Source organism: Rhodococcus coprophilus NBRC 100603 (assembly GCF_001895045.1).
In the GTDB taxonomy this organism is placed as follows: Bacteria; Actinomycetota; Actinomycetes; order Mycobacteriales; family Mycobacteriaceae; genus Rhodococcus; species Rhodococcus coprophilus.
In genome coordinates this window covers 56,184-285,121 of record NZ_BDAM01000003.1, presented here as the reverse complement: position 1 = coordinate 285,121, position 228,938 = coordinate 56,184, and the positions used below count along the sequence as shown (strand labels likewise).

Annotated in this window: 215 protein-coding genes, 7 tRNA genes and 1 other RNA gene (2 of these 223 cut by a window edge); 142 read left to right on the top strand and 81 right to left on the bottom strand. The window is 66.8% G+C overall.

All coding sequences use genetic code 11. The annotated features are described in order from the left end of the window. A protein-coding gene (locus RDCOP1_RS07170; protein WP_072699404.1) for an ATP-dependent helicase crosses the window boundary here: on the top strand, positions 1–1,256 show its 3' portion. The gene continues 2,125 nt to the left of window position 1, outside the view; the window shows 1,256 of its 3,381 coding nt (coding positions 2,126–3,381); the start codon falls outside the window, past its left edge; it ends in the stop codon at positions 1,254–1,256. Between the two features lie 64 nt (positions 1,257–1,320). Further along, entirely contained in the window at positions 1,321–2,025 is a 705-nt protein-coding gene (locus RDCOP1_RS07165) for an alpha/beta fold hydrolase (RefSeq protein ID WP_072699403.1), read from the top strand. Here the strand turns inward: RDCOP1_RS07165 and RDCOP1_RS07160 are convergent. After that, positions 2,022–2,426: a DoxX family protein gene (locus RDCOP1_RS07160; RefSeq protein WP_072699402.1), complete on the bottom strand. Its 405-nt coding sequence runs from the start codon at positions 2,424–2,426 to the stop codon at positions 2,022–2,024. The genes RDCOP1_RS07165 and RDCOP1_RS07160 overlap by 4 nt on opposite strands. A gap of 116 nt (positions 2,427–2,542) precedes the next feature. On the opposite strand from RDCOP1_RS07160, the gene RDCOP1_RS07155 reads away from it, so the two are divergent. After that, complete coding sequence (locus RDCOP1_RS07155) at positions 2,543–3,631, top strand: potassium channel family protein (RefSeq protein ID WP_072699401.1); 1,089 nt, start codon at positions 2,543–2,545, stop codon at positions 3,629–3,631. A 10-nt stretch (positions 3,632–3,641) separates the two neighbouring features. Next, complete coding sequence (gene nudC, locus RDCOP1_RS07150; RefSeq protein WP_072699664.1) at positions 3,642–4,541, top strand: NAD(+) diphosphatase; 900 nt, start codon at positions 3,642–3,644, stop codon at positions 4,539–4,541. Positions 4,542–4,547: 6 nt separating this feature from the next. Here the strand turns inward: nudC and RDCOP1_RS07145 are convergent, their stop codons facing one another. Beyond that, a complete protein-coding gene (locus RDCOP1_RS07145; protein WP_072699400.1) occupies positions 4,548–4,802 on the bottom strand; it encodes a mycoredoxin in 255 nt (84 codons plus the stop codon). Positions 4,803–4,932: 130 nt separating this feature from the next. Between RDCOP1_RS07145 and RDCOP1_RS07140 the strand changes: the two genes are divergently transcribed. Then, positions 4,933–7,068 carry an ATP-dependent DNA helicase UvrD2 gene (locus RDCOP1_RS07140; protein WP_111731711.1) on the top strand — a complete coding sequence of 712 codons (2,136 nt, stop codon included), beginning with the start codon at positions 4,933–4,935 and terminating at the stop codon, positions 7,066–7,068. Here RDCOP1_RS07140 and RDCOP1_RS07135 read toward each other — a convergent pair. Further along, complete coding sequence (locus RDCOP1_RS07135) at positions 7,057–7,434, bottom strand: VOC family protein (RefSeq protein WP_072699399.1); 378 nt, start codon at positions 7,432–7,434, stop codon at positions 7,057–7,059. The genes RDCOP1_RS07140 and RDCOP1_RS07135 overlap by 12 nt on opposite strands. 176 nt (positions 7,435–7,610) lie before the next feature. On the opposite strand from RDCOP1_RS07135, the gene RDCOP1_RS21455 reads away from it, so the two are divergent. Together RDCOP1_RS21455 and RDCOP1_RS07130 are read left to right on the top strand one after the other, a co-directional pair. Further along, on the top strand, positions 7,611–7,751 hold the full coding sequence (locus RDCOP1_RS21455) for a hypothetical protein (RefSeq protein WP_169848846.1): 141 nt from the start codon (positions 7,611–7,613) through the stop codon (positions 7,749–7,751). Between the two features lie 157 nt (positions 7,752–7,908). Beyond that, positions 7,909–8,181: a WhiB family transcriptional regulator gene (locus RDCOP1_RS07130; RefSeq protein ID WP_111731712.1), complete on the top strand. Its 273-nt coding sequence runs from the start codon at positions 7,909–7,911 to the stop codon at positions 8,179–8,181. Between the two features lie 19 nt (positions 8,182–8,200). Here RDCOP1_RS07130 and RDCOP1_RS07125 read toward each other — a convergent pair whose 3' ends face one another. From RDCOP1_RS07125 to RDCOP1_RS07115, 3 genes are all read right to left on the bottom strand, one after another. After that, positions 8,201–9,526 carry an ABC1 kinase family protein gene (locus RDCOP1_RS07125; RefSeq protein WP_072699397.1) on the bottom strand — a complete coding sequence of 442 codons (1,326 nt, stop codon included), beginning with the start codon at positions 9,524–9,526 and terminating at the stop codon, positions 8,201–8,203. After that, positions 9,523–10,455, bottom strand: coding sequence for a TOMM precursor leader peptide-binding protein (locus RDCOP1_RS07120; protein WP_072699662.1), 933 nt, complete (start codon positions 10,453–10,455; stop codon positions 9,523–9,525). The genes RDCOP1_RS07125 and RDCOP1_RS07120 overlap by 4 nt, the downstream gene beginning before the upstream one ends. A gap of 93 nt (positions 10,456–10,548) precedes the next feature. Next, positions 10,549–11,964 carry a zinc-dependent metalloprotease gene (locus RDCOP1_RS07115; RefSeq protein ID WP_072699396.1) on the bottom strand — a complete coding sequence of 472 codons (1,416 nt, stop codon included), beginning with the start codon at positions 11,962–11,964 and terminating at the stop codon, positions 10,549–10,551. Between the two features lie 87 nt (positions 11,965–12,051). Between RDCOP1_RS07115 and RDCOP1_RS07110 the strand changes: the two genes are divergently transcribed. Next, positions 12,052–13,074 (top strand): YlbL family protein, encoded by a 1,023-nt coding sequence (locus tag RDCOP1_RS07110; protein ID WP_072699395.1) that lies wholly within the window; start codon positions 12,052–12,054, stop codon positions 13,072–13,074. A gap of 6 nt (positions 13,075–13,080) precedes the next feature. On the opposite strand, the gene RDCOP1_RS07105 is transcribed toward RDCOP1_RS07110, so the two are convergent. Beyond that, positions 13,081–13,683, bottom strand: coding sequence for a PPA1309 family protein (locus tag RDCOP1_RS07105; RefSeq protein ID WP_072699394.1), 603 nt, complete (start codon positions 13,681–13,683; stop codon positions 13,081–13,083). Between the two features lie 190 nt (positions 13,684–13,873). On the opposite strand from RDCOP1_RS07105, the gene RDCOP1_RS07100 reads away from it, so the two are divergent. Further along, on the top strand, positions 13,874–16,873 hold the full coding sequence (locus RDCOP1_RS07100) for a UPF0182 family protein (protein WP_174555776.1): 3,000 nt from the start codon (positions 13,874–13,876) through the stop codon (positions 16,871–16,873). Between the two features lie 119 nt (positions 16,874–16,992). Here the strand turns inward: RDCOP1_RS07100 and RDCOP1_RS07095 are convergent, their stop codons facing one another. Next, the gene (locus tag RDCOP1_RS07095) at positions 16,993–17,538 is read right to left on the bottom strand and encodes a transglycosylase family protein (protein ID WP_072699392.1); all 546 of its coding nucleotides are present in this window, start codon (positions 17,536–17,538) and stop codon (positions 16,993–16,995) included. Positions 17,539–17,992: 454 nt separating this feature from the next. Here RDCOP1_RS07095 and RDCOP1_RS07090 point away from each other — a divergent pair. After that, positions 17,993–18,069: transfer RNA gene (locus tag RDCOP1_RS07090), tRNA-Met, on the top strand. Positions 18,070–18,150: 81 nt separating this feature from the next. Here RDCOP1_RS07090 and RDCOP1_RS07085 read toward each other — a convergent pair. Then, a complete protein-coding gene (locus RDCOP1_RS07085; RefSeq protein ID WP_072699391.1) occupies positions 18,151–19,839 on the bottom strand; it encodes an acyl-CoA synthetase in 1,689 nt (562 codons plus the stop codon). A 319-nt stretch (positions 19,840–20,158) separates the two neighbouring features. Between RDCOP1_RS07085 and RDCOP1_RS07080 the strand changes: the two genes are divergently transcribed. After that, entirely contained in the window at positions 20,159–21,103 is a 945-nt protein-coding gene (locus RDCOP1_RS07080) for an alpha/beta hydrolase (protein WP_072699661.1), read from the top strand. Between the two features lie 68 nt (positions 21,104–21,171). Here RDCOP1_RS07080 and RDCOP1_RS07075 read toward each other — a convergent pair whose 3' ends face one another. The 3 genes from RDCOP1_RS07075 to hisN form a co-directional block, all read right to left on the bottom strand. Further along, the gene (locus tag RDCOP1_RS07075; RefSeq protein ID WP_072699390.1) at positions 21,172–22,386 is read right to left on the bottom strand and encodes an acyl-CoA dehydrogenase family protein; all 1,215 of its coding nucleotides are present in this window, start codon (positions 22,384–22,386) and stop codon (positions 21,172–21,174) included. Positions 22,387–22,414: 28 nt separating this feature from the next. Next, a complete protein-coding gene (locus tag RDCOP1_RS07070) occupies positions 22,415–23,806 on the bottom strand; it encodes an acyl-CoA dehydrogenase family protein (protein WP_072699389.1) in 1,392 nt (463 codons plus the stop codon). A gap of 105 nt (positions 23,807–23,911) precedes the next feature. Further along, positions 23,912–24,700, bottom strand: coding sequence for a histidinol-phosphatase (gene hisN / locus RDCOP1_RS07065; protein WP_072699388.1), 789 nt, complete (start codon positions 24,698–24,700; stop codon positions 23,912–23,914). Between the two features lie 32 nt (positions 24,701–24,732). Between hisN and prfB the strand changes: the two genes are divergently transcribed. From prfB to ssrA, 9 genes are all read left to right on the top strand, one after another. Next, complete coding sequence (prfB, locus tag RDCOP1_RS07060; RefSeq protein ID WP_072699387.1) at positions 24,733–25,851, top strand: peptide chain release factor 2; 1,119 nt, start codon at positions 24,733–24,735, stop codon at positions 25,849–25,851. Positions 25,852–25,872: 21 nt separating this feature from the next. Then, the gene (locus tag RDCOP1_RS07055; RefSeq protein WP_084722482.1) at positions 25,873–26,757 is read left to right on the top strand and encodes a mechanosensitive ion channel family protein; all 885 of its coding nucleotides are present in this window, start codon (positions 25,873–25,875) and stop codon (positions 26,755–26,757) included. Beyond that, positions 26,754–27,212: an Rv3103c transmembrane domain-containing protein gene (locus tag RDCOP1_RS07050; protein WP_072699386.1), complete on the top strand. Its 459-nt coding sequence runs from the start codon at positions 26,754–26,756 to the stop codon at positions 27,210–27,212. The genes RDCOP1_RS07055 and RDCOP1_RS07050 overlap by 4 nt, the downstream gene beginning before the upstream one ends. 31 nt (positions 27,213–27,243) lie before the next feature. Next, on the top strand, positions 27,244–27,933 hold the full coding sequence (gene ftsE / locus RDCOP1_RS07045; RefSeq protein WP_072699385.1) for a cell division ATP-binding protein FtsE: 690 nt from the start codon (positions 27,244–27,246) through the stop codon (positions 27,931–27,933). 50 nt (positions 27,934–27,983) lie between these two features. After that, the gene (gene ftsX, locus RDCOP1_RS07040; protein ID WP_072699384.1) at positions 27,984–28,889 is read left to right on the top strand and encodes a permease-like cell division protein FtsX; all 906 of its coding nucleotides are present in this window, start codon (positions 27,984–27,986) and stop codon (positions 28,887–28,889) included. A 69-nt stretch (positions 28,890–28,958) separates the two neighbouring features. Beyond that, positions 28,959–29,435: an SsrA-binding protein SmpB gene (gene smpB, locus RDCOP1_RS07035; protein WP_072699659.1), complete on the top strand. Its 477-nt coding sequence runs from the start codon at positions 28,959–28,961 to the stop codon at positions 29,433–29,435. Next, positions 29,432–30,289: a DMT family transporter gene (locus RDCOP1_RS07030; protein ID WP_072699383.1), complete on the top strand. Its 858-nt coding sequence runs from the start codon at positions 29,432–29,434 to the stop codon at positions 30,287–30,289. Before smpB ends, RDCOP1_RS07030 begins: the two co-directional genes overlap by 4 nt. Positions 30,290–30,411: 122 nt before the next feature. Continuing rightward, on the top strand, positions 30,412–30,822 hold the full coding sequence (locus RDCOP1_RS07025; protein ID WP_072699382.1) for a TIGR03667 family PPOX class F420-dependent oxidoreductase: 411 nt from the start codon (positions 30,412–30,414) through the stop codon (positions 30,820–30,822). 122 nt (positions 30,823–30,944) lie between these two features. Continuing rightward, positions 30,945–31,316: a transfer-messenger RNA gene (gene ssrA / locus RDCOP1_RS07020) on the top strand. A gap of 55 nt (positions 31,317–31,371) precedes the next feature. On the opposite strand, the gene RDCOP1_RS07015 is transcribed toward ssrA, so the two are convergent. Then, positions 31,372–31,845 carry an SRPBCC family protein gene (locus tag RDCOP1_RS07015; RefSeq protein WP_072699381.1) on the bottom strand — a complete coding sequence of 158 codons (474 nt, stop codon included), beginning with the start codon at positions 31,843–31,845 and terminating at the stop codon, positions 31,372–31,374. A 1,112-nt stretch (positions 31,846–32,957) separates the two neighbouring features. Between RDCOP1_RS07015 and pgm the strand changes: the two genes are divergently transcribed. The 5 genes from pgm to RDCOP1_RS06990 all read left to right on the top strand — a co-directional run bounded on the left by pgm (position 32,958) and on the right by RDCOP1_RS06990 (position 37,505). Continuing rightward, the gene (gene pgm, locus RDCOP1_RS07010) at positions 32,958–34,586 is read left to right on the top strand and encodes a phosphoglucomutase (alpha-D-glucose-1,6-bisphosphate-dependent) (RefSeq protein WP_072699380.1); all 1,629 of its coding nucleotides are present in this window, start codon (positions 32,958–32,960) and stop codon (positions 34,584–34,586) included. Between the two features lie 81 nt (positions 34,587–34,667). Then, complete coding sequence (locus tag RDCOP1_RS07005; RefSeq protein WP_084722508.1) at positions 34,668–36,011, top strand: MFS transporter; 1,344 nt, start codon at positions 34,668–34,670, stop codon at positions 36,009–36,011. Between the two features lie 10 nt (positions 36,012–36,021). Further along, complete coding sequence (locus RDCOP1_RS07000; protein WP_072699379.1) at positions 36,022–36,510, top strand: MauE/DoxX family redox-associated membrane protein; 489 nt, start codon at positions 36,022–36,024, stop codon at positions 36,508–36,510. Between the two features lie 36 nt (positions 36,511–36,546). Further along, positions 36,547–37,293, top strand: a complete 747-nt coding sequence (locus tag RDCOP1_RS06995) for a DsbA family protein (protein WP_072699378.1) — start codon at positions 36,547–36,549, stop codon at positions 37,291–37,293. A 139-nt stretch (positions 37,294–37,432) separates the two neighbouring features. After that, positions 37,433–37,505: transfer RNA gene (locus RDCOP1_RS06990), tRNA-Ala, on the top strand. Between the two features lie 454 nt (positions 37,506–37,959). Here the strand turns inward: RDCOP1_RS06990 and RDCOP1_RS06985 are convergent. The 4 genes from RDCOP1_RS06985 to RDCOP1_RS21610 all read right to left on the bottom strand — a co-directional run bounded on the left by RDCOP1_RS06985 (position 37,960) and on the right by RDCOP1_RS21610 (position 40,150). After that, positions 37,960–38,709 carry an ABC transporter permease gene (locus tag RDCOP1_RS06985; RefSeq protein ID WP_072699377.1) on the bottom strand — a complete coding sequence of 250 codons (750 nt, stop codon included), beginning with the start codon at positions 38,707–38,709 and terminating at the stop codon, positions 37,960–37,962. Next, positions 38,709–39,620 (bottom strand): ABC transporter ATP-binding protein, encoded by a 912-nt coding sequence (locus tag RDCOP1_RS06980; RefSeq protein WP_072699376.1) that lies wholly within the window; start codon positions 39,618–39,620, stop codon positions 38,709–38,711. The genes RDCOP1_RS06985 and RDCOP1_RS06980 overlap by 1 nt, the downstream gene beginning before the upstream one ends. Further along, on the bottom strand, positions 39,617–39,820 hold the full coding sequence (locus RDCOP1_RS06975) for an AbrB/MazE/SpoVT family DNA-binding domain-containing protein (protein WP_231922916.1): 204 nt from the start codon (positions 39,818–39,820) through the stop codon (positions 39,617–39,619). The genes RDCOP1_RS06980 and RDCOP1_RS06975 overlap by 4 nt, the downstream gene beginning before the upstream one ends. 138 nt (positions 39,821–39,958) lie before the next feature. Continuing rightward, a complete protein-coding gene (locus RDCOP1_RS21610) occupies positions 39,959–40,150 on the bottom strand; it encodes a hypothetical protein (protein WP_145983617.1) in 192 nt (63 codons plus the stop codon). 516 nt (positions 40,151–40,666) lie between these two features. On the opposite strand from RDCOP1_RS21610, the gene RDCOP1_RS06965 reads away from it, so the two are divergent. Continuing rightward, positions 40,667–41,977: a helix-turn-helix transcriptional regulator gene (locus RDCOP1_RS06965; protein ID WP_371836809.1), complete on the top strand. Its 1,311-nt coding sequence runs from the start codon at positions 40,667–40,669 to the stop codon at positions 41,975–41,977. Here the strand turns inward: RDCOP1_RS06965 and RDCOP1_RS06960 are convergent. After that, positions 41,943–43,724: a cutinase family protein gene (locus RDCOP1_RS06960; RefSeq protein WP_072699373.1), complete on the bottom strand. Its 1,782-nt coding sequence runs from the start codon at positions 43,722–43,724 to the stop codon at positions 41,943–41,945. The two genes, RDCOP1_RS06965 and RDCOP1_RS06960, sit on opposite strands and share 35 nt — an antisense overlap. Before the next feature lie 238 nt (positions 43,725–43,962). Here RDCOP1_RS06960 and RDCOP1_RS06955 point away from each other — a divergent pair, with 238 nt between their 5' ends. From RDCOP1_RS06955 to RDCOP1_RS06940, 4 genes are all read left to right on the top strand, one after another. Then, positions 43,963–44,133 (top strand): helix-hairpin-helix domain-containing protein, encoded by a 171-nt coding sequence (locus RDCOP1_RS06955; RefSeq protein WP_494410399.1) that lies wholly within the window; start codon positions 43,963–43,965, stop codon positions 44,131–44,133. Positions 44,134–44,282: 149 nt separating this feature from the next. Next, a complete protein-coding gene (locus RDCOP1_RS06950; RefSeq protein ID WP_072699658.1) occupies positions 44,283–45,368 on the top strand; it encodes an S-(hydroxymethyl)mycothiol dehydrogenase in 1,086 nt (361 codons plus the stop codon). Then, positions 45,365–46,003, top strand: a complete 639-nt coding sequence (locus tag RDCOP1_RS06945) for an MBL fold metallo-hydrolase (protein ID WP_072699371.1) — start codon at positions 45,365–45,367, stop codon at positions 46,001–46,003. The genes RDCOP1_RS06950 and RDCOP1_RS06945 overlap by 4 nt, the downstream gene beginning before the upstream one ends. A 71-nt stretch (positions 46,004–46,074) precedes the next feature. Then, positions 46,075–47,097, top strand: a complete 1,023-nt coding sequence (locus RDCOP1_RS06940; protein ID WP_072699370.1) for a CobW family GTP-binding protein — start codon at positions 46,075–46,077, stop codon at positions 47,095–47,097. 15 nt (positions 47,098–47,112) lie between these two features. On the opposite strand, the gene RDCOP1_RS06935 is transcribed toward RDCOP1_RS06940, so the two are convergent. The 4 genes from RDCOP1_RS06935 to RDCOP1_RS06920 form a co-directional block, all read right to left on the bottom strand. After that, positions 47,113–48,543: a DEAD/DEAH box helicase gene (locus tag RDCOP1_RS06935; protein ID WP_072699369.1), complete on the bottom strand. Its 1,431-nt coding sequence runs from the start codon at positions 48,541–48,543 to the stop codon at positions 47,113–47,115. 226 nt (positions 48,544–48,769) lie between these two features. After that, positions 48,770–49,231: a molybdenum cofactor biosynthesis protein MoaE gene (locus tag RDCOP1_RS06930; protein WP_072699368.1), complete on the bottom strand. Its 462-nt coding sequence runs from the start codon at positions 49,229–49,231 to the stop codon at positions 48,770–48,772. Beyond that, positions 49,224–50,243: a bifunctional molybdenum cofactor biosynthesis protein MoaC/MoaB gene (moaCB, locus tag RDCOP1_RS06925; RefSeq protein ID WP_072699367.1), complete on the bottom strand. Its 1,020-nt coding sequence runs from the start codon at positions 50,241–50,243 to the stop codon at positions 49,224–49,226. Before moaCB ends, RDCOP1_RS06930 begins: the two co-directional genes overlap by 8 nt. Next, positions 50,240–51,433: a molybdopterin molybdotransferase MoeA gene (locus RDCOP1_RS06920; RefSeq protein WP_072699366.1), complete on the bottom strand. Its 1,194-nt coding sequence runs from the start codon at positions 51,431–51,433 to the stop codon at positions 50,240–50,242. The genes moaCB and RDCOP1_RS06920 overlap by 4 nt, the downstream gene beginning before the upstream one ends. Before the next feature lie 130 nt (positions 51,434–51,563). Here RDCOP1_RS06920 and moaA point away from each other — a divergent pair, with 130 nt between their 5' ends. Beyond that, positions 51,564–52,622, top strand: a complete 1,059-nt coding sequence (gene moaA / locus RDCOP1_RS06915; RefSeq protein ID WP_072699657.1) for a GTP 3',8-cyclase MoaA — start codon at positions 51,564–51,566, stop codon at positions 52,620–52,622. Further along, positions 52,615–52,893, top strand: coding sequence for a MoaD/ThiS family protein (locus tag RDCOP1_RS06910; protein ID WP_072699365.1), 279 nt, complete (start codon positions 52,615–52,617; stop codon positions 52,891–52,893). The genes moaA and RDCOP1_RS06910 overlap by 8 nt, the downstream gene beginning before the upstream one ends. Before the next feature lie 19 nt (positions 52,894–52,912). Here RDCOP1_RS06910 and nadE read toward each other — a convergent pair whose 3' ends face one another. Next, positions 52,913–53,752, bottom strand: coding sequence for an NAD(+) synthase (gene nadE / locus RDCOP1_RS06905; RefSeq protein WP_072699364.1), 840 nt, complete (start codon positions 53,750–53,752; stop codon positions 52,913–52,915). A 138-nt stretch (positions 53,753–53,890) separates the two neighbouring features. On the opposite strand from nadE, the gene RDCOP1_RS06900 reads away from it, so the two are divergent. Next, positions 53,891–54,439, top strand: a complete 549-nt coding sequence (locus RDCOP1_RS06900) for a nucleosidase (protein ID WP_072699363.1) — start codon at positions 53,891–53,893, stop codon at positions 54,437–54,439. A gap of 73 nt (positions 54,440–54,512) precedes the next feature. Here RDCOP1_RS06900 and RDCOP1_RS06895 read toward each other — a convergent pair whose 3' ends face one another. Both RDCOP1_RS06895 and RDCOP1_RS06890 read right to left on the bottom strand, forming a co-directional pair. Further along, positions 54,513–54,938 carry an META domain-containing protein gene (locus RDCOP1_RS06895; RefSeq protein ID WP_072699656.1) on the bottom strand — a complete coding sequence of 142 codons (426 nt, stop codon included), beginning with the start codon at positions 54,936–54,938 and terminating at the stop codon, positions 54,513–54,515. Positions 54,939–54,961: 23 nt separating this feature from the next. Next, positions 54,962–55,567 carry a TetR/AcrR family transcriptional regulator gene (locus tag RDCOP1_RS06890; protein ID WP_072699362.1) on the bottom strand — a complete coding sequence of 202 codons (606 nt, stop codon included), beginning with the start codon at positions 55,565–55,567 and terminating at the stop codon, positions 54,962–54,964. Between the two features lie 90 nt (positions 55,568–55,657). Here RDCOP1_RS06890 and RDCOP1_RS06885 point away from each other — a divergent pair, with 90 nt between their 5' ends. The 8 genes from RDCOP1_RS06885 to nrdF all read left to right on the top strand — a co-directional run bounded on the left by RDCOP1_RS06885 (position 55,658) and on the right by nrdF (position 64,528). Then, positions 55,658–56,221 carry an NAD(P)H-dependent oxidoreductase gene (locus RDCOP1_RS06885; protein WP_072699655.1) on the top strand — a complete coding sequence of 188 codons (564 nt, stop codon included), beginning with the start codon at positions 55,658–55,660 and terminating at the stop codon, positions 56,219–56,221. Positions 56,222–56,417: 196 nt separating this feature from the next. Continuing rightward, positions 56,418–56,978, top strand: a complete 561-nt coding sequence (locus RDCOP1_RS06880; RefSeq protein WP_072699361.1) for a 2Fe-2S iron-sulfur cluster-binding protein — start codon at positions 56,418–56,420, stop codon at positions 56,976–56,978. Continuing rightward, complete coding sequence (locus tag RDCOP1_RS06875) at positions 56,975–57,976, top strand: FAD binding domain-containing protein (RefSeq protein WP_072699360.1); 1,002 nt, start codon at positions 56,975–56,977, stop codon at positions 57,974–57,976. Before RDCOP1_RS06880 ends, RDCOP1_RS06875 begins: the two co-directional genes overlap by 4 nt. After that, the gene (locus RDCOP1_RS06870; RefSeq protein ID WP_072699359.1) at positions 57,973–60,063 is read left to right on the top strand and encodes a xanthine dehydrogenase family protein molybdopterin-binding subunit; all 2,091 of its coding nucleotides are present in this window, start codon (positions 57,973–57,975) and stop codon (positions 60,061–60,063) included. The genes RDCOP1_RS06875 and RDCOP1_RS06870 overlap by 4 nt, the downstream gene beginning before the upstream one ends. Before the next feature lie 331 nt (positions 60,064–60,394). Next, entirely contained in the window at positions 60,395–60,625 is a 231-nt protein-coding gene (nrdH, locus tag RDCOP1_RS06865) for a glutaredoxin-like protein NrdH (protein ID WP_072699358.1), read from the top strand. A 106-nt stretch (positions 60,626–60,731) separates the two neighbouring features. Beyond that, positions 60,732–61,184, top strand: a complete 453-nt coding sequence (nrdI, locus tag RDCOP1_RS06860; protein ID WP_072699357.1) for a class Ib ribonucleoside-diphosphate reductase assembly flavoprotein NrdI — start codon at positions 60,732–60,734, stop codon at positions 61,182–61,184. 202 nt (positions 61,185–61,386) lie between these two features. Then, the gene (gene nrdE, locus RDCOP1_RS06855) at positions 61,387–63,468 is read left to right on the top strand and encodes a class 1b ribonucleoside-diphosphate reductase subunit alpha (protein WP_231923091.1); all 2,082 of its coding nucleotides are present in this window, start codon (positions 61,387–61,389) and stop codon (positions 63,466–63,468) included. Between the two features lie 52 nt (positions 63,469–63,520). Continuing rightward, positions 63,521–64,528, top strand: coding sequence for a class 1b ribonucleoside-diphosphate reductase subunit beta (gene nrdF, locus RDCOP1_RS06850; protein WP_072699355.1), 1,008 nt, complete (start codon positions 63,521–63,523; stop codon positions 64,526–64,528). Between the two features lie 92 nt (positions 64,529–64,620). Here nrdF and RDCOP1_RS06845 read toward each other — a convergent pair whose 3' ends face one another. Continuing rightward, positions 64,621–65,097, bottom strand: a complete 477-nt coding sequence (locus RDCOP1_RS06845) for an NUDIX hydrolase (protein ID WP_072699354.1) — start codon at positions 65,095–65,097, stop codon at positions 64,621–64,623. Positions 65,098–65,111: 14 nt separating this feature from the next. Further along, a complete protein-coding gene (locus RDCOP1_RS06840) occupies positions 65,112–66,176 on the bottom strand; it encodes an ABC transporter substrate-binding protein (RefSeq protein ID WP_072699353.1) in 1,065 nt (354 codons plus the stop codon). 289 nt (positions 66,177–66,465) lie between these two features. On the opposite strand from RDCOP1_RS06840, the gene ctaD reads away from it, so the two are divergent. From ctaD to RDCOP1_RS06825, 3 genes are all read left to right on the top strand, one after another. Next, positions 66,466–68,226 carry an aa3-type cytochrome oxidase subunit I gene (gene ctaD, locus RDCOP1_RS06835; protein WP_072699352.1) on the top strand — a complete coding sequence of 587 codons (1,761 nt, stop codon included), beginning with the start codon at positions 66,466–66,468 and terminating at the stop codon, positions 68,224–68,226. Between the two features lie 159 nt (positions 68,227–68,385). Beyond that, on the top strand, positions 68,386–69,618 hold the full coding sequence (serB, locus tag RDCOP1_RS06830) for a phosphoserine phosphatase SerB (RefSeq protein WP_072699653.1): 1,233 nt from the start codon (positions 68,386–68,388) through the stop codon (positions 69,616–69,618). After that, positions 69,608–70,375 (top strand): peptidyl-tRNA hydrolase, encoded by a 768-nt coding sequence (locus RDCOP1_RS06825; RefSeq protein WP_231922917.1) that lies wholly within the window; start codon positions 69,608–69,610, stop codon positions 70,373–70,375. The genes serB and RDCOP1_RS06825 overlap by 11 nt, the downstream gene beginning before the upstream one ends. A gap of 31 nt (positions 70,376–70,406) precedes the next feature. On the opposite strand, the gene RDCOP1_RS06820 is transcribed toward RDCOP1_RS06825, so the two are convergent. The 3 genes from RDCOP1_RS06820 to glgX form a co-directional block, all read right to left on the bottom strand. Next, positions 70,407–70,793 carry a VOC family protein gene (locus tag RDCOP1_RS06820; RefSeq protein ID WP_072699351.1) on the bottom strand — a complete coding sequence of 129 codons (387 nt, stop codon included), beginning with the start codon at positions 70,791–70,793 and terminating at the stop codon, positions 70,407–70,409. Further along, positions 70,790–71,626 carry an arsenate reductase/protein-tyrosine-phosphatase family protein gene (locus RDCOP1_RS06815; protein ID WP_072699350.1) on the bottom strand — a complete coding sequence of 279 codons (837 nt, stop codon included), beginning with the start codon at positions 71,624–71,626 and terminating at the stop codon, positions 70,790–70,792. Before RDCOP1_RS06815 ends, RDCOP1_RS06820 begins: the two co-directional genes overlap by 4 nt. An 84-nt stretch (positions 71,627–71,710) precedes the next feature. Next, on the bottom strand, positions 71,711–73,852 hold the full coding sequence (gene glgX, locus RDCOP1_RS06810; protein ID WP_072699349.1) for a glycogen debranching protein GlgX: 2,142 nt from the start codon (positions 73,850–73,852) through the stop codon (positions 71,711–71,713). A gap of 42 nt (positions 73,853–73,894) precedes the next feature. Between glgX and RDCOP1_RS06805 the strand changes: the two genes are divergently transcribed. The 5 genes from RDCOP1_RS06805 to RDCOP1_RS06785 are packed head-to-tail and all read left to right on the top strand — an operon-like array spanning position 73,895 to position 78,594. After that, positions 73,895–74,728, top strand: coding sequence for an ABC transporter ATP-binding protein (locus RDCOP1_RS06805; RefSeq protein WP_072699348.1), 834 nt, complete (start codon positions 73,895–73,897; stop codon positions 74,726–74,728). 54 nt (positions 74,729–74,782) lie between these two features. Next, positions 74,783–75,616 carry an NUDIX hydrolase gene (locus RDCOP1_RS06800; protein WP_072699347.1) on the top strand — a complete coding sequence of 278 codons (834 nt, stop codon included), beginning with the start codon at positions 74,783–74,785 and terminating at the stop codon, positions 75,614–75,616. Positions 75,617–75,625: 9 nt separating this feature from the next. Continuing rightward, positions 75,626–76,405 (top strand): enoyl-CoA hydratase-related protein, encoded by a 780-nt coding sequence (locus RDCOP1_RS06795; protein WP_072699346.1) that lies wholly within the window; start codon positions 75,626–75,628, stop codon positions 76,403–76,405. Between the two features lie 53 nt (positions 76,406–76,458). Next, positions 76,459–77,436, top strand: a complete 978-nt coding sequence (locus RDCOP1_RS06790) for a class I SAM-dependent methyltransferase (protein WP_072699345.1) — start codon at positions 76,459–76,461, stop codon at positions 77,434–77,436. A gap of 3 nt (positions 77,437–77,439) precedes the next feature. Continuing rightward, a complete protein-coding gene (locus tag RDCOP1_RS06785) occupies positions 77,440–78,594 on the top strand; it encodes a THUMP-like domain-containing protein (RefSeq protein WP_072699344.1) in 1,155 nt (384 codons plus the stop codon). 30 nt (positions 78,595–78,624) lie between these two features. Here the strand turns inward: RDCOP1_RS06785 and RDCOP1_RS06780 are convergent, their stop codons facing one another. Continuing rightward, complete coding sequence (locus tag RDCOP1_RS06780) at positions 78,625–79,926, bottom strand: outer membrane protein assembly factor BamB (protein ID WP_072699343.1); 1,302 nt, start codon at positions 79,924–79,926, stop codon at positions 78,625–78,627. A 94-nt stretch (positions 79,927–80,020) separates the two neighbouring features. Between RDCOP1_RS06780 and RDCOP1_RS06775 the strand changes: the two genes are divergently transcribed. Together RDCOP1_RS06775 and RDCOP1_RS06770 are read left to right on the top strand one after the other, a co-directional pair. Further along, the gene (locus RDCOP1_RS06775; RefSeq protein WP_072699342.1) at positions 80,021–80,785 is read left to right on the top strand and encodes an acyltransferase; all 765 of its coding nucleotides are present in this window, start codon (positions 80,021–80,023) and stop codon (positions 80,783–80,785) included. Positions 80,786–80,827: 42 nt separating this feature from the next. Next, positions 80,828–82,315 carry an amidase gene (locus tag RDCOP1_RS06770; protein WP_072699341.1) on the top strand — a complete coding sequence of 496 codons (1,488 nt, stop codon included), beginning with the start codon at positions 80,828–80,830 and terminating at the stop codon, positions 82,313–82,315. 1 nt (position 82,316) lies between these two features. Here the strand turns inward: RDCOP1_RS06770 and RDCOP1_RS06765 are convergent, their stop codons facing one another. The 3 genes from RDCOP1_RS06765 to RDCOP1_RS06755 are packed head-to-tail and all read right to left on the bottom strand — an operon-like array spanning position 82,317 to position 85,890. Then, on the bottom strand, positions 82,317–83,564 hold the full coding sequence (locus tag RDCOP1_RS06765; protein ID WP_072699340.1) for a glycosyltransferase family 4 protein: 1,248 nt from the start codon (positions 83,562–83,564) through the stop codon (positions 82,317–82,319). Further along, complete coding sequence (locus RDCOP1_RS06760; RefSeq protein WP_072699652.1) at positions 83,561–85,084, bottom strand: 1,4-alpha-glucan branching protein domain-containing protein; 1,524 nt, start codon at positions 85,082–85,084, stop codon at positions 83,561–83,563. Before RDCOP1_RS06760 ends, RDCOP1_RS06765 begins: the two co-directional genes overlap by 4 nt. 26 nt (positions 85,085–85,110) lie before the next feature. Further along, a complete protein-coding gene (locus tag RDCOP1_RS06755; RefSeq protein WP_231922918.1) occupies positions 85,111–85,890 on the bottom strand; it encodes a class I SAM-dependent methyltransferase in 780 nt (259 codons plus the stop codon). A 229-nt stretch (positions 85,891–86,119) separates the two neighbouring features. On the opposite strand from RDCOP1_RS06755, the gene RDCOP1_RS06750 reads away from it, so the two are divergent. From RDCOP1_RS06750 to RDCOP1_RS06715, 8 genes are all read left to right on the top strand, one after another. After that, positions 86,120–86,905 carry an electron transfer flavoprotein subunit beta/FixA family protein gene (locus RDCOP1_RS06750; RefSeq protein ID WP_072699338.1) on the top strand — a complete coding sequence of 262 codons (786 nt, stop codon included), beginning with the start codon at positions 86,120–86,122 and terminating at the stop codon, positions 86,903–86,905. Positions 86,906–86,953: 48 nt separating this feature from the next. Next, a complete protein-coding gene (locus RDCOP1_RS06745; RefSeq protein ID WP_072699337.1) occupies positions 86,954–87,910 on the top strand; it encodes an electron transfer flavoprotein subunit alpha/FixB family protein in 957 nt (318 codons plus the stop codon). Between the two features lie 187 nt (positions 87,911–88,097). Further along, positions 88,098–89,333 carry a cysteine desulfurase family protein gene (locus tag RDCOP1_RS06740; RefSeq protein WP_072699336.1) on the top strand — a complete coding sequence of 412 codons (1,236 nt, stop codon included), beginning with the start codon at positions 88,098–88,100 and terminating at the stop codon, positions 89,331–89,333. Continuing rightward, positions 89,330–90,424 (top strand): tRNA 2-thiouridine(34) synthase MnmA, encoded by a 1,095-nt coding sequence (gene mnmA, locus RDCOP1_RS06735; RefSeq protein WP_072699335.1) that lies wholly within the window; start codon positions 89,330–89,332, stop codon positions 90,422–90,424. Before RDCOP1_RS06740 ends, mnmA begins: the two co-directional genes overlap by 4 nt. After that, positions 90,421–91,446, top strand: a complete 1,026-nt coding sequence (locus RDCOP1_RS06730; RefSeq protein WP_072699334.1) for a uroporphyrinogen decarboxylase/cobalamine-independent methonine synthase family protein — start codon at positions 90,421–90,423, stop codon at positions 91,444–91,446. The genes mnmA and RDCOP1_RS06730 overlap by 4 nt, the downstream gene beginning before the upstream one ends. 87 nt (positions 91,447–91,533) lie before the next feature. After that, the gene (gene ligA / locus RDCOP1_RS06725; protein ID WP_072699333.1) at positions 91,534–93,621 is read left to right on the top strand and encodes an NAD-dependent DNA ligase LigA; all 2,088 of its coding nucleotides are present in this window, start codon (positions 91,534–91,536) and stop codon (positions 93,619–93,621) included. Between the two features lie 249 nt (positions 93,622–93,870). After that, complete coding sequence (locus RDCOP1_RS06720; RefSeq protein ID WP_231922919.1) at positions 93,871–94,602, top strand: hypothetical protein; 732 nt, start codon at positions 93,871–93,873, stop codon at positions 94,600–94,602. Between the two features lie 3 nt (positions 94,603–94,605). Further along, a complete protein-coding gene (locus RDCOP1_RS06715) occupies positions 94,606–96,591 on the top strand; it encodes a YhgE/Pip family protein (RefSeq protein ID WP_072699332.1) in 1,986 nt (661 codons plus the stop codon). Positions 96,592–96,676: 85 nt separating this feature from the next. Here the strand turns inward: RDCOP1_RS06715 and RDCOP1_RS06710 are convergent, their stop codons facing one another. Next, the gene (locus RDCOP1_RS06710; protein ID WP_072699650.1) at positions 96,677–97,327 is read right to left on the bottom strand and encodes an ACT domain-containing protein; all 651 of its coding nucleotides are present in this window, start codon (positions 97,325–97,327) and stop codon (positions 96,677–96,679) included. A gap of 312 nt (positions 97,328–97,639) precedes the next feature. Between RDCOP1_RS06710 and gatC the strand changes: the two genes are divergently transcribed. Both gatC and gatA read left to right on the top strand, forming a co-directional pair. Then, positions 97,640–97,939 carry an Asp-tRNA(Asn)/Glu-tRNA(Gln) amidotransferase subunit GatC gene (gatC, locus tag RDCOP1_RS06705; RefSeq protein WP_072699331.1) on the top strand — a complete coding sequence of 100 codons (300 nt, stop codon included), beginning with the start codon at positions 97,640–97,642 and terminating at the stop codon, positions 97,937–97,939. After that, positions 97,936–99,411, top strand: a complete 1,476-nt coding sequence (gene gatA, locus RDCOP1_RS06700) for an Asp-tRNA(Asn)/Glu-tRNA(Gln) amidotransferase subunit GatA (RefSeq protein WP_072699330.1) — start codon at positions 97,936–97,938, stop codon at positions 99,409–99,411. The genes gatC and gatA overlap by 4 nt, the downstream gene beginning before the upstream one ends. A gap of 73 nt (positions 99,412–99,484) precedes the next feature. On the opposite strand, the gene RDCOP1_RS06695 is transcribed toward gatA, so the two are convergent. Both RDCOP1_RS06695 and RDCOP1_RS21600 read right to left on the bottom strand, forming a co-directional pair. Beyond that, the gene (locus RDCOP1_RS06695; protein WP_084722478.1) at positions 99,485–100,873 is read right to left on the bottom strand and encodes an alpha/beta-hydrolase family protein; all 1,389 of its coding nucleotides are present in this window, start codon (positions 100,871–100,873) and stop codon (positions 99,485–99,487) included. Continuing rightward, entirely contained in the window at positions 100,870–101,577 is a 708-nt protein-coding gene (locus tag RDCOP1_RS21600) for a hypothetical protein (RefSeq protein WP_174555775.1), read from the bottom strand. Before RDCOP1_RS21600 ends, RDCOP1_RS06695 begins: the two co-directional genes overlap by 4 nt. A gap of 167 nt (positions 101,578–101,744) precedes the next feature. Here RDCOP1_RS21600 and RDCOP1_RS06685 point away from each other — a divergent pair, with 167 nt between their 5' ends. The 4 genes from RDCOP1_RS06685 to gatB all read left to right on the top strand — a co-directional run bounded on the left by RDCOP1_RS06685 (position 101,745) and on the right by gatB (position 106,261). After that, positions 101,745–102,893 (top strand): sensor histidine kinase, encoded by a 1,149-nt coding sequence (locus tag RDCOP1_RS06685; RefSeq protein WP_072699647.1) that lies wholly within the window; start codon positions 101,745–101,747, stop codon positions 102,891–102,893. A 10-nt stretch (positions 102,894–102,903) separates the two neighbouring features. Continuing rightward, entirely contained in the window at positions 102,904–103,581 is a 678-nt protein-coding gene (locus RDCOP1_RS06680) for a response regulator (protein WP_072699329.1), read from the top strand. A gap of 69 nt (positions 103,582–103,650) precedes the next feature. Beyond that, positions 103,651–104,682 (top strand): 6-phosphofructokinase, encoded by a 1,032-nt coding sequence (locus tag RDCOP1_RS06675; RefSeq protein ID WP_072699328.1) that lies wholly within the window; start codon positions 103,651–103,653, stop codon positions 104,680–104,682. A 67-nt stretch (positions 104,683–104,749) separates the two neighbouring features. Next, positions 104,750–106,261, top strand: coding sequence for an Asp-tRNA(Asn)/Glu-tRNA(Gln) amidotransferase subunit GatB (gene gatB, locus RDCOP1_RS06670; RefSeq protein ID WP_072699327.1), 1,512 nt, complete (start codon positions 104,750–104,752; stop codon positions 106,259–106,261). A 39-nt stretch (positions 106,262–106,300) separates the two neighbouring features. Here the strand turns inward: gatB and RDCOP1_RS06665 are convergent, their stop codons facing one another. Beyond that, the gene (locus RDCOP1_RS06665; protein WP_072699326.1) at positions 106,301–107,446 is read right to left on the bottom strand and encodes a PQQ-dependent sugar dehydrogenase; all 1,146 of its coding nucleotides are present in this window, start codon (positions 107,444–107,446) and stop codon (positions 106,301–106,303) included. 79 nt (positions 107,447–107,525) lie between these two features. On the opposite strand from RDCOP1_RS06665, the gene RDCOP1_RS06660 reads away from it, so the two are divergent. The 4 genes from RDCOP1_RS06660 (at position 107,526) to RDCOP1_RS21275 (ending at position 113,909) form a co-directional block, all read left to right on the top strand. Continuing rightward, positions 107,526–108,281, top strand: coding sequence for a DoxX family protein (locus RDCOP1_RS06660; protein WP_072699325.1), 756 nt, complete (start codon positions 107,526–107,528; stop codon positions 108,279–108,281). A 526-nt stretch (positions 108,282–108,807) separates the two neighbouring features. Beyond that, entirely contained in the window at positions 108,808–109,959 is a 1,152-nt protein-coding gene (locus RDCOP1_RS06655; protein WP_072699324.1) for a TIR domain-containing protein, read from the top strand. Between the two features lie 485 nt (positions 109,960–110,444). Beyond that, entirely contained in the window at positions 110,445–111,347 is a 903-nt protein-coding gene (locus RDCOP1_RS06650) for a DUF4231 domain-containing protein (protein WP_072699646.1), read from the top strand. A 189-nt stretch (positions 111,348–111,536) separates the two neighbouring features. Then, on the top strand, positions 111,537–113,909 hold the full coding sequence (locus tag RDCOP1_RS21275) for a P-loop ATPase, Sll1717 family (protein ID WP_143152183.1): 2,373 nt from the start codon (positions 111,537–111,539) through the stop codon (positions 113,907–113,909). 997 nt (positions 113,910–114,906) lie between these two features. Here the strand turns inward: RDCOP1_RS21275 and ilvD are convergent. Together ilvD and RDCOP1_RS06635 are read right to left on the bottom strand one after the other, a co-directional pair. Further along, entirely contained in the window at positions 114,907–116,748 is a 1,842-nt protein-coding gene (ilvD, locus tag RDCOP1_RS06640; RefSeq protein ID WP_072699322.1) for a dihydroxy-acid dehydratase, read from the bottom strand. Positions 116,749–116,849: 101 nt separating this feature from the next. Beyond that, positions 116,850–117,374 (bottom strand): PH domain-containing protein, encoded by a 525-nt coding sequence (locus RDCOP1_RS06635; RefSeq protein ID WP_072699321.1) that lies wholly within the window; start codon positions 117,372–117,374, stop codon positions 116,850–116,852. A gap of 263 nt (positions 117,375–117,637) precedes the next feature. On the opposite strand from RDCOP1_RS06635, the gene RDCOP1_RS06630 reads away from it, so the two are divergent. The 6 genes from RDCOP1_RS06630 (at position 117,638) to RDCOP1_RS06605 (ending at position 125,995) form a co-directional block, all read left to right on the top strand. After that, positions 117,638–119,578, top strand: coding sequence for an acetolactate synthase large subunit (locus RDCOP1_RS06630; protein WP_072699320.1), 1,941 nt, complete (start codon positions 117,638–117,640; stop codon positions 119,576–119,578). After that, positions 119,575–120,078, top strand: a complete 504-nt coding sequence (gene ilvN / locus RDCOP1_RS06625; protein WP_072699319.1) for an acetolactate synthase small subunit — start codon at positions 119,575–119,577, stop codon at positions 120,076–120,078. Before RDCOP1_RS06630 ends, ilvN begins: the two co-directional genes overlap by 4 nt. 36 nt (positions 120,079–120,114) lie before the next feature. Then, the gene (ilvC, locus tag RDCOP1_RS06620) at positions 120,115–121,128 is read left to right on the top strand and encodes a ketol-acid reductoisomerase (RefSeq protein ID WP_072699318.1); all 1,014 of its coding nucleotides are present in this window, start codon (positions 120,115–120,117) and stop codon (positions 121,126–121,128) included. A 131-nt stretch (positions 121,129–121,259) separates the two neighbouring features. Continuing rightward, on the top strand, positions 121,260–123,074 hold the full coding sequence (locus RDCOP1_RS06615) for a SulP family inorganic anion transporter (protein WP_072699317.1): 1,815 nt from the start codon (positions 121,260–121,262) through the stop codon (positions 123,072–123,074). A gap of 210 nt (positions 123,075–123,284) precedes the next feature. Continuing rightward, a complete protein-coding gene (serA, locus tag RDCOP1_RS06610; protein ID WP_072699316.1) occupies positions 123,285–124,877 on the top strand; it encodes a phosphoglycerate dehydrogenase in 1,593 nt (530 codons plus the stop codon). A gap of 107 nt (positions 124,878–124,984) precedes the next feature. Beyond that, on the top strand, positions 124,985–125,995 hold the full coding sequence (locus RDCOP1_RS06605; protein ID WP_072699315.1) for a 3-isopropylmalate dehydrogenase: 1,011 nt from the start codon (positions 124,985–124,987) through the stop codon (positions 125,993–125,995). Between the two features lie 45 nt (positions 125,996–126,040). On the opposite strand, the gene RDCOP1_RS06600 is transcribed toward RDCOP1_RS06605, so the two are convergent. Beyond that, positions 126,041–127,231 (bottom strand): MFS transporter, encoded by a 1,191-nt coding sequence (locus RDCOP1_RS06600; protein ID WP_072699314.1) that lies wholly within the window; start codon positions 127,229–127,231, stop codon positions 126,041–126,043. A gap of 113 nt (positions 127,232–127,344) precedes the next feature. On the opposite strand from RDCOP1_RS06600, the gene RDCOP1_RS06595 reads away from it, so the two are divergent. From RDCOP1_RS06595 to RDCOP1_RS06575, 5 genes are all read left to right on the top strand, one after another. Next, positions 127,345–128,121, top strand: coding sequence for a fumarylacetoacetate hydrolase family protein (locus tag RDCOP1_RS06595; RefSeq protein WP_072699313.1), 777 nt, complete (start codon positions 127,345–127,347; stop codon positions 128,119–128,121). An 81-nt stretch (positions 128,122–128,202) separates the two neighbouring features. After that, positions 128,203–129,675, top strand: coding sequence for a glutamate--tRNA ligase (gene gltX, locus RDCOP1_RS06590; protein ID WP_072699312.1), 1,473 nt, complete (start codon positions 128,203–128,205; stop codon positions 129,673–129,675). 178 nt (positions 129,676–129,853) lie between these two features. Then, positions 129,854–129,925: transfer RNA gene (locus tag RDCOP1_RS06585), tRNA-Gln, on the top strand. Between the two features lie 86 nt (positions 129,926–130,011). Then, positions 130,012–130,087: transfer RNA gene (locus tag RDCOP1_RS06580), tRNA-Glu, on the top strand. Between the two features lie 83 nt (positions 130,088–130,170). Continuing rightward, positions 130,171–130,243: transfer RNA gene (locus tag RDCOP1_RS06575), tRNA-Glu, on the top strand. Between the two features lie 57 nt (positions 130,244–130,300). Here RDCOP1_RS06575 and RDCOP1_RS21450 read toward each other — a convergent pair. The 3 genes from RDCOP1_RS21450 to RDCOP1_RS06565 form a co-directional block, all read right to left on the bottom strand. Next, positions 130,301–130,468 carry a DUF5302 domain-containing protein gene (locus RDCOP1_RS21450; RefSeq protein WP_169848844.1) on the bottom strand — a complete coding sequence of 56 codons (168 nt, stop codon included), beginning with the start codon at positions 130,466–130,468 and terminating at the stop codon, positions 130,301–130,303. Positions 130,469–130,546: 78 nt separating this feature from the next. Then, the gene (locus RDCOP1_RS06570; RefSeq protein WP_072699311.1) at positions 130,547–131,059 is read right to left on the bottom strand and encodes a pyridoxamine 5'-phosphate oxidase family protein; all 513 of its coding nucleotides are present in this window, start codon (positions 131,057–131,059) and stop codon (positions 130,547–130,549) included. A 43-nt stretch (positions 131,060–131,102) separates the two neighbouring features. Further along, a complete protein-coding gene (locus tag RDCOP1_RS06565; RefSeq protein WP_072699310.1) occupies positions 131,103–131,804 on the bottom strand; it encodes an IclR family transcriptional regulator in 702 nt (233 codons plus the stop codon). 127 nt (positions 131,805–131,931) lie between these two features. Between RDCOP1_RS06565 and leuC the strand changes: the two genes are divergently transcribed. From leuC to RDCOP1_RS06550, 3 genes are all read left to right on the top strand, one after another. Beyond that, the gene (leuC, locus tag RDCOP1_RS06560) at positions 131,932–133,350 is read left to right on the top strand and encodes a 3-isopropylmalate dehydratase large subunit (protein WP_174555774.1); all 1,419 of its coding nucleotides are present in this window, start codon (positions 131,932–131,934) and stop codon (positions 133,348–133,350) included. A 25-nt stretch (positions 133,351–133,375) separates the two neighbouring features. Then, positions 133,376–133,972 carry a 3-isopropylmalate dehydratase small subunit gene (gene leuD, locus RDCOP1_RS06555; RefSeq protein ID WP_072699308.1) on the top strand — a complete coding sequence of 199 codons (597 nt, stop codon included), beginning with the start codon at positions 133,376–133,378 and terminating at the stop codon, positions 133,970–133,972. Positions 133,973–134,142: 170 nt separating this feature from the next. Continuing rightward, positions 134,143–134,901: an HU family DNA-binding protein gene (locus tag RDCOP1_RS06550; protein WP_072699307.1), complete on the top strand. Its 759-nt coding sequence runs from the start codon at positions 134,143–134,145 to the stop codon at positions 134,899–134,901. Positions 134,902–135,118: 217 nt separating this feature from the next. Here the strand turns inward: RDCOP1_RS06550 and RDCOP1_RS06545 are convergent, their stop codons facing one another. The 3 genes from RDCOP1_RS06545 to cofC are packed head-to-tail and all read right to left on the bottom strand — an operon-like array spanning position 135,119 to position 139,033. Further along, on the bottom strand, positions 135,119–136,084 hold the full coding sequence (locus tag RDCOP1_RS06545; protein ID WP_072699306.1) for an NUDIX hydrolase: 966 nt from the start codon (positions 136,082–136,084) through the stop codon (positions 135,119–135,121). A gap of 13 nt (positions 136,085–136,097) precedes the next feature. After that, a complete protein-coding gene (locus tag RDCOP1_RS06540) occupies positions 136,098–138,314 on the bottom strand; it encodes an RNA degradosome polyphosphate kinase (protein WP_072699305.1) in 2,217 nt (738 codons plus the stop codon). After that, a complete protein-coding gene (cofC, locus tag RDCOP1_RS06535; protein WP_072699304.1) occupies positions 138,311–139,033 on the bottom strand; it encodes a 2-phospho-L-lactate guanylyltransferase in 723 nt (240 codons plus the stop codon). The genes RDCOP1_RS06540 and cofC overlap by 4 nt, the downstream gene beginning before the upstream one ends. 140 nt (positions 139,034–139,173) lie before the next feature. Here cofC and RDCOP1_RS06530 point away from each other — a divergent pair, with 140 nt between their 5' ends. From RDCOP1_RS06530 to holA, 14 genes are all read left to right on the top strand, one after another. Then, complete coding sequence (locus RDCOP1_RS06530; RefSeq protein WP_072699303.1) at positions 139,174–140,172, top strand: NAD(P)H-dependent glycerol-3-phosphate dehydrogenase; 999 nt, start codon at positions 139,174–139,176, stop codon at positions 140,170–140,172. Positions 140,173–140,177: 5 nt separating this feature from the next. Then, the gene (locus RDCOP1_RS06525; protein WP_072699645.1) at positions 140,178–141,311 is read left to right on the top strand and encodes a cystathionine gamma-lyase; all 1,134 of its coding nucleotides are present in this window, start codon (positions 140,178–140,180) and stop codon (positions 141,309–141,311) included. A 73-nt stretch (positions 141,312–141,384) separates the two neighbouring features. Next, entirely contained in the window at positions 141,385–142,491 is a 1,107-nt protein-coding gene (locus RDCOP1_RS06520) for a D-alanine--D-alanine ligase family protein (RefSeq protein ID WP_169848842.1), read from the top strand. Between the two features lie 55 nt (positions 142,492–142,546). Next, the gene (locus tag RDCOP1_RS06515) at positions 142,547–143,827 is read left to right on the top strand and encodes a glutamate-5-semialdehyde dehydrogenase (protein WP_072699301.1); all 1,281 of its coding nucleotides are present in this window, start codon (positions 142,547–142,549) and stop codon (positions 143,825–143,827) included. 28 nt (positions 143,828–143,855) lie between these two features. Next, on the top strand, positions 143,856–144,752 hold the full coding sequence (locus tag RDCOP1_RS06510; protein WP_072699300.1) for an AAA family ATPase: 897 nt from the start codon (positions 143,856–143,858) through the stop codon (positions 144,750–144,752). Between the two features lies 1 nt (position 144,753). Beyond that, entirely contained in the window at positions 144,754–146,199 is a 1,446-nt protein-coding gene (locus RDCOP1_RS06505) for a vWA domain-containing protein (protein WP_072699299.1), read from the top strand. A 70-nt stretch (positions 146,200–146,269) separates the two neighbouring features. Beyond that, the gene (gene nadD / locus RDCOP1_RS06500) at positions 146,270–146,929 is read left to right on the top strand and encodes a nicotinate-nucleotide adenylyltransferase (protein ID WP_084722472.1); all 660 of its coding nucleotides are present in this window, start codon (positions 146,270–146,272) and stop codon (positions 146,927–146,929) included. Then, entirely contained in the window at positions 146,926–147,366 is a 441-nt protein-coding gene (gene rsfS, locus RDCOP1_RS06495; RefSeq protein ID WP_072699297.1) for a ribosome silencing factor, read from the top strand. The genes nadD and rsfS overlap by 4 nt, the downstream gene beginning before the upstream one ends. Before the next feature lie 68 nt (positions 147,367–147,434). Continuing rightward, positions 147,435–148,013 (top strand): histidine phosphatase family protein, encoded by a 579-nt coding sequence (locus RDCOP1_RS06490; RefSeq protein WP_231923092.1) that lies wholly within the window; start codon positions 147,435–147,437, stop codon positions 148,011–148,013. 88 nt (positions 148,014–148,101) lie between these two features. Further along, positions 148,102–148,821 (top strand): diglucosylglycerate octanoyltransferase, encoded by a 720-nt coding sequence (gene octT, locus RDCOP1_RS06485; protein WP_072699644.1) that lies wholly within the window; start codon positions 148,102–148,104, stop codon positions 148,819–148,821. 5 nt (positions 148,822–148,826) lie between these two features. Further along, on the top strand, positions 148,827–149,642 hold the full coding sequence (locus RDCOP1_RS06480) for a DegV family protein (RefSeq protein WP_072699295.1): 816 nt from the start codon (positions 148,827–148,829) through the stop codon (positions 149,640–149,642). A gap of 99 nt (positions 149,643–149,741) precedes the next feature. Further along, on the top strand, positions 149,742–150,578 hold the full coding sequence (locus RDCOP1_RS06475) for a ComEA family DNA-binding protein (RefSeq protein WP_072699294.1): 837 nt from the start codon (positions 149,742–149,744) through the stop codon (positions 150,576–150,578). Further along, positions 150,575–152,923, top strand: a complete 2,349-nt coding sequence (locus tag RDCOP1_RS06470) for a ComEC/Rec2 family competence protein (RefSeq protein ID WP_072699293.1) — start codon at positions 150,575–150,577, stop codon at positions 152,921–152,923. Before RDCOP1_RS06475 ends, RDCOP1_RS06470 begins: the two co-directional genes overlap by 4 nt. After that, positions 152,920–153,891 carry a DNA polymerase III subunit delta gene (holA, locus tag RDCOP1_RS06465; RefSeq protein ID WP_072699292.1) on the top strand — a complete coding sequence of 324 codons (972 nt, stop codon included), beginning with the start codon at positions 152,920–152,922 and terminating at the stop codon, positions 153,889–153,891. The genes RDCOP1_RS06470 and holA overlap by 4 nt, the downstream gene beginning before the upstream one ends. Positions 153,892–154,031: 140 nt before the next feature. Here the strand turns inward: holA and rpsT are convergent, their stop codons facing one another. Then, positions 154,032–154,292: a 30S ribosomal protein S20 gene (rpsT, locus tag RDCOP1_RS06460; RefSeq protein ID WP_072699291.1), complete on the bottom strand. Its 261-nt coding sequence runs from the start codon at positions 154,290–154,292 to the stop codon at positions 154,032–154,034. A gap of 304 nt (positions 154,293–154,596) precedes the next feature. Here rpsT and RDCOP1_RS06455 point away from each other — a divergent pair, with 304 nt between their 5' ends. From RDCOP1_RS06455 to RDCOP1_RS06440, 4 genes are all read left to right on the top strand, one after another. Next, entirely contained in the window at positions 154,597–156,129 is a 1,533-nt protein-coding gene (locus RDCOP1_RS06455) for a circularly permuted type 2 ATP-grasp protein (protein ID WP_231923093.1), read from the top strand. Next, positions 156,129–157,103, top strand: a complete 975-nt coding sequence (locus RDCOP1_RS06450) for an alpha-E domain-containing protein (RefSeq protein ID WP_072699289.1) — start codon at positions 156,129–156,131, stop codon at positions 157,101–157,103. The genes RDCOP1_RS06455 and RDCOP1_RS06450 overlap by 1 nt, the downstream gene beginning before the upstream one ends. A gap of 8 nt (positions 157,104–157,111) precedes the next feature. Next, a complete protein-coding gene (locus RDCOP1_RS06445) occupies positions 157,112–157,942 on the top strand; it encodes a transglutaminase family protein (protein WP_072699643.1) in 831 nt (276 codons plus the stop codon). A gap of 102 nt (positions 157,943–158,044) precedes the next feature. Beyond that, on the top strand, positions 158,045–158,932 hold the full coding sequence (locus tag RDCOP1_RS06440; protein WP_084722467.1) for an aquaporin: 888 nt from the start codon (positions 158,045–158,047) through the stop codon (positions 158,930–158,932). Positions 158,933–159,046: 114 nt separating this feature from the next. On the opposite strand, the gene RDCOP1_RS06435 is transcribed toward RDCOP1_RS06440, so the two are convergent. Then, on the bottom strand, positions 159,047–159,634 hold the full coding sequence (locus tag RDCOP1_RS06435; RefSeq protein WP_072699641.1) for a type II toxin-antitoxin system PemK/MazF family toxin: 588 nt from the start codon (positions 159,632–159,634) through the stop codon (positions 159,047–159,049). Positions 159,635–159,729: 95 nt separating this feature from the next. Between RDCOP1_RS06435 and lepA the strand changes: the two genes are divergently transcribed. Then, positions 159,730–161,619, top strand: a complete 1,890-nt coding sequence (gene lepA, locus RDCOP1_RS06430; protein WP_072699288.1) for a translation elongation factor 4 — start codon at positions 159,730–159,732, stop codon at positions 161,617–161,619. Between the two features lie 28 nt (positions 161,620–161,647). Continuing rightward, positions 161,648–162,580: an NAD(P)H-dependent flavin oxidoreductase gene (locus RDCOP1_RS06425; protein ID WP_072699640.1), complete on the top strand. Its 933-nt coding sequence runs from the start codon at positions 161,648–161,650 to the stop codon at positions 162,578–162,580. Between the two features lie 97 nt (positions 162,581–162,677). Here RDCOP1_RS06425 and RDCOP1_RS06420 read toward each other — a convergent pair whose 3' ends face one another. Then, positions 162,678–164,615 (bottom strand): glycoside hydrolase family 15 protein, encoded by a 1,938-nt coding sequence (locus tag RDCOP1_RS06420; protein ID WP_072699287.1) that lies wholly within the window; start codon positions 164,613–164,615, stop codon positions 162,678–162,680. Between the two features lie 89 nt (positions 164,616–164,704). Here RDCOP1_RS06420 and RDCOP1_RS06415 point away from each other — a divergent pair, with 89 nt between their 5' ends. The 6 genes from RDCOP1_RS06415 to RDCOP1_RS06395 all read left to right on the top strand — a co-directional run bounded on the left by RDCOP1_RS06415 (position 164,705) and on the right by RDCOP1_RS06395 (position 169,050). Then, complete coding sequence (locus tag RDCOP1_RS06415) at positions 164,705–164,911, top strand: hypothetical protein (RefSeq protein WP_072699286.1); 207 nt, start codon at positions 164,705–164,707, stop codon at positions 164,909–164,911. A gap of 145 nt (positions 164,912–165,056) precedes the next feature. Next, entirely contained in the window at positions 165,057–165,149 is a 93-nt protein-coding gene (locus RDCOP1_RS21975) for an Ms4533A family Cys-rich leader peptide (protein ID WP_358474415.1), read from the top strand. 177 nt (positions 165,150–165,326) lie between these two features. Next, positions 165,327–166,355 carry a sulfate ABC transporter substrate-binding protein gene (locus RDCOP1_RS06410; RefSeq protein ID WP_072699285.1) on the top strand — a complete coding sequence of 343 codons (1,029 nt, stop codon included), beginning with the start codon at positions 165,327–165,329 and terminating at the stop codon, positions 166,353–166,355. Between the two features lie 90 nt (positions 166,356–166,445). Beyond that, positions 166,446–167,240 carry a sulfate ABC transporter permease subunit CysT gene (cysT, locus tag RDCOP1_RS06405; protein WP_371836808.1) on the top strand — a complete coding sequence of 265 codons (795 nt, stop codon included), beginning with the start codon at positions 166,446–166,448 and terminating at the stop codon, positions 167,238–167,240. Beyond that, a complete protein-coding gene (cysW, locus tag RDCOP1_RS06400) occupies positions 167,237–168,046 on the top strand; it encodes a sulfate ABC transporter permease subunit CysW (RefSeq protein WP_072699283.1) in 810 nt (269 codons plus the stop codon). The genes cysT and cysW overlap by 4 nt, the downstream gene beginning before the upstream one ends. Continuing rightward, the gene (locus RDCOP1_RS06395; RefSeq protein ID WP_072699282.1) at positions 168,043–169,050 is read left to right on the top strand and encodes a sulfate/molybdate ABC transporter ATP-binding protein; all 1,008 of its coding nucleotides are present in this window, start codon (positions 168,043–168,045) and stop codon (positions 169,048–169,050) included. Before cysW ends, RDCOP1_RS06395 begins: the two co-directional genes overlap by 4 nt. Here the strand turns inward: RDCOP1_RS06395 and RDCOP1_RS06390 are convergent. The 7 genes from RDCOP1_RS06390 to RDCOP1_RS06360 all read right to left on the bottom strand — a co-directional run bounded on the left by RDCOP1_RS06390 (position 169,043) and on the right by RDCOP1_RS06360 (position 176,568). Then, complete coding sequence (locus RDCOP1_RS06390; RefSeq protein ID WP_072699281.1) at positions 169,043–169,945, bottom strand: universal stress protein; 903 nt, start codon at positions 169,943–169,945, stop codon at positions 169,043–169,045. The two genes, RDCOP1_RS06395 and RDCOP1_RS06390, sit on opposite strands and share 8 nt — an antisense overlap. 85 nt (positions 169,946–170,030) lie before the next feature. Beyond that, the gene (ppk2, locus tag RDCOP1_RS06385; protein ID WP_072699280.1) at positions 170,031–170,921 is read right to left on the bottom strand and encodes a polyphosphate kinase 2; all 891 of its coding nucleotides are present in this window, start codon (positions 170,919–170,921) and stop codon (positions 170,031–170,033) included. 152 nt (positions 170,922–171,073) lie between these two features. Further along, a complete protein-coding gene (locus RDCOP1_RS06380) occupies positions 171,074–171,817 on the bottom strand; it encodes a sirohydrochlorin chelatase (RefSeq protein ID WP_072699279.1) in 744 nt (247 codons plus the stop codon). Next, a complete protein-coding gene (locus RDCOP1_RS06375; RefSeq protein ID WP_072699278.1) occupies positions 171,814–173,148 on the bottom strand; it encodes a sulfate adenylyltransferase subunit 1 in 1,335 nt (444 codons plus the stop codon). The genes RDCOP1_RS06380 and RDCOP1_RS06375 overlap by 4 nt, the downstream gene beginning before the upstream one ends. A 2-nt stretch (positions 173,149–173,150) precedes the next feature. Continuing rightward, the gene (cysD, locus tag RDCOP1_RS06370; protein ID WP_072699277.1) at positions 173,151–174,095 is read right to left on the bottom strand and encodes a sulfate adenylyltransferase subunit CysD; all 945 of its coding nucleotides are present in this window, start codon (positions 174,093–174,095) and stop codon (positions 173,151–173,153) included. Then, positions 174,092–174,820 carry a phosphoadenylyl-sulfate reductase gene (locus RDCOP1_RS06365; protein WP_072699639.1) on the bottom strand — a complete coding sequence of 243 codons (729 nt, stop codon included), beginning with the start codon at positions 174,818–174,820 and terminating at the stop codon, positions 174,092–174,094. The genes cysD and RDCOP1_RS06365 overlap by 4 nt, the downstream gene beginning before the upstream one ends. 29 nt (positions 174,821–174,849) lie before the next feature. After that, positions 174,850–176,568, bottom strand: coding sequence for a nitrite/sulfite reductase (locus RDCOP1_RS06360; RefSeq protein ID WP_072699276.1), 1,719 nt, complete (start codon positions 176,566–176,568; stop codon positions 174,850–174,852). 354 nt (positions 176,569–176,922) lie between these two features. Here RDCOP1_RS06360 and hemW point away from each other — a divergent pair, with 354 nt between their 5' ends. After that, positions 176,923–178,185, top strand: coding sequence for a radical SAM family heme chaperone HemW (gene hemW, locus RDCOP1_RS06355; protein WP_084722465.1), 1,263 nt, complete (start codon positions 176,923–176,925; stop codon positions 178,183–178,185). Between the two features lie 22 nt (positions 178,186–178,207). Here the strand turns inward: hemW and RDCOP1_RS06350 are convergent, their stop codons facing one another. Further along, the gene (locus tag RDCOP1_RS06350) at positions 178,208–178,645 is read right to left on the bottom strand and encodes a type II toxin-antitoxin system VapB family antitoxin (RefSeq protein ID WP_084722463.1); all 438 of its coding nucleotides are present in this window, start codon (positions 178,643–178,645) and stop codon (positions 178,208–178,210) included. A 161-nt stretch (positions 178,646–178,806) separates the two neighbouring features. Between RDCOP1_RS06350 and hrcA the strand changes: the two genes are divergently transcribed. The 4 genes from hrcA to RDCOP1_RS06330 all read left to right on the top strand — a co-directional run bounded on the left by hrcA (position 178,807) and on the right by RDCOP1_RS06330 (position 182,587). Further along, positions 178,807–179,847, top strand: a complete 1,041-nt coding sequence (gene hrcA, locus RDCOP1_RS06345; protein ID WP_072699637.1) for a heat-inducible transcriptional repressor HrcA — start codon at positions 178,807–178,809, stop codon at positions 179,845–179,847. A 61-nt stretch (positions 179,848–179,908) separates the two neighbouring features. Beyond that, positions 179,909–181,063 (top strand): molecular chaperone DnaJ, encoded by a 1,155-nt coding sequence (gene dnaJ, locus RDCOP1_RS06340; RefSeq protein ID WP_072699275.1) that lies wholly within the window; start codon positions 179,909–179,911, stop codon positions 181,061–181,063. Between the two features lie 5 nt (positions 181,064–181,068). Further along, a complete protein-coding gene (locus RDCOP1_RS06335) occupies positions 181,069–181,827 on the top strand; it encodes a 16S rRNA (uracil(1498)-N(3))-methyltransferase (RefSeq protein ID WP_072699274.1) in 759 nt (252 codons plus the stop codon). Between the two features lie 10 nt (positions 181,828–181,837). After that, positions 181,838–182,587, top strand: coding sequence for an alpha/beta hydrolase family protein (locus RDCOP1_RS06330; protein ID WP_072699273.1), 750 nt, complete (start codon positions 181,838–181,840; stop codon positions 182,585–182,587). On the opposite strand, the gene RDCOP1_RS06325 is transcribed toward RDCOP1_RS06330, so the two are convergent. Beyond that, complete coding sequence (locus RDCOP1_RS06325; RefSeq protein WP_072699272.1) at positions 182,524–184,173, bottom strand: MFS transporter; 1,650 nt, start codon at positions 184,171–184,173, stop codon at positions 182,524–182,526. The genes RDCOP1_RS06330 and RDCOP1_RS06325 overlap by 64 nt on opposite strands. Before the next feature lie 152 nt (positions 184,174–184,325). Here RDCOP1_RS06325 and RDCOP1_RS06320 point away from each other — a divergent pair, with 152 nt between their 5' ends. From RDCOP1_RS06320 to era, 5 genes are all read left to right on the top strand, one after another. After that, on the top strand, positions 184,326–184,958 hold the full coding sequence (locus RDCOP1_RS06320; protein ID WP_072699271.1) for a TetR/AcrR family transcriptional regulator: 633 nt from the start codon (positions 184,326–184,328) through the stop codon (positions 184,956–184,958). 126 nt (positions 184,959–185,084) lie between these two features. Next, a complete protein-coding gene (locus RDCOP1_RS06315; protein ID WP_072699270.1) occupies positions 185,085–186,152 on the top strand; it encodes a PhoH family protein in 1,068 nt (355 codons plus the stop codon). Positions 186,153–186,246: 94 nt separating this feature from the next. Further along, positions 186,247–186,789, top strand: a complete 543-nt coding sequence (gene ybeY, locus RDCOP1_RS06310; protein WP_072699269.1) for an rRNA maturation RNase YbeY — start codon at positions 186,247–186,249, stop codon at positions 186,787–186,789. 76 nt (positions 186,790–186,865) lie between these two features. Next, the gene (locus tag RDCOP1_RS06305; RefSeq protein ID WP_072699268.1) at positions 186,866–188,179 is read left to right on the top strand and encodes a hemolysin family protein; all 1,314 of its coding nucleotides are present in this window, start codon (positions 186,866–186,868) and stop codon (positions 188,177–188,179) included. Further along, positions 188,176–189,093, top strand: coding sequence for a GTPase Era (gene era, locus RDCOP1_RS06300; protein ID WP_072699267.1), 918 nt, complete (start codon positions 188,176–188,178; stop codon positions 189,091–189,093). The genes RDCOP1_RS06305 and era overlap by 4 nt, the downstream gene beginning before the upstream one ends. Here the strand turns inward: era and RDCOP1_RS06295 are convergent. Next, complete coding sequence (locus RDCOP1_RS06295) at positions 189,090–189,689, bottom strand: TetR/AcrR family transcriptional regulator (protein WP_072699266.1); 600 nt, start codon at positions 189,687–189,689, stop codon at positions 189,090–189,092. The genes era and RDCOP1_RS06295 overlap by 4 nt on opposite strands. Then, the gene (locus RDCOP1_RS06290) at positions 189,680–191,089 is read right to left on the bottom strand and encodes an amidase (protein ID WP_072699265.1); all 1,410 of its coding nucleotides are present in this window, start codon (positions 191,087–191,089) and stop codon (positions 189,680–189,682) included. Before RDCOP1_RS06290 ends, RDCOP1_RS06295 begins: the two co-directional genes overlap by 10 nt. Before the next feature lie 113 nt (positions 191,090–191,202). Here RDCOP1_RS06290 and recO point away from each other — a divergent pair, with 113 nt between their 5' ends. From recO to RDCOP1_RS06270, 4 genes are read left to right on the top strand one after another with little or no spacing between them, the layout of a single operon-like run. Further along, positions 191,203–192,018: a DNA repair protein RecO gene (gene recO / locus RDCOP1_RS06285; protein WP_072699636.1), complete on the top strand. Its 816-nt coding sequence runs from the start codon at positions 191,203–191,205 to the stop codon at positions 192,016–192,018. Next, positions 191,984–192,781, top strand: coding sequence for an isoprenyl transferase (locus RDCOP1_RS06280; RefSeq protein ID WP_084722504.1), 798 nt, complete (start codon positions 191,984–191,986; stop codon positions 192,779–192,781). The genes recO and RDCOP1_RS06280 overlap by 35 nt, the downstream gene beginning before the upstream one ends. Next, positions 192,778–193,203, top strand: coding sequence for a hypothetical protein (locus RDCOP1_RS06275; RefSeq protein WP_072699263.1), 426 nt, complete (start codon positions 192,778–192,780; stop codon positions 193,201–193,203). Before RDCOP1_RS06280 ends, RDCOP1_RS06275 begins: the two co-directional genes overlap by 4 nt. After that, positions 193,200–193,730 (top strand): T3SS (YopN, CesT) and YbjN peptide-binding chaperone 1, encoded by a 531-nt coding sequence (locus RDCOP1_RS06270; protein ID WP_072699262.1) that lies wholly within the window; start codon positions 193,200–193,202, stop codon positions 193,728–193,730. The genes RDCOP1_RS06275 and RDCOP1_RS06270 overlap by 4 nt, the downstream gene beginning before the upstream one ends. A gap of 15 nt (positions 193,731–193,745) precedes the next feature. Here RDCOP1_RS06270 and RDCOP1_RS06265 read toward each other — a convergent pair whose 3' ends face one another. Beyond that, positions 193,746–194,171 (bottom strand): Fur family transcriptional regulator, encoded by a 426-nt coding sequence (locus tag RDCOP1_RS06265; RefSeq protein ID WP_072699261.1) that lies wholly within the window; start codon positions 194,169–194,171, stop codon positions 193,746–193,748. Further along, a complete protein-coding gene (locus tag RDCOP1_RS06260) occupies positions 194,168–194,527 on the bottom strand; it encodes an ArsR/SmtB family transcription factor (RefSeq protein ID WP_072699260.1) in 360 nt (119 codons plus the stop codon). The genes RDCOP1_RS06265 and RDCOP1_RS06260 overlap by 4 nt, the downstream gene beginning before the upstream one ends. Positions 194,528–194,690: 163 nt before the next feature. Here RDCOP1_RS06260 and RDCOP1_RS06255 point away from each other — a divergent pair, with 163 nt between their 5' ends. Next, positions 194,691–196,082: a glycine--tRNA ligase gene (locus tag RDCOP1_RS06255; RefSeq protein ID WP_072699259.1), complete on the top strand. Its 1,392-nt coding sequence runs from the start codon at positions 194,691–194,693 to the stop codon at positions 196,080–196,082. 131 nt (positions 196,083–196,213) lie between these two features. On the opposite strand, the gene RDCOP1_RS06250 is transcribed toward RDCOP1_RS06255, so the two are convergent. Next, entirely contained in the window at positions 196,214–198,211 is a 1,998-nt protein-coding gene (locus RDCOP1_RS06250; protein WP_072699258.1) for a TPM domain-containing protein, read from the bottom strand. A gap of 87 nt (positions 198,212–198,298) precedes the next feature. Here RDCOP1_RS06250 and RDCOP1_RS06245 point away from each other — a divergent pair, with 87 nt between their 5' ends. From RDCOP1_RS06245 to dnaG, 3 genes are all read left to right on the top strand, one after another. Beyond that, positions 198,299–198,991: a YdcF family protein gene (locus tag RDCOP1_RS06245; protein ID WP_435829995.1), complete on the top strand. Its 693-nt coding sequence runs from the start codon at positions 198,299–198,301 to the stop codon at positions 198,989–198,991. A gap of 113 nt (positions 198,992–199,104) precedes the next feature. Then, positions 199,105–200,376: a deoxyguanosinetriphosphate triphosphohydrolase gene (locus RDCOP1_RS06240; protein ID WP_072699257.1), complete on the top strand. Its 1,272-nt coding sequence runs from the start codon at positions 199,105–199,107 to the stop codon at positions 200,374–200,376. 60 nt (positions 200,377–200,436) lie between these two features. Continuing rightward, positions 200,437–202,350 carry a DNA primase gene (gene dnaG, locus RDCOP1_RS06235; RefSeq protein ID WP_072699256.1) on the top strand — a complete coding sequence of 638 codons (1,914 nt, stop codon included), beginning with the start codon at positions 200,437–200,439 and terminating at the stop codon, positions 202,348–202,350. Positions 202,351–202,354: 4 nt separating this feature from the next. On the opposite strand, the gene RDCOP1_RS06230 is transcribed toward dnaG, so the two are convergent. Further along, positions 202,355–202,600 carry a hypothetical protein gene (locus RDCOP1_RS06230; protein ID WP_072699634.1) on the bottom strand — a complete coding sequence of 82 codons (246 nt, stop codon included), beginning with the start codon at positions 202,598–202,600 and terminating at the stop codon, positions 202,355–202,357. Positions 202,601–202,751: 151 nt separating this feature from the next. On the opposite strand from RDCOP1_RS06230, the gene RDCOP1_RS06225 reads away from it, so the two are divergent. Beyond that, positions 202,752–202,824: transfer RNA gene (locus RDCOP1_RS06225), tRNA-Asn, on the top strand. A 174-nt stretch (positions 202,825–202,998) separates the two neighbouring features. Then, positions 202,999–203,072, top strand: a tRNA-Ile gene (locus tag RDCOP1_RS06220). A 139-nt stretch (positions 203,073–203,211) separates the two neighbouring features. Here RDCOP1_RS06220 and RDCOP1_RS06215 read toward each other — a convergent pair. After that, positions 203,212–204,195: an aldo/keto reductase gene (locus RDCOP1_RS06215; RefSeq protein WP_072699255.1), complete on the bottom strand. Its 984-nt coding sequence runs from the start codon at positions 204,193–204,195 to the stop codon at positions 203,212–203,214. A 303-nt stretch (positions 204,196–204,498) separates the two neighbouring features. Between RDCOP1_RS06215 and RDCOP1_RS06210 the strand changes: the two genes are divergently transcribed. Beyond that, positions 204,499–205,947: a basic amino acid/polyamine antiporter gene (locus RDCOP1_RS06210; RefSeq protein WP_072699254.1), complete on the top strand. Its 1,449-nt coding sequence runs from the start codon at positions 204,499–204,501 to the stop codon at positions 205,945–205,947. A gap of 49 nt (positions 205,948–205,996) precedes the next feature. On the opposite strand, the gene RDCOP1_RS06205 is transcribed toward RDCOP1_RS06210, so the two are convergent. The 3 genes from RDCOP1_RS06205 to RDCOP1_RS06195 all read right to left on the bottom strand — a co-directional run bounded on the left by RDCOP1_RS06205 (position 205,997) and on the right by RDCOP1_RS06195 (position 207,724). Next, a complete protein-coding gene (locus RDCOP1_RS06205) occupies positions 205,997–206,401 on the bottom strand; it encodes a VOC family protein (protein ID WP_072699253.1) in 405 nt (134 codons plus the stop codon). 95 nt (positions 206,402–206,496) lie between these two features. Then, positions 206,497–207,063: a GNAT family N-acetyltransferase gene (locus RDCOP1_RS06200; protein WP_072699633.1), complete on the bottom strand. Its 567-nt coding sequence runs from the start codon at positions 207,061–207,063 to the stop codon at positions 206,497–206,499. A 79-nt stretch (positions 207,064–207,142) separates the two neighbouring features. After that, positions 207,143–207,724 (bottom strand): MarR family winged helix-turn-helix transcriptional regulator, encoded by a 582-nt coding sequence (locus RDCOP1_RS06195; RefSeq protein WP_231922921.1) that lies wholly within the window; start codon positions 207,722–207,724, stop codon positions 207,143–207,145. Positions 207,725–207,813: 89 nt separating this feature from the next. Here RDCOP1_RS06195 and RDCOP1_RS06190 point away from each other — a divergent pair, with 89 nt between their 5' ends. Next, the gene (locus RDCOP1_RS06190) at positions 207,814–208,455 is read left to right on the top strand and encodes an FMN-dependent NADH-azoreductase (protein WP_072699251.1); all 642 of its coding nucleotides are present in this window, start codon (positions 207,814–207,816) and stop codon (positions 208,453–208,455) included. 65 nt (positions 208,456–208,520) lie between these two features. Here the strand turns inward: RDCOP1_RS06190 and RDCOP1_RS06185 are convergent, their stop codons facing one another. Continuing rightward, positions 208,521–208,955, bottom strand: a complete 435-nt coding sequence (locus tag RDCOP1_RS06185; RefSeq protein ID WP_072699250.1) for a VOC family protein — start codon at positions 208,953–208,955, stop codon at positions 208,521–208,523. A 1-nt stretch (position 208,956) separates the two neighbouring features. Continuing rightward, positions 208,957–209,529, bottom strand: coding sequence for a DinB family protein (locus RDCOP1_RS06180; RefSeq protein WP_072699249.1), 573 nt, complete (start codon positions 209,527–209,529; stop codon positions 208,957–208,959). A gap of 63 nt (positions 209,530–209,592) precedes the next feature. Here RDCOP1_RS06180 and RDCOP1_RS06175 point away from each other — a divergent pair, with 63 nt between their 5' ends. Next, a complete protein-coding gene (locus tag RDCOP1_RS06175; RefSeq protein WP_072699632.1) occupies positions 209,593–210,555 on the top strand; it encodes a helix-turn-helix transcriptional regulator in 963 nt (320 codons plus the stop codon). A gap of 140 nt (positions 210,556–210,695) precedes the next feature. On the opposite strand, the gene RDCOP1_RS06170 is transcribed toward RDCOP1_RS06175, so the two are convergent. Further along, on the bottom strand, positions 210,696–211,319 hold the full coding sequence (locus tag RDCOP1_RS06170; protein WP_072699248.1) for a TetR/AcrR family transcriptional regulator: 624 nt from the start codon (positions 211,317–211,319) through the stop codon (positions 210,696–210,698). Between the two features lie 125 nt (positions 211,320–211,444). Here RDCOP1_RS06170 and RDCOP1_RS06165 point away from each other — a divergent pair, with 125 nt between their 5' ends. Beyond that, positions 211,445–211,987 carry a dihydrofolate reductase family protein gene (locus RDCOP1_RS06165; RefSeq protein WP_072699247.1) on the top strand — a complete coding sequence of 181 codons (543 nt, stop codon included), beginning with the start codon at positions 211,445–211,447 and terminating at the stop codon, positions 211,985–211,987. A gap of 288 nt (positions 211,988–212,275) precedes the next feature. Here RDCOP1_RS06165 and RDCOP1_RS06160 read toward each other — a convergent pair whose 3' ends face one another. From RDCOP1_RS06160 to RDCOP1_RS06140, 5 genes are read right to left on the bottom strand one after another with little or no spacing between them, the layout of a single operon-like run. Further along, positions 212,276–213,538 (bottom strand): ABC transporter substrate-binding protein, encoded by a 1,263-nt coding sequence (locus RDCOP1_RS06160; protein ID WP_072699246.1) that lies wholly within the window; start codon positions 213,536–213,538, stop codon positions 212,276–212,278. Continuing rightward, positions 213,535–214,641, bottom strand: a complete 1,107-nt coding sequence (locus RDCOP1_RS06155; protein WP_072699245.1) for a branched-chain amino acid ABC transporter permease — start codon at positions 214,639–214,641, stop codon at positions 213,535–213,537. The genes RDCOP1_RS06160 and RDCOP1_RS06155 overlap by 4 nt, the downstream gene beginning before the upstream one ends. 2 nt (positions 214,642–214,643) lie before the next feature. Beyond that, the gene (locus tag RDCOP1_RS06150) at positions 214,644–215,522 is read right to left on the bottom strand and encodes a branched-chain amino acid ABC transporter permease (RefSeq protein WP_072699244.1); all 879 of its coding nucleotides are present in this window, start codon (positions 215,520–215,522) and stop codon (positions 214,644–214,646) included. A 10-nt stretch (positions 215,523–215,532) separates the two neighbouring features. Next, positions 215,533–216,252 carry an ABC transporter ATP-binding protein gene (locus RDCOP1_RS06145; protein ID WP_072699243.1) on the bottom strand — a complete coding sequence of 240 codons (720 nt, stop codon included), beginning with the start codon at positions 216,250–216,252 and terminating at the stop codon, positions 215,533–215,535. Beyond that, a complete protein-coding gene (locus tag RDCOP1_RS06140) occupies positions 216,249–217,052 on the bottom strand; it encodes an ABC transporter ATP-binding protein (protein ID WP_072699242.1) in 804 nt (267 codons plus the stop codon). Before RDCOP1_RS06140 ends, RDCOP1_RS06145 begins: the two co-directional genes overlap by 4 nt. A gap of 153 nt (positions 217,053–217,205) precedes the next feature. On the opposite strand from RDCOP1_RS06140, the gene RDCOP1_RS06135 reads away from it, so the two are divergent. Both RDCOP1_RS06135 and RDCOP1_RS06130 read left to right on the top strand, forming a co-directional pair. Continuing rightward, positions 217,206–217,973, top strand: a complete 768-nt coding sequence (locus RDCOP1_RS06135; protein WP_072699241.1) for an SDR family oxidoreductase — start codon at positions 217,206–217,208, stop codon at positions 217,971–217,973. Positions 217,974–218,070: 97 nt separating this feature from the next. Further along, on the top strand, positions 218,071–218,679 hold the full coding sequence (locus RDCOP1_RS06130) for a TetR/AcrR family transcriptional regulator (protein ID WP_197713470.1): 609 nt from the start codon (positions 218,071–218,073) through the stop codon (positions 218,677–218,679). A gap of 25 nt (positions 218,680–218,704) precedes the next feature. Here the strand turns inward: RDCOP1_RS06130 and RDCOP1_RS06125 are convergent, their stop codons facing one another. Then, entirely contained in the window at positions 218,705–219,550 is an 846-nt protein-coding gene (locus tag RDCOP1_RS06125; protein WP_072699630.1) for an SGNH/GDSL hydrolase family protein, read from the bottom strand. A gap of 632 nt (positions 219,551–220,182) precedes the next feature. Between RDCOP1_RS06125 and RDCOP1_RS06115 the strand changes: the two genes are divergently transcribed. The 5 genes from RDCOP1_RS06115 (at position 220,183) to RDCOP1_RS06095 (ending at position 224,271) form a co-directional block, all read left to right on the top strand. Beyond that, entirely contained in the window at positions 220,183–221,580 is a 1,398-nt protein-coding gene (locus tag RDCOP1_RS06115; RefSeq protein ID WP_072699239.1) for an aromatic ring-hydroxylating oxygenase subunit alpha, read from the top strand. Between the two features lie 45 nt (positions 221,581–221,625). Further along, positions 221,626–222,090 (top strand): hypothetical protein, encoded by a 465-nt coding sequence (locus tag RDCOP1_RS06110; RefSeq protein WP_072699238.1) that lies wholly within the window; start codon positions 221,626–221,628, stop codon positions 222,088–222,090. Between the two features lie 75 nt (positions 222,091–222,165). Next, positions 222,166–222,705 (top strand): hypothetical protein, encoded by a 540-nt coding sequence (locus RDCOP1_RS06105; RefSeq protein WP_072699237.1) that lies wholly within the window; start codon positions 222,166–222,168, stop codon positions 222,703–222,705. Positions 222,706–222,763: 58 nt separating this feature from the next. Beyond that, positions 222,764–223,570, top strand: coding sequence for a TauD/TfdA dioxygenase family protein (locus tag RDCOP1_RS06100; protein ID WP_072699629.1), 807 nt, complete (start codon positions 222,764–222,766; stop codon positions 223,568–223,570). Next, the gene (locus RDCOP1_RS06095) at positions 223,567–224,271 is read left to right on the top strand and encodes an SDR family NAD(P)-dependent oxidoreductase (RefSeq protein ID WP_072699628.1); all 705 of its coding nucleotides are present in this window, start codon (positions 223,567–223,569) and stop codon (positions 224,269–224,271) included. The genes RDCOP1_RS06100 and RDCOP1_RS06095 overlap by 4 nt, the downstream gene beginning before the upstream one ends. An 88-nt stretch (positions 224,272–224,359) precedes the next feature. Here RDCOP1_RS06095 and RDCOP1_RS06090 read toward each other — a convergent pair whose 3' ends face one another. Further along, positions 224,360–225,382, bottom strand: a complete 1,023-nt coding sequence (locus tag RDCOP1_RS06090) for an alpha/beta hydrolase (RefSeq protein ID WP_072699236.1) — start codon at positions 225,380–225,382, stop codon at positions 224,360–224,362. Between the two features lie 216 nt (positions 225,383–225,598). On the opposite strand from RDCOP1_RS06090, the gene RDCOP1_RS06085 reads away from it, so the two are divergent. Further along, positions 225,599–226,561 (top strand): endonuclease/exonuclease/phosphatase family protein, encoded by a 963-nt coding sequence (locus tag RDCOP1_RS06085; protein WP_169848840.1) that lies wholly within the window; start codon positions 225,599–225,601, stop codon positions 226,559–226,561. A 101-nt stretch (positions 226,562–226,662) separates the two neighbouring features. On the opposite strand, the gene RDCOP1_RS06080 is transcribed toward RDCOP1_RS06085, so the two are convergent. Both RDCOP1_RS06080 and RDCOP1_RS06075 read right to left on the bottom strand, forming a co-directional pair. Next, positions 226,663–227,811 (bottom strand): thiolase family protein, encoded by a 1,149-nt coding sequence (locus RDCOP1_RS06080; RefSeq protein ID WP_072699235.1) that lies wholly within the window; start codon positions 227,809–227,811, stop codon positions 226,663–226,665. Between the two features lie 34 nt (positions 227,812–227,845). Next, the gene (locus RDCOP1_RS06075) at positions 227,846–228,265 is read right to left on the bottom strand and encodes a Zn-ribbon domain-containing OB-fold protein (protein WP_072699234.1); all 420 of its coding nucleotides are present in this window, start codon (positions 228,263–228,265) and stop codon (positions 227,846–227,848) included. 232 nt (positions 228,266–228,497) lie between these two features. On the opposite strand from RDCOP1_RS06075, the gene RDCOP1_RS06070 reads away from it, so the two are divergent. Continuing rightward, a protein-coding gene (locus RDCOP1_RS06070) for an NDMA-dependent alcohol dehydrogenase (RefSeq protein ID WP_072699233.1) crosses the window boundary here: on the top strand, positions 228,498–228,938 show its beginning. 687 nt of this gene lie beyond the right edge of the window; the window shows 441 of its 1,128 coding nt (coding positions 1–441); the start codon lies at positions 228,498–228,500; the stop codon falls past the right edge of the window.

Genomic DNA, 228,938 nt, shown 5'->3' with positions numbered 1-228,938 from the left:
CCGAACTGCCTCCACAGCTCCGTGGCGACCGCGCACTGCCCAGCGACGACCCGGGTTCGAGCACCGACGGAGTGCCGGTGCTCGAACTCGACGACATCTTCGACCGCAAGATGCTCGAGAACGCGATCGACCGGCACAAGGATGCCCTCAAGGCCCGCAAGCTCGACGAGGATCGCCGGTTGTTCTACGTCGCGCTCACCCGTACGGAACGGGCGCTCTTCGTGTCCGGTCACCATTGGGGCGACACCGGGTCCGAACCGCGCGGCCCCTCCGACTTCTTGCAGGAACTGCACGAATTGGTCACCGCACGAACGGCTCTGGGATGTATAGAGACGTGGGAGCCTGCGCCGGAGCCGGGCGAGCACAATCCCATGACGGAGTCGCCGCGAAGCGCCATGTGGCCGCGAGACCCACTCGGTTCGCGTCGCGCCGACGTCGAGCGGGGTGCGGCGCTCGTTCTCGCCGCCCTCGACGCCGGTGAACCCGAGCCGCCGCGGAGCATCGACGACGACCCGGACGAGTGGGCCGCCGACGTCGACGCGTTGCTCGCCGAACGGGAACAACGCTTCGAGAAGGCCGCCGAAGTGATGCTCCCGGCACAACTGTCGGTCAGTCAGCTCGTCGACCTGGCGAGCGATCCGCAGGGGCTGGCCGCACGCCTGCGTCGTCCGTTGCCGTTCCGTCCGAACCCGTTGGCACGCAGGGGAACCGCCTTCCATGCGTGGCTCGAGCGCCGATTCGGTGCGACCCGTCTGCTCGATCTCGACGAGCTTCCCGGTGCGGACGACGAGGGCGGGGACGAATCCCACTTCGACCGGCTACAGGAGGCCTTCCTGCGCTCGCCGTGGGCTGCACGCAACCCGGTCGAGGTGGAGGTTCCCTTCGAGACGTCCCTCGCCGGCACGGTGATCCGAGGCCGGATCGACGCGGTGTTCGAGGATCCCGACGGTGGATGGACGGTGATCGACTGGAAGACCGGCGCGGAACCGGACGCGGACAAACTGGCGTCGGTCGGGCTGCAGCTCGCGGCGTATCGCCTGGCGTGGGCGCAGCTCATGGCTGCCCGCACCACGCGGATCACCGGACGACCGGCCGAACTCCCGCTCGACAAGGTGCGTGCGGCGTTCCATTACGTCCGGACCGGCCGCACCGTCGCGCCCGAGGATCTGCCCGGCGCTCGCGCGCTCGAGCAATTGGTGCGCGGCGCCGGAAGCCGCTCCGTCGACGAGCAGGAGGTCCTGCCGTCGGGTGACTGAACGCCGAACCGCCGGTGCCGGACGCCGGTAGCATCGTGGGCACCTTCCACCGAAGGAGCGCGCGATGTCGACGTTCGTGCTGTTGCCCGGCGCTGGTTCGAACTCGTGGTACTGGCAGCGAGTGGTGCCGCTGCTCGAGGACCGGGGCCACGACGTCGTCGCCGTCGACCTTCCGTACGCCGACGAGAACGCAGACCAGGACGACTACGCCGATCTGGTCGTGGCGGGACTGGGCGATGTGCGCAGGCCGCTGGTCGTGGTCGGGCAGTCGATGTCGGCGTTCACGGCGGTTCGGGTCGCGCAGCGGTGCGCTGTCGACGAACTCGTCCTGGTCGCGCCGATGATTCCGGCACCCGGTGAGTCGCCGGCGCAGTGGTGGGGCAATGTCGGGCACGAGGAGGCTCAGCGAGCCGAGGCGGTCGCCGACGGCCGGGACCCGGACGCGCCGCTCGACATGCGGGAGTTGTTCTTCCACGACGTACCCGAGGACCTCACCGAGGAGGCGCTCACCCAGGAGGAGATCGCATTGTCGGACGCCGCGTTCGAACCGTCCTGGGACGCCGAACGCTGGCCCGACGTGCCGGTCCGTGTCGTCGCGGGAAGCCGGGACCGGTTGTTTCCGCTGCCGTTCCTCACCGAACTCTCCCGGGCGCGGGTCGGCACGGAGCCTCTGGTCGTGGACTCGGGACATCTTGTGGCACTTGCGCGCCCGGCCGAACTCGCCGGAATCCTGCTCGATCCGGCGGCGCACCCGCCCGGATCGTCCTAGCGGCGGGGCGCGCCCGGTGCGAGGCGGCGAACCTTCAGTGCCTCGGTGACCAGCGGGATCTGCAGGGGCAGACGTGCCAGCGCGGCGGCCTTCGCAGCAGGCGGGATCCGGTTGCTGCGCAGCCATGCGACGGCCATCTGAGCGTTGGCGGGAAACACCGCGAGGAACAAGGCCGCGGCCGCCGCCCCACCGATCCTGCGGGTACGAGGAACCGTGAGTGCGACACCGACCACGATCTCCGCGACCCCCGACGCGTAGGTGTATGTGCGCGCGTCACCGGGAAGTCCTCGGGGAACGATGCCGTCGAACGGTTCCGGGCGGACGAAATGCATCGTGCCTGCGCCGAGCAGCAACGCCGCGAGTCGCAGGGCCGGTCGCCGGGACGGCTGGGTTGTGGACATGGGCGCCACAGTAGCGGCCTGCGCGTAGGCTGCGATCCGGAACGATGGCCGTCCGGGCATCGATACGGTGGAGTGAGGTCCCCCGCCGGGGACCGAGACGAGGTGGAGTAAGCACGATGCCCGGTAGATTGCGTGCGAGGTTCAGTCGCTCCGATCAGCTCACCGAGCGCCCGGATTTCGCGCTGGTCGGTGTCCTCCGCGTACCAGAGGAGCAGACGAGCCCCGGTATCGCGATCGCGCGTCGCATCGGTTACGCGTTCGCCGCGCTGGCGTTCGCCGTGCTGATCGTCTACCTCGACCGCGACGGGTATCGCGACGCGCAAGGCGATGCGCTGTCGCTGCTGGACTGCATCTACTACGCGACCGTGTCACTGTCGACCACCGGCTACGGCGACATCACCCCGTTCACACCCGAAGCGCGACTGATCAACGTTCTCGTGATCACGCCACTGCGGGTGTTCTTCCTCATCGTGCTGGTCGGGACGACGTTGTCGGCCCTGACCGCAAGTTCCCGGCAAGCATTCAAGATCCAACGATGGAGGCGCCGCGTGCGTAATCACACCGTCGTCATCGGCTACGGCACCAAGGGCCGCACCGCCGTCGACGCCATGCTGGGCGACGGGGTCGCCCCGTCCGACATCGTGGTGGTCGACACCGATCCCGTCGTCCTGGAATCGGCCGCGGGGCAAGGGCTGGTGACGGTTCAGGGTTCGGCCACCAAGTCGGACGTGCTCCGCCTCGCCGGTGTGCAGCACGCGGCCGCCGTGATCGTCGCCGCGAACCGCGACGACACCGCAGTGCTGGTGACCCTCAGTGCCCGGGAGATCGCGCCCAAGGCGAAGATCGTCGCCGCCATCCGTGAGTCCGAGAACACCCACCTGTTGCGGCAGTCGGGCGCCGACTCGGTGGTCATCTCGTCCGAGACCGCGGGCCGTCTGCTGGGGATCGCCACGACGACGCCCAACGTCGTCGAGATGATCGAGGATTTGCTCACTCCCGAGGCCGGATTCGCCATCGCCGAGCGTGATGTCGAGCCGTCGGAGATCGGGGGTTCGCCACGACACCTGAAGGACATCGTCCTCGCGGTGGTGCGCGACGGCCGGATGTGGCGAATCGGCTCACCCGAGGTCGACGCGGTCGAGGCCGGTGACAAGCTGCTCTACATCCGGCTCGTGGGCACGCAACCGGGCGCGATGCGCGGCTAGTGTGCTCGAAGTGACCAGTTTCTCTCTGTCCGGTACCCCACTCCTGTCGCGCACCGTCGTCGAGCGCGCCGAAGAACTCCGCTCCGACGAGGACGCGCTGCGCGCGGGCTGGGCCGACGCGAAACTGCTGAAGGTGGATCGGCGGGGACAGGTCCCCGTGGCGGACGGGGCACTCGTGTTCCATCCCGCTGCGGATCTGGGCCCCGCGCCGGTGTCCGGAGCCGTCTTCCTCGGTGTGCGCGACGACCGGCACGTGTGGGCAGTCCGCGTGCTCGCGCAGACGGGGGAGGTCGCGGATCTGCGCCGCGTCGGCGACCGGCTCGACGATGCAGACGCCGACCTGATGGTCAGTGCAGTGGCCTTGCTCAACTGGCACGACCAGGCGGGATTCAGCGCGGTCGACGGTTCCGCCAGCGAACCCACCATGTCCGGATGGTCACGGATCAGTTCGGCGACGGGGCACGAGGAGTTTCCGCGCACCGACCCCGCCGTGATCTGCCTGGTACACGACGGGGGCGACCAGGTTCTGCTCGCGCGTCAGCCGGTGTGGCCGGAGCGGCGGTTCTCGGTCCTGGCGGGATTCGTCGAGGCCGGCGAGTCGCTGGAATCGTGTGTGGTGCGGGAGATTCGCGAAGAGGTCGGCGTCGACGTGCGCGACATCCGCTACCTCGGTAGCCAGCCGTGGCCGTTCCCGCGGTCGCTCATGCTCGGGTTCGCGGCCGTCGCCGACCCCGCCCAGTCCCTGGAGTTCAGGGACGGCGAGATCGGCGAGGCGCGGTGGTTCACGCGCGACGAAGTGCGCGCTGCGCTCGAGGTGGGCGACTGGGCGTCGGCCGACGAGGTGCCCCTCCTGCTGCCCGGCTCGATCTCGATCGCGCGGGGCATGCTCGAGGGCTGGGCACAGGGCTGATCCGGGTTACACGCCCAGCGCGCGCTTGACCGCCGACAGCGGGGGATTGGTGGCGGTGGTGCCGTCCGCGTACTTGACGGTCGGCACGATGTGGTTGCCGTTGTTGACGCTGCCGACGAATTCGGCCGCCGAGGGATCGGCCTCGATGTCGATCTCGGTGTAGGCGATCCCGTTCTCGTCCAGCTGCTTCTTGAGTCGTTTGCAGTAGCCGCACCACGTGGTGGAGTAGACGGTCAAGGCGGGTGCATCGGTGGTGGTCATGACTTCGAGAACATCACAGCCGTTCCGATCTGTTCCGACCGGTCCCCGAATGTGGTCGCGCACACAGTCCGCTCGCCGGCGCAATGTGCGCGCGGTCGCGATGTCGGTTCGCACTGTCATGATGGAGCCCATGCGTGTGGATGCGGTAACGGAAGGCCTGGACCCTCAGCAGGCGGCGGCTGTGCGCGCGCCGCGTGGCCCTGTGTGCGTGCTGGCCGGCGCAGGGACCGGCAAGACACGCACCATCACCCGCCGCATCGCGCACCTGGTCTCCGACGGGCACGTCGCCGCGGGGCAGGTACTCGCCGTCACGTTCACCGCACGGGCCGCCGGCGAGATGCGCTCGCGATTGCGCGAACTGGGGGTCGGTGCGCCCGGGCCGTCCGTGCAGGCGCGGACGTTCCACGCCGCTGCGCTCCGTCAGCTGCGCTACTTCTGGCCGCAGGTCGTCGGCGACACGCCGTGGCAGTTGCTCGACCGCAAATTCGCCGTCGTCTCGCAGGCGGCACACCGGTGTGGCTTCCCGACCGACACCGACACCGTGCGCGACCTGCTCTCCGAGATCGAATGGTCCAAGGGGTCGCTGATCGCGCCGGAGGATTACCCGGCCACTGTCGCGCGGGTCCGCCGCGAACCTCCCGCTGCCGCCGAGCGCGTCGCGGCGGTGTACGAGATGTACGAGTCGCTCAAGTTCCGCGGCGACGAAGGGTTCTATCTCGATTTCGACGACCTGCTGTTGCACACGGCGGCGGCGCTCGAGGACAACACCGCCGTCGCGGAGGAGTTCCGCGACCGCTATCGCTGTTTCGTCGTCGACGAATACCAGGACGTCACGCCGCTGCAGCAACGCGTGCTCGACGCGTGGGTCGGCGACCGCGACGACCTCACCGTCGTCGGCGACGCCAACCAGACGATCTACTCGTTCACCGGTGCCTCGCCCAAGTACCTGCTCGACTTCTCGCGCAGGTTCCCCGACGCCACCGTCGTCCGGCTCGAACGCGACTACCGCTCCACACCGCAGGTGGTGGAACTGGCAAACCGGGTGATCGGCGAAGCCCGCGGACGTATCGCGGGTACCCGCCTGAAGCTGATCGGGCAACGCCCACCCGGACCGGAACCCACCTTCGCCGAGTACGACGACGAACCGGCCGAGGCGAAGGCGACGGCCAAGGCCATCGCGAAACTGATGCGCGACGGCGTGCCGGCGTCGGAAATCGCTGTGCTGTACCGGATCAACGCGCAATCGGAGGTGTACGAGCAGGCCTTCACCGAGACCGGTATCCCGTACCAGGTGCGCGGCGGCGAGGGCTTCTTCAACCGCGCCGAGGTGCGGCAGGCGATCAACGCGCTCCGGCAAGTGGATGCACGCAACGACCTCCCGGAGGGCGCCGATCGCGGCTCCCATCTCGTGACGCTGGTGCGAGCGACGATGGTGCCGTTGGGCCTGACCGACACCGAACCCACCGGTGCGCAGGCCCGCGAACGGTGGGCCTCGCTCACGGCGCTGGTCCAGCTCACCGAGGAACTGCTCGAGCACGAACCCGACCTGACGCTCACCGGTCTGCTGCGCGACCTCGCGGCCCGCGCCGAGTCGCGGCAACCTCCCACGGTCCAGGGTGTGACGCTGGCGTCGCTGCACGCGGCGAAGGGACTCGAGTGGGACGCGGTGTTCCTCGTCGGGCTCACCGACGGCACCCTGCCGATCACGCACGTCACCGGAGACAAGGACACCCCGCCGGACGAGGCCGGTATCGAGGAGGAGCGGCGCCTGCTCTACGTCGGGGTCACCCGTGCCCGGGTGCATCTCGCCTTGTCGTGGGCGCTCTCACGTACCGAAGGGGGCCGCCGATCGCGTCGCCGCTCGCGGTTCCTGCACGGGTTGATCCCCGACAGCTCCCCGGCGTCGAAGATCGCTGAGCCGGCCTCCTCGAAGAAGAAGCGCCCGCAGTGCCGGATCTGCGGCAAGCAACTCCTCGGCGCCACCTCGACGATGCTGGGCCGGTGCGAGAGCTGTCCGTCCGACCTCGACGAGGAACTGCTCGTCGCGCTCAAGGAATGGCGACGCGAGCGGTCGAAGGAGATGAAGGTTCCCGCCTACGTCGTGTTCAGCGACAACACCCTGGTGGCGATTGCGGAACAGCAGCCGCGCGACGACCGCGCGCTCGTGTCGATCCCCGGCATCGGCGCGAAGAAGCTGGAACAGTACGGCGCCGACGTGCTCGCCCTCGTTCGCGGCGAACGTAAGGCGGCAGCGCTAGATCTCTAGACCCGCCGGTTCCACACAGAGGCAGAAGTGGTGGCCCGCGGGGTCGCGGTACACGCGGAAACTCTTGGCGCTCGACGGATCGTCGACTCGGGTCGCACCGAGCTCGAGCGCGAGACGTTCGGCGTCCTCGAATTCGGGGACGTAGAAGTCGAGGTGGACGTGCACACTTTCGGAAGGCCAACGCGCGGGCGCGAAATCGGGTGCGCGCTGGAATGCGAGCGAATTCGCGTCGTCGCGCGCGAGTTCGACCCAGTCGTCGTCGTCCTGCGCGGTGGTCCAGCCGAGCAGGTCCCGGTAGAAACCGGCGAGTGCTCGGGGATCGGGGCAATCGAGCACCGATACATATTTCGTTGTCGACAGCGGCATGGCCGGGACTCTAGTTGCGCGTGAGCGTGCGAGCGGCGAATCGGACCACGCGCGACAAAAATTCGACAAAACCCCAGCTAGAAAATAACTTGTGCCGATCGCAACAGCGTTACTATTGTGTATTGCATTGCCACGGGAGAAGCCCGTGCGTGACGACGAAAGCGAGGTGGCCCGTGATGATCAGCATCAATATCTATGCGGCCGCCGCGCCCGTCGTGGCGCGCGCCGCATTCGCCGCCGTCCCGCGTACATGGCGCCGGCGCGCAGCAGCCTTCTCGTCCGTGGCCGGACGACTCGTCGGGACACCTACGCGGTAGTCCCTTCCGACTCCAGGCCACGGACAACCGCCCAGCGGACCCGTGGCCTTTCTCTTTTCCGGCCGGAGTTCGCATCGCATCTCTTTCGATCGAACCTCTAGGAGTCCTCGTGCCGAGTGAAAACCCTTCGACCGCATCAGGTGTCGGCGAAAAAACCATCCGTGCGGGCGATATCCTGCCCTGTCACGGCGACGATCCCGATCTGTGGTTTGCCGAGGCCCCGGCAGATCTGGAACTGGCGAAATCGCTGTGCGCCGGATGCCCCGTACGCGCACGCTGCCTCGCGGCAGCACTGGACCGCGAAGAACCGTGGGGTGTGTGGGGCGGCGAAATCATCAACCAGGGCACGATCGTCGCTCGCAAGCGCCCCCGCGGACGACCACGGAAGACGGTCGTCGCCGAACCGCGAAAAGAACTGGTGTACGCCTGAATCGGCTGCCCGGCCCCGACTACTCCTCGGTGAAGCCGGGCAGCCATTCGGAGAGAATCGCCATGTACGGAGCCTGCGCGTCGAGTTGCGCGCAGATACCCACCGACCCGAGCAGAACGCGGAAGATGCTCGCGTACTCCGGTGGCAGGTTCAACGTCCGTGCAGTCCGGAACTGCGCACTCGAGAAATCCGTCGCGGTGCCCGCCACCTTCTGCAGCCATGCCCGCGTGAAGTGGAACGACTCGGTCTGGATCGGGTCGGTGAAAGGCCGCAGGTAGTCGGCGATCTCCTGATCGGTGACGGTGCGCCCGGGAAGGACGAACTTCTCGTCGTAGAGCAGGGCGGTCAGTTCGTCGAAGCGTTCCTCGACGGCGAGTCGCACCATCCGCCCGAGCACCGGCGGGAAGCCGTTCGGCATCGCCGCGGTCGCACCGAAGTCGATCACACCCAGGCGCCCGTCTTCGAGCAACATGAAATTGCCGGGGTGCGGGTCGCAGTGCAGCAGACCTGCTCTCGCCGGACTGCAGAAGTGGAATTCGGCGAGGAGTGCACCCGCTCGGTCGCGCTGCTCACGGGTGCCCTCGTTGATGATTACGGAAAGTGGTGTGGCGGAAAGCCATTCCGTCACCATTACCTTCGGCGAACTCGCCACCACGTGGGGGATGAGGAACTTCTCGTCGCCCTCGAAGGCACGCGCGAACGCCCGTTGGCTGTCCGCTTCGGTGCGGTAGTCGAGTTCTTCTTCGGTGCGCGCGGTCAGTTCGTCGAGCAGCGCACGGACATCGGCGCCCGGCATCATCGTCGCGAACACTCCCGCGAATCGCGACAACGTCCGCAAGTCGGCCCGCAGTGCTTCGTCGGCGCCGGGATACTGCACCTTCACAGCGACATCGCGTCCGTCGGACCACACCGCTCGGTGTACCTGTCCGATGCTCGCCGACGCTGTGGGCACATCGTCGAACGAGACGAACCGTTCGCGCCACCGGGTGCCCAGTTGCTGGTCGAGCACACGGTGCACCGCCTTGGCAGGAAGGGGAGGCGCTTCGGCCTGCAGCTTGGTCAGTGCTTCCCGGTACGGCTCGGCGAATTCTTCCGGAACGGCGGCTTCCATGACACTCAGGGCCTGGCCGAACTTCATGGCGCCGCCCTTGAGTTCCCCGAGCACCGTGAACAGCTGCTCGGCGGCCTTCGCCGTCATCTCGGCATCGATCTCGTCGCGGTCGCCACCGGCGAGACGCCGACCGAAACCTACGGCGGCGCGTCCGGCGATGCCCAGCGGGATGCTCGCGAGTTTGGCGGTACGCGAAGAGCTTCTGCGGGGGATGTCTGACACGCTCCCCATCATGCCTGAACGGAAGGGAAGATAGTCGAGCAGTCGCAGTGGGGGTGACGGGTCCATCGTCGGGTGACGAGCTGTGTGCTGCGCAGATCCCACTCGATCGTGCGATCCAGAGCAAGCGCGTCCTTGCGCGGGGTTCCTGGGGCCGGGTGAGTTCGGGCGAAGAACATGTCGAGCTGTGCGACGGCCGCGGCAACAGTGGCGGCAATCACGGCGCGCTCCGCGCGGCCCTCTCGACCGGAGAGCTGGGCAGCCAGCCTGGGCCACGACGGATCGGCATCGGTGCGGGTCAGGTCGGCGCATCGGAGACAACTGGTGCGTCCGGGAACCACGAACGGGCCGATCACACCGCGGCCGTCCCGGACGCGCACCAGCAGATGCGGGATCCGGAGGCGCATCACAGCCAGTACGAGCCGGGGATCGGGAACCTGGGTGTCGGCGAGGACGACACAGTCCGGGATCCGGGTCGACAGTCCGGCGTCGTCGACACGTGGGGGCGACCGCAGCCACCGCGTGTCCCACAGCGCCAGATGGGGAACCAGCGCGTGGGCGAGAGGCCCTGCCCCGAACAGCCGGACGCTGGGTGGAGACGACGGGACTGCAGTGCAGGAAGACCGGCCGGAAGAAGTCCGGTCGGCGGACGCCCGGCAGGTTTGCACGGACCCGGCCTCGACGAGTTCGTCGAGCAGCACCCGGACCGCCTCGATCGGCAGACCACGTGCGGTCGCCGCGACGAGGACGTGCTCGTAGCCCAGGGTGCCGTCGAGCAGCCCGAGCAGGATGCGAACCTCGAACGCATCCATCTCGTCGGGTGGCACGATCACGGTTGCCGTTTCGGGACCCCATCCGAGCTGCACCGAACCATCGAGACGGTCGAGCACCAGCACGTCGGGGTCGAGGACGAGAGCGCCGGCAGCCGGTGCGACGGAAGTCATGCCCGCAGCATCGCAGGCGGTCCACCCGCCGCGGTCGCCCCACGACGGGTTGTCCACAGGGTCATACCCCTGCGGACCAGCGACGACGAACCGTCAGGGCTTCTTTCCGGAATCGTCGTCCGTATCCTGATCGGGTTGATCCCGCTCCGCTTGTTCGCGTTCCATCGTCTCGCGCAGCTGAGCGATCGGATCCTCGAAGACTCCGGTGCCTCCGCCGATGACGCGGTCGACGAACGCCGCGGAATTGTCGAGATCCGACGCATCCGGAAGCAGGTCGGGGTGTTCCCACACGCGGTCGCGGGCATCCATGCCCGCATCGGTGGTGAGCTTGCGCCACAACGCGGCGGCCTCCCGGAGCTTGCGGGGACGCAGTTCGAGACCGACCAGCGTCGCGAAGGTCTGCTCGGCGGGACCACCCGTGGCCCGGCGGCGACGAAGGGTCTCGCTCAGCGCCGCCACTCCGGGGAGACGATCACCGAGCGCGTCGATCACGACCGTCTCGACCCAGCCCTCGACGAGAGCGAGCATCGTCTCGAGCCGCTCGAGCGCAGCGATCTGCTCGGGAGTGGTCTGCGGTTCGAAGGCGCCCTGCTTGAGGATCTCCTCGAGCTTGGACGGGTCGCTCAGCGCGGACGGGTCGAGTCCCTGCGCGAGATCTTCGATCGACGACATGTCCATCCGGATCCCGCGGGCGTATTCCTCGACGATGGCGAGGAGCCGTTGTCGCAGCCACGGCACGTGGCTGTAGAGCCGCTGATGCGCTGCTTCCCGCGCGGCGACGAATACGAGGATCTCCTGCGCGGGCTCTTCGAGGCCCTCACCGAAGGTCTCGATCGCGGCAGGCAGCAGAGCCGCAGTGCCGGCCGGGCCCAGCGGCAGACCGATGTCGGTGGAGGTCAGCACCTCCTTGGAAAGCTGGCCGAGGGCCTGGCCGAGCTGCGACCCGAATGCGACGCCGCCCATCTGCGAAAACATGCCCATCATCGGGCCGGCCATCGCGCGGGCCTCTTCCGGCAAGCCCTGCAGCATCATGCCGTTGACCTGCTCGGCGATCGGATCGCACAGGCGCTTCCACGTGTCGAGGGTGCTCTCGAGCCATTCGACCGGCGTCCAGGCCACCGTCTTGGTAGCGCCCGCGGGCAGCGTGGTCGCGGCGTCGAGCCAGAGTTCTGCGAGCCGCGACGCGTCGCGCACCGCGTCGGCTGTACCCGCGGAAACGGGAGTGACCGATCCGATCTGCTGGCGTGCGAGCTTGGCTGCGATCTCGTAGTTGACCGGGCCGGAGCCACCGGTGCCCATCGCGCTGCCCATGCCGGCGAGCATCTGGCCGAACTGGCTCAGCATCTGCCCGAACTGCGCGGGATCGAAGCCCTGCGCGCCGAAAGGACTGTCGCTACCACCGGGAAGGCCGAAACCGAACGGGTTCCCGCCCCCGCTTCCTGAACCCTCGTCCTTCTTGCGGTCGGGGTCGTCGTCGGGATTCGAGAATCCGAAGGGCGTGTCACTCATGTTCTCAACGGTACAAGGCGCGCCTGCGGAGCACGGGCATCGTGGTCACGCTGACCGCGAACACGGTCGGACCGATACTCTGGCCGGGTGAATCGACGCTTCGTGATGCCTCTCGCTGTGCTGCTCCCGGTTCTCACGCTCGTCGTGATCGCGTTCAATCTGAAGGTGCCCTACGTTGCGCTCGGTCCCGGCCCGACGTTCGACACTCTCGGCGAGGTGGAGGGCAAGCCTGTCATCGAACTCGAAGGCGTCGAGTCGGACGAGACCACGGGCAGCCTGGTGATGACGACGGTCGGCGTCACCGACAACCTGAACCTCGCTCAGACGGTGACCGCGTGGCTCAGCGGCCGGTACGGGCTGGCGCCGCGCGAGCAGGTGTACCCGCCCAACCGCAGCAAGGACGAGGTGCGGGCCGTCGACCAGGCGCAGTTCGCGCAGTCCGAGCGCAGCGCCGAGCTAGCTGCCCTGCACTATCTGGACCTGCCCGTCACTCTTCGGGTCGCCGAGGTCGCGGAGGACGCGCCCGCGTCGGGCCATCTCCAGGTCGACGACCGGATCGTGGCGATCGGCGGCGAACCGGTGGAGACGGCCGGGCAGGTGCAGCGTGCGGTCGGGGCGGTCGCACCGGGTGAGAGCGTCGCCATCACCGTCGTGCGCGGCGACGCAGAGGAAACCGTCGATGTCGTCGTCGGGGAACGCCCGGGCGGCGAGGGAGCCGGGTTCCTCGGTATCGCGACCGAGGAGATACCCGAGGTGCCGTTCGAGGTGGTCTTCAACCTCGCCGACATCGGTGGGCCGTCGGCCGGGCTGATGTTCAGCCTCGCGCTCGTCGACAAGCTCAGCCCCGGCGAAATCAACGGGGGGCTCAACGTCGCAGGCACCGGAACCATCGACTCCGACGGCATGGTCGGGCCCATCGGCGGCATCACCCACAAGCTCACGGCTGCGGCCGAGGACGGCGCCGAGGTGTTCCTCGTCCCCGCCGACAACTGCGCCGAAGCGCGCACCAACGAGCAGGACGGGATGCGTCTCGTCAAGGTCGAGACACTCGAGGGTGCGGCCGACGCGCTGGAATCGATCGCGGCGGGCGGCGACGCACCCACCTGCTAGTGCAGGTCAGTCGTCGTCTTCGGCCTCGAGTGTGGCGTAGAGCGCGGCGGCTACCTCGGGAGCGAGATTCTCGTAGGTCCGCAGTTCCGCACCGGCGAACGGGTCGTCCTCGTCTGTGGGGCGGAGCTGCAGCAACGTCATCGCCGGGCCGTCACGCAGCACCGCGCTGATCAGCCGCGCCCGCCGGCTGTCGGGATGGGCGTACGCGGCGTAGCGCGCGGCGTCGTCGACGGCGTGCGCGTCGGTGACGAGCGGAACCGGTGCTCCGTCGAAATCAGCGCCGGCGTTCGGTGGCAGGACCACGATCTCCTGGACCAGCGCGCAGCCGGCGACCGACGACGGCCAGCTCGTCGTCGCGAGGAACTCACCGAGGGCGGGGCTGCCACCCTGCACGTCGTCGGGAAACGGTTCCTGCGCGATCGGCGTGTACTCGTGCCCCTCGTCGAGCTGGTCGCTGAGGCTGGGCTCGGACGCCGCCAGCAATACCGTCGGCACCAGCGCGAACATGATGGGAGGCTGGTCCCACCCCTCTGCGTCGACGTAGTCGATGATCTCGTGCACGGTGCGCGCGAGAGCGGCTTCGGAAGGGACGGGAAGGTGCTGATTCACACGCCTATCCTGTCATTGGTAGGTCCGGCAGGTGTCGGCTGTGGTGCCCCGCCCGGCAACTCCGGATCGACGACCGCGTACCTGTCCTGGGCGAAGTCCGTAGAGTGGGGCGAAACGGTCACGCGGTGTGACGCACGATGTGTAGATACGCGGCGTTCTTCGCGCCGCCGGATGATTGGGAGCGTGGCACGTGGGCATGAGGCCCCCGACCGGAGTACCGACATTGTCGAGACGGAGCAAAGTCCTGCTGGTTCTCGCACTGGCGGCCGCTGTGCTGCTGTTGCTGGGACCGCGGCTGGTGGATACGTACACCAACTGGCTCTGGTTCGGGGAAGTCGATTTCCGCGACGTCTACATCAAAGTCCTTCTGACCAGAATCATCCTCTTCTTTGCGGTGGGTCTCTTCGTCGGCCTGGTGGTGTGGCTGGCAATGCTGCTCGCGTACCGATCGCGGCCGGTATTCGTCCCCACCACCGGTCCCAACGACCCGGTGGCCCGCTACCGCACGAGCGTGCTGACCCGGATGCGCGCATTCGGCCTCGGCATCCCGATCGTGCTGGGTGTGCTGTCCGGGCTCGTCGCCCAGGCGAGCTGGGTCACCGTGCAGATGTTCTTCAACGGCGGTGACTTCGGAACGACCGACCCGCAGTTCGGGCTCGACGTCGGCTTCTACGCTTTCGACCTGCCGTTCTACCGGTTCCTGCTCAACTGGCTGTTCGTCGCCGTCGTACTGGCGTTCTTCGCGAACCTCGTCACGCAGTACATCTTCGGTGGCATCCGGCTCGCGGGTCGCGGTGGCAGCGTGTCGACGGCCGCTCGTGTCCAGCTCGCCGTCCTGGCCGGTGTCTTCGTCGCCCTCAAGGCAGTGGCCTACTGGCTCGACCGGTACGAACTGCTGTGGAGCGCACGCAAGGAACCCACGTTCACGGGTCCGGGCTTCACCGACATCAACGCGGTGCTCCCGGCGAAGCTGATTCTGCTCGCGATCGCGGTCATTTGTGCGATCGCGTTCTTCGCGGCGATCTTCCTGCGTGACCTGCGGATTCCTGCCCTCGCGACCGCGCTGCTGGTGCTCTCGTCGATCCTGGTCGGTGCTGTCTACCCGCTGATGGTGGAGCAGTTCTCCGTCCGCCCGAACGCGGCCGACAAGGAGAGCGAGTACATCGAACGCAACATCGCTGCCACGAGGGTGGCGTACGGGATCACCGACGACAAGGTCGAGTACGAGGACTACCCCGGGGTGGGCACCACCTCCCCGGAAGAGGTACCGGCCGACATCACGACGATCGCGAACGCGCGTCTGCTCGATCCCAACGTGCTGCCCCGTACCTTCACGCAGCAGACCCAGCTGAAAAACTTCTACGGCTATCCGGAGTCGCTCGACATCGACCGCTATGAGGTCGACGGCAAGGTCGAGGACTATATCGTCGCTGCGCGTGAGCTCTCGCCCACGAGCCTGACGGGCAACCAGACCGACTGGATCAACCGCCACACCGTGTACACCCACGGCAACGGCCTGGTCACAGCGCCGGCGAACCGTGTCAACGCTGCGGCGAGCGCGTCGGCGGAAGAAGCCGCGAACAGCAACAGCGGCTACCCGGTCTACATGATCAGCGACCTCGCGTCGCTGGCCGCCGAGAACCAGGTCATTCCGGTCGAGCAGCCGCGTATCTACTTCGGTGAGGTCATCGCCGAGGCGGATCCCGACTACGCGATCGTCGGCAACAGCGCCGATGCTTCCGGGCCGCGTGAGTACGACACCGACACCGAGAAGTACACGTACACCGGTAGCGGTGGCGTCGGGATCGGCAACTGGTTCAACCGGCTCGCGTTCGCTGCGAAGTACGCCGAACGCAACATCCTGTTCTCGAGCGCCATCGGCGAGAACTCGAAGATCCTGTTCAACCGTGACCCGCGTGAGCGTGTGACCAAGGTTGCACCGTGGCTCACCGCGGACGGCGACGCGTATCCGGCCGCCGTCGACGGGCGCATCGTGTGGATCGTCGACGCCTACACCACGCTCGACGACTACCCGTACGCTCAGCGCTCTTCCCTCGAGGGACTGGTCGAGGACAGCGTCGATCAGAACACCGGCCGGTTGCTGCCGCGCAAGGAAGTTTCCTACATCCGCAACTCGGTGAAGGCGACGGTCGACGCGTACGACGGCACGGTCACCCTGTACCAGGTCGACGACGAAGACCCCGTTCTCGATGCGTGGATGGGGGTGTTCCCCGGTGCGGTGACGCCCCAGGACCAGATCTCCGACGAACTGCGCTCGCACTTCCGGTACCCGGAGGATCTGTTCAAGGTCCAGCGCGAGATGCTCGCGAAGTACCACGTGGACGACCCGCGTGAATTCTTCACCAACAACGCGTTCTGGTCGGTGCCCGCGGACCCCACGGTGGACACCAGCGCCAACCAGCCGCCGTACTACCTGCTCACCGGCAATCAGGAGAATGCCGAACCGGCATTCAGGCTGACGTCGGCGATGGTGGGCTACAACCGGCAGTTCCTCTCCGCGTACATCTCGGTAGAGGCCGACCCGGAGAACTACGGCAAGTTCAAGATCCTGCAGCTGCCCACGGACACACAGACTTTCGGTCCGGAGCAGACGCAGAACGCGATGATCTCCGATACGCGTGTGGCATCGGAACGCACCCTGCTCGAGAGATCGAACCGTATCCAGTACGGCAACCTGCTCACGTTGCCGATCGCCCAGGGCGGCATCCTCTACGTGCAGCCGATGTACACCGAACGTAATCCGACGGCGGGCAGCACCTCGACGTTCCCGCAGCTTTCGCGGGTGCTCGTGAGCTACCGCGAGCCGGGGACCGGTGGTGGCGTGAGGATCGGCTACGCGCCGACGCTGGCGGCAGCGCTCGACCAGGTGTTCGGTGCGGGTGTCGGCGATGCTGCTACCGCACCCGGCGGTGTCGCCGTCCCGACAGCCGAAGTCGATGACCAGGCGCGGGCAGAAGCCGTGCAAGGCTCGGCCGAGCCGACGCCCGGCGAGCAGCCGTCGTCCCCGGCTGCGCCGATCCCGGCGGGCCGCGATGCCGCGGTCGCCGAACTGGATGCCGCACTCAGAGAGTTGGCCGACGCGCAGAGCAGCGGTGACTTCGCCGCGTACGGCAGGGCGCTGGAACGGTTGCAGCGCGCGACGGACGCCTACGAGTCCAGCGGAGGCTGATCTCCGCGTCCGGTGAACCGCCCGCTCAGCGGGTGGGACGAACGAAAGAAGCGGGGCCCTGCGGTTACTTACCGCAGGGCCCCGCTTCGTATCGTGGCGGCGGACGCCGCTCTTTCGGATCAGACGCCGGGGAGAGCCGCGACGACCTGGTCGAACTGCTCCCCGAAGCCGTATTGCACGGCCACGTCGCGCGCGACACCGAGGTACTGCTGGACCTCGGCCGGCGGGGCGGGCACTTCCTGCTGGGGTGCCGGAGCCGGTGCAGGTGCCGGGGCAACTTCGGGTGCCGGAGCCGGCGTCGATTCGACGGTGAGGTACTGGCCGCAGACGGGCCACGCGCCCGGACCCTGCGTCTGCAGCGTGTTCTCGGCGACGCGGATCTGCTCCTCCTTGGACGCCTGGTGCGGCATGCCGGTGCCGCCGTTGGCCTCCCAGGTGCTCTGCGAGAACTGCAGGCCGCCGTAGTAGCCGTTACCGGTGTTGATGTTCCAGTCGCCTCCGGATTCGCACTGCGCCACTGCATCCCAGTTGTGGGTGGCGGCAGATGCATCCCAGTTGTGGGTGGCGGCAGACGCGGTGCCCGTGGCGAGACCGACCGGAACGGCAGCAAGCACTCCGGTGACGAGGACGGCGCCGACGGTACGTTTGCTGAACATCTTGGTCATTGCGGTTGGAGATCCTCCTCGGGCTCGCAGACCGCGGTGGCCCGCGAAACCGGCGCATTCGGTGGTTGCTCCGATCGGGGCGGTGCGGCCGCGCACTCTGCCCCATCGGACTGTCGTCGCCACCGGATCCCGCGGGGCAGAGTCGACACGACGGGCCGGTGGTGGTTCCGATGTTCGAACCGGCACCGAAGGTACAAAAGGATTCCGGCCCGTTCATCCCGCGATTTGTTACGAGCGGGGTCCACGATGTGAGAAATGAAATCTGCGTCTTCGCAGGTAGATGCGGCGAGTTGCGCGAACAGGCCAAGATCGTTATCTGAACGTTATGTGTCGGAGGTCATGGGTGGACGGTGGTCCAACTCACGCTTTTCAGCGGAGAAAACGCACGGTTGCGATCCGTCGGCACAGGCAATTTGCTTTCCGTTTCCGCGCTGCTGTAGGTTCGATCATGCAACGCGGGGTGGAGCAGCTCGGTAGCTCGCTGGGCTCATAACCCAGAGGTCGCAGGTTCAAATCCTGTCCCCGCTACCACGGCAAGGCCCGGGAATCAGATCCGATTCCCGGGCCTTTGTCATGTATCGAGCGCCTGCGCGGAGCGCCCAGCTGAAGCGATCAGCCGGTGGGCGCGTCGGACGCTCCTTCGTCGGCTCCGGTGCCCGGCGGATCCATCTCGACGAGCACCCTGCGCAACAGCTTCCCGGTCGCGTTGCGCGGCAACTCGTCGAGGAAGATCACGTCTCGCGGAACCTTGTACCGCGCGAGGTTGGACCGTACGAAGGCCTTGATCTCCTCGGCATCTCGTCCGGACGTCGGCGACGGCACCACGAACGCTCGGAGGCGATGCCCGAACTCCGGATCCGCAATTCCCACGACCGCCACGTCGAACACGTCGTCGCGTTCGGCGAGCAGGTTCTCGACTTCGAGTGGATAGACGTTCTCCCCGCCGGAGACGATCATGTCGTCGTCGCGACCGTCGACGAACAGGAGCCCTTGCTCGTCCCAGTGGCCGAGGTCGCCGATCGAGAGCATCCCGTCGATGCGCTCCTTGTCCCGGCCGTCGGTGTATCCGGCGAAGCTCAGGCCGCTGGCGACGAAGATGCGGCCCACAACATTAGGTTCGGTGATCGGGGCGCCGTCGGCGTCGTACAGCACCACCCGGCACGTCACAGGGGGCCGCCCTGCGGTTCCGGGAGCAAGGCGGATGTCCTCGGGAGTCGCGACGGTGGCAACGGCGCATTCGGTGGATCCGTACAGGTTGTGCAGCACCTCTCCGAACGACTCGCGCGTGCGGCGGCACAGGTCGGGGGAGAGTGCTGAGCCGGCCGAGAAGATGATCTCGAGGCTCGACGTGTCGTACTCCGCGATCTTTTCGGGGCCGAGCTCGAGAATCCGTTGCAACATCGTGGGCACCACGACCAGTACGTTCGCGTGATGCCGTTCGATCAGCCCCAGGGTCTCCGACGGGTAGAAGCGGCGCATCATCACGACCGTCTGCCCCAGTGCGAGGGCCAGCGCGAACTGCGAGACTCCGGTCCCGTGGAACGCGGGCGCGGCCATCAGCATCGTCTGGCCCGGGCGCAGTGGCACCCGGTCGAGGAACTGGGCAGAGGCGAGCGGTGAGGTACGCCCCCGCGGAGCCCCCTTCGGCGTCCCGGTGGTGCCGCTGGTGAGCAGGACGAAGCCGCCGAAAACCGTCGGTGACGGGAGCGGTGAGGTGTCGAAACCTTCGATTGCTTCTTCGAGAGTGGGGACCCCGGGCACCTCCTCGTCCTTCCACGACAGGTAGCGGACCACGCTGTCGGGAAGGGCCTCGGCAACAGCGGCGAATTCGGAGTCGAACACGAAGCTCGTGACGTTCTCACGCGCAGCGACTTCCGCGAGCTGACGCGGCGCGAACCCGGTGTTCATCATCACTGCCCGCACACCGAGCTTGGCGGCCGCGAGCATCGTGACGACGAGTCCGCGGTGATTGCGAGCCATGAGCCCCAGCGACGAACCCGGCGTGATGCCGGCTTCCTGCCAAGCGCGCACGAGGGCGTTGGACCAAGTCTCGAGCTGCCGGTAGGTGACTTCACCTCGCTCGTCGACGATCGCGGCCACGTTCGGGATGCGAGTCGAGTGGGCATGCACCGGTCCCGCGAACGGCCCGTATTTCCGGGCGGCGGCCATGGTGGCAAGGCTCTGGTCGACGCGGGGGAAGTGGAGCAGTCCGGCCCGGCGCATCACGGCGAGGGCGCCGACCGCATCGGTGATGCCGTCGACGGCACCTCGGACATTCTTGGCGAGATCGAGCACCGGCATCGGTGGCCCTTTCGGCTTCGGACATGGATGGAGGATTTGCATATACCCTAATAGTGACGCGCATCACATATACCGGAATGTCCGAATTCATGCCCGGGGTCGTGCCACACCCTGAGGGTGGTCGTGGGACATCTCACTCCGGGACGGTCGCTACCTGGGGGTTTCCGGTCATGGGGTGCGGAGCCGGGTAATACGGGCGCAACGGGCATCGATGCACAAGTGAATGCCCGACCGACCGTCCGTGGGTGACATGCCCACAGAAAGGGTGCAGGTGCTCCTCGTGACCCGCTCCGACAACTCCCCGCTCAGTAGGCGAACGATGCTCAAGACCGCGCTTGCGGGCGCAGCCGGACTCGCCGGCGCCACCGCCCTGTCCACCTCGGTGCCGGCAGTGGCGCGAGCAGTACCCCCGGGAGGGTACGAAGAGATCTGGGTGAACTCGGAGATGGGCCCGATCAAGTGCCAGGTGCAGTGGGCGAAGCGGGGAGGCAGCGCGTCGCTGTACCTGCTCGACGGTATGCGCGCCCGTCCGGATGCCAACGCGTGGTCGTTCGAGACGAACGCCTTCGAACAGTTCGCGCTCGACAACGTCACGCTTGTGATGCCGGTGGGCGGCGAGTCCAGTTGGTATAGCGACTGGTACAACGCCAGCAACTTCAACCAGCAGGGTGTGACGTACAAGTGGGAGACGTTCCTGACTCGTCACCTGCCTGCAGCGCTCGCCGGGCGCGGCGTGGACCGCAGCCGCACCGGCATCGCCGGCTTGTCGATGGGCGGCACCGCGGCGCTGAACCTCGCCGCGCACCACCGCGACCAGTTCAAGTTCGCCGCATCCTTCTCCGGGTATCTCTGGCTCAATGCTCCGGGCATGCGCTCCGCGATCCGGATCGCGATGCTCGACGCCGGGCTCTACAACGTCGATGCGATGTACGGACCGCCCTGGGACGAGTCCTGGGCCCGCAACGACCCGTATACGCAGGCCGAGGGCCTGCGCGGGCTGCCGATGTACATCTCCGCGGGTAGCGGGATCCCCGGATACGCCAACCGGGTCGAGAATATGGTGGACGTCGTCAACACCGCCAACGGCATGGGACTCGAAGCGTTGTCGCTTGCTACCACGCGGGCGTTCCAGGCGCGGCTGGACAGCCTGGGTATCGGTGCGGCGTACAGCTTCCCGAACGTCGGCACCCACAGCTGGCCGTACTGGTCCGAGGAACTGTGGCGCGCGCGACCCCACATCCTGGACGCACTCCGCGCCCGCTGATTCCCTGAGACGAGTGACGGGCGGCACCACTCGGTGCCGCCCGTCAGTCCGTTCTGTTGCGGCGCAGGTTATTTCAGCTCAGCCGAGGTCTTGCCCAGCACGCGTCGTGCGACGATGAGCTGCTGGATCTGCTGGGTGCCTTCGAAGATGTCGAGAATCTTCGAGTCGCGCGACCACTTCTCGAGCAGGGGGCGCTCCGAGTAGCCGTACGTTCCGGCCAGTTCGACTGCCTTGAGCGATACGGCCGTACCGGTACGTCCGGCCTTCGCTTTGGAGATCGACGCCTCGAGCGAGTTGGGCTTCTTGTTGTCGGCCATCCACGTCGCCCGGAGGGCGAGCAGATACGCGGCTTCCCAATCTGCTTCGAGCGCAAGGAATTCGGCTGCTGCCGCGTGCTGATTGTTGGCGGGCACATCGTAGGACACCTCGACCCCGGCGTCCTTCAGGATGGCGCGCAACTCCTCGAGCACCGCGCGGCCGAGACCGATCGCCATACCCGCGACGATCGGGCGGGTGTTGTCGAAGGTCTGCATGACCCCGGCGAAACCCTTTTCGGCGTTCACCTCGGGGGAGCCGAGGATATTGTCCTTGGGGATGCGGCAGTTGTCGAGCAGCAGGACCGCCGTGTCGGACGCCTTGATGCCGAGCTTGTGTTCGAGCCGGGCGACGCTCAGCCCCGGGGCTTCCCGCGGGACGACGAACGACTTGATCGCGGCACGGCCCTTGGACTTGTCGACGGTCGCCCACACCACCACGTGCGTGGAACGCTCACCGGCGGTGACGAAGATCTTCTCGCCGTTGAGAACCCATTCGTCGCCGTCGAGTACGGCGGTCGTGGTCACGGCGGCGGAGTCCGACCCGAACCCCGGTTCGGTGATGGCCATCGATGCCCACACCTTGCCGAAACGCTCGAGTTGTTCGTCGGTGGCGACGGCCGCGATGGCGGAGTTGCCCAGGCCCTGATACGGGATGGACAGGGTCAGGCCCACGTCGCCCCAGCAGGTTTCGATGACGTTCAGGAGCCCGGCCATGTTGCCGCCGTTGAGGTTTCCGGCCGCGCCGTCGGACTTGGCTTTCGCATCGCGACCGAGCGTCGCGCCCGCGGCACCTTGACCCGAGTCGTTGAGCCCTTCGACCATCGCCGCCATCGTGTCGAGTTCGACGGGGTACTCGTGCTCGGCGAGATCGTACTTGCGGGAGATGGGACGGAAGATCTGCGCGGCGACCTGGTGGGCCTGGTTCGCGGAGGCCTTGAGCTTCTTGGGAAGTTCGAGATTGATCATCACAGGTTCCTTGTTCGGATCGGGCCGCTCAGATGAGGACGACGCCTTCGGCGACACCGATGGCACGCAGGTCGCGGTACCAGCGCTCGACGGGATGTTCCTTCGTGAAACCGTGGCCTCCGAGCAGTTGCACACCGTCGAGGCCGATCTTCATGCCCTTGTCCGTGGCGAGCTTGCGGGCGAGTGCGGCCTCGCGGGCGAACGAGAGCCCCTGCTCTGCGCGGGAGGCTCCGCGCAGGGTCACCAGGCGCATGCCGTCCAGTTCGATCTTGATATCGGCGACCATGAACGCGACAGCCTGACGGTGGCTGACCGGTTCGCCGAACGCGTGGCGCTCGTTGACGTAGGGCACCACGTAATCCAGGACGGCCTGGGAGGTGCCGAGCGCGAGCGACGCCCAGCCGAGACGTGACAGGCGCACCGCGTCGGCGTACTGCTCGGCTCGCACGTCGGGGTTCTCGTCGCCGAGAAGCGCGGACTGCGGGACCGCGACGTCCTCGAGCAGCAGGCGTCCGAGTCCCGCGGCGCGAAGACCCATGCTCGGATCGGCCTCGATGACAACGCCCTTGCTCTTCGCCTCGACGATGAAGAACGACGGCTTGCCGTCGAGTTCTGCTGCGACGATGAACAGTTCCGCGCTGCCCGCGGCCGGCACGAGCGCCTTGACGCCGTTGAGGCGGTAGCCGCTGGGGGAGCGTACGGCCTTGGTCTCCAAGGCGAACGGGTCGAACAGTGCGCGAGGTTCCGCGACCACCACCGACGCCTGCGGTACGTCCTCGCTCGCGAAGGCGGGCAGGTAGGTCTGCTGCTGCTCGTCCGTGCCCCACTGTGTGAGCGCGACGGCGACGCCGCTCGGGGCGAGGATCGGAAGTGCCAGACCCATGTCGCCGTGCGCGAGCGCCTCGGCGACGAGGGCGTTGGTGACGACCCCGCGCTCGGTCGCGACCCCGTCGAACGCCTCGGGAACATTGACCATGGTGATGCCGAGTTCGGCCGCGCGCGCGAGCAGGTCGGCCGGGGCGGCCGCGGCGGCATCGGCGTCGTAGGCGGCCGGGCGAATGATCTCCGCGGCGAACTCGCGCACGGTTTCGGTGATCATCTGCTGGTCGTCGGTGGGGGTGAGGTCGAAGAAGTCGGCGTTCTTCGCCGTCGTCAGCCGCTGCGGCGCGCTGCCGCCCGAGACCTTCTTGAAGGTCCGGGTCGCGGCGCCGAGGGTCTTGAAGCCGGTCTTGGTGGACTGGTACGTCACCCGGTCGATGGTCTGGCGGATGTTGTACCGGTCGGCGAGCTCGGACCCGGTGATCCGGGTGAGCACGCGCATCGCGGCCCCCATCGCGTCGCGTTTGAAGGGGTTCAGGCCGACGGCGGAGGTGTCGCGAGGTGTCTTCCGGGGCACGCTGTCTTGCTTGCTCATGATCACCAGAGGTTTCTCGATGCGGGAGCGGACGATCACCGATCTTACTTCTGAGTAAGGTGCGGTGTCTACTATTGGGTAAGTTCTCCGGGCCGCATCGCCCTGATCTTGTTATGGTCGCAGGCGCGCGAGAACCTCGTCGTGCAGGTGCCCGTTGGTCGCGATCGCGCTGCCACCGTGGGGGCCGGGGGCGCCCTCGAGATTCGTGAACCGTCCGCCCGCCTCCCGAACCAGTACGTCCAGCGCCGCAAGGTCCCACAGCGACACCTCCGGTTCGAGCGCGATCTCGACCGCGCCTTCCGCCAGCAGGCAGTACGAAAAGAAGTCGCCGTACGCGCGCACCCGCCACACCTCGTCGGTGAGTGCGACGAACTGCTCCCGCAGGCCCCGCTCTCGCCAGCCGCTCAGACTCGAGAAGCTCAGCGACGCGGATTCGGGTGCTCGCACCTGCGACACCGCAAGTCGCCGCGGCGTTCCCGAGTCGTACGAGACGAAGGCACCCGCGCCGGCGGCAGCCCACCAGCGCCGATTCAGGGCCGGAGCGCTCACCACCCCGACGACCGGCACTCCGTCGTCGAGCAGAGAGATCAACGTCGCCCACACCGGAACGCCCCGGACGAAGTTCTTGGTGCCGTCGATCGGGTCTACGACCCATTGCCGGCCGGAGAACACCGCGTCGCCGCCGAACTCCTCCCCGAGCACCGCATCACCGGGTCGCTCGGTCCCGAGAACCTCACGCACCGACCGTTCGACGGCGAGATCGGCGTCCGACACAGGGGTGAGATCCGGCTTGTCGTCGACCTCGAGGTCGAGCGCGCCGAAGCGGTTGCGGGTGATCGCATCCGCGTCGTCGGCGAGGCGGAGGGCGAGGTCCAGATCTGCGGTGTAGTCGGTGGGCATGGAGGAAACGCTAGCGGCTACCCTTGAAAATCGTGCACCCCGATGTTTCCGCAGACCTGGCCGAGCTCGATACGACCCTCCGGACCGTGGAGTCCGTCCTCGACGTCGAGGAGTTGCGCCGCCGGATCGACGAACTCGAACACCAGGCCGCGGATCCCGAACTGTGGAACAACCAGGAACACGCGCAGAAGGTGACCAGCGAGCTGTCGCACGCGCAGGGCGAGTTGCGACGCGTCGAGAACCTGCGCGAGCGGCTCGACGACCTGCCGGTGCTCTACGAGCTGGCCGAAGGCGAAGAGGGCGAAGCCGCCGTCGCTGCGCACGCCGACGCCGACGCCGAACGGGCGAGCCTGCGGGTCGACATCCAGGCGATGGAGGTGCGGACGCTGCTGTCGGGCGAGTACGACCAGCGCGACGCTCTCGTCAACATCCGCGCCGGTGCAGGCGGAATCGACGCCGCGGACTGGGCCGAGATGCTCATGCGCATGTACATCCGCTGGGCCGACAAGCACGGCTACGGCGTGGAGGTCTACGACACGTCGTATGCGGAGGAAGCGGGCATCAAGTCTGCGACCTTCACCGTCAAGGCGCCGTACACCTACGGGACGCTCTCGGTAGAGATGGGAACGCACCGCCTCGTGCGTATCAGCCCGTTCGACAACCAGGGCCGTCGTCAGACGTCCTTCGCGGAGGTCGAGGTGCTTCCCGTGGTGGAGACCACCGACCACATCGAGGTGGACGAGAACGACGTGCGCGTCGACGTCTACCGTTCGTCCGGCCCGGGCGGACAGTCGGTCAACACCACCGACTCCGCGGTGCGCCTGACCCACATCCCGACCGGCATCGTCGTGACGTGTCAGAACGAGAAGTCGCAGTTGCAGAACAAGGTTGCCGCGATGCGCGTGCTGCAGGCCAAGCTGCTCGAGCGCAAGCGCAAGGAAGAGCGCGCGGAGATGGATGCGCTCAAGGGCGACGGCGGCAGCTCCTGGGGCAACCAGATGCGGTCGTACGTGCTGCATCCGTACCAGATGGTCAAGGACCTGCGTACCGAGTACGAGGTCAACAACCCGTCCGCTGTGCTCGACGGCGACATCGACGGTTTCCTCGAAGCCGGGATCCGCTGGCGGATGCGGGAGGAACAGAAGTCGTGATGTGGGGCGAGAGGCGGTCGCGTGGTGTTTCCCGGGAGTAGTCTCCTCGCTTGGCTGTCGAGCAACGGGCTGCTCATCGTTCTGACCGTGCTGGGCGCGACGTTGGTCGCCCGGTTCGTGTCCTGGGGCGGCGAGCGGATCACCCGGCGCATCGACGAGAACTACGAACAATCCGACGACCTCGTCCGGTCGGAGGCAACCAAGCATCGCCATTCGATGGCGCAGGTCGTCACCTGGATGCTGATCTCGTTCATCTACATCATCGCGACGCTGAAGGTCTTCGATTACCTCGAATTGCCGCTCGGAACTCTGGTGGCGCCGGCGACCGTGATCGGTGCCGCGCTCGGTTTCGGTGCCCAGCGCATCGTCCAGGACATCCTCGCCGGTTTCTTCATCATCACCGAACGGCAGTACGGGTTCGGTGACACCGTCCAGATCTCCGTCACGGGCGCCTCCGAGGACGCCGTCGGCACCGTCGAAGACGTGACGTTGCGGGTCACCCGGGTGCGGAGCACCGCCGGCGAGGTGATCATCGTGCCGAACGGCCAGATCAACAAGGCGATCAACCTGTCGAAGGACTGGGCGCGCGCAGTGGTCGACGTGCCGATTCCGGTCAGCGCCGACATCTCCGATGTCACCGACATCCTGCGCGAGGTGGGCGTCGCCGCGTACAACGACACCCGAGTACGCGAACTGCTTCTCGACGAACCCAGCGTGATGGGCGTCGAAAGCCTCGAGGTCGATCAGCTCAGCGTGCGGATGGTCGCTCGTACACTTCCCGGCAAACAGTTCCAGGTGGGCCGCCTGCTCCGCGCACGGATCGCGCGTGCCCTGCGGGTCCAAGGGATCACCGTCACCCCGCAACTCGGCACCGCGAGTGTCGTCGACCGGTCGGAGGCCCAGTGAGCGACGAGAAGCCGTTCTGGTCGCGCATCCCTTCCCACCTGTTCGGTGGGAAGGTGCGCACCGCAACCCTCGGGCTGTGTTTGCTGTGGGTCGCGCTGTGGATGCTCTACCTGTTCCTCAACCAGCCCGACAAGCCGGCGGAGGTTCCGCCGTCGGCCGTGATCATCTCCGATACGCCCTACGTTCCGTATGTGCCTCCCGCGTCGACCGCACCGTCGGCGACGCTGCCTCCGACGGTGACCCCTGATCCGAGCGGGACCGGCACACCGCCGCCCGTGACGGCGACGACTGTGCCGTCGACCCCGGGCGCGCCGACCACCACGAGGACGGTGCCTTCTGCGCCGGCGCCCACGACCACCACGACCAGGCAGATGCCCTTCGATCTGCAGATTCCGGGCCTTCCGTCCGTGAACGAGCAGAACGACACGTCCGAGACCGGAGAGCCGGGACAGTAGGTCACCGTGAGGTAACGGCTAGCATGGCGTCGTGATCCGGCTGGAGAATGTGTCCAAGTCCTACAAGACGTCCACGCGTCCTGCCCTCGACAACGTGTCGGTCGAAGTGGAGAAGGGCGAGTTCGTCTTTCTCATCGGGCCGTCCGGCTCCGGTAAGTCGACGTTCCTGCGGCTGCTGTTGCGGGAGGACCGGCCCACCAGCGGCGAAATCCACGTGGCGGATTTCCACGTCAATCGGCTCTCCGGCCGCCGGGTGCCGAAACTGCGCCAAAACCTGGGGTGCGTGTTCCAGGACTTCCGGCTCCTGCAGCGCAAGACGGTTGCCGAGAACATCTCGTTCGCGCTCGAAGTGATCGGAAAGCCCCGCTCGGTGATCGAGCGCACCGTCCCCGAGGTCCTCGAACTCGTCGGGCTGTCGGGCAAGGCGGACCGGCTTCCCGCGGAACTGTCCGGCGGCGAGCAGCAGCGCGTCGCCATCGCGCGGGCGTTCGTCAACCGGCCTCTCGTGCTGATGGCAGACGAACCCACCGGCAACCTCGACCCCGAGACCAGCCAGGACATCATGCTGTTGCTCGAGCGCATCAACCGCACCGGAACGACAGTCCTCATGGCGACCCACGATCACCACATCGTCGACTCGATGCGGCGGCGGGTCGTCGAACTCGATCTCGGGCGTCTCGTCCGCGACGAGGCACGCGGCGTCTACGGCGTCGGCCGCTAGTCCGAGTCCCGCTCCGCGTTCCATCCGGCAACCGAAGGATCCACACCCCGATGCGTGCCAGCTTCCTGTTCAGCGAGGTCACTACCGGCCTGCGCCGCAACCTCACCATGACGATCGCGATGATTCTCACCACCGCCATCTCTCTCGCGTTGTTCGGCGCAGGTCTGCTGGTGGTCCAGATGGCGGGTAAGACGCAGCAGATCTTCCTCGACCGAGTGGAGGTCCAGGTGTTCCTCACCGATGACATCTCCTCGCTCGACCCCGAGTGCGAGCAGGACCTGTGCAGCACGTTGCGCAGCGACATCGAGAACACCGAAGACGTGGTGTCGGTGCAGTACCTCAGCCGCGACGACGCGGTGGCCGACGCGACCGACCGGGTGTTCGCCGATCAACCCGAGCTCGCCGAACTGGTGAGTGCCGACAGCTTCCCCGCTTCGTTCAAGATCAAGATGTCGGACCCGGACCGCTTCGCCTTGATCCAGGACGAGTTCGGGACGCGCCCTGGAGTCGACAGCGTCCTCAACCAGCAGGATCTCGTGGAACGACTCTTCGGCGTGCTCGGCGGTATCCGAAACGCCGCCTTCGCGATCGCCACGATCCAGGCCGTCGCGGCCGTGCTGCTCATCGCGAACATGGTGCAGATCGCGGCGTTCACGCGTCGCACCGAGGTCGGCATCATGAGGCTCGTCGGCGCGACCCGCTGGTACACCCAGCTGCCGTTCCTGCTCGAAGCCGTCGTCGCAGCCGTCGTCGGTGCCGCACTGGCGATCGCCGGGCTGTTCACCGCCAAGAGCGTGTTCGTCGACGGCATGCTCTCCGAGGTGTACGAGGCGAACATCGTCGCCCGGATCACCGACAGCGACATCCTGCTCGTGGCCCCGTTCCTCGTGCTCGTCGGGGTCGGAATGGCGGCGTTGACTTCTTACGTGACCCTTCGCCTGTACGTGCGTGAATAACAGTTTGTCGCGGTTCCTATGCTGGACTGTGTTCTGTATCGACCGCTCGAGGACCGGAAGGGCCTGTACGTGAAGGAAAAGGGCCGGAAGGTCATCGCGACCAACCGCAAGGCACGTCACAACTACGCCATCATCGACACCTTCGAGGCGGGCATCGCTCTCGTGGGAACCGAGGTGAAGAGCCTGCGCGAAGGCAAAGCGTCGCTCGTCGACGCGTTCGCAACCGTCGACGACGGCGAGGTGTGGCTGCGCGGCCTGCACATCCCGGAATACGGGCACGGCACATGGACCAACCATGCGCCGCGCCGCACCCGCAAGCTGCTGCTGCACCGCCGCGAGATCGACACCCTCGTCGGCAAGACCCGCGAGGGCAACCAGACTCTCGTGCCGCTGTCGATGTACTTCTCCGACGGCAAGGTCAAGGTCGAACTCGCGCTCGCGCGCGGCAAGCAGGACTACGACAAGCGGCAGGATCTCGCGCGCCGCACCGCCGAGCGTGAGGTGACCCGCGAACTCGGACGGCGCGTGAAAGGTATGCGCCGCTGATCGCGGTCGCCCTCGCGTTGGTCGCGGCGCTCGCGTACGGGCTCAGCGATTTCGCGGGTGGAGCCTCGTCGCGCCGTGCCAGCGCCCTGGGCGTAATCGCGATCACCTACCCGGTCTCGCTCGTAGTGTCACTCCTTGTCGCGCCGTTCGTCGGGGGAGGGCCGACGGCTGCGTCGCTCGGGTGGGGAGCGGTCTCGGGGATCGCCGGCGGCATCGCGATCTGGTGGTTCTATCTGGCGCTCGCCTCCGGCCCGATGTCGGTGGTGTCGCCGCTCACCGCGATTCTCGTCGCGGGCATCCCTGTGCTCGTGGGTATTTCGCTCGGTGAACGCCCGGGACTGCTGTCGTACGTGGGAATAGTCGTCGCGGTCGTCGCGGTGGCACTCGTCAGCCGCGAATCCGACGAGACAGTCGTCGGCAGCGAACATCCCCGCTTCACCGTGAAGGTGGCGTGGCTGACGGTGGGGTCGGGTATCGCGTTCGCCCTGTCGTTCATCACGCTGGGCCAGATCGACGAAGGCACCGGGCTGTGGGGGCTCGTCGCCTCGCGGCTGACCGCGACACTCGTCGTGTGGTCCGTCATCGCGGTGGTCTGGCGCAAGGTGGTGTGGCCGACCCGGGACATGGTGCCGATCCTGCTCGGGATCGGTACGCTCGACGTCCTCGCCAACGGTGCCCTGATCTTCGCCTATCAGCAGGGCATGCTGTCGCTCGTCAGTGTCGTCGCCGCGCTGTATCCCGCCGCGACGGTCCTCCTCGCGATGATCGTGCTGGGCGAACGCGTGGGTCGCCTCCGGCTCGTCGGCATGATCGCTGCGGGGGTCGCGGTAGCCCTCATCAGTGTCGCGGCGTGAGTCTGCTCGAAGCCCGGCCGGAACTCGAGCGCCGACCGTAGCCTGAAGGTTGTTCGGGACAGCGACCTGCGGGCTCGTCTCTGCTCGCCGGTGAGTCCGTGTGAGCTGCCGGGAGGCGACCGATGACCGATACTCTCGACCTGTCCGCCACCGTCGCGCGGAGGCTTGCCGACGAATCGGTGATCTGGCTGACCACCGTGGACGCGAAGTCCACGCCGGTGCCGACCCCCGTGTGGTTCCTGTGGAGGGACGGCAGCTTCCTGCTGTTCTCGCAGCCGGGCGCACGCAAACTCGCCAACATCGCCGCCGATCGTCGCGTGGCGCTCAACCTCAACTCGGATGCCCACGGCGGCGATGTAGCGGTGTTCACGGGCCACGCCGTCGTCGACGCCGACGTTCCGGACGACGACTGGAACCGCTACGTGGAGAAGTACGAGCAGCAGATGGCCTCCCTCGACTACACGCCCGCCCGCTTTCGCGACGACTACTCGGTGCCGGTCCGAGTGATTCCGGTCCGCGTCCGCCAGTGGTAGCGATGCGGTGTGAGCAGGCTCATTCCCTCTCGTCGGTCCTCTGTGAAAATGAGAATGACAACGGGCGGATTCGTGGCTACAGTGGGTAGTCCTGCGGGGTTACACGCCTCGCGGGGACGTGCGGGGCTGAACGGTTTCGACTGCGTACGTTGAGCTAGGGGAAGCGTGTCGGTGCAGGCAAGAGACCACCGTAAGCGTCGCTGCAACCAATTAAGCGCCGAGACCACTCAGCGCGAGTACGCCCTCGCTGCCTAAGTAGCGATTGCGTCTCTGTCAGACCGGGTTTGCTCTCGACCCGGATCCTGGCATCGACTAGAGAGCTTTACCGTTCGGCTCGGTCGCGGAGTCGGATGGGACATCAAACAGCGACTGGGATCGTCATCCCGCCTTGTTCGCGAGAACGGGAGATCCAAGTAGAGACATAGCGAACTGCACACGGAGAAGCCCTGGCGAGGCGGCGGAGGACCCGGGTTCGATTCCCGGCAGCTCCACCGAACCCCAGGTGAGAGACCTTTCAAGGTTTCTCACCTGGGGTCCTTTTTTTGGGGGTTAGCTCTCCAGTAGATCCGTCATCTTGTCGAGGCACTGCTCGAGCCCGGCCTTCGACATGTCGCGTGCCTGTTCATCCGCGTATCCGAACTCCGTGACGGTCAGCATTGTCCGGCCGTCGGTGCCCGGTACGAAGGTGATGACGTGCCGCACGTCGTTCGGAACCCCGGGCGGGGATGCGACCCGCGTGCCCGACGCATCGGTGAAGGCGAGGTCGAACTCGAGGAGACTGGTCGGCTCGATCCTGCGGTAGGTCCAGGTGTTGAACATGTCCTGTCCGCCGTACTCGGCCGGAGCGCGCATGCCGACCAGCGATGTGCCACCGACCCGGAAGTCGAGGTCCGCGACCGGCACGGTGAAACCGTGAGGTCCCCACCACCTCTTGATATGTTCCGGGTCCTGCCACGCGCGCCACACCTCCCCGGCGGGCGCGGCGAACGTGCGGGTACTGACGACGTTGTAGGTATCGGGCACGGTGCCCTCCTGCCGAGGTGATCGGGAACGGTCGTCCGGTTTATGACCCGCCGGCCGGGGATGATTCATCGGAACCCAGCGGGCTGTGGAAACCGAGTACGCGTGATCACCGACATTCACGGATGTTCCGCCGTCCGGTGAGCACTCCATGCCGGGGTGCAGCTGATCTTCTGAGCGGGAACAGATTTCGACGCGACTGGTCGATTGTCCGAGTGGCACCGGGCGAAGAGAAGAGGTAGAAAGAAGAGGTCTCTTGCGGCGTGGTCACGCCGGGAGGCCCGGGTACAGCCAGTTGCCCGCCTGTCTGGAGTTTCTCCTCGAGCGGGCTACCCGTCATCATCGAGGTGGTTCTCCAGTCAGGCACGTAGGCCGTATCGAGCTATTGCCTTGAAAGGACCACCCGGTCGAGATGAGTGATTCCACGTTTTCTGCTTCCGGCACTTCGTCGTCTTCTTCCTCGGATCCCATTCGCCGTGCCACCCGACGCGGATCGATGAGTACAGCAGAGATCAAAGAGCGCCTCGCAGTGATGTTCGGCGATGCGGACGAGGCTTCGACTCCCGCAGAGGAGGGAGATTCGCGATAGTCCTCGGAGGGGTGTGAACGCTCGTGGAGCGCATGTGAGCCGCGTCAAGAAGTCCCGCGGGGCGGGAGGAAGTTCAAAGCGGATCGGGACGTCCGGTCGCCTCACGGCGAGAGGCACATCGCAGCTCCAGCCGAGCGGAACTCCGCGATGGCAACGGGATTGAGCCCGGGGGACACGGTGCCGTCCCGATCCGTTCCGTTCAACACACTCATTTCCTTCGGTATTCCGCGACGGGATCTTTGACGAGGTGAGCGGCGCCCGTCGGGGGAAGCCGAATCGTATCGGCAACAGGCGCGGTTGTTCGCGTCGAAGATGTTGCACCACTAGGGGTTACGTGACCAGGACGCGAGGGTCGAGTGACGACGGCCGCGCCGCCTGCTTTCGGGCGGTCGTAGCCCGCCCGGTTCGGGATCAGGTGGTCGGGATCGGGCCGTAGCAGCCCCTTTGTCGGCTCCCGGGGTGTAGCCCGCGCATGCCCACGCGCACACGGGCAAGATGAGACCCACACACTCGACGAGGAGGTCGCATGGCGCACGAGCGAGCGGGACAGCGGGCGATTGCCGAGGATCTGGAAGACCTCGCGCACTTGGTCACCGCGTACTACACCGTGAAACCGGACCCGGAAGACCCACTGCAGCAGGTGGCGTTCGGAACGTCCGGGCATCGCGGTTCGAGCCTCGCCGGTGCGTTCAACGAAGACCACATCCTCGCCACCACGCAAGCAATCGTCGAATACCGGGCGGGGCAGGGCACCGGGGGACCGTTGTTCCTCGGTCGCGACACGCATGCGCTGTCCGAACCGGCATGGGCGACCGCGCTCGAGGTGCTCGTCGCCAACGACGTCGACGTCGTCGTCGATTCCCGCGATCGCTACACCCCGACCCCCGCGGTCAGCCATGCGATCCTGCGGCACAACGCCGGGGCCGGCCACCGTGCCGACGGGATCGTGGTGACGCCCTCCCACAATCCGCCGCGCGACGGCGGATTCAAATACAACCCACCATCCGGTGGTCCCGCCGACAGCGAAGCGACCTCCGCGATCGCCGCCCGCGCCAACGAACTGCTCGCCGCCGGGCTCGTCGGCGTGAAGCGTGTGCCGGTCTCGTCGGCGCTCGCCGCGGCCGGACGATACGACTTCCTCGCCGCTTACATCGACGATCTGCCCAACGTCGTGGACCTGGGCGCCGTTCGCGCTGCGGGTCTGCGTATCGGAGCCGATCCCTTGGGCGGTGCGAGCGTCGACTACTGGGGCGAGATCGCCGAACGGCACGATCTGGATCTCACCGTCGTGAATCCCCTGGTCGACGCGACCTGGAGATTCATGACGCTCGACACCGACGGAAAGATCCGCATGGACTGCTCGTCGCCCAACGCGATGGCGTCCATGATCGAAGCGCGCAAGGATTTCGACCTCGCGACCGGAAACGACGCCGACGCGGACCGGCACGGCATCGTCACCCCGGACGCGGGACTGCTCAACCCGAACCACTACCTCGCCGTGGCCATCGACTATCTGTTCCGTAACCGGCCGGGTTGGTCCGCCGGAAGTCAGGTGGGAAAAACCCTCGTCAGTTCTTCGATGATCGACCGGGTGGCCTCCGGACTCGGCCGACCGCTGCTCGAAGTTCCGGTGGGCTTCAAATGGTTCGTGCCGGGTCTGCTCGACGGCTCGCTGGGGTTCGGCGGCGAGGAGAGCGCCGGGGCATCGTTCCTCCGGCACGACGGCTCGGTGTGGACCACCGACAAGGACGGCATCGTGCTCGCACTGCTCGCCGCCGAGATCACGGCCGTCGCAGGCAAGAGCCCCTCGCAGTACTACGGGGACCTCACCGCGCGGTACGGCAACCCGTCGTACGCCCGGGTAGACGCACCGGCGACGCGGGATCAGAAGGCGGTGCTCGCGAAGCTGTCTCCCGAACAGGTCCACGCGACCGAACTCGCAGGCGAGCCGATCACCGCGACGCTCACCACCGCACCGGGCAACGGGGCACCGATCGGTGGTCTCAAGGTGACCACGGAGAACGCCTGGTTCGCCGCCCGGCCCTCCGGAACCGAGGACGTGTACAAGATCTACGCGGAGTCGTTCCGGGGACCGGAGCACCTCGCGGAGGTCCAGCGGGCCGCCCGGGACCTCGTGTCGTCGGTCCTGTCCTGATCGGTCCCGCCCCGGTCGGCGTGTGGCGCGAAGATCCGCAGCGCCGGCCGGGTCGTGCGCGTAGCTAACATCGTGGGCATCATGCGTACACGTGAGGCGGCGTTGCCGCGGGAGATCTGGGTCCTCGTCGCGGCGAGTTTCGTCATCGCCCTCGGCTTCGGGCTCGTGGCGCCGGCGCTCCCGCAGTTCGCACGCAGCTTCGACGTGGGAGTGACCGCCGCCTCGGTCGTCATCTCGGCGTTCGCCGCGATGCGCCTGATATTCGCTCCGTTCAGCGGACGGCTCGTCCAGAAGCTGGGGGAGCGGCCCATCTACATCACGGGTTTGCTCATCGTGGCCGTCTCGACCGGCGCGTGTGCTTTCGCGGAGACCTACTGGCAGTTGCTCGTCTTCCGGGCGCTCGGCGGTATCGGCTCCACGATGTTCACGGTGTCGGCACTGGGCCTGCTGGTGCGTATCGCGCCGCCCGATGCCCGTGGGCGCGTCTCGGGCCTGTACGCGACCAGCTTCCTGCTCGGCAACATCTTCGGTCCTCTCGTGGGCGGTGCGCTCACCGGACTCGGGCTCCGCGCCCCGTTCCTCATCTACGCGGTGGCCCTGCTGATCGCCGCTGCCGTCGTAGGTGTGCAGTTGCGCTCGTCGCATCTCGCGCAGCCTGCCAAAGGTGAAGAACTGCGGGTGATGGGGCTGCGCGAAGCGCTCGGCTCCCCGGTCTACCGCGCCGCGCTCGGATCGAACTTCGCGAACGGCTGGGTGGTCTTCGGTGTCCGCGTCGCCATGGTGCCGCTCTTCGTGGTGGAAGCCCTCGAGCAGGGTGAGGCGTTCGCCGGCGTGGCACTGACCGCCTTCGCCGTGGGCAACGCTCTCGTCCTGATCCGATCCGGGCGCTGGTCCGACCGCTACGGACGACGGCCCTTCGTGCTCGCCGGGCTCCTGGTGTGTGGTGTCTCGACGATCGTGATGGGCCTGACCGAGAGTGTGGCGCTGTTTCTCGTCACCTCGCTCGTGGCCGGTATGGGGTCGGGATTGTCGAACCCGTCGCAGCAAGCCGCGGTGGCCGATGTGGTAGGCAGCAAGGCCCGCGGCGGCCCCGTACTCGCGACCTTCCAGATGACAGCTGACATCGGCACCGTGATCGGGCCGATCGTGGCAGGTTTGCTCGCCCAGCACCTGTCGTTCTCGGCCGCATTCGCTGCCACCGGCATGATCATGCTGATTGCCGCGATTCCGTGGTTCTTCGCCGGACGCTCGCGCGACGCGGCGCCCGCCGCCGACGACGTGAGGAACGACGGCGCGGTGAGCGGCGACGGCGGCGTGAGCAACGACGGCGGCGTGAGCAACGACGGCGGCGTGAGCAACGACGGCGGCGTGAGCAACGACGGCGGCGTGAGCAACGACACTGGCAGCCGAGCACAGGATCGGTAGTGTCGAAACGGTGTGGATTCGTATCGTCTCGACGGTCGCGCGTGTAACTCTCGCCGCCGTCTGGCTGGTCTCGGGGTGGATCAAATTCTCCGACCCCACCCAGACCGTGGTGGCGGTACGGGCGTACCAACTCCTTCCGTCCGATCTGGTGCGACCCTTCGCAGCGGTCTTCCCGGCGCTCGAACTCGCGCTGGGGCTACTGCTGCTGGTGGGTCTGGCCGTGCGACCGGCGGCAGTGGCGAGTGCGATCGGCCTGGTCGTGCTCATCGCGGCGATCGCGTCCGCGTGGGCACGCGGTCTGTCCATCGACTGTGGGTGCTTCGGGGGTGGTGGGGTCGTGAACGACGTCGGCGCCTGGGACTACCTCTCCGAGATCCTGCGCGACCTCGGATTCCTCGCGGCGTCTGCGTGGCTCATGGTGTTCCCACGCACACCACTTGCACTCGGCCCCGGATCGCGGACGTTCTCAGTGCGCCCTCAGTCCACAGTGGCAGAGTGAACCCGGACATTCTCAGACGAACAAAGGGCAGATGTCGTGAATGCGAAGAAGGTCAAGTCGGCGAAGTACACACCTGAGCCGACGTCGAACAAGTTCACCTACATCCTCGGTGGCGTTGCCGTCGTGGTGATCGCGGCGCTCGTCATCGGCGGTGTGCTGTTGTCGTCGGGCGGTAGCGATGCCCGCAACGACGGGTACGGCACGGTGCAGAACGCGGCGGTAGAGGTGGGCCTCGAGGACGGGGCGATTCTCGTCGGCAGGCCCGACGCCGCGGCGACCATCGACCTCTACGAGGACCCGATGTGCCCGTACTGCGCCGAACTCGAGCACAAGCACTCGCAGGAACTTGCCCAGGCGATCGACAACGGTGATATCGCCGTTCGCTACCACATCCTTGCGTTCCTCGACCGGCTGTCGAGCAGCGGTGACTACTCGACGCGTGCCGTGGCGGCCGCGCAGTGCGTCGCGGAAAGCGGTGACGCGGCGGTGTTCTCGAAGTTCCACGACACGTTGCTCTCGCCCGACACGCAGCCGGCGGAGGGTAGCGACAGCGATCTCGACAACGCCGCTCTCGCCCAGTTGGCCCGCGATGCGGGAGCGTCCGACGAGACCGTGCAGTGCATCACCGACGGCACCCGCATGGAACAGGCTGCGATCGACGCCGAGGCGGGTCGTCAGAAGCTCGCCACCACCGGCGCGACCGGCACTCCTGCCGTGATCTACAACGGCACCGTCATCGACGCGCTCGGCAACGAGAACTGGGTCACCGACATCGTCGGCTGACGACGCGGACCGCGGTGGGAGGCATCGGCAGAACGTCTCCACCGTTCCGTCGTCTACCAGGCGATTTGTTGGCGACGAGCGCGATGGTGTAACTTTCTTTCAGCGCACGGGGTTGCCCCCGGTGCCGAAAAATGGATACGGGGCTATGGCGCAGCTGGTAGCGCACCACACTGGCAGTGTGGGGGTCAGGGGTTCGAGTCCCCTTAGCTCCACAGAACAGAAGCCCCCTCCGATCTGCATCGGAGGGGGCTTCTCGCTGTCCTGGACAGGTGCGGTCGGGGGTCGGAATGTCATGACTCTGTCCTATTGCTCCGGATATCGCGGACGACGCGGCCGCGAGCCGGTCGTCAGAAACCCGGCCGTAGACCGCCTGAGTCGTCCTTTCGCTGTGCCCGTGCCAGGCCGCCACCACGTCGGCGGGCACGCCCGCCGCGAGGATCCGGGAGACTGACGAGTGCCGCAGAATCCGTAGGGTGATCGGCGGCAGCCTTGCCGCCTTCCTCTGTTCGGCGAATAGGCCTACCCGAACGCATCGTTCCAGTCCAGTGACCGCACGAGGCGAGAGTTTGCATGACTACTCGGGACTCGACCACTGGGGTTTGACCCGTTAGCCGATGTTCTCCCGGAATGGCGCCCGGTCCATGTTGGTTCGATTCACCGAGCGGTTCATGCTGCGTTCCACTTGAACAACCGGGCGCCCATGGTGCCGAAGATGACGATCATGCCGACGAGTACGGCCGTGGCAAGCCCGTAGTTGGACCATGGATCGCCGTTCCACAGGCCTTGCATCAGGTCAACCAGGTGACGGATCGGCGAGAATTCCGTCACACGCTGTACGCCTTCCGGGAGTACGGCCAGCGGCACGAACGCCCCCGACGTCATCATCAGCAGGATCATCAGCCCGTTCCCGATGCCCGTCGCTGCGGCCGCAGATGGGTAGATTGCCGCCAGCGTGTAACCGAGCGCCAGGAACGCGACCAGTCCGAGCGCCGCGGCCGCGAGCACTGACACCAGGTTGCCCTCCGGTCGCACCCCGAAGCCGAGAATCCCCACCATCAGGGCAAAGGCGATCCCTGTCAGACCGATCAGGAAGTTGACGGTGAGGTCGGCGGCGACGTAGGACTGCGGGCGAAGCGGTGTGGCCCGCAGTCTCAGCAGGGCGCCGCTCTCGCGGAGCTGCAGTTGGCTCACTGGCAGCGTGAGAACGCCCATGATCGCCACCACCAGTGAGGCGTAGGCAGGGAGCGTGGCGGCCACAAAGCCTCGCCCGCCGAACTCTGGGCTTGGATCGTTGCCAAAGATCAGCCCCAGAATCACCATCAGCATGGGCGCGAAGATCAGTGTGAAGAAGAATCCCACCGGCTCGCGCAGTGTGGAGCGGGCAAGGGTGAGGATTAGTGTCCGATATGTCCGCATCAGGGCGCCTCTCGCATCGTGCGTCCGGTCAGGTTGAGAAATACCTCTTCCATCCCGGGTGAGCTCATGGTCATGTCGGTCACCACGGCCCCGGCCTGCGTCAGGTGGGAAAGCACATTCTGGGCAAATGCCCCGCGTCCACGGATGATTGTCACGGCGTTGTCGGAGTTCACCGAGGAGACCCCTTCCACGGAGGTCAGGGTGGGCGGTGTGGGGCGGTCGAGAGTCAGTCGCAACGTGGAATCTCCTCCGTGAGCCGAAATGAGCCCCCGGACGGTGTCCAGAGCGACGAGTCTGCCCTGGTTTATGATCGCGACCCGGTCGCAGAGCGCCTCGGCCTCCTCCATGTAGTGCGTCGTGAGGACGACCGTCTTGCCGCGTCGGCGAATGTCGCGGACCACCTCCCACATCGCCAGGCGCGCCTGCGGGTCGAGTGAGGTGGTGAGCTCGTCGAGGAAGAGCAGCTCCGGGTCGTGAATAAGGGCAAGCGCTATGAACACGCGCTGTCGCTCTCCACCGGATAGCTTGGCCACATAGGATTTCTCCTTGGCTGCGATCCCGAGAGTCTCCAGAAGCGGACGCCAGGGCATCGGCCGGGCATAGAACGACGAGAACAGTTCCAGCGCCTCGCCCACCTTCAATCTGGGCAGCAGAGCCGCGTGCTGCAGCTGGACACCTACCCGCTGCGCGAGCACGTGGGCATCCTTCACCGGGCAAAAGCCGAGCACGTCGATCGAACCGGACGTGGGTACGTCCAGGCCCTCCAGGCAGTTGAGGAGCGTCGTTTTTCCAGCCCCATTGGGGCCGATGATGCCGACGACCTCGTTCTGCTCGACACTCAGGCTCACCCCGTCCACGGCGGCGAGATCACCGAAACTCCGAGTGACATCACGACAAGACACGACGCTCATGACGTTTCCTCCGCGGTGTCCGCGGTGGGCGGTTGAAGAGTGGCGTTCAGGGCTTGCTCGAGAAAGCCCTCGAAGAGCTCCGGCCGCACGACGGCGATTCCTCGGTCGATGTCCGCAAGAAGCAGCAACGTGTCACCTGGGCCGATGCCGAGGAGGTCGCGCGCTCCCTTGGGAATGACTATCTGCCCCTTCTCTCCCATAACGACCGTCGCGGCGAATTTGCCCGAAGGGGCTGACTGTGAACGGCTTGGTTCGCGTCGAGGGCTCATGTCGAAAGTTATACCAGTTGAACTATTCCAACTAGTTGGACCCGCTGGTTCGACTGTACTGAGCGGGGGTCAGCGGACGAGCCAGGTCTCTCCCGGGTTCATGCGGATCGTGACCCGCTCACCGGCGGCGACACCGAACGCCTCGACGACCCCGGCCGACTGCAGGGCCCGCTTACTGGTATTCACCCACGTCTGGAGTTCCTCCGAATCAATCTCGGGGTAGTCCCCGAGACCCCTGACCGCCCACTGTCGTTTCGTCAACGCCGATCCCTTGCCGTAAGTGGGCCCCAGTCCGAGCACACCTACGACCAGAACGCCCGCGAGTACGAGACAGCCTGAATGTCAACCACATACACGCGGTGTCGAATTCAGGTATCTACGCTCCCGGCCGGCATCCAGCCCGCGCCTGTGCCGCCGAGTTACACCACTACTTGGGACTTGACCAGATGTCCTAGCTCTGTCCTGACTCGGTATGCCACGAGGTGATACAAGGTAGACGCGCTGGTACGAGTAATTGCTGGTAGAGCTGACGCGATAGCACCCCCGTGACATGGTGACCTTCTCGTCTTCACAGTGGCAGTGTGGGGGTCAAGGGGTTCGAGTCCCCTTAACTGCACGTGGACAATCGTTTCCGGGCCTGTGAGCCCTCGCCGGTGGGCGGCAGAAGTCGCATAGGTCCCGCGATATCTTTCCGTAGTGAACAGCACGACAGTGACCGGCAAGCCGGTGACCCGAACAGCAGCAGACGGCACGACCGAGTACGGGACCGAAGAGCTTCTGGCCGCCCTGCGCGACGTGCTGGTGGGTCCGTTGCCGGAAATCGGTGTGCGGTTCTCGACACTGCTCTCGGACTTCGTTCCGCACACCGCTCTGGTGGTCTTCACCCGCGAATGCACCGGCAGGCCCCGCAAGGTCGCGGGAGACCCGGCGATCGTCGACCGGGTCACCATCGCCGAACTCGACCGCATCCGGTGCGATCTCTCCGTGGACCGGACGAAACGTGGAAGCGTTCGGCTCGCGGGTCGTGATCGCGACGCGTGGGCGGTGCTGGACCGCACCGACACGCTGCTGGTCCTCCTTCCCCGGCAGGGAACCTGGACCGCCTCGACGCCGCTCGCACTGACGAGCGCTCTGTTCGGCCTCGTCGCTACCGCCATCCAGTTGCAGGTGCAGAGCGCCAGTCCGGCCTACCTTGCAGAGTCGCGCGCGGCGTCCGCCGAACGTGCGCGGACCGTCGCCGAACTCACCGAGGCTCACGCCGCCACGCTCGAGACCCTTCTCGCGACGCTCCGCTCCCGCGACCTCGACGACAGCCGGGCCAGGACGACGGCTCGGGAGACGGCGACCGCAGCTCTCATCGGCCTGAGGTCGTCGGTCGACCTTCATCGCGAACTCGCGGAAGAGGCGGTGACCACCGCCTTCGCGCGGATGCACGGCGAGTTGCGCGGACTGGTCCGTCACCACGACTTGAAGCTGGACATGGTGGCGCCTCCCGTCGACGGGCGAGGACTGCCGGGGGAGATCGCACACGCTGCCCGCGCCCTGGCCCGGGGCGCAGTGCTGGCGCTGTCGGCTCAAGCCGGCGTCCACCGTATCCGAGTGGCATGGAACTGCGACGGTACGAGCCTGCTCGTCGACATCCGCGACGACGGACCCGGCGATCTCGATGCCCTCGAACTCGAACGACGCTTGCGAGATCGGGTCGACGCGCTCGGGGGCGTCATCGACACCGAAGCCACCGCGGGATGGGGTTGCCGCGTGTCTGTCCGACTGCCACTCGATCTTCCGTCGCCCACGGCAGAGGGCCCGGCGCTCGACGCACTGAGCGCCCTCGGCTCGCGGGAAGTGGAAGTCCTCGGGCATCTGGTGGCGGGCCGACGCAACCGCGCCATCGCGGAGAGTCTCGGGGTCACCGAGGCCACGGTGAAATTCCACGTGGCGAACGTGCTCAAAAAACTCGGCGTCAGCTCCCGTGGCGAGGCCGCGGCTCTCGGTTCCGAGGCCGGGGTCAAAGCCGCGAGAGCTGACGCCGAGTTCTTCGGTTCAGGGACGATCAGGGAACAGGCTGCGGCGACGGCGTCGTCGTAGGCGCCGTCGTGGTGGCCGGAGCCGTAGTGCCCGTCGGCTGCTCCGTTGTCGGCTCACCGGTGGTCGGCTGACCGGTGCTCGGTTCGCCGGTGGGCGGCACCGGCATGCCGGCACCTTCGGGGGCGGGGACGGTGCCCGGAACCGGTGCCACGGAAGGCGCGCCGGAAGGGGCGGTCGGAGCGGGGGCGACGCCCGGTACGGGAGCACCCGGTACGGGAGCACCCGGTGCCGGAGCGGGGGGTGCCGGTACGGCGCCGTCCTGAGCCGGCGACGTCTGCGGGTTCGCCTGATCGCTGGGCGACGCGGGTGTCGTCTCGGAGGTCTCCGTGGTCTCGGAGGCTTCCGCAGCTTCGGCGGCGGCCATCATCCGCGCCGCCTTGGCTTCGGCGTCGCTGGACACCGGCTTGCCCTGCTTGGCCTGCTCGGCGAGGTGAGTGAGCCACGCGGCCGCATAGTCGACGGTGCTGGTGCCCTTACCGTCGATGTCGTCGTCCCAGTAGTCGAAGTGGTGACCGTAGTGGTCGTCGGTCTCCCGGTTGTAGCCGAAGGTCTGGTCGTAGGGGTCGCTCATGATCACCGCGAGGGTGTTCTGGTTGGTCCGGACCAATCCGATGACTTCCTTGAGGAGCTTCTCCGGGAGGTATGCGAGGTTGGCCAGGCGATCCGCCGGAATGGGCTCGGACCCGTCGGCTGCGACCGGCGTCGTCTTGGCCTCGGGCACGTAGCCGGGCTCGGACACCTTGATCAGCACGTCGAGGAACGTCTCGTCCGAACGCATCCAGTCTTCGTCGGCGGAAACATCGGCGAGGGCGAGGAGCGCGACCCGGCCGAGGACCTGTGCGAGATCGGCGCCCGTTGCGGGGGTCAGCCCTTCACGCTCGATGGCATCACCGTTCACCTGCCGTCCGAGGTTGACGAGCAGTTCGATCAGGGAGATGTTGTCGGGCGTCGAGCACGCGAAGTCGCCCTCGGAGCAGAAGGAGGCAACCTTGCCGTTCAGCTTGCCGAACTCACCGCCTGTTCCGGGCAACGCTCCGCCGCCGGGGGCTGTGCCCGCGCTCGGGTCGTAGGGGCGGTCGAATCCGTCGGGATTGCTGGGATCCTTGGCGCCCGGGAAGAATTCTCCGTCGACGCCGCGGCCGGCGTCGGACAGAATGACGACTCCCGTGACCGCGCTGGGATCGCCATTGGGCCAGGTGCCGTCCGGGTTCTGTGTCTGGTTGCCGATCTGCATCGCCGCACGCCGGGCGACATCCGCGCCTTCGCTGAAGCCGACGATGGCGAACTGGGTGTCGGGGCACGAGGCCTGGATGGCCTTCATGACCTGGATGGTGTTGTCGGCGCCCGTGTTCACGGCGTCTTCGTAGCTCGACAGGTCGGCGGGATACTCGATGTAGATCGCCGCGTACCCGTTGTCGCCCTCGTGGTCCTCCAGCGGCGCGTTGATCACCGGATCCACCCAGTGGCTCCGGTACGCGCCCTGCTGCGCCGCGGGCAACTTGTTGCCCTTCTCGTCGACGAGCATCTTCGTCTGGTCGCGAGGGGTATCGCCGCGGCCGCCCACGCCGATGCTGACCATGTCGTGACAGTCGGCTGTCGAGGCCAAACCCGCCAGAGCGGGGTCGGCGACGGTGGGCGGGGTCGGTTGCGGCCACGCGATGGCGACTGCCGCCGCGACTCCGAGCGCGATCGGCGCTAGCACGCCGGCGAAGACCTTGCTGCGTGACGACGGCTTTTCGTTGGCCATGGGTTGTTTCCAATCCGTATCACCTGTCGGACATCCGGTGCGAGGATGCGGGGCGGGTCACATCACACGTCGCGAAAACGCGGCCGCGTGTTACATCCCTCACGTACCGAACCGGGTGCGGCGAACGGGCTTCGCTACCTCTCGCGGCCCGTATCGTCCGTGTGAACCAGGGTAAAAAGGGAAGGACAGACGCGTGGACGATTCCGACGGGTCGTTCGGCACAGAGTTTCCGGCTGCGATGGGCAAGGTGTCCCGTCGAGCCCTCTTCCAGCACGGGTACACCGATTTCGAACACCTGACCACTGCGACCCCGAAGGAACTGCTGCGCATCCACGGGGTCGGCCCGAGAGCGATCCGCATTCTCGGGGAGGAACTCGCGGCTCGGGGTCTGCGCTTCCGAGAGGCGTGACGGGTTTCGCATCGGATTCCCGAGTCGCACCCTCTGGTCTTTCGGGCGGGTCGGGCTCGCTGTTCGATCAGGTAGTCGAGGTGCCCGCAAGCGATAGGGTCGGTATCACCGATCGGCGCAAGCCACATCTCGTTGAAGGAGACCTCACCATGTCACAGACAGTTCGCGGAGTCGTTGCACGCGCGAAGGGGGCACCCGTCGAGGTCGTGCCCATCGTGATACCCGATCCCGGACCGGGCGAGGTCGTCGTCGCGATCGCCGCGTGCGGTGTGTGCCACACCGACCTGCACTACCGTGAGGGCGGGATCAACGACGAGTTCCCCTTCCTGCTCGGGCACGAGGCCGCAGGCGTCGTCGAGTCGGTGGGCGAGGGCGTCGACTCGGTTGCGGTGGGCGATTTCGTCGTCCTCAACTGGCGCGCCGTGTGCGGGCAGTGCCGGGCGTGTAAGCGTGGTCAGCCCCAGTACTGCTTCTCGACGTTCAACGCGACGCAGAAGATGACGCTCGAAGACGGCACCGAGCTGACACCGGCGCTGGGTATCGGCGCGTTTGCCGACAAGACCCTCGTGCATGCGGGTCAGTGCACCAAGGTCGATCCGAGCGCGGATCCCGCCGTGGTGGGTCTGCTCGGGTGCGGCGTCATGGCCGGCCTGGGCGCAGCGGTCAACACCGGCGGCGTCACTCGCGGCCAGTCCGTCGCGGTCATCGGATGCGGCGGCGTCGGCGACGCAGCGATCATGGGCGCCCGACTCGCCGGTGCGAGCAAGATCATCGCCGTCGACCGGGACGACAAGAAGCTCGAGTGGGCAACCGACCTGGGCGCGACCCACACGATCAACTCCAGGTCGACCGACGCGGTCGAGGCCATCAAGGAGATCACCGGCGGTTTCGGTGCGGACGTGGTGATCGACGCGGTCGGCCGCCCGGAGACCTACAAGCAGGCGTTCTACGCCCGTGACCTGGCCGGTACCGTCGTCCTGGTCGGTGTTCCGACGCCGGACATGACCCTCGAGATGCCGCTCGTCGACTTCTTCTCGCACGGCGGATCGCTCAAGAGTTCGTGGTACGGAGACTGCCTGCCCGAACGCGACTTCCCGACGTACGTCGACCTGTACCAGCAGGGACGACTGCCGCTCGAGAAGTTCGTCACCGAGCGCATCGGCATCGACGATGTCGAGAAGGCATTCGAGACGATGCACCGCGGCGAGGTTCTCCGCTCGGTGGTGATCCTGTGAGCAGCGTGTCGCCGATCCGGGTCGACCGCGTCGTCACCCACGGAACCTTCGCTCTCGACGGTGGCGAGTGGGAAGTCGACAACAACATCTGGCTCGTCGGCAACGACGACGAAGTGGTGGTGATCGACGCCGCGCACACCGCGCAGCCGATCATCGACGCCGTCGGCAACCGCAAGGTGGTGGCGATCGTCTGCACCCACGCGCACAACGACCACATCACCGTCGCACCCGAACTGTCGGAGAAGCTCGACGCACCGATCCTCCTCAACCCCGCCGACGACATGCTCTGGGAGATGACCCACCCGGGCGTCGCGCACGGCACTATCGAGGACGGTCAGCGTATCTCGGTGGCGGGCACCGATATCCAGACGATCGCGACACCGGGTCACTCGCCGGGTTCGGTCTGCCTGTATCTGCCGGAAGCCGGCGAGCTGTTCACCGGCGACACTCTGTTCTCCGGCGGGCCGGGCGCGACCGGGCGTTCGTTCTCGGATTTCCCGACGATCATCGGGTCGATCCGCGACAAGCTGTTCGCACTGCCCGCCGAGACCACGGTGCATACCGGCCACGGCGACGGCACCACGATCGGGACGGAATCTCCTCACCTCGAGGAGTGGATCAAACGCGGTAGCTGACGCGCTCGCGGGTGGTTCCGGCGGACGGATGTCGCCGGAGCCACCCGAGGCAGCGCCGCTACTCTCACGGTATGGCGAAGAAGCAGATACCGGTGCTGGTGGTCGCCGGGTTCCTCGGCGCGGGCAAGACGACCCTGCTCAATCATCTCCTGCGCAACACGCGCGGGGCGCGGATCGGTGTGATCGTCAACGATTTCGGGTCGGTCGACATCGACTCGATGATGGTCGCCGGCCAGGTCGACTCTATGGTGTCGCTCAGCAACGGATGTCTCTGCTGCGCAGTCGATGTCAGTGATATGGATGCGATGCTCGACCGGCTTGCGAACCGGTCGTCGGACCTCGACGTCATCGTCGTGGAAGCCAGCGGGCTGGCCGAGCCGCGCAACATGATCCGCCTTGTGGCGGGTTCGGAGAATCCCTTCGTCACCTACGGCGGTCTCGTGCTCGTCGTCGACGCCGTGGAATTCGAGGTGTCCAGGGCACGGCATCCCGAGATCGAACAACACGTTGCGCTCGCAGATCTGGTGCTGCTCAACAAGACCGACCGCATCGACAGCGACGCCCACGACGATCTGCTCGGTGCGGTGTGCGGTCTCAATCCCCGTGCCGCAGTGGTTTCGACCGAGCACGCGCGGATCGATCCGGCATTGCTGTTCGACATCCCCGAGCGTCCCGGTCCGCAACCGGGGGAGCAACTGACCCTCGATCAACTGCTCTATTCGGACGACGACCACGACCATCCGCACCTGCACGACGACTACGAGGCCGTCACGTTCGAGACCCAGGACGCGTTACACCCCCGCGTGCTGGTCGATTTTCTCGAGAACCAGCCCGCGGGGGTGTTTCGTATCAAAGGTTATGTGCGTGTCGCAGCAGGACTACGCGTGAGTACCTACCGTCTGCACACCGTCGGTGACCACATCCGCTTCGAACCGGTGAGCCGCGGCGAGAAGGTCCCCGACTGCACCACGTTGGTGGTGATCGGTACCGATCTCGACGCGGACGCCGTCCGTGAGCGGTTGGCGGGATGCGTTGCGACGGAACCGGTGTCGGGCGACGCGATGTACGCCGTCCACCGGTTCACGGCGCGCTGAGCCCGCCGGGGGAGATCAGCGCGGGGTGGACGTCTGACGCGTTGCGCGACGACGACCGGTGGCTGCCGCTCCACCGTGACCGGTGGACGAACGCTGTCCTGCCGGAGCGGCCTGACGCGTGCCGGACCCGCTCACCTGACGAGAAGACGAACCCTGGCGCGACGAGGAACCCTGGCGTGCTGCGCCACCCTGCGACGGGGCACGGCGGCGTCCCGCGCCACCGGCCCGCTGCGGCCGGGACGAACCGGCTGCCGGCGCCTGCACCGGCTTCGGCGCGACATAAGGCGCGATGTCGCCGACGAGTGCGAGCACGTGCTCTGACTTCGCGGTCGACTTGATCGGGGTGACGTTGATCGCCGCCTTGCGCATGATCGCAGCGAGATCCCGGCGCTGGTCCGGAAGAACGAGCGTGACGACGTCGCCGGCACTTCCGGCGCGCGCGGTGCGGCCCGAACGATGCAGGTACGCCTTGTGCTCGGCCGGGGGATCGACGTGCACGACGAGTTCGACGTCGTCGACGTGCACACCGCGGGCGGCGACGTCGGTTGCGACGAGCACTCGCGCCTCACCCGAGGAGAAGGCGGCGAGGTTGCGGTCGCGGGCGTTCTGCGACAGGTTGCCGTGCAGATCGACTGCGGGGATTCCCGAATCGGTGAGCTGCTTGGCCAGCTTGCGTGCCTGATGCTTGGTGCGCATGAACAGGATTCGGCGGCCGTTGCCGGAGGCAAGGGTGCGGATCAGGTCCTTCTTGGCGTCGAGCCCGGGCACGTCGAAGATGTGGTGGGTCATCGCCGCGACGGGGGAGTTGGCTTCGTCCACCGAGTGCATGACCTGGTTGTGGAGGAAGCGCTTGACGAGCTTGTCGACTCCGTTGTCCAGGGTCGCCGAAAACAGAAGGCGCTGACCGTCGCTCGGGGTTGCATTCATGATGCGCGTGACGCCGGGGAGGAAGCCGAGATCGGCCATGTGGTCGGCCTCGTCGAGCACGGTGATCTCGACCGCGTCGAGGGAGACGAACTTCTGGCGCATGAGATCTTCGAGGCGTCCCGGGCAGGCGATGACGATGTCGACGCCGCGGCGGAGTGCCTCGACCTGACGGCTCTGCGACACGCCACCGAAGATGGTGGTCACTCGGAGGCCCGACGAATGGGCGAGAGGCTCGACGACCGCGGCGATCTGCGTTGCGAGTTCGCGGGTCGGAGCAAGCACGAGGCCGCGGGGGCGGCCTGCGGCGCGGGTGGAACCGCCGGCGAGGCGTGCGGTGAGGGGGATGGAGAAGGCGAGGGTCTTGCCGCTGCCCGTACGGCCCCGTCCGAGCACGTCGCGACCCGCGAGGGTGTCGGGAAGGGTGTCGACCTGAATCGGGAAGGGGCTGGTGATTCCGGAGTCACTCAACGTAGCGACGAGAGGACGGGGAACACCGAGATCGGAAAAAGATGTGGTCATAGAACAGCGCTGCCTTTCACTGCGGCGTGTGTGCACTCGACGGGAAGTGTTCCCGTGGTGCTGACGTGATCGCCGCAAGGAAAGCCGTGCAGTGTGCAATCGATCTGCAGTCTGCGCGCAGGCCGGGCACGATCCCGATCCGCTGGTATCCCACGACGGTGGGCGTCTTCGTGACACCCGAACCACATCACCCTACCGCACAGTCGGCACGGTACGACCGGCCCGGCTACAGCCCCACCCACTCCGTGACGCCGTGCGTGAAGTGCTGACGCTTCCAGATCGGCACCTCCTGTTTGATGCGTTCGACCAGTTCGGCGCACGTGGCGAAGGCTTCGGCGCGGTGCGGTGCGGCGACGGCCGCGACGAGCGCGAGATCGCCGATGGTGAGATGGCCCACTCGGTGTACGGCGGCGACGGGGAGCCCCGATCTACCGGCTACCTCCTCGCAGCATCGGCGCATGAAGGCCTCGGCGTCGGGATGCGCCTGATACTCGAGCGCGGTCACGGCTTGCCCGCCGTCGTGATTGCGCACGACGCCGGTGAACACCACCACGGCGCCGTGCCGTGGCCCGGCCACCGCAACGTCGACCACGGCAGGGTCCAGTGGCTCCGCCGAAATCCGCGCCAGCACTTCGCTGCTCCCGCCGGATTCGGCGATGCGTCCTGTGGTGTCGATACCGTCACTCATGTGCTCCGCCTCCCGCGACCTGCGCCAACAGATGATCGAGGATCGGCTCGAGCGCTGCGAGTCCGTCCTTCACGCCGCCGGGCGACCCCGGAAGATTCACGACGACGGTGCGGCCCGCCAGTCCGGCGACCCCGCGGGAGAGCACCGCGTGGGGTGTCGCGTCGAGTCCGCGCCGGCGGATCGACTCTGCGATTCCGGGGAGTTCGCGGTCCAGCACGGCCAGGGTCGCCTCGGGGGTGGCGTCGGTCGGCGACGCGCCGGTGCCTCCGGTGGTCACGATCAGCGCCGGTCCGCCGCTGAGCGCGTCGGCGAGACCTGCCGCGATCTGCGCATCGGCGTACACGAGTGGCCCGCGAACGGTGAATTCTTGCTCTGTGAGCCATTTCTCGATGACGGGGCCGGTGCGATCCTCGCGGGTGCCCGCGGCGACGCCCGTGGACGCCACCACGACCACAGCGGAACGCCCCGTCGGTTCGGTCTCGTCCGCCTCGACCCCGTCCGCGCCTGCCTCGTGGGCTTCGGTGCCGGTCGTGGCGTCGAGGTCGTCGCGATGCCAGCGACCACGCTTGCCGCCTTCCTTCGACAGGAGCCGGACACCGTCGAGAACCGCGGCGGGATCGACGGCTTTGACCATGTCGTGCAAGGTGAGCCCCGCGACGGCGACCGCCGTGAGCGCCTCCATCTCGACTCCGGTCGGTCCCTTGGTCTTGGCGGTGGCCTCGATGGTGATCGCCGTGTCGGTGAAACCGAAGTTCACCTTCACCGACGACAACGCCAGCTGGTGACACAGGGGGATCAATTCCCAGGTGCGCTTGGCGGCGGCGATACCGGCGATGCGGGCGGTGGCGAGCACGTCGGCCTTCGGCATGTCGTCGGCGCGCACGAGTGCCACCACCTCCGGTGTGGTGACGAGCCGCCCGGCGGCGAGCGCTGTGCGGGTGGTGTCGGCCTTCGCGGACACATCGACCATCCGGGCGCGGCCCTGGTCGTCGAGGTGGCTCAATTCGGTCACAGCGTCAGTACTTTCACGAGGTCTCCAGCTTCGAGTGAGACGGTGTCGGCGGGGATGTCGAGCAGCACGTCGGCTGCGGCGAGCCCGGCGACGAGGTGCGATCCGCGTCCGGCCGCGGGTATCACGGTCCGGCCGTCGAGGGCACCGCGCAGGAATTGGCGCTTGCCGGGGATCGAGGTCAGATCCGTGGCGAGGGGCAGCATTTCGGCCGTCACGGGCGGGTAGCCCGCTGCTGCCCGGAGCACCGGACGCGCGAACACTTCGAACGACACCAGCGCGCTGACGGGATTGCCGGGGAAGGTCAGCACCGGCACACCGTCGATCACCGCCGATCCCTGCGGACCGCCGGGCTGCATCGCCACCGACACGAAATCGCCGCCCAGTGGTTCCAGAGTGTCCTTGACGACTTCGAAGTCGCCTTTCGACACCCCTCCCGAGGTGAAGATCACATCGGCGACGCCCGCGGCGTAGGCGAGCATCTTGGCGAACTCGTCGGGGTCGTCGTGGCAGTGGTCGATCGATACGACGTCGGCACCGTTGGCGCTGGCACTCGCGGCCAGCGCCGGTCCGTTGGAGTTGTAGATGTGCCCGGGTCCGAGCACGTCTCCGGCGGTGACGAGTTCGGACCCGGTCGAGATCACCGCGACCCGCGGCCGTGCGCGGACCGGGATGTTCGTCAGCCCGACGGCGGCGAGCACCGCGATGTGGCGTGCCGCGAGCACCGTGCCCGCCGACAACAAGCGATCGCCCGTCCGGACGTCGCTGCCTGCTTCCCGGACGAACTCGCCCGGTCGGGTGCCTCTCCCGATGGTCACGGTCCCGGCGTCCTCGTCGGCTGCGGTGTCCTCGACGGGGACGACGGCGTCGGCACCCTCCGGCATCGGGGCGCCGGTCATGATTTTCAGTACGCTTCCGCGGGCGAGGGCCCCGGTTGTGTCTCCGGCCGCGACGACGCCCTGCACGGGCAACGTCACCGGCGCGTCGGACACAGTGCTCGACGCGACCGCGTACCCGTCCATCTGGGAGTTCCGGAACGGGGGCAGATCGAGCGGAGACGTGATCGTCTCCGCGAGCGTGCGATGCAGGGCACGGGACAGTGGGACGGTCACGGTGGATCCCGAGAGGAGGGTCCCGAGTAATTCCGCCACGTACCGTTCGTGTTCCTCCACGGACCGCTTGCCGCTCGTCATGGGGCCAATCCTAGGCACAATCGAGTTCGCGTCCGCCCGAGTACCTGCGGACTGCCACGAGGCTTCGGGTAGTTCGGTGTTCGCGGGCCACCGGCAGTGGGCATACTGGGCGCATGGTGGCGGTGATCGGATGACGGCGGTGAACGTAGGGATTCCCCTCGTACGTGGACGTGCCGACGACACGTCCGACAGGCCCGATGTGCCCGATCTGGTCGACCGTTTCGGGCGGGTCGCCCGCGACCTGCGCGTCTCGATCACGGAGAAATGCTCGCTGCGCTGTACCTATTGCATGCCGGAAGAGGGGCTGCCTGCCATCCCTCGCGAGCAACTCCTCACCGTCGACGAAATCGTGCGCCTGGTGGGAATCGCAACCGGGCGACTCGGAGTCCGCGAGGTGCGCTTCACCGGCGGGGAACCCCTCGTGCGACGCGATCTCGAAGCGATCATCGAGGGTTGCTCGAAGGTCGCGCCCGGAATCCCGCTGGCGGTCACGACCAACGCGGTGGGTCTCGAGCACCGGGCGCACGCTCTGGCCCGCGCCGGGCTCAGCCGCGTCAACATCTCCCTCGACACGATCGACCGCGAGCATTTCGCGGAACTCACCCGCCGGGATCGCCTCGGTTCGGTGCTGGCAGGCGTCCGCGCCGCGAAGAACGCGGGCTTCTCGCGGGTGAAGATCAATGCCGTGCTGATGCCGGAAACCCTGCACGGCGCTGCGGACCTGCTCGAATGGTGCCTCGACGAGCAGGTGGAACTGCGGTTCATCGAACAGATGCCGCTCGACGCCGACCACGAATGGGCCCGGTCGCGGATGGTGCCCGCGCAAGGTCTGCTCGACGTGCTCGGCACACGTTTCACGCTCACCGAGACGGAGCGAGAAGATCCGTCCGCGCCGGCGGAGCGCTGGCTCGTCGACGGTGGACCCGCGACCGTGGGGATCATCGCGTCGGTGACCCGGTCGTTCTGCTCCGACTGCGACCGCACCCGCCTCACCGCGGAGGGCACCGTCCGATCGTGCCTGTTCAGCGACCAGGAGACGGACCTGCGGGCCGCGATGCGGGGCGGCGCAACCGATGACGAACTGATGGACCTCTGGCGTGGTGCCATGTGGAACAAGTGGGCCGGGCACGGGATCGACGCGGCGGATTTCGTCCCGCCTCAACGCAGTATGGGAGCAATCGGTGGCTGACGTGGTGAACGGGATCGAGGTGCGGTACTTCGCCGCCGCAACCGACGCGTCGGGGTGCGAGAAGGAGACGGTGGCGTTACCCGCCGGATCCGATCTCGGTGCGCTCCGGACAGTGCTCGTCGAGCGGTACGGACCGGCGATGGAACGTGTGCTGTCGGTCGCCGCGTATCTCGTCGAGCCGGGAGAGGGCGGCACCGGGGAACTCACCCGCGACCTGTCCCGCCTGGCGGGTGCTCGCGTCGACGTGCTGCCGCCGTTCGCAGGCGGCTGACCGCCCGCAGGCGTTCAGCTCACTTCCACCACGTGTCGGACGGTGCCACCGGCATGACGCGCTTGTGGTGCGTCTCGAGGAACTTGCCTTCGAGTCGCTTCGCGAGGTCGTCGGTGACGTCCTTGCCTTCGAGATAGTCGTCGATCTCGCTGTACTTCATACCCAGGGCCTCTTCGTCGGGCAGCGCCGGACGATCGTCTTCGAGATCGGCGGTGGGGACCTTGCTCCAGGTGCTCTCGGGTGCACCGAGTTCTCGCAGCAACGCAGCGCCTTGCCGCTTGGTGAGTCCGGCCAGCGGCGTGATGTCGACTCCGCCGTCCCCGTACTTGGTGTAGAAGCCGGTGACGGCCTCGGCGGCGTGGTCGGTCCCGACCACGAGGTGGCCGAGTTCGCCGGCGATCGCGTACTGGAGCATCATGCGCTCGCGTGCCTTGATGTTGCCCCGGACGAAATCGCGAATGGTGGCTCCGTGGCCGGAGATTTCGCCGAGTGCACGTCCGGCTTCGGTCGCGGTGGCATCGGTCCCGGGCTTGATGTCAGCGCGCACGGTGCGATCCGGCCGGATGAACTCCAGCGCGATCTGTGCGTCGTGCTCGTCGGCCTGCTGTCCGTAGGGCAGGCGCACGGCGACGAACTCGGCATCGCGCCCCGCTGCCCGGAGCTTTTCGACGGCCAGCTGGGACAGTCGTCCGGCGAGCGTGCTGTCCTGACCGCCGCTGATGCCGAGCACGAAGCCCTTCGCCGGAGTGGAGGCAAGGTAGTCGGCGAGAAACTGTACTCGCGTGTCGATCTCGCTCGGCGGATCGATGGAGGGCTTGACTCCGAGTTCGTCGATGATCCGATCGCGCAGGTTCGTCATTGGCGCAACATTAGCCCCACCGGGGCCGGGCCGCGAGAGGACGCCGGGATACGGTGCGGGTTCAGGTCGGGCGTGCGCAACGGGCAACGCAGGCGGCAAAGTGAACTGCCACGAACCCCAGAAATACGGAGGCAACAGGTGAACGAGATCCTCGTCGTATCCGCGACCGAGTCGGAGGCGAGGCACGTCCCGGAGCGCTTCGACGTGCTGATCACGGGCATCGGCAAGGTCACCGCCGCGGTCGCGGTGACGGCTGCGCTCGGGCGTTATCCGGAGGGGCGCAGGCCGCTCGTCGTCAATATCGGCACTGCCGGCGCTCTGCGCAGTACGCACGGCGGGCTCTATTTCCCCTCCACCGTCATCAACCACGACATCAGCAGCGAGGTGTTGCGGAGCCTCGGTCATCCGGTGGGCGACACCCTCGCGTTCGAGGACGGTGACGGAACGACTCTCGCGACCGGAGATTCCTTCGTCTCCGACGCCGAGGTCCGCGACGCGCTGGCGGTGCGAGCCGATCTCGTCGACATGGAAGGGTTTGCCGTTGCATCGGCGGCTGTGCACATGGGTGCGCGCTGCCGGCTCGTCAAGCACGTGAGCGATCACGCCGACGAGACGGCGATGGATTGGCCCCAGCAGATCGACCACAGCGCGCGGATGCTCGCGGAATGGCTTGTGCGTACGTACTGACGTGCCGGATTCGTTTCGACGTGCCGGATCAGTGCGTGGGCAGGGCGCGCGACGGTTCGGTGACGCGGTCGGGTCAGTTATCGGCCGACTGCTCGACGAGCGTCACCCGGAGCGTGCTGGTCGTGAGCGTGAGCACGTCCCCGTCCAGATGCCATCGAGGACGGGCAGCGAAGAGGTTCTGAACCCACTGGTCGGCCGCATCGAGTGGGGGAGGGCACGCCATCATCGTGGTGGCGAGACCGTCCGCGCGTACGACCCCACGGGACAGGTCCGCGGTGCCCATCATCCGGTTGCAGCCTGCGTAGGCCGACAATCGTTCGGGCGCGGGAAACGCGACGGTGAGCGGTCCTCCGCCGGGAACGGGCGTGCCGACGATCTCGGTGGATACGAACTCCCGGCCCACGAGATCGGTAGCAGTCGGTGCCGCCGAACTCGGGTTGCATGCACACAGCAGCCCACCGAGGGTGAGGACGACGAACGCGCGGAGAGCAGCGGTCATGAGCCTCACCGTACCGGCGGCCGTCACCTGTGGGCCGGGCGCGTCATGCGTTGTGCGAGGTCGGCCCACGCATCGGCGAGACGCTCGAGCGGATATCCGAGTTCCCGCCACTGGTGGAGCACGAGCGTCGCGTCGAGGGGCGCGAGCAGTGCCTGCGCGAGTACCGGGAGATCGCCGACGGTTCCAGCCTCCCGCAGCAGGGTCTGGACGTGGATGAGCGAGACCCGGTGAGCCGGAGCCGAGAACCGCACACCTGCGGACTCGGCGGCCCGGAGCAGTTCGCCCTGGACGTCGACGAGGGCGATCCGCGCACGGCCGAAGGCCACGAGGCGTTCGATCGGATCGGCACCCGGTCCGAGCGGCGGTGGTCCGAACAGGAATGCGTGCTGCAACTCGCGTTCACTGTGGTCGAGCAGGGCGAGCATGAGGCCGGCGCGTGATCCGAAGCGGCGGAAGACCGTTCCTTTGCCGACGCCCGCCTTCGTCGCGACGGCCTCCATGGTGACGGCGTCGACGCCGTGTTCGTCGACAAGCTGCGTCGCGGCGTCGAGCAGACGCTTGCGGTTACGGGCAGCGTCGCCGCGTTCGACGGGGCTGTCGTCGGTCAACGACAGCGGGCGAGTGTTCACAAGGTCACATTCTAGCCGGGTGGGAATGAAAGTGGACCGCGGTCCGTTTATGATTGCGGAATCAACCAACTCGATCGAAGGATGTACACCATGGCTCAGACCCGAGTCCTCGCACTCGTCGGAAGCCTGCGCTCCGCTGCTGTCACCCGTCAGCTCGCCGAGACCGCGGCCACCGTTGCCCCTGAGGGCGTCGAGGTGACGATCCACGAAGGTCTGGCGGACGTGCCGTTCTACAACGAGGACATCGACGGCGAGTCGGTGCCCGCCGCCGCTGCCGCTCTGCGCGACGCCGTCGCCGGTGTCGACGCCGTCCTGTTCGTCACCCCGGAATACAACGGATCGACCTCGGGCGTCCTCAAGAACGCGATCGACTGGTTGTCGCGTCCCTACGGCGCCGGCGCGCTGTCGGGCAAGCCGGTGGCCGTCGTCAGCGCATCGCCGAGCGCGAACGCTGCGAAGTGGGCGCTCGAGGACACCGTCAAGGCTGTCGCCATCGCGGGCGGCAAGGTCGCCGAGGGCGGCTCCCTCTCCGTCGGCGGCACCTTCGGTAAGTTCGGTGACGCACACGCCAAGGATCATGCCGAGACGTCGGCTGAGATCTCCGGTGTCGTGACCGCCCTCACGAACGCCACCAAGGAACTCGTCGAGGCCTGATCGACGTTCGCGTCCCCGCCCGCTCCACCCGGGCGGGGACGCGACGACCGGCCCCGGTCCTGCCGCAGCGGGATCGGGGCTGCTTCGTTTCCCGGCGGGTCCACGTCGCGGAGACGAATCGATCCCCGTCGATGTGATTGGAGCCGGTGCCCATCGGGAATGCCCGAACGACAGCCCACTGTCGGGAGGACGACCCATGGCATCCGAGACCGCAGACACCGGCACGGCACCGCCCGGCCCGCACGACCACTCCGTCACCTTCACGGTCGACGGCACCGAACGACACTGCACCGTCGACGCGCGCACCACGGTGCTCGACGCGCTGCGCGACCGCCTCGGTGTCACGTCACCGAAGAAGGGGTGCGACCTCGGCCAGTGCGGCTCGTGCACCGTCCTTCTCGACGGGAAGCGCAGAGTGACCTGTCTCGCGCTCGCTGTCGCACACGACGGTGCGGAAATCGTCACCGCCGCCGGTCTCGCCGCGGACGGACCGCACCCCTTGCAGGAACGGTTCCTCGAGGAGGACGCCTTCCAGTGCGGGTACTGCACGCCGGGCCAGATCTGTTCCGCGGTCGGGATGCTCGACGAATACGCGCACGGCGACCCCAGCCACGTCACCTCGGATCTGGACGGGACGCCCGAACTCGACGACGAGGAGATCCGGGAGCGCATGAGCGGCAACCTGTGCCGCTGCGCCGCGTACCCCAACATCGTCGAGGCGATCCGCGAGGTCGCGGAGCGGGGGCAGACCCGGTGAAGCCGCTTCGTTACGAGCGACCCACCGACACCGCATCGGCGGTCGCACTCGTGCACGACAATCCGGAAGCGGTATTCCTCGCAGCCGGAACCAATCTCGTCGACCACCTGAAACTGGGCGTCGCCACTCCCGACATGCTCGTCGACATCTCCCACCTGCCGCTCGACACCGTCGTGCACACCGCGGACGGAGGCCTCCGGGTCGGCGCGAACGTGCGCAACAGCGCCCTCGCCGTCCATCCGGACGTGCGGCGCAATTACCCGATGCTCACGCGTGCGCTCCTCGCGGGCGCGTCCCCTCAACTACGGAATGCCGCCACGACCGGCGGAAATCTGTTGCAGCGCACCCGATGCGTGTACTTCCGCGACGTGTCGACGCCCTGCAACAAGCGCGAGCCCGGCAGTGGATGCTCGGCGCTGGGTGGTTACACGCGCTATCACGCCGTGCTCGGCGCCTCGGAAGAGTGCGTCGCGACGCATCCGTCCGACATGGCGGTCGCTTTGCTCGCCCTCGATGCGGAGGTCCTCGTCGCGGGACCGGACGGTGAGCGCACCGTCGCGCTCGAGGAGTTCTACCGCCTGCCCGGCGACCGGCCCGATCTCGATACCACCCTCGAACGCGACGAACTCGTCGTCGGCGTCCATCTGCCGCCGCCGCAGACGTCACTGTCCACCTATCGCAAGGTCCGGGATCGGGCCTCCTATGCGTTCGCGCTCGTGTCGGTCGCTGCCGAACTCACCATCTCCGGCGGCACCGTCACCGGCTGCCGCATCGCATTCGGCGGCGTCGCACACCGCCCGTGGCGCGCACACCGCACCGAGGCCGCTCTTCTCGGACAACGCCCCGACGACGACCTTTTCGCCCGGGCGGCCGATGCGGAACTCGTCGAGGCCGACGCTCTCGAAGGGAACGCGTTCAAGATCCCGCTGCTGCGCCGCACGGTCGCCGGTGTGCTCCGGGATCTCGCCGGACGGCACGACGAAGGAGTATCCGCATGACGCACATCGCAACGCGCGCCGTCGGCACCTCCACCGCGCGGGTCGACGGGCCCCAGAAGGTCGCCGGCCTCGCGCCGTACGCCTACGAGCACCCCGTGCCGGATCCCGCGTACCTGGTGCCGCTGGTGTCGACGATCGCACGGGGGACGGTCGATCGCATCGACACCGCCGAGGCCGAAGCGGTGCCCGGCGTCATCACGGTGCTCACACCGTGGAACGCGCCGCGGCTGACCGACCAAGCCGAGGGCGAATACGTCGTGCTGCAGAGCCCCGAGGTGCTCTACCGGGGGCAGATCATCGGGGCGGTCGTGGCCGAGAGCCCCGAAGCCGCGCGGTATGCCTGCGACCTGCTGTCCGTGGAATACACGGCCACCGACCACGACACCCGCTTCCGGCCCGACCACCCCGATGCCTATACGCCGGAGAAGGCCAACGGTGGGTACCCGGCCGAGTATGAGCGTGGTGATACCGACGAGGCGTTCTCCGCTGCCGACGTGGTGATCGACGAGTGGTACTCCACCCCGGAGGAGCACAACAACCCACTCGAGCCGCACACGGTCGTCGCGCTGTGGGACGGGGAAACCCTCACCCTCTACACCTCCACACAGCATCCGCACGGGGTCGTCGCGGCACTGGCACCGGCCCTCGGCCTCGACTCCTCGACCATGCGGGTGATCTGCCCGTACATCGGCGGAGGCTTCGGATCGAAGGGCGGACCACACGCCCACGACGTGCTCGGGGCGCTCGCGGCCCGCGCGCTGCCGGGTCGCGCCGTGAAGTTCGCGGTCTCCCGGCACGACATGTTCGGTTATGTCGGCTACCGTTCGCCGACGGCATCGCATCTGCGCCTCGCGGCCCGGCGTGACGGCCGGCTCACGGGCATCGTGCACGAGGCCTTCGTCCAGAGTTCCCACGTCACCGAGTTCGTCGAGCAGGCCGCCGTGCCACTGCGGAACCTGTACGACGTGGCCGATGTGCGCACGATCCATCGGGCGGTCGCCCTCGACGTGCCGGCACCTTTCTGGATGCGGGCACCCGGCGAGGCCCCCGGCATGTTCGCCGGTGAAGTGGCGATGGACGAACTCGCGGTGGCCTGCGGGATCGACCCCGTCGAACTCCGCATCCTCAACGAACCCGAGGCCGACCCCGAGACCGGGAAACCCTGGTCGTCGCGACGGCTCGTCGAATGCCTCCGCGAAGGCGCGGAACGGTTCGGCTGGGATCCGTCGGATCGGTCGCCGGGTACACGCAGCGACGGCCGCCGGCTCACCGGCACCGGTGTCGCGGTGGCGACCTACCCCCATATGGTCCAGCCCGGGTCGCAGGCATCGATCCGGTATCGGGGGCAGGGACGGTTCCAGGTCCGGATCGGGGCAGCGGACCTCGGCACGGGCGCGTGGACCGCGCTCACGCTGATCGCTGCCGACGCGCTGGGTGTGGCCCCGGAACAGATCGACCTCGACCTCGGCGACAGCGCACTGCCGTACGGGACCGTCGCGGGCGGGTCGTCGGGCACGTCGTCGTGGGGCAACGCCATCGTCGCGGCGGCGGGAACGTTCCGGACCCGTTTCGGGGGTACTCCCGAGCCGGGAGACGAAGCGTCCGCGACGGCGGGGGAGAACTCCGACCTCGAGAGCTACACCGCGGCCTCGTTCGGTGCGCACTTCGTCGAAGTCCAGGTCGATCGCGACACCGGCGAGATCCGGGTACCGCGCATGTTCGGCATGTTCTCCGTCGGACGGGTGATCAATCCGCGGACGGCTCGGTCGCAGTTCATCGGCGGCATGTCGTTCGGAATCTCGATGGCGCTGTTCGAGGAGAGCATCCGCGACCCGCGGTTCGGGCACGTGCTCAACCACGATCTCGCGGAATACCACGTGCCGACTCACGCGGACATCCGCGACGTGGACGCCGCATGGCTCGACGAGGACGACTTCCATGCCACGGCCGTGGGCTCACGGGGCATCGGCGAGATCGGCATCGTCGGCAGCGCGGCAGCAGTGGTGAACGCGCTCTGGCACGCGACCGGGGTGCGGATCCGGAGCCTGCCGGCCAGGCTCGACGACCTGCTGCCCGCGCTGCCCTGACTCGGGCCCACCGGCACTCCCGCAGGGGTGTCGGTGGGTCGCGCCACACTGTGCTCGAGGCCACGGTCGGCGCGCCGCGACACGACACGCCGTCCAGGCCCGAGAAGGTGCACTTCGGGCAGGCGCGACCTGGGAATATCAAACCTGTAACTCACAAGATCCTGGGTTCTGTGTTTCTGTCAGGCACAAGGTGTAGTGTCTAGACCGCTGGAGGGCCCAAAGGTCGCCGGTCTCTCGGGGAAGTGGGATCGGGACGGATTCGGTGGGCATTCGAGCACCGCGCAGCAGTCAGTCGTCCGGCCGTCAGGGCCATGTGAACTAAGGGGCACCCATGAACATCACCGTCTACACCAAGCCTGCCTGCGTCCAGTGCACCGCCACCTACCGTGCCCTCGACAAGGCCGGCATCGAGTACGACGTCGTCGACATCACCGAGAACCCGGAGGCCCGCGACTACGTTATGGCGCTGGGTTACCTCCAGGCTCCCGTCGTCGTTGCCGGTGACGATCACTGGGCGGGATTCCGCCCCGATCGCATCAAGGCGCTCACGGTCGCAGCCTGAGTATTCGTGCCGTCCGCTTCCGCGGACCGGTCGCAGTGCGCTGCGGCAGTAGTTCTTCGCCCGACCGAGCCGGTCTTCGCAATCGATTGAAGAGTGGTGAACACCGATGACCTCGCAGGGTCAGCCTCCGGGTACGTCGCTGGTGTACTTCTCGAGTACATCGGAGAACACCCACCGGTTCGTGCAGAAGCTCGGGATCCCGGCGACGCGGATCCCGCTGCACGACCGTGAGGGCACCTTCGAAGTGCACGAGCCGTACGTGTTGGTGGTGCCCACCTACGGCGGCGGGACCACCGCCACCGGACGCGACACGCACTACGTCCCCAAGCAGGTCATCCGATTCCTCAACAACGAGCACAACCGGGGTCTTATCCGGGGTGTGATCGCGGCGGGAAACACCAACTTCGGGGAGTCGTACTGCTTCGCAGGCGACATCGTGGCGCGTAAGTGCCGGGTCCCGTACCTGTATCGATTCGAGCTGATGGGCACCGCCGACGATGTCGAGCGTGTCCGTGCCGGGCTCGCCCACTTCTGGGAATCGGAGCTGCAAACCGCATAGGCCGCATCGCCGCGCCCCGAACTCTATGGGGCACATCGTCATTCGTATCCATTTCGACGCGCGTCGCACAAGTGACAGCGCGGCCACGTTCCTTTATTCGATAGGTGGGGACAGCACTGTGACCATTACCGATCCCGATCCCGTCAAGAGCCCGAAACTCGACGAGTCGCTCAAGGGTCTCGACTACCACGCGCTCAACGCCATGCTGAACCTGTACGGCCCGAACGGAGAGATCCAGTTCGACAAGGATGTCGCCGCGGCACGCCAGTACTTCCTTCAGCACGTCAACCAGAACACCGTCTTCTTCCACAACCTCGACGAGAAGCTCGACTACCTCGTCGAGGAGAACTACTACGAGCCCGAGGTGCTCGAAAAGTACTCGCGGCCGTTCGTCAAGACGTTGTTCCAGCACGCGTACGCGCAGAAGTTCCGCTTCCCGACCTTCCTGGGCGCGTTCAAGTACTACACGTCGTACACCCTCAAGACCTTCGACGGAAAGCGCTACCTCGAGCGCTTCGAAGATCGCGTGTGCATGGTGGCGCTGACGCTCGCCGACGGCGACGAGATCCTCGCGAAGCACCTCGTCGACGAAATCATCTCCGGGCGCTTCCAGCCGGCCACCCCGACGTTCCTCAATTCCGGCAAGAAGCAGCGCGGCGAACCGGTCTCCTGCTTCCTGCTCCGCATCGAGGACAACATGGAGTCGATCGGCCGCGCGATCAACTCGGCACTGCAGCTGTCCAAGCGCGGTGGCGGAGTTGCCCTGCTGCTGACCAACATTCGTGAGCACGGCGCGCCGATCAAGAAGATCGAGAACCAGTCCTCCGGCGTCATCCCCATCATGAAGCTGCTCGAGGACTCCTTCTCCTACGCCAACCAGCTCGGCGCCCGGCAGGGTGCGGGTGCGGTGTACCTGCACGCCCACCACCCCGACATCTACCGATTCCTCGACACCAAGCGTGAGAACGCCGACGAGAAGATCCGCATCAAGACGCTCTCGCTGGGCGTCGTGATCCCGGACATCACCTTCGAGCTGGCGAAGCGGAACGAGGACATGTACCTCTTCTCGCCGTACGACGTCGAGCGCATCTACGGCAAGCCGTTCGCCGACATCGACGTCACCGAGAAGTACTACGAGATGGTCGACGACAGCCGGATCCGCAAGTCGAAGATCAAGGCGCGCGAGTTCTTCCAGACGGTCGCCGAGCTGCAGTTCGAGTCCGGCTACCCGTACGTCATGTTCGAGGACACGGTCAACCGCGCGAACCCGATCGCCGGCAAGATCACCCATTCGAACCTGTGCTCGGAGATCCTGCAGGTGTCCACGGCGTCGACCTACAACGACGACCTGTCCTACAGCCATGTCGGCAAGGACATCTCCTGCAACCTCGGCTCGCTCAACATTGCCAAGGCCATGGATTCGCCGGACTTCGCGCGCACCATCGAGGTCGCGATCCGTGGGCTGACCGCGGTCTCCGACCAGACGCACATCGATTCGGTTCCGTCGATCGAACAGGGAAACAACGATTCCCACGCGATCGGCCTCGGGCAGATGAACCTGCACGGCTATCTCGCCCGCGAGCGGATCTTCTACGGCTCCGACGAGGGCATCGACTTCACGAACATCTACTTCTACACGGTGCTGTTCCACGCGCTGCGTGCGTCGAACAAGCTCGCCATCGAGCGGGGCTCGTACTTCAAGGGCTTCCCGGAGTCGAAGTACGCGTCGGGCGAGTTCTTCGACAAGTACACCGACCAGGCGTGGGAGCCGGCGACCGAGCGGGTTCGGCAGCTGTTCACCGACTCGAACGTGGCGATCCCCACGCAGGACGACTGGCGCGAGCTGAAGGCGTCGGTGCAACAGCACGGCATCTACAACCAGAACCTCCAGGCGGTTCCGCCGACCGGCTCGATCTCGTACATCAACAACTCCACGAGTTCGATCCACCCCGTCGCCTCGAAGATCGAGATCCGCAAGGAGGGCAAGATCGGGCGCGTGTACTACCCGGCTCCCTACCTGACCAACGACAACCTGGAGTACTTCCAGGACGCGTACGAAATCGGGTACGAGAAGATCGTCGACACCTACGCCGCGGCGACGCAGCACGTCGATCAGGGTCTGTCGCTCACCTTGTTCTTCAAGGACACCGCGACCACCCGCGACGTGAACAAGGCGCAGATCTACGCGTGGCGCAAGGGCATCAAGACGCTGTACTACATCCGCCTGCGGCAGATGGCGCTGGAAGGCACCGAGGTCGAGGGTTGCGTCTCCTGCATGCTGTGATCCGACTTCCCCGACACCCGTTGCACACGAACACCGATCAGGTAGGTAACCGATGACCTCAGCACCGCACGCGCACTCGCCGGCGGACGGCCTGCGCGTCAAGCTCATCGATCGCGTCTCCGCGATCAACTGGAACCGCGTCCCCGACGAGAAGGACGCCGAGGTGTGGGATCGCCTCACCGGCAACTTCTGGCTTCCGGAGAAGGTGCCGGTGTCCAACGACATCCCGTCGTGGGGAACCCTCAACGCCTACGAGCAGCAGCTCACGATGCGGGTCTTCACGGGCCTGACCCTGCTCGACACCATTCAGGGCACCGTCGGCGCGGTCTCGCTGATTCCCGACGCGGTGACCCCGCACGAAGAAGCGGTCCTCACCAACATCGCGTTCATGGAGTCGGTGCACGCGAAGTCGTACTCGAACATCTTCTCGACGCTGTGCTCGACGCGTGAGATCGACGACGCGTTCCGTTGGTCCGAGGAGAACGTGAACCTTCAGCGCAAGGCGCAGATCGTCCTCGACTACTACAAGGGCGACAACCCGCTCAAGCGCAAGGCCGCCTCGACACTGCTCGAGTCGTTCCTCTTCTACTCCGGCTTCTACCTGCCGATGTACTGGTCGTCGCGGGCCAAGCTGACCAACACGGCCGACATGATCCGCCTCATCATCCGCGACGAGGCCGTACACGGCTACTACATCGGGTACAAGTACCAGAAGGGCCTCGAGAAGATCACCCAGGCCGAGCGCGACGAGCTCAAGGACTGGGTCTTCGAACTGCTCTTCGAGCTCTACGACAACGAAACGCAGTACACCGCAGACCTGTACGACGAGGCGGGGCTGACGGAAGACGTCAAGAAGTTCCTGCGGTACAACGCCAACAAGGCACTGATGAACCTCGGCTACGAGGCGTTGTTCCCCAAGGACGAGACCGACGTGAACCCTGCGATCCTGTCGGCGCTCTCGCCGAACGCCGACGAGAACCACGACTTCTTCTCGGGTTCGGGTAGCTCCTACGTCATCGGCAAGGCCGTCGTCACCGAAGACGAAGACTGGGACTTCTGAGAAACAGGGACTTCTGACCGGAGCCCCTCACAGTTCGGCCGGCGGCCGGATGCCGCGCGCACCGTGCGCGGCATCCGGCCGCTCGCACCACATCAGGGGCGTCGGAACCATGCCTCCGGCCCGCCTTCGAGAGCCTTGGCCAGCCGTAGCCGGGAGGTATCGGTGAGCGGCTCGGGGAGTGCGTCGGGGGAGAACCACCCGACCTCGAGATTCTCGTCGTCGGCGACCCGCGCGCTGCCGCCGACCGCGCGCATGAGAAACGACACATCGAGGTACTGCGCTTCGTCGCCGTTCGGGTAGACGATCGGCGCGGTGACGTCGACACTCGTCAGCCGGACGATCTCGGCGTCGACACCCGTCTCTTCGCGGACTTCGCGGAGTGCGGCGGCCGCGGGCTCCTCGCCGGGTTCGAGGATGCCCGAGACGACGGCCCATCTGCCGTTGTCGGCGCGACGGGTCAGCAGCACCCGGTGGTCGTCGTCGACGACGACGGCGCTCACTCCCGGTAGCCACAAGGGCGCAGTGCCGACGTGGGCCCGGAGCCGGACAACGAAATCGGGAACAGGCATCGCGTCTTTCCTTATTATCCGGAGTATCCGTTGAGGCCCACTTCGAGATCCTCGAGGATCGCGCGTGCTGCGACGGGACCCGGGGTCGACCACACCTCGTCGGACACGGAGAACAACCGGTTGTCGGTGACCGCACCGAGGTCGAGCCACGGATCGGTTCGCATGATCGCGGTGCCGCGCTCGAGTCCGTCCTCGCCGGCGAACCGGACGAAGATCACGTCACCGTCCGCTGCCGCCGGATCGTCCGCGTCGAGGGGTTCGACGACGCGTGAATCGACGACCCCGAATCGTTGCGCCGGCGGGCGGGCGGCACCGAGGTCGCCGAGCACCTGGCCGGCGAAAGACGCGCTGCCTTCGATCTCCCCGCCGTCGGCGGTGAACCGCACCACCGATGCCTGCGTCTGGGACGAGACGAGTTCGCGTCCGAGTTCGGCGGCCTCCTCGGAGTACGCGTCCAGCACCGCCTGTGCAGCGACGGTCCGTCCCAGCGCTTCGCCGACGCGGAGGAACTGTGTGCGCCAGAACACGGGGTCGGAACCGACCAGGACGGTCGGTGCCACGGCGGAGACGGATGAATAGAGAGCCTCGTCCGCCGCCGACCCCAGGATGAGATCGGGGCGGGCCTGCTCGACGGCAGCGATGTCGGGCGACCCCTGCGGCCCGACGGACGGCAACTCCGCGATCCCGGTACCGAGATACTCAGGCCGTCCGTCGGCGTCGACGGTCGCGCCCACGACACGCTCCCACAGGCCCAGCGCGCACACGGCGTCGAGCGCCGCCTCGTCGAGCACGATGATGCGCTGCGGGTCGGCGGGTACCTCGGACATCCCGGCGGCGTGGAGGATGCCGCGCGTGCCGGCCGGTGCGATGCCGGGATCGAGGGGGGAGGGCAGAGCGCACGCGGTGGCGGTATCGCGGTCGATACCGACGACGGATGCCCCGGCGATCCGGGTGGTCGTGCGCACGATCGTCGATGCGTCGTCGTCGGCGGGCGCGGAGCATCCGGCCAGTACGGTCGCCGTCACGGCAGCGATCGCGAGGGATGCGACAGCTGCTCTGGACCGGTGCACTGCTAACACTTCAGACCACTCCTGACGGGACGGGCGCGAACCAGGGGACGGCTCAGGCTATCTCGTGTGCAAGGCGCCGCCGACAGTGTCCCGCAACCTCGTTGGGAAGCGTCGATGTGATCCGTGGCACAGGATCGGTGGTCGGTCCGGCGCGCGATGCCAGGTAGCGTTGCCGTCGAATACGACAGCGAGTAGGACCCGGCGGGCGACCGGTTTGCGGAGGGTCTACGATTCGATGAGCGCAAGCCAGAGAACGTTCGCCTCCAGCCCGAGGTCGAGCGCGCATTCAGGAGGATTAGTGACTGCCGTAGCGCCCCAGCCAGTCCCAGAGTTAGCTGTAGCGAGGCCGTATCCGCCGCGGCAGGGACCCAAGGGTTCGTTCATCTACAAGATGATCACGACAACAGACCCCAAGGTGCTGGGGCTTATGTACCTGGTGACCTCGTTCGCGTTCTTCCTCATCGGTGGCCTCATGGCCCTGCTGATGCGTACAGAGCTCGCGGTTCCCGGGTTGCAGTTCCTGTCGAACGAACAGTTCAACCAGCTGTTCACCATGCACGGCACGATCATGCTGCTGATGTATGCGACGCCCGTCGTGTTCGGATTCGCGAACTACATTCTGCCGCTCCAGATCGGTGCGCCCGACGTGGCGTTCCCGCGTCTGAACTCGTTCAGCTACTGGCTGTACCTGTTCGGCGCAACGATCGTGATGCTCGGCTTCGTCACCCCCGGTGGTGCCGCCGACTTCGGCTGGACGGCCTACACCCCGCTCACCAGTGAGCTGCATTCCCCGGGTGTCGGCGCGGACTTCTGGATCCTCGGTCTCGGCGTGATGGGCCTGGGCACCATCCTCGGTGCCGTCAACTTCATCACCACCGTGGTGTGCATGCGCGCTCCCGGCATGACGATGTTCCGGATGCCCATCTTCACGTGGAACATCCTGATCACCTGCCTGCTGATCCTGCTCGTGTTCCCGCTGCTGACCGCCGCATTCTTCGGGCTGTTCGTCGACCGTCACCTCGGTGGCCACATCTACGACCCGGCCACGGGCGGTGTGCTCCTCTGGCAGCACCTGTTCTGGTTCTTCGGCCACCCCGAGGTGTACGTCATCGCGCTGCCGTTCTTCGGCATCGTCTCGGAGATCTTCCCGGTCTTCAGCCGCAAGCCGATCTTCGGCTACACCGGCCTCGTCTACGCGACGATCGCCATCGCGGCCCTCTCGATCGCCGTGTGGGCTCACCACATGTACGCGACCGGCGCCGTGCTGCTGCCGTACTTCTCCTTCATGACGTTCCTGATCGCCGTTCCGACTGGTGTGAAGTTCTTCAACTGGATAGGCACGCTGTGGAAGGGGCAATTGACCTTCGAGACACCGATGTTGTTCTCGGTCGGCTTCATCATCACGTTCCTCTTCGGTGGCCTGACCGGTGTCATCCTCGCGAGCCCGCCGCTCGACTTCCACCTGCACGACTCGTACTTCGTCGTGGCGCACTTCCACTACGTGCTCTTCGGCACCATCGTGTTCGCGACGTACGCCGGCATCTACTTCTGGTTCCCGAAGATGACGGGTCGCATGCTCGACGAGCGTCTCGGCAAGTGGCACTTCTGGCTGACCTTCGTCGGCTTCCACCTCACCTTCCTGGTGCAGCACTGGCTCGGTAACGAGGGCATGCCGCGTCGCTACGCCGACTACCTGCCGTCGGACGGGTTCACCACCCTCAACACGATCTCGACCGTCGGTGCGTTCGTGCTCGGTGCCTCGACCCTGCCGTTCCTGTGGAACGTCTTCAAGAGCTACCGCTACGGCCAGATGGTCACGGTCGACGATCCGTGGGGTTACGGCAACTCCCTCGAGTGGGCCACCAGCTGCCCGCCGCCGCGGCACAACTTCACCGAGCTGCCGCGCATCCGGTCCGAGCGCCCGGCGTTCGAGCTGCACTACCCGCACATGGTCGACAAGATGCGCGCCGAGGCGCACGTCGGACCGGGTAGCCACAAGCACAGCGTGAACGTGCTCGAGGGTGCGGATCGCACCCCCGGCGACGTCCCGCGCTCCTGACCGACCGCTCTACGCACGAAGCCCCGCCCGTCTCCACGGGCGGGGCTTCGGCCGTTCCGGGGCACGTACCCCGGCGCGGACGCGACCGCTCCGACTGAGACAATGGATCCAGCACGTGCCGCGTCCGCACGTGCCTCGACGACAATGATCGGAGACGTTGTGGCGTCTGACAGCACGGTGCTCGTGACCGTGACCGGACCGGATCATCCCGGCGTGACCTCGGCGCTGTTCGCGGTGCTCACGAGGTTCGACGTCGACCTGCTCGACGTCGAACAGGTCGTGATCCGTGGGCAGTTGACGCTCGGGGTTCTTGTGGTGTGCCCCCGCGATGTCGAAGCGTTGCAGGACGCGGCCGAGTCGGCCATGGCCGCGATCGGAATGCGCGCCGCAGTGCAGATCGGCGTGGCTCCGAGCTCCGGCCATGCGGTGTCCACTCACGCCGTGGTGGTGCTGGGCAGCCCGTTGAGCGCCCGCGCGATGCGGTCGGTGGGCCGCACCCTCGCGGCCCAGGGCGCCAACATCGATTCCATCCGCGGAATCGCGGACTACCCCGTCACCGGTCTGGAATTGATGGTCACCGCCTCCGACACCGATTCGGACACCGACCGCCGTCTGCGTAAGGCTCTCGCGGAACTCGCCGCGGGTATCGACGTGGACATCGCCGTAGAGCGTGCGGGGCTGGCCCGCCGGGCGAAGCGCCTGATCGTCTTCGATGTCGACTCCACTCTGGTGCAGGGCGAGGTCATCGAGATGCTCGCCGCGCACGCCGGTGTCGAGGACAAGGTCCGCGAGGTCACCGAGGCCGCGATGCGCGGCGAGATCGACTTCGCGCAGTCGCTGGAGCAACGCGTCGCCACGCTCGCCGGACTTCCGGCCTCGGTTATCGACGAGGTGGCCGACCAGATCGAACTCACGCCCGGTGCGCGCACCACCATCCGCACCCTGCGGCGCCTCGGCTTCCGCTGCGGCGTCGTCTCGGGCGGTTTCCGTCAGGTCATCGAAGGTCTCGCCCACGACCTCGAACTCGACTTCGTCCGCGCGAACACCCTGGAGATCGTCGACGGCAAGCTCACCGGCCGCGTCGTCGGACAGATCGTCGACCGCGCCGCCAAGGCGCATGCGCTCCGCGAATTCGCCGACGAGGCAGGGGTGCCCATCGAGCAGACCGTTGCGGTCGGTGACGGCGCCAACGACATCGACATGCTCGGCGCTGCCGGACTGGGTATCGCGTTCAACGCCAAGCCGGCCCTGCGCGAGGTCGCCGACACCGCGTTGTCGTACCCCTACCTCGACGCGGTGCTCTTCGTCCTGGGCGTCACGCGCGACGAGGTGGAAGCCGCCGATCGAGTCGACGGAACGCTGCGACGGGTGCCGCTCGATCGTGGAGCCTGACCCGCACCCGGTCTTCGCCGACCCCGGGTTCGCGCAGCGACATGCCGTGCTGGCCCGGGGCTACGGGCACCGGCCCGACCCGGACGACCCGGCGGCGGTGCTCGCGATGCCGATCGTCCTGCACATCCCGAAATCCGATCCGCCCGCCCGTAGTTCGCTCCTCGAGGCCGCCGCGATCGCGACCGTCGCACTGTGCCTCGATCCGCGCGTCGGACCGGGACCGGACGGGGAACCCGGACCGTGGCAGGAGGCGTTTCGCACCTGGAACGACGCCCGGATCCGCAAGGTCAGCCGACGCGCGCGAGGTGCGCAGTGGCGCGCCGTGCAGGAGGTCGACGGAGTGACCGTCGAGCATGCCGGAGCGCAGGCGCGTGCGCTCGTGCCCGGACCGGTGGGGGAACTCGACTCGCGGGTGTCCCGATTGCAGATCGGCGGTACCGATGTGCCGCCGGACGACCCGCCGCCCCCACCCGCCGGAGTTCCGGTGTTGTGGATCAACAGTGCTCTGGCAATGACGGTCGGCAAGGCCGCCGCCCAGGTCGGGCACGCCTCGATGCTCTTCGCCGGCGCTCTGCCGCTCGACTCCGCACGGGCCTGGGCCGCCGCCGGTTATCCCTGTGCCGTCCGTGACGCCGATCCCATCCGCTGGCGCGAACTGCTCGCGCACGTCGAGCGAGGATCGGGGGTCGCGGTGAAGGACGCCGGGTTCACCGAAGTCGCTCCGGGCTCGGTCACCGTCGTCGCGATGATCGACTGAGCGACCGGCGAACCGACTCCCGGCACGTGGGTCAGGCCGCGGACGCGGGCTGGAACAACTCGACGAGATTGCCTGCGGGATCGGTGATCAGGATCTGGCGGCCCCCGGGGCCGGAGACCACCTCGCTTCGGAACGGAACATCGGCGTCGCGCAGACGGCCGATCTCGTCGTCGAGGTCGTCGACGACGAGGTGGATACGGTTACGGCCCGGATCGGCGGATTCGGCAGGGGTGGCGCGAGCACCCGAACTGGCCGGGCCGGACAGCAACAGTCGCAGCGAGCCCCGGGTCACATCGGCGAACGCGGGACCCGCGTTGGTGTGCAGGGTGAAACCGAGTCTGCCGGTGTAGAACTCGATCGCCGAGCGGACGTCGTCGACAAGGTAGCGGACGCCGACGGATTCGTTCTGTGTGGTCATCGGACACTCCTTTTCTCAGTTGGGACACTTCGGTTTCGTCCTTCCGACGCCCGGGCGGCGGAAGGCCCGGAGCGGGGAATCCGTGCGAGAGCCGGAAGAAGATGCCGGACACGGTTGTCGATGTCGGCGGCGACGGCACGGAAGGTGGGGTAGGCGTCGCTGTCTGCTGTCGCCGCGGGGTCGGGAATGCTCCAGTGGATGCACCGCGTGTCGCCGTCGAACTCGGGGCAGTTCTCACGGGCTTTGTCGCACAGGGTGACAACCGCGTCGAACCGTCGGCCGGTGACGGCCGCGAGGTGGCGGGGCGCTCGGCCAGAGATGTCGATCCCGAAGTCCTCCCGGAGTACCCGCACAGCAAGGGGATGCATCTCCGGTTTCGGATCGGTTCCGCCGCTGAATATTTCGACTCCGCGTGAACAGGTGAGGTCGCTATGTCTGCGTAGCAACGCTTCTGCGATCGGGGAGCGGGAACTGTTGCCGGTGCACACGAACAACACGGCGACGGGGCCGGCGGCACCGGACGGCGGCTGCTTCCTCGTGGGGGCGAGCGCCGGATGCAGCACGGCACCGACGTCGGCCAGCATGCGGCCACAGCGGTCGAGGTCCAGGTGGTAGTAGCTGTCGCGTCCGTCGAAGCTGCTGCGTGTGGTCGTCACGAGTCCGCCGTCGCGCAGCACCCGAAGGTGATACGACACCAGGTTCTGCGGCTCGCCGGCCAGCGTCGCCAGTTCCCGGACACGGTGGTCGCCACCGGACAGCGTCGTGAGCAGTTGCCAGCGCACCGGATGGGCTGCCAGCTGTACGAACGACGGAACGGACGCGGATGCGGCCATGCCAGAAGCGTACTCCCGATACATCAAATCGGTTTGATGTAATTTCCCCCGGCGGGCCGAACCGGACGAGCCGGGCGGGTCCGATCACCCGAGCGGGTTCGCCGTACGGAACACCAGGACCGTCGGTCCGGTCACTCGGAACTCGCTTCCCACGGGGAGGGGAGTGGCGTCGACCGGCGACCCGTCGACCGTGCCGGAATCGAACACGCACACGATGTCGTCCCGATACCACTCCGGCCCGCCCAGTGTCACGGTCGCGGCGCCGCCCGCGTGCAGGACGAACAGACCGCTGCTGTCGGGCAGCCGAAGCCCCGCGCGGGTGGTGGTACCCAGCCCCGAACCGTCGACCCACCCTTGCAGCGTGCGCCGGCTGTCGTCGTGCCAGCCCGCGTAATCCAGTTCGGTGCCCTCGATCCCGAACCACACCAGATCGGGGCGACCGTCGGTTCGCGCCCGGCCGTCGAAGAACCGACGTCGCCGCAGCACGGGCACCACGTTCCGGAGCTGGAGAAGGCCGCGCACGTACCCGAGCCGCTCGAGATCGGCGTGCTGCCAGCCCAGTGGCCACGCCTCGCGCACCGGTACATCCTCCGGGACGCAGTAGGCGTTGTTGTTGCCGTGTTGGGTGTGTCCGAGTTCGTCCCCGGCGAGCAGCATCGGAGTGCCCGTGGAGAGCAGCAGGGTCGCGAGCAGAGCGCGGACGTGCCGATCGCGGGCCGCGACGATCTCCGGGTCGTCGGTCGGGCCTTCGACACCGTGATCGACCGATTCGTTGTGGTCCGAACCGTCCCGGCCGTGCTCACCGTTTGCCTCGTTGCGTTTGTGCCGGTACGACACCAGGTCGGTCAGCGTGAATCCGTCGTGCGCGGTGATGTAGTTGACCGACATCGCGGGCTGACGACGATCGCGCCGGAACACGTCCTCCGAGCCGCTGAGCCGCGAAGCGAGCTCGCGAACATCCGAGCGTCCCGCCCAGAACCGGCGAACCGAGTCGCGGTACCGATCGTTCCACTCGGCCCACTGCACTCCGAAGCGACCGAGTTCGTAGCCGTGTCCGGAGGCATCCCACGGCTCGGCGATGAGCTTGAGGCCGGTGAGGACCGGGTCGCTGGTGATCGCGGTGAGCAAGGCGCCCCGCGGGTCGAACGGGCCACCGCGCGGACGCGCGAGCGCGCTCGCGAGATCGAACCGGAACCCGTCCACGCCCATGTCCTCCGCCCAGTACCGCAGGCTGTCGCACACCATCCGTACGGCGATGGGCGACGCGCCGTCGATCGTGTTGCCGCAACCGGTGAGGTCGATGTCGTGGCCGTGGTGATCGAGCAGGTAGTAGCCGGGTGCGTCGAGCCCGCGCCACGACAGGCTCGGTCCCGCAACCGACCATTCGCAGGTGTGGTTGTAGACCACGTCGAGAACGACTTCGAGTCCGACGCTGTGGAACGCGTGGACCATGGTCCGGAACTCGGCGATCTCCTCACCGGGCGTCGCGGCGTAAGCGGGATGCGGTGCGAAGTACGCCGCGGTCGAGTATCCCCAGTGGTTCCGCATTCCTCGCTCACGGACCGGAGGCTCGGTGAGAAACGCCTGGACAGGCAACAGCTCCACGGTCGTCACCCCGAGCTGCACCAGATGCTCGAGCACTGCCGGTTGGCAGAGGCCGAGGTAGGTGCCGCGCAGATGCTCCGGCACGTCCGGGTGACCGGCCGTGTACGAACCCACGTGCAACTCGTAGACGACCGTGTTCTCCCACGGGATCTCCGGCCGCTGCGAGGCGTTGCCGCCCGTCGACGTCACCACCGACAGCGGTGTGTGGCCGAGGGAGTCGACCGTCGACATCGCGTCGAACGGTCCACCGTCGTAGGCGAGCAGCCTGGCTCCGTCGCCGACACCACCGGTGATCTGCCGGCCCCAGGGATCGAGCAGGATCTTGTGGGGATTGGTGCGCAGGCCGTGGCGCGGGTTCCACTTGCCGTGCGCGCGATAGCCGTACCGTTGCCCGGCACCGATGCCGGGAACGATGCCGTGCCACACGCCGTAGGTGAAGTCGGGTAGGTCCACGCGCTGCTCGCGCCCGTCCTCGTCCACGAGACACACCTGGACGCGATCGCTGTGCGGCGCATGCACGGCGAATCGGGTGCCGGCCTCGACCACCGTGGCCCCGAGCGGGAACGGCGAGGGGTCGTGCAGGGCGGCGGACGAACCGGATTCCGATGAGGGTGACGACACAGCGATGATCCTGCCGCGTGTTGCGCCCGGGCGTAAGACAAGATGGAGGGCGTGGCACAACCTGATCCCGATTTGCTCATCGAATTCGAAGACGTTCTGGTGCGGCGCGGAGGCAACGTCCTCGTCGGACCCGTGACCTGGAAGGTGGAACTCGACGAACGCTGGGTGGTGCTCGGCCCCAACGGCGCAGGCAAGACGACGTTGTTGCGCATCGCGGCGGCCGAGACTTTCCCGACGTCCGGAACGGCACACGTGCTCGGCGAGACGTTCGGCCGGACCGACCTGTCCGAACTGCGGACCCGCATCGGACTGTCGTCCGCGGCCCTGGCCAATCGCGTCCCGTTCGACGAGAAGGTCGTCGATCTGGTGATCTCCGCGGGATACGGCGTGCTCGGCCGCTGGCGTGAGCGCTACGACGCGATGGACACCGACCGCGCGATCGAGATGCTCGAAAGCCTCGGCGCCGAGCACCTTGCGGACCGGTCGTACGGAACGTTGTCGGAGGGCGAGCGCAAACGTGTCCTCATCGCCCGCGCGCTCATGACCGATCCCGAACTGCTGCTGCTCGACGAACCGGCCGCAGGCCTGGACCTGGGCGGCCGGGAAGAACTCGTCGCGCGCCTCGGCGTACTGGCCGTGGACCCGGACGCGCCGGCGACCGTGCTCATCACCCACCACGTCGAGGAGATTCCGCCCGGATTCACCCACGCACTGTTGCTCAAAGAGGGCGCCGTCGTCGCGCAGGGTCTGCTCGACGACGTGATCACCGGCGAGAACCTCAGCGAGGCGTTCAGCCAGTCGATCACCCTCGACAAGGTGGACGGGCGGTTCTTCGCTCGTCGCACCTGGGAGCCGGGACGTCATCGGCGCGGATGACACGACGGCGCGTCCGGACACGGCGTGCACCACCCGATCGACTAGTTTCGGTTCATGGTTGACGATCGCTCGGTGAGCTCCTTCGATCCTGCTTCGGTTCCCGTCCGCGGTGCCTCCACGGTGATGCTGGTGCGGGACTCCGCACGCGGGGTCGAGGTGTTCCTGCAGCAACGCGTCGTCGGTATGGAATTCGCCGGCGGGATGACGGTGTTTCCCGGCGGCGGAGTCGACCCGTCCGACAGCGACGCGTCGGTGCGGTGGTCCGGTCCGGACGTCGCGTGGTGGGCCGAGCGGTTCTCCACCACCGAGGCACAGGCACGCGCCCTCGTCCTGGCCGCCGTGCGGGAAACGTTCGAGGAATGCGGTGTGCTGCTGGCCGGGCCCACGCCCGACACGGTCGTGGCGGATACGACCGTGTACGCCGGCTCGCGCCGCAAACTCGAAGCCCGCGAGTTGTCGTTCGGCGAATTCCTGGAGCGGGAAGAACTCGTCCTCCGGGCCGACCTCCTTCGCCCCTGGGCCAACTGGATCACGCCACTGGGGGAGCGGCGCCGCTACGACACCAGGTTCTTCGTCGCCGCCGCACCCGAGGGGCAGCGCGCGGACGGAGAGACCACCGAAGCAGAAGCGGTTCGGTGGCGGACCGCGGCCGAAGAACTCGAATACTGGCGGTCGGGGCGGTGCGTCCTGCTTCCCCCGACCTGGAGCCAGTTGACGGCGCTCTCGCACTACGCGACGGTCGCGGAGATCATGGCGGCGGACGTCACCGTCGAACCGATCCTGCCCGTGATGAGCAAGCGGGACGGCATGATCCACATCGCCTTCGACGGCGAGGAAGGCTACTACGCGGTCGGGTCGCATCCGTGGGCCCAGCGCGCCGACCTCTAGGCTCGACCCATGGCTGAATTCGTGACACTCGAGGTCTCCGACGGTATCGGCACCATCCGGCTCGACCGCCCGCCCATGAACGCGCTGAGCCGGCAACTCCAGGAGGAGATCCGCGAGGCAGCGAGGGAAGCGACCGTCCGGGACGACGTGAAGTCGGTGATCGTCTACGGCGGCGAGAAGGTCTTCGCCGCCGGTGCCGACATCAAGGAACTGGCCGAACTGGATTTCGTGCGGATGAGCCGGATCGTCGGCGATCTGCAATCCGCACTGGGATCGATCGCCGACATTCCGAAACCGACCGTCGCGGCGATCACGGGATACGCCCTCGGCGGTGGCCTCGAACTCGCTCTCGGTGCCGACCGACGGATCGTCGGGGACAACGTGAAGCTGGGGACGCCCGAGATCCTGCTCGGTGTGATCCCCGGGGGCGGCGGCACCCAGCGACTCGCACGTCTGGTGGGGCCCGCGAAGGCGAAGGACATCGTGTTCACCGGACGCTTCGTCGGTGCGGACGAGGCGCTGGCGATCGGCCTGGTGGACGAGGTCGTGGCACCGGACGACGTGTACGAGGCGGCCCGGCGATGGGCCGCGCAGTTCACCGGTGCGGCTTCGCGGGCGCTGGCAGCGGCGAAGGCCGCGATCGACCAGGGCCTCGACACCGACCTCGATACCGGTCTCGCTATCGAACAGCACGTGTTCGCGTCGCTGTTCGCCACGAAAGACCGCACCATCGGCATGGAGTCGTTCCGTGCGAACGGTCCCGGGAAAGCCGAATTCGTCGGCGAATAGGTCGCCCGAACCACATAATCGTCTCCGGCTTACCGATGGGTAGGATCAGCGCCATGACTGCAAGCAGGCCCGACGGGGTCGACCCCGCGCCGAACCCGCACGCCACCGCCGAACAGGTCGCGGCGGCGATGGAGGACACCAAGCTCGCCCAGGTGCTCTACCACGACTGGGAAGCGGAGACGTACGACGACAAGTGGTCGATCTCGTACGACGAACGCTGCATCGAATATGCCAAGGGGCGTTTCGTCGCCGCCGCCGGAGAGCAGAACCTCCCTTACGAGCGGGCGCTCGAATTGGGTTGTGGCACCGGGTTCTTCCTGCTCAATCTCATGCAGGGCGGGGTGGCGAAGTCCGGTTCGGTCACCGACCTGTCGCCCGGCATGGTCAAGGTTGCGCTGCGCAACGCTGAGCATCTCGGTCTCGACGTCGACGGCCGTGTCGCCGACGCCGAAACCATTCCGTACGAGGACGACACCTTCGACCTCGTCGTCGGACATGCCGTGCTGCACCATATTCCCGACGTCGAGCAGTCGTTGCGCGAAGTGTTGCGTGTGCTCAAGCCCGGTGGCCGATTCGTCTTCGCGGGTGAGCCGAGCACGGTCGGCAACTTCTACGCGCGCTGGCTCGGACGCATCACGTGGGAGGCCACGACCACCATCACCAAGCTTCCGTTCCTGAGCGACTGGCGGCGTCCGCAGACCGAACTCGACGAGTCGTCGCGCGCGGCGGCACTCGAGGCCGTCGTCGATCTGCACACCTTCGACCCCTCCGATCTCGAGAAGATCGCCCGCTCGGCGGGCGCGGTGAACGTCAAGGCATCGAGCGAGGAGTTCGCCGCCGCACTGCTCGGCTGGCCGGTCCGTACGTTCGAAGCTGCGGTGCCGCCCGAGAAGCTCGGCTGGAACTGGGCCAAGTTCGCCTTCGGTGGCTGGAAGTCGCTCAGCTGGGTCGACGAGAACGTGCTCAAGCATGTCGTCCCGCGCAGCTTCTTCTACAACGTGATGATCACCGGTGTGAAGCCGGGCAAGTAGCCGGTGTACGAGTTCACGCTCGCCGACGTCGCGTACCTGACCTCGGACGCCGGCGCGGAAGCGCTCGCCCGCGTCGGCGAGCGTGAACTGTCGACGCGTACGCGCCTGGCCGATATCGGCTGGGTGCGCACGCATTTCGGCGACCGCACATCTCTTCTCGTGGAAACGGTATTGGTGCGCCGCAAGGCCGCTGCCAAGATTTCCGGTGCGGAGCGATGGGTGCTCACCGACGACGCCGTGCAGCAGGCGACGCCCGGACCGGTCGCGGCGCACCGCGCCCGGCGACTCGTCGGCCGCGCCGTTCACGACGTCACGTGCTCGGTCGGCGCCGAACTCGCGCACCTCGTCGGGGTCGCGGAGACGGTGGTGGGCAGCGACCTCGATGCCGTCCGGCTCGCGATGGCCGCGCACAACGTGCCGCAAGCGCATCTCGTCCGCGCCGACGCCTTACGGCCCGTTACACGCAATACGACCGTCATCGCCGATCCCGCGCGCCGCGCCGGCGGTCGCAGGACGCACGACCCGGCGGCGTTGCAGCCTCCGCTGCCCGACCTTCTCGATACCTATGCCGGCCGGGATCTGGCCGTGAAGTGTGCGCCGGGCCTGGATTTCGACTCCTTGGGCTGGGACGGCGAGGTGGAGGTCGTGTCGCTGGACGGCGGGGTGAGGGAAGCGTGCCTGTATTCTCCCGGCCTGGCGCTCGGCGGAGCACGCCGACGCGCCGCTGTACTCCGTTCGGACGGAACGGGTTTCGAAGTCACCGACACCATGCCCGACGACATCCCGGAACGCGCGCCGGGTCGGTGGATCATCGATCCGGACGGTGCGATCGTGCGGGCCGGCCTGGTGCGTCACTACGCGGCCGCGCACGGGCTGTGGCAACTCGACCCGCGCATCGCGTATCTCACCGGTGACGCGCTCCCGGAGGGTGTGCGCGGATTTCGCATCCTCGAACAGTTCAAGTACACCGAGAAATCGCTCAAACAAGCGCTGTCGCGCCTCGACTGCGGGATCGCCGAGATCCTGGTGCGTGGACTCGACATCGACCCCGCCGTGTTGCGACCGCGGCTGAAACTCAAGGGTTCGCGATCGCTGAGCGTGGTGCTCACCAGGATCGGCCGCACCCCCGAGGCTTTCGTGTGCGAGGCGTCCCGCTAGCGGAACGGCGGCGGTGGAGTCGCGGCCCCGTCAGCGGAGCACGACGATGTCGCCGTCGTGCGTCGTCGTGACGAATTCCCCGTCGGGTCCCACAGCAGTGCCGATCGGGAAACCTGTTGCCTCCGTCAATGTTTCCTCGTCGATGGTCCGGCCGTCCGAGGTGTCGAACACGAGCGCGGCCGGACCGTCGCCACCGTCGATCACCGAATAACCCAGACCGTCCGCAGTCACCGCCGGTACTCCGTGCGCGGTGACGTCGGTGCGTTCCCAGACTGTCTCGGCGCCGTCGCCGGTGTCGCGCAGGGCGAGCAGCGATCCGCCTGCACCGTCCGCGGCGATCAGCAGCAGTCCGTCGGCGGTCACTGCCGGACCGGTGGCGGGAGCGTGATCGAGGCGTTGGTTCCAGCGAGCGGTGCCCGTCGCCGAATCGAGTGCCCACAGGGTCCCGTCCCCGTCGTGCACGTAGACGACCGTGCCGTCGGCGGAGAGCACCGGACTCGTCACGGCGCCGCCCGGCAGGTCGTCGGTGGACCACTCTTCGACCACGGAAGCGTTGTCGCCGCTCGTGTACCGCATGGCGACGAGCGACGCGCGATCGGCGCCGGGACGCCACAACGTCACGAAGATCCGGTCCGTGGCGAGGTCGACGGCAGGGTTGGTCGCGACAGGGCAATCGGGCGATCCGCCGAAGCACGCGGCCAAGCCGTGGTCACTGGCGGGTCGCGGGACGTTCTGGCCGTCGTCGACAGCGGGAATCGGTACGAGATCGAACAGCGGTGCGACGAGTTGGCCGGTCTGCGGGTTGATGATGTTGACCTGGCCGAAATGCGTGACGACCACCAGCTTTCCGTCGGACGCGAACTGGGCACTGCGCGGTGTGCCGCTCACCGGGATCCGCCAGCGCCGCTGCCCATGGTCGTTGAACGAGAACATGCCGCCGTCCTCGCCGACGTAGATGTTCGCGTTGCCGTCCGACACAGGGGTGACGGTCGTCGCTCCCGGAGCGAGTCGCGTGCACCAGCGCTTGCGTCCGTTGCCGATCTGGAAGGAGAAGAGGTTGCACCCCGCCTCCGTCGATGCGGTGACTGCGATCTGACCGTTGGCCGCCACCCCGGCGGGCGATCCCACCTGGCCGCCCAGTGGCCGCGCCCAGGCGGGGGAGATGTCGTCGAGTCCTCCGGCGGTCGCGGTACTGCTGTTCCGGGAGTCCGAGTAGCGGGCCGGCCAGCCTCCTTCGGAGAGCACGTCGGTGGTGCCACCCCCGCCTGCGCACCCGCTCAGTGCGACCGCTGCCGTCGATGCCAGCACTGCGGCCCGCAGGACACCCCGCATCACCCAACTCCTCCCGGGACGAACGTTTCGAGCCGTCAGCGTATCGGGCCGGGGGTTGCACCCCGCGCGGGAGGCGGACCGTAGGCTGCCCCCTATGACGAGCATGTGGGGCGCACCGCTGCGCACGAGGTGGCGCGGTTCCCGTCGCCGGGATCAGGACCAGGCACGATTCCTGACACTGTCATCTCTGCGATGGGTGCTGGCAAACAAGGCGTACACGCCGTGGTACCTGGTCCGGTACTACCGCCTGGCGAAGTTCAAGCTGGCGAATCCGCACGTCGTGCTGCGCGGGATGGTGTTTCTGGGGAAGAACGTCGAGATCCACGCGACGCCCGAACTGGCGCGTCTCGAGATCGGCAAGTGGGTGCACATCGGCGACGGCAACGCGATCCGCTGCCACGAGGGGTCGCTGCGCATCGGCGACAAGGTGGTGTTCGGCAAGGACAACGTCGTCAACACCTACCTGGACATCGAGATCGGCGCGTCGACGCTGGTCGCCGACTGGTGCTACATCTGCGATTTCGACCACCGCACCGAGGACATCACCTATCCGATCAAGGATCAGGGCATCATCAAGGGTCCGGTGCGGATCGGTCCGGACACCTGGATCGCCGCGAAGGTGACGGTGCTGCGCAACACGAAGGTGGGCCGCGGTTGCGTGCTCGGCGCGCACGCGGTGGTCAAGGGCGAAATCCCCGACTTCAGCATTGCGGTCGGCTCACCCGCGAAGGTCGTGAAGAATCGCAAGGTGTCGTGGGAGACTGCCGCCGCCGAGCGTGCCGCACGGGCCGAAGCACTCGCGGACATCGCCCGGAAGAAGGCGGGAGAACGACCGGTCGACGCACAACCGGGCGTCTGACGACGGATCGCACGAAGAATCGGTAAGGGGAGGGGCTCGACCGTGGACTTCGAGGAATACGGACGATACGACGCCGTGGGGCTCGCAGAACTGGTGGCGAGCGGGCAGACAACGCCGCACGAACTGCTCGAGACTGCGATCGGCAGGCTCGACGCCGTCGAGCCGATTCTCAATACGGTGGTGTGCCGGCTCGACCGTGAGGCTCGCGTGCGGGCCGGCCACCGGCTCGAGGGTTTGTTCGCGGGTGTGCCCTTCCTCGTCAAGGACCTGGGGCAGGACATCGCCGGTATCCCTACGGGAAGCGGTTCCCGGGCGCTCGCCCATGTGCCCGCCGAGCGGAATTCGGTGGTCGTCGACCGCTGGCTCGACGCCGGCCTCGTCGTCTTCGGGAAGACCAACACCCCCGAATTCGGGCTCAAGGGCATCACGGAACCGGAAGCCAACGGTCCCACGCGGAACCCATGGAATCCGGCGTCGACTCCCGGAGGTTCGTCCGGTGGTTCCGCGGCCGCCGTCGCGGCGGGAGTGGTGCCCGCTGCGGGTGCGAGCGACGGCGGCGGCTCGATCCGGATCCCGGCCGCATGCTGCGGTCTCGTCGGTCTCAAGCCCGGACGCGGAGTCGTGCCGACCGGCCCGCTCGGCAGCGAACCGCTGCACGGGGCTGCGACGAACGGGGCGATCACGCGGAGCATCCGTGACTCCGCGGCTCTCCTGGACGTCATGGCCGGTGCCTATGCGGCGGCGCCCTTCCTGAGTGCGGCTCCGCCGCAGTCGTATTCGGCTGCAGCACGCGTCGCGCCCCGGCGACTGCGCATCGGTTACGCGACCGAGTCTCCCCTCGGTACCGGAGTCGACCCCGAGGCGATCGCTGCGGTGGACGCGACGGTCGCCCTGCTGGACGAACTCGGCCATCACGTCGAGCCTGCGACGACCGGTGTCGACGAGCGGCAACTCGCTTCGGACTTCCTCACGATGTGGTTCGCGTCGCTGGCAACGGAAGTCGACGAGGTGAAGCAACGCACGGGGTCGGGTCCGGACGGATTCGAATTCGACACCCGCATCCTCGCCGAACTGGGCCGGACCGTGCCCGCGCCGCAGTATCTCGCCGCGCTGGATCGCTGGGGCGAACACACCGCCCGGCTCGCCGCCTTCCATGACCGCTACGACCTGCTGCTCACCCCGACCCTGGCATACCCGCCCGCGAGAATCGGGGAACTGGCCACGCCGCGCTGGATGAGCACCCTCGGGAACGTGCTCATCGCGACGCGCATGGGCAAGGTGGCCCGCTGGACCGGTCTGGTGGACCGGATGATCGACGAAAACCTCAGCCGCACCCCGTACACCCAGTTGGCGAACATCACCGGTCGTCCGGCGATCTCACTTCCGTTGCACTGGACGGCGGACGGCATGCCGCTCGGTGTCCAGTTCGTCGCCCCGCTCGGCGGCGAGGGTCTCCTGCTGGCACTCGGCGGCGAACTGGAACAGGCCCGTCCGTGGTTCGATCGGCGGCCGGCACTCGCCGTCGGCTGAGTCAGTCCCGGTCGGGAAGCGGTCGCTGCGGAATCACCGGTCGCCCGAGCGGATGCCGCACCCGTCGCTTGGCCCCGGAGTAGACCTGGACGGTCTCCTCGGCGACCTGCCCCCAGTCGAAGTCGTCGGTGAGCCGGGCACGGGCCGCGCGGGCGCGTTCCTGTGCGGCAGCCGGGTCGTCGAGCGTCTCGCGCACCGCCGAGGTGAGTGCCGCGACGTCGCCAGGCGGAAACGACAAGCCCGTCGACCCGTGGACGACGGCCTCACCGAGCCCACCGGCCGTGGAGGCGACCAATGGTGTTCCCGCAGCGGCAGCTTCGAGCGCGATGATGCCGAACGGTTCGTACCGGCTCGGCAGCACGATGGCGTCGGCGGTGTGCAGCCACCCGAGCAGTTCGGTGTGGTCGAGGTTGCCGACGAAACTCACCGACCGTGCGACGCGATGGACACGGGCCTGTTCGCGCAGCCAGTCGGACTGGGTTCCTTCACCGGCGACGACGAGCGTGGTGCCAGGGTGGAAGCGCCGGATCCTGGGCAGTGCGGCGATCGCGTCCTGTACGCCCTTCTCGTACTCGAGTCGCCCCACGTACAGGAGGCGGGGCGGTCCGGACCGCGGCGCGCGCTCGCGATACGACCACGTCGTGATGTCGATGCCGTTGCGGATCACCGAGATCTGCGGCAGATCGGGACCGTACAGCGCGGTCACCTCGTCGTACATCGACGCGGAACACGTGATGAGGGCGTCGGATTCGTTGGCGAGCCACCACTCGACCGAGTGCACCTGGCGGTTGATCCTGCCCGACAGCCATCCGCTGTGGCGTCCCGCTTCGGTGGCGTGCAGGGTCGAGACGAGGGGCACGTCGAAGTGTTCGGCCAGGGCGATGGCCGGATGCGCGACGAGCCAGTCGTGCGCGTGCACGACATCGGGTTGCCAGCCGTCGCCGATGCCGCCGCGGCCCAGGGCGACGCCGGCCCGCACCATGGCGTGCCCCATCGCCAGGGTCCACGCGAGCATGTCCTCGCCGAAGACGAAATGCGGTGCGTCCTCGGCGACTGCGACGACCAGCACGCCCTCGGCGATGTGACTGATCGTGGGGTGCGTCGTGGCGTCGGTCCCGGTGGGACGGCGCGACAGCACCACGACTTCGTGTCCCGCGGCGGCGAGTTCGGTGGCGAGATGGTGAACGTGCCGGCCGAGCCCACCGACGACGACGGGCGGGTACTCCCACGACACGATCAGAATCCTCATGACTTGCCTCCGTGGCGACCGGGCAGGCGTCGCGCGTCGAGCCCGGGGAAAAGGTTGTCGGCTCGGTTCCAGCCGTCGGCCAACCGTACTGCTGCCGAGTCCCGGCCGGAAGCCACCGCGTCGGCGATCTCCCGCAGCGCGTGCGCGTGGGTGTGCGCACGATCGCGGGCGTACGCGGCCGCGGTGTCCTTGCTGACCATGAACGCCCAGTCGCTCGAGACGGTCAGCAGTGCTTCGCGCAACATCTGGTCGTGCACCCGGTTGCGCAGGACGGGTGCTCCGAGCGCTCGTCCGCCGTGCGCTTTGTCGAGGGTGTCCAGCGTGGTCCGGACCACCTCGTCGTTCAACCGGACGAGATCGGAGACCTGATCACCCGCCCACACGCGCCAGTCCTTGCCCGATCCCCAGGACGAGTCCGCGAGATCGACCGGGCCACCGACATATCCACGGTCGCGCGCGTCGGTGAGAGTGCCCACCTCGATTCCTGCTTCGGGCAATGCTCGCAGAAGTCGCTCGAGGAACAGCGGACCTTCGAACCACCAGTGCCCGAACAGTTCGGTGTCGAATGCTGCGACGACGAGCGCGTCTCGCCCGATGCGTGCGGACTCGCTGCGGAGGCGGCGCCGGATGGTCTCGACGAAGTCGGACACGTGGCGGTCGACGGCGAGCGAGGCGAGTTCGGGGTCGTAGGGCGCCTTGTCCTCCGATGGCACCGCGCGACCGGTCACCCGCGAGGGTTTGAGGCCGGTGTCGTGACAGTAGGTGTGGAAGTCGCGGTAGGCGGAGTGCCCGGGATATCCGGACTTCGGCGACCACACCCGGTACGACACCTGCAGGTCACGTCCGAAACACACGACGTCCGAGTCGAGTACGGTCCGGCCGAGGCTGGTGTCGCCGTGCAGAGCAGGACCGTCGACCATGAAGTGTTCGACACCTGCTGCGGCATAACCTGTTTCCATTCCCGGTGTGAAACCGCACTCGGGACCCCAGATGCCGCGGGGACGGTGCTGCCACCGGGTCTGTGCGTCGTGCAGACCCTCGGTGAGGGAGAACTCGCGCATCCGGGGGTCGAGCAACGGCTGGAAGGGGTGCGCGAGAGGACCGCCGAGCAGCTCGATCGCGTCCGCATCGACCAGTTCGCGCAGGACCGGCGAACCGCCGTGGCGCCAGCGGGTTTCGAACATCTCCAGCGCCGCACCCGCTGCACGGTGCTCCCGTGCCCCGAGCGCCCGGTAGGACTCCTCGGCCATGCCGGCCGCCTCGTGTGCACGCAGTTGCCAGTTGCCGAGCCAGTGGTGCATGCCCGCGAGGCAGTGCGGGTCGTCGAGCTGGGCTGCCAGGACGGGCGTGATCCCCAGGGTGACCATGCGGGTGTGTCCTTCGCGGGCAAGCCGCCGGAGGACATCGGTGACCGGGAGATATGTTGCGGCCCAGGACTGGTAGAGCCATTCCTCGCCGACCGGCCATCTGCCGTGATTGGCGAGCCACGGCAGATGGGAGTGCAGGACGAGGGAGAACATGCCCGGCTCTGCGGCGGAGTTCGTCGTCACCGTGCGGGATCTTTCACCGCGACAGCCACCAGATCCAGGCTGCTGTCGATGTCTTCGGGATCGAGAACGAAGTCGTCGACGGTGATGCCCGCGACGTCGTCGGTGAGATCCGCCGGCCACGGCTCTCCCGCCAGGGCACGTTCGATCTGCGCGTCGATGAACGACCCGCCGTGCTTGGCATCGAGCGCGCGGAGAGCGGGGCCGTGGTGCACGCCGGTCATGAGTTCGACGCGGAATCCTGCGTCCTCGAGCAGTTCCGAGAGTTCGGCTGCGTCGAGTTCGCGAGTGTGGAACGGATTGAGAGGTGTGTCGCGCCCGGGGGAGAAGGTGATGCGGTTCGGTGTGCTGATCAGCAGCGCGCCGCCCGGTGTCAGCACCCGGTGGCATTCGCGAAGGAACTGCCCTTGATCCCAGAGGTGTTCGATGACCTGGAAGTTGACGACGACGTCGACCGTCTCGGCGTCGAGAGGGAGTTCGGCGAGGTTGCCGTGCCGCATGTCGACCCGGGGATAGCGGGCACGGATGTGGGTGACGGCGCTTTCGTCGTAGTCGAGGCCGATGACCCGGGTTGCGACGTCGGCGATCATGTCGGCGCCGTAGCCTTCGCCCGCTCCCGCTTCGAGGACGGTCCGGTCCCGGCACCGATCGAGCAGTCGCCGGTACACCACTTCGTGCCGCCGGAACCAATAGTTCTCTTCGGCGATGCCGGGCACGGTCCGTTCGCCGGTGAGGGGGAGAGTCAGGGTGTCGTCGGCGCGGCTGTTGGTATCGCTCACCGACGAGACATTAGTGCCAACCCTCTCCGGCACCGTTCCGGTGGTCCAGATCACAGGTTTGCCTGCCCTTTCGTGCGGCTATGGTGAACCAGGAATCCCGCTAAGTTACCCACGGGTAACTTAGCGTTTGATAATCTATCGCACACGCCGTGCGACAGACACGAGTGCTCGGTTCAGGCAGCGCCTTGCCGACCAAAGGCAGCTACACACAGGAGGTCGACGCAGACCCATGACGAACATCGTCGTTTTGATCAAGCAGGTCCCCGACACGTGGTCCGAGCGCAAGCTCACCGACGGCGACTACACGCTCGACCGTGAGGCCGCCGATGCGGTCCTCGACGAGATCAACGAGCGGGCGGTCGAAGAGGCCCTGCTCATCAAGGAGCGCGACGGCGGCGAGGTCACCGTGCTCACCGCGGGTCCCGACCGCGCGACCGACGCCATCCGCAAGGCGCTGTCGATGGGTGCCGACAAGGCGATCCACCTCAACGACCCCGCGCTGCACGGCTCGGACTCCATCCAGACCGCGTACGCGCTCGCCGCGGCGCTCGGTCAGATCGAGGGCGTCGAGCTCGTCATCGCCGGCAACGAGGCCACCGACGGCCGCGTCGGCGCTGTGCCCGCGATCATCGCCGAGTACCTGGGCCTCCCGCACCTGACGCACCTGCGCAAGCTGACCCTCGCCGACGGCAAGGCCACCGGCGAGCGTGAGACCGACGAGGGCGTCTTCGGCCTCGAGGCACCGCTCCCCGCGATCGTCTCGGTCACCGAGAAGATCAACGAGCCGCGCTTCCCGTCCTTCAAGGGCATCATGGCCGCGAAGAAGAAGGAAGTTCAGACCCTCACCCTGGCGGACATCGGCCTCGACCCCGAGATCTTCGGTGTCGCGAACGCCGCGTCCACCGTCACCGGTGTCACCCCGAAGCCTGCGCGTACCGCCGGTGAGCGCGTGACCGACGAGGGCGACGGCGGCGACAAGGTCGCTCAGTACCTGGTCAGCCACAAGATCATCTGATCGCGCCCACGCGACAACACCAGACATATCTAGGGAGAGAAGCAAGCAATGGCAGAAGTACTCGTGCTCGTCGAGCATGCCGAGGGCGCACTCAAGAAGGTCAGCACCGAACTCATCACCGCCGCACGCGCGCTCGGTGAGCCGTCGGCAGTTGTCACCGGCCCCGCAGGCACCGCCGACAAGCTTCAGGAGGCGCTCGCCGCCGCCGGTGCTGCGAAGGTCTACGCCGCCGAGTCCGACATCATCGACGGTTACCTCGTGACCCCGAAGGTCGACGTTCTCGCCGCGCTCGTCGAATCCGCCAGCCCCGCAGCGGTTGTCACCGCCGCATCCGTCGAGGGCAAGGAGGTGTCGGGCCGCCTCGCCGCCCGCATCGGCTCCGGCCTGCTCGTCGACGTCGTCGACGTCAAGAGCGACGGCTCGGCCGTCCACTCGATCTTCGGTGGCGCGTTCACCGTCGACGCCAAGGCCAACGGCGACGTTCCGGTCATCTCGGTTCGCCCCGGTGCCATCGAGGCCAAGCCCGAGGCGGCCGCCGCCGCGCGCGTCGACGTCGAGGTTCCGGCCCAGGAAGAGAACGCCGTCAAGGTCACCTCGCGCGATCCCATCGTCGGTGGCGACCGTCCCGAGCTCACCGAGGCGTCGATCGTCGTATCCGGTGGTCGCGGTGTCGGCTCGGCCGACAAGTTCTCGGTCGTCGAAGAGCTCGCCGATTCGCTCGGCGCAGCTGTCGGTGCGTCCCGCGCCGCGGTCGACTCGGGCTACTACCCGGGCCAGTTCCAGGTCGGTCAGACCGGTAAGACGGTCTCCCCGCAGCTGTACATCGCGCTGGGCATCTCCGGCGCCATCCAGCACCGCGCGGGCATGCAGACCTCGAAGACCATCGTCGCGGTCAACAAGGACGAGGAAGCTCCGATCTTCGAGATCGCAGACTTCGGCATCGTCGGCGACCTGTTCAACGTCGCCCCGCAGCTGACCGAGGCTGTCAAGAAGCACAAGGGCTGATTCCCGCTCGCGTCGCGCGGCCCCGTTCCGGATCTCCGGGACGGGGCCGCGCTCGTCGTAGGGGCCGGGTTCGTGCGGGTGTGAGGGTGTGACGACGGCTGCCGAAACGTGACACTTGCCGCATGCGGCCGCTCGGAGGCGGTGACCGCGACAGGCACCCGGGGTCACCCGCTATCCTGGATCGGTCATGACCTCGCCCGCCACCGGATCCTCCGGTACCTCGAAAACCGTCTATCTCGATCACGCCGCGACCACGCCGATGCTGCCCGCGGCGATCGACGCGATGACCGAGGTCTTCGCCACGACCGGCAACGCCTCGTCCCTGCACGGCTCCGGACGCGCGGCGCGCCGCCGGATCGAGGAAGCTCGCGAATCGATCGCCGCCGAACTCGGGGCGCGACCGTCCGAAGTGATCTTCGTCTCCGGTGGCACCGAGGGCGACAATCTCGCTGTCAAGGGCATCTACTGGGGCCGGCGCGCCCAGGATCCGCGGCGTCGCCGGATCATCGCCAGCGCAGTCGAGCACCACGCCGTCCTCGACGCCGTCCAGTGGCTCGCCGACCACGAGCAGGCCGTCGTGACCTGGCTTCCCGTGGACGAGGCGGGCCGGGTCGACCCCGATGTACTGCGAGAGGAGCTGGCCGCTCATCCCGACGAGGTCGCTCTCGTCACCATCATGTGGGCCAACAACGAAGTCGGCACCGTCATGCCGATCCGCCGGTTGTCCGCCGTCGCGGCCGAATTCGATGTGCCGATGCACAGCGACGCCGTTCAGGCCGTCGCCCACCTGCCCGTCGATTTCGCCGCGAGCGGATTGTCCGCACTCACCCTCGCCGCTCACAAATTCGGCGGCCCGCAAGGTGTGGGTGCACTCCTGCTCGGACGCCAGGTCCCGTGCGTCCCCCTCGCGCACGGCGGAGGGCACGAGCGCGACGTCCGCTCGGGCACGCAGGACACGGCGTCGATAGTCGGGATGGCTGCTGCCCTGCGGGAGGTGACTGCCGACCTTCCCGCCCGGACCGTCGAGCTCGCCGCACTGCGCGACCATCTCGTCGACGGTGTCGAGGCGGTGATCCCGGACGTGATTCTCAACGGTCCCCGCGGCGCCGGGCGGCTCCCCAACAACGCACACCTGACGTTCCCGGGCTGCGAGGGTGATTCGCTGCTGATGCTGCTCGACGCGGCCGGGATCGAGTGTTCGACCGGTTCGGCGTGCACGGCGGGTGTGGCCCGGCCGAGCCACGTACTGGTCGCGATGGGATCCGATCCCGCGACGGCACGCGGGTCGCTGCGATTCTCCTTGGGGCACACCACGACCCGAGACGATATCGATGTACTGATAGACGTTCTGCCGCGAGTGGTGGAGCGGGCACGCGCCGCAGGAATGGCGAGCGCCGGCGGACGAGGAGGTGACCGGAGATGAGGATTCTTGCGGCGATGAGCGGCGGTGTGGATTCGGCGGTTGCCGCGGCCCGCGTTGTCGACGCCGGACACGACGTGGTGGGGGTCCATCTGGCGTTGTCGTCGGCTCCGGGCACCTTGCGCACCGGTTCGCGCGGATGCTGCTCGAAGGAGGACGCCGGCGATGCCCGCCGCGCCGCCGACGTGCTCGGAATACCTTTCTACGTCTGGGATTTCGCCGACCGCTTCAAGGAAGACGTGATCGACGACTTCGTGGCGGCCTACGCGGCGGGGCAGACGCCCAATCCGTGCCTGCGGTGCAACGAGAAGATCAAGTTCTCGGCACTGGCCGATCGTGCGGTGGCGCTGGGCTTCGACGCCGTGGCGACCGGCCACTACGCACAATTGGAGGACGGCGTGCTGCGACGCGCGGTCGACGCCGACAAGGACCAGTCCTATGTGCTGGCGGTGCTGACCGCGGAACAGCTTTCGCGGGCGATGTTCCCGGTGGGCGACACCCCCAAGGACCTGATCCGAGCCGAGGCAGCGGAGCGTGGCCTCGCTGTGGCGAACAAGCCGGACAGTCACGACATCTGCTTCATCCCCTCCGGTGACACCCGCGCATTCCTCGGCGCCCGGATCGGCGTGCGACCCGGTGCGGTCGTCGACGACGATTCTGGTGATGTGCTCGCCGAACACGAGGGTGTGCACGGTTTCACCATCGGGCAGCGCAAGGGCCTCGGGATCTCCGGTCCCGGCGCCGACGGCCGTCCGCGCTACGTCACCGCGATCGAGCCCGACACGGGCACCGTCCGCGTCGGCAGCGCCGAACGGCTGAAGGTCGACTTCATCCACGCCGAGCGCGCCGTATGGACCTCGGGCAGTGCGCCCGACGGGCCCGTCGAATGTGTCGTGCAGGTGCGGGCGCACGGGGGCCTCGCTCCCGCCGTCGCCGAAGCGACCGAGTCGGGGATCGAGATCTCGCTCCGGGAGCCGCTCACCGGCGTCGCCGCCGGCCAGGCCGCGGTGCTCTACCGGCCCGATCCCGCCGGCGACATCGTTCTCGGCAGCGGCACCATCGCTGTCGCCCGGCCCGTAGCCGAGGACGTGTGACCGGACAGGAAGCCCGGGCCGTGTGGTCCGGGACCGCCACCGGGCTCGGTTCGTGGCCGGGAACCGATGCCCGCGAAGCCGCGGCCGTCGTGGTCGGCGAACTTGCCGAACTGCCGCATCTCGTAGAACTTCCGGGACGCGGACTGGGGTCGGACATGATCGGGCGGGCGAGCGCGCTGCTCGTCGACCTCCACCTCGACGCGTCTACCACCGGATACCGGCTCGTTTCGCGACGCGGCACGGTCGCCGCCCGCGCCGAGGATCTGCTCCGCCAGGACCTCGATGCGCTCGAGGAAGCATGGGAACGCGCCGGCGCCGGCCCGGATCGCACCGTGAAGGTGCAGTCCGCCGGCCCGCTGACGCTCGCCGCGCATCTCGAACTTGCCACCGGCCGTCGCGTGCTTCTCGACCGCGGTGCGGTACGCGAACTCTCCGAGTCTCTCGCGGAAGGAATTGCCCGGCACGCCGCCGAACTGCACCGCAGGCTCGGCGTGCAGGTCGTCGTCCAGCTCGACGAACCCGCACTTCCCGATGTCCTGGCCGGGACCCTGGAAGGCAGAACGATCCTCGAGACCGTCCCCGCCTGGCCCGAGCCCGAGGCGCTCGACGTCCTGGACACGACGATCCGGGGAACCGGACGGTCCGTCGCGGTGCACTGCTGCGCAGGCACCCTGCCGGCAGACCTGCTGCGCCGCAGCGCCGCCGACGCTGTGGCGTTCGACCTCACACAGATTTCGCAGACGGATCTCGACGGGATCGGCGAACTGTTCGATTCCGGTACCGCGCTGATTCTCGGTCTGGTGCCGACGACTGCGCCCAGCCCGGTTCCGGGCTGGCGAGACCTCGCAGCGCCCGCCCTCGCACTGTTCGACCGGCTCGGCTTCCCGCGCACTGCCCTGCGGTCGGTATCGGTGGCTCCGGCGTGTGGCCTCGCGCCGGCGCAGCCTCAGTGGGCGCGGAGCGCGCTGAAGCAGGCCCGCGATATCTCGGCCGCGTTGTCCGAGGACCCCGAAACCCTCTGACGTCCGCATCGGGCCGACGGTCCTCCTTGCCGGCCCGCGATCGGATCGCCACGGAGCTGTCGGCCTGCTCGACTAGGCTTGTGACCTGTGAGTGAACCGACCGACGCGCCCGCCACTGCTACTCCCGAGGCGCGTGAGCGCTGGCAGGATCTCGCCGAACAGGTGCGCGAGCACCAGTTCCGCTACTACGTGCGCGACGCTCCGATCATCTCCGACGGAGAGTTCGATGCGCTGCTCGGCGAGCTGCAGGCACTCGAGGAGCAGTACACGGAGTTGCGCACGCCCGACTCGCCGACCCAGCTGGTCGGGGGCGGGTTCGCAACCGACTTCACTGCCGTCGGTCACCTCGAGCCGATGCTCAGCCTCGACAACGTCTTCGACGAGGGCGAGCTGCGAGCCTGGCTCGCGCGCGCGGAGACCGAGACGGGCACCCATCCGGACTATCTGTGCGAGGTCAAGATCGACGGTGTCGCACTGAGTCTCGTGTACGAGAACGGCCGCCTCGTCCGGGCCGCGACGCGCGGGGACGGCCGCACCGGCGAAGACGTCACGCTCAACGCCCGTACGATCGACGAAGTGCCCGAAAAGCTTACGGCGACAGACGAATACCCGGTCCCGACGCTTCTCGAGGTGCGCGGTGAGGTATTCTTCCGGCTCGAGGACTTCCAAAACCTCAACGCCGGTCTCGTCGCCGCGGGAAAGGCGCCGTTCGCCAATCCGCGGAACTCCGCCGCGGGGTCGCTGCGCCAGAAGAATCCCGCGGTCACCGCGCAGCGACGGCTGCGCATGTACTGCCACGGCTACGGCAGGATCGAGGGTTTCGCGCCGCAGTCCCAGTCGCAGGCATACGACGCATTCGCCGCGTGGGGCCTGCCGGTCTCGCCGCACACCGTCCGCGTGAACGGAGCGGACGCCGTCGTCGAACGCATGCGGTACTGGGGCGAACACAGACACGACATCGAGCACGAACTCGACGGCCTGGTCGTGAAGATCGACGACATGGGCCTGCACCGGCGGCTCGGAGCAACCTCCCGCGCCCCACGCTGGGCGATCGCGTACAAGTATCCGCCGGAGGAAGTGACGACCAAACTCCTCGACATCCGCGTCAGCGTCGGACGTACCGGCCGGGTCACGCCGTTCGCCTACATGGAACCGGTCACCGTGGCCGGTTCCACGGTCTCGCTCGCGACGCTGCACAACGCGTCGGAGGTGGTGCGCAAAGGTGTCCTGATCGGTGACACCGTGGTGATCCGCAAAGCCGGCGACGTCATCCCCGAAGTTCTGGGTCCGGTGGTCGATATGCGCGACGGCAACGAACGCGAATTCGTCATGCCGAACGTGTGTCCCGAGTGCGGCACGCCGCTCGCCCCCGCGAAGGAAGCCGACGTCGACCTGCGCTGCCCCAATTCACGGAACTGCCCTGCCCAGCTGCGTGAGCGGGTCTTCCACGTCGCCGGTCGCGGCGCGTTCGACATCGAGGCGCTCGGGTACGAGGCAGCCACCGCGCTGCTCGAAGGAAACATCATCTCCGACGAGGGCGACCTGTTCTCGCTGACCGAGGACGACCTGCGCAAGGCTCCCTTCTTCCTCACCTCGAAGGGTGCGCTGTCGAAGAACAGCGAACGCTTGCTGCAGAACCTGGCAAATGCGAAAGAACAACCCCTGTGGCGGGTCCTCGTCGCACTGTCGATCCGCCACGTCGGCCCGACCGCGGCACGCGCACTGGCCACGGAATTCGGCAGCCTGGACCGGATCAGGACGGCGTCCGTCGACGAACTCGCCGCAGTCGAGGGTGTCGGGCCGACGATCGCGGCCGCTGTCGGCGAGTGGTTCACGGTCGACTGGCACTCCGCAATCGTCGACAAATGGGCGGCGGCCGGGGTGCGGATGGAGGACGAGCGCGACGAGTCGATCGCGCGCACTCTCGAGGGACTCTCGATCGTCGTCACGGGCACCCTCGCGAGTTTCTCGCGCGACCAGGCGAAGGAAGCCATTCTGGCGCGAGGCGGCAAGGCTGCGGGCTCGGTGTCGAAGAAGACCGCATTCGTGGTGGTCGGGGACAATCCGGGTACCAAAGCCGACAAGGCGACCGATCTCGGTGTTCCCGTGATCGACGAAGACGGGTTCAGAATTCTGCTCGATCAGGGCCCCGAGGCCGTGCGCGAGGTGGGCTGACACGCCGGACGGGCACGGACCCGCCGTATCGGCCGAGCCCACCTCGGTGGGCCGGTCCGGCGGCCCGAGTCCCTGGCACATCCCGGAAACCGCCTCTCGGAGAGCGGGAACAACGGCATGATCGTTGAGAACGTGCTGTGAACGTGTCCTTCGGCGGCCGGTCGCGTGGAAGATGGACCGACCGTACGACGGCCTCCGAGCGAAGGCGTCGATCGATGACGCCGGGGACGTGGGGTGGAGATGGTCGAAATGCCTGTGACGGACACCCGAGAGTCGTGGGCACCCGCCCCGGGAAGCCTGGTCTCGGCGCGAAGCATCGAACTGCACGGCCCGTGGGGGCACGTGTTCGGCCCGCTCGACCTCGATATCGATGAAGGCGGCGTGTCCGTGCTCGCGGCACCCGCGGGGGCGGCCCGCACCGCGCTGCTGATGTCGCTGTGCGGACGGATGCGGCTGACCGCCGGTTCGCTGACCGTCCTCGGCTTCGAGAACAAACCGAGAAAAGTCTTCGCGAACTCGGCGATCGCGTGCCTGAACGAACTCGACGAAGTACCGCCGTCGGTCACCGTGCAGGACCTCGTCACCGAACAGAAACGGTGGGATTCGCCGTGGTACCGGTTCGTCCCGCGGGTCGACGAGCACGGGGTCGCCGAGATGTGCGAGGAAGTCTTCGGCGACGTCGAGCTTCCACACGTGCGCGCCTTCGTCGACGACCTGCCGGAACTCCAGCAGATGCTGCTGCGCATCGCGGTGGCGAACACCCGGCGACCACCGCTGCTGGTCGTCGGCCGGCTCGACAGGATCGCCGACGATGTCGAGCGCAGGGTTCTTCTCGACAGACTGATCGCACTGGGTGAAGCGCAATCGGTGATCACCGCCGACGTCAATCCCCTTCCCCCGGGCGCCGCGGTGCACACGCTGGTGGAAATGCACGATCTCCTGGGACCGGGCGACGTCGGCGTCATGACCGAGATGGGGTAGCGAATGCTGGCTGCGTTTTCGCTGGGTAGCGACATCACACGGTACTTCCGGGGCACGATGCCGCGCGTCGCGCTCGTCACCATCATCCTCATGCCGCTGCTCTACGGTGCGATGTACCTGTGGGCGTTCTGGAACCCGTTCGGTGCGGTCGACAAGATCCCCGCGGCGATCGTCAACAACGACACCGGACGCTCCTCGACCGGTGAACAGGTCGATGCCGGAGACCAAGTCGTGAAATCGCTGCTCGCCGCGGGGAAGCTGGACCTCGAGGAGGTCCCGGAGGACGAGGCCACCGCCGGCCTCGCCAGCGGGAAGTACTACTACACCGTGACCATTCCGGAGAACTTCACCGAGGCGGTGGAATCTCCGAGCGGGGACAACCCGGAGAAGGCGAACCTGGTCTTCACCTTCAACGACGCCAACAACTACCTCGCGACCATCATCGCGCAGGACGCATCCGAGCAGGTGCTCAACCAGATCAACGCCACCATCGGCGCGGAGGGCGTCGGACAGATCCTCACCGGGCTCGAAAGCGCCGGGTCGGGCCTGAAGAAAGCGGCGGACGGCGCCGGTGAACTCGCGAACGGCATCGACAGCGCCAAGAGCGGAGCGGATCAGCTCGCTTCGGGCTCGCGCGAACTCGCCGACAATCTCGTCACTGCCCGTGACGGATCGGCCCGGCTGGCAAGCGGCGCGGACGAACTCGCGACCGCGGTGGACGGTGTAGCCGATCCGCTGCTCGGCTTCCTCGACAGCGGCGCACCGACCGATATCGCCGACCGGGTCACACAACTGCGGCAGTCGCTCATCGCGCTGGAAAGCCGGGTGCCCCAACCGGTGGAAGCCGCGGCGGGGACCGCGCTGCAAACAGTCGTCGACGTGCTGGGCCAGAGCAACGATCCGCTCGCCCGACAGGCCCTTGCTGTGCTGGGCCCGCTCGCAGCACAGCAGGTGCAGACCGACGCCGAAGCGTTGCGTGCGGAAATCGTGCGCCTGCAAGGCGAAGCGCAGGCCATCGAATACGAACTGCTCGACCCCGACAGCCCGCTCCAGAGCGGACTCGCGTTGCTGCGGAGCGGCGATCTGGCATCGGATGTCGAGCAGTTGCGCAACGGGGTGGACGAATTGAGTTCCGGCGCGCGGACGCTGAACTCGGGGCTCGGCGAGCTCACCGACGGTGGCTTCCGTCTCGCCGACGGTGCAGGGCAGTTGTCGTCGGGGATGGAGCGGTTGCAGTCCGGCTCGGACGAACTGGCCCATCAACTTTCTCAGGGTGCGGGCGAGGTGCCCAGCTGGTCGGACGAGCAACGCACGGCGACCGCCGACACGCTGGCGTCGCCGGTGTCGTTGAAGCAGGACTACAACAACCTCGCGTCGACGTTCGGAACCGGGTTCGCCCCCTTCTTCCTCTCGCTGGCGTTGTTCGTAGGCGGCATCATCACGTGGATGCTCTTGACACCTTTGCAATCCCGGCCGACGGTCGGTGGGGTCGGGTTGTATCGCACCGTGTTCGCGTCGTACTGGCCGGCTCTGCTCGTGGGGATCCTGCAGGCGCTGGTCATGTATGCGGTGGTGCACTTCGGCGTCGGACTCGACGTCCGGCACCTCACCGGCACGATCCTCTTCCTGATACTCGTCTCGGCGACGTATCTGGCCGTGATCCAGGCATTCAACGCGGTATTCGGCACCGCAGTAGGACGCGTCGTCACCCTGGCGTTCCTGATGCTGCAGTTGGTCTCGGCCGGTGGAATCTATCCGGTGCCCACGACGGCCAAACCGTTCCAGTACATCCATCCGTTCGATCCGATGACCTACACCGTCGAGGGGTTGCGACAGCTCACGGTGGCCGAGCAGGTCGACTCACGACTGTGGGTGTCGGTCGCGGTCCTGGTGGGGCTCCTGCTGGTCTCTCTCACCGCGAGCGCCCTTGCCGTCCGGCGCAACCGGCGATACACGATGGAACGGCTGTACCCGCCGGTCGAGGTCTGACGGCGGGGTCGTCAGGAGCTGTGCTCGCGGCGATGTCGGCCGTCCGATGCACCGCGGCAGGGCTCAACTGGCGCGGTCACGTTCCTCAGGACAGCACGGTGCCGATGATGCCCGCCAGGTAACCGATTCGCGCGATCTCGGAAGGCCGGAACTCCGGCCCGCCGGGCCGGCCCAGCACGAGCACTCGGTCGGGCGCTCCCAGCGGGGCGGCGGCCAGCATCGTGTTCATGTCGCGCCACAGGCCGGGAACCCAGTCCGCCTCGTGGTCGAGCAGAGTCGATTTCGCCAGTGGCATCCACGGAACGTCGGCCAGGTGCGTCTCGGGAGCCCCGGCGCTGCCGGCGATTCGATAGATGCCGTGTGTCCCGATCCCCAGCACGGTTGCCCACCCGACCCGCAGCACACGCGGTGCACCGTCGACGAGGACCTGGAGCCGGTCGTCCCGGGCCGCGGCGACGTGATCGATCAACTCGAGCTCCCGGTGCGTGTCCAGCATGCCCGCGTACGGCCGGATCGAATCGACCGTCACACCGTCGAGCGACTCCGCGGCGGTCAGGAGTGTGTCGGGCAGTTTTCCCGGATCGACATCGACCACGAGATCGTCGATCGCGTAGTCCGTGCCGCGTTCGACGACATCGAGCGAGAGGATATCCGCTCCGACAGATCCGAGAGCCAAGGCGAGCGCGCCGAGGCTACCGGGACGATCGGGTAGCCGGACACGCAACAGATACGACACGTACGTCCCTTCCCAGAGGATGCCGGCGCCCCGTACGCCGGCCCGGGATCGCACTGCACCCCGGCGGGGCACATCTTTCCACTCACTACACGCCGATTGTGACCGCCCATTACCGGATTCGACGATCCTCACCCGAAAATGCCCGGTCGCGGGCATCCGGTTCACGAGAACGCAACAATTCCTTTGTACGAACGAAACAGCCCGGGCAACGGAGGAGGCACACGGGGGTGATCGAACCGACTGCACGACCGCATCGGGCACGCACTACCCTGGACAGGAAGTTCAATTCCCATCGGAAAGGGGCCACCTACGGTGCCTGACATCTCCCGTGACGAGGTCGCGCACCTCGCCCGGTTGTCCCGGCTCGCGCTGACCGACGCCGAACTCGACGAGTTCTCCGGCCAGCTTGATTCGATCCTCAACCATGTCAAGGCGGTGTCGGAGGTGGCCGCGGACGATGTCGCGCCGATGGCGAACCCGAACGCCGTCACCAACGTGACACGCCCGGACGAAGTCGTTCCCGGACTGACGCCCGAGGAGGCGTTGTCGGGTGCTCCGCTCGTCGAGGAAGGACGGTTCTCCGTCCCGCAGATTCTGGGGGAGGGCGAATGAGCGCCGACATCACACGGCTCGACGCCGCCACCCTCGCCGCACGGATCCACGCGGGCGACCTCTCGTCCGTCGAGGTGACCCGGGCGCACCTGGACCGCATCGAGGCCGTCGACGGCAACTACAACGCATTCCTGCACGTGGCGGGCGAACAAGCGCTCGCGGCCGCGGGCGAGGTCGACCGGGCGGTCGCCGCGGGGGAGAAGCCCGCGTCTTCGCTCGCCGGGGTGCCGATCGCGCTCAAGGACGTCTTCACCACCACCGACATGCCGACGACCTGCGGGTCGAAGATCCTCGAGGGCTGGGTATCGCCCTACGACGCGACGCTGACCACCAAGCTGCGGCAGGCGGGCATCCCCATCCTCGGCAAGACGAACATGGACGAGTTCGCCATGGGTTCGTCGACCGAGAACTCCGCATACGGCCCCACCCGCAACCCGTGGGACACCGATCGGATCCCGGGCGGATCGGGCGGTGGGTCCGCGGCCGCACTCGCGTCCTACCAGGCGCCGCTTGCCATCGGCACCGACACCGGCGGGTCGATTCGTCAGCCCGCAGCGGTGACCGCGACGGTCGGCACCAAGCCCACCTACGGCACGGTGTCCCGGTACGGTCTGGTCGCGTGCGCGTCGTCGCTGGATCAGGGTGGCCCGTGCGGTCGTACCGTCCTCGACACCGCGCTGCTGCACGAAGTGATCGCCGGGCACGACCCGCGCGACTCCACCTCCGTCGACGCCGCGGTGCGTCCGGTCGTCGAGGCTGCGCGTCGCGGCGCCGAAGGTGACCTGACCGGACTGCGGGTCGGCGTCGTCAAGGAACTGCACTCCGACAGCTACAACCCCGGCGTGATCGCCTCGTTCGATGCGGCCGTCGAAACCCTGACCAAGCTCGGTGCCGAGGTTGTCGAGGTGTCGTGCCCGAACTTCGAGTACGCGCTCGCCTCGTACTACCTGATCCTCCCGTCGGAGGTGTCGTCCAACCTCGCCCGGTTCGACGCGATGCGGTACGGCATGCGCGTGGACGACGGCACGATGAGCGCCGACCAGGTCATGGCGGCCACCCGTGCCGCCGGCTTCGGCAAAGAAGTCAAGCGCCGCATCATGATCGGTACGTATGCGCTGTCCTCCGGATACTACGACGCCTACTACGGCCAGGCGTTGAAGGTGCGTCGTCTCATCGCGCAGGACTTCGACAAGGCCTACGAGCAGGTCGACGTGCTGGTGTCGCCGACGAGCCCGTTCACCCCGTGGAAGCTGGGCGAGAAGGTCGACGATCCGCTCGCGATGTACCTGTCCGATCTGTGCACGCTGCCGACCAATCTCGCAGGTCACTGCGCGATGTCGGTGCCGTCGGGTCTGTCCGCCGAGGACGGTCTTCCCGTCGGTCTCCAGATCATGGCACCCGCGCTGGCCGACGAGCGTCTCTACCGGGTGGGCGCGGCCTTCGAGGCGGCGCGCGGCCCCATCGTGGCCTGAGCGGCTCGACAGCACCTCACACGGCCCGCAGGTTACCGTTCGCGGAACCTGCGGGCCGTGCGTCTGCCGCAGTCTAGGCCGAGCAGTCCGCTTGATCCTGCCCGTACCGGTGGCCGTGACCGGGTGCGGTGTCCAGTGACGTCAGAAGGTCCACGGTCGTGTGCACGAAGGTGACCAGCGGCAGCCAGGCCGGCACGGGGGCATCGACCCGCGCGTGGGACAGATCCGGCGGCGACCACAGCAGCGCGGGCTCCCACCACACCACCGGATCCGAGGTGTTCGCCAGGACGGTTCCCCCCGGAAGGTGGACCCCGGCCGGCGGACCGGCCAGGAAGGCGGCGCACGAGCCGGCCTCCGTGTTCGTAAGTGCCGCTGCCGCACCGGAAGCGCCGAGACTCTGCCCGTACACGTGCACTTCCGGCCGCTGCGACGCGGGCAGGGTGTCGATGTGTGCGCGAACGGCCGAGGTGAGCGCGCGGGCCGAGTCGGAGGCCGCGTCGCGATCGGTGAGGAACGTCATCCAGCTCGGGGCATCCGAATACTGCTGGGCGACGATGGCGACGTCGTTGCCCCACCGCCGCTCGAACCCCTCGACGGCCTGCGCGTCCACCCATCCCGATCCGGTGGGAATCGCGAGCACGAGATGCCCGCGGTCGAATCCGCCGGCGCGCTCCGACTCCCGGACGGCCAGTGAGGCTCGCGACGGGACATCGGGCGCCGACCCGAGACCGACATACGTTCGGACCGCAGAACCGCTGGAGGCGATGGAAACGAAACGCCGGCCCTCTCGTCCGAGCGTGTCCCACCCCACCAAGGAATCCTCCGAGCCCGCCAGTCCGGGAGCCGCCGGGATCGGCGAGGCGGAGGCAGGATCCGCGTTGCCCGCCGGTGGGAAGAACAGCGCGGAGCCGAACCCGAACCATGCTGCCAGCAAAGCGGTGCCGACGGCCGCGACAATTCTGCGGCCTTTCCGATGCCTGACGAGCGCGCGGATCGCGCGCCCCGCGAAGATCGCCGCCGCTGCGACGACGGTGCCCGCTGCACACACTTCGAGCCAGTAGCTCAGCCCGATCGTGGCCTGCCCCATGGTTTCTCGCAGCGCGCTCTGCCAGTGGTGTGCACCGGTTCCGGCGACGACGACCGATGCGGCGGCGACCGCGGCGGCGAGACAGCGCACCTCGGCCTCACCGGATGCCGGTGCCGGGTGCGCGGTACGCAGGCGTCGCACACCTTCCCGCCCTGCGAGTGCCAGCGCGATCGCCAGCCCGCACACCACGCCCTGTATCGCCGAAGTGCGAGGAAGGAGCGAGGGCGCGAGTGAAAGACACAGCGCCACAGCGACAAGGGCACTCGTGCCGATCGCAGGCGTCGACGCATCGAGAGCGCCGCGCAGGCGCCGTGCGGGGGAGGGACGCGACGGCGGAGCGGATCTGTTGCCGGGTTCACGGGTGAGGGTGCTCATCGGCGTGCCTTTCGTCGTGCCCACACGCCCCAGGTGACGACCACAGTGCCGAGGCCGGACGAGAGCAGAAGCGGGGCAGGAGATTCGGAGACCGGAATGCGGTAGCCCTGCCGCCACGAATTGAGACCTACGAATGTGGAGGCGACCAGAGCGGCGGGACGGCAGGTGATGTCGCCGCGGGCAGCCTCCGAGTCGCAGGCCGCATACAGATGTCGTGCGAGCATCGCATCCAGCTCACGACGCGCATCCGGGCCGAGTTCCTGTCCGGTGTCGCGGGCATACCGCAACATGTCGTAACCGAGATCATGGGTGCGGCACGCTGTTTCGAAACTGGAGGGAAGAGGGACAGGTGAGGAGCAGTCTCCCCGCGGATCGACGAGAACTGCATCGGATGTGAAGCCCGGCTCGGTCACCGGTGAGTAACCCATCGCGGTGGCGAATCCGGCAGGCAACGCGGCTAGCGCAGCGGCAGTGTCGTCGGTCGCGAGCGCATGCACGGTCACGGCTGGGGTGAACTCGCTCGAAGCAATCTCGTTCGCCGGGACCGCTCCTGCCGCCGAAGGCAACCTGCCCGCTGCGGGGGACGGTGTTGCGCTCACACACAACGCGACCCCTCCGCACAGCAGAAGGACGGCCGCGCCCCGGCCGAGCACCGATCGCAGTGTCAGGGCCGATCGCAACGTCAGCACCGATCGCAATGTCATGGCGGCGACGCTAGGAACCGGACGCCCACACACGGATCACGCGCCAGAGGGGCCGGATACGCGCGACCCCCTACCGAGAGGGCACTCGGATCTCACTCCCAGGTATGACGACAGACGAGCCCGATAGCTCCTAGCGTGAACGCGTGAAGAAGTTGCCGTCATCGGGAATGAAAGCCACGGTGCAGTCGGGCCGCAGGCACTGGCTCACCATCGGTGTCGTCTCCGTGACTCTGATCCTCTACGCCGTCGCCTGGCCCACCTTGCACCTGACCCACGACGTCACGCCGCCGATGATGCCGCTGGTTTCCGCCGCTGCGGTGTTCCCGATGTTGCTGGTGTGGAATCGGCCGACGCTGGGGTGGGCTCTCGCCGTGGCGACTGCCCTCGTCGTGCCGATCGCCTTCGACCGCGTCGACGGGTTCGCCTATCCGTGGCAGGTCGTGCACATCATCGTGATGCTCGTGCTGGTCGCCGCGGTCAGCATCCGCGAGCAGATCCGCGTCGTGCTCGTGGTGTGGATTGCGACGGTCCTGCTCTTCTTCGCTTTCGTGCCGGGCAACGACGGATGGGGATGGGCGCTCGGGATCACTGCGATCGTCACGTTCGGGCTGCTCGTGCGCTGGCTTGTCATCTCCCGCCGGCAGCTCGCGCGGGTGGAAGAGGTCAGCGAACTCGAGCGTGCCCGACGGGAGATTCTCGAGGAGAAGGCGCACATCGCCCGCGAATTGCACGACATCGTCGCCCACCACATGTCGTTGATCGTCGTGCAGGCGCAGAGCGCGCCCTACCGGCTTCCCGAGATGAGCGAGCCGGCACGCGCCGAGTTCGAATCCATCGGGACTACTGCGCGGGAAGCGCTCAACGACGTCCGCAGTCTCCTCGGAGTGCTCCGCAGCGATGGCGAACTGCCGGAGAGCGCGCCGCAACCCGGACTCGACCGGATCGAGGAACTGTTCGACGCGTCGCTGCGCGCCGGCGTCCGTCTCGAGACCACCACGACGGGCTCACCGTCCGGGGTCACCGACGGGGTGGGGCTCACGATGTACCGGATCCTGCAGGAATCCCTCGCCAACAGCGCCCGGCACGCGCCCGGCGCCGACGTCACGGCCCGCATCGACTGGGAGGTGGGCACGGTGACGGTGTCCGTGACGAACGGGCCGGGTGAACGAGGCCGGTCCGATTCCGATCCCGGCGGCGGAAACGGGATCCGGGGGATGGCGGAGCGAGCGACGGCGGTCGGTGGACACCTCGTCGCCCATCCGCGACACGACGGCGGATTCGAGGTGCGGGCGGTGCTGCCCACCCGTCCGGCCTAGGCTGACGCCGATGACCGAATCCCGGAATCCCATCACCGTATTCATCGCCGACGACCAGGCCATGGTGCGACAAGGCTTCGGCGCGCTGCTCGCGGCGCAAACCGACATCAGTGTCCTCGGCGACGCCCCAGACGGCCGGGTCGCGGTCGCAGAGGTCGCGCGCCTGCGGCCCGACGTCGTCCTCATGGACGTGCGCATGCCCGAGATGAACGGTCTGGACGCCGCGCGGCTCATCCTCTCCGACACCCGTGAGCCGCGGTCGAGGGTGCTCATGCTCACGACGTTCGACCTCGACGACTACGTCTACGAGGCGCTGGGGATGGGGGCGAGCGGGTTCCTCCTCAAGGACGCACCGGTGGAGGAACTGGTCCGCGCGGTGCGGGTGGTGGCGCAGGGCGAGGCGCTGCTCGCGCCGACGGTGACGCGGCGGCTCATCGCCGACGTCACCCGGCGCCGGCAGCCGCGGCGAGGACGCGACCATGCGCTCGATGTCCTCACCCCCCGGGAAGTCGAGGTCCTCGAACTGATCGCGCACGGACTGTCGAACACCGAGATCGCCGAGCGGTTGTTCGTGGCCGAGCAGACGGTCAAGACCCATGTCGGCAAGGTTCTCGGCAAACTCCACCTGCGTGATCGCGCGCAGGCCGTGGTCATCGCCTACGAGTCGGGACTGGTCACCCCCCGTTAGGGCTGCCTGCTCGCCGCGCAGCGGGCAGGATGGCAGGGCGGAACGAAGTCGATTCGACGGAGGGTAAGCATGGCGACGATCGGGATTCTCACGAGCGGCGGGGACTGTCCGGGCCTGAACGCGGTCATCCGCGGCGCAGTGCTGAAAGGTACGGAAGTCCACGGCCAGGAGTTCGTCGGCTTCCTCGACGGCTGGCGGGGGCTCGTCGAGGGTGATGCCGTCCCGTTGGATCGCAGCAGGGTTCGCGGCCTCGCGCAGCAGGGCGGAACAATCCTCGGCACCAGCCGATTCGGTCCGTATCAGGGACCCCTGGGAGGCGCGCAGAACATCCAGGCGACCCTCGACCGGCTCGGGGTCGATGCAGTCGTCGCCATCGGAGGCGAGGGGACCGCAGCGGCGTCGAAGCGGCTGTACGAGGACGGGATCAAGATCGTCGGTGTTCCCAAGACCATCGACAACGATCTCAGCAACACCGATTACACCTTCGGTTTCGACACGGCCGTGGAGATCGCCACCGTCGCGATCGACCGGCTGCGCACCACGGGCAATTCCCACAAACGGTGCATGGTTCTCGAGGTGATGGGCCGGCACGCGGGATGGATCGCATTGCACTCCGGGACCGCGGGCGGCGCGCACGCCATCCTGATCCCCGAGCACCCCGAAAGTCTCGAACAGATCTGCCGGTGGGTGCTCAGTGTCCGTAACCGCGGCCGCGCCCCGATGGTGGTCGTCGCGGAGGGATTCAAATTCCCGGACATGGACGAGGCGTATTCCACGAAGGGGCTCGACGGGTTCGATCGCCCCAGGCTCGGCGGTATCGGTGAGGTCCTCGCGCCGCTGATCGAAGAGCGCACCGGCATCGAAACGCGTGCCACCGTGCTCGGGCACATCCAGCGCGGCGGTGTCCCCACCGCCTTCGACCGTGTGCTTGCGACTCGCCTCGGCATGGCGGTGACCGATCTCGTCGCCGACGAGGAATGGGGGCACATGGTCGCGTTGCACGGCACCGAGATCGCCCGGGTCGGATTCGACGAATCGCTCGCTGACCCCAAGTTCGTCCCTGAATCGCGCTATCAGGAAATGCGCGTTCTCTTCGGCTGAACTCGCGCGGGGTGGCCGGGTGCGAGCCCGCGCCACTCCGTTCCGGGCGCGGTCTAAAATCAGGACCATGACTGCCTCTGTGTCTGCCGACCTGCTCGCCTACGACGACGTGCTCGCGAAGTTCGAGCCCGTGATGGGCATGGAGGTGCACGTCGAACTGCACACCGCCACCAAGATGTTCTGCGGCTGCCCGACGGGATTCGGCGCCGAACCCAACACCCAGGTGTGCCCCGTGTGCCTCGGCCTGCCGGGCGCGTTGCCGGTGGTCAACCAGGCGGCAGTCGAGTCGGCGATCCGGATCGGCCTCGCACTGAACTGCTCGATCACCCCGTGGGGCCGGTTCGCCCGCAAGAACTACTTCTACCCGGATCAGCCGAAGAACTACCAGATCTCGCAGTACGACGAACCCATCGCCACCGACGGCTACCTCGACGTGGTCCTCGACGACGGCAGCACCTGGCGCGTCGACATCGAGCGCGCGCACATGGAGGAGGACACCGGTAAGTCGCTGCACGTGGGCGGCGCCACCGGCCGGATCCACGGTGCGAGCCACTCGCTGCTCGACTACAACCGTGCCGGCGTGCCGCTGGTCGAGATCGTCACGAAGCCGATCGTCGGCGCAGGGGAACGCGCACCCGAGGTGGCACGTGCCTACGTGACGGCCCTGCGCGACCTGCTCCGCGCGCTCGACGTGTCCGATGTGCGCATGGACCAGGGATCGATGCGGTGCGACGCGAACATCTCCCTGATGCCGATCGGTGCGAAGGAGTTCGGCACTCGCACCGAGACGAAGAACGTCAACTCGCTCAAGTCGGTCGAGGTCGCGGTGCGCTACGAGATGCGCCGCCAGGCCGCGGTTCTCCTCTCCGGTGGTGAGGTCATCCAGGAGACCCGCCACTTCCAGGAGGCGGACGGCACCACCTCCCCGGGCCGTCGCAAGGAAACCGCCGAAGACTACCGGTACTTCCCGGAACCCGACCTCGAGCCGGTGGCCCCCGACGCCGCCTGGATCGAAGAACTGCGCGGCACCCTCCCCGAGTTGCCGTGGTTGCGCCGCGCCCGCATCCAGGCCGACTGGGGCGTCTCGGACGAAGTGATGCGCGACCTGGTCAACGCCGGTGCCCTCGACCTGGTGATCGCCACCACCGAGGCGGGCGCGCCCGCCGACGCCGCGCGGTCCTGGTGGGTGTCGTACCTGACACAGCAGGCCAACACGCGGGGCGTCGAACTGGCCGACCTTCCGATCACTCCCGCGCAGGTCGCGCAGGTCGTCGCACTCATCGACAGCGGCAAGCTCAACAACAAGGTGGCCCGTCAGGTCGTCGATCACGTGCTCGCTGGTGAGGGCGATCCGGAGGACATCCTCGTCGCGCATCCCGAACTCGTCGTGGTGCGCGACGACAGCAAACTGCAGGCGGCAGTCGACGAAGCGCTCGCCGCGAACCCGGACATCGCCGAAAAGATCCGCTCCGGCAAGGTTCAGGCCGCCGGGAAGATCGTCGGTGACGTCATGAAAGCGACACGCGGACAGGCAGACCCGGCCCGGGTCAAGGAACTGGTCATCGCTGCCTGCAGCTGAGCCCGCGCGGCGCTGACGGTAGCGCCCCCGCGACGAGCCTCAGTCGAAGCCGCCGCCGCCTGCGGGGAACTGGATACGCACGACACGGTCGTCGTTCGGTCCGGGTTCACCGCCGGACTTGTTGACGGTCGATACCCACAGGAGGCCGTCCGTGGACGATGCCGCTCCGCGCAGCATTCCGTACCGGTCCTGGACGGTGAGGATCGGAGCGGCGGTGACCGCACCCGATCCCGGGTCGACGGCGACCACCGCGACGGCTTTCGCGCCGGTGAGGGAGACCGCGATACCGTCCGGTGACGCGGCGCATCCCGCCACCCCGGGTCGCTCGGGCCAGGTCCACGCCGGGCCCGAGCCGACGGAGCCGTCGGCGCCCACACGCTGGAGACGATCTTCGAGTTCGGTTCGATCCGTCACCCACAGGTTTCCGCCCGGGTCTCGGCACACGTCGCCTGCAGAACCGATGCCGGAGAGCAGTGCCGTCGGCGAAGGAGCGGCACCGGGCGCGGGAAGGGTGAATTCGAGGAGCTTGCCGGCCAGGGAAGCGGGATCTGTTGCGGCAGCAGGATTTCCCGCGTTCCCGGTGAGGACGACCATCTCGGTGGGCGACGAGAACTCGATGCCGCCGCCGTTGCCGGTCGCGCCGCGCGGGATGCCCGTGAGGACGTCCTTCGGAGTGTCGCCGGCCGCGATGCGCACGACCCGGTTGTCGGTCGGGGTGGTGATGTAGGCGTAGAGCAGACGGTCCTCGTCGAAGGTGGGTGACAGTGCCACGTCGAGCAGCCCACCGTCACCGGACGCGTCGACGGGAATCTTGGCTACCTCCACCGGCTCGGTGTCGGGTGCGACCTGCAGGATTCTGCCGGTGCGTCGTTCGGTCACCAGCGCGGCGCCACCTCCCGGCATGGTCACCAACCCGCCGGTCGTGTCGAGGCAGGTCGCGACCACCGCGGGATCGGGGTCCACACAGGGCCCGGACGGTACCGCGGACGCGCTCGGCGGCGTCGTCGTGGTGGTCGGATCCTGCGGACCGAAGCCAGGTCCGGCATCGAAGGTCGGCTCCGGGGTGAAGGGCGTGGACGCCGTGTCGTCGAACCGGGCGCACGACGACACCGCGACCCCCACGGCCAGTGCCACCGCCGCCGTGCGAACACGGCGTGAACCTGTCGATTGCGAACCCCACGTCATGCCGCAAACGTTACCGGCAGCCCGCGTGTCACCTCCCGATGCGGCGTCTGCGGCGCCAGGAGGTCCTACCCTGAGTGACGTGACCGACAAAGGAACCGGCGGATCGCCGGAAACAGGATCGAGTCCTTACGACGAGCCGACGCTCCAGATGCGCCGCACCCGTTCTTCCCGGCTGGAAACCGAGGACGACCTCGACTTCGACGGGTCGTCGGTCGGCGGCGGGGCACACGCCGCCCCCACCGAGCAGATGTACCGGCCGGACACGACCGGTGCCCACACCCCGGATTCTTTCGGGCCCGCGACCGGCGTGGACCAGCGAGCACCCAAGGCGCGCCGGGGCACTCTCGACCTCGGGTTGCTGATATTGAGACTTGTCGTCGGTGCGACGTTGATCGCCCACGGCCTGCAGAAGCTGGTCGGGTTGTGGGGAGGGCCCGGACTCGACGGTTTCGAGCAGCTTCTTCGCGAGGCCGGATACCAGCAGCCACGCATCCTCGCGATCGCGGGCGCTGTCGGTGAGACCGCAGCGGGCGCCTTGCTCGTCCTCGGTCTGCTGACCCCGCTCGCGGCGGCGGCGGTCGTGGCGATCATGATCAACGCCGTGCTGTACAAGCACAACCTCGAGCCGGGAGTGCAGTACTTCGCATCCGAGCGCTCCGGTTTCGAATACGAAGTGCTGCTCGCGGCAACGGCAGTGGCGCTCACACTCACCGGCCCCGGACGGATCGCGGCCGACGGTCCGCGCAAATGGGCCACGCGTCCGTTCCTCGGATCGTTCGTGGCGTTGCTACTGGGGGTCGCTGCGGGCGTCTGTCTGTGGCTGTTCGCCCGCTGACCATTGGGTCGCAATCCGCCGGGGCGTGGCACGCCCACGGCCGAGCGTCGTGCCAAACTCCGACGAATACCGGTTCTCAAAGGCGGCGCGTGCGCGTTTGCCAGGAAAGCCGCTGCATTGATGTAGCCGATTACGGGCATCGAGTGCACGCTATCTCCACGTCGCGCTCGGGACGTGGCTCGTGATGGGCCTAGATTAACCTGCGGGTCATGAATACATGACGGGTTGACCTCTTGTAGTAGACCGATCGGCCCGGGACGAGGTGATGAGCTGATGAGTTCGTCGGGAGCGAATCTGGTCATGCCCAGCCGCGGGACGCGCCCGCCAGCATGGGAAAGGAACATGCGTAAACCCGTGTGAGGGTCGGCTGGGCATGCTCCCGCATGGGTACTCTGAAGCCCATCTGGGGACCCGAGCTGGACGCCGTCGGGGGCCCTTGCGGCTGCTGGTGCGCAACCTGCGGATTGCACGCTTCCTTCGCGCGGTGCGTAGCACACGATTAGTTTGTCTGGTTAAATGCCTCAGCATGACAACTAGCGAGCAACCCGCGGGTTTCTGGAGCTACGTACACGCCGACAACGAAGCAGAACATGGGCGCATTTTGCGGCTGTGTAATTTGATCGAGGCGGAATACTCGCTGATCACGGGTAACGAGATCCACATGTTCGTTGACAGAGATGACATCTCTTGGGGTGCAAGGTGGCGAGATACCATCGACGATGCGCTTGCCGCCACCACCTTTTTCATTCCGATCGTTACCGCTCGCTACATTCAGAGACCCGAGTGCAGACACGAACTCATCCAATTTTCGAAGCATGCTGAGAGGCGCGGTGTCAAGGAACTTCTGCTTCCGATCCTGTACTCGGGCGTTCCGAGGCTTGAAGAGGACGCTGAGGACGAAGTGAAGGCGATCATTTCTTCTACCCAGTACGAAAACTGGACGACGCTACGACTGGAGGAAGAGCAAAGTGCACAATACCGGTCAGCCGTCAACAAACTAGCCCTCCGACTTGCAGAGATCGCGGAAATGATCGCTGATCGGCCGGAAGTCTTAGATCCCGTGCCCGCCGAAAACACGAACGTCGACGAGTTCGCAGATGTGTCGCCTGGAATCCTCGATAGCATGGCTGAAATCGAAGTTCTTTTTCCTTCTTGGACAAAGACAATCGAGACCCTGTCATCCGACATCGAAGCCCTATCGGAGCCATTCAACCGGTACGCACCAAAAATGCAGACAGTCGGACGATCTGCGAGCGCGTCGGTGAAGTTGGCATTGGCTCGGAAGCTGGCCGGCGAGTTAAACCCCATTGCTGATCGAATCGTCGAGACCAGCACGATTTATACAGAGCAAGCGCTCCAAATGGACAACGGGATTTCCAAGATTCTCCTTAGCATTGCCGAGGACCCGTCAAGCACGAACGATGACAGAGACTTCGCGGCATTTGCCACCGGGATTCGCTCTCTCCGGGATTCCGGTGCACAAGCAATCGCATCTCTCCAGAGAATGAATGAAGAAGTTAAGCGCGTCGCGTCGATGAGCCGCGACTTGAGGAAGCCCCTAGGGAAGATCGCGCGGGCACTTCAACGTTTCATGGACGGCCAAGGACTTTTCGACGAATGGGTACGGAGGATCGAGGAAATAGAGAACGCCGAGGTGGCGCCTCGTCGTATCAATTAGACGAAGCTCTCCCCGGATGGTCACCTCAGCTGGAGGGTGCTTTCCTAGTGATATCGACGCACTGCGCGCCACCTTGGGCGGTCGGTGCTGAGACTTAGAGCTCCAGCATCTGCAGGGCACAGACTTAGAACGCGGCCAATTCTCGACGTACCAGTATCGATCGATCACGAACGCGTGAAGCTCGGCCATAGGCAACGTGTCTGCGGTATCAATGCGGAATAGCGAACGGCCAACCGCTACGCTGGTACGAACTCAATCAGCGCAACGCACAGCTTCGAGGCTCGACTAAAACTGGACGTGTGCGCCGACCTTGGATCCCCATGTGTGTTCCGAGCAGCCACCTCGCTCTGTAGGCAGTGACCAAGTGGACTCGATGCCGTGGCGCGGGATGCTCAGCGAGCCGATCAATAGACAGAGGTGGATTTCTGTACTGATTGCTCTCGGACGAGAGGCATACCATCTCCTGACAAGGCATGATTCCAGCTATGGCAATACTTCACGACGTTCCAGACAATGACTACCCGTATCTATTTCGCGCGGCAGACAAGGCTTCGCTCGAAGGGCAGAGGAGTTACGTACAGACGACGCGTACGAGACTGCTCCTCCTAGGAGGTGCTGCCCTTACGGGAGTCTTCTCCTGGACGGTGGAGTGGGGAGAGATCGGTCCTATTAATGTCCCGGCGCTGTTCGGTGTCCTCGCTTTCGTCCTCACACTCGTGCTCGAACTCGATACGTGGAAAAACCGACCTGACAAATCCTGGTATGACGGAAGGGCCGTTGCTGAATCCGCAAAGACTCTGATATGGAAGTTTGCTGTGGGAGGGAACCCATTCCCGGCTCCGCTAGAAGAAGTCGACGCAATGAGAGCGTTGCTGAAGCGGATGAAGTCGATCCGGGAGAAGTTCTTAGACCTCGAGTTGCACCCAGTCCAGGCACCGGAAATCTCCGATTGGATGCTCGTCCTACGTCGATCCAGTTTTGAACACCGTCGTCAGAGTTATCTAGAGGCCCGGATCGATCAGCAAAAGAAATGGTACTCAGACAAGGCACGGTTAAACAAGCGGCAAGCTGAGAGGTGGCGTTTGGTCCTTATCATCCTCGAACTCTCCGGTGTAGGAATCTCACTTGCCGCCGCCCTGAGCCTAGACCTAACCCAAATTGCTGCTGCCATAGCAGCTTTGGTAACCGGAGTCTTGGCCTGGACTCAGACGAAGCAATACGACTTCAATTATAGGGCGTACTCAGCGGCGCTCAGCGACCTGACAAGCGCTGAAGCGAAGCTAAGCCTTGCGGATACGGAAGAATCCTGGGCACGCGAAGTTGATGATGCCGAGGAAGCCATCAGCCGTGAACATGTCGTTTGGCTCGCGACCCGCTCTAGCCTTTGACATCCCACAAGAGCTAGGGATTCCGCCTAAAGGCGGTTGACCAGTTTGGCGTGTCCTCTTCATTGCACCGATACTTTCTGAGACGGTAGAGCAATTCCCGAGGCACCTCGTTCATCCCGCCTGGGCTCTTTTGTATGTAGTTGCCAGCTAACCCTTCTCGCTGCGCGGCCAGCATGGCATCATCGGTGGATGACGCTTCACGGTAACGAGCAACCCTCCGCGTTTTTCGCTTACGCAGGGAGTCCCGCGCTTCGCGCTGAGTCTATGCGCGATGCGGTTGCAGCTACGTCGCAGCGAGGCATAAGAGCTTGCGGCTGGGAAGATCTATCGGTAAGCGGGCGCGTGATAATCGATATTGTCACGAAGAAGATTGATGAGTGTGACGCGTGCGTCGCAGAAGTTAGCTCAAGCAATCCGAACGTTCTTTTCGAGGCAGGGTATGCGCTCGCGCGCAATAAGAAATTATTCCTGGCCCTCGATGAGTCCGACGAAGAGGCCCTGAAATCGTGGCAATCGTTAGGAATAGTTGATTCCTTGGGGAGGATAGACTACAGCGGGAACTCCCAAAAGCTGGCAGCGGAAGTCTGCAAAAGGACGCTCGAAGTCGAAGATCCATTCATTGAGGGGCTCCTATCGGGTGGTCGTCCACGGGAAGAGAACGCGATTTTTGCGCCCGGCGTGCCGCACAAGTTCAATTCCGCAGAGAGATTGGAACGACTGCTCGACCGGAAAACTCATCTAAACTTTTTGGCTTCGCAAGAAGAGTTTGGGCTGGGTTCATTAGCTTATTACGTTCAATCAATATACCGTTCTTCAGCCGCGATTCTTCACTTTATGAAGCCTACTCGGACACTAGCGCCAGCATATAATGCGCGACTGGCATTCGTTGGTGGCATAGCCCATGGATTTGAAATACCATTACTAATGGTGGCAGAGGAGGAATATCAGGCCCCCTTAGACTATCGAGATCTAGTTTATGTATACCAGTCAACGGTTAAACTGACTGAGTACGTCGAAGAGTGGCTAAAGGTACTGCCAACGGCTCCGGGATCGCGTAAACGCCTTGGGCGACTAAAGCTTGATATAGAACTTCCGATTCGAACCTTTGGTCAGTACGTTGCCGAGTCCGAAAAGATAGAACTGAACGATTACTTCGTGCATACGAACGAATTTGAGGCGGTCTTAAGTGGTCGTGCCTCCGTCTTTACTGGGCGAAAAGGAACGGGCAAGACTGCAACAATGCAGGAATCAGTTGCCGAACTGCGCAAGGATAGACGAAATCTCGTCGTTTCGGTTAAGCCCAGCTCATATGACCTTGCTGGCTTGGTGCTGGTTCTTGAACAGGCAACGAATAGGCAGAACCGAGATTATTTTCTTTTGAATCTCTGGAGTTACCTATTAACGACAGAGATAGCCATCGCAGCCCTTTCCAACGCGGAGTCGTTGCCTGCTGGACTTGGGGCGGATGCAAGCACAAGTGAACTCGCTGCTGAGTTGGCGCGGCATGGAATTGATCTTGAAGCTGACTTTACATCCCGACTAGATGACGTTATCGCAGGCGCGCTCGATCATGAAATTGGGTCACAAGACCTAACATCACGAATCCGGAACGCTTGGAGGGCCAGCCTTCTTCCTAAGCTTAAGAAGGTGCTGCACGCTTACGATAGGGTCTCCGTACTAATTGACAATCTGGATAAGACCTGGGAAAAGGGCGTAGCATTCGACGAGCTTTCGCAATTCATCCTGTCGCTGTTGGTAACTCAGGGCAAGCTGGAGGCAGAATTCGAGAGAGCAAACAAAGCATCGCCCCCAGCTCACGTGACACTCACCGTGTTCATACGCACCGATATTTATGATGTGATCGCCGCACACGCGCGCGAACCTGACAAGATCAATCCTCAGACGATCCAATGGAGCGACGAAGAACTACTGATTCGAGTGCTCGAAGAACGATATGAGGCGAATCGCGATTCCGCGAGCGCTCGAGGAGCAGAGGGCCTGTGGGAACGGGTGTTTTGCGCTGAGGTGCACGGACTCCCGACTCGCGACTACCTCTTGTGGAGGGCCTTACCTAGGCCGCGCGATCTTATTTATCTGGGGAACGCTGCGCTCACAACAGCAATTAATAGGCGCCATGATCGCGTCCTCCGTCAGGATTTCAACTATGCAGAGTTTCAATACTCAAGGTTCGCGGTAGAGGCATTGATTGTGGAGTCTGAAGCGCAAGGATTCAATCTCGAAGAATTGCTCTTCGAGTTCGCGGGACTCGACTCGACGGTCACAATGTCGGACCTCCAAGATGTACTAGGTTCAGCTTCCGATTTTGACTCTTTGGTAAGCTGGCTTATCCGAACTAGTTTCCTTGGAGTCGAGACGCGCGATAGCAGCTTTGTATACGTCGAGGGTGAGTCCGAAGCTAAGAAGAAGTATAAAGCAGCGCAGAGACTCGCAACCCGCATGAATCGGCCAGTGCGATTCCGTGTGCACCCGGCCTTTAGGTGCTACCTAGATATTCGAGATGACGACCTCGCAAACGAACAGGAGTCAGGTAGACTTCCTTAACTGATTCGAATATCCGGTGACTGGGATGCATCCTAACTTAGATTGTTTCCGATGACCGTTTCAGCGAGCCGAAATTGAGTTTGTTGCTCGTGCTCGGGACGTTGGCGGATCATCCAGTTCTTTAGTGCACCGAGCGCGTGGGTGAAGCGAGTGAGATGCCAAACTGAAGCCGCGGTCGCATCCGCAGGCGATGGGTGCTAAGTCCAGCCATCCGACGCAGCCTGTTGTGTGGCTCGCTAATCGCCTCGCTAGCTCGTTCGAGGCCCTGGTATCGGAATGTAGACAAGTGGATGGGTAGGGCCTCGACGCAGGACCTGCCATTCCCGACCGTGCGACTACCAGATCCCTGCCTACATCGCTGTTAAACCTGGAATCCGCCGTCCCAGAAACGATGTTTTGCGTCGACTTCGGTAGCCAGATCCGGGTGGCGTAGCGCTCATTTAGGCACTCACTTCTTTTCACTGAGGAGTGTCATCAAGGCATTGACCAAAGCCGGTGAACCTCTTCGACGGTATGGGGGTGCTCGGTTCCAATACCCTCGGCGCCTTTGCAGACGAAGTCGTCGCTGCTTTTGGAAAGGAGATACCAGCATCACCCCGCGCGGTCCGGCAGATTCGGCGGATCCACTTGTTTAGTCGCGAGGTTGTCCTACTTCCTACGGAGCGCCTAGGTCTGGGAAGAGGCGCTTGGTGCGCTCTCATTTCGCGAGGGATGACGCTACTAGGGTTTAAGAAACAGCCGACACCTATGGCCGACACGTTCCACAAGCGGGACTCATCCACAAGCGTCTCAAAGAATTTGAACACCAGCACGCGAACGCCGTAATGGGAGTTGAGTCTGACCCATCTCTGATGGAGTTAGTACATCTCCATATGTGACCACAGGATTTAAAGAGCCTCTACAGGCTGCTCGTACGCTTTGTAGTCGGCTCGCAACGCCGGCCGGAGCCGCACACCCGTGTGCGGCCCCCGCCGTCGTCTTGTACAAAAGCCTGTGATCACGGCACGTACCGCACCGCACCCTTATCCGCCGACGTTGCCAGCGCTGCGTATGCGCGCAGCGCGGTGGTGACGGTGCGCTGACGATCGACCGGCTGCCACGGCTTCTCCGACGCTTCCATCTTGGCGCGACGGGTGGCCAGTTCCTCGTCGGACACCAGCACCTCGAGGGTGCGGGTAGCGACGTCGATGCGGATCTGGTCGCCGGTCTCGACGAGCCCGATCGTGCCACCGGCGGCAGCTTCGGGGGAGATGTGCCCGATCGACAGGCCCGAGGTACCACCGGAGAACCGGCCGTCGGTGATCAGCGCGCACACTTTGCCGAGTCCGGCGCCCTTCAGGAAGGCGGTGGGGTGCAGCATCTCCTGCATGCCGGGCCCGCCCTTGGGACCTTCGTAGCGGACGACCATGACATCGCCGGGCTTGATGCGCTTCTGCAGGATCGCCGAGACCGCCTCTTCCTGCGACTCGACCACAAGCGCCGGCCCCTGGAAGGAGAACAGTTCCTCGTCGATGCCGGCGGTCTTGAGGATCGCACCGTCGAGCGCGACGTTGCCGCGCAGCACGACCAGCCCTCCTTCGACGGTGTACGCATGTTCGACGTCGCGGATGCAGCCGCCTGCCGCGTCGGTGTCGAGCGAGGACCACCGGTTGTCCGTCGAGAATGGTTCCGTGGTGCGCACTCCGCCGGGCGCTGCGTGGAACAGCTCGATCGCTTCGTCGGAGGCCTTCCCGGACCGGATGTCCCAGGTGTCGAGCCACTCGTCGAAGCTCTTCGTGTGGACCGTCGACACGTCGGTCTCGAGCAGTCCGCCGCGGCGCAGTTCGCCGAGCAGCGCGGGGATGCCGCCGGCGCGGTGCACGTCCTCCATGTGGTAATCGGAGTTCGGGGAGACCTTCGACAGGCACGGGACCTTGCGGCTGATCGCGTCGATCGTCTCGAGGTCGAAGTCGACCTCGCCTTCCTGCGCAGCCGCGAGCGTGTGCAGCACCGTGTTGGTCGATCCGCCCATCGCGACGTCCAGCGCCATCGCGTTGCGGAACGCCGCGGGGGTGGCGATGTTGCGCGGAAGCACGGACTCGTCGCCGTCACGGTAGTAACGCAGCGCCGCCTCGACGACGGTGGTGCCGGCCCGTTCGAACAGTGCGCGCCGCGCGGCGTGCGTCGCCAGCGTCGAACCGTTGCCCGGAAGTGCCAGGCCCAGTGCTTCTGTGAGGCAGTTCATCGAGTTGGCGGTGAACATGCCCGAGCACGACCCGCACGTCGGGCACGCGCTGCGCTCGACCTCGTCGAGTCCTTCTTCGCTCACGGAGTCGTTGGCCGACGCGGAGATCGCGGTGATGAGGTCGGTGGGTGCTTGCGCGACTCCGTCGACGACGACTGCCTTCCCGGCTTCCATCGGTCCACCGGAGACGAACACGGTCGGGATGTTCAGGCGCATCGCGGCGTTGAGCATGCCCGGCGTGATCTTGTCGCAGTTCGAAATGCACACCAGCGCGTCGGCAGTGTGAGCGTTGACCATGTATTCCACCGAGTCCGCGATGATTTCGCGGCTCGGCAACGAGTACAGCATCCCGCCGTGGCCCATCGCGATCCCGTCGTCGACGGCGATGGTGTGGAATTCACGTGCCACGCCACCGGCGGCCTTGACCGCTTCGGCGACGATCTCGCCGACGTCTTTGAGGTGGACGTGGCCGGGCACGAATTGCGTGTACGAGTTCGCGATCGCAACGATCGGCTTACCGAAGTCGGAATCGGTCATTCCGGTGGCGCGCCACAGTGAGCGCGCGCCGGCTGCATTACGTCCGACGGTGGTGGTGCGTGACCTCAACGGGGGCATGGCTGACTTCCTTGACGGGGGTGTGCGCAAGCGGCGGGCCGCATCCGGTCGCCGGGCTGGGGCGTGATCCGGGTGGCGGCAGAGTCGAATTTACTCGTGTGCTATTTGCTCTCGGTATCCGAGTCTGTTTCCGTCACGTCGTCGCGTGCATCGGTGGTCGGCTCGGCGTCGTCGGGAGAGTCACCGGCGGAGGATTCTCGCGCGGCTTCCGCTTCGCGGGCGGCAGCGTACGGATCGGTGATGCGTCCTCCGCTGGCCTGTGCCAGTTGCGGCAGGCGTCCGAAGGTGACGACGGGCAACGCGACCTCGGAGTCGTCGGTGAGTGTCGCGCGAGCCCAGCCGCGCTTGGGGAAGCGAATTCCCTTCAGGGACTCCCACGGGATCGTCGTGGTGGAGAACGTCGAGCGGGCGACCACTCCGTCGGGGCCTACGACGGTGCGCACGCGGACGACCCACGCGGCGACGAGAAACGGGATCACCAGGGTCCACGCGAAGGCTTCGGGCCACGCGAGGGCGGGGGAGGCCAGCGCCAGGAACAGAAGACCGCACGCGAGGAAGGACAGGCGCGAAATCTGGATGACCTGCGTCGTCGAATCGGGCGTGTGGGATGATGGAGGAGGTGGCACGGGCTGCTGTGAAGATGACACCTCACCATCTTGTCACTGCAGCCGAGGCATCTCACATTCTGGGACAGTAACCACACCAAGTTGACTGTCTCCACACCATGCGCCTACCGTCAAGCGCGTGAATCAGAATGGGTTGCTCGTAATCGGCCGGCGCGTCGTCGCCTGAGCCGCATTCTGCAACTCGCCCACGACGCGCCACCCTCGTACAGCACAACGCTGACGAGGGTTTTTTGTTGCCCGGAGCCAGAATCAGAGGAATTGCAGTGAGCGCACCAACCGCACGGCCTCAACCCTCGCCGCGGAAGCCGGGGGGCAGCACCCCTGCGTCCGCCGCCGCCGCGGCGACCCCCGCCACCCGGCGCCCGGTCGCGCCCGAGCGCGTCACCGGCGCCCAGTCGGTGGTCCGAGCGCTCGAGGAACTCGAGGTGGACACGGTCTTCGGCATTCCCGGCGGCGCGATCCTGCCCGTATACGACCCCATCTACGATTCGAAGCGTGTGCGGCACGTCCTCGTCCGGCACGAGCAGGGCGCAGGCCATGCCGCCACCGGATATGCCCAGGCCACCGGCAAGGTCGGGGTGTGCATGGCGACCTCCGGGCCCGGCGCGACCAACCTCGTCACACCGCTTGCGGACGCCCAGATGGACTCGGTTCCACTCGTGGCGATCACGGGCCAGGTCGGCCGTCCGCTCATCGGCACCGATGCCTTCCAGGAAGCCGACATCTCGGGCATCACGATGCCCGTCACCAAGCACAACTTCCTGGTCACCGACGGTGCCGACATCCCTCGCGTGCTCGCGGAGGCCTTCTATCTCGCGTCGTCGGGCCGGCCCGGCGCGGTCCTCGTCGACATCCCCAAGGACATCCTTCAGGCCCAGACGACCTTCAGCTGGCCGCCGGAAATGCACCTGCCCGGATATCGGCCCGTCACCAAGCCGCACGGCAAGCAGGTCCGCGAGGCGGCACGACTGATCGCCGATGCGCGTAAGCCGGTGCTCTACGTCGGCGGCGGTGTCATCAAGGCCGAGGCCTCGGCAGAGCTGCTCGAGCTCGCCGAACTGACCGGCATCCCGGTGGTCACCACGCTGATGGCGCGCGGCGCGTTCCCCGACACCCACACGCTCCATTGCGGAATGCCGGGCATGCACGGCAATGTCGCGGCCGTGGCGGCGCTGCAGAAGAGTGATCTCCTCATCACTCTCGGCGCCCGCTTCGACGACCGCGTCACCGGTCAGCTCGACTCCTTCGCGCCCGACGCCAAGGTGATCCACGCCGACATCGACCCCGCCGAGATCGGCAAGAACCGGCACGCGGACGTCCCGATCGTCGGCGACTGCAAAGAGGTTCTCGTCGAGCTCATCGAGGCGATCCGCGCTCATCTCGCGACGAACACCACGCTCGACTACACCGCCTGGTGGGCGTACCTCGACGACATCCGTCGTACCTACCCGCTGAGCTACGACCGCCCGTCCGACGACAGCCTGTCGCCGCAGTTCGTGATCCAGGCCGTCGGCAAGCTCGCCGGTCCCGACGCGATCTACTGCGCCGGCGTGGGCCAGCACCAGATGTGGGCTGCTCAGTTCATCGATTACGAGAAGCCGCGCACGTGGCTCAACTCCGGTGGGCTCGGCACCATGGGCTACGCGGTGCCCGCGGCGATGGGCGCCAAGATGGGCTGCCCGGACACCGAGGTGTGGGCCATCGACGGCGACGGCTGCTTCCAGATGACCAACCAGGAACTCGCGACGTGCGCCGTCGAGGGTGTTCCGATCAAGGTCGCGCTGATCAACAACGGCAACCTCGGCATGGTCCGCCAGTGGCAGACGCTCTTCTACGAGGAGCGGTACTCGAACACCGATCTGTCCACGCACTCGCTGCGTATCCCGGACTTCGTCAAGCTCGCAGAGGCACTCGGCTGCGTCGGCATCCGTGTCGAACGTGAAGAAGACGTCGAACCGGCGATCCGGCGGGCCCAGGAGATCAACGATCGCCCGGTCGTCATCGACTTCATCGTCGGCAAGGACGCGCAGGTCTGGCCGATGGTCGCTGCCGGCACCGGCAACGACGAGATCATGGCTGCCCGGGACATCCGTCCCTTGTTCGACGAGGACACCGCGGAGGACGACGCCACGGTCGTCGACGCGGTAATCGAACGTGATCATGCACGCGGCCACCAGGCTGCAGCCGAGGAGGAAGCCAAGTGAGCACGAGCCACACCCTCAGTGTCCTCGTCGAGGACAAGCCGGGCGTGCTGGCCCGAGTCGCATCGCTGTTTTCGCGGCGCGGCTTCAACATCGAATCGCTCGCGGTCGGTGGTACCGAGATCCCCGAGATCTCACGTATGACCATCGTCGTCACCGTGGACGCGTTTCCTCTCGAGCAGGTCACCAAGCAGCTCAACAAGCTCGTCAACGTCATCAAGATCGTCGAGCAGGAGGGCGAGGCATCCGTCGCCCGCGAACTTCTGCTGATCAAGGTGCGCGCGGACGCGAGCGTTCGCACCCAGGTCATCGAAACCGTGAATCTCTTCCGCGCCAAGGTGATCGACGTGTCGCCCGAGTCGCTCACGATCGAGGCCACCGGCACCCGCTCCAAGCTGGATGCGCTTCTCCGCATGCTCGAGCCGTACGGGATCCGGGAAATCGTTCAGTCCGGCGTCGTTGCCGTCGGACGCGGTCCCAAGTCCATCACGGCTACCCGTTAGCCTGAACACACCCATTTGCTGAAAGAGGTAGGAACTGTGGCAGTCGAGCTTTTCTACGACGACAATGCCGATCTGTCGATCATCCAGGGCCGCAAGGTCGCTGTGATCGGTTACGGCAGCCAGGGGCACGCACACTCGCTGAGCCTGCGTGATTCCGGCGTCGACGTGCGCATCGGACTGAAGGAAGGTTCGAAGTCGCGGGCCAAGGCAGAAGAAGCCGGCCTCACCGTCGGCACGCCGGCCGAGGTTTCCGCATGGGCCGACGTCATCATGCTGCTCGCTCCCGACACCGCGCAGGCGTCGATCTTCACCAACGACATCGAGCCGAACCTCCAGGACGGCAACGCGCTGTTCTTCGGTCACGGCCTGAACATCCACTTCGGCCTGATCAAGCCCCCGGCCAACGTCACGGTCGCCATGGTCGCCCCCAAGGGCCCCGGGCATCTGGTGCGTCGCCAGTTCGTCGACGGCAAGGGTGTGCCGGCTCTCATCGCCGTCCACCAGGACCCGAAGGGCGAGGGCCAGGCTCTGGCTCTGTCCTACGCGAAGGGTATCGGCGGCACCCGCGCCGGCGTCATCAAGACGGACTTCAAGGAAGAGACCGAGACCGACCTGTTCGGTGAGCAGGCCGTGCTGTGCGGTGGCACCGAGGAACTCGTCAAGACCGGCTTCGACGTTCTCGTCGAGGCGGGCTACGCGCCGGAGATGGCGTACTTCGAGTGCCTGCACGAGCTCAAGCTCATCGTCGACCTCATGTACGAGGGCGGCATCGCCCGCATGAACTACTCGGTGTCCGACACCGCTGAGTTCGGTGGCTACCTCTCCGGCCCGCGCGTCATCGACGCCGGCACCAAGGAGCGTATGAAGGACATCCTCAAGGACATCCAGGACGGCACCTTCGTCAAGCGTCTCGTCGCCAACGTCGAGAACGGCAACAAGGAGCTCGAGGGTCTCCGCAAGGAGAACGCGGAGCACGGCATCGAGGTCGTCGGCAAGCAGCTGCGCGACCTGATGAGCTGGGTCGATCGTCCGATCACCGAGACCGCATAGTATCTCCATCCTGCTGCGGCAGCCCGGTACCTTCTCGAGGTGCCGGGCTGCCGTCGTTCGGGCGTGGGGACGCCGGAACGACCGCAGGCAATCTGCCGACGGGGGCCGGGTCGACGGCTCATACTTGCCCAATGTCGCTCTCGGCCGCCGTCAGCCGGATTCCCGGCATCGCCACGGCACGCAGATACCAGCGCGGATGGCTGCGGACCGACGTCACTGCCGGTTTGGTGGTCAGCGCACTACTGGTGCCCACCGGCATGGGATACGCGGCAGCGGCGGGACTGCCTGCCCACATGGGCATGTACGCCACGATCGTGCCGATGCTGGTGTACGCGCTCGTCGGTCCGTCGCGCATCCTCGTGGTCGTTCCGTCTTCCGCCCTGGCACCGCTGATCGCTGCGGCGGTCGTTCCCCTCGCCGCGGCAGGAGATCCCGCCCGCGCCGTGGCGCTAGCCGGTCTGCTCGCCCTCATAGTCGGAATTCTGCTGTTGTTCAGCGGGATTCTGCGCCTCGGATTCATCACAGAACTGCTGTCCAACCCCATCAGGGTCGGATTTCTCAATGCTATCGCTCTGATCGTGATCGCGAGCGAGGTCCCGCACCTACTCGGAGCGAATACCCGGCCGGCCGACCTCTTCACGAACCTCCGGAATGCTGCGGACGCGGTGCGCGGGGGTGCGCTCGGATCGCTCGCCTTCCTCCTCGGCGGCGCGACCCTGATCCTGATCGTGGTGATACAGGTGCTGTGGCCACGAGTTCCGGGCATCCTCGTCGGGGTTGTCGTGGCCACCGGGGTGACAGCCGCTTTCGGGCTGGGCGACAAGCTCGAGACAGTGGGCGCGCTCCCGTCGGGGCTCCCGGGCCCGGCCCTCGGCGGGCTCGCGTGGAGCGACGTCGCGACTCTGCTCGGCCCCGCGGTCGCGATCGCCATCATCGGTTTCGCCGACACCGCTGTCGTGTCCCGCGCTTTCTCGTCTGAGCGCGGTGAGGACGTGAACGGAAGCTCCGAGATGCGGGCGCTCGGCGTCGCGAACCTCGCGGCCGGTGTCACAGGCGGGTTCCCGGTGTGCGGTAGCGGAAGCCGCACGCCTGTCGTCCAACGCGCGGGCGCGCACACACAACTCGCCGGAGTGGTGGGAGCACTGACGGTCCTTGCCTTCCTCCTGCTCGCACCCGGCGCGACGGGCGACCTTCCGCGCTCTGCGCTCAGCGCCGTCGTCATCGTCGCTGCGAGCGCGCAGTTCAAATTCGCCAAGGTCGGGCATCTGTGGCAGGTGGCCAAGATCGAATTCGGTTTGTGTATAGCGGCATCCGTCGCCGTCATCCTCGCGGGGGTGCTGCGAGGCGTACTGATCGCGATCGCGCTGTCGCTGATGGCGTTGATGATCCAGGCCTGGCGGCCTCACCGTGCCGAACTCGTCGAAGTCCCCGGAATCGCCGGATATCACGACAGCGCTCGCCATCCCGAAGGCCACCGGATCAGAGGTCTCCTATTGGCACGGTTCGACGCACCGCTGTTCTTCGCGAACGGCTCGATTCTCACGGGGTATGTGCGCGCACTCGTACAGGAGCGATCCGATCGGGTGGAGTGGGTGATCCTCGTGGCCCAGCCGATCACCGACCTCGACACGACATCGGTCGAAGAAATCGAGCGGCTGGACGAATATCTGTCCCACAACGGAATTCGTTTCGTTTTTGCGGCATTGGAGGGCCAGGAGAGGGACAAGCTCCTGCGCATGCAATCGGCGAACCGTTTCCACCGGGAACGGTTCTATCCCACGCCTCGTGCCGCCGTGATCGCCTTCCGGCACCGGCACGACACCGGTATCACGCAGCGGACAATTCGTGCGCGTCCGGACATTTCGCCGACCGGAACCGCCGGACGGAGTGCACGGCGGAGGCCGCGCCCGGTACCGGGTGCCAGGCATTTGCGGCGTCGGCGCTGAGGCACCCGCGACGTCTTTCGGCCGGATACCGGTCGGGCCCGTGATCGCGTGCGGGACGCCACCCCGGCCCGATTTTCCCCGGTGGCGATCCCGGTGGGTCCGTGCCGGGGGCCGGGGCACTAAACTGTGAGCGGTCGCGGGTGAACGCGCCTTCCGACAGGCGTCGGCGCCGTCGACCACCCACACATTCACGACACAGGGAGTCCACACGTGAGCCAGAATGGCCGTCCAGTAGTCCTGATCGCCGACAAGCTTGCGCAGTCGACCGTCGATGCGCTCGGTGACGGTGTCGAGGTGCGCTGGGTGGACGGCCCGGACCGCCCGGCGCTGCTCGCTGCCGTGCCCGACGCACACGCGCTGCTGGTCCGCTCCGCGACGACCGTCGACGCCGAGGTCCTCGCCGCAGCCACCAATCTGAAGATCGTCGGCCGCGCGGGCGTGGGCCTCGACAATGTCGACATCGCGGCTGCCACCGAGCGCGGCGTGATGGTCGTCAACGCCCCGACGTCGAACATCCACTCCGCCGCCGAGCACGCTGTGGCGCTGCTGCTCTCCACCGCGCGCCAGATCCCGGCTGCCGACCGCACGCTGCGTGAGAAGACCTGGAAGCGTTCGAGCTTCAACGGAACCGAGATCCTCGGCAAGACCGTCGGCGTCGTCGGCCTCGGCCGGATCGGTCAGCTGTTCGCCCAGCGTCTCGCGGCATTCGAGGCCGACATCATCGCCTACGACCCCTACCTGCCTGCGGCACGTGCCGCACAGCTGGGCATCGAGCTCGTCGACATCGACGAACTGGTCGCACGCGCCGACTTCATCTCCGTGCACCTGCCCAAGACCAAGGAGACCGCAGGTCTGCTCAACGCGGAGCGGCTCGCGAAGACCAAGGACGGCGTGATCATCGTCAACGCTGCCCGCGGTGGCCTCATCGACGAGACCGCGCTGTACGACGCTCTCGTGTCCGGCAAGGTCCGCGCCGCCGGACTCGATGTCTTCAACACCGAGCCGTGCACCGATTCGCCGCTGTTCGACCTCGACAACGTGGTCGTCACCCCGCACCTCGGCGCTTCCACCTCCGAGGCCCAGGATCGTGCGGGCACCGACGTCGCCAAGAGCGTGCTGCTTGCGCTCGCCGGCGAGTTCGTGCCGGACGCCGTCAACGTCTCCGGCGGCCCCGTCGGCGAAGAGGTCGCGCCGTGGCTCGAGCTCGTTCGCAAGCTCGGCCTGCTCGCCGGAACCCTCTCACCCGAGGCGGTTCAGAACGTGCAGGTCGTCGCAAGCGGCGAACTCTCCGCCGAGAACGTCGAGATCCTCGGCCTCGCCGCCCTGCGCGGTCTGTTCTCCGCCAGCAGCGACGAGCCGGTCACGTTCGTCAACGCACCGCAGCTCGCCGAGCAGCGCGGCGTGACCGTCGAGGTCGACAAGGTCAGCGAAGCCCAGACCCACCGCAGTTCCGTCGAGGTGCGCGCCGTGGCTGCCGACGGTCACGTCACGCAGGTCGCGGGTGCTCTCACCGGTCTGCAGCAGGTGGAGAAGATCGTGAACATCAACGGACGCAGCTTCGACCTGCGTGCCGAAGGCCACAACTTCATCGTGCACTACCAGGATCGCCCGGGTGTTCTCGGAACCCTCGGCACCGTCCTCGGCAACGCCGGTGTCGACATCCAGGCAGCAGCACTGAGCCAGGACGCCGAGGGCCCGGGTGCGACGGTCATCCTGCGTGTCGACCGCGTGGTGGGCGACGCCGAGGTGGCGCAGATCGTCGAGCAGCTCGACGCGCGCGTCGCGCAGGTCGACCTGTCCTGATCGTTTCCGGGGACGCCCACGGGCGCACTCGAACCCAGCATCGTCCGGTGGCCGCGACCGTCTCTGCACGGTCGCGGCCACCGTCGCACAGGAAGTGAGCACTAGCCATGAAACTTGCAGTCATCCCCGGTGACGGAATCGGTGTCGAGGTCACGGCCGAGGCGCTGAAGGTCTTGCGCAAGCTGGTCCCGGACCTCGAGACCACCGAGTACGACCTCGGCGCAAAGCGATACAACGCGACCGGTGAGCTGTTGCCGGAAGCCGATCTCGCGGCGATCCGCGAGCACGACGCGATCCTGCTCGGTGCCATCGGAGACCCGTCGGTCACGCCCGGAGTGCTCGAGCGCGGACTGCTGCTCAACATGCGGTTCGCTCTCGATCATCATGTGAATCTGCGTCCGTCGCGTCTGTACCCGGGCTCGGCGTCGCCGCTCGCCAAGAACCCGGACATCGACTTCGTCGTGGTCCGTGAAGGCACCGAAGGCCCGTACACGGGCAACGGTGGCGCGATCCGGGTCGGCACGCCGCACGAGATCGCCACCGAGGTGTCGATCAACACGTGGTTCGGTGCGGAGCGGGTCGTGCGGTACGCGTTCGCGTTGGCTCAGACCCGTCGCAAGCACCTCACGCTCATCCACAAGACCAACGTGCTGTCGAATGCCGGTGCGATCTGGACGCGTGCGATCGAGACCGTGGGCCGTGAGTACCCTGACGTCGAAACCGCTTACTGCCACATCGATGCGGCGACGATCTACATGGTCGACGATCCGTCCCGATTCGACGTGATCGTCACCGACAATCTCTTCGGCGACATCATCACCGATCTCGCAGGTGCGGTCACCGGTGGCATCGGCCTGGCGGCGAGCGGCAACATCGACGCGTCGGGCACGAACCCGTCGATGTTCGAGCCGGTGCACGGGTCGGCCCCCGACATCGCGGGCAAGGGCATCGCAGACCCGACGGCGGCAATCCTGTCGACTGCGCTGCTGCTCCGTCATCTCGGACGCGACGAGGAAGCCTCCCGGGTGGAACGCGCGGTGGAAGCCGACCTCGCGTCGCGTGGGTCGGGCCCGATCGTCACAGCTGAGGTCGGCGACCGCATCGCAGCGGCACTCTGACCCCGTGCGGGTTCCGGCTGATTGCGCCGGAACCCGCACGGCCGGTTACTTTTTCGGATCCACGGGTACCTGCGGTACCACCGGTGCGGCGGCCGCCGGTGCCATCGCCGCAATCGCGAAAGCGATCGGGAAGCCCACTGCGGCTATGAGTGCGCCGAAGGCCGGCCCGACCGCTGCGGCTGCGACGAATTGTCCGGTGTTCTGGATGCCCAGCGCACGCCCTCCCCAATAGGGCCCGGCTATTTCGGCAACCGCAGTGAACGCCAAGCCGTTCGGTGCGGAGGTGAGCACCGAGGCGACGAGCAGGATGACGATCGCCACCGGTGAATCGAAAAGCGACGACACGGCGAGCGCGGCCATCGACACCACCACCGAGACCGCGACGATGCGCAGAGGCCACAGTCTGCTTCCTACCCGGTCCGACCAACTCCCGGCCGCGACACGACCCAGGGCGGCGAGGACCTGTGCGACGGTGATCAGCAGCCCCGCGCCGGTTTCGTCCCATCCGCGGTCGGTGATCAGCCACACGAGCGAGTAGGTCCACACAACGTACTGCGGAACGACCAGCAGAATCGAGGCGGCGTGGATGCGCGCGAGCGTCCACGAGTTCCGGTACGGGCTCCCGAGCATTCCGGTGCTTTTCGCCTCCGCCCGGTCCGGCCGGGGAGGATCGAGAATTCCCAGTACGCACGCGAGCGCCGCGGTCCCGCAGGCCAGCGCCGGAAATGCCAGCGCCCATGCGATTCCGTGATTCGTCGCGAGCTGCGGGATGACCAGAGCGCCCGCCGCGACGCCGAGCGGCACCGACATCTGGCGGATACCCATTGCCAGACCGCGTTGTGCGGGCGCGAACCATCCGACCACGACGCGTCCGCTCGCGGCGTTCGCGCTGACGGCACCGGCCCCGGCGAGCACGAGCAGTATGCCGAGTGCGGGGATGGACGTGGTGAGCGCGGCCGCCGCGGTGGCGGCGGACGCGAGCCCCAGTCCTGCGGCGAGCGCGAGACGCTCCCCGAACCGGTCCGAGATCGCACCCCACACGACGAGTGTGAACACTCCACCGAAAAGTGGTGCGCCGGCCAGGGTTCCGGCTTGTGCGAGGGACAGGCCCGCCTCGGTGTGAAGGGAAGGGATGAGGAATGCGACTCCGTTGACCACAGTGGCCTGTGCCGCTTGTGCCAGTACGCCGACGGTCAGGATGAGCCAGCGTCGTGCTCCGATGTCGCCCGCGTCCATAGGTTCCCACTATCTGGGAAATGAATCCCGTATCGTGAAATGTCGGCTCACTGTATACGGCCACCGGCGCCCGCGTCGATCGGAGGCGGTGGTCACCCCGTTAGACTTCCCGCATGCGCCTTGGTCGAATTGCCAGTCCGGACGGTGTCGCTTTCGTCAGCATCGAGGGGGAGGGGGACGCCGCGACGGCGAAGGAGATCGCTGAGCATCCCTTCGGTACCCCGACCTTCACCGGTCGTAGCTGGCCGCTCGCCGATGTCCGCCTGCTCGCGCCGATCCTCGCCAGCAAGGTGATTGCCGTCGGCCGCAATTACGCTGCGCACGCTGCGGAATCCGGCAACGAGGTCCCCGAAGAACCGGTGATCTTCCTCAAGCCGAACACCTCGATTGTCGGGCCGGGTGCGCCGATCGTCATCCCGCGCAACGCGTCGGTGGTGCACCATGAGGCCGAACTCGCCGTGGTGATCGGCCGGCCCTGCAAGGACGTGCCCGCAGCGAAGGCCCGCGAGGTGATCCTCGGATACACCGTCGCGAACGACGTCTCCGCGCGCGACCACCAGGCCGCAGACGGCCAGTGGACGCGGGCCAAGGGGCACGACACGTTCTGCCCTCTCGGTCCGTGGATCGAGACCGATCTCGACGCGTCGGATCTCGAGATCTCGGCGGAGGTCGACGGTCAGCCGCGGCAGCGCAGCCGCACTTCGCTGATGGTGCACGACATTCCGAAGCTCATCGAATGGGTGTCGGCGGTGATGACGCTGCTCCCGGGCGACGTCATCCTCACGGGCACGCCGGAGGGCGTCGGACCGATCGTCCCGGGCGACACCGTCTCCGTCACGGTCGAGAAGATCGGAACACTCACCAATCCTGTGGTTGCCAAGGGGGCATGACCGGGCGGTCTCCGCTTCCGGGGGCCGGGTCAAGGGATAGCCTGGGAGGGTCTCCCGTCGATCCTCAACCCTGAGCGAGTCATGACCAGCAGCGAAGTACGTGTCCGTTTCTGTCCGTCCCCGACCGGAACCCCGCACGTGGGTCTCGTGCGTACCGCCCTGTTCAACTGGGCCTTCGCGCGCCACCACGGCGGCACCTTCGTGTTCCGCATCGAAGACACCGACGCTGCTCGCGACAGCGAGGAGTCGTACCAGGCGATTCTCGACGCGTTGCGCTGGCTGGGACTCGAATGGGACGAGGGTCCGGAGGTCGGCGGTCCCTACAAGCCGTACCGCCAGTCGGAGCGGCGCGGGCTGCACATCGGCGTCGTGGAGAAGCTTCTCCAGGCGGGCGAGGCCTACGAGTCGTTCTCGACTCCGGAAGAGGTCGAGGAGCGGCACAAAGCGGCCGGACGCGACCCCAAGCTCGGATACGACAACTACGACCGCGATCTGACCCCCGAGCAGCGCCAGGCGTTTCTCGACGAGGGACGCAAAGCCGTGGTGCGGCTGCGCATGCCCGACGAGGACCTCACGTGGAACGACCTCGTCCGCGGCGAGACGACGTTCAAGGCCGGCACGGTTCCCGACTTCGCGCTCACGCGCGGAAACGGCATCCCGCTGTACACGCTCGTCAATCCCGTCGACGACGCCCTCATGAAGATCACGCATGTCCTGCGCGGTGAGGACCTGTTGTCGTCGACGCCGCGTCAGCTCGCCCTCTATGCCGCGCTGCAGCGCATCGGCGTGGCCGACTTCACGCCCGAGTTCGGGCACCTGCCTTTCGTGATGGGCCAGGGCAACAAGAAGCTGTCCAAGCGCGATCCCGAGTCGAACCTCTTCCTCCATCGCGAGCGCGGTTTCATCCCGGAGGGCCTGCTGAACTATCTCGCGTTGCTCGGATGGGGACTGACCGACGACCGCGACATCTTCTCGCTCGACGAGATGGTGGCGGCCTTCGACATCGGCAAGGTCAATTCCAACCCGGCGAGGTTCGACCAGAAGAAAGCCGATGCGATCAACGCCGAGCACATCCGGATGCTCGAGCCTGAGGACTTCGCGACACGGTTGAAGGCGTTCCTCGTCGAGCACGGGCACATCGCTTCCGATGTGGACGACGCGTTGTTCCGGACCGCCGCCGATCTGGTCCAGACCCGCATCGTGGTCCTCTCCGACGCATGGGACCTGCTGAAGTTCCTCTTCGTCGGCGAATCCGAGTTCGAGCTGGACGAGGCGGCCGCTGCCAAGAACCTCAAGACGGAGGCAGGGCCTGTCCTCGATGCCGCGCTCGCCGCGCTGGACGCGCTCGACGAGTGGTCGACCGCCGCGATCGAGGAGGCCCTCAAGACGGCCCTCATCGACGATCTCGGACTCAAGCCTCGCAAGGCGTTCGCCCCGGTGCGGGTAGCGGTGACGGGGTCGCACATCAGCCCGCCGCTCTACGAGTCGATGGAACTGCTCGGACGTGAGCGCACCCTCGACCGATTGCGGGCCGCCAGGTCGGTAGTCGCCTGATCCGGGACTCGATCAGAGACGCCCGTGCAGCTTCCGCTGCGCGGGCGTCTTTCCGTCCGTGCCGATTCAAGGGGTTTGACCAGCCGATTTGTAGTTGGACATGGTGATGGTGTTAGTCTTTCTCTCGGTTCGGGAACGGAGGCCGAAGCGCAGTGCGCAGGCCGAAGGGACAGTCCATTGGGGTATGGTGTAATTGGCAACACAGCTGATTCTGGTTCAGCCATTCTAGGTTCGAGTCCTGGTACCCCAGCTGCGATGCGGAGGTTTGCCCGCCGCGTCTCGGCCAGCTAAGCTGGCTGAGCTTCCCCCGGGAAGCGCAAGAGAAGAAGTTCTCAGGCCCCCGTCGTCTAGCGGCCTAGGACGCCGCCCTCTCACGGCGGTAGCGTGGGTTCGAATCCCATCGGGGGTACCATGAACTGCCCACCGATCTCCGGATCGGTGGGTGTTCTTCTCTAAAGACAGGCATTCCTTCGGGGGTGCCGACGGTAAGTCCAGGCCCCCGTCGTCTAGCGGCCTAGGACGCCGCCCTCTCACGGCGGTAGCGTGGGTTCGAATCCCATCGGGGGTACAACCGAAAGACCCTCCGAGCATTGCTCGGAGGGTCTTTTCGTTGCCAGGCCGTTTCTCATACGCTCTTGCGCCGGAACTCGCGGTGGTGGTCCGCGTGCGCTTTCGGCCCGCGAGCTTTGGATTGCGCGTCGAGATGCGCGGTGCCGTGGACGTCACGGTGATTCTTCCGCTCGAGCGCGTCACGGAATTCTTGTTTGAGGCGTTCCTTCTCCGGATCGGTCATGGTGTCCCCTTCCTTCGCCGATGCCTCGAAATGTAGCGCCGGGGGAGCGGCGCTGTCGCCCCATTTACCGGGCCCGGGTCAGCGCGCGGGTGAGGAGAGGTACGCAGCAGTCGTGCCGCCGATCTCCATCGCGGGTATACCAAGCTTGCGGTGGTCCCACGACCGGACACGATCGGGCACGACGCGCACCGCGACCCGCTTGGCCATCATCTGCTCGACGGCCGGTCGTGCCTGCTCGGTGTACGGAGCGGTGTACCGCTCCCAGACGTCGCGACACACCGCGAATACGGTGTCGTGGTCGTCGAGGATTTCGGCGTGCCCCTCGAGGGCGACGCCCCGCAACTGGTCGTAGGTGTCACCGGCCTCGACGAGCACGGTGACCCGGTTGTCCCGGCGAAGGTTCACGGCCTTCTGTGATTTCGCCTTCGTCTCGAACCAGATCTCCCCGTCGAGCAGCGCGTACCACATGGCCACCAGATGGGGCATGCCTGTGGAGCCGAGCGTGGCCAGCGTCGCGACACGGCTGTGGTGGAGGAAATCGGAGATCTCCGGGTCGGTCATGGTGATGTCGGCACGGCGGTTGGTTCCCATGCGAGAACTGTGACATACCACGCACATCCGCCACCAGGGTTGCTCAGAGCCGCTTGTGAAGAGCCTCCGCGGCGGCGAGAAGGTCGGCGGCCCACCGGGCGCCCGGACGTCGTCCCATCCGGTCGATCGGCCCGGAGACCGACACTGCGGCGACGACAGCGCCTCCGCTGTCCCGGACGGGCGCGGCGACAGACGCTACTCCGGGTTCGCGTTCGGCGGCACTCTGCGCCCATCCGCGACGGCGTACTTCCGTGAGCACACGTTCCCCGAACGCGGCGTCCGGAAGGATCGCGCGCTGGACGGCCGTATCGGCCCATGCGAGCAGAACTTTGGCGCCCGATCCGGCCGTCATGGGCAGGCGTGATCCCACGAGGACGGTGTCGCGCAGACCCGTCGGCGGTTCGAGGGCGGCGATGCACACCCGGTGCGTGCCCTCGCGGCGGTACAACTGCACGCTCTCGCCTGTGATTTCGCGCAATCGGGGGAGTACGAGTGTGGCCGCCTCGACCAGGGAGTCGCCGGCACCGGTGGAGAGTTCGGCCAGGCCGGGGCCCGGGCGCCATTGGCCGTCGCCGTCGCGCATGAGGAGGCGGTGCACTTCGAGGCCGACAGCGAGGCGGTGGGCAGTGGCACGAGGCAAGCCTGTCCGGAGGCACAACTCGTTGAGGTTGCAAGGCTGTTCGGCCACTGCATGCAGGACAGTCATGGCTTTGTCCAGCACTCCGATCCCGCTATGCTGTCTCATAGGTCGATACCTCCGTCTCGCATGCTGGGAAGCATATCGCATGCGGAACGAGGCGGGGACGACACCATGCGCGGGCCGGACAGCCCTGAATCGGTCCCGCGTTCGTCACGTACGACAGGTGGAGAACATGGCTGGAAAGACTCTGGCAGAGAAGGTGTGGGATCAGCACGTCATCGTGCGTGGTGAAGGAGAGGGGGCGGCGCGCGAGCCGGACCTGATCTACATCGACCTGCATCTCGTGCACGAGGTGACCAGTCCGCAGGCCTTCGACGGTCTGCGGCTGGCGGGACGGCCGCTGCGTCGGCCCGATCTCACCATCGCAACCGAGGACCACAACGTTCCGACGGTCGACATCGACAAGCCGATCGCCGATCCCGTCTCGCGCACGCAGGTCGAGACATTGCGCCGCAACTGTGAGGAATTCGGCGTACGCCTGCACCCGATGGGGGACCTCGATCAGGGCATCGTGCACGTGGTCGGCCCGCAGCTCGGCCTGACCCAGCCCGGTATGACCGTGGTGTGCGGCGACAGTCACACCTCCACCCACGGAGCTTTCGGTGCTCTCGCAATGGGTATCGGCACCAGTGAGGTCGAGCACGTCATGGCGACGCAGTCGTTGTCGCTGCGGCCGTTCAAGACCATGGCGATCAACGTCGACGGTGAACTGCAGCCCGGTGTCACGGCCAAGGACCTCGTTCTCGCGATCATCGCCCAGATCGGAACCGGCGGGGGCCAAGGGTACGTCCTGGAATACCGCGGAGAGGCGATCCGCAAGCTTTCGATGGAAGCGCGGATGACGATCTGCAACATGTCGATCGAGGCGGGCGCGCGTGCCGGCATGATCGCGCCCGACGCCGTCACCTACGAATTCGTCAAGGGCCGCCCGCACGCGCCGAAGGGTGCGGACTGGGATGCGGCCGTCGAAGCGTGGGAACAGCTGAAGACCGACGACGACGCGGTTTTCGACGCGGAGGTCCACATCGACGGCAGTGCGCTGACGCCGTTCGTGACGTGGGGGACCAACCCCGGTCAGGGCGCACCGCTCAGCTCCACGGTGCCGGTGCCGGAAGAGATCGCGGAGGAGACCGAGCGGTCTGCTGCCGAGAAGGCTCTGAGGTACATGGACCTCGAACCGGGTATGCCGCTGCGGGACATCAAGATCGACACCGTGTTCGTCGGATCCTGCACCAACGGACGGATCGAAGATCTGCGTGCTGTCGCCGAAGTGCTCGAGGGGCGCAAGGTGGCCGACGGAGTCCGCATGCTCGTCGTGCCGGGTTCGATGCGCGTTCGTGTCCAGGCGGAGGAGGAAGGTCTCGGTGAGATCTTCACGGCCGCAGGGGCGGAATGGCGTCAGGCGGGCTGCTCGATGTGCCTGGGCATGAACCCGGACCAGCTCGCGCCCGGTGAGCGGTCGGCTTCGACATCGAACCGTAATTTCGAGGGGCGGCAGGGCAAGGGCGGTCGCACGCACCTCGTCTCCCCGGCAGTGGCCGCCGCAACAGCGGTGCGCGGCACCCTCTCCGCTCCGGCGGATCTGGACTAGAGCACAGGACCGAGGAGATATTTCCATGGAAGCCTTCACTACTCACAAAGGCATCGGCGTCCCCCTGCGCCGTTCCAATGTCGACACCGACCAGATCATCCCGGCGGTGTATCTGAAACGCGTCACCCGCACAGGATTCGAAGACGGACTGTTCGCCGCGTGGCGTAACGATCCGTCGTTCGTTCTCAACACCCCACCCTTCGATCGCGGAACCGTTCTCGTCGCCGGACCCGATTTCGGCACCGGCTCGTCGCGCGAACATGCGGTGTGGGCGTTGTCCGATTACGGATTCCGGGTTGTGATCTCGTCGCGCTTCGCCGACATCTTCCGCGGCAACGCCGGCAAGGCCGGTCTGCTCGCTGCTCAGGTGGAGCAGAACGACGTCGAATTGCTCTGGAAGCTCATCGAACAGCAGCCCGGGCTCGAACTCGATGTGAATTTGGAAACTCGGACGGTGACCGCCGGAACCACCGTGGTGCCGTTCGTCATTGACGACTACACCCGGTGGCGTCTGCTGGAGGGTCTCGACGACATCGGATTGACATTGCGCCAGGTAGACGCGATTTCCGAGTACGAAAAGTCAAGGCCTTCTTGGAAACCGCGGACGCTTCCGGCCCCCTGATCGGACGGCGAGACTGCCTCTGCCGGCCCCGGTTCGACCCCTCGGTCGAGCCGGGGCCGGCCACATATTTGCATGAGAATCCGCGTGGCACATAGACTCTAGCCCGTTTGCGGGTCTACCGTGGACTGGAGTCGGTCTGACGGTGGACCGTAGATGCGCGGAGGAAATCAATGAACAAGGCAGAATTGATCGACGTTCTGACCGAGAAGCTCGGTTCGGACAGGCGCACCGCCACGGCGGCCGTCGAGCACATCGTGGACGCGATCGTGCGCGCCGTGCACGACGGGAAGAGCGTTACCATCACCGGATTCGGCGTCTTCGAGCAGCGTCGCCGTGCGGCCCGCGTCGCCCGTAACCCGCGCACCGGTGAGACGGTCAAGGTCAAGCCGACGTCCGTACCGGCTTTCCGTCCGGGTGCGCAGTTCAAGGCAGTCATCGCGGGTAACCAGAAGCTCCCCGCTACCGGTCCTGCCGTCAAGCGCGGTGCTGCTGCGGCGGCGAAGAAGACCGCGGCTGCCAAGAAGGCTGCGAAGAAGACCGCCGCGAAGTCGACGGCGGCCAAGAAGACCACCGCGGCAAAGTCCACGGCAGCCAAGAGCACTGCGGCGAAGAAGACAACCGCGGCAAAGGCGGCTCCCGCCAAGAAGACCACCGCGGCAAAGAAGACAACCGCGGCAAAGGCGACTCCGGCCAAGAAGACCACCACCGCGACCAAGAGCACCGCGGCCAAGAAGACCACGACCGCGGCGAAGAAGGCTCCGGCCAAGAAGACCACCACCGCGACCAAGAGCACCGCGGCCAAGAAGACCACCACCGCGGCGAAGAAGGCTCCGGCCAAGAAGACCACCACCGCGGCCAAGAAGACCACCACGGCAGCGAAGAAGGCCCCGGCCAAGAAGACCACGACCCGCCGCACCGCCAAGAAGTAGTTCGTCGCCGGCACGCATGCCGGCACCGAACAGAACTAGACGGCACCCCGTTCGCGCCCTGCGCGCGCACGACGGCAGACGGCGGCTACCGGCATGGTTTTCCCGGTAGCCGCCGTCGTCGTCGGGACGCAGGACGCCCCTGGGCGGGATATGCAGCCGTCTCGCGGCTGTGTCCGAATCGCCCCGAATCCGCGGGCGGACGTTCGGATTACACGGATTACTTCGGGGGCAGTGGACTGTCCAGGTGATCGGCAGCGACGAGGCGATCGCCGTGCAGCGACAACACCCACATGCTCGCCTTGCGGTTGCGCGCCGGAGGCAGCGTCACTCCGTCCCGGGCCGCCCACCACGAGACGAGATCGGGAATCACCTTTCCCTGGCTACAGATCACCGGGGTGCCCCCGCGGGCGACGATGTCGAGTGTGCGCTTGCGGCCGAGTTGGGGGTCGCCGTTGTACTCCTCTTCCGAGAGCGAGGGTTCGACTGCGACCTCGACGCCCAGGTCGGCGGCGACGGGTGTCACGGTGTCGATGCACCGCGTGCGGTCCGCCGCGGTGACGCTGTCTCCACCGAACGCGCGCACTTGCGGAACGAGCGCGGCCGCCTGGACTTTGCCCGCCGAATCGAGGGGACGGGTCCGGTCGTCACCGCGGTGTTTCTTCCGGCTCCCAGCCTTCGCATGTCGGACGATCAGGACGGTCGTGGTGTCGGCGGGCAGCAACCGGAACCGCCGCAGAATGCTGCGGTCCATCGGATACGACAGCTGATCGAAGGCGGAATCCGGTGATACCCAACGTAGTTCGTCGACTTCGTTGTTCGGTACGAACTCGCCACCGGCCGGCCTCGCGGCCCAGTAGTCCACCCGCTTGAGTTTACGGTGCCCGGGCACCGGGTAGGTCACGCGCCCGAGGTGCCGGCCCAGGACAGGCTGGAATCCCGTTTCCTCCCGGATCTCCCGGACCGCCGCGACGACAGCGGTTTCCCCGGGATCCAGTTTGCCTTTCGGAAAAGACCAGTCGTCGTATCGCGGCCGGTGCACGACTGCGACTTCGATCGGGCGGAGCGCGGGCCGGCCCGAGTTGTCGTCCGTGGAACGGCTCGAACTGCGCCCTGCGGGTCGCCACAGCACCGCACCCGCGGCAAAGATGTTGGCCTTCATCGGCTTATCGGACGAATCGGTCACCTGTGTCTCCGCATCACGATGCGCGGCTGCGCATGAGTTCCATTTGATGGTCGCGCGCTGCGGTGCCCGGGGCGGGGGACGCCGTCCACGTGCCGTCGGCCTCGAGCGTCCAGCATCGCGTGGCCGGGTCGAGCGCGGAGTCGAATATGTCCTGCAACTGCTTGGCGAGCCGAGGGTTCTTCACCTGCACCATGACCTCGACCCGGCGATCGAGGTTGCGGTGCATCATGTCGGCGCTGCCGATCCAGGATTCGTCGCTGCCCAGGAAGTGGAATATGCGCGAATGTTCGAGGAACCGGCCGAGAATGGATCGGACCGTGATGTTCTCGCTCAGGCCCGGAACGCCCGGTTTGAGCGCGCAGATACCGCGCACCACGATCTCGACCGGGACGCCGGCGCGCGACGCGCGATACAGCGCGTCGATGACCTGCTCGTCGACGAGTGCATTGGCCTTGAGCCGAACCAGGGTGGCGCGGCCCGCCGCATGGTGCTCGATCTCCCGGTCGATCCGCTCGATGATGCCCTTGCGAACCCCGTGCGGAGCCACGAGCAGGTTGCGGTACTGCGCTTTCCGCGAGTAACCGGTGAGCGTGTTGAACAGGTCGGTCAGATCGGCGCCGATTTCCGGCGACGACGTGAGCAGACCCACGTCTTCGTAGAGTCGCGCGGTCTTCGGGTTGTAGTTGCCCGTGCCGATGTGGCAGTAGCGACGGATCGTCGAACCTTCACGACGGACCACCAGGCATGTCTTGCAGTGGGTCTTGAGGCCCACGAGTCCGTAGACGACGTGCACGCCCGCCTGCTCGAGTTTGCGTGCCCACTTGATGTTCGCCTGTTCGTCGAAGCGGGCCTTGATCTCGACGAGCGCGACCACCTGTTTGCCCGCCTCGGCGGCAGCCACCAGTGCATCGACGATCGGGGAATCACCGGAGGTGCGGTAGAGCGTCTGCTTGATCGCGAGGACTTGGCTGTCCGCGGCAGCCTGCTCGATGAAGCGCTGCACGCTCGTCGAGAAGGAGTCGTACGGGTGATGGACGAGAATGTCGCCCTCGCGCAGGGTCGAAAAGACGCTCTTCGGGGTCTCCCTCTCACCGAACGCGAAATGCGTTGCGGGGACGAACGGCACATCTTTGAGATCGGGACGGTCGACGGCATGCACCTGCCACAGGCAGGACAGGTCGAGGAGACCGGGCAGTTGGACGACATCGGCAGGGTCGACATCCAATTCGCGCAGCAGCAGATCGAGCATGTGCTCGGTCATGTCGTCCGACACTTCGAGCCGGACGGGTGAACCGAAGCGTCGTCGGGCGAGTTCGCGTTCGAGCGCTTTGAGGAGGTCTTCGTCGCGGTCCTCTTCGACCTCGAAATCGGCGTTGCGCGTGACGCGGAACGCGTGGTGCTCCACGATTTCCATCCCGGGGAACAGGACGTCCAGGTGCGCGGCGATGAGTTCTTCGAGCGGGAGGAAGGCGGCGAGACCGTACAGCGAGCCCGCGCGGTCGACGCGGACGAACCGATCGACGTTGTCGGGCACCTTCACTCGGGCGAAGTGCTCACCGGAGGATTCGCAATCCTTCACCGTCACAGCGAGATTCAAGCTCAATCCGCTGATGTAGGGGAAGGGATGCGCGGGGTCGACGGCGAGGGGGGTGAGCACCGGGAACACCTGCTCGGCGAAATATCGCGTGAGCCGGTCGCGTTCGTCGGCCGTCAGGTCGGCCCATTTGATGATCGAGATGCCCTCGGCCTCGAGCGCCGGCAGAACCGAGTCGAGGAAGACCTGGGCATGCCGGCCCGCGAGTTCCTGCGTGCTCGACGCGATGAGTGCGAGCTGAGCCCGGGGGGAGAGACCGTCGGCCGACCGGACGGACAGTCCGGTCTCCGCACGACGCTTGAGTCCGGCGACGCGCACCATGTAGAACTCGTCGAGATTCGACGCGAAGATCGCCAGAAACTTGGCGCGTTCGAGGAGCGGCTGGGAGGTGTCCTCCGCCAACGCCAGCACTCGTGCGTTGAAGTCGAGCCAGCTCAATTCGCGGTTGAGGTAGCGATCGCCGGGCAGGCCGTCGCTGGGGTCTGTCTTCAGTTGCGAGTTGATCGCGGCGGGTGGGGCGCTGGTGGCGGTGGCCACGCGTCCCTGCGGTCGGGGGGTGCCGGGTGTGGCACTCTGCTCGGTTCCGGCACTCGTGTCGATGCCTGCGATCTGCTCGGGGGTGTCGCCGTTGGTCACCGCTCCATTGTGTCAGGAACCGATGAGGCATGAGGTGGTCGGCGAGAGGTCGGGCACGGGAAGGGAAGTGTCGATCCGATGCGATCGAGCACCGCGGCGGTGGCCGCGCCGACCCCCAGCCGCACCGCGACCCCCAGATCGTCGACGGTATCGACATCGAGCCGCAGGCCGGGAAGAGCGGCTTCCACAGCGCGAGCACCGTCGCCGAGGTGCCGACGGGCGGAACCGGGACCGAACTGCGGACGCAGCGGATCCTGCGTACTGCAGTGGAGCAGCGCGGTGGTGCCCGAGCCGGTGTGATCGGCGACGATCATGATGCCCGTCGCACGTGCCTCCTCGAGCGCCTCCGCCAGCTCGTGCGACCGCACGGCGGGAAGGTCCGCCTGGAGGGCGACGAGATCCACGCCCGCCGATTGCGCCCGGGCGTGTTCCGCAGCCGCACGCAGCGCTGCGTTGAGGGAATCCGACCGTTCCACGCCGCGCACGGCCGGCGGGTCGACCAGCACGGACGCTCCCGACTCGAGAGCGACGGCCGCGACCCGGTGGTCGGAGGTGATGACGGTGAGCTGTGCGTCGTCGAGTCCGTGGGCAGCGCTGAGTGTGTCCTGCAGCATCGCGAGCACCAGGTCGGCTCGCGCTTCCGGCTCGAGGGCGTGCGCCAGTCTCGACTTGGCCAGGCCGAGGGCCTTGACCGGAACGAGAACGTGCACCGCGGGCATGGGCGTGATTGTGCCAGCCGGTCGTGGAGGAGGGCGGCTCGCGGTGCCGTCTGCGTATCTGGGCGATACTGAAGGAACCCGCTGCGGCGGCGCGTACACCGAATCGGACTTGGGACCAACGAGGGCAAAGAGGGAGAGTTGTGACCAAAGCGGCAGTTCTGGGGGCAGGGTCGTGGGGGACCGCCTTCGCGAAGGTGCTCGCCGACGCGGGAACCGACGTGACCATCTGGGCGCGCCGGGCAGAGGTGGCGCAGGCAATCGGTGAGAGGCACCAGAATCCCGGCTATCTGCCCGGCGTCGTGCTTCCGGCCTCGTTGAAGGCAACGACCGATCATCGCGTGGCGCTCGACGGCGTCGACTTCGCGGTGCTCGCGGTGCCGAGTCAGTCCCTGCGCGCCAACCTGGAGTCGTGGCGCGACGACATCGGGTCCGGGACCACCCTCCTCAGTCTTGCCAAGGGGATCGAAAGCGGCACCCTCATGCGGATGAGTCAGGTGATCGGCCAGGTCACGGGAGCCGACCAGCACCGCGTCGCCGTGCTCTCCGGCCCCAACCTGGCCCGGGAGATAGCCGAGGGTCAACCCGCCGCGACGGTGATCGCATGCCCCGATTCCACGCGTGCGCTGGAAATTCAGAAGGCCTGTGCGACAGGTTATTTCCGTCCGTACACCAACACCGACGTCATCGGGTGCGAAATCGGTGGCGCGTGCAAGAACGTGATCGCGCTGGCCTGCGGGATGGCCGCGGGAGTGGGGCTGGGGGAGAACACCGTCGCAACCATCATCACCCGGGGACTCGCCGAGATCATCCGTCTCGGTGTGGCGCTCGGGGCGATGCCCACCACACTCGCCGGTCTCGCCGGAGTCGGCGACCTTGTCGCGACGTGCAGTTCGCCGCTGTCGAGGAACCGCACTTTCGGGGAACGTCTGGGTCGCGGTGAGTCGCTCGAGAGCGCGCAGGAGGCCACGCACGGCCAGGTCGCCGAAGGGGTCAAGTCCTGCACGTCGGTACGGGCCCTCGCCGCGAGCTACGACGTCGAGATGCCGCTCACCGACGCCGTCCACCGGGTGTGCCACGAGGGGATGTCGGTGCACGACGCGATCGGTCTGCTGCTCGGCCGGCGGATCAAGCCGGAGTGAGCGACATGACCGGAGATTCGACTCGATGTGTGAAAGCTGTTGCCTACGAAGGGTCTCCGGGATCACCGCTGCAGCAGGGTCCGGTGTTCGCCGCGCCTTACCTGCTCGGCGAGGACGAAACCGGCGAGGCAGACACCTACGCGAGGGCGTCCAATCCCGGGTGGCGGGCCCTCGAATCGGCCCTCGCCTCCCTCGAGGGAGCCGTCGCGGCACGGGTCGTCGGGTCCGGTATGTCGGCGATCACCGTCGCGCTGAGAGCGTTCGCCCGGCCCGGCGTCACGGTCGTGGTGCCCGCGGACGGCTATTACCAGGTGCGCGCCTACGCGCAGGAGTACCTCGCTCCCCTCGGCATGGTCGTTCGTGAACTCTCCGTCGCCGATTTCGGCGACGGGACACTGCGCGCGGTCCTCGAGCAGGCCGGCGAGGGCGCGGTGGTGCTCGCCGAGACCCCGTCGAACCCCGGCCTGGACACCGTCGATCTGCGGGCCACGGCCGAGTTGTGCAGAGCCGCCGGAGCACTGCTGCTCGTGGACAACACGACCGCCACCCCGCTCGGCCAGCTTCCGCTTGCCCTCGGCGCAGATGTCGTCGTCGCGAGCGGGACGAAATCGCTCAGCGGGCACAGCGACCTGCTGTTCGGCTACGTCGCGGTCTCCGATCCCGCTCTCGTGGCCCGGCTCGACCGAGAGCGCCTGCACTCGGGCACGGTGCTCGGTCCCTTCGAAACGTGGCTCGCGCACCGCAGTCTCGGGACCGCAGGATTGCGCTTCGGCAGGCAGTGCACGAACGCCCTCGCCGTCGCCCGCATGCTCGGAGAGCACCCCGCCGTCGCCGCAGTGCGGTACCCGGGCCTCGAATCTGACCCGTCCCACCCGGTGGCCGCTGCACAGATGCAGAGATTCGGCCCCCTGGTCACCTTCGTGCTCCCCACCCGAGACGACGTACATCGGTTCGTGAAAGCTGCCGAACTCGTGGTGCCGGCGACCAGCTTCGGCGGGATCCACACCACGGCGGACCGACGGGCCCGGTGGGGCGATCCGGTACCGGAGGGTTTCGTCCGGTTGTCGTGCGGAATAGAGGACACCATCGATCTTCTGGACGATCTCCGCACCGCCCTCGACTCGGTCCGACGGGCCTGACGGCAGCCCGGACGCGCAAACCGAACGGGACGCGGCTGGGGAGACCGGTCAGCTTACCGGTACGGTTTGTGCCGTGAGAACGCCCCGAACCCGGGTGGCCGTCGTCTTCGGCGGTCGCAGCAACGAACACTCCGTCTCCTGCGTGTCGGCGGGCAGCATCCTGCGCAACCTCGACCCCGAGGAATACGACGTCGTCCCGATCGGGATCACGACCGACGGGTCCTGGGTGCTGGGCGACTCCGACCCGGAGCATCTCGCGAAGGCCGGCCGCGAACTGCCCGTCGTCGATGCGAACGGCTCGTCTCTGGTGCTCACGGCAGACCCCACCCGCGCCGGAGACATCGTCGCGCTCGACGAGGGGGAGTTCGGCAAGGTACTCGCGTCCGTCGACGTGGTCTTCCCGGTGCTGCATGGACCGTACGGCGAGGACGGCACCATTCAGGGCCTTCTCGAGCTCGCCGGCGTGCCCTACGTCGGTCCCGGAGTGCTCGCGAGCGCAGCTGGAATGGACAAGGAATTCACCAAGAAGTTGCTGGCCGCGGAGGGGCTGCCGGTCGGCTTCCAGATCGTGATGCGGCCCGGTACGACCGCGCTCACCGAGGAGCAGAAGCAGCAACTCGGGCTTCCCGTCTTCGTGAAACCGGCCCGCGGCGGATCGTCGATCGGTGTCAGCCGTGTCACCGACTGGGCGGCATTCGACGCCGCTGTCGGCAAGGCCCGCGCGCACGATCCGAAGGTCATCGTCGAATCCGCCATCGTCGGTCGCGAGGTCGAGTGCGGTGTCCTCGAGTTCCCCGACGGCGACGTGCGCGCCAGCGTGGTCGCGGAGATCCGCATGCCCGACACCTCGGGCAACCACGAGGCGTTCTACGACTTCGACACCAAGTACCTCGACGACGTCTGCGAATTCGACGTGCCGGCGAAGTTCGATCCCGCCGTCTCCGACGAAATCCGCGACCTTGCCGTCCGCGCGTTCCGCGCTCTCGACTGCCAGGGCCTGTCCCGCGTCGACTTCTTCGTCACCGCCGACGGGCCGGTGATCAACGAGATCAACACGATGCCAGGCTTCACGTCGATCTCGATGTATCCGAAGATGTGGGAGGCCACCGGGATCGGGTATCGCGACCTCGTCGGCGTCCTCGTACGGACCGCGCTCGCGCGGGGGACCGGTCTTCGCTGACCCACACCGGCGCCGCGCTTGTCGGTGCCGCCACCTCCCGGACTAGGCTGTGGGCATGACTGCCGTGACTCCCGACTCAGTTGTGACCGACGCCGGGGACACCCGAGAGGCCGTACATGCCGCGGCCCGCCGCGCCCGCGTCGCGTCCCGCCGTCTTGCTCTGCTGACCACCGCGGAGAAGGATGCTGCGCTCCACGCCGCCGCCGACGCTGTGCTCGCAGCGAGCGACTCGGTCCTCGCCGCCAACGCCGAGGACATCGAAGCCGCCCGCGCGAGCGGCACCGACGAATCACTCCTGGACCGGCTGCGTTTGACGCCGTCCCGAATCGACGGGATCGCGTCGGGACTTCGTCAGGTTGCAGGACTGCCCGATCCGATCGGTGGGGTCGTCCGTGGATCGACGTTGCCCAACGGACTCGAACTACGGCAACTGCGGGTGCCGCTCGGCGTCGTCGGGATGGTCTACGAGGCGCGTCCCAACGTCACCGTCGACGCGTTCGGTCTCGCCCTCAAATCGGGCAATGCCGCCCTGCTGCGTGGTTCGTCTTCGGCGGCGCGTTCGAATGCCGCCCTCGTCACCGCACTGCGCACCGCACTCGAGGGCCAGGGCCTGCCGGTCGACTCGGTGCAGTTGCTGCCCAGCGCCGACCGTTCCTCGGTCACCCATCTGATCCAGGCGCGCGGGCTCGTCGACGTCGTTATTCCCCGCGGCGGCGCCGGCCTGATCGCGGCGGTGGTCCGGGATGCCACCGTGCCGACCATCGAAACCGGTGTCGGCAACTGCCACGTCTACATCCACGCCGCGGCCGACCTCGAGATGGCCGAGAAGATCGTCGTGAACGCCAAGACCCGGCGGCCGAGTGTGTGCAACACCGCCGAGACGATCCTGGTCGACAAGGCCGTCGCCGACACCGCCGTCCCGCGTCTGCTCGAGGCATTGCAGTCGCACGGCGTGACGGTGCACGGCGACCTGCCCGGTCTGGTCCCGGCCACCGAAGAGGACTGGGCCGAGGAATACCTCACGCTGGACGTCGCGTTCGCGGTCGTCGACGACCTGGACGCGGCGGTCGAGCACATCGACCGGTACGGAACCGGTCACACCGAAGCCATCGTCACATCCGACCTCGCCGCCGCACGGGAGTTCACCGCCCGCGTCGATGCCGCAGCCGTTATGGTCAACGCGTCGACGGCGTTCACCGACGGAGAGCAGTTCGGGTTCGGTGCCGAGATCGGAATCTCCACGCAGAAACTGCATGCTCGGGGCCCGATGGGACTGCCGGAACTGACCTCCACCAAATGGGTCGTGTGGGGCGACGGCCACACCCGCCCGGCCTGACCCCGGCCGACCGACGAAAGGACTCAGCGTGGATCGTGCGCTGCCCACCACCCCGCCGATCTTCGCGGATGTCCAGGACGTGATCGACCGCCTCGCGGAGACCGGTTACCTCGCGGACAAAGGCACCGCCACAGCGGTGTTCCTCGCCGACCGCCTCGACAAGCCGCTGCTCATCGAGGGACCCGCCGGTGTCGGCAAGACCGAACTCGCGCGGGCCGTCTCCCAGACCTCCGGCGCCGAACTGGTCCGCTTGCAGTGCTACGAGGGCGTCGACGAATCGCGGGCGCTCTACGAGTGGAACCACGCGAAGCAGATCCTGCGCATCCAGTCGGCGGGCGCGAACGCCGCGGCCGGTGAATCGTGGGACGAGACCAAGGCGGACGTGTTCTCGGAAGAGTTCCTCCTCTCCCGCCCGCTGTTGACGGCGATCCGCCGGGACGACCCGACGGTGCTGCTCGTCGACGAGGTCGACAAGGCCGATGTCGAGATCGAGGGCCTGCTGCTCGAAGTGCTGAGCGACTTCGCGGTCACGGTGCCCGAACTGGGGACGATCACCGCCACCCGTAAGCCCTTCGCCGTCCTCACCTCCAATGCGACCCGAGAGCTGTCCGAAGCGCTCAAACGGCGCTGCCTGTTCCTGCACTTGGACTTTCCCGACGCCGACCTCGAGCGGCGGATCCTGGCCAGCCGTGTGCCGGAGCTTCCCGATGCGATCGCCGAGCAACTCGTGCGCACGGTCCGGGTCCTGCGCGGCATGCAACTGAAGAAGGTGCCGTCGGTCGCCGAGACGATCGACTGGGGCCGGACCCTGCTCGCGCTCGGGCTCGACACCCTCGACGACTCCGCGGTGCGCACCACGCTCGGGGTGATTCTCAAACACCAGTCCGACCAGCTGCGTGCCGCAGCCGAGCTCCGGCTGAACTGACATGGCCGGCGCGTTTCAGGGCGGTCCGGGGACACCGATCGCACCGCACGGTCTCCCCGGCCACCTCGTGGGATTCGTGGAGTCGCTGCGCCGCCGGGGGATCGCGGTCGGTCCGTCGGAAACGGTCGACGCGGGCCGGGTGATGACGGTGATCGAGATGCTGGACCGGGAAGCGCTGCGCGAGGGCCTCGCCTGCACTCTGCTGCGCCGCACCACCCATCGTCCGACCTTCGACGCGCTCTTCGACCTGTGGTTTCCCCCGGCGATCGGGCACCGCACCGCCGACACGCCGGACGTCGTGCTGCCACGGACTCCCGACGGCGAGATCGACCTCGACGCGCTGCGCGAACTGATCGCCGAACTACTCGCCGACGACTCTCCCGCGGCACAGGCGGCAGTCGAGACGCTCACCGCGCAGATGGTCGAGGAACTCGGGCAGTTCAAGTCGTCGAACGGGCCCTCCTTCTCGGCGTACCAGGCGCTCCGCGACGTGGCGCCGGAAACTTTGCTCACCAGGATCCTCGAAGGGCTGCTCGGAAACAGCGCGCCGGGGGAACGCGAGGACGGCGACTACGAAACCGAGGTTGCCCGCCGGACCGCGGCACGCCGGATCGCGGACTTCCGGTCGATGGTCGAACGCGAGACCCGGCGCCGCACCGCCGAACACCTCGGCCGGGAACGCGTCGAGAAGTACGGCGTCCCCAAACTGGCGGAGGAAGTCGACTTCCTGCGCGCGTCCGATGCCGATATGGTCGCGCTCCGTCGCAGCGTGATGCCCCTCGCGCGGCTCCTCGCGAGCCGGCTCGCCGCCCGCCGGCGTCGTGCCCGCGCCGGCGCGATCGACCTGCGGCGCACCCTGCGGAAATCGATGTCCACCGGCGGCGTGCCGATCGACCTGATCAACCGCAAGCCCCGGCCGGCGAGGCCGGAACTCGTCGTGCTGTGCGACGTATCCGGGTCGGTGTCCGGCTTCTCGCACTTCACCCTGCTTCTGGTCCACGCGTTGCGCGAACAGTTCTCCCGGGTGCGGGTGTTCGCCTTCATCGACACGACGGACGAAGTGACGCACTACTTCTCGTCGGGGGCCGACCTGGGTGACGCGATGTCACGGATGCTGCGGGAAGCCGACCTGATCACTTACGACGGGCACTCCGACTACGGCAACGCGCTGGCGACGTTTGCGGAGCGTCACGCCCACAGCCTGACCGGTCGCAGTTCGCTGCTCGTCCTCGGTGACGCGCGGACGAACTACCGCACTCCCAAGGTGGAGGTCCTCGAGCATCTCGTCGGCGTCGCCCGGCATGCGCACTGGCTCAATCCGGAACCCCGGGGTCAATGGGGTTCCGGAGATTCGGCGGCGCGCGCCTACGGAGAGGTCATCACCATGCACGAGTGCAGGTCGGCGCAACAGCTGGCCGCGGTGGTGGCGGGCCTGCTCCCGGTGTGACCCCGTAAGCTGAACCATCGTGCATCAGCCATCGGAGCGGCCCGTAGCGCCACAGCGACGTCTGGGCGTGATGGGCGGCACCTTCGATCCGATCCACCACGGCCACCTCGTCGCGGCCAGCGAGGTCGCCGCGCGGTTCGGTCTCGACGAGGTGATCTTCGTCCCGACCGGGCAGCCCTGGCAGAAGTCGATGCGGGAGGTCAGCCCCGCAGAGGACCGATACCTGATGACTGTCGTCGCGACGGCGTCGAACCCGCGGTTCACCGTCAGCCGCGTCGACATCGACCGGGGCACGCCCACCTACACCGTCGACACCCTGCGCGACCTGCGCGAGATGTATCCGGGCGCGGAACTGTACTTCATCACCGGTGCGGATGCGCTGGGCTCGATCCTGTCGTGGCAGAATTGGCGGACTCTGTTCGGTCTGGCCCGGTTCGTCGGGGTATCCCGGCCCGGTTACGACCTGAACGTCGAGCACCTGGCACCGCACCTGAGCGACCTTCCCGACGAGGCGGTGAGTCTCGTGGAGGTCCCCGCGCTGGCGATCTCGTCGACGGAGTGCCGTGAGCGGGTGCGGGCGAATCGGCCGGTCTGGTACCTGGTACCGGACGGGGTGGTGCAGTACATCAGCAAACGGCACCTCTACCTCGAGCGCGCGACTGCCGCCGAGAGCGTCGCCACCGAAGACCATTACATCGAGAGCAAGACCGAGAGAAAGAGCACGCAGTGAGCGCAACGACAGAAGCAATCGAGATGGCCCGTGTCGCGGCCCTGGCGGCCGACGAGAAACTGGCAACCGATGTCGTGGTGCTCGACGTTTCGGAGCAGTTGGTGATCACCGACTGCTTCGTCATCGCGTCCGCGCCGAACGAACGTCAGGTCAACGCGATCGTCGACAACATCGAGGAGAAGCTCCGCGAGGCCGGCCACAAGCCGGTCCGTCGTGAGGGAACCCGTGAGGGCCGCTGGACGCTTCTCGACTACGTCGACGTCGTGATCCACGTGCAGCACGAGGAAGAACGCAACTTCTACGCGCTCGAGCGTCTGTGGAAGGACTGCCCGACCGTGCCCGTCGAGGGTGTCGGCGGCCCGCGCTCGGCAGTCGAGACCGGCTCGGAGGAGTCCGACGCAGCATCCGGTGACGCCGAGCCCACGGGCGACGCGTGAGCGAGCCGCGGGTGCGGCGGCTGATTCTGCTGCGCCACGGACAAACCGGGTACAACGCCACCCGCCGGATGCAGGGTCAGCTCGATACGGACCTGTCCGATCTCGGCCGCCGGCAGGCCGCGGGCGTCGCAGAAGCCATGGCGGCGCTCGATCCGCGTGCGGTCGTCTCGTCGGACCTGCGCCGCGCGTACGACACCGCGGTCGCGGTGGCCGACCGCGCGGGCCTTCCCGTCGAGATCGACGCCCGGCTGCGTGAGACCCACCTCGGGCAGTGGCAAGGACTGACCCACACGGACGTCGACGCGATTGCACCCGGCGCACGCAGTGCGTGGCGGGCGGACGCGACCTGGGCGCCGCCGGAGGGAGAGAGCCGCGTGGACGTGGCCCGCCGCAGCCTCCGCGTGGTGGACGAACTGCTCGACAAACACGAGCGGTGGGGCCTCGAACCGATCATCCTGGTCGCGCACGGTGGTTTGATCGGCGCGCTCACCGCGGCGCTGCTCGACCTGCCCGTGGATCGGTGGCCCGTGCTCGGCGGTCTCGGCAACACCGGTTGGGTCCAGCTGAGCGGTTACGGCGACGTTCCGTCCTGGCGACTCGACGTGTGGAACGCGTCGGCCGAGGTGGCGCCCGATGACGTCCTCTGATCCGGCCCCGGTTCAGGGTTCCGGACAGGAGAACGGCGCCGACCCGGTCGAGGACACCGGATCCGGCACCGGACGGCCCACCCTGCTGGTGCTCGCCGACTCCCTGAGCTACTACGGCCCCAAGGGCGGACTGCCCGCCGATCATCCGCGTATCTGGCCCAACCTCGCCGCCGCCGAACTGGGCTGGGACGTGGAACTCGTCGCGCGCATCGGATGGACCTCCCGCGACGCATGGTGGGCGCTGACTCAGGACCCGCGGGTCTGGGCAACCATTCCGCGCGCCGGTGCGGTGGTGCTCGGAGTAGGCGGGATGGACACCCTCCCTTCGCCGCTGCCCACAGCGCTGCGAGAAGGACTGCGCTACGTGCGCCCCCCGGCGCTGCGCCGCGTCGCCCGCAACGCGTACGGATGGCTTCAGCCCCGGCTCTCGCCGCTGGGCTGGCCCGTCGCGCTGCCGCCCCGAGTCAGCGTGGAATACCTCGAGATGATCAGGGAGTCACTGGCGTACGTGCGCCCGGATCTGCCCGTCGTCGGAACGTTGCCGTCGGTGCACCGCAGTGAGCACTACCGCTCGGTCCACCGGGGTCGTCGTCCCGCGGTGCAGGCGATCACGACATGGGCGTCGGAGCATGCGGTGCCGCTGGTCGATCTCGGCGAGGCGGTCCACGACAACATCTTCTCCGACGACGCGAATCCGGATGGTATCCACTGGGGCTGGGAGGCGCACCGGCGAGTCGCGGCCGAGGTCGTGGACGCGGTGCGGATGGCGCGCCGGGATGCGCGGCCGGCGGCGGACGGCCTACGGTAGTCCTCGTGACTGTCGTGGTGGTGACCGATTCGTCGTGCTGTCTCGATCCGGAAATGGTGGATCGGTACGACATCCGTGTCGTGCCATTGCATGTGATCGCCGACGGCCGCGATCTGCGCGAAGGGGTCGACGAGCTTCCGGAGGACCTCGCGACGGTGACCACGTCGGGTCCGTCGCCTGCCGAACTGACCGAGGTGTACACCTCCGCGCTGGATGACAGCGACGGCGACGGTGTGGTGGCGGTGCACCTGTCGCGGTTGCTGTCCGGCACCTGGGACGCTGCGCGGTCCGCCGCGGATGCCCTCGGAGACGGCATCCGACTCGTCGATTCCCGTAACACCGCAATGGGTTTGGGGTTTGCGGTGCTCGACGCCGCTCGTGCGGCACGGGCCGGTGAACACCTCGACCAGGTGTACTACCGGGCCGAAAAGGTCGCGGCGTCGGCTCGGACCCTGCTCGTGGTCGACCGTCTCGACCACCTGCGGCGCGGCGGGCGAATCGGTACCGCCACCGCGCTGCTCGGTACCGCACTCGCGATGAAACCCGTCCTCCATCTCGTCGAGGGCAAACTCGTCCTGCGCGAGAAGACCCGAACCATGACCAAGGCGATGACCAAGCTCGTCGACGGCGTCGTCGCCGAGGCCGGACCGGGCGCGCTCGTAGCGGTGCATCACCGTGACGCACCCGAGAGAGCCGGCCGGATCGTCGAGCAACTGTCCGAGCGGCTCCCGGAGGCGGAGGTGACGGTGACCGAACTCGATGCGGTCCTCGGTGCGCACGTCGGGCCGGGCGCAGTGGGAGTTGTCGTCGCGCACAGTTGAGTGCGCACCTTGTCCCCAGGTAGACGATCGATCCCCAGGTGGAGTCGTACCCGTCTCCGGGGACGGGTACGGGGTTCGAGGCGACCTTAGCGTCGCGGCATGGCGAGTAGTGACGACGGCGACGTGGCGAGAAGCAGACTCGGTGCGATCGCGCGTACGGCGGGTCCCGAGGTCGACGATCTGCGGGACGCCCAGGCGTACGACGAACCCGAGCCTCCACCGACGACGACCCTGAGCGACCGCCTCCTCGCCGCACGATGGAGCACCGGACACCGCGGCACCGCGGCGCTCGCCGGGGTGGGTGTGCTCGCCGTGCTGGTCACGGTGGGTGTGCTCTGGCGCGACCGGCCCGTCCCGGACCCCGTGCCACCGCTGCCCGCCGTCGAAATCACCCCCGCGACCACGGTGGCGGCGAGCACGGTTGCGGCGACCACAGGGGCCACACCGGAACCCGAGACGGAACCTGCCGCCCTCGTCGTGAGCGTGGTGGGCCTCGTCCACCGGCCCGGGCTCGTCGAGATCGCTCCCGGCGCACGCGTGGCGGACGCGCTCGACGCCGCAGGGGGTGTCGCACCTGGGGCGGACCTCGTTGGCCTCAATCTCGCCCGCCGCATCTCCGACGGCGACCAGATCGTCGTCGGATTGTCTCCGCCACAACCCGTTCCCCACGGAAGCGTCGTCTCCGGCGCGGGTCCGCTCGACGGAGGCGACCGCGGTCCGGGCGCGGCAGGACCACCGGGACAGGGAAAGGTCGATCTCAACGCCGCCGACGAGGCGACGCTCGATGCGCTTCCCGGTGTAGGCCCGGTGACGGCCTCGTCCATCGTCGCGTTCCGGCAGGCGAACGGGCCGTTCACCGATGTCGAGCAACTCGGCGAGGTCGACGGGATCGGCCCGGCGCGGCTCGCGCGGTTGCGCGAACTGGTCACGGTGTGACCGCGCTGCCCGACCTCGACGCCCGCCTGGTGCCGTGTGCTGCCGCAGCGTGGGGCGTGACAGCGCTCGGTCTTCACCGCGGTTCGGGGCCTGCCGGTGCGGTCGCCGTCCTCGCGTGCGTCGCGGCGGGTCTGCTCTACGTAGTGTGCGTGCGCGGGCAGGGGATTCGGCAGGCACCTGCTGCCGTGCCGGTGGTGCTGGCAGTATGCGCGGTCGTCGCGGGGTTCGGCACGGCGACGGGAATTCGCATGTGGTTCACCGAAACACATCCGGTGGTCGAGGCTGCCGCCGCCGGGGGATGGGCGAGTGCGGTTCTCGAACCCACAGACGATCCGAAGGCGCTGCAGCGCGTCGGATTCGGTGGGGAAGCACAGGTTCGGATACCGGCGGTACTTCGGCACGTGACCGTCGACGGAATCCCAATTGTCACGGGCGGAACTGTCGTCGTCTTCGCTCCCGCAGACGGATGGTCGGACATCTCTCCCGGACAACGTGTCACCGCGCGTTTCCGGCTGTCGCCGATCACCGGACCGGGCACGGACGTCGCGATATTCCGGGCCGAGGACCCGCCGAACGCCGTGACATCCCCGCCCGTCTGGCAGAGGTGGGCAGGCACGGTGCGGAAGCGGTTGGCCGAGGCATGCCGAAGTGCGCTGCCTGCGGACCAAGCGGGACTGCTGCCCGGTCTCGTCGTCGGAGACACCTCCCGGCTCGAGGACGGCACGCGTGAGAACTTCCGTATCGCCGGGTTGACGCACCTGACGGCCGTATCCGGGGCGAACGTGAGCATCGTGCTCGGTGCGGTTCTGCTCGTCGTCCGCGCAGTGGGTGTTGGCCCGCGCACCGGAACGGCCGTGGCCGCAGTGGCTCTCGTCGCTTTCGTGATCGTGGTGCGACCTTCGGCGAGTGTCGTGCGCGCCGCGGCGATGGGCGCGATCGCGTTGCTGGCACTCGTCGCCGGCCGCGAACGCCAGGCGTTGCCGGCGTTGTGCGGTGCCGTCGGTGCGTTGCTCGTCCTCGACCCCGACCTCGCCGTCGACGTCGGCTTCGCATTGTCTGTCTCGGCGACCGCGGGCCTGGTCGTGCTCGCACCCGTGGTCGTCATGTGGCTGCGTGAACACGGCTGGCCGCGTGTGGTCGCCGAGGTGTCGGCGGTCTCGGGGACGGCGTTCGCCGTCACCGCGCCGATCGTCGCCGCGGCCACCGGAACGGTGAGTCTCGTGTCCGTCGCGGCGAACATCCTCGTCGCGCCCGTCGTGGCACCGCTGACCGTGCTCGGATCCGGTGTCGCGGTGGCCGCAACGGCCCATTCCGGTGCGGGTGAGGTGCTCGCCACCGTCGCCGCACCGTTCTTGTGGTGGATGCTCGGTATCGCCGAGCGCGCCGCAGCTGTGCCGTCTGCGGAGGTTGCGGTGCCCGAAGGGGCGACCGGGGCGGTCCTCGTCGGTGTCGTCGCGTCGGTGATCTGCTGCGCTGCGCGATACGGGCGAGTACGGGTCGTGGTCGGTGTCGCGCTCCTCGCCGCCGCGGCAGTGTGGCTCCCGGTCCGGCTCCTGCAGCCCGGATGGCCGGGCGACGGGTGGGTACTGGTTGCCTGCGACGTCGGCCAGGGCGACGCACTGATCCTTGCCACGGACGGGGGAGGTGCTGTGGTCGTCGACGCGGGTGCGGAGCCCGAACCCGTGGACCGCTGCCTGCGGCGCCTCCGCATCCGCAGTGTCTCGATGCTCGTGGTGACGCACCTTCATGCCGATCACACCGGGGGTGTGCCGGGTGTCCTCCGGGGGCGGGATGTCGCGTCGGTGGTGGTGGGCCCCGGTGCCGCCGACCGTGAAGGCGCCACGGACCTTGCTCGCGTGGCGGCCAGGCACGGCGTTGAGGTGCGAGAGGTCGGGCGCGACGACGTCCTGGTGGCCGGAGCCACGACGATCCGGGTGATCGGCCCGGTCCGTCCCGGATACGCGGAGGAGAACGATCTGTCGCTGGTCCTGGTCGCCGACACCCCGGTAGGCCGGATATTGCTGCCCGGCGATGCGGAAGAGGCCGCGCTCGATGCGCTGGTGCGCTCGGGCGCCGATGTGCGTGCGGATGTGCTGAAAGTGCCGCACCACGGCTCGCGTACCACTCCGACCCGGTTCTTCACCGCGGTCCGCCCGCGCGTCGCGGTGGTCAGCGCGGGGCGTGACAACACCTTCGGGCATCCGCATCCGCAGACGATTGCTGCACTTCGGGCGCTGGGAGCGCGGGTGCTGAGTACCGATCGGCACGGCGATGTCGCGGTGGTGCGTGCGGGCTCGGGGGCATTGGCCGTGGTGTCGGACCGCCGTGACACCATCGAGCCGTGAGCGACTCTTCTTTGCATCTGCTCCTCGGCGACGAGGAACTGTTGATCGACCGTGCAATTGCGAAGATCGTCGCCGACGTTCGGGCGCGGAGCGGAGCGGGCACCGATCTTCCGGTGTCGCGGTTGCGGGCCGGGGATGCCGCTCCTCCCGAGCTGGCGGAACTGCTGAGCCCGTCGTTGTTCGCCGAGGACCGTGTAGTGGTGCTCGAGTCCGCGGGGGAGGCCGGCAAGGACGCGGCAGCCCTGATTCTCGACGCGGCGGCCGACGTGCCGAGCGGCGTGGCACTCGTCGTGGTGCACAACGGTGGAGGCCGGGCCAAGGCGATGGTCGGGGGACTGCGTTCGTGCGGGGCTGTCGAACACGACTGCGCCGCACCGGCGAAGGCGGGCGACCGAGTCGCGTGGGTACGCGCGTTCGTCCACAAGGAATTCCAGGCAGCCGATGTCCGGGTCGCGTCCGACGTGGAACAGCTGGTCATCGAGTCGGTCGGATCCGATCTGCGCGAATTGGCCGCTGCCTGCAGCCAGCTGGTGGCCGACACCGGCGGAAAGATCGACGCCGCGGCGGTGCGCCGCTACTACTCGGGCAAAGCCGAGATCACGGGTTTCGACGTAGCGGAGAAAGCTGTCGCGGGTGACGTTGCCGGTGCACTCGAGGCACTGCGGTGGGCGATGCACCGTGGTGTCGCTCATGTGCTGCTGGCCGATGCGCTCGCCGACGCGGTGCACACGATCGCGCGAGTGGGCTCGGCCGGTCGCGGCGACCCGTTCTCCATGGCATCCGGACTAGGGATGCCCCCGTGGAAGGTCAAGAAGGCTCAGGCGCAGGCCAGAGCGTGGGCACCGGCATCCATCGGCACGGCGCTGGGCGTGGTGGCCGCGCTCAACGCCGACGTGAAGGGTGCGGCCGCCGATCCGGACTACGCGCTCGAGCACGCGGTCCGCACGGTGGCTGAGCTCGCCGGCTGACGACACCGGACGCTGACCGGCTCGGAGATCCACACGAGCCGTTCAGTGCGGAGGGGTCGCGCGAACACACGAAAGCCGCTTCCCGTCGGGGAAGCGGCTTTCGGAAAGCAGAGCTCGCGTCTACTACCTCGGAACTACGTTCAGAGCGAGTTGGCGAGCTTGGCCAGTGCAGACTTCTTGTTGGCGGCCTGGTTCGGGTGGATGACACCCGCGCTGGCTGCCTTGTCGAGCTTGCGGCTGGTGGCGACGAGAAGCTCGGTGGCCTTGTCCTTGTCGCCAGCGGCCGCGGCCTCGCGGAAGGAGCGGATCGCGGTACGCAGCGCCGACTTCACCGACTGGTTCCGGAGCCGGTTGCGCTCGTTGGTGCGAATTCGCTTCACCTGGGACTTGATGTTGGCCACGCGTAGAATCCTGTCGTGTTGCTGGTAGCTGGTTGAAAAGCTCTGGATGCACTAGGCACCGACAGGCAACGATACCAAGAAGGCCCGCAAAGCCCAAACCGGCGCAATCGTCATGTCCGCAGTGTTTCGCCCCCAAGACAGTTCGATGTCGGATTGTGCACAACGCCCTCACATATAGAACGATTCCGGCATGAGTCGCCGTACACCTACTGCGTCGGGCACGTCCCCGGCCAGGCACCGCAGGAAGAACCCCGATGTGTTCGACGGTTACGGGAGAAACCCGGACCGTTTGGCGTACGACGAGATGTTCGATGCGGAGGGCAAGGTCCGTCCGCCGTATCGGCGGCTGCACCAGATTCTCGAGTCCAAGGGTCCCGAGGATCTCGCGGCGCGCACCGACGCGCTGGGCAGGGCCTTCACCGACCAGGGTGTGACCTTCTCCCTGTCGGGTCAGGAGAGGCCGTTCCCGCTGGACATGGTGCCGCGCCTGATCGCGGCAGCGGAGTGGAACCGGCTCGAGAAGGGGATCCGGCAGCGGGTGCGGGCACTCGAGTTGTTCCTCGCCGACGTCTACGGCGAGCAGAGCATCCTGCGGGACCGCGTCATCCCCAAGCGCCTCGTCACGTCCTGCGAGCACTTCCACCGGCAGGCGGCGGGAATCGTCCCGCCGAACGGGGTGCGCATCCACGTCGCCGGAATCGACCTGATCCGCGACGAGAAGGGAACCTTCCGCGTTCTCGAAGACAATCTCCGATCGCCGTCCGGAGTGTCCTACGTCATGGAGAATCGGCGCGTCATGGCTCGGGTGGCGCCCGATCTTTTCGTCCAGCACAAGGTGCGTCCGGTCGGGGACTATGCGTTGCACCTGTTGCGGGCACTCCGCGCCGCGGCCGCGCCCAACGCAGCCGACCCCACGGTGGTCGTCCTCACCCCCGGTCTCGCGAATGCCGCCTACTTCGAGCACTCCCTCCTCGCCCGGCAGATGGGTGTGGAACTCGTCGAAGGCCGCGACCTTTTCTGCCGCGACAACATCGTCTACATGCGCACCACGGAAGGTGAGCAGCAAGTCGACGTGATCTACCGGCGCATCGACGACGACTTCCTCGACCCGCTCCAGTTCCGGCCGGATTCGGTGCTCGGAGTGGCGGGTCTGCTCAACGCCGCGCGCGCCGGCAACGTAGTGATCTCCAGCGCAGTCGGAAACGGCGTGGGTGACGACAAACTCGTCTACACCTACGTGCCCGACATCATCGACTACTACCTCGGCGAGAAGCCCCTCCTGCCCAACGTCGACACCTTGCGGTGCTGGCTCGACGAAGAACGCGAGGAGGTCCTCGACCGCATCGACGAACTCGTCATCAAGCCCGTCGAGGGCTCGGGCGGGTACGGCATCGTCTTCGGCCCCGACGCCTCGGCGGCCGAACTGAAGACCATGGCGCGCAAGATCCGGGCCAATCCCCGGGCATGGATCGCCCAGCCGGTCGTGCAACTGTCCACGGTGCCGACCAGGGCGGGCGACACACTCGCTCCCCGCCATGCGGACCTGCGTCCGTTCGCGGTCAACGACGGCGAGGAGATCTGGATCCTTCCGGGAGGGCTGACGCGCGTCGCACTTCCCGAAGGGTCGCTGGTCGTCAACTCCAGTCAGGGTGGTGGCAGCAAGGACACCTGGGTGCTGGCCAGCCGAAGCTCCGACACGGCCAGCGAACTGGGCGGGGAGGGGTTCGTCGAGGAGAGGGCCGAGGTGAGCCAACCCGACCGCGGACCCGAACTGACCACCGAGCAGCAACAACAGCAACAGCAACAACAGCAAGAGCAACAGGGAGGGGGACGCTGATGCTCGCACGAAATGCGGAGTCGCTGTTCTGGATCGGACGCTACGTCGAACGAGCCGACGATACGGCGCGCATCATGGACGTCGCGGTGCACCAACTGCTCGAGGACTCCACGGTGGACCCCGACCGCACGTGCCGGCAGTTGCTGCGCGTCCTCGGATTCAGTGCGCCCGAAGGCGAACTCGACGTGCAGACGGTCATCGACATCGTCGCGTTCGGCCGAGACGGCGCCGGGTCGATTCTCGATACGATCTCGCATGCACGCGAAAATGCCCGCGGTGCACGCGAAGTCACGTCCACTGAGATGTGGGAATGCCTCAATACCACCTACAACGCCCTCGCCGAACGAGAACGCGCCGCGAAACGTCTGGGTCCCCACGAGTTCTTCCGTTACGTCGAAGACCGCGGCGCGATGTTCGCGGGCCTGGCCGACAGCACGCTGTGCCGTGACGACGGATACCGGTTCCTGTTGCTCGGCAGGTCCATCGAACGTGTCGACATGATCGTCCGGCTGCTGCTCTCCCGTGCCGGCGACCGGCCCACCTCGCCGACCTGGGCGACCGTACTGCGTTCGGCCGGTGGATACGACACCTACCTGCGCACCTACCGGGGGGCACTCGACGCGGGACGCATCGTCGAATTCATGATGCTCGACCGGCTTTTCCCCCGATCGGTGTTCTCCGCGATCCGGCAGGCAGAGCAGTGCCTGACCGAACTCGACGACCAGACCGACCACCGCTTCGGTGCGCGCAACGAAGCGCAGCGACTGCTCGGGCGAGCCCGTAGCGAGCTCGAATTCATCCGGCCGGGCGTGCTCCTCGAGGAACTCGCCGAACGCCTCGACGCCCTGCAGGAGATGTGCCGGCAGGTCGGCGAGGCCATCGCGCTCCAGTATTTCCACGCAGCGCCCTGGGTGGCATGGAGTTCCGCCCGCAACGACGGTGAAGACGATCTGCTTCTGGAGGGAGAACTGTGAGCTGGCGCATGCGCGTGGTCCACAAGACCGGCTACGAGTACGCGGGGCCGGTCACGGCGTCGTACAACGAGGCGCGTCTGACGCCCCGGTCCGACAGTCGTCAGACGGTGATCCTCAGTCGTGTCGAGACGACTCCCGCGACGCGCTCCTACCGGTACACCGATTACTGGGGGAGCGCCGTGACGGCGTTCGACCTCCACGCACCCCACACGTCGCTCGAAGTGACCGGTTTGTCTGTTGTGGAGACGGATTCGCTCGATCCGCAGGAGGAACCGGCGGGCTGGGACGTGATCCGGGAACCCGACACCAAGGACCGATACGACGAATTGCTGCTGCCGAGCCGATACGTTCCGGCAGACAAAGCGCTCGCCAAGACCGCCCGGGACCTCGCAAAGGGTCTCGACCCGGTCGACGCCGTGGTCGCCGCCGCACAGTGGGTCCACGAGCAGATGGATTACGTCCCGGGAACGACCGGCGTCCACACCTCCGCAATCCAGGCATACGAGGAACGTCAGGGGGTGTGCCAGGACTACGCTCACCTGACGCTGCTCCTGTTGCGTGCCATGGGAATTCCCGCACAGTACGTCTCCGGGTATCTCCATCCCGTCAGGGACGCGACGATCGGGGAAACCGTCGAGGGGCAATCCCACGCGTGGATTCAGGCATGGACCGGTGCGTGGTGGGGATACGACCCCACCAATGCGAGATTCGTGGGTGAGCAACACGTATCGGTGGGGATCGGCCGGGATTACGGCGACGTACCCCCGCTCAAGGGCATCTACATGGGCGGAAGCGCCGCGGCGCAGGAAGTCGTTGTGGAGGTCACGCGACTTGCGTAGTGTGCTTTCACGAGCGAATTATGCTGCGGCAAGACGATTCGATGGTGTTCGGTGTAGGTAGGTCCGGCCGGTGGCCGGGACCACGACCTCCGAGGGGAACTCATGGAACCCGAACGTGACCCGGCTCAGGAACCACTACGCGACCCCGCACAGAGAACCGGCCGAGAACCGGAGAACGGGATCCGCGATGCTGCACACCGGGTCGACGACTCCGACCACGAAACCGCGTTGGAAACCGCGGAACCCGCCGAATACTCCGATCTCAGACGGTGCGCGGCGGAGGCGATCGGGACGTTCGTGCTCGTGTTCTCCGCTGTCGGAACAGCTGTCTTCGCGGGCGATTACGTGGGCCAACTCGGAGTTGCCCTCGCGTTCGGCCTGACGCTGCTGTTCCTCGTGTACACGATCGGCCCGATTTCGGGTTGCCACGTGAATCCGGCGGTCACCCTCGGCCGGCTCATCGTCGGCCAGGTCACGCCCGTTCGTGCGGTCGGTTACTGGATCGCGCAGGTGATCGGCGGTCTGGTGGCGGGTGTGACGATCTTTGCGATCGCATCGTCGCTCCCGGCGTACGACCGCGCGGCAGACGGTCTCGGCGCGAACGGCTGGGGCGCGCACAGTCCGTCTGCGATCCGGGGGCCGTTCGGCGGAGTCCTCGAGAACGGTTACGGGATCGGCGCCGCGATGGTCGTCGAGATACTCCTGACCGCGCTGCTGGTGTTCGTGGTGCTCTCCACGACCGATCAGATCGCCGACGTGCTGATCGCGGGGATCGCGATCGGATTCACCCTCGCCGTGATCCACCTGATCTCGATCCCGATCGACAACACCTCGGTCAATCCGGCGCGCAGCCTCGCCGTGGCGTTCTATCAGAACGGCGCGCTCGGGCAATTGTGGTTGTTCATCGTCTTCCCGCTGATAGGCGGTGCGCTCGGCGCGCTGGCCTACGCGTTCCTGTTCGGCCGACGACAGGGGCTGCGGCCGTCCTGATCCGGAGAACGCCCGGCGGGCTCGGGGCCCGCCGGGCGTCGTCTCGTGCCGGTCAGCCGGCTGCTGCCGGTATTCGCTTACCGCAGGAAGTGGATCACTGCCAGTTGCGGTCGGTCACTGCCAGCTGTAGTCGGAACGCAGACGAGCAGCGACCTGCTCGAACCGGGACTGCGCGAGGATGGCGCCTTCGCGCCGAATGCCGTCCTCCGGCACGTCGATCACACGATCGAGCCGGACCCAGCTCGGCCGGCCCTCCGGGTCCCAGCGTCCGCTTCCCACGCCGACCCAGTCGGGATGTCCGTCCCGGTCGGTGTTCGACGACAGCATCAGCCCCAGGAGGGTGTTGCCGTCGCGGCCCACCACCAGAACGGGCCGGTCCTTGCCCTGGCTCGCGTCCTCCTCATAGGCCACCCACGTCCACACGACCTCACCGGGATCGGCGCGGCCGTCCAGGTCCGGGGAGTAGGAGATGCGCCGGGCGCGGTGCGCGGTGGGCGCGGTACGCGACGCGACGGGCCGTCCCGGAACCGGGCCGCGGGTCGTCCCGGCGGTGCCGGTCGCAGCCGTGCCGGCGGCGTTGCCGATCGCCGTCCGCGCCTTGTCCAATGCCCCCGACTGCTGGAGTTGCTTGTACAGTTTCGGGCCCTGCTGGGCCGCGAGGCGGCCCAGTTGTATGCCTAGTTTCTTCCATGTGCCAGCCACGAGCACCGAGCTTAGCGAGCCTCCGAGCGCCGGGTGTGGCGAGCGGAGCCCCGGCCGGAGTCCCGACCGTGCGCAGGCTTGGATATTCTGCTGGTGTGACCGCGGTCTGCACGGCCGTTGCCATCCCGAGTCAGGAGCACGACATCAGCACCTTCGCCGACACCACCTTCACGGACCCCGGGAAGATCCGGAACTTCTGCATCATCGCGCACATCGACCACGGCAAGTCGACGCTCGCGGACCGGATGCTGCAGCTCACCGGCGTGGTCGAGGAACGGCAGATGCGCGCGCAGTACCTCGACCGCATGGACATCGAGCGCGAACGCGGCATCACCATCAAGGCGCAGAACGTGCGGCTCCCCTGGAAGTACGAGGGCGAAGAGTATGTGATGCACCTGATCGACACGCCCGGGCACGTCGACTTCACCTACGAGGTGTCGCGAGCCCTGGAGGCGTGTGAGGGTGCCGTGCTGCTCGTCGACGCCGCGCAGGGCATCGAGGCGCAGACGCTCGCCAACCTGTATCTCGCGCTCGACAAGGACCTGACGATCATTCCGGTCCTCAACAAGATCGATCTGCCTGCCGCCGATCCCGATCGTTACGCCGCGGAGATCGCCAACATCATCGGGTGCGAACCCTCGGACGTCCTGCGGGTCTCCGGCAAGACCGGTGAAGGTGTCCCTGCTCTGATCGACGAGGTGATCCGCAAGGTGCCCGCGCCCGTCGGTGACGCCGACGCCCCGGCGCGAGCGATGATCTTCGACTCCGTGTACGACACCTATCGCGGCGTGGTGACGTATGTGCGCGTCGTGGACGGCAGGATCGTTCCGCGCGAGAAGATCAAGATGATGTCCACCGGCAGCACCCACGAGATGCTCGAGGTCGGCATCGTCTCGCCCGAGCCGAAGCCGACACAGGGCCTCGGCGTCGGTGAGGTCGGTTACCTCATCACCGGTGTGAAGGACGTGCGCCAGTCGAAGGTCGGCGACACCGTGACTCTCGCCCGCAACGGCGCGACAGAGCCGCTCACCGGATACCGCGAGCCGCGGCCCATGGTGTATTCCGGTCTCTACCCCGTCGACGGCTCGGACTACCCGGACCTGCGCGACGCGCTCGACAAGCTGCAACTCAACGACGCCGCCCTGACGTACGAGCCCGAGACGTCGGTCGCGCTCGGCTTCGGTTTCCGGTGCGGTTTTCTCGGGCTGCTGCACATGGAGATCACGCGAGAGCGGCTCGAGCGGGAGTTCGGCCTCGACCTCATCTCCACCGCCCCGAACGTCGTCTACCGCGTCGTGCTCGAAGGCGGTCAGGAACACATCGTGACCAACCCGTCGTTCTGGCCGGAAGGCAAGGCGCGGGCGATCTACGAGCCGATCGTCAAGTGCACGATCATCTCGCCCAGCGAGTTCATCGGCTCGATCATGGAGTTGTGCCAGTCTCGTCGTGGCGAACTCGGTGGCATGGACTACCTGTCCGAGACCCGCGTCGAGTTGCGCTACACGCTGCCGATGGCAGAGATCATCTTCGACTTCTTCGATTCCTTGAAGTCGCGCACCCGCGGCTACGCCAGCCTCGATTACGAGGAGGCGGGCGAGCAGGAATCGGCGCTGGTGAAGGTGGACATCCTGTTGCAGGGTGAGGCCGTGGACGCCTTCAGTGCGATCGTGCACAAGGACGCCGCCGCCGCGTACGGCAACAAGATGACCACAAAGCTGCGCGAGTTGATTCCCCGTCAGCAGTTCGAAGTGCCGATCCAGGCCGCGATCGGATCGAAGATCATTGCCCGCGAGAACATTCGGGCGATCCGCAAGGACGTGCTCGCCAAGTGCTACGGCGGTGACATCAGCCGCAAGCGCAAGCTGCTCGAGAAGCAGAAGGAAGGCAAGAAGCGCATGAAGACCATCGGCCGTGTCGAGGTGCCGCAGGAGGCCTTCGTGGCTGCGCTGTCGTCCGAAGCCGCGTCCGACAAGCCCAAGAAGTAGTCCGGGCGAAGCCGTGAAGGAGACCCGAGTGTTCGAGACCTGGCTGACCCGAACGCTCGGAATCTCCGTCCCGCTGGTGGGTGCGCCGATGGGTGGTCGTGCCGGCGGCGTGCTCGCGGGGGAGGTGACCCGGGCCGGTGGCCTCGGGCTTATCGGAGCGGCCCGGTACAACACCCCGGAATGGCTCGAAGCCGAGGTCCGCACGGCCCGCGACATCGGTGACGGCCCGGTGGGGTTCGGGCTCATGACCTGGTCGCTGGCCGACGACGACTCGCTGCTCGCCGCCGTTCTCGAACACCGCCCCCAGGTGGTCGCGCTGTCGTTCGGTGATCCGGCGCCGTACGTCGACCGCGTCCACGAGGCTGGCGCGCTGGTGATTTCCCAGATCAACACGCTCGACGACCTGCGAGTCGTCGAGGCGGCAGGGGTGGACGCTGTCGTCGCGCAAGGGCACGAGGCCGGCGGGCACACGGGCAGGGTCGGTACGTTGCCGCTGCTCCAGGAAGTACTCGAGTCCACTTCGTTGCCGGTGCTCGCCGCGGGCGGCATCGCCACCGGACGAGGATTGGCCGCGGTACTCGCCGCCGGTGCGCAGGGAGCATTCGTGGGGACCGCGCTGCTGGCGAGCCCGGAAACGGTGGGCCCCGTGTACGCGCGCACCAAGATCGTCGACGCCACGAGCGCCGACACCGTGTACACCGACGTGTTCGACAGGGCGAGGCACCAGCCGTGGCCGTCGCGATGGGGTGGACGCGCCTTGGTGAACGCGTTCACCGAGCGGTGGCACGGCCGCGACGAATCCGAGGACATCCTCGCCGAGGCCTACACCGGCGACGATCCCGACATCGGCGTGGTCTATGCGGGGCAAGCCGTCGGGTCGGTGCGGGCGGAGCGACCCGCAGGTGACGTGATCCGTGAGATCGCCGTGCAGGCGGAAGCCCTTCTGTCGCGGTTCCGCTGACCCGGAACGCTCCCTGTCGTGCGTTCGGCCCCCGTCGTGCGGCACTGTTGCGACTCGGAGAGCCGATCCGTATGTGCGACAGCGCCTTCCGCTGCACTCAGGAAGCCGGATGCCCGGGCCGGAACTCCCCGGTCTGCACTTTGTGTTCGGCGCGGACGACATGCACCACGGCGTTGATCTGCGCGAGATGTGTGAAGGCCTGTGGGAAATTGCCGAGGTGCCGGCCCGACGCCGGATCGATCTCCTCCGCATAGAGTTTCAGCGGGCTGGCGTACTCGAGCAGGCGATGGCAGAGCATTGCGGCGCGCTCCACCTCGCCGATCTCCACCAATGCCGACACCAGCCAGAAGGAACAGATCGTGAAGGTTCCCTCCTTCCCGTTGAGTCCGTCGTCGGTGGTCTCGACGCGGTAGCGCAACACGAGTCCGTCGTCGGTCAGTTCGTCGGCGACGGCGAGCACGGTCGCGCGGACCCTCGGGTCGTCGGCGGGAAGGAAGCGCAGCAACGGGATCAGGAGCGTCGAGGCATCGAGAGACGGATGGCCGTAACGCTGTGTGAACACGCCTCTTTCGTCGACTCCGTGCTCGAGGACATCGGCTTTGATCTCGTCGGCGATCGCCGCCCACCGCCGCGCATGGCTGTCTCGGCCGTGAAGGTCGGCCAGCTTCGCGCCACGGTCCAGGGCCACCCAGCACATGACCTTCGACGACGTGAAGTGCTGAGGTTCGCCCCGCACTTCCCAGATGCCCATGTCCGGTTCGCGCCAATGGGTGACCGCCTCGTCGACCTGCTTGCGCAGGATCGGCCACAGCGATTCGGGGATCTGCCGCCGCGAGCGCACGTGCAGGTACACCGAGTCGAGAAGCGTCCCCCAGATATCGTGCTGGCGTTGGTGATACGCGTCGTTGCCGATCCGGCACGGCTTGGCGCCGTCGTATCCGCTCAGGTGGTCGAGTGTCGACTCGGGAAGCGAACTTTCCCCGCCCACCCCGTACATGACCTGGAGTGTGCGGTCACTGCCGTCCGCGTTCTGGGAGACGTCGAGGATGAACGAGAAGAAGTCGTCGGCTTCACGGTCGAGGCCGAGCGTGTGCAAGCCCCACAGGGCGAAGGTCGAGTCGCGAACCCAGGCATAGCGGTAATCCCAGTTGCGCTCTCCACCAGGTGTTTCCGGTAAGGAAGTGGTCGGCGCGGCGAGCAGGGCTCCGGTTGGGGCGTAGGTCAGTCCCTTCAGGATCGCCGCACTGCTCTGCAGATAGGTGCGCCACGGATGGTCCGGGAAGCGGCCGGTGGTGATCCATTCCCGCCAGAAGTCCTGTGTATTGGTCATCTTCGCGACCGCCTCGGTGAACGTGCGCGGTGGCGTGAGTTCCGACCAGGACAGGGCGACGAAGACCGAGTCGCCCTTCTCCAGCCGGGTGCGGGCGCGTGCCTCACGGCCCTCGATGCCGAGTCGGAGGTCGGTGGTCAGCCGCAACTGTGGGTTCTCGTCGGGCGCCGCGATCTCCATGGCCGTGGCTTCCTCGTACACCTTTCCGGTGTAACGCCACTCGGCGACGCCCCGGTGATAATCGAAGGCCGGTTCGCACGACATGTCCAGTTCGACCGTGCCGTTCACACAGCGCACGGTGCGCAACAGAACGTGTTCGGCCTGCCAGTCCGACGGGGTGCGCCGATGCGTGCGTGAGCGTTCGTCGACGTCGTACCAGCGTCCCATCACCAGCGCGTCGCGCACGACCATCCAGCCGGTGTCGGTCTGCCACGTCGTTTCGAGGATGAGCCCACCGGGCAGGTAGCGGCGCGCCGCCGGCACGGTGCGGTTGTGTGGGGCGAGCCGGAAGCGGCCGGCGCTGCGGTCGAGCACAGCGCCGAACACACTCGGCGAATCCGGTCGCGGCAGGCACATCCATTCCACCGTGCCGTCGCGGGCCACCAGGCACGTCGTCTCACAGTCGGAAAGAAACGCGTAATCGTCGATGGGCGGGTGGGGACTGTCGTGCAGTGCTGCGACCCGCAGAGGTCGTGACCAAGACATCTTTCTATGATCCCGCCGGAACGAGCCGTCCGGGCGGCATTGCCGGGCTGCGTACGGGCGAGTTCGCCGCAGCCACTAAGGTGAGGAGAGTGGATCGGGTGGCATCGTGGTGGGACGGATTCGAGCTCTGGCTCACGGGTCTGTCCTTTGTGCCGCAATCGGCGCTGGTGCTGGTCGTACTGGTGCCGTTGTGCGGAGGTGTCGCCTGGCTGCTGGACCGTGTGATCGCCGGCGCGTTCGCGGTGGTCGGACGACGCGAACCCGTATCGCCTGCCCCGGACCCGGAGGATTGCTGACATGCCGCGCTCGCGCGTGACCCTGGCGCTGGTCGCCCTGCTGCTGCTCGTCGTCGTCGCGTGGCTGCTGACCCGCTGACACTCCGGTTCTCCGCCCGAAACGTCGGTTTTCGGGTGCTCCGCGCGCTCTGCTAGAGTCTGCCGGGTGACCGCGACCACGCTACCTCGAATCCGCCATGAACTGGCGTTGATCGCTGTAGGTATGCCTTCGGTTGCCGATATTCACTGTTGTCGCTGACCCTGCCTTCGACTCGGTCCGGCCATTCGACCGGGAGCCGTTCGTGCTCCCCGTCCTCGTAACCCCTCACGGATGATTCCGTCACCCCGGCACGCCACGGTTCGTGGCGCGGGGGTGTCGCGTTGCCGTCATCCGTTCTTCACACCTCACCGAACAGCCCCTCAGGAGGCTCGTGTCATGAAGAACCGTTCCAGAATGCTCGTCGCCGCGGTGGCCGCCGCGACTGTGACCGCCCTGACCGCGTGCAGCGGAGGGTCGAGCGACGTCGTGGGCGCAGACGGCGGCAACGACGGCTCGGCGGGCACCGTCAACCTCTTCGCGTACGCAGTGCCCAAGGTCGGTTTCGACCTGCTCATCCCGGCCTTCCAGGAAACCGAGGCGGGCACGGACGTCGCGTTCCAGCCGTCTTACGGCGCATCGGGAGACCAGTCGCGCAAGGTGCGCGACGGAGCCGCAGCCGACTTCGTGAACTTCTCCGTCGAACCGGACGTCACCCGTCTCGTCGAGGCCGGACTCGTCGACGAGGCGTGGAACGACAACGCCTACGGCGGAGTGCCGTTCGGGTCGGTCGTCACGATGGTGGTGCGTGAAGGCAACCCGAAGAACATCCGTGACTGGGACGATCTGCTGCGTCCCGACGTCGAAGTGGTCACGCCCAACCCGTTCAGTTCCGGCTCCGCGAAGTGGAATCTGCTCGCCCCGTACGCGGCCATCAGCAACGGGGGCGCCGACCCGCAGGCCGGAATCGACTACATCACAGCGCTGGTCGACGATCACGTCAAGGTGCAGCCGAAATCCGGTCGTGAAGCCACCGAGACGTTCCTCCAGGGCACCGGCGACGTTCTGCTCAGCTACGAGAACGAAGCGCTTTTCATCGAACGCAACGGTGACCCCGTCGAGCACGTCACTCCGCCGGTCACCTTCAAGATCGAGAATCCCGCTGCGGTGCTGAAGAATTCGCCGAACGCCGAGGTCGCCCAGGCGTTCGACGACTTCCTGTACACCCAGGAAGCTCAGCGCCTGTGGGCCGAAGCCGGCTTCCGGCCCGTCGATCCCGCCGTGGCAGCAGAATTCGCCGACGAGTTCCCGGAGCCGGCCAAGCTCTGGACCGTCGCCGATCTCGGTGGCTGGGACACGGTCGACGAGGAACTGTTCGCCGACGGGTCCGGCACCATCGCGCTCGCCTACGACAACGCCACGAAGTAGAGCGTCGTCTTGAGCATTTCAGAGCAGACCGCCGGGACGGGAGCCCCGCCTCCCGCCCCGGCGTCCCGCCGTCGCACGCGCAGAGCACGGATCACCGGCACCGTCGGGCCCCTCGGAATCGGCGTGGCCACACTGTGGTTGAGCCTGATCGTTCTGTTGCCCCTCGCCGCGCTCGCCACACACTCGTTGTCGGACGGGTTCGGAGGGTTCTGGGATGCGGTCACCGCCCCGGCGGCCCTGGCCACCCTCCGCGTGACCGTCGGCGTCTCGATCGTCGTCGCCGCGATCAACGCCGTGATGGGCACGATCATCGCCTGGGTCCTCGTCCGCGACGAGTTTCCCGGCAAGAAGGTCGTCAACGCGCTGATCGACCTGCCCTTCGCTCTCCCGACGATCGTCGCGAGCATCGTCCTGCTGTCGCTCTACGGACCGCAGAGCCCTATCGGACTGCAACTGAACGCGACACAGCCCGGCCTCGTCGTCGCCCTGGCGTTCGTCACCCTCCCGTTCGTGGTCAGGGCCGTACAACCGGTGCTCATCGAGGTCGACCGGGAAGTGGAGGAAGCCGCCGCATCGCTGGGGGCGAGCAACTTCACGATCTTCCGCACCGTGGTCCTGCCGGTCCTGGCACCGGCGATTCTCGGCGGCACGGGGTTGGCGTTCGCACGCGCGATCGGTGAGTACGGCTCGATCGTGCTCATCGGCGGCAACATTCCGTACCAGACGCAGGTCGCGTCCCAGTACATCCAGCAGCAGATCGAGATCGACCGGCCCGTCAACGCCGCGGCCGTGTCGGTGGTGTTGCTGCTCATCGCTTTCGTCGCCCTGTTCGTGCTCCGCTGGGTCGCGAGCCGGGGCCTGCGCAGACAGGAGGACGACCGGTGAACGTGTCGCTTCCCGTCAAGATCTCGCTGCGCACCGTCGCGCTCGGATACCTGTTCGTCCTGCTGCTCGTGCCGATCGGCGTGATTCTGTACCGCACGTTCGAGAACGGGATCGGCGCATTCGCCGAATCGATCAGCACCCCGGCGGCCATCTCCGCACTGAACTTGTCGCTGCTGATCGTCGCGATCGTCGTCCCCGTCAACGTGGTGTTCGGCATCGTGGTCGCGCTGGCTCTGGTCCGTGGCCGGTTTCCCGGCCGGCGACTCCTGCAGTCCGTCGTCGACCTGCCCTTCGCGGTCTCACCCATCGTGGTGGGCGTCGCGCTGATCATGCTCTGGGGCGCGAACGGCTGGTTCGGTGCCGTCGAATCCCTCGGCTTCAAGGTGATCTTCGGACTCCCCGGCATGGTGATCGCGACGATCTTCGTGACGCTGCCGTTCGTCGTCCGCGAGGTCGAACCGGTGCTGTACGAGATCGGTGAGGAACAGGAGCAGGCTGCCGCGACCCTCGGTGCCGACAGTTGGCAGACCTTCTGGCGGATCACCCTGCCCGCGATCCGCTGGGGACTGACCTACGGCGTGGTGCTGACCGTGGCCCGCGCGCTCGGCGAGTTCGGCGCCGTCATCATGGTTTCGTCGGGCTTTCCCGGGGTGTCGCAGACGCTCACCCTCCTCGTCCACGCCCGGTACATCGACGACCACAACACTTTCGGCGCATACAGCGCCGCGACCCTGCTGATGGCCATCGCGGTGATCGTTCTGCTGTTGATGACCCTTCTCGACCGCAAGAGGAGCACCGAAGAATGATCACCGTCACCTCGGCACGCAAGAACTACGGCAGCTTCGCGGCACTCGACGACGTGAGCCTCGAAATCCCGTCGGGATCGCTCACCGCGCTGCTCGGACCGTCCGGCTCCGGCAAGTCGACCCTGTTGCGCTCCATCGCCGGCCTCGAATCGCTGGACGAGGGCACCGTCCACATCGCGGGTGAGGACGTGACGACCGTGACGCCGCAGAAGCGCGACATCGGATTCGTCTTTCAGCACTACGCAGCCTTCAAGCACATGACGGTGCGGGAGAACGTCGCGTTCGGGCTCAAGATCCGGAAGCGGCCCAAGCCGGAAATACAGAAGAAAGTCGACGAACTGCTCGAGATCGTCGGGCTGGACGGATTCCAGACCCGGTACCCGGCGCAACTGTCGGGCGGTCAGCGTCAGCGCATGGCACTGGCGCGGGCGCTCGCGGTGGATCCGCGCGTGCTGCTGCTCGACGAGCCGTTCGGCGCGCTCGACGCGAAGGTGCGCACCGACCTGCGCACCTGGCTGCGGCGACTGCACGACGAGGTTCACGTCACGACGGTGCTGGTCACGCACGACCAGGAGGAGGCGCTCGACGTCGCCGACCGGATCGCGGTGATGAACGCGGGTCGAATCGAGCAGGTAGGGACGCCGGAGGAGCTGTACGACCGTCCGGCCAACACCTTCGTGATGTCCTTCCTCGGCACCGTGTCCAAGCTCAACGGGCAACTCGTGCGACCCCACGACATCCGGCTGGGACGGCAACCGGAGCTGGCACTGGCTCAGAACGAGGGAACGGCCGAGACCCTGGGCATCACCCGCGCCACGGTCGAACGCGTCGTGCGCCTCGGCTTCGAGGTGCGCGTCGAATTGCGGAACGAGGCGACCGGGGAGTCCTTCTCCGCGCAGGTCACGCGCGGCGACGCGCACGCTCTCGGGCTGGCGCCGGGAGAGACCGTCTACGCCCGTGCCACGACCGCCCCGCAGCTGACGGCCGCGGTCCCCGTCACCTAGCGCGGCAGATCGCCACCGGACAGAAGCTGTGGTGGATCAGGCCCTGACTGGTGGAACCGAGGATGGCGGATGATTGGGCGCTGCGGCCGTGGCTGCCGACGACGATCAGTTGTGCGTGGGCCGAATGTTCGAGCAGCACGATGTCGGGTTTGCCGCGTTCGACCCGGTGCTCGACCTCCACGTCGGGAAAGTCCGACGCCCAGTCGGCCATCGACTCCACCATCCTGGCTTTCCGGAACGCGGCGAAGTCCGTCCAGTCGGTGAAGCGGGAATCTTCGCCGTAGGTGATCGTGGAGTGTTCCACCCAGGTGTGTACGGCGACTAGCGGTGCCTCGAGTGCCGCGGCGAGACGATAGCCTTCCCCGATCGCCGCGGAGCTCAGCTGCGTACCGTCGACGCCCACCACGATCGGACGGCCGTCCGGTGGCCGGAACCCTTGCTCGCTGCGCCACGAGACGACCGGGCAGACCGCATGATTGGCGACGTAGACGACGTCGGACCTGCGGAACATGGATTGAAGTTCGCTGGTGGTGGTGTGCCCGAGCACGAGCATCCGTGCCGACGCGGACAGATCGGACAGGGCGTTGGCGGGCCGGCCCGACACCGCCTTCTTCTCGACAGCCAACTCCGCCGTGAGCTCGTTCCCGGCCGTGGGTTCCCGAGGCGCGGCCGCGTCGACTGCCGCTGCTTCTTCCAGGATTGCGGCTTCGGCATTGTCGAGTACGGCGCGAGTGGGTTCGTCGGCGTCGCCGGGTCCGCCGGAGTGGGCGTGGACGAGCCGGAGCGGTTCTCCGAGCCGACGCGCGACGACTGCGGCCCATCTGGCTGCGTCGACGGCGCTGTCGGAGCCGTCGATGCCCACTAAGATTCCGCCCCCCGGTGTTCCTGTGCTCATGGGACCTCGCTCCCTGTCTTCTCCAGTTTGGAGCAGGGCGCACGGATGGAGCAACGGATCGGCGGTATCGCGTCGGATCGGAGACTCAGTCGCCGACGGCGTCCTTTCCGCGTTGCACGATGTTCGGGTCGGCGGGGAAGACCACCTGTGTGTCCTTGTCGTCGTATTCGAACTGATTCAGGAAGAAGCGCATCGCGTTGATCCGCGCGCGCTTCTTGTCGTTCGATTTGATGGTGGTCCACGGGGTGAGGTCGGTGTCGGTACGCAGGAACATCTCTTCCTTCGCCGCTGTGTATTCCTCCCAGCGCTCGAGTGATTCGAGGTCCATTTCGGACAATTTCCAGCGCCGCACCGGGTCGAGCTGACGAATCGCGAATCGCGTGCGCTGTTCGTCCCGCGTGACGGAGAACCAGAACTTCGTCAGCGAGATGCCGGACTCGACGACCAATTGTTCGAACATCGGGACCTGCGTGACGAACTGTTCGTACTCCTCGTCGGTGCAGAAGCCCATGACACGCTCGACACCGGCCCGGTTGTACCAGGAGCGGTCGAACATGACCAGTTCGCCGGCAGTGGGGAAGTGCCTGATGTACCGCTGGAAATACCACTGACCCTGCTCGCGGTCGGACGGCTTGTTCAGCGCGACCACCCGGGCGTTCCGGACGTTGATGTACTCCTGGAAGCGTTTGATCGTGCCGCCCTTGCCGGCGGCGTCACGGCCCTCGAAGACGATGACGTGCTTCGAGCCGTTGTCCTTCGACCATGCCTGGAACTTGAGCAGTTCGATCTGCAGCAGGTACTTCTCGACCTCGTAGGTCGCCCGATCCATGCGCTTGTCGTACGGGTAGTTCTTGCGCCACGTGTTCACGGCCTTGCCCTCGATGTCGATCAGGTCGGGGTCTTCGCCGTGATCGTCGCGCACGGAGAATCCCTCGGCGCGGAGACGGTCGATGTAGCGGCGTAACTCGTTCTGCACGTGCGCTCCCTGAAGTGATCCGAGCCCGAGGTCGTTCGTGTTCGATCGAACACGTACCTGTATAGGACAAAAGTGAGCGCGTGGACAGCGAACGAGGTCGGGGTCGCTGTCCTGCCGTCGGTGGGTTGCAGTGTCAGGGGACAGCGGGAGTGTCAGGCCGCGCGAACGGTGTTGCGGTGAACCGCCGCGAGATATCGCTCCGCGACGACGTGCCCGACCGCGGCATGCGTGGTGAGGGTGGGGGCGATGCGCGCGTCGGGATGCGCCTCGACGACAGCGGCACACGCTCGGTCCCACAGAAGTCCCGGAGCGAGCATCCAGGGGGCGACCACGAGGGTGCTGCACCCGGATCGGGCCAGCAGTTCCGACGCCGACGCGGCAGTGGGCCCGGCTGCCGTGGCGTAGCAGGCGACGGCCGACCATGCGGTGCCGGCGGTGACGCGCGGAACGACGCGCGCGGTGGCGGTATTCGCCTCGTCGCGGCGAGAACCGACGGCGCAGAACGCGATCCCTACGGACGGGTCGTCCAGTGCGACACCCGTCGACGCGATGCTGTCGCGAGCGGCCGCGACCAGTCGCGCGTCGTCACCGAGAATGTCCGCGCATGTCACATCCAGCAGGGGATTGCGGGTGCGTGCGTCGGCGAGGATCGCGGGCAGGTCGACGCGGGCGTGGAACGCGCTGCCGAGGAGCAACGGTACGACGACCGCGCGGCGGTGCCCGTCGGCGGCGACGGCGTCGAGAACCTGAGGTACCGACGGGGTGTTCAGATCCAGGAATGCCAGGCGCACATCCCATTCGGGGTGCTCCGTCCGCAGCACCGCGAGCGCGGCAGCCACGGCCCGCGCAGAGCGGGGGTCGCGGCTGCCGTGCGCGACGGCGATCAACGGGATCATGCGGGAACGCGGTCTCCGAGTTCGATGTCCGCCAGGCCGTTGCCCACCAGCCCGGCGGCGAGCGTGTTGCCACCGGCCGGGTCGATCAGCAGGAAGCTGCCGCTGCGCCGGTTGACCTTGTAATCGTCTGCGGCGACCGGCTCGGCGACGCGCAACGTGATACGAGCGATCTCGTTGAGCTCCAAGGAGTCCGGGTTGTCGACCGACGTGAGGTCCTGCTCGTCGAACCGTTCCTCGAGCGTGCCGACGATCGCCTGGGTGGTACGCGTGCCGTGCTTGAGGAGCAGACGCGCTCCGGCCCGCAACGGCTTCTCGGCCAGCCAGCACACGGTGGCCTCGAATTCGGACAGCGGTTCGGGAGCATCTCCGGGCGAGGCGATCACGTCGCCGCGGGAGATGTCGACGTCGTCGGTGAGCACGAGCGTCACCGAGCGCCCCGCGTGCGCGACGTCGAGTTCGCCGTCGGCGGTGTCGATGCGCTCGACCGTCGATCGCACACCCGACGGGAGGACGACGATCTCGTCACCGGGACGGACCGATCCGGCGGCGATCTGACCCGCGTAGCCGCGGTAGTCCGGGTACTCCGCGGTGCGAGGCCGGATCACGTACTGGACGGCGAAACGCAGGCCCACTTCGTGGCGTCCGTGCACGTCGGCGTCGACGGGCACCGACTCCAGATGCTCGATCAGGGTCGGACCGTCGTAGTACGGGGTGTTCTCGCTGCGGATCGCGATGTTGTCGCCGTGCAATGCGGAGACCGGGATCTCCTGGACGTCGTCGGAAGACCAGCCCAGCGAACCCGTCAGCTCGTTGAACTCTGCGCTGATCCGGGCGAAGACCTCGGCGGGGTTGTCGACCAGGTCGATCTTGTTGACGGCGAGAACCAGCTTCGGCACACCGAGCAGCGCGAGCACCGCGGCGTGCTTGCGGGTCTGGGAGATGACCCCTTTGCGGGCGTCGACGAGCAGCACGACCAGTTGTGCGGTCGACGCGCCGGAGACCGTGTTGCGGGTGTACTGGACGTGGCCGGGGGTGTCGGCGAGGACGAAGCTGCGCTTGGGCGTCGCGAAGTACCGATAGGCGACGTCGATGGTGATGCCTTGCTCGCGTTCGGCGCGCAGGCCGTCGACGAGCAGGGACAGGTCGGGGGTGTCGAGGCCCTTGTCGACCGAAGCCCGTGTCACGGCGTCGATCTGATCGGCGAGAACCGACTTGGTGTCGTACAGGAGTCGGCCGACGAGGGTCGATTTCCCGTCGTCGACGCTGCCTGCGGTGGCGAGGCGCAGCAGCTGGGACCGGCTCTGCGCGCCTTGCTCGTGGTTGTCGCTCATGATCAGAAGTAGCCCTCTCGCTTGCGGTCTTCCATGGCCGCTTCGGACACACGGTCGTCACCACGGGTGGCGCCGCGCTCGGTCAGCCGAGAGGCGGCCACCTCGTCGAGGATGTCCTCGTTGGTGACCGCGTCGGACAGGATCGCGCCGGTGGTGGAGCCGTCGCCGACGGTGCGGTACCGCACCGAGCGGGTTTCGAGGGACTCACCGTCGGCAGGGCCGCCCCACACTCCGGGGGTCATCCACATGCCGTCTCGCCGGTAGACCGGACGCTGGTGCGCGTAGTAGATGCTCGCGAGTTCGATGTCCTCGCGGGCGATGTAGCGCCAGATGTCGAGTTCGGTGAAGTTGCTCAACGGGAACACCCGGACGTGCTCACCTGGGGAGTGACGCCCGTTGTACAGATTCCACAGCTCGGGGCGCTGCCGCTTCGGATCCCACTGGCCGAACGCATTGCGCAGCGAGAAGATCCGTTCCTTGGCGCGCGAGCGTTCCTCGTCACGACGGCCACCGCCGAAGACCGCGTCGAAGCGGTTCTCGGTGATCGCGTCGAGCAGTGGGACGGTCTGCAGCGGATTGCGGATCCCGTCGGGCCGCTCGGTGAGACGTCCGTCGGCGATGTAGTCCTCCACACTGGCGACGTGCAGGCGGAGGTTGTACTTCTCCACGATCCGGTCGCGGAACTCGAGCACCTCGGGCAGATTGTGGCCGGTGTCGACGTGCAGCAGCGCGAACGGCAGCGGCGCGGGCCAGAACGCCTTGATCGCCAGGTGCAGGAGGACGGTGGAGTCCTTGCCGCCGGAGAACAGGATCACGGGCCGTTCGAACTCGCCGGCCACCTCGCGGAAGACGTGGATCGCTTCGGATTCGAGGGCGTCGAGAGTGTCGAACTTGCTGCCGTCCAGCTTGTTCCGTGCAGTTGTGGGATTGGAATCGGTGAGTGTCATGAGGCGTGCAACCCGCATTCGGTCTTGGCTCGGCCGGCCCAGCGTCCGCTGCGCGGATCGGACCCGGGAAGTGGTTTGGTCGTGCAAGGGGCGCACCCGATGGACGGGTAACCCTCGTCGACGAGCGGGTTGACCAGGATTCCGTGCTCGTCGATGTAGTTCTGCATGTCCTCGTCGGACCACGCGGCGATCGGGTTGATCTTCACGAGACCGAAGCCCTCGTCGAAGGAGATCAGCGGGGCGTTCGCCCGGGTGGGTGCCTCGACCCGGCGGATGCCCGTGACCCACGCGCGGTAACCCCGCAGGGACTCGGTCAGCGGCACGACCTTGCGCAGGCGGCAGCATTCGTTGGGATCCCGCGAGAACAGGTCCTTGCCGAGCAGCGCGTCCTGCTCGGCAACCGTGGCTGCTGCCCGGGCGTTGACGACGTTCACGCCGTACACCTGCTCCACCGCGTCGCGGGTCCCGAGAGTCTCGGCGAAGTGGTAACCGGTGTCGAGGAACAGCACATCGACACCGGGGCGCTGCTGCGCCGCCAGGTGGACCAGTGCGCCGTCCTGCATGTTGGAGGCGACGATGTATCCGCTGCGCGCTCCCTCGGTGGGAGCCCCGAACGTCTCGTCGGTCCATCGCAGGAGTTCCTGCGCGGATGCGTCTGCCAGTTCTTCCGCTCCCCGCGCGGCAATTGCGCGCAGTTCGTCGGCTGTCGCGGTCTCGATTGTCATCTGTCTCGTCCGCTCTCCGGTGGTGTCGGTCATCGCAGATCGGCTTCTTCTGCGCGCAGGGCCCACTGCGCGAAGCGTTCGCCCTCACCGCGGTGCTTCAAGAAGTTGCGCACGACGCGCTCGATGTAGTCGCCGAGTTCCTCGCTGGTCACCTTGTGCTGCCGCAACTTCCGGCCGAAGGCGGAGTCCAGCCCGAGGCTGCCGCCGAGATGGACCTGGAAACCCTCGACCTGGTTCCCGTCGCCGTCGTCGACGAGCATGCCCTTGAATCCGATGTCCGCGATCTGTGAACGCCCGCAGGAGTTCGGGCAGCCGTTGATGTTGATCGTGATCGGCACGTCCAGGTCGGCGTTGATATCGGCGAGACGCTGTTCGAGTTCCGGCGCGAGTGCCTGGGAACGCTTGCGCGTTTCCACGAACGAGAGCTTGCAGAACTCGATGCCGCTGCACGCGAGCAGGTTGCGGCGCCAGTGCGACGGCCGTGCACGCAACCCGAGGGGCTCGAGTTCGGCGATCAGCTCCTCGACCTTGTCGTCGGCGACGTCGAGGATCACCAGCTTCTGGTACGGGGTGAACCGGATACGGTCCGAACCGATTCGTTCGGCGGCGTCCGCGACCTTCGTCAGGACCGTGCCCGACACCCGTCCCGCGATCGGGGAGAAGCCGACGGCGTTGAGGTCGTTGCGAATCTTCTGCACGCCGATGTGGTCGATCGGCCTGGCCGGCTTCTCGGGCGCGGGACCGTCGATCAGCGGACGCTTCAGGTACTCCTGTTCGAGGACCTCGCGGAACTTCTCGATGCCCCAATCCTTGATCAGGAACTTCAGGCGCGCCTTCGCCCGCAGGCGACGGTAGCCGTAGTCGCGGAAGACGGAGACGACCGCTTCCCACACGTCCGGAACCTCGTCGCGCGGAATCCAGGCGCCGACGCGCTGGGCGAGCATCGGGTTGGTGGACAGGCCACCGCCCACCCACAGATCGAAACCGGGCCCGTGCTCGGGATGTTCGACGCCGACGAACGCGACATCGTTGATCTCGTGCACGACGTCCTGCTGGCCGGAGATCGCGGTCTTGAACTTACGCGGCAGGTTCGAGTACTTGGGGTCGCCGATGTAGCGGCGGACGATCTCGTCGATCGCCGGTGTGCCGTCGATGATCTCGTCGAGCGACTCCCCGGCGAGCGGCGAACCGAGTACGACGCGGGGGCAGTCACCGCACGCCTCGGTGGTCTGCAGTCCGACTGCCTCGAGGCGACGCCAGATCTCGGGAACGTTCTCGACCTCGATCCAGTGGTACTGGACGTTCTCCCGGTCCGACAGGTCTGCGGTGTCGCGGGCGAACTCGGTGGACAGTTCACCGACGGTGCGAAGTTGGGCGGCACTGAGGGCGCCGCCGTCGCAGCGCACCCGCATCATGAAGTACTTCGCCTCGAGCAGATCGAGGTTCTCGTCGCCGGTGAACGTCCCGTCGTAGCCCTGTTCGCGCTGCGTGTACAGGCCCCACCAGCGGAACCGGCCGCGCAGGTCGGACTTGTCGATGCTGTCGAAGCCCTGGTGCGCGTAGATCTCCTCGATCCGGCGCCGGACGTTGAGTGGGTTGTCGTCCTTCTTGGTCTGCTCGTTGGCGTTGAGGGGTTCGCGGTAGCCGAGAGCCCACTGGCCTTCGGCGCGGCGTTGGGGTGGCCGCCCCGCACGCCGGGGTGAGGACGCGGAACCGTCGGTGGGAGTGGCGTCGGTGGACGACGTCATGCGGGGTCTCCTGGATTTTGCGTTGACCGGGCCGAGTACGCAGGAGGGGGCTGTTCCTCGTGCGAGCGCGCCTCGACCCGGCGGGATCAGGGGGATTGCCGGGTGGTGCCGACTACAGACAGTCGGCGCAGAAACAGGCGGCGCAAGGCAGACAGACAGACGCACAGACACGCTTGAGGTCGACGTGGCGTCGAGCCACGAGTCGCACTCCGGGTCCGGTCATGTCGCCAATTGTGCCATGTCATCGGGCCGATTCCGAAACGCTGAGGCCATTTCCACCGAAATCGGGGGAAATGTCGAGGTAGGCGCCCCGGCCGTGGTCGCGGGCCTGCGCGTGTCTGGGACACTGGAGGGGTGAGTACGACGGAAATCGGTGAACGCGCCGCTGGAAAAGTCGGTGTCGCCGATGCCGAAGGCGGCTTCGTGCTGTCTCCCGAAGCCCTCGACGGAGTCGGCACCCGGCCGTTCGGGGTCTACATCCATGTCCCCTTCTGCGCGACGCGCTGCGGCTACTGCGACTTCAACACCTACACGGCCGGTGAACTCGGCAGTGCCGCGTCACCGGCTTCGTGGCTCGAGGGGTTGCGCAGAGAACTCGCCGCCGGTGCGGAGATGCTCGACGCCGCCGGCCGGGGCGCGCCGCCCGCGCAGACGGTCTTCGTCGGCGGCGGTACGCCCTCGCTGCTCGGCGCGGACGGCCTGGCCGATGTGCTCGGCGCCGTCCGGGAGTCCTTCGGCCTAGCCCCGGGCGCGGAAGTGACCACCGAATCGAACCCGGAATCGACCTCGCCCGAGTTCTTCGACCGCATCCGTGCGGCGGGGTACACCCGTGTGTCGCTCGGGATGCAGTCGGCTGCGTCGCACGTGCTGGCCGTACTCGACCGGACCCACACCCCGGGCCGGCCCGTGGCGGCGGCCCGCGAGGCCCGCGCCGCAGGGTTCGGTCATGTCAACCTCGACCTCATCTACGGCACACCGGGAGAACGGGACTCCGACCTCGAGGCATCGCTCGATGCGGTGCTCGACGCGGGCGTCGATCACGTCTCGGCCTACGCACTCATCGTCGAGGACGGCACCGCCCTGGCACGCCGGGTACGACGGGGTGAACTCCCCGCGCCCGACGACGACGTCCTCGCCGCGCGGTACGAGCGGATCGACGCGCGTCTCCGGGACGCGGGGATGACCTGGTACGAGGTGTCGAATTGGGCTGCGGCGGAGGACCCTTCGGCGCGCTGCGCCCACAACCTCGGCTACTGGGACGGCGGCGACTGGTGGGGCGCGGGTCCCGGCGCGCACAGTCACGTCGGCGGGACCCGCTGGTGGAACGTCAAGCATCCGGCGCGGTACGCGGGTGTCCTTGCCGAGGGACGGCTTCCCGTCGGTGGAAGCGAGCGCCTGACCACAGAGGACGTCCACACCGAAGTGGTGATGCTTGCGGTCCGGTTGCGGACCGGGTTGCCGCTCGAAGTCCTCGACGAGGGGGAGCGCGCAGCCGCCGACTCGGTGGTGGCCGACGGACTCGCGGAAGTCTCCGGCGACCACCTGATCCTCACCGACCGCGGGCGGCTTCTCGCCGACGGCGTGGTCCGCACCATCCTGCTCGGCGCCGACCGCTGAGCGCGGTTCGGCGCCGGCGGGGTCATCCGGGGTCGACCTCGTCGCTCCGGTGACGGCCCGCCGATGCATCGGGCGGAGGGAACGGTTCCGACGCGGGAGGCTCACCCGCCGGGGGAAGTTTGCCGGAGGCGGGACGTTCGGCCTCCGCATCCGGTGGGAGTGCAAGCGCGTCGTAGTCGAAGACGCGGGCGTGCAGGACGGGGCGGTTGCGCAGCGCCGAACGCACCGCACGGTGCAGTCCGTCCTCGAGATAGAGCACGCCCTGCCACTGCACTGCGTGGGGAAACAGATCGCCGTAGAAGGTGGAGTCCTCGGACAACAGCCTGTCGAGTTCGAGAACCTTGGTCGTCGTGACGATCTCGTCGAGACGCACCTGCCGCGGCGGGATTCTCGCCCAGTCGCGCAGCGACAACCCGTGATCGGGGTACGGCTTCCCGTCCCGGACACCCTTGAAAATCATGCGCACACAGTACGGGTGACCGCGCCCACGCCTCCAGGCGGCGGCCACTGTGACCCGGACTACAGGCCTGCCGGTGTGGGAGGCTCCAGCACATTTCGGACACGATTAGACTGGTCCGGTACGAGATGTAGCACGCACATGCGGAAACGGAGGTGGGCGGGTTGTCGAGCACCGAGGAACGACGATTTCAGGTCTTGCGCGCGATCGTGGCGGATTATGTGTCCACCAAGGAGCCCATCGGCTCGAAGAGGCTTGTCGACCGCCACAATCTCGGTGTGTCCAGCGCGACGGTGCGCAACGACATGGCCGTACTGGAAGCGGAGGGGTACATCACTCAGACGCATACGAGTTCGGGCCGGGTCCCGACCGACAAGGGGTACCGCCAGTTCGTCGACCGCATCGCCGAGGTCAAGCCGCTCTCCGCGGCGGAACGGCGCGCGATCCTGCAGTTCCTCGAATCCGGAGTCGATCTCGACGACGTGCTGCGGCGCGGGGTACGTCTGCTGGCGCAGCTGACCCGGCAGGTGGCGATCGTGCAGTACCCCACGCTGTCCGCGTCATCGGTGCGGCATCTCGAAGTCGTCGCGCTGACCCCGGCGCGGTTGCTCCTCGTTCTGATCACCGACTCCGGCCGGGTCGATCAGCGCATCGTGGAACTCGGGGACGTCATCAGCGACGAAGATCTCGCGCGACTGCGCGATCTGCTCGGTAACGCATTGGCGGGCAAGAGGCTCGCCGCCGCGTCGATCGCGGTGACCGAACTGGCCGACGACGCGCCCGAGGATCTGCGCGACGCGGTGATCCGGTGCGCCACCACCCTGGTGGAGACCCTCGTCGAGCACCCGGAGGAACGGCTCGTGCTGGGCGGCACCGTCAATCTCACCCGGAACGCCGCCGACTTCGAAGGGCACGGTGTGCCAGGGTCGTTGCGGACCGTCCTCGAGGCTCTCGAGGAGCAGGTCGTGGTGCTCAAGCTGCTTGCTGCCAGCCAGGACGCGGGCCGGGTGACCGTCCGGATCGGCGAGGAAACTCAGGTCGAGGAGATGCGGAGCACGTCGGTCGTGTCCACCGGATACGGTGCGGCGGGCACGGTGTTCGGCGGGCTCGGTGTGCTCGGACCCACCCGGATGGATTATCCGGGAACCATCGCGTCGGTCGCGACCGTCGCGAGATATATCGGCGAAGTACTCGGCGAACGCTGAGCAGGGTTCGACGCCGGACATTGTTCACATCTGTGTAGAGAAGTAAGGACGAGAACTCAACGTGGCACGGGATTACTACGGGACGCTCGGCGTGTCCAAAGACGCGACCGACCAGGAGATCAAACGGGCGTACCGCAAGTTGGCGCGGGAACACCACCCAGATGTGAACCCCTCCGAAACCGCACAGGTGCGGTTCCAGGAGATCTCGGCGGCGTACGAAGTGCTGTCGGACCCGGAGAAGCGGCGGATCGTGGACCTCGGCGGCGACCCCCTCGCTGCGGGTGGTGGCGGCGGAGGAGGCGGCTTCGGCGGCGCGGGCTTCGGCGGCGGCCTGGGCGACGTGTTCGAGGCGTTCTTCGGCGGCGGTGCCGGCGGCAGCCGTGGACCGCGCGGCCGCGTGCAGCCCGGTGCCGATTCCCTGCTGCGTACCCGCCTGACCCTCGAGGAGTGCGCGCGCGGCGTCACGAAGAGCGTCACTGTCGACACGGCCATCCTGTGCGACGAGTGCACCGGATCCGGTACCCACGGCGACTCGAAGCCCGTCCGATGCGAGACGTGTGGCGGCGCCGGTGAAGTCCAGTCGGTGCAGCGGTCCTTCCTCGGCCAGGTCATGACCTCGCGGCCCTGCCCGACCTGCCGCGGGGTGGGTGAGACCATCCCCGACCCGTGCCGTAAGTGCGGTGGCGACGGGCGGGTCCGGGCGCGCCGCGAGATCACCGTCAAGGTGCCGGCGGGCGTCGGCAACGGCATGCGTATCCGTCTCGCGGCTCAGGGCGAAGTGGGCCCCGGTGGCGGCCCGGCGGGAGACCTGTACGTCGAGGTGATCGAACAGCAGCACGAGGTGTTCGTGCGCGACGGCGACGATCTGCACTGCACCGTTCGCGTGCCGATGGTCGACGCGGCGCTCGGTACCTCGGTGACGCTCGAGACTATCCTCGACGGACCCACCGAGATCGCGGTCGACGCGGGAACCCAACCCGGTTCCGTCACGGTGCTGCGCGGGCACGGAATGCCGAAACTGCGGTCGGGCACGCGCGGCGACCTGCACGCGCACCTCGAGGTGGTCGTGCCGTCCAAGCTCGACGGCAAGCAGACCAAACTCCTCGAAGAGTTGCGCAGGCTCACCGAGCGTGACCACGCCGAAGTGGTGACCAACGGTTCGCAGCACTCCGGCGGGTTGTTCTCCCGTCTGCGCGACGCGTTCAGCGCCCGCTAGCCGCCGTGGCCGCCACGCTGTTCTATCTCGATCCGCTGCCCGAGCCCGGTGACACCGCTGTGCTCGACGGCAAGGAGGGCCGGCACGCTGCGACAGTCCGCCGCATTTCCGTCGGAGAGCCCCTGGTGCTCTCCGACGGTCGCGGCGGCGTCGCTGAGGTCGAGGTCACCGCGGCGGCCAAGGACCGGCTCGAAGCGGTTGTGCTCGCACGGCGCACGGTGCCCGCACCGAAGCCGGCTGTGACGGTCGTGCAGGCGTTGCCGAAATCGGATCGCTCGGAACTTGCCGTCGAGCTTGCGACGGAAGCCGGGGTCGACGCGATCGTTCCGTGGCAGTCGAAGCGGTGCGTCGCACGGTGGGATGCAAAGGCGGACAAGGGCGTCGCGCGGTGGCAGGCCGTCGCCGTGGCCGCGGCGAAGCAGTCCCGTCGCGCCTACGTGCCTCAGGTGGACACATTGCACCGGACCTCGGACGTACTCGACCGGGTCCGCGACACGACCGCCCGCGGCGGCGTCGTCGCGGTCCTGCACGAATCGGCGACCACACCGTTCGCGGAACTTCCTCTGCGCGGGGCGGACGAGGTGATCCTGGTGGTCGGGCCCGAAGGCGGACTCGGCGACACCGAAGTCGATGCGCTGATCGAGGCGGGCGCAGTCGCGGTCTCGCTGGGCCCGACCGTCCTGCGCACGTCGACAGCGGCGGCGGTCGCGCTCGGTGCCATCGGCGTCCTCACCGGTCGCTGGAACGATCAGCCACTGCACTAGCGTTTTCGGTATGTCCCGCACGAGAATCCCCTACGGCCCCGGACCGGAACAGTTCGGCCATCTCTACCTCCCCGAGAGCGGAGCAGACGCCGTGCCCGTGGTGATGGTGGTGCACGGCGGATACTGGAACGGCCGGTACCGGCTCAATCTCGGCACACCGATCGCCCAGGATCTGGCGCGCCGCGGGGTGGTCGCGTGGAACGTCGAGTACCGCAGGATCGGTGCCGGAGGGCGGTGGCCGGAGATGTCCGCCGACCTTCTCGCCGCGTATCGCGCCATCCCCGATTCGGTGGCCGAATGTGCCGAAAAGTCCGGCGTCGCAGTGGACCTCGACCGGATACGCATCGTCGGGCATTCGGCCGGAGGCCAGCTCGCCGTGTGGCTCGCAGCGCAGCCCGTCGATCCGCGGCCGGAACTGGTGGTCGTGCAGGCCGGTGCGCTCGACCTGGCGTCGGCGGGGGAGCGCGGACGCCGGATCGACTACATCGAGGACCTTTTCGGATTTCCCTACGACGAGGATCCCGCCCTGTATCGGTCCGCGTCGCCGATGCACTGCGTGCCGATCGGTGTGCCCGTGGCCGTCGTGCACGGCAGCGAGGACGCTCAGGTTCCGGTGTCGGTGGCGAAACGCTACGAGCGGGCCGCCCGCGAGGCGGGTGACGACGTGTCGCTGCACATCGTCGACGGCGAGGATCACTACGCGTTTCTGGACAAGAGGTCCCGGTCGTGGGCGGTGTCGCAGGAGTTGCTGACGGCCTGACTCGGCCCGGCCTTACGCGGCAGGAGTGCGATCACCACGGCCGCTCCCAGGGTGAGGATGACACCGCTGACGAGGCTGCCGGTCGAGATCGCCTGGGAGAAAGCCGATCCCGATGCCTCGAGCAACGGTTCGGTGTACGAGGAGGTGAACGGGTTCTTCGCCAGTTCCTCTGCGACTATGGCCGCACCGCCGACGGAGTCCCCGGCAGCTTGCACCGCTTCGGCGGCGCGTTCCGCCATCGAGCCTGTGACCTGGTTCAGCGGCAGACCGTCGAGGAACCCTGCGATGTCGCGGTGGTACGACGTGGCGAGGACGGATCCGAGCAGTGCGATCCCCAGCGATCCGCCGAACTCGACGGCGGTGTCGTTGAGACCGCCCGCGGCACCGAGTTCCGAATCCGGGAAGCCGTCCATGATGAGGTCGGTCGCCGGCGGTGTGGCGATCCCGATTCCGAATCCGAGGAGCAGCAACGAGGCGAGGAACGGGGAGTAGCCCGACGCGGGATCGAGCACCGTCAGAGTGAGGACACCTGCGGCGGCGACGAGCATGCCGCCGCCGACGGCGACGCGTGTGCCGAGACGGGGCGCGACCCGGCTGCTCAGCGCCGCGCCCAGCGAGACCGCTACGGCAAGGGGGAGCAGTCGAAATCCGGTCTCGAGAGGTCCGTATCCGAAGACGAACTGGAACTGCTGCGCGACGAAGTAGATCGCGCCGAAGGTCGCGAAGAAGAGCAGCAGGACGGAGACGGTCGCGCCCCCGACCGTGCGGTCGCGCACGCGGCGCAGGTCGAGAAGCGGTCGCGGATGCCGGAGTTCCCACGCCACGAAAACGACGGCGGCGACGACAGCCGCGAGAAGAGCGACCAGCGCGGTGCCGTGCAGGCCGAAGTGGGCGCCTTCGATGATGGCGTAGACGAGACCACCCACTGCGACGACCGACAACGCGCCGCCGATCCAGTCGGTGCGGTCGAGGCCCTCGGCGCGCGACGCCGGGACGAGCGCAAGGGCTGCGATCGCGGCCGCGGCGGCGATCGGAACGTTGATGAGGAATGTCGAACCCCACGCGTGCGACTCGAGGAGCCAGCCCGCCAGCATCGGGCCGAGTGCGATCGCGAGTCCCGAGGTCGCGGCCCAGGCGGCGATCGCGCGGGCGCGTTCGTGACTCGGGAACATAGCGACCAGAAGCGAGAGCGTCGCAGGCATGATGACCGCCGCCCCGACCCCCATGACCAGTCGTGCGGCGATCACGTCGACCGCCGAGTCGGCGAGGCTGCCGTACACGGCTCCCGCCGCGAACACCGCCAGGCCGGTGAGCAGGGCGCGTCGCCGGCCGAAGCGGTCGCCGAGGACGCCGCACAACAGCATGAGTGCTGCGTAGGGGACGGTGTAGCCGTCGATGACCCACTGCATGTCGGTGCTGGTGAGTTGCAGATCCCGCAACATGCTCGGTGCCGCGACGATCAGGGCGGTGTTGGCCATGACCACGATGAGCAGGCTCAGGCACAGCACGGCGAGACCCGCCCAGCGCAGGCGGTAGGGAGCCTCGGCTCCGAGTGCCGGACCGATCCCGGCGGCGGGTGCGGACATGGTTTCCTCCTGCGTACGGCGCCCCCTGGACGCACTATTTGCACAGCAGTGTGCAACTTGCTCAGCCGTGTGCAACTTAGCTATTTGCACACTGCTGTGCAAGTAGACTGGGGAAGCTCGCTCGAACGGAGTCGGCGGAGAGGACCAGCAACGTGGAGGAATCGGCGCAGCGGCCGCGCACGCGAGCCAATGCGAACCGCGCGCGGATCCTCGACGCCGCGATGACCTGCTTCGCCGCGGACCCGGACGCGAGCATGGACGACGTCGCCCGCGCCGCCGGAGTGGTGCGCCGCACGGTGTACGGACACTTTCCCAACCGCGAAGCGCTCGTCGACGGTCTCTCCGACGAGGCGTCGGCAGCCCTCGCGGAAGCCCTCGACCATCCCGAACCCGATGACCCCGCGGTTGCCCTGGCAGTCGGGGCCCTGCGGACCTGGCCGGTCGGTGACCGCTTCCGGATGCTGTTGTCTTTCGCCCGCAAGGAAGTGGGCGATCACCGCATCGCCGAACTCGTCGCCCCGGTGCGTACCCGAACTGTGGGCGTCGTCGAGCGGGGTCGTGCCTCGGGCAGGTTTCCCGCCTATCTGCCCACCGCGGTGCTCGTGGGAATGATGGAAGGCCTCACCATGTCCGTGCTCGAACAAGCCAACTACGGGCTCGTCCGCGACGACGGCGAGAGTATGGCACTCGGCGTGCTCGTGCTGGCAGGGGTGCCCGCCGGCCGATCTGCCGAGGTGCTCGATGCCGCGCGCCGATGGGTGGCGGGAAGTACACGGGAGCTGTGAGCGGCGGCGTGACCCGCGCCGCGCGGAACTTGATGCCGTGAAGGGTGGCAACGCGCAGCGCTAGACTGGTGCGGACACGACGACCGTCGTGCCGGAGCTCATCGGAAAGCAGGCCGTACCGTCCACGTGAGTCAACCAGACCGCACCCGTGCCCCCGAGAACATCGAACCCACCCCGGTTCGGTCCAGCCTGGACCTTCCACCGGAGGTAGCTGCGCCTCTCCTCGGCGCGACGGACGAGAACCTCATCGCCCTCGAAAGTGCCCTGGCCGCGGATATCCATGTGCGCGGCAACACCGTGACCCTGACCGGCAGCCCCGCCGACGTCGCCCTCGCCGAACGAGTATTCGGCGAACTCGTGACAATCGTGCGCCGCGGTCAGTCGCTCGGCCCCGATGCAGTGCGCCGCAGCGTCGGCATGCTCACGCAGGGACTGTCGGAGTCCCCGGCAGAGGTGCTCAGCCTCGACATCCTGTCCCGGCGCGGCAAGACGATCCGGCCGAAGACGCTCAACCAGAAGCGCTACGTCGACGCGATCGACTCCCACACCATCGTGTTCGGGATCGGTCCCGCCGGCACCGGCAAGACGTACCTCGCGATGGCGAAGGCCGTGCAGGCGCTGCAGACCAAGCAGGTCAACCGCATCATCCTCACGCGGCCGGCGGTCGAAGCCGGGGAACGGCTCGGGTTCCTCCCGGGCACCCTGCACGAGAAGATCGACCCCTACCTGCGGCCCCTGCACGACGCGCTGCACGACATGATGGATCCCGAAGCCATCCCGAAGCTCATGCAAGCCGGGGTCATCGAGGTCGCGCCGCTCGCCTACATGCGCGGACGCACGCTCAACGACGCGTTCATCATCCTCGACGAGGCGCAGAACACGACCGCCGAGCAGATGAAGATGTTCCTCACCCGCCTCGGATTCGGCGCCAAGATCGTCGTCACCGGCGACGTCACCCAGATCGACCTGCCCGGTGGGGCACGGTCCGGTCTCGCCGCGGCGACCGAGATTCTCGAGGGCATCGACGACATCCACTTCGCCCGGCTCGACAGCAGCGACGTGGTGCGTCATCGCCTCGTCTCCGACATCGTCGACGCCTACGGGCGTTACGAAGCGACCCGAGAAGACGGTACGGGTGCGGGCAACCGCGCCCAGCGCCGCGCCGTAGCGCAGCAGCGGGTGCCGCGCCGGTGACGGCCGCCCAACCCTCCGTCCCGTCCGCGGTGCGAAAGCTCACCGCGCAGAATCCCGTCGTACACAAGGCCGTAGTGAAAAAGGATCGACACCCATGAGCATCGAGATTTCGAACGAATCGGGGATGGAAGTCTCCGAAGAAGACCTTCTCGACGTTGCCCGTTTCGTGATCGCCCGGATGGATGTCCATCCCGCCGCCGAACTGTCGATGGTCCTCGTCGACTCCGACACGATGGCGGACCTGCACATGAGGTGGATGGACCTACCGGGTCCGACCGACGTGATGTCGTTCCCCATGGATGAACTCGAGCCGGGTGGCCGTCCCGATGCACCCGAGCCCGGACCCGCGATGCTCGGCGACATCGTGCTCTGCCCGCCGTTCGCGGCCGAGCAGGCCGAGAAGGCCGGTCACGCGGTCGCACACGAACTCGCACTGCTCACCGTGCACGGCATGCTCCATCTCCTCGGGTACGACCACGCCGAACCCGACGAGGAGAAGGAGATGTTCGCGCTCCAGAACCAGCTCCTCACCGAGTGGTACGAGGAACTTCGCCTTGCCGAAGAGCAGGCCCGCCTTGCAGAACGCGACCGGAGCCTGCTGGGCAAGGCCGGTTTCGTCGACACTCCCGAATCATGACGGGTGACGGCAGACCCGGCGCGCCCCGGCATCGTCGACGAGTTCTGATCGAGTCCGCTCGGGGAGGTCGGACCACGTGAGCCCCTTGACCCTGGTCGTCCTCGCCGTCGTACTCGTAGCCTTCGGCGGGTTGTTCGCCGGACTCGACGCCGCGCTCAACACCGTCTCGCCCGCGCGTGTGGAAGAACTGGCCAAGGACGGCAGGGCCGGCGCGCAGCGTCTGCTCGGCATCCTCGACGACCGGCCCCGCTACGTCAATCTTTCGGTGCTGCTGCGCATCCTGTGCGAGATCGCAGCGACGGTCGTTCTCGCGGGCGCGTTGCTCGACGTGCTCGACCGGACGTGGGCACTCGTCGCAGCCGCTGCCGTGATGGTCGTCGTCGACTACGTCGTGATCGGTGTCGGCCCCCGCACGCTCGGACGGCAGCACGCGTATCCACTCGCGCTGGCAGCGACCGTTCCGCTGCGGATGCTCGGCGTCCTGCTCGGCCCCGTCAGCCGCATCCTCATTCTCGTGGGTAACGCCGTGACTCCGGGCCGGGGATTCCGGAACGGGCCGTTCGCCAACGAGATCGAACTGCGCGAACTCGTCGATCTCGCGCAGGCACGTGGTGTGGTGGCCGACGAAGAGCGGCGGATGATCCAGTCGGTCTTCGATTTCGGCGACACCACCGCCCGCGAGATCATGGTGCCCCGACCCGAGATGGTGTGGATCGAGGAGACGAAATCGGCCGGTCAGGCTACGTCGCTCGCGGTCCGCAGCGGACATTCCCGGATTCCGGTGATCGGCGAGAACGTCGACGACATCCGCGGTGTGGTGTACCTCAAGGACTTGGTCAAGAGGACGTACCACTCCAGCGACGGCGGCCGCAGTGTCTCCGTCGCCGAGGTGATGCGACCGGCCGTCTTCGTCCCGGACTCCAAGCGTCTCGACGACCTGCTCGCGGACATGCAGCGTGACCGCAACCACATGGCAGTTCTCGTCGACGAATACGGCGGCATCGCCGGACTCGTCACGATCGAGGACGTCATCGAAGAGATCGTCGGTGAAATCGCCGACGAGTACGACACCGCCGAGATCCCCGATGTCGAGGATCTCGGTGACGGCACCTTCCGGGTGTCGCCGAGACTGCCCGTCGAAGATCTCGGAGAACTGTTCGATATCGAGATCGCCGACGACGAGGTCGACACCGTCGGTGGTCTGCTGGGTTACGAACTGGGCCGCGTCCCGCTGCCCGGCTCCGAGGTCACCACGCACGGACTGGTGCTGCGGGGCGAGGGCGGCCCCGATGTGCGAGGACGGGTGCGGGTGAGCACCGTGTTCGTCCAGCGAGCGGCCGAACCCGAGAGCACCGACCACCGCACGGACACCACCGAGGAGCATGCATGACCCACCCCGACTTCCGTTCCGGCTTCGTCTGTTTCGTCGGCCGGCCGAACACCGGAAAGTCGACGCTGACGAATGCGCTCGTCGGCAGCAAGATCGCCATCACCTCGTCGCGGCCGCAGACGACGCGGCACACGATTCGCGGCATCGTCCATCGGGACCATGCCCAGTTGATTCTTGTGGACACTCCCGGCCTGCACCGGCCGCGGACCCTGCTCGGTCAGCGCCTCAACGACCTTGTGCGCGACACCTATTCCGAAGTCGACGCCATCGGCATGTGTTTCCCGGCGGACGAGAAGATCGGGCCCGGAGATCGGTGGATCCTCGAGCAGCTGCGGCACGTCGCACCGAAGACGCCGGTGATCGGGATCGTCACCAAGATCGACAAGGTCGGTAAGCAGCAGGTCGCCGCACAGTTGATGGCCGTGTCGAAACTGCTCGGCGACAACTCCGACGTGGTGCCCGTGTCCGCGACGTCCGGTGAGCAGGTGGAAGTGCTCGTCGACGTGCTCGCGTCGCACATGGAACCCGGCCCGGCGTTCTATCCGGACGGCGAACTCACCGACGAGCCCGAAGAAACCCTCATGGCGGAACTGATCCGCGAAGCCGCACTCGAGGGCCTCGGCGACGAACTGCCGCATTCGCTCGCCGTCGTGATCGAAGAGATCGTCGAACGGGAGGGACGGACGGAGAAGCAGGGACCGATGCTCGACGTCCACGCCTTCCTCTACGTCGAGCGTCCCAGCCAGAAGGGCATCGTGATCGGCAAGGGCGGTGCCCGGCTCCGGGAGGTGGGCACTGCTGCCCGCACCCAGATCGAGAAACTGCTGGGCGTGAAGGTCTATCTCGATCTCCACGTCAAGGTCGCCAAGGACTGGCAGCGAGACCCGAAGCAGTTGGGCCGCCTGGGGTTCTAGTCCGGTTCGGACTCCGGGTCCCCGCCTCCGGATGTCCCGGCCTGCCGGAGGAGGAGCAGCACCGCGCCGGCGAGGTCGGCGTCCTCGCCGGTCGACAGGCGCCGGAGTTGCAGGCCCGCGATGGTCGCGACGAGCGTGCGGGTGAGCGCGCGGGCATCGGGGATGCCGAGTTCGGTCAGGATGGTGAAGGTCAGCGCGTCGTAGGCGCGCCAGCACTCCGCGGCGGCGGCGCGTAGGTTCGGGTCTCGTCCGGCCTGGACATACAGTTCGAAGGGCGCGATCCGCTCCGCGGAGAAGGCCAGACTCTCGGCGACCTGCTCGGTCAGTGCCGCCGCATCCTGCACCGAAAGCGACTGCTCGCGATAGGTTTCTGCGATCTCGCGCAGCCGCGACGTCTCTTCGTCGGCGAAGTGCGTCAGCGCGGAACGCAGCAGGTCGTCCTGGGTGGGGAAGTGATAGGTGATCGAGCCGGGCGACACCTGTGCGCGGGAAGCGATGCGGCGGTTCGTGACTCCCGCGACGCCTTCTGTTCCGACGAGGTACAGCGTCGCGTCGATGATGCGTGACCGCACGGAGGACAACTCGCTCACCACCACGGCTCCGGGATGTGCTCGTGCCAGCGCAGAACCGATTCGAGTTGTGCGGCCAGGGAGATCAGGAGTGGTTCGGAATCCTCCGGTCCCAGAAGCTGGGCGCCGACGGGAAGACCCTCGTCGGTGAAACCGGCGGGAACGCTGATTCCCGGCCAGCCCAGCACGTTCCACGGCCACGCGTACGGACAGGCCGCCGTGATGACCTTGTCGGTGGCCCATCCACCGATGCCGTCGATCGCGTCGACGGGAAGCGGAGGTGTCGCGGTGGTCGGGGTCAGGACGACGTCGAACCGGTCGAAGATCCGTCCGACCCGCCGCCGGAGGCGAGGTTCCGCGCGGCGCGCGGCGCGTAGGGGCGCACCGTGCAGCATCCGCCCGGTACGTGCGTTGGCGCGGGTGCGCACGTCGGCCAGCGCCGGGTCGGGCAAGCGGTGGAGCCAGTTCTCGATGCCCGACATCGAGCGGGGCAGGAAGTTCAGGCCGAAGAGGATCCCGTAGTCGGGGTCGGCGAGCGTCACCTCGTGACCGAGGTCGCGTAGGGTGGCGGCGAGTGCGGCTAGCCGGATGTGGACTCTCGGGTCGAGGCGCCTCGGCGTCGCAGTGAAGGGAAGTTTCATCGACAACGCGATCTTCAGCCTGCCGGGGTCGCGCCCGACGGCGTCGGAGACGGTCGCCGCGGGCCGGGTGTGCAGGTCGCCCGGATGGTTGCCGGCGACGATGTCGAGCAGCAACGCGGCGTCGGCGACCGTCCGGGCCAGGGTTCCGTGCGTGGTCAGACCCTCGAAGGCTTCTGCGTCGGGCCACATGGAGATGCGGCCGCGCTGCGGTTTGATGCCGACCAGGTTGGACCACGACGCGGGGATGCGCACCGACCCGGCGCCGTCGGACCCCAGCGCGGCAGGCACGAGTCCCGCGGCGACCGCGGCGGCGCTGCCTCCCGACGAACCACCGGGGGTGTGCTCACGCGACCACGGACTACGGGTGTGACCGAACGCGTCGCCGCCGGTGAGCGGCCACTGACCGAGTTCGGGGGAGTGCGTCTTGCCGACGACGACCGCGCCGGCCTCGCGCAACCGCCGCACCACCTCGGCGTCGTGGGTCTTGACGTCGAACGTGCCGGCGCATCCGAACATAGTGGTCTCGCCCACGATGTCGGTGTCGTCCTTGATCGCGACGGGCACGCCGAGCAACGGGCGGCGTTCACCTGCTGCGAGGAGGCGGTCTGCCTCCCGCGCCTCCGCCAGGGCGTTGTCGCGCCGGACGACGCGGAAGGCATTGAGGGATGCCTGCGAGGCGTCGATGCGATCGAGGGCGCTGCGTACGAGGTCGTACGAGGTGACGGTGCCGGTCGCGAGTGCCCGCGCGGTGTCGACGAGATCGCGCGGGCGGGTGGGTGCGCTCATCGTTCTCCCTTACTGTTCGTTCGAACGAACAGTAACGTGTTCTCGTTTCGGCGTCGAGACGTCGGGACGGCCTGGCCGTGCCGCATGTCGTCGCGGCGTGGAACACTCGGGGGGTGAGGTTGTATCGGGACAACGCGGTGGTGCTGCGCCAGCACAAGCTCGGCGAAGCCGACCGCATCGTCACGCTGCTCACCCGCCGTTACGGCCTCGTCCGCGCCGTCGCCAAGGGCGTACGCCGGACGCGCTCGAAGTTCGGGGCCCGGCTCGAACCGTTCGCACACGTCGACGTGCAACTCCACCCCGGCCGCAGCCTCGACATCGTCACCCAGGTGCAGACCCTCGACGCGTTCGCCGTCGGTATCGTCGACGACTACTCCCGCTACACCACCGCGTGCGCGATCCTCGAGACCGCGGAGCGTCTCGCCGGCGAAGAACGGGCACCCGCCCCGCGCCTGCACTCCCTGACCGTGGGGGCGCTGCGCGCGGTCTGCGACCACACCCGCCCACCCGAACTGATCCTCGACGCGTTCTTGCTGCGCGCGATGGCCTACGCCGGATGGGCGCCCGCGATCACCCGTTGCGCGCGGTGCGACCGACCCGGCCCGCACAACGCCTTCCACGTCGCTGCCGGTGGAGCGGTCTGCGTGCACTGTCGTCCGCCGGGCGCCGCGACGCCCGCTCCCGCCGTCTTCGAGCTCCTCGACGCGCTCGTCCACGGTCGATGGGCCGAGACCGAAGAGGCCGGCGCCGGAGTGCGCAGCCAGGCCAGCGGGCTCGTCGCCGCGCACCTCCAATGGCACCTCGAGCGCCAGCTGCGGTCGTTGCCGCTCGTCGAACGTGCCGGCACGCACGGGGCCGATCGTGGCGATTCGGGCGTCAGGCAGGATGGGACCCGTGATTCGACGACGCGCCCCACACCCATCGCCTGATCGCACGATCCGGCCGCCCGACCCCCACCCGTCGGGGGCCAGGCCGCCCGTCCTCCAGCCCGAGTTGATCCCTCGGCACGTCGCGCTGGTCATGGACGGAAACGGGCGCTGGGCGCAGGAACGCGGGCTGCCCCGCACCGCCGGGCACGAGCGCGGCGAAGAAGTCTTGATGGACACCGTGTGCGGTTGCATCGAGATGGGCGTCAAGTGGCTGTCGGCGTACGCGTTCTCGACCGAGAACTGGAAGCGTAGTCCCGATGAGGTGCGTTTCCTCATGGGCTTCAACCGCGACGTGATCCGTCGTCGCCGCGACGAAATGCACGAGATGGGCGTTCGTGTGCGGTGGGCGGGGCGTCGTCCCCGGTTGTGGACCAGCGTCATCAAAGAACTCGAAGCGGCCGAGGAACTGACCCGCGACAACGATGTGATGACTCTCACGATGTGCGTCAACTACGGGGGCCGCGCCGAGATCGCCGACGCCGCCCGGGAAATCGGGCGACGCGTGGCAGCGGGAGAACTGGACCCGGAACGCATCACGGAGGCGACCGTCGCGCGGTACCTCGACGAACCCGACATGCCCGACGTCGACCTGTTCCTCCGGCCGTCCGGTGAGCAGCGCACGTCCAATTTCCTGTTGTGGCAGTCGGCCTACGCCGAACTGGTCTTCCAGGACAAGATGTTCCCCGACTTCGACCGCCGCGACCTGTGGGCGGCGTGCGTCGAGTACGCCTCTCGCGACCGCCGGTTCGGGGGTGTGAAATGACCGCACTGCGCGACCGCATTTCCGCGGCACTGGCGCCGTTCGTCCAGGTGCGCAGTCCGGGTGCTGCGGACAACGGCGACGGATCGTTCGGATTCGACTACGGCGCAGTCCCGTTCGCACTCCAGGTCGTCACGCTCACCGAGGGACTCGACGTGGTGTCGCTCACCGGTGTGCTCGCGTGGGATCTCCCACTCGGCGACGAGGTGCGTACCCGCGTCGCGTCGGCAGCCGAGGCGCTGCAGTTCGGATCGATCCATCTCATCGAGCGGGAGACCGTGGCGGATGTGATCGTCCGTTACTCCTTCCCTGCCACCGGCCTCGAGGACACTCCGCTCACCACCATGCTGCTGCTCGTGCTCGACGGCATCGCCGAAGCCCGCGAGACGGTCGCGGGTGCTTCCGCACCCGAGGGCGACGCATGACCGGCGTCACCGGCACCGGCGAGGAGCAGTGGGACCTCGCGATCCCGACGGCCGACGACGCCGCGCTCCGCGACCTGGTGGTCCGCACACTGGCCCACGCGATGGACGGGGCACCCGAACCCGACGAGGACGGTGACGTCCCGATCTGGATCGACGACGTGCCGACGTTCGCGAGCGTCGACGCGGAAGCGGGCGTCGTGCACCTGACGACCTTCCTGGCGGAGGGGATCACCGACCGTGCCCGAGCTCTCGAGGCGCTCGCCGAGATGCAGTTCGAGTTCCCCGAGTTCACGTTCGTTTTGCACAAGGATCGGGTCACCGCCGAGCAGCGAGTCGGGGCATCCCCGCTCGTTCCGCTGCACCTGTTGCGCGCCGTGGGCGCCGTCGTGCCGCTCACTGCGGAGGTGCGCGGGCTGGCCGCGCGACTCGGGGGCGAGGCGTGCGTGTTCGACGGACCGGCGGACACGGTGGTGGGGGAGAACCTGCTGGGCGGGGAATGCGGGTGCGGCGACTGCACCTGCGGCTGAGCTACCGGCTCCCGGTCACGGCCGCACCACGCAGTCGCGGCAGGTGCCGAAGATCTCGACGGTGTGGCTGACCTCTTCGAATCCGTGCGTGTCGGCGACTTCGTGCGACCACCGTTCGACTTCCGGTCCGTCGACCTCCACGGTGAATCCGCAACGGCGGCACACGAGATGATGGTGGTGTCCGGAGGAGCAGCGACGGAACAGGGATTCGCCGGAGTCGGTGCGCAGTACGTCGACGCTTCCCGTCTCGGCGAGGGACTGCAGGGTGCGGTAGACGGTCGTCAGACCGATGCCCTGGCCACGCTTGCGCAGTTCGTCGTGCAGGTCCTGGGCGGAACGGAACTCTTCGGTGTTGTCGAGCAGGTCGACGATTGCGCTTCGCTGCCTGGTCGAGCGCACCCCCACCAGGGGCTTGCGTGCGGAGGTCACTGCGGCCGTCATCCTTCCTGAGCGTGCGCAACAGCGTCGACGACGATGTGGGCGAGGTGGTCGTCGGCCAGGCGGTACAGCACTTCCCGGCCGGTGCGGTCGCCCCGAACCACTCCCGCGGACTTGAGGACGCGCAGGTGCTGGCTGATGAGCGGTTGGGTCACCCCGAGGGCGCCGACGAGTTCGTGGACGCACCGCGCGGATTCGCGCAGTTCGAGCACGATGGCGATGCGGACCGGCGCCGACAGGGCGCGGAGCAGTTCACCCGCGGCGACCAGCGTCTCGTGCGAGACGGGTGGGTGGGCCGGCGGGGCATGCCGTGTTGCGTCGTCCGTGGGGCACTCGCGGCGACGGGCGTCGACACTCACGGGACTCCTCGGGCTGTCGGGGGCTTATTGCAAACCGATACCATTTTGATATGCATGGATGTGCATGTCAACCGCCACGAATTCGTCGCGGTGGGCAGGAGCGATAGTCTTGGTAGCTGACGCATGCTGCGAAAACCCCGCATCGAAGATGGAGAGAATCCGAGTGGCACCCAAATCCAAGATCGATACCGTCGCCAACCTCGCCAAGCGCCGAGGTCTGGTCTACCCCTGTGGTGAGATCTACGGCGGCACCAGGTCGGCCTGGGACTACGGGCCGCTGGGTGTCGAGCTCAAGGAGAACATCAAGAAGCAGTGGTGGCGCAACATGGTCACCAGCCGCGAGGACGTCGTCGGCCTCGACTCGTCGGTGATCCTGCCGCGTCAGGTGTGGGTCGCGTCCGGTCACGTCGGCGTGTTCAACGACCCGCTCGTCGAATGCCTCAGCTGCCACAAGCGCCACCGTCAGGACCACCTGCAGGAGGCGTACGCCGAGAAGCACAAGCTCGACGATCCCGACACCGTTGCGATGTCGGAGATCGCGTGCCCGGACTGCGGCACCAAGGGTCAGTGGACCGAGCCGCGCGACTTCAACATGATGCTCAAGACCTACCTGGGTCCGATCGAGAGCGAAGAGGGCCTGCACTACCTGCGCCCGGAGACCGCTCAGGGTATCTTCGTGAACTTCGCCAACGTGCTCACCACGTCGCGCAAGAAGCCGCCGTTCGGTATCGGCCAGATCGGCAAGAGCTTCCGCAACGAGATCACCCCGGGCAACTTCATCTTCCGCACCCGCGAGTTCGAGCAGATGGAGATGGAATTCTTCGTCAAGCCCGGCGAGGACGAGGAGTGGCACCAGTACTGGATCGACTACCGGATGGACTGGTACACGGGCCTGGGAATCAACAAGGACAACCTCCGCCTGTACGAGCACGCGCAGGAGAAGCTGTCGCACTACTCCAAGCGGACCGTCGACATCGAGTACCGCTTCCACTTCCAGGGCAGCGAATGGGGTGAGCTCGAAGGCGTCGCCAACCGCACCGACTTCGACCTGTCGACCCACTCGAAGCACTCGGGCACCGACCTGAGTTTCTTCGACCAGACCACGAACGAGCGCTACACCCCGTACGTGATCGAACCCGCAGCGGGACTTACTCGTTCGCTCATGGCATTCCTCGTCGACGCGTACACCGAAGACGAGGCCCCCAACGCCAAGGGCGGGGTCGACAAGCGCACGGTGCTGCGTCTCGACCGCCGTCTCGCGCCCGTGAAGGTCGCCGTGCTGCCGCTGAGCCGCAACGCAGACTTGAGCCCGAAGGCGAAGGATCTCGCCGCGCAGCTGCGCCAGCACTGGAACATCGAGTTCGACGATGCGGGCGCCATCGGCCGCCGCTACCGTCGCCAGGACGAGATCGGCACCCCGTTCTGCATCACCGTCGACTTCGACACCCTCGAGGATCACGCGGTGACCATTCGCGAGCGCGACTCGATGGCGCAGGAGCGCGTGAGCCTCGACCAGGTCGAGGGCTACCTCGCGCAGCGTCTGATCGGCTGCTGATCGGCCGATCCGCACCTCAACCGACTCGCCGGCCCTCCCGTGACACGGGAGGGCCGGCGAGTTTGTGAACTCTGGTGAGTTGTTGCCCGCTGGGCGAGAAGTTTCTCACCCAAGTTTCGACGGCGTCGGTGTCAGAACCTGCCGCCGCTCGATCCGCCGAAGCCGCCACCGCCGAAGCCGCCACCGCCGAATCCTCCGCCCCCGAAGCCGCCCCCGTGGCCACCGCCGCCGAGGACGCTGTTGATCAAGATGCCGCCCAGCACGGCGCCGGCGATGTTGCCTCCCGACGAACCGCCGCCGCGGGGCGGGTTGCGGCGTTCCCACGACTCGACGTCCCGGCGTGCCGCGCTCAGGGCGCGGGACGCGAGGGCCGAGGCCGTCTGCGCGTGCTGAAGCGCCTGCGCCGCATCGGTCGACGAGAGCTGCCGGGCCGCGTCGAGATGACGCTGCGCCTCCGACAGCCTCGTGCGGGCCTCGGCGCCGACGACACCGCGTCGTGTGCCGATGAAGTCGGATGCGGCGGTGACCTGCGCCTGCGCCGCTGTCAGGTCCTGTTCGAGCCGTCGGCGGGCGCGCGCTTCCTCTTCTCGAGCCTCACGGGTCTGCGCCCGCAGCGCATCGAGGCGCGCATCGGTTTCCACGACCCGCGTGAAACTCCCCAGCGGGTCGGTGTGCTGCGCTGCCCGTGCATGTTCGAGTGCTTCCTGAGCGGCTCGGCGGGCTTCGGCCAGTTCCGGGCCACCTGCGGCAACGAGTTGTTCCGCGTCGGCGATGCCCTGCGCCGCATCTTCCATGGCCGCCGGAAGAGTCGCGATGGCGTGACGGATGTCCTCCGCGGCGTGCTCGACGCCGTCGAGGAGTGTTGCCGCATGGCCGAGCGCGCGTTCGGACTCGCGAATCGCACGGACGGCGTCGCCTTGCTCACCCACCGGGCGCGACACCGCGACGCGGCCCTGGTCGATGGCCTTCTCTGCGTACTCGATCTCCTCGAGCGCGAGCGACACGTTGTCCTTGACGGGTACGAGAGCCTCCGACGGGAATTCCTCGGTCAGCTGCGCGAGCGCCGCCTCGCCCTGCGGGATTCGCGCCCGCAGACCGATCGCTCGCTGTGTCAGTGCGTCGAGCCGGTCGGGAGCGTCAAGTAGCAGATCGCGCATTTGGTCGAAGGCTTCCACCTGCGCGTCGAGCTCACGGTCGGCTTGGCCGCACGAGGAGATGAGCTGGACCAGCATGTCGCGCTGTTGCTGCGGAGTCTCGGGAATGTCGTCGTCGAGTCGCTGACGGATCTGGAACGCGTTCGCGAGGGCGGCCTGGGCCTGGCGATATGCCCGATCGAACGGTGCGACCGCGGTGTCGCCGAATTCGCCGCGCGCCAACTCGAGTGCCTCCGAACTCGACCGCACCGCGTTGTCGGTGTCCACCAGCACCTTCCGCGCGTGCGTTTCGAGCCCCTCGATCGGAAGCGCTGCGAGGGCACCGGTATCGGCGGGGTCGATCGCCGCGGCACGCGCGGCAGCGGTCTCGGTGCGCTTGCGCTTGGATCGCCGCGAATACGCGTAGACGCCGCCCGCGCCTGCGGCGATCACCCCACCGCCGACGAGGAGCGTGGTCGTGGGCGCGCTCGACGGGGTCAGCGCGGCATCGAGTCCGTCGGCCGCCGCGACAGCAGCGCCCGCCCAGTCGCCGGCGCGCAACGCGGGCGTGATGTCGTTCGAACTGATGCGATCGCGCTCGGACGCGCTGACATCCGAACCCGACGGGGTCCACAGTGCGAACTCGCGGTCCTCGGTCGCGATCGCGAGGAGTGCCGTGTCCGGGCCGAAGTTGCTGGCTCGCGCGGTCGCCTGCGCCCAGGCGTCGTAGTTCTGGCCGTCGAAACTCGGGACGTACGTCACCCAGAGTTGCAGACGGTGTTCGTTGTACAGGGTGTCCACGGCCTGCTGGATGCGCGCGGTGCCGTCCGCGTCGAGGACGCCCGCCGAGTCGCTGATCGGTGATTGGAGGCGCGAAGGCGGCTCGGCCGACGCCGCTGCGGGCATCAACAGCCAGGCCGTCGCCGCCAGCAGGAGGGGCAGCAGTGCGGGCACGATCCGTGCGGGATGTCGGCGCGGAGACGAGGCGTAAGGCATGTCTCCGAATCTAGTGGTTCGAGGGTAGGAAACGTGGTCGGCGCGTCATCCCGCTTCGTTCCGCGGGGGCACTGGCAGACTTGGGGGGTGAGTACCGAATCCCGCCCCCGGGTCCCCGCGCCGCGCCGTGCCGAGGACGACCTCGCCCTGGGCGCCCGCGTTGCACGGTGGCTGAGGCGATTGGTGGTCGGTGCCTTGCTCGCCGCCGTACTCGTCGTCGGCGGAACCGCGGTCCGGGTATGGCAGGTCGCCCGCATCGACGACAGGACGCCCGCCGACGCGATCGTGGTGCTCGGCGCCGCCCAGTATTCGGGAACGCCGTCGTCGGTGTTCGAGGCCCGGCTGGAACAGGCACTCAAGCTGTACGAGGCGGGCGTGTCCCCGAGGATCGTGACGGTCGGGGGCAAACAGGAGGGCGACCTTTTCACCGAAGCGGCCGCGGGCAAGAACTACCTCGTGTCGAGGGGTGTGCCCGCGGAGGCGATCATCGCGGTGGAAGAAGGATCCGACACCCTGCTCAGTGTGGAAGCGGTGAGCAGAGAGATGGACGGGATGGGTCTGTCCTCGGCGGTCCTGGTGAGCGACCCGTGGCATTCGCTCCGCACCCGGACGATGGCCCGCGATTCCGGACTCGACGCATGGACGGCGCCCACCCGTCAGGGGCCGGCAGTGTTCACCCGCAACTCCCAGATGCATGCGATCGCCCGTGAGACCGGCGCACTGATCTGGTATCAGATCACCCATTTCTCCGCGGACTTCCCGTACACGGCGGAGCAGTGACCACGGCAGAGGGAGCCGCCCGAGTGGCCCAGATGTGACCGGCCGGGTATGGGTAGGCGGGGATAGTGAGTAGGGCCGACGGACACACAGTCGGCGCGACGAAGGACGGTCTGATGCAGGGCTACACCGAACACGATCTGGAGCGGCGTGTCGCCGAAGCGCCGAAACGGTCGGCGCTGGACGGCGCGGAACGTGTCGCCGCCGACCGCACCGCATTCGCCCGAGACCGCGCGCGGGTCCAGCACTGCGCTGCCCTGCGCAGGCTGGCCGACAAGACGCAGGTCGTCGGACCTCGCGACGGGGACACCCCGCGCACCAGGCTCACGCATTCGATGGAGGTCGCCCAGATCGGCCGCAGCATCGCGGAGGGGATCGGAGCCGACCCCGATGTCGTGGATCTCGCGGGACTGGCCCACGACATCGGGCACCCGCCCTACGGGCACAACGGGGAGCGCGCCCTGGACGCGGTGGCCGCGCCGTGCGGAGGATTCGAAGGAAACGCGCAGAACCTGCGCATCCTCACCTGTCTCGAACCGAAGGTGCTCTACCCCGACGGGACCAGCGCGGGGCTCAACCTGACCCGGGCAGCGCTCGACGCGACCCTCAAGTACCCGTGGACCCGGCCCTCGCCGGGGGCGAAGTTCGGTGCCTACGACGACGACGTCGAGGTGCTCGAGTGGGTCCGGGAGGGGGCGCCGGGGCAGCGCAAGTGCCTCGAGGCGCAGATCATGGACTGGTCCGACGACGTGGCGTACTCCGTGCACGATGTCGAGGACGGTGTCATCGACGGCCGGATCGACCTGCGGGTCCTCGGCGACGCGGATGCGGTGTCTGCACTCATCGAACTCGGTATGCGCGAATTCTCGGGGCTCGAGCCCGCCGAACTCACCGAGGCGGCGAAACGCCTCTCGGCGATGCCCGTGGTGATCGACGTCGGCACCTACGACGGCACCCTCGCCAGTTCCGTCGCGCTCAAACGACTCACCAGCGAACTTGTCGGCCGCTACGCCACCGCGGCGATCCTCGGGACCCGGGAGGTCACCGGCGACGAACCCGTCACGAGATACGACGCCGACCTGGTGATCCCACCCGTGGTGGCCGCCGAGGTGGCCCTGCTCAAGACGATGGCGTTGCAGTTCGTCATGTCCGATCGTGTGCACCGCACCCGGCAGGAGGCGCAGCGTGAGCGCATCCACCGCGTCGCGGAATGGCTTCTCCGGACCGCTCCGGTGGGGCTCGATCCGTTCTTCGTCGCCGCGTGGAACGACGCCCCCGACGACGCGGCCCGGGTGCGGGTGGTCGTCGATCAGATCGCGTCGTGCACCGAATCCCGCCTCGAGCGCATCGATCGCGACAGCCTCGCCGCCCAGGCCAGTTGGGGATAGTGCTGCGACGCGGCACCACCGCTGCGGGCACCCGCGGCGCAGCGGCTTAGAATCGACGTCGTGGCCGGCCGAATTTCAGACAGAGACATCGCGGCCATTCGCGACCGCGCCCGCATCGAGGACATCGTCGGCGAATACGTCGCGCTCAAGCGGGGTGGCGCCGACTCTCTCAAGGGACTGTGCCCGTTTCACGACGAGAAATCGCCGTCGTTCCACGTACGCCCCAACCACGGGCACTTCCACTGTTTCGGGTGCGGCGAGGGCGGCGACGTCTACTCGTTCCTGCAGAAGATCGAACACGTCAGTTTCGTGGAGGCCGTCGAGCAACTCGCCGAGCGGGTCGGATACACCCTCAACTACGAAGGTGGCGGACCGTCGGTCCAGCGCGACCGCGGTACCCGTGCGCGCCTCGTCGCGGCCAATGCAGCCGCCCAGGAGTTCTACGCGGAACAACTCCGGACGCCGGGCGCCCAGGCGGCACGCGACTACCTCACCGAACGCAACTTCGACAGCGCCGCCGCCGAGATGTTCGGCTGCGGTTTTGCGCCCGCCGGGTGGGATCTGCTCACCAAGCACCTCCTCGGGCGCGGCTTCGAATTCTCCGAACTCGAGGCGGCCGGACTGTCGCGCGAAGGACGTCGGGGGCCGATCGACCGGTTCCACCGACGACTGCTGTGGCCGATCCGCAATCTCTCCGGCGACGTCATCGGCTTCGGGGCACGGCGACTCTACGACGACGATCAGATCACCGCGAAGTACATGAACACGCCGGAAACGCAGCTGTACAAGAAGTCTCAGGTGCTGTTCGGGCTGGATCTTGCGAAGCGGGAGATCGCCAAATCCCACCAAGCCGTGATCGTCGAGGGTTACACCGATGTCATGGCGATGCATCTCGCGGGCGTGAAGACGGCTGTGGCCGCCTGTGGCACCGCCTTCGGTGACGAACATCTCGCCATGCTCCGCCGTCTCCTCATGGACGACAGTTACTTCCGCGGCGAGGTGATCTACACCTTCGACGGTGACGACGCGGGGCGCGCTGCCGCGATGAAGGCGTTCGAGGGAGACCAGAAGACGGCGGCGAAGACCTACGTCGCGATCGCCCCCAAGGGGATGGATCCGTGTGAACTGCGGCAGGAGTCCGGTGACGGTGCCGTCCGCGATCTCGTCGCCCGCCGAACTCCGATGTTCGAGTTCGTGGTGAAATCCATTCTCTCCGAACATAATCTGGACAACGCGGAGGGCAGAGTCGAAGCGCTGCGCCGATGCGTCCCGGTGGTCGCGCAGATCAAGGACAGGACTTTGCGGGACAACTACTCGGTGCAACTGGCGCACTGGGTGGGCTGGGACGACATCCCTGCGGTGCGGCGCCGAGTCCAGGAAGAAGCCCGTCGCGGCGCCCGGGCGCCCGAAGCGAAGCCGCGGGCCGGAGCCACCGTAGCTCCCGCGACGCCCACGTCGGCGTTGCGTCGTCCGCGCCCGAACGACCCGTCCCTGTGGCCGCAACGCGACGCGCTCAAGGCTGCCCTCCAGTACCCGGGCATTGCCGGTACCGTATTCGATTCGCTGCCGAACGAGACCTTCACCGACCCCGCCTACGCGGCTGTGCGCACGGCGGTCGCGGCCGCCGGTGGAACCGGCTCGGGGATGGGTGGCGGCGAGTGGGTCGACGCGGTCGGACGCGCCGCGAAGGACCCCGTGGCGCACTCCCTGGTGATGGAACTCGCTGTCGAGCCGATACCCGCCGAGGAAGACCGCATCCCGCGCTACATCGGCGGCGTACTGGCCCGCTTGCAAGAGGTGTGGGTGGGGGAGCAGGTCGCGGAACTGAAGTCGAAGTTGCAGCGCATCTCGCCGGCAACCGAATCCGACGAATTCCATGCCCTTCTCGGCGACCTCATGGCCCTCGAGCAGTACCGGCGGAGCTTGCTCGACCAGGCCATCGGCGATACGAGTGGCGACGGCCTGGCCGGCTGAGCAGCTACTTCTTCAGTTGATCTCGCGGGATCATGATCGTGGTGTGCTCGTCGATCGGCTTCATCGGTTCGAGCTTCGGCTGAGGGCTCAGCGAGTCGGCAAGCCTCTGTCGCCCCACCTCGATCACCTTCTTGGTAACCGGGCTACCCGCCACCGCCCGGGCGGTCTTGCTGATCTGCTCGTATCGGGCGCGGCCCGCCTTGGTGCCCAGTACATAGCCCGCTGCGACTCCGACCAACAAACCCATCAATGTGCTGTCCTTCCACCCGTGTCTGCGCGTCCGTTCCATCCTGCCTGATCTTCGTGCGGACGCGCACTGTGCAGGCGATTTGGCGTCGCGGCGGGTAGGGCGCTATGGTTTTCCACGCACCGGGGGAAACCCGCGGAGCACCGCAGGACAATCCCCTGTAGCTCAATTGGCAGAGCATTCGACTGTTAATCGAACGGTTGCTGGTTCGAGTCCAGCCGGGGGAGCACCTGAAATCCTCCCACCCATCGCGGGTGGGAGGATTTTTCGTTGGGTAGGTAGTCGGTGTGACGATGACGACAACGCTGCCTCACCCCGTGTCGAATCGCCCGCGCATTTCCGGGTACCATTCCGAAGCGCTGTTCGATGCGGACAGTGTTCTGTGGCGACGTCGCTGCGGAGGGGCGGTAGCTCAGTCGGTTAGAGCCGTGGACTCATAATCCATTGGTCGCGGGTTCGAGCCCCGCCCGCCCCACATTCTCAGCGGCGAAACCGTCGACAGCACTGCATATTCCCGAAACTCATGGACTGGGTCCAGTCGGACACCGCCGGCCGGTGGGCGCATCTCTCCGCACGCGACAACCGCACCTGTCATTCTTCGGCAATCGGCAGCCTCAGCGGCCCACGAGACGCATGTGGAATTCGTTGTATCGGTCACCGTGGACGCCGAGGCGCGCCGCGAGCGTGTCGAGGTCGGCGAGGTCGTCGGCCGACAGCGCCACGGCGGTGGAGGCGGCGTTTTCGACGACGCGGCTGGTGCGTCGGGTGCCGGGAATCGGCACGATCCACGGCTGCTGAGCTAGGAGCCAGGCGAGTGCGATCTGGCCAGGGGTCGCTCCGCGCTGTTCGGCGAGCTGTCGGACGTGGGCGATGAGGATCTCGTTCGCGGCACGATTCGCGGCGTCGAAACGGGGGATCGTGGTGCGGACGTCGCCATCCGTGAACGACGTCTCCGCGCTCACGGTGCCGGTGAGAAAACCCTTGCCGAGCGGACTGAACGGCACGAGACCGATGCCGAACTGGCTCAGAATGGCAAGAATCCTGCCCTCGGGGTCCCTGGTCCACAGCGAATACTCGCTCTGCAGTGCAGTGACAGGGTAGGTGGCGTGGGCGCGGAAGATCGTGTCGACGCCCGCCTCGGACAGCCCGAAGTGGCGAACCTTGCCTGCTTCGACCAACTCACCGACTGTGCCGGCAACGTCCTCGATCGGGACGTCGGGGTCGACGCGGTGCTGGTAGAACAGGTCGATACGGTCGGTCCGCAACCGCTTCAGGGAAGCATCCGCTACGGCTCGGATGTGTTCGGGGCGGGAGTCCAAGCCGGTGGCTCCGCCTTCGATGCGGAAACCGAACTTCGTTGCGATGACGACCTGATCTCGAACGGGCTCCAGGGCCTCTCCGACGAGTTCCTCGTTGACATACGGACCGTATACCTCTGCCGTGTCGAAGAAGGTCACACCCGCGTCGAGTGCGGAGCGCAGGACGGCAATCATGTCGTCGCGGGTGCCGGGATTGGGGCCGTAACTCTGCGACATTCCCATGGCGCCGAAGCCGATCGCGGAAACCTCGAGGCCCTGGCCGAGGGTGCGTGTGTGCATGGTGCTGCTCCTCCCAGGAGGTGACGGTGAGGATGCGGACGACGCATTCGTGCACGCCGGGGGTGAAAAGGCAGGGCGCATCGGCTTTCGTGCCGACTCGCACCGCCTGAGGACCGGACCCGCGTCACGCGAGCACCCACGGCAACCAGCGTATGCCGGAGAACTTTCGGGCGGTGGTTGTCCGCCGCATTCGCCGTTTCGCAAAGCTCGCACTCGTCGGGCGGCCTGACGCTAGCGTTGTCGTACCGGAAGCGCTCCGAGTGGAGACCTGTTCATTGCTCGATCACAGGAACGAATCCGAGGATGACACAGGACGGCGGCACCGCAACAGCGGCAAATCGAACAACGAAGGTTTCCCTTCTGACCCTCACCGCGATGGTGGTGGGATCGATGGTCGGTGCCGGTGTCTTCTCGCTGCCACGCCGGTTCGCGCAGGAAACCGGCGTAGCCGGGGCGTTGATCGCCTGGTCGATCGCCGGCGCTGGCATGCTGACACTCGCGTTCGTGTTCCAGCGCCTCGCAATCCGTAAGCCCCAACTCGATGCGGGGATCTACGCCTACGCCAAGGCCGGGTTCGGCGAGTACACCGGCTTCTTCGCGGCCGCGGGGTACTGGGCCAGCGCATGCGTCGGCAACGTCACCTACTGGGTGCTCATCATGTCCACCCTCGGTCAGTGGATTCCCGGCCTGGGAGCGGGAGACACGGTGCCGGCCATCGCCGCCTCCACAGTCGGGCTGTGGTTGTTCTTCCTGCTGGTGCGTCGAGGTATCAAAGAAGCAACCTCGATCAACCGGATCGTGACGGTGGCGAAGATCATCCCCATCATCGTCTTCGTGCTGCTGGCGTTGTTCGTGTTCGACCCGCACGCGTTCGCGTCGAATTGGGGCGGAGGGTCCTACGGGTCGCTGTTCGACCAGGTGAGTGCCACGATGCTCGTCACGGTCTTCGTGTTCCTCGGCGTCGAGGGCGCAAGCGTGTATTCACGTCATGCGAAACGTCGCGAGGACGTCGGGCGAGCCACGATCCTCGGGTTCGTCAGCGTGCTGGCGGTCTTCGCTTCGATCACTATCGTGTCGTACGGGATTTTGCCGGCCGAGGAGATCGCCGAGCTTCGCCAGCCGTCGATGGCGGGTGTGCTCGACGCGGCCGTCGGGTCGTGGGGCACCGTGCTCGTCAGCATCGGTTTGATCGTCGCTGTACTCGGTGCGTACCTGACGTGGACACTGATGGCCGCCGAGGTGCTGTTCGTCGCTGCGCGCGATCGCGACATGCCGCGCTTTCTGGCGCGTCAAACCGATCGGGACGTGCCCGTCAACGCGTTGGCCCTGAGCACGTTGCTCTCGCAAGTCATGCTCGTATCGACCTATTTCTCCGAAGACGCGTTCGACTTCGCGCTCGACATGACCGCTGTCATGACGCTGATCCCGTTCCTGCTCGCGGCCGCATATGCATTGAAGTTGCGGACGACCCGGGAGACCTACGACGGCGAGAGACCGGCAACGCTTCGGGTCGACCTCGTGATCTCGTCGCTGGCCACCGTGTACACGGCGTTTCTGGTTGTCGCCGCCGGGGTCCAGTTGGTTCTGCTCTCGTTCATCTTCTATGCGCCCGCCACAATTCTGTTCGTCCTGACTCGCCGCGAACAGGGTCGCCGAGTGTTCGGTCCCGTCGAGTTGATCCTGTTTCTCGGTGCAGCCGTCCTGGCGGTCGTCGCAGTGGCCGGTATCGCGGCGGGCTGGATCTCTTTGTGACTCGGAAGCCGTCAAAACGGATCGCGATCTTGCTGCCTCGAGAGGCAACTCAGACGGCTTCGAGGGTTGGTTGCTCGACCGCCTCGAAACCGTTCCCGTCCTGATCGCGGAACGTGAACATCGGCGGCACGCCGTCCCAGAGGAGCAGTTCACCGACTGTGACGTCTCGATTGCGTAGTTGCGTGTGCAGCGCGGCGGCATCGGACGTAGTCAGCCGGACACCGGTCTCGATACCTGCGGGAATGCCGTCGCCGGCGGGAACCAGTGCGATTGTTGTGCGGGCATCGGGCGGCGCAACGATGATCCAACGGCCCCCGAGTTGTTCGAGGGGTACATCCAGTCGTTTCTCGAAGCCCAGTTTCCCGACGTAGAACTCGAGTGCGCGGTCCTGGTCGGTGACCGGCACTCCGATCGTCATCACGTCGATGAATGCGCTGTCGGTGTCCTCGTTCATCGTCAGGTCCTTCCCGCGGAAACGTCGTCGAATGGGTCGACTCGCCGGCGCGGCGGAACTCATCGTGGGGCGAGCCCAGCGGGAAGCGGAAACAGCTACCGGCGCTGTTCCCAGTCGGCCCGGGTGAGGTGGTACTCGACGTCACCGTGTTCGGATCCTTCGATCGCCTCCGGCCAGTCTCCGGTGAAGTTCCGGACGAACGACAGACCCACCTTTTCCAGCACACGGCAAGATCGTGTGTTCACCGCCATCGTGTTCGCGGTGACCCGATCCACTCCGAGGTCGGTGAAGCCCTTGTGGATCAGCGCGTGTGAGCCCTCCGTGGCAAAGCCCTTCCCCCAGGCGGTCCCGGCCAATCGATAGCCGAGTTCGACCACGGCGGGACTGTAGTCGTCCAAGGGACGGAACTCGAACCAGCCCAGGAACATCCCGGTGCTCTTCTCCTCCGCAGCCCAGTATCCGCGAGTGCCGAAGCACGGGTAGTCGTGGAGGAGTCGAGGAAGTATCTGCCTACGAATGGTCTCGCGGCTCACCGATCTGCCGCCGTTGATGAAACGCATGACGTCGGGGTCGTTCTCGAGTGCGAACAGGTCGTCGGCTTCCGCCTCGGTGCCGGTGAAAGGATGCAGCACAAGCCGTTCGGTCTCCAGGAAGACGTACATGCCCACGATCTTCACACGGACGGCCGGATACGCCACCGGATATTCGATTGCACGCGGATCTGTTCACATACAGCGACAACTATGCGGGTCCTGCTTTATCTCCGGGAAGTGTTGCGGCAGAAAATATTTCGGCTCGGTCAGTCTTGGGCCGACCGGCATTCGGCCGATCCGCGAGTGCCGCGTTGATAGTCCGGGCGGCATCGCCGAGCGCGGCGAACTGGCCGGGAGTGAGAACGTCGACGACGAGACGACGCGCCTCTCGGACGTGGCCCGGCGCGGTCTCCTCGAGCTTCGCAATACCGGCGTCGGTGAGCCACGCTTCGGCTCGCCGACCGCCGCGGACGGTACAGCTGCGCCGCTCGACCCATCCCGACCGCTCGAGTCTGGTGATCGCGTGGGACAGGCGGGACAGTGAGCCCTGTGCCAACGGGGCCAGCTCGCTGAGAATCAGGGTGCGGTCCGGCGCCTCGGCCAGCACGGCGAGGATGTGGTATTCGAACGAATTCATCCCCGCGTCTCGCTTGAGCTGCGCGTCCATGGCGGGGGGAAGCGTCGACAGCAGTTCGACGAGGGATACCCAATCGCGCAGTTGGTCCGGTGACAGCCAGAGATTCTCGTCGTTCCCGGAGGGGGCGGATGCGCGGGTGTTTTCGACGCTCACAGGAATACCGTACCCGACGTGTTGAACATTCAAGGCGCCGCGTGTAGCGTCCGACTTGAACATTCAAGTCCTACCTCTCGGGAGAAATCATGCACCTACTCCGTATCGACGCCAGCATCCAAGGCGACCACTCCGCAAGCAGCGCACTGGCCGATCTCGTTCACGACCGAGTCACCGCAGCACACCCCGAGGCCACTGTCGTGCGGCGCCACGTCGGTCGGGACGCGCTGCCGTCCGACGCATGGGGCGAGGCTCTCTCCGGAAGTGCCATACCGGAACAGGATCGCAGCGAGTCGCAGCGCCGTGCCCTCGACCTCGCGGAACGACTCGCCACCGAGCTGCAGCAGGCGACGACCGCGATTCTGGCGCTTCCGCTCTACAACTACGGGATCTCCCAGCATGCGAAAGCCTGGATCGACCTCGCCGTGGTCGGCGCTCCGCACGGCGCTCGCCTTCTCGACGGGACACCCACGGTCCTGGTCGTTACGCGCGGTGGTGCGTACGGGCCCGGAACGCCTCGCGACGGGTGGGACCACGGCACCGACTACGCACGCAGGATCCTCGTCGATGTCTGGGGCGCAGACGTCACGATCGTCGAGCGTGAGTTCACCCTCGTGGGCAGCAATCCCGCACTCGACGAGTTCACCGAGACGGCGGCGATGATGCGCAAGACCGCAGAGGAGAAGGCTGTCTCGGCCGGCGAGCTGCTCGCCGCCGGCTACGCCGCTTAGCCGGTACGCCTGCACCGCGAAGGATTCCGACAGCTCGTGAGCCGGCCGTGCACGATCCCCGGCCGTCAGTCGAGGCAGAATTCGTTGCCCTCGGGATCGGTCATCACGATGTGCCCGGCGTTCAGCGGGGGATCGGGCTCGTGGCGGCCGATCCGCTCGGCTCCGCGCGAGACGAGGCGCTCGGCTTCCGTCTCGAGGGCCGACATCCGGTTTTCGTCGTCCCCTCCAGCGGCCCGCACGTCGAGATGCACTCGATTCTTCGCCTGTTTCCCTTCCGGAACCCGCTGGAAGAACAGTCGCGGTCCGGTCCCGTCGGGATCGACGACAGCGGACGCGTCGTTGCGGTGTTCCGGTGGCACTCCCATCGCCTCCAGCGCTTCGTCCCACGACGAGAAGCCCGGAGGGGGAGCCTGCACCTCGTAACCGAGGACGTCGGCCCAGAACTCCGCGAGCTTCGCGGGATCGCCGCAGTCGAACGTGATCTGGATGTCACGGGCCATCTCAGCCCACCTCCTGTCGAGTGGAACGGGTGTGTAGATACAGGTCGCGGAGCAGACACACCTCGGCTATGTGATGGATCAACTCGCGGTGGATGTGCAGTACAAGGCCCGCCATCGGGTATTCGGCGTACGGCCCCTCCGCCTCTCCGCACGGGCGGAACAGGCCACCTTCGCCGAGTGATTCGACTCCGGCGGTCCAGGTCGCGTATTCCGCGTCGAGTTGGGCGAGTGCCTCGTCTGCGGTTGCAGCGTACTCGAAGGAGGCATAGTCGGTGGGCGCCCGTCCGAAATGGGACGCGTTTCGCATTGCGAGGACCCCCACGATGACGTGGCCTAGTCGCCACGCGATCGTCGTCAACGGTGGCGGGTCCGGCTCGGGAAACGCGAAGTCGATCGTCATAGATCCCGCCCCGGCCTGCACAGGCGCGGTGCCGGTGCCGCGCGGTCGCACGTTCCAGCATCCCGGCGCGGGTTCCCAGAAATATTCGTCGTCGGTGAGGCCGTCGAGTCGGTCGCGTACCGGGTAGGCGTCGAGTTGGTTTCGCAGTAGGGAGTTCCAGTTGCGTTCCGTCATGGGCTAGAGGTTTCCCCATATAGCGGACAGCTGGGTTCCGTGATCTGTGCGACGATCGAACTTGTGACCGTCGAGGCTACGACCGAGCGGGTCCTGCGGTTGCTTGCTCTGCTGCAGAGCCGGCCGTCCTGGACTGCTGCGGACCTCGCGTCCGAATTGCGTGTCACCGATCGTTCCGTCCGCCGGGATGTGGAGAGGTTGCGTGCGCTGGGCTATCCGGTGAACGCGACCGCCGGTGTCGGTGGTGGTTATCGACTCGGCGCGGGCACCCGCCTGCCTCCGCTGCTCTTCCACGACGAGGAGGCCATCGCGACCGCGGTGTCGTTGCGGCTGGCCTCGGGCAGCACTATCGCCGGATCGGCCGAGGCCTCCTTGCGTGCACTGGCCAAGCTGGACCAGGTGATGCCACCTCGGCTCCGGGCGGAGGTGCGGGCCGTCTACGGCGCGATGGAGACCCTCGTCGGCCCGGGAATCGAGATCGATGCGGACACACTGATGGTCCTCGCCCGTGCCTGCCGCGACGCGGTACGGGTGCGATTCCGGTACCCCGACCGCGACGGCGAGGATCGGGAACGTACGACCGAACCGGTGCGACTGGTTGTGGCGGGACACCGCTGGTATCTGATGGCCTGGGACGTCGACCGCGACGACTGGCGCACCTTCCGGCTGGACCGCATGGGTGATGTGGCGGCGTCGACCTGGCGCTTCCGTCCGAGGGACTATCCGGACCCGATCGCGTATGTGCAGCGTGCCGTGACCGAGGCGCCGTATCGCTACCTCGCACGGGTGCGTCTGCGCGCCGAGGCCGACCGGGTGCGGGAGTTGGATCCGCCCCAGGTCGGCCGCGTCGAAGACGGCCACGATGGCTGGTGCCTGCTCGTCGTCGGCGGGCAGGATCTGGACTGGCTCGCCCTGCACGTGGCGCGATTGGGTTTCGACGCCGTGGTCCTCGAACCCCCCGAACTACGGGAGACGGCAAAAGCTCTCGCGCAACGACTCTCGGCGATGGCGACAGTTCTGGAGTGAGACCGATCGGCAGAGTCGGTGAATCCCAGTGCCTGCTTGTGGACCTGATACGGGCCAGGTCCGCCGAGTTGCGGAGCCCGTCGTCGGTTGTGCGGCCAGGAAGCAGCGCCCTCGTCCGATGCGCGCGACTATGAGTCCGTCTACTTCGCCGCGTAGCGGGCGACGATGGTCCGAGCGGCTTCGTCGACAGTGTGGAGCGTCTCTTCATCCGTCAGTGACCAGTTGCCGTGGATGAGGCGTGGCCAGAACACGATAGTGGCGATCATGCCGAGGAACTGTGCCGCTGCGACATCGAGGTCGTCCACGCGTGCGGTTCCCTCAGCGTTCACCTCCTCGAAGTAGCTCCTGAGTGCTCTCAGTAGGGGCAACGTGCCGAAGTTGAAAGTCCTCTCGCGCAGTTCTGCGAACCTCGCGGATTCGGCAATCACCGCTCGCATCAGGTCTGCCGTTCGGGGCCGGGACAACAGCTCCGCATATGCCGAGCCGAGACTGACCAAACCTGCGTGGAAGTCTCCGGGTGGTGGGCTCAGCGGCTCGGAGCCCGACGTGTCGCTCGCCGCGAGTACTGCTGCCTCGAAGAGTTCTGCTTTCGTCGGGAACTGTTTGAACAGAGTCGCTTTCGAGACGTCGGCGAGGTCGGCGACCCGGGCCAACGGCGTTCGATCGTATCCGAGTTCGAGGAACAGCGCGGCGGCGGCCTCGAGAATCGCCGCCCGGTTCTCGTCAGCGATTTGTCGATGGTAGGCGGAGAGTTCGCGGGGCATGCATTCAGTATGACTTAGAGGTGAGTCGCTTGACTCGCAACAATCCGGCCGATACCCTTCGGCTGAGGCGAGTCGACCGTCTCGCCTCAAATTTGGATCGAACCGCACGTGCCCTAGGAGGCGCAATGGCGAAGGTGATCATCCACGCGACGGTGAGCCTGGACGGATTCATGGCCGACGTAGACGGAGGGGTCGACTGGATGAACGGATTCACCGTGACTCCTGAGGACGAAGCCGTCGCGGGAAGAGTTATGAGTGAACTCGGCGCGGTAGTCGGAGGCGCGAACAGAACGCAGACGATCGATGACGGAGAAGTTCCCTACGGGGGAATGGCCGGGGTGCCGGTGTACCTGATGACCCACAGTTCTCATGATCCGATCGAGAAAGACGGCGTGACGTACACGTTCGTCGTCGACGATATCGGCCAGGCCGTGGAGTCCGCCGAGAAGGCGGCAGGGGACAAGTGGGTCAGCGTGCTCGGAGGCAGCATCTCGAGACAGTGTCTCGAACTCGGCCTGGTCGACGAGATCCAGCTGCACGTCGTACCGATCATTCTCGGACAAGGGGTTTCGCTCTTCACCGGCCTGAGCAAGCCCATAAGACTGGAGCGTGTCGGCACATCGGCATTCGCCAGCGAAGCCCACCTCCGATACCGCGTTCTCACATAAACGACGCCGGCCACGGCAGATCCCTCCGGTGCGCCGTACCGGACAGGTGTGAGCGGACCTGCCCCATGGATTGTGACCCCGTTCGGTGCACCCCAACGGAGTGGTCCGAGTTGTTCGCGATTGCCGGCCGATGACCTTCGACCACCACATCCATCGACGTCGGTGGCCGACTCGACGGAGGACGACCACTGCACAACACCGGCGTCGGCCGGGCATCCTGTGTGATGCCCGGCCGACGCCGTCTGTGGATGTGCCGGCAGCCGTATTCTTCGGGCTTGCCGTTGTTCGCTATTCTGCTCGGTACTCCACGACCGGATCGCCGGGAGCGTCCGTGGTGGTGTACGCAGGTCCGAAGTACTCCTGGACACCGTTGGCGACCTGGTTGACTCGTGCACCCCCGGCTCCGGAATGGTCGTCCTCGGAGAACCGGAACGGCACGAGGTTGGGGCCGGTGAAGTCGGTGGACCGGATCGCCTCGACGATCGATTCGCGAGTGGGATTCTCACCCGCGGCTTCGAGTGCCTGAACGAACGTGTGTGCCATGGACATGCCGTAGACGACGTTGCCGTCGAATTCGGCGTCATTGTTGTACTGCGCGTTGATCTCCCGGAACTTGGTGGTCCACTCGTCGTCCTGGCTGAAGTGCGAGGACAGGTAGTTGGTGCTGAGCAGCCCGTCGGCGAGCGGGGCGGCGTCGCCGAGGGTCTTGGACAGCGTCAGGTAGTCGCCTCCCACCGAGGCGGTGGTCCACTGCGGCCGGAAACCGAGTCGGCCCGCGGTCCCGATCGCCAACGCCGTGAAACCGGGAATCGTGGCGAGCATGACGACCTCGCACCCCGCAGCCTGCAGCGCGCCGATCTGAGGGGCGACATTGGTGTTGCTGGTGGCGTAGAACTGCTTTTCGACGACGGCGTCGGCCCCGACGATCTGCTCGACACCCGCCAGGTAGTCGCCGCCGAGATCGTCGTCCTGCCCCAGCGTGCACACCTTCTTGCCGGGGAGGTTGTCCTTGACATACTGCGCCATGATCTTGGCTTCGACGGTGTAGTCGGCGTTGAACCCGAAGGTGTTGGGATACTTGTCGGGCTGATTCCAGATTCGGGAACCGGACGCGACGAACAGGTCCGGAACATTGTTGGTGTCCAGGAAGTCGAGGACACCCGAATGGGTGGGCGTCCCCAGGCCGCCGAGTATCGCGAACACGCGGTCCTGCAACACCAGCTCCCGCACGACCTGCTGGGTGTTGGACGGGTTGTACCCGTCGTCGAGTGCCTTGTACTCGATGGTCCGGCCGTGTACGCCACCTTGCTCGTTGATGTAGTCGAAGTACGCCTTGGTGGCAGGGGGGATCTTCGAGTAACCGGCGGCGGCGGGGCCCGTGAGCGGCATGTGAGTACCGACCAGCACGGAGGTGTCGGTGACACCGGTGGTGTCCCCGTCACCGGAAGACCCGGTCGACGCGGTGGTGCCACTGCCGCACGCGGCAAGCGTCAGGGCCGTCGTCGCAGCGAGTGCGACGAGGGAAAGTTGGTGTCGCCGACCTGATTTCATATGCTGGCCTCTGCTTTCGGTGGGGTGGAGACGGAAGTGGAATCGCGGTGACGGCCGTGTCGCGGGCCGCCGCTACCCGGCCGGAGACGACGGATTGCTGCCCCGAACAGGCCCTGGAGACCGGCCGGCGCGAGCAGCACGATGAGGATGACGGCGACGCCGAAAACGGCGATGGCGAGGTTTCCGTCCAGACGTTCGGCCAGGGACGGAGACAGTTGGAGGGAGTCGGTGAGTGCGGACACGAGCGCGGGCATCACGACGAGGAGCGCTGCGCCCCACACCGCGCCGAGAAGCGACCCGAGGCCGCCGATGACCACACCCATCAGCAGGAACAGCGAGAAGGTGACGCCGAACGCTCCCGGTGAGGCGCTCTGGGAAACCATCGCGAGCACGCCGCCGCCGAGGCCGGCGGCACCGGCACTGACCACGAATGTGGTGATCTTGGTGTGGGCGACGTCGATACCCGCGAGGCGCGCCGCGATCTCGTCGTCGCGCACGGCCTGCATGCGGCGGCCGAAGTCGCCGGCGATGAGATTCGACAGGGCGAGTACGGTGAGGGCCGCAGCGAGCACCGCGATCGTCGCCTGCCACTGTTCGACGGTGAACGCCGCCGCGATGCTGCTAGGCGGCCCCTCCACGTATGCCCACAGACCCTGGTCGCCGCCCAGCACGCTGGAGAACGTGGTGGTGATAGACGGGATCACGACGACCAGCGCGAGCGTCAAGCCGGCCAGATAGGGGCCGTGCAACCGTGCCGCGGCCGCCCCGACGACGATGCCGACCACGGAAGTCACGATGACGGACGCGGCCAACGGCACGAGCAGAACCGAGATCCCGGTTGCTCCCGCGTCGCCCATCGCGTTCGAGGTCAGTGCGAAGGAGTATGCCCCGCAGGCCATCAGCGCTCCGTGGCCGAGCGAGAGCTGACCGTTGCGGCCGATGAGCACGGTCAATCCGGCAGTCGCACAAAGGTAGGCGGCAATCGTGGCCAACTGGTAGTTCCGGAACGGCGGTAATACGAAGATGATCGCGATGACTGCGACGGTGACGGCAGCGACCACCGCCGCGCGTACGGCGAACGAATCGAAACGGGAACTGTGCATGGTCAGACCTGTCTGGCAGCGACGCCGGAGAAGATGCCTTGGGGCCGCAGCAGGAGCACTGCCAGCAGCATGAGGAGGACCGCGATCGGCGCGATGCTCCCGCTGAGGTAACCGCTGACGAAGCTCAGCAGTACGCCTGTCGCGAGTCCGCCGAGTACCGCGCCCACCGGACTGTCGAGCCCGCCGATCACGGCTGCGGTGAACGCGAAGATGAACACGAGATCTACTGCGTGCGGGTTCAATCCGAGTTCGGTGGGTACAACGAGGAGCGCCGCCAGCCCGCCGACCGCACCGGCCAGAGCCCACCCGAGGGTGAGCATCGACGAGACCTTCACGCCGAGCAGTCGAGACACGTCCGGAGCGAACGCGGAGGCCCGCATCCTCAGTCCGAGGTCGGTCCGGGTGAACAGCAGGGCGAGGCCGATGACCACCACGCCCACCGCTGCGAAGACGAACACGTCGTACGGTGACAGCAGCGGAACGTTCCCGACGCGCAACGGATCACGACTGAACGGCAACTGCATCGGCCGGAAGTCGTTGCCGTAGATCATGCCGAGTACTGCGTGGATCACCATGACGAGTCCGAGCGCGACGATCACCGCGGCCAGTGGGCGGCTGTGGTCGAGGCGGCGGATCAGCACCCGCTCGACGAGCGCCCCCAGCACGAAGCCGCTCACGATCGCCGCGAGGAGCCCGTACCAGTACGAACCGGTTGCCGACGTGACCGAGTAAGCGATGTACGTGGTGGCCGCGGCCATCGCACCCTGTGCGAAGTTGATCACGCGGGTGCCCCGCCAGATCAGCACCAGTGCGAGGGCGAAGGCCGCGAATACGGCGCCGCGCGCGAGCCCGTCCACGGTGAGAAACAGGAATCTGTCCATCGGTTACTCCTCAGAATCCCAGGTAGGCGGTGCGGAAGTCGCTGTCCATCACGAGTTCTGCGGCCGACGTGGCGACGACGATGCGACCCAGCGCCAGCACGATCGCCTGGTCGGCGATCGGGAGCGCGCTGTGAACGTTCTGTTCGACGAGCACCACAGTCAGTCCGGTGCGGTCACGCAGGTCGCGCAGGACCGTCATGATGAGGTCCACGATGCGCGGCGCGAGCCCCAGCGACGGCTCGTCGAGAAGCAGCAGCGACGGCCGTGCGACCAGCGCACGACCGATCGCGAGCATCTGCCGCTCGCCCCCGGAGAGTTGATGGCCGCTGCTGTTCCGTCGACGGGCGAGAGGTTCGAACATCTCGTACATCTCGGCGATGGCGCGCTTGGTGTCCGCGCGGTCCTTGCGCCAGAGTCCACCGAGCCGCAGATTCTCCTCGACGGTCAATTCGCCGATCACGCCACGGCCCTCGGGCACGTGGGCAACGCCGTGGTGCACGAGTTTTTCCGTCGGGACACCCAGCACGGGACTGCCCGACACACTGATCGATCCCTGGACGGCAGGCAGCATTCCCGACAGTGCGCGCAGCAGGGTCGTTTTCCCGGCACCGTTGGCGCCGACGACGGCTGCGATCGTACCCGACGGGACGTCGAAGCTGACCTCGTGCAGTACCGGCACGGGACCGTATCCGCCGGTGAGGTTTTCGACACGCAGGAGTGGTGTGCTCACGCCGCGTCCTTTCCGCCGAGGTAGGCCGCAGCAACCAGCGGATCTGCACGGATCTCGTCGGGGGTGCCCGCGGCGATCACCTTGCCGAAGTCGAGGACGACGATGTGATCGCACACCGACATGATCAGATCGACGTTGTGTTCCACCAGCATTACCGAGCGTGACCCGTCGCCGCGCGCGGGTAGCCGGCGGATCAGCGTTCCGAGTTCCTCGATGTCGGCGCTGTCCAGGCCACCTGCGGGCTCGTCGAGAAGGAGCAACGTCGGGTCCGAGATGAGGGCGCGTGCGAGCGCCACTTTCTTCGCCACCGCGTAGGGGAGCGCCGGGGGGAGGGACTGTGCGTAGTCGCCGATCCCGAACTCGTCGAGCAGCGTTGCAGCCGCGTCTCGGGCCGCCCGCTGGGTTCGCGCGCCGGACGGCAACCCGAGCAGGCTCGTCACGAACGGTGCGCGATGGGACAGCGACGCACCCGCGGCGACGTTCTCGAGGACGGTGAGTCCACCGAAGAGTCCGAGTCCCTGCAACGTGCGCGCTACCCCGTGCCGGACCAGGCGGTGAGGTGCGGGGCGCACCGGGCGGCCGTCGAACGACAGCGTCCCGGCGCGCGGACGCTGGAATCCGCAGACGACGTTGAACAGCGTCGTCTTCCCCGCGCCGTTGGGGCCCATGACGCCGACCACCGAGCCGGCCGGTACCTGCAGCGACACGTCTTCGAGAGCGACGAGGCCGCCGAAGCGAACCTCGATGCCGTCGAGTCGGAGCCGGATCGGAGGTTCACTCCGGGTGACGATTGATTGCACAGCGGGTGCACTTTCTCTCGTGCCCTCTTCGGACTTTCGGGCGATCTGCCGGGTCCGAGTGAGACCGGCATCACTTTGCAGCGAAAGGTTACAACACCGTGAGTGTATGTTCCTACTGTCCGGGCTGATCATTACGGAACAGGAGTCGAGACTGTGGTTGCATCCGACGAGGGAGCCCCGCGCCGGCTCGACGGCCGCGTCGCGGTGGTCACCGGTGCCAGTCGAGGAATCGGATTCGGTATCGCAGAACGCCTCGTGGCGGAGGGCGCCCGGGTGATGCTCACGGCGAGGTCGCCGGAGCCACTCGCCGAAGCAGTCGCGGCGCTCGGACCCGAGGTCGCGTGCGGTGTGGCGGGCAAGGCGCACGACCCGGCCCACCGCGATGAGGTGATGCGGGTAGCCCTCGATCGTTTCGGCAGGATCGACATCCTCGTCAACAACGCCGGTACCAACCCCGTCTACGGTCCTTTGATCGATCTCGACCTCGAGGCTGCCCGCAAGATTCTCGAGGTGAACGTGCTCGCTGCGTTGGCCTGGACTCAGCGCTTCGCCGCGCTGACCACCGAAGGTGGTGCGGTCGTGAACATCTCGTCCGTATCTGCGTTCTCCCATGCACCTGGAATTGCGTTCTACGGGGTGAGCAAAGCGGCCCTCAACCAACTCACTCGCTCACTCGCGGCAGAACTCGGACCGGCGATCCGTGTCAACGCAGTCGCCCCGGCGGTGGTGAAGACGCGCTTCGCGGCGGCACTGTACGAAGGCCGGGAAGAGCAGGTGGCGGCGCGATATCCGATGCAGCGCCTCGGCGTGCCGTCCGACGTCGCATCGGCGGTCGCCTACCTCGCGTCCGACGACGCATCCTGGGTGACCGGTCAGATCCTCTCCGTCGACGGCGGCGGTCTCACGGCCGCAGCGGAGTGAGGCTCGGCGGGCGGGTTCATGCCGGCGCGAGCAGGCTCGGGTGCACTGGCAGAATGGAGCACAGCAGTACACGAACGATGCAGGTGAGGAATCGGTGGTGACCAGCACCTCGGACGGGCGGACCGCACGCGGTGAACGCACCCGGCGCGCCGTGATCGACGCGCACATCGCTCTGATCGAGGCGGGAGAACTCAAGCCGACCGGAGCGCAGATAGCGGAGCAGGCAGGAATCTCCCTGCGTGCCCTATGGGCAAACTTCAACGATCTGGAAACGCTGTTCGGCACCACGGGTGCCGAACTTCTCAGCCGCCAGGACACGATGTTCGTGCCGGTCTCACCCGATCTCGACCTGCCCGAACGGGTCGACAAGTTCTGCGCTCAACGCGGGAAACTGCTCGAGTTCATCGCTCCCTACGCGCGCGCGGCGGGATTGAGAGAGCCGTTCTCGCGGGAGTTGCGAACCAACCGTATGCGGCACATCGCGCGCGTCACCGACGAGATCGAGGTGCTCTTCGCGCGCGAACTCGCACCGCTTCCGGCCTCGCGCCGGACGCAGACGATCCAAGCACTCGGAATCGCGAGCACGTGGGCGTCCTGGTCGGTGCTGCGCGACGAGTACGGCCTCGACGTCGACGGCGCCACCGCCGTGATGCGTCAGACGGTCGCCGCACTTCTTGCAGCGGCGGTACATGCTTCCCTCGGATAGCGAAGGGCCGCGCGGCCGGTCGGGTTCATCCCAGCAGCGAGGCCACGATCCGGTCGGCGGCGTTGCGGTGCCCGGCAGCATTAGGATGCAGGGGGATTGCCTCGGTGACCGGTGAAAGGCCTTCCATCCAGCGCTCTGCGGGGTCGGCGCACGAGTCGTGCCCGACGGTCGACGCGGTCAGATCGATGTACTCCGCGCCCGAATCCTGCACGTGCCGGCGCATGACGTCGTTCAGCCTGTCGAGTTTGTCCTGGAGGTAGGTCGCATCCTCAGGCCACATCCGCTGGTCGGGGAAGCATCCGCCGTCGCGGATGGCCGTGGGATAGCCGACGAATACGATCCTCGCGTTCGGGGAACGATCCCGGATCTCCTGGGTGATCGTTCCGTAACGCGGACCGAAGGCGTCGATCGCGGCGTCGACCCGGTCGGAACCGGCCGCGGTGTTCGTCACGGCACAGGACTGCCCATCGGGCGGCGGGCGCAGATTGATGCATCCGATCGCCAACTGGACCAGACCGATGTCGTTCCCGCCGATGTCGTTCCCGCCGATGCCGACCGTCACGAGGTCGACGTCGGGTGTCAAGGCGTCGTACTGCGGCAGCACGCCGCCGCCGCCGAACGTCGACTGGGATTCGGTGAAGTCGGTGCTCACCGCGGCGCCGCACGACACGTCGATGAACCGGGAGACGTTCAATACTTCCGAGACCAGGGTCGGATAGTTGCTGCTCGACCGTCCGCATTCCTCCGACACCGTAGGCGGAATCCCGGGACCGGAGGTGAACGAATCCCCGAGCGCAACATACGAATCGTAGAGCGGAGTGGCCGACGCGGACTGGGACGCAGGCAGAAGCGTCACGAAAACTGCAGTCATGAGTACGGATCCGGCGACTCTCATACGGGCGGCACCTGTACGCACGGGACTCCCACCGAATCGGCGACATGTTTCGCTGATCATCCGACGGTGAGGTCAGGCTGTCAAGGGATCGGCGGTGCTCGATGACTCGCAATGTTCGAGCGGCTCCGGGGCGGCACGGGTCACGGCCGGCGACAACCGTCTTGTGCCACTGCGTGTCACCACGCTGGGGCTCTGCAACGAGGCCGTCCCATGGGGATCGGCAAGGGTGTGTTCGCAAACCACGGCCTCGATTTCCGACTCGTCGACGTTCAGCCCGCTGGAGCGGTTCCAGGCACGCCCGGGGTTTTCTCCGGTCGTGCCTTTGTCGGTGACGCGTTGTCCGCCAGGGCCTTCGAATCCCTGTACGCCGATCGCGGGGCGGTCGGGGAGTGCAAAGAATTCCTTCATGTGTTGTGACGTAGCCCATTGACACCATTGAATGTGACCTTCATCATATAGAAATCAATCGATTGATTGATTCCTGAGGGGGCTCGGGGCGATGCACAGGTGGGCCGACGTCGTGGGGGCGAAACCCACCTGACCTTTTCCTGCTCGGAGCGAGTTGCGCCGGGCGTCCAGCTCTGTGGTTTCGCATGAAAGGACGAGGAATGGTGTCTGTCGAATCGGTGAGTACAGGGCAACCTGTGGAAGCAGGAGAATCGGTGAGGCCGGGGCAATGGGTCGATTCGGGACCGGGCCTGTCGGATCTCGACTTCACTCCGTTGACGCTGCAGATCACGACCGATCGCTACACATCCCGCGAATACGCTGAGCGGGAGCGGGTCTCGATCTGGGAACGTGTGTGGCAGGTGGTGGGCCGTGCCGACGAGTTGCCCGACGCGGGAGATCGCAAAGAGTTCCATATCTTCGATCAGTCCTATTTCATCGTCCGGGGCAGGGACGGCGTGATCCGGGGGTTCGTCAACGCCTGCCGGCATCGTGGGAACATCCTGTGCCGGGGCACAGGCGGCGGCGCTCGGATCAACTGCCCCTACCACCTGTGGTCCTATGATTTGCAGGGCAATCTCGTGGGCGTCGGCAGGTCGGATCTCGATGCGGAGATCGACAAAGCCGAACACTCACTTCTGCAGGTGTCGGTCGAGTGTTTCGCCGGGTTCGTTTTCATCAATCCGGATCCGAACGCAGCACCGCTCGTCGAGTTCTTCGGAGACGAAGTCGCGGAACTCCTCGCGCCGTACCACTTGGATGAAATGACCACCGTGCTCAATGTTCGCGAGAGCCTGGAATGCAACTGGAAGGTGGTCATCGACGCCTTCTCCGAGGGCTACCACATCGCCGGAATTCATCCGGAACTGCTTCGGGTGATCAATATCGATCCGACCACCGTCCGGTACCGCTTCTTCGAAGACCACAGCGTCTCGGTCGCTCCCTTCGAGGTCAAGAATGTGGAGAACTTCGGTCCGGAAGACGAACTCGAAGGGATCAGGGAACTCCCGGGCACGTTTCCGGGGATCGCGGCCTACCTTCCCCGTCTCGAGGAGCTCGCCGACTCGTACCGCAACACCGACGGGGTGCTGGAATATCCGGAGGGAGTCTCGGGTCGGTCGTTGCTCCAGCAAGCCACCCGCGAAACGCTCACCGGGATGGGGTTCGACGTCAGCGGACTCACCGACGCGCAGATGAGTGACAATCACGGCTGGGTGCTCTTCCCGAATTTCTTCATGACGGTGCGGGCGGGAGAGGCGACCGTTATCGTCGCCACACCGCATCCCGACGGTGACCCCGCCCGATGCGTCTGGCAGATCATCAGCGTCATGTACCTGCCCGCGGAATATCGCGAGGCGGCCCGGGCGCAACAGATCGAGGTCGAGGAGCCAGGGAGCTTCAAGTATTTCCTTGCGCTCCAACAGGATTACGAGCAGATGCCACGCCAGCAGATCGGCTTGCGCAACAAGTCCCTCGAATACATGTCCCTCATCAGGGAAGAAGTCCCCATCGCGAAATTCCATTCGGTACTGGATCGCTACCTCGCAGGCAAGGGCTGACGCCGTTCTCGGTCTCGGCGAACGAAAACTCGAAAGGTTCTGGCAATGAGGAAGATAGACGACGTCATCGACGAGTACACCGGATTGTCTCGTGCGGTGCTGGAATACACCCGGGTGACGAAGCGCATTGTGGACAGTGCCAAGGATTCCGGATTCTCCGTCCGGAGCTGGGAGCCCCTGGCGGAGCTCGTCGCGGTCGACGAATTCGAGCGAGTGGGCAACTTCAAAGAGGTTATGAACTGGGAGCAGTACACCGACTTCCTCACGAACTGGGCGTCGTCGTCCGAGTGGGAGGGTGTGTTCAAGCGCGTCACCGAAACGCCGGGGCTGGTATTCCTCGAGCTCGAGGAGCGAAGCAGCGTAGGGGAATTCAGTAACGTGGTGAATTCACTGGCGGCCTTCGAATTCGACGAGGCCGGGAAGATTCGCCACATCGACGTGTATCTGCAGATGGCGATGCCCGAGGCCGGGATGCTTGCGAGCTATGAGGGTGTCGGAATTCAGGAATGACCTATCGGTGTCTCCCGCTGGGGAACGCCGAGGTGACCGAGATCGAACGACTACGTGTATCCAAGAGGAGATCGAATGAACGTCGAAGAACGCATCGCTCAGCATCGCCGGATGGCCGAGAGCTACGGTAACGCGTACCTGCGCCAGGGTGTCAAGGACGGGGAAGAATACGCGGGCGAAAACAGTGACGGGGCCTGGAAGTTCGCTGCCGACGCCATCTACACGTCGCCGTACTTCACGGGCGAACAGGTCATTCGGATGAGCGAGGTCGCAGAGGACACGGCCCGGACGTCGACGTTGGAAGCGAAGGCGTACTCCCTGACCTTTCCGGACTGGAAGCCGAAGAGCTTCGACTACTGGCCTGCCGACAACGGCTTCGTCATGAAGACCCGTTGGGAAGGAACCAAGGCGGACGGCGTCACGATGGGGTTCTATTCGTACAGCTTCGTCGAGACGAACGACGACGCCGAGATCACGCGGTGGGAAACCCATGTCAACGACGAGTACAGCCCCTTCCTCGAAGTCGCGATCGGCGTGAGTGGTCCGTTCCACGGTCAAACCGCCTACATGGAAGCCGTTCACCGCTGCCTCGACAGGGCCGGCGTATCCATCTGATGTGTGGTCTCCGGTCTGCAGCAGGCCGGGATCGATCGAGTACGAACGGAGATTTTTCATGATCGAGACTCGAGCGCTCACTCCGGCATTCGGTGTCGAAGTCACCGGTGTCGAGAGTCTGGACGAGGCGGTGGTCCCTCGACTGACCGAGGCGCTGAAGTGGCGGGGGGTACTGCTCATCCGGGGCCTTCACCTCGACGACGAAGCTCAGATCGCCTTCAGTCGAAAGCTCGGCACCGTGGTGCAGCCGATACCGGGGGAGGAGATCATGACGGTCTCTCTGGACCCGGCGAAGACGCGGTCCGCAGAGTACCTCAAGGGCACGCTGAGCTGGCACATCGACGACACCACCAACGATGTGCCGGCGAAGATGACCGTTCTCAGTGCCCGGCATGTCGCGGCGATCGGCGGTGAAACCGAGTTCGCCAGTACGTACGCGGCGTACGAGAACCTGCCAGAGTCGCAACGCAAGCGCTACGAGGGGTTACGCGTGCTGCACAGCTTCGAAGCGGCGCAGCGAACGGTCTATCCGGATCCCACCGATGAGCAGGTCGAGCTCTGGCGCCGGCTTCCCACCCATGAGTCGTCGCTGATCTGGGATCGCCGTGACGGCCGCCGATCCCTGGTCATCGGCGCGACGGCAGACCACATCGTGGGCATGGATCCTGTCGAGAGTCGCGAGCTCCTCGACGAGCTGCTGGCCTGGACCACTCAGGAGCGCTTCTGCTACACCCACGAGTGGCAGGTGGGTGATGTGGTGATCTGGGACAACACCGGCATGCTGCACCGCGCACTGCCGTACGACCCGTCGTCCGAACGCCTGATGCGCCGCAGCACAATCGCCGGCGACGAGGCGTGGTCATGAAATCTGCCGTCGTGACCGGCGGCGGTTCGGGTATCGGACGTGCCGTTGCGGAGCGTCTGAGGAAGGACGGTTACCGCGTCGCGGTCCTCGATCTGAAGCCGTCCTCGTCGGAATACGAGTACACGGCAGACGTGACGGACCGCGCACAGATCGACGCGGCACTGGCCGAAATCCGGGCACAGTGGGGGCCGATCACGATCCTTGTCAACGGGGCGGGACTCGAGCTGCACAAACGGTTCACCAACACGGACTTCGACACGTGGCAGCGACTGATCGACATCAACCTGACCAGTGTCTACCACTGCGCACAGGCTGTCCTTCCCGACATGCTGGATGCGGGCTGGGGTCGAATCGTCAACATCTCCTCGTCGAGTACGCATTCGGGTCAGCCGTTCATGTCGGCCTATGTCGCGGCGAAATCGGCCGTCAACGGGCTGACCAAGTCGCTGGCGCTGGAATACGGGCCCCACGGCATCACCGTCAACGCGGTACCGCCAGGATTCGTCGACACACCCATGCTGCGCAGGGCCGAGGAGAAGGGTCATCTCGGCGGCACCATCGAGGAGCACATCATGCGGACCCCGGTGCGGCGAGTCGGACGACCCGAGGACATCGCTGCCGCGTGTTCGTTCCTCATCTCGGAGGAAGCCGGTTACATCACTGGACAGATCCTCCCGGTCAGCGGCGGTCGGAACACCTGAACCCGAGTGTGCAGCCGGGCGGTCGCCGGAGGGTGACCTCCTCGACTCGTTGCTCCCCGAGACCCGCGTTCTCGGGGAGCAACGCAGGTCAGATCTCGACGCCCATCGACTCGGCGAGAATCGGCCACGAGCTGCGCAGATCGTCTTCCCAGTAGCCCCAGGAGTGGGTTCCCGCGGCGCCGAGGTCCGCGGTCACCGGGATTCCCAGCTCGTCGAGCCGCTGCGCCAGTTGGGTAGTGCACACAAGCGTCGCGGCCTCGATGGCACCGCCGAGGACGAGCTGCGTACGGAACGACTCGCCTGCCGCACGTTCCTGTCCGGGCACGTCGTGAGGGCCGGGAAGCCCGTTACGGCTCGACAAATAGAGTGCCTTGCCCCGCAACTGCTCGGCGTGGAGGTAGACATCATGCTCGGCCCATCGCGGGTCACCTTCCGGGCCCCACATGTTGTCCGTGTTGCCTTTCCCGCGACGCTCCACCACCAGCTCGACGTACTTCCGGCCGAGGGGATCGCTCGTGCGCACACATCCGCTGAAAGACGCGACGCCCGAATACAGGTCACCGCTCCGGACGGCCAAGTCCAGTGCCGATCCGGCGCTCATCGACATGCCCAGTATCGATTGGACCCCATTGGCGCCCAGTTCCGCGTCCATAACCGGAGGGAGTTCTTCGGTCAGGAAGGTCTCCCACATGTTGCGGCCGAGAATGTCGTCGTCCTCGGCCCAGTCGGTGAAATAGCTGAAGTTGCCAGTGGCGGGAACCACGACGTTGACGTTCTTGTCGGAAAAGAACTCGGCGATGTCGCTGCTCTCCATCCAACCGGTGCCTTCGATGGTCCCGACGCCGGCGCCGCCGAGCGCGTAGAGGATCGGTCGCGGCTCGCCGCTGTCTGCCGCGTGGAGAACGTCGAGTGGCACCACACTGTCCATCGCGGGTGAATACACACCGACTCGCCAGTGCTGTTCGGAAACCGGGGTCACACTGTCGACGTATGCACCAGTCGGTACGGGAGTCGCGGCCGCAATGCCGGATCCGGCTGTCGAGGCGACCACGCAGGCGGCAAGCGCTGTGAGCGTAAAGCACACGCGACGGGGCATAGGGGATCGATTCATGGGCGCCCTTAGAAATCCGAGAGGTTCTGAGTCGCCCCCCGGCATCGACCCCTGTGATGTCCGAATTGTACCTTTATCGAAAGGGTGCCGCTCTCCGGGATCCTACGAGATCTGGAGATGCCGGTCGCTGATCCCCGGTTCTCGAAAGTGTTCTGAACAAACAACAGTGTGGCCCGGCATCGCGGCGCGGACACCCGTCGTGCTTGGCTGTCGGATGTGAAGACCACGTGGGTGCGGGCCGCAATCGGGACGGGTGCATGGGTTGCGGTCTCGATCGGTGCGATCGGGATCGCGTTGCACTTCAGCCCGTCGTCGGCGCGTGTTCTCGTGCTCGCGGCATCGGGAGCCCCGTATCTGATGGCGTGCGCACTGATCGGTCTCCTGGCATTCCTGGCTCTCGGGAAACGGGCCGGCGTGGCGGTCGCGGGTCTTGTCGTCATAGGGGCTGTGACGACCCAGGCACCCCTCTACATCGGTGACGCGGACCTCGCCGAAGGCCCTGTGGTGCACGTGATGCAGACAAACATCCTTTACGGAGAGGCGGACGCCGCCGCAGTGGTGACCGAGGTGCGCGAGCGAAACATCGGACTGCTCACGGTCGACGAACTTTCGCCCGAGGCCGTCGAGGCTCTGGCCCGAGCGGGTCTCGACACGGTGCTGCCGTATCGGCATCTCTCGCCCGCCCCCGCCGCGAACGGAACAGGGATCTGGAGCGCCTATCCGCTGTCCGACACTGTCGAGTACGACGGGTTCGTGATGAACCAGATATCTGCGACAGCGGAGATTCCGGGTGCTGGGCCGGTCGGCGTCTACGCCTTTCATCCCGTGCCGCCGGTCTTCGACGCGCACGTATGGGCCGACGAACTGTCCCGTCTGCACGATATTCTCGAACAGGCACCAGGGAAACGTCCGGTTGTCGCGGGCGCCGATTTCAATGCGACATACGATCATTCGCAGTTCCGGGTATTGCTGTCGGGCCGCTTCGGTGATGCCGCCGAGCAAGTCGGTGCGGGGCACCTGCGCACCTACCCCACGGACAAACGGATCCCGCCGGTGGTCGGCATCGACCACATTCTCGTCGCAGGTGGATCGGCGACCGAGGTGGAGACGGTGAGCGTGCCGGGATCGGACCATCGTGCGGTGATCGCGCAACTGCGTCTCGACGGCATGCCCGAGTAAGTCGTACGAGCTCTGAGGGAAAGGAGGCGGCGCCGCTGTCGCGGCGCCGCCTCCTTTCGGCTGCGAGTAGCCCCGGACGGGCGGTTACGTAGCGCGCACGATCAGAGGGACAAGATCGACGCGGCGGCCGTTCCGGGTGCTCCGTAGACCTGGGCCAGTCCGACCTTCGGCTCTCCGGGCACCTGGCGATCGCCCGCCTGGCCGCGGAGCTGCAAGACGAGCTCGTGCACCTGGCGGATCCCGGACGCACCGATCGGTTCGCCGTTCGCGATGAGACCACCGTCGGTGTTCACGGGCAGGGAGCCGCCGATCTCGGTGGCGCCCTCCGCGATCAGCTTTTCCTGGTCGCCGTCGGCGCACAGCCCGGTCTCGGCCATGTGGATGACTTCCGCACCGGCGTCGGTGTCCTGCAACTGTGCGACGTCGACGTCCTCGGGCCCGATGCCGGCCGCCTCGTAGGCTGCCTTCGCGGCGTAGACGGTCGGCGAGACGTCCTCGTCGACCGCTGCCCACGTCGCGTGCACCTCGTAGGCACCGTACGTGCGGGTGCGAATCGCGGTGGAGCGCAGGTACACCGGCTTGTTCGTGGTGTACTTCGACGCCAGATCGCCGCGGCACATGATGACGGCTGCAGCGCCTTCGTCGGGAGCACAGAACATCTTTGCGGTGAGCGGGTAGTTCAGCATGGGCGACTCGAGGATCTCCTCGATACTGAACTCCGTGCGGCGGAACGCCTTCGGGTTGAGGCCGCCGTTGCGGTAGTTCTTGGCGGCGACCCGGGCGAGCGTCTCGTGGGAGATGTTGTGCTCGAGGGTGTAGCGGTTGGCCTTCATGCCGAAGAACTTGGTGGTGACGAACTGTCCGTTCTCCGCGTACCAGGCGGGAAGGCCGAGCATGGCGGGATCGGCTGTGAATGCGCCGCGCGGGTGCTTGTCCGTGCCGACGGCGATGCCGATGTCGTACTTCCCGGAGCGGATGCCGTCCGCGGTCTGTTCGATCGCGCTCGCGGAGGTCGCGCACGCGTTGAAGACATTGGTGAAGGGGATGCCGGTCAGGCCGACCAGCCGGGTGACGGCGTCGGTGTTGTCCACCTCGTAGCTTCCACCGATGCCGAACTGGATGTCTTTCCATGCCACACCCGAATCCTCGAGTGCGAGCTGGATTGCGTCGGCCGCCATCTCGATGGCCGACTTGGTGCCGAATCTGCCGAACGGGTGCAGGCCCACACCGATGATGGCAACGTCGTTCATAGTTTCAAGGACTCCTCGATCGGGTGTGTGCTGGTCAGATCGGCTCGAAGGCCCATGTGAAGATTTCCGTCCCGTCCTCGTCGACGTAGAACGGAACGAACGTGAGTTCGAAGTCCATGCCGGGCTGCAGCCGGGCGGGATCGGCCTCGGTGAGCCGGGCTTCGACACGCACCACATCGCCGAGCTGGATCAGGCCGAATGTGAACGGTGTGAAGGTCGCGGCGGTCTCGTTGCCGGCGTAAGGCTGCTTGGGGACGAATCCCTGGGTGGTCCAGGCCACCAGGGTTCCGCGCCGCGGGAGAAGCAGATCCGACACATTCGCGCCGCTGCACCGCGGGCACCGCGGTTGCCGGGGCCAGGTGGTGGCGGCGCAGTCGTCGCAATGGCTGCCGATGAGCTGGGGGTTCTCCGCGGGCCAGGTCGAAACGTCGGGCGCGAGCGCCTTCGTCGTCATAGGTCATCCTCCGTTGTCGGTGCCGCCACCCGGTTTCGCGAGTGCTGCGGCCATGGCAATTACGCTAGACGGAAATCGCATTCTCCACAATGAGAGGAGCATATCCGAGCTCTCGGGAGTCGGCGCGACTGCGCCGGCAGGCGCCGCGGAACCTTTTGTAGAACCTGTTCCAATTTCTGCGGAATGTGGCTATCGTCACGTGCACAACTTGCAATGCGATGGAGGGCGTCAGATGAAGACCAAGGGTGCAGTGCTGTGGGGGATCGACGAGGCGTGGTCGGTAGAGGAGATCGAACTCGGCGATCCCGTGGCGGGTGAAGTCCAGATCCGCATGGAAGCCGCCGGCATGTGTCACTCCGACCACCACATCGTCACCGGTGCAACGCCGATGCCGTCCTTCCCGGTCATGGGCGGGCACGAGGGCTCCGGCGTCATCACCAAGGTCGGCGACGGCGTCGTCGGCTTCGAGGTCGGCGACCACGTCGTGTTGTCCTTCATCCCCGCATGCGGTCGGTGTCCGTCGTGTGCCAGCGGCCACTCGAACCTGTGCGATCTGGGAGCAGGGCTCCTGAGCGGTCAGGCGATCTCCGACGGCAGCTACCGGATCCAGGCCCGCGGGCAGAACGTCATCCCGATGTGCCTGCTCGGGACGTTCTCTCCCTACATGACCGTG

Excerpts from the sequence above, each read along its gene's own strand:
- RDCOP1_RS07165 (WP_072699403.1), top strand. The coding sequence starts at position 1,321 with ATGTCGACGTTCGTGCTGTTGCCCGGCGCTGGTTCGAACTCGTGGTAC.
- RDCOP1_RS07160 (WP_072699402.1), bottom strand. The coding sequence starts at position 2,426 with ATGTCCACAACCCAGCCGTCCCGGCGACCGGCCCTGCGACTCGCGGCG.
- RDCOP1_RS07155 (WP_072699401.1), top strand. The coding sequence starts at position 2,543 with ATGCCCGGTAGATTGCGTGCGAGGTTCAGTCGCTCCGATCAGCTCACC.
- RDCOP1_RS07145 (WP_072699400.1), bottom strand. The coding sequence starts at position 4,802 with ATGACCACCACCGATGCACCCGCCTTGACCGTCTACTCCACCACGTGG.
- RDCOP1_RS07140 (WP_111731711.1), top strand. The coding sequence starts at position 4,933 with ATGCGTGTGGATGCGGTAACGGAAGGCCTGGACCCTCAGCAGGCGGCG.
- RDCOP1_RS07135 (WP_072699399.1), bottom strand. The coding sequence starts at position 7,434 with ATGCCGCTGTCGACAACGAAATATGTATCGGTGCTCGATTGCCCCGAT.
- RDCOP1_RS21455 (WP_169848846.1), top strand. The coding sequence starts at position 7,611 with ATGATCAGCATCAATATCTATGCGGCCGCCGCGCCCGTCGTGGCGCGC.
- RDCOP1_RS07125 (WP_072699397.1), bottom strand. The coding sequence starts at position 9,526 with ATGATGGGGAGCGTGTCAGACATCCCCCGCAGAAGCTCTTCGCGTACC.
- RDCOP1_RS07120 (WP_072699662.1), bottom strand. The coding sequence starts at position 10,455 with ATGACTTCCGTCGCACCGGCTGCCGGCGCTCTCGTCCTCGACCCCGAC.
- RDCOP1_RS07115 (WP_072699396.1), bottom strand. The coding sequence starts at position 11,964 with ATGAGTGACACGCCCTTCGGATTCTCGAATCCCGACGACGACCCCGAC.
- RDCOP1_RS07095 (WP_072699392.1), bottom strand. The coding sequence starts at position 17,538 with ATGACCAAGATGTTCAGCAAACGTACCGTCGGCGCCGTCCTCGTCACC.
- RDCOP1_RS07085 (WP_072699391.1), bottom strand. The coding sequence starts at position 19,839 with ATGCCGGTGCTCGATCTCGCCAAGAATGTCCGAGGTGCCGTCGACGGC.
- RDCOP1_RS07080 (WP_072699661.1), top strand. The coding sequence starts at position 20,159 with ATGCTCAAGACCGCGCTTGCGGGCGCAGCCGGACTCGCCGGCGCCACC.
- RDCOP1_RS07075 (WP_072699390.1), bottom strand. The coding sequence starts at position 22,386 with ATGATCAATCTCGAACTTCCCAAGAAGCTCAAGGCCTCCGCGAACCAG.
- hisN (WP_072699388.1), bottom strand. The coding sequence starts at position 24,700 with ATGCCCACCGACTACACCGCAGATCTGGACCTCGCCCTCCGCCTCGCC.
- ftsX (WP_072699384.1), top strand. The coding sequence starts at position 27,984 with ATGCGTGCCAGCTTCCTGTTCAGCGAGGTCACTACCGGCCTGCGCCGC.
- RDCOP1_RS07025 (WP_072699382.1), top strand. The coding sequence starts at position 30,412 with ATGACCGATACTCTCGACCTGTCCGCCACCGTCGCGCGGAGGCTTGCC.
- pgm (WP_072699380.1), top strand. The coding sequence starts at position 32,958 with ATGGCGCACGAGCGAGCGGGACAGCGGGCGATTGCCGAGGATCTGGAA.
- RDCOP1_RS07005 (WP_084722508.1), top strand. The coding sequence starts at position 34,668 with ATGCGTACACGTGAGGCGGCGTTGCCGCGGGAGATCTGGGTCCTCGTC.
- RDCOP1_RS06985 (WP_072699377.1), bottom strand. The coding sequence starts at position 38,709 with ATGCGGACATATCGGACACTAATCCTCACCCTTGCCCGCTCCACACTG.
- RDCOP1_RS06980 (WP_072699376.1), bottom strand. The coding sequence starts at position 39,620 with ATGAGCGTCGTGTCTTGTCGTGATGTCACTCGGAGTTTCGGTGATCTC.
- RDCOP1_RS06975 (WP_231922916.1), bottom strand. The coding sequence starts at position 39,820 with ATGGGAGAGAAGGGGCAGATAGTCATTCCCAAGGGAGCGCGCGACCTC.
- RDCOP1_RS06960 (WP_072699373.1), bottom strand. The coding sequence starts at position 43,724 with ATGGCCAACGAAAAGCCGTCGTCACGCAGCAAGGTCTTCGCCGGCGTG.
- RDCOP1_RS06955 (WP_494410399.1), top strand. The coding sequence starts at position 43,963 with ATGGGCAAGGTGTCCCGTCGAGCCCTCTTCCAGCACGGGTACACCGAT.
- RDCOP1_RS06950 (WP_072699658.1), top strand. The coding sequence starts at position 44,283 with ATGTCACAGACAGTTCGCGGAGTCGTTGCACGCGCGAAGGGGGCACCC.
- RDCOP1_RS06940 (WP_072699370.1), top strand. The coding sequence starts at position 46,075 with ATGGCGAAGAAGCAGATACCGGTGCTGGTGGTCGCCGGGTTCCTCGGC.
- RDCOP1_RS06935 (WP_072699369.1), bottom strand. The coding sequence starts at position 48,543 with ATGACCACATCTTTTTCCGATCTCGGTGTTCCCCGTCCTCTCGTCGCT.
- RDCOP1_RS06930 (WP_072699368.1), bottom strand. The coding sequence starts at position 49,231 with ATGAGTGACGGTATCGACACCACAGGACGCATCGCCGAATCCGGCGGG.
- RDCOP1_RS06920 (WP_072699366.1), bottom strand. The coding sequence starts at position 51,433 with ATGACGAGCGGCAAGCGGTCCGTGGAGGAACACGAACGGTACGTGGCG.
- moaA (WP_072699657.1), top strand. The coding sequence starts at position 51,564 with ATGACGGCGGTGAACGTAGGGATTCCCCTCGTACGTGGACGTGCCGAC.
- nadE (WP_072699364.1), bottom strand. The coding sequence starts at position 53,752 with ATGACGAACCTGCGCGATCGGATCATCGACGAACTCGGAGTCAAGCCC.
- RDCOP1_RS06895 (WP_072699656.1), bottom strand. The coding sequence starts at position 54,938 with ATGACCGCTGCTCTCCGCGCGTTCGTCGTCCTCACCCTCGGTGGGCTG.
- RDCOP1_RS06885 (WP_072699655.1), top strand. The coding sequence starts at position 55,658 with ATGGCTCAGACCCGAGTCCTCGCACTCGTCGGAAGCCTGCGCTCCGCT.
- RDCOP1_RS06880 (WP_072699361.1), top strand. The coding sequence starts at position 56,418 with ATGGCATCCGAGACCGCAGACACCGGCACGGCACCGCCCGGCCCGCAC.
- RDCOP1_RS06870 (WP_072699359.1), top strand. The coding sequence starts at position 57,973 with ATGACGCACATCGCAACGCGCGCCGTCGGCACCTCCACCGCGCGGGTC.
- nrdH (WP_072699358.1), top strand. The coding sequence starts at position 60,395 with ATGAACATCACCGTCTACACCAAGCCTGCCTGCGTCCAGTGCACCGCC.
- nrdI (WP_072699357.1), top strand. The coding sequence starts at position 60,732 with ATGACCTCGCAGGGTCAGCCTCCGGGTACGTCGCTGGTGTACTTCTCG.
- nrdE (WP_231923091.1), top strand. The coding sequence starts at position 61,387 with ATGCTGAACCTGTACGGCCCGAACGGAGAGATCCAGTTCGACAAGGAT.
- nrdF (WP_072699355.1), top strand. The coding sequence starts at position 63,521 with ATGACCTCAGCACCGCACGCGCACTCGCCGGCGGACGGCCTGCGCGTC.
- RDCOP1_RS06845 (WP_072699354.1), bottom strand. The coding sequence starts at position 65,097 with ATGCCTGTTCCCGATTTCGTTGTCCGGCTCCGGGCCCACGTCGGCACT.
- RDCOP1_RS06820 (WP_072699351.1), bottom strand. The coding sequence starts at position 70,793 with ATGACCACACAGAACGAATCCGTCGGCGTCCGCTACCTTGTCGACGAC.
- RDCOP1_RS06815 (WP_072699350.1), bottom strand. The coding sequence starts at position 71,626 with ATGGCCGCATCCGCGTCCGTTCCGTCGTTCGTACAGCTGGCAGCCCAT.
- RDCOP1_RS06805 (WP_072699348.1), top strand. The coding sequence starts at position 73,895 with ATGGAGGGCGTGGCACAACCTGATCCCGATTTGCTCATCGAATTCGAA.
- RDCOP1_RS06800 (WP_072699347.1), top strand. The coding sequence starts at position 74,783 with ATGGTTGACGATCGCTCGGTGAGCTCCTTCGATCCTGCTTCGGTTCCC.
- RDCOP1_RS06795 (WP_072699346.1), top strand. The coding sequence starts at position 75,626 with ATGGCTGAATTCGTGACACTCGAGGTCTCCGACGGTATCGGCACCATC.
- RDCOP1_RS06790 (WP_072699345.1), top strand. The coding sequence starts at position 76,459 with ATGACTGCAAGCAGGCCCGACGGGGTCGACCCCGCGCCGAACCCGCAC.
- RDCOP1_RS06780 (WP_072699343.1), bottom strand. The coding sequence starts at position 79,926 with ATGCGGGGTGTCCTGCGGGCCGCAGTGCTGGCATCGACGGCAGCGGTC.
- RDCOP1_RS06775 (WP_072699342.1), top strand. The coding sequence starts at position 80,021 with ATGACGAGCATGTGGGGCGCACCGCTGCGCACGAGGTGGCGCGGTTCC.
- RDCOP1_RS06765 (WP_072699340.1), bottom strand. The coding sequence starts at position 83,564 with ATGAGGATTCTGATCGTGTCGTGGGAGTACCCGCCCGTCGTCGTCGGT.
- RDCOP1_RS06760 (WP_072699652.1), bottom strand. The coding sequence starts at position 85,084 with ATGTTCTCCCTCGTCCTGCACTCCCATCTGCCGTGGCTCGCCAATCAC.
- RDCOP1_RS06750 (WP_072699338.1), top strand. The coding sequence starts at position 86,120 with ATGACGAACATCGTCGTTTTGATCAAGCAGGTCCCCGACACGTGGTCC.
- RDCOP1_RS06745 (WP_072699337.1), top strand. The coding sequence starts at position 86,954 with ATGGCAGAAGTACTCGTGCTCGTCGAGCATGCCGAGGGCGCACTCAAG.
- RDCOP1_RS06740 (WP_072699336.1), top strand. The coding sequence starts at position 88,098 with ATGACCTCGCCCGCCACCGGATCCTCCGGTACCTCGAAAACCGTCTAT.
- mnmA (WP_072699335.1), top strand. The coding sequence starts at position 89,330 with ATGAGGATTCTTGCGGCGATGAGCGGCGGTGTGGATTCGGCGGTTGCC.
- RDCOP1_RS06720 (WP_231922919.1), top strand. The coding sequence starts at position 93,871 with ATGCCTGTGACGGACACCCGAGAGTCGTGGGCACCCGCCCCGGGAAGC.
- RDCOP1_RS06715 (WP_072699332.1), top strand. The coding sequence starts at position 94,606 with ATGCTGGCTGCGTTTTCGCTGGGTAGCGACATCACACGGTACTTCCGG.
- gatA (WP_072699330.1), top strand. The coding sequence starts at position 97,936 with ATGAGCGCCGACATCACACGGCTCGACGCCGCCACCCTCGCCGCACGG.
- RDCOP1_RS06695 (WP_084722478.1), bottom strand. The coding sequence starts at position 100,873 with ATGAGCACCCTCACCCGTGAACCCGGCAACAGATCCGCTCCGCCGTCG.
- RDCOP1_RS21600 (WP_174555775.1), bottom strand. The coding sequence starts at position 101,577 with ATGACATTGCGATCGGTGCTGACGTTGCGATCGGCCCTGACACTGCGA.
- RDCOP1_RS06685 (WP_072699647.1), top strand. The coding sequence starts at position 101,745 with ATGAAAGCCACGGTGCAGTCGGGCCGCAGGCACTGGCTCACCATCGGT.
- RDCOP1_RS06680 (WP_072699329.1), top strand. The coding sequence starts at position 102,904 with ATGACCGAATCCCGGAATCCCATCACCGTATTCATCGCCGACGACCAG.
- RDCOP1_RS06675 (WP_072699328.1), top strand. The coding sequence starts at position 103,651 with ATGGCGACGATCGGGATTCTCACGAGCGGCGGGGACTGTCCGGGCCTG.
- gatB (WP_072699327.1), top strand. The coding sequence starts at position 104,750 with ATGACTGCCTCTGTGTCTGCCGACCTGCTCGCCTACGACGACGTGCTC.
- RDCOP1_RS06665 (WP_072699326.1), bottom strand. The coding sequence starts at position 107,446 with ATGACGTGGGGTTCGCAATCGACAGGTTCACGCCGTGTTCGCACGGCG.
- RDCOP1_RS06655 (WP_072699324.1), top strand. The coding sequence starts at position 108,808 with ATGACAACTAGCGAGCAACCCGCGGGTTTCTGGAGCTACGTACACGCC.
- RDCOP1_RS06650 (WP_072699646.1), top strand. The coding sequence starts at position 110,445 with ATGGCAATACTTCACGACGTTCCAGACAATGACTACCCGTATCTATTT.
- RDCOP1_RS21275 (WP_143152183.1), top strand. The coding sequence starts at position 111,537 with ATGACGCTTCACGGTAACGAGCAACCCTCCGCGTTTTTCGCTTACGCA.
- ilvD (WP_072699322.1), bottom strand. The coding sequence starts at position 116,748 with ATGCCCCCGTTGAGGTCACGCACCACCACCGTCGGACGTAATGCAGCC.
- RDCOP1_RS06615 (WP_072699317.1), top strand. The coding sequence starts at position 121,260 with ATGTCGCTCTCGGCCGCCGTCAGCCGGATTCCCGGCATCGCCACGGCA.
- RDCOP1_RS06605 (WP_072699315.1), top strand. The coding sequence starts at position 124,985 with ATGAAACTTGCAGTCATCCCCGGTGACGGAATCGGTGTCGAGGTCACG.
- RDCOP1_RS06600 (WP_072699314.1), bottom strand. The coding sequence starts at position 127,231 with ATGGACGCGGGCGACATCGGAGCACGACGCTGGCTCATCCTGACCGTC.
- RDCOP1_RS06595 (WP_072699313.1), top strand. The coding sequence starts at position 127,345 with ATGCGCCTTGGTCGAATTGCCAGTCCGGACGGTGTCGCTTTCGTCAGC.
- gltX (WP_072699312.1), top strand. The coding sequence starts at position 128,203 with ATGACCAGCAGCGAAGTACGTGTCCGTTTCTGTCCGTCCCCGACCGGA.
- RDCOP1_RS21450 (WP_169848844.1), bottom strand. The coding sequence starts at position 130,468 with ATGACCGATCCGGAGAAGGAACGCCTCAAACAAGAATTCCGTGACGCG.
- RDCOP1_RS06570 (WP_072699311.1), bottom strand. The coding sequence starts at position 131,059 with ATGGGAACCAACCGCCGTGCCGACATCACCATGACCGACCCGGAGATC.
- RDCOP1_RS06565 (WP_072699310.1), bottom strand. The coding sequence starts at position 131,804 with ATGAGACAGCATAGCGGGATCGGAGTGCTGGACAAAGCCATGACTGTC.
- leuC (WP_174555774.1), top strand. The coding sequence starts at position 131,932 with ATGGCTGGAAAGACTCTGGCAGAGAAGGTGTGGGATCAGCACGTCATC.
- leuD (WP_072699308.1), top strand. The coding sequence starts at position 133,376 with ATGGAAGCCTTCACTACTCACAAAGGCATCGGCGTCCCCCTGCGCCGT.
- RDCOP1_RS06550 (WP_072699307.1), top strand. The coding sequence starts at position 134,143 with ATGAACAAGGCAGAATTGATCGACGTTCTGACCGAGAAGCTCGGTTCG.
- cofC (WP_072699304.1), bottom strand. The coding sequence starts at position 139,033 with ATGCCCGCGGTGCACGTTCTCGTTCCGGTCAAGGCCCTCGGCCTGGCC.
- RDCOP1_RS06525 (WP_072699645.1), top strand. The coding sequence starts at position 140,178 with ATGACCGGAGATTCGACTCGATGTGTGAAAGCTGTTGCCTACGAAGGG.
- RDCOP1_RS06515 (WP_072699301.1), top strand. The coding sequence starts at position 142,547 with ATGACTGCCGTGACTCCCGACTCAGTTGTGACCGACGCCGGGGACACC.
- RDCOP1_RS06505 (WP_072699299.1), top strand. The coding sequence starts at position 144,754 with ATGGCCGGCGCGTTTCAGGGCGGTCCGGGGACACCGATCGCACCGCAC.
- nadD (WP_084722472.1), top strand. The coding sequence starts at position 146,270 with ATGGGCGGCACCTTCGATCCGATCCACCACGGCCACCTCGTCGCGGCC.
- RDCOP1_RS06490 (WP_231923092.1), top strand. The coding sequence starts at position 147,435 with ATGCAGGGTCAGCTCGATACGGACCTGTCCGATCTCGGCCGCCGGCAG.
- RDCOP1_RS06475 (WP_072699294.1), top strand. The coding sequence starts at position 149,742 with ATGGCGAGTAGTGACGACGGCGACGTGGCGAGAAGCAGACTCGGTGCG.
- RDCOP1_RS06455 (WP_231923093.1), top strand. The coding sequence starts at position 154,597 with ATGTTCGATGCGGAGGGCAAGGTCCGTCCGCCGTATCGGCGGCTGCAC.
- RDCOP1_RS06450 (WP_072699289.1), top strand. The coding sequence starts at position 156,129 with ATGCTCGCACGAAATGCGGAGTCGCTGTTCTGGATCGGACGCTACGTC.
- RDCOP1_RS06445 (WP_072699643.1), top strand. The coding sequence starts at position 157,112 with ATGCGCGTGGTCCACAAGACCGGCTACGAGTACGCGGGGCCGGTCACG.
- RDCOP1_RS06440 (WP_084722467.1), top strand. The coding sequence starts at position 158,045 with ATGGAACCCGAACGTGACCCGGCTCAGGAACCACTACGCGACCCCGCA.
- RDCOP1_RS06420 (WP_072699287.1), bottom strand. The coding sequence starts at position 164,615 with ATGTCTTGGTCACGACCTCTGCGGGTCGCAGCACTGCACGACAGTCCC.
- RDCOP1_RS06410 (WP_072699285.1), top strand. The coding sequence starts at position 165,327 with ATGAAGAACCGTTCCAGAATGCTCGTCGCCGCGGTGGCCGCCGCGACT.
- RDCOP1_RS06395 (WP_072699282.1), top strand. The coding sequence starts at position 168,043 with ATGATCACCGTCACCTCGGCACGCAAGAACTACGGCAGCTTCGCGGCA.
- RDCOP1_RS06390 (WP_072699281.1), bottom strand. The coding sequence starts at position 169,945 with ATGAGCACAGGAACACCGGGGGGCGGAATCTTAGTGGGCATCGACGGC.
- RDCOP1_RS06380 (WP_072699279.1), bottom strand. The coding sequence starts at position 171,817 with ATGATCCCGTTGATCGCCGTCGCGCACGGCAGCCGCGACCCCCGCTCT.
- RDCOP1_RS06375 (WP_072699278.1), bottom strand. The coding sequence starts at position 173,148 with ATGAGCGACAACCACGAGCAAGGCGCGCAGAGCCGGTCCCAGCTGCTG.
- cysD (WP_072699277.1), bottom strand. The coding sequence starts at position 174,095 with ATGACACTCACCGATTCCAATCCCACAACTGCACGGAACAAGCTGGAC.
- RDCOP1_RS06365 (WP_072699639.1), bottom strand. The coding sequence starts at position 174,820 with ATGACAATCGAGACCGCGACAGCCGACGAACTGCGCGCAATTGCCGCG.
- RDCOP1_RS06360 (WP_072699276.1), bottom strand. The coding sequence starts at position 176,568 with ATGACGTCGTCCACCGACGCCACTCCCACCGACGGTTCCGCGTCCTCA.
- RDCOP1_RS06350 (WP_084722463.1), bottom strand. The coding sequence starts at position 178,645 with ATGATTTTCAAGGGTGTCCGGGACGGGAAGCCGTACCCCGATCACGGG.
- RDCOP1_RS06330 (WP_072699273.1), top strand. The coding sequence starts at position 181,838 with ATGTCCCGCACGAGAATCCCCTACGGCCCCGGACCGGAACAGTTCGGC.
- RDCOP1_RS06325 (WP_072699272.1), bottom strand. The coding sequence starts at position 184,173 with ATGTCCGCACCCGCCGCCGGGATCGGTCCGGCACTCGGAGCCGAGGCT.
- ybeY (WP_072699269.1), top strand. The coding sequence starts at position 186,247 with ATGAGCATCGAGATTTCGAACGAATCGGGGATGGAAGTCTCCGAAGAA.
- era (WP_072699267.1), top strand. The coding sequence starts at position 188,176 with ATGACCCACCCCGACTTCCGTTCCGGCTTCGTCTGTTTCGTCGGCCGG.
- RDCOP1_RS06290 (WP_072699265.1), bottom strand. The coding sequence starts at position 191,089 with ATGAGCGCACCCACCCGCCCGCGCGATCTCGTCGACACCGCGCGGGCA.
- RDCOP1_RS06275 (WP_072699263.1), top strand. The coding sequence starts at position 192,778 with ATGACCGCACTGCGCGACCGCATTTCCGCGGCACTGGCGCCGTTCGTC.
- RDCOP1_RS06270 (WP_072699262.1), top strand. The coding sequence starts at position 193,200 with ATGACCGGCGTCACCGGCACCGGCGAGGAGCAGTGGGACCTCGCGATC.
- RDCOP1_RS06265 (WP_072699261.1), bottom strand. The coding sequence starts at position 194,171 with ATGACGGCCGCAGTGACCTCCGCACGCAAGCCCCTGGTGGGGGTGCGC.
- RDCOP1_RS06250 (WP_072699258.1), bottom strand. The coding sequence starts at position 198,211 with ATGCCTTACGCCTCGTCTCCGCGCCGACATCCCGCACGGATCGTGCCC.
- RDCOP1_RS06240 (WP_072699257.1), top strand. The coding sequence starts at position 199,105 with ATGCAGGGCTACACCGAACACGATCTGGAGCGGCGTGTCGCCGAAGCG.
- RDCOP1_RS06215 (WP_072699255.1), bottom strand. The coding sequence starts at position 204,195 with ATGCACACACGCACCCTCGGCCAGGGCCTCGAGGTTTCCGCGATCGGC.
- RDCOP1_RS06210 (WP_072699254.1), top strand. The coding sequence starts at position 204,499 with ATGACACAGGACGGCGGCACCGCAACAGCGGCAAATCGAACAACGAAG.
- RDCOP1_RS06205 (WP_072699253.1), bottom strand. The coding sequence starts at position 206,401 with ATGAACGAGGACACCGACAGCGCATTCATCGACGTGATGACGATCGGA.
- RDCOP1_RS06200 (WP_072699633.1), bottom strand. The coding sequence starts at position 207,063 with ATGTACGTCTTCCTGGAGACCGAACGGCTTGTGCTGCATCCTTTCACC.
- RDCOP1_RS06190 (WP_072699251.1), top strand. The coding sequence starts at position 207,814 with ATGCACCTACTCCGTATCGACGCCAGCATCCAAGGCGACCACTCCGCA.
- RDCOP1_RS06185 (WP_072699250.1), bottom strand. The coding sequence starts at position 208,955 with ATGGCCCGTGACATCCAGATCACGTTCGACTGCGGCGATCCCGCGAAG.
- RDCOP1_RS06180 (WP_072699249.1), bottom strand. The coding sequence starts at position 209,529 with ATGACGGAACGCAACTGGAACTCCCTACTGCGAAACCAACTCGACGCC.
- RDCOP1_RS06170 (WP_072699248.1), bottom strand. The coding sequence starts at position 211,319 with ATGCCCCGCGAACTCTCCGCCTACCATCGACAAATCGCTGACGAGAAC.
- RDCOP1_RS06165 (WP_072699247.1), top strand. The coding sequence starts at position 211,445 with ATGGCGAAGGTGATCATCCACGCGACGGTGAGCCTGGACGGATTCATG.
- RDCOP1_RS06160 (WP_072699246.1), bottom strand. The coding sequence starts at position 213,538 with ATGAAATCAGGTCGGCGACACCAACTTTCCCTCGTCGCACTCGCTGCG.
- RDCOP1_RS06155 (WP_072699245.1), bottom strand. The coding sequence starts at position 214,641 with ATGCACAGTTCCCGTTTCGATTCGTTCGCCGTACGCGCGGCGGTGGTC.
- RDCOP1_RS06150 (WP_072699244.1), bottom strand. The coding sequence starts at position 215,522 with ATGGACAGATTCCTGTTTCTCACCGTGGACGGGCTCGCGCGCGGCGCC.
- RDCOP1_RS06125 (WP_072699630.1), bottom strand. The coding sequence starts at position 219,550 with ATGACTGCAGTTTTCGTGACGCTTCTGCCTGCGTCCCAGTCCGCGTCG.
- RDCOP1_RS06115 (WP_072699239.1), top strand. The coding sequence starts at position 220,183 with ATGGTGTCTGTCGAATCGGTGAGTACAGGGCAACCTGTGGAAGCAGGA.
- RDCOP1_RS06110 (WP_072699238.1), top strand. The coding sequence starts at position 221,626 with ATGAGGAAGATAGACGACGTCATCGACGAGTACACCGGATTGTCTCGT.
- RDCOP1_RS06105 (WP_072699237.1), top strand. The coding sequence starts at position 222,166 with ATGAACGTCGAAGAACGCATCGCTCAGCATCGCCGGATGGCCGAGAGC.
- RDCOP1_RS06100 (WP_072699629.1), top strand. The coding sequence starts at position 222,764 with ATGATCGAGACTCGAGCGCTCACTCCGGCATTCGGTGTCGAAGTCACC.
- RDCOP1_RS06095 (WP_072699628.1), top strand. The coding sequence starts at position 223,567 with ATGAAATCTGCCGTCGTGACCGGCGGCGGTTCGGGTATCGGACGTGCC.
- RDCOP1_RS06090 (WP_072699236.1), bottom strand. The coding sequence starts at position 225,382 with ATGAATCGATCCCCTATGCCCCGTCGCGTGTGCTTTACGCTCACAGCG.
- RDCOP1_RS06080 (WP_072699235.1), bottom strand. The coding sequence starts at position 227,811 with ATGAACGACGTTGCCATCATCGGTGTGGGCCTGCACCCGTTCGGCAGA.
- RDCOP1_RS06075 (WP_072699234.1), bottom strand. The coding sequence starts at position 228,265 with ATGACGACGAAGGCGCTCGCGCCCGACGTTTCGACCTGGCCCGCGGAG.